The 181,401-nt window shown below is 44.2% G+C and carries 143 protein-coding genes, 1 rRNA gene, 6 pseudogenes, 1 riboswitch and 1 other annotated feature; of the genes and pseudogenes, 84 read left to right on the forward strand and 66 right to left on the reverse strand.

Annotated features, from left to right (window positions below; translation table 11 throughout):
• The coding region (locus tag BW947_RS11690; protein ID WP_143562240.1) for a transposase at positions 1–235 on the reverse strand (235 nt) is incomplete at its 3' end.
• Between the two features lie 63 nt (positions 236–298).
• Here BW947_RS11690 and BW947_RS11695 point away from each other — a divergent pair.
• The 8 genes and pseudogenes from BW947_RS11695 (at position 299) to BW947_RS11725 (ending at position 5,969) form a co-directional block, all read left to right on the forward strand.
• Positions 299–862, forward strand: coding sequence for a glycosyltransferase family 4 protein (locus BW947_RS11695; RefSeq protein ID WP_076499782.1), 564 nt, complete (start codon positions 299–301; stop codon positions 860–862).
• A complete protein-coding gene (locus BW947_RS11700) occupies positions 859–1,263 on the forward strand; it encodes a WbuC family cupin fold metalloprotein (protein ID WP_076499784.1) in 405 nt (134 codons plus the stop codon). The genes BW947_RS11695 and BW947_RS11700 overlap by 4 nt, the downstream gene beginning before the upstream one ends.
• 155 nt (positions 1,264–1,418) lie before the next feature.
• Positions 1,419–2,492, forward strand: a complete 1,074-nt coding sequence (gene wecA, locus BW947_RS11705; protein ID WP_076500038.1) for a UDP-N-acetylglucosamine--undecaprenyl-phosphate N-acetylglucosaminephosphotransferase — start codon at positions 1,419–1,421, stop codon at positions 2,490–2,492.
• Positions 2,493–2,636: 144 nt separating this feature from the next.
• Positions 2,637–3,677: a UDP-N-acetylglucosamine--undecaprenyl-phosphate N-acetylglucosaminephosphotransferase gene (gene wecA, locus BW947_RS11710; protein ID WP_076499786.1), complete on the forward strand. Its 1,041-nt coding sequence runs from the start codon at positions 2,637–2,639 to the stop codon at positions 3,675–3,677.
• An 82-nt stretch (positions 3,678–3,759) separates the two neighbouring features.
• Positions 3,760–4,203: pseudogene (gene glmM, locus BW947_RS11715) on the forward strand (phosphoglucosamine mutase); the annotation flags it as partial.
• Between the two features lie 4 nt (positions 4,204–4,207).
• Positions 4,208–4,312 (forward strand): annotated as a pseudogene (locus BW947_RS18895) (glucose-1-phosphate thymidylyltransferase RfbA); the annotation flags it as partial.
• On the forward strand, positions 4,302–4,841 hold the full coding sequence (gene rfbC, locus BW947_RS11720) for a dTDP-4-dehydrorhamnose 3,5-epimerase (protein ID WP_076499788.1): 540 nt from the start codon (positions 4,302–4,304) through the stop codon (positions 4,839–4,841). The pseudogene BW947_RS18895 and the gene rfbC, both read left to right, overlap by 11 nt.
• A 33-nt stretch (positions 4,842–4,874) precedes the next feature.
• Positions 4,875–5,969, forward strand: a complete 1,095-nt coding sequence (locus tag BW947_RS11725; RefSeq protein ID WP_076499790.1) for an NADH:flavin oxidoreductase/NADH oxidase — start codon at positions 4,875–4,877, stop codon at positions 5,967–5,969.
• Positions 5,970–6,075: 106 nt separating this feature from the next.
• Here the strand turns inward: BW947_RS11725 and BW947_RS11730 are convergent, their stop codons facing one another.
• The 12 genes from BW947_RS11730 to BW947_RS11785 form a co-directional block, all read right to left on the reverse strand.
• On the reverse strand, positions 6,076–8,454 hold the full coding sequence (locus BW947_RS11730; protein WP_076499792.1) for a YjbH domain-containing protein: 2,379 nt from the start codon (positions 8,452–8,454) through the stop codon (positions 6,076–6,078).
• On the reverse strand, positions 8,454–9,230 hold the full coding sequence (locus BW947_RS11735) for a capsule biosynthesis GfcC family protein (RefSeq protein WP_076499794.1): 777 nt from the start codon (positions 9,228–9,230) through the stop codon (positions 8,454–8,456). Before BW947_RS11735 ends, BW947_RS11730 begins: the two co-directional genes overlap by 1 nt.
• Positions 9,231–9,240: 10 nt before the next feature.
• Complete coding sequence (locus BW947_RS11740; protein WP_076499796.1) at positions 9,241–9,948, reverse strand: YjbF family lipoprotein; 708 nt, start codon at positions 9,946–9,948, stop codon at positions 9,241–9,243.
• Positions 9,949–10,093: 145 nt separating this feature from the next.
• A complete protein-coding gene (locus tag BW947_RS11745) occupies positions 10,094–10,336 on the reverse strand; it encodes a hypothetical protein (RefSeq protein WP_076499798.1) in 243 nt (80 codons plus the stop codon).
• Between the two features lie 154 nt (positions 10,337–10,490).
• Positions 10,491–11,624: a patatin-like phospholipase family protein gene (locus BW947_RS11750; RefSeq protein WP_076499800.1), complete on the reverse strand. Its 1,134-nt coding sequence runs from the start codon at positions 11,622–11,624 to the stop codon at positions 10,491–10,493.
• A gap of 239 nt (positions 11,625–11,863) precedes the next feature.
• Positions 11,864–13,579: a proline--tRNA ligase gene (locus BW947_RS11755; protein ID WP_076499802.1), complete on the reverse strand. Its 1,716-nt coding sequence runs from the start codon at positions 13,577–13,579 to the stop codon at positions 11,864–11,866.
• Between the two features lie 166 nt (positions 13,580–13,745).
• Entirely contained in the window at positions 13,746–14,378 is a 633-nt protein-coding gene (locus BW947_RS11760; protein ID WP_076499804.1) for an acyltransferase, read from the reverse strand.
• Positions 14,379–15,113: a tRNA (N6-threonylcarbamoyladenosine(37)-N6)-methyltransferase TrmO gene (gene tsaA / locus BW947_RS11765; protein WP_076499806.1), complete on the reverse strand. Its 735-nt coding sequence runs from the start codon at positions 15,111–15,113 to the stop codon at positions 14,379–14,381. It lies immediately after the preceding gene.
• A gap of 185 nt (positions 15,114–15,298) precedes the next feature.
• Positions 15,299–15,679, reverse strand: coding sequence for an Rcs stress response system protein RcsF (gene rcsF / locus BW947_RS11770; protein ID WP_076499808.1), 381 nt, complete (start codon positions 15,677–15,679; stop codon positions 15,299–15,301).
• Positions 15,680–15,757: 78 nt separating this feature from the next.
• Positions 15,758–17,107: an amidohydrolase family protein gene (locus tag BW947_RS11775; protein WP_076499810.1), complete on the reverse strand. Its 1,350-nt coding sequence runs from the start codon at positions 17,105–17,107 to the stop codon at positions 15,758–15,760.
• A complete protein-coding gene (locus BW947_RS11780; protein ID WP_076499812.1) occupies positions 17,107–20,196 on the reverse strand; it encodes an amidohydrolase family protein in 3,090 nt (1,029 codons plus the stop codon). Before BW947_RS11780 ends, BW947_RS11775 begins: the two co-directional genes overlap by 1 nt.
• Positions 20,197–20,393: 197 nt before the next feature.
• Complete coding sequence (locus BW947_RS11785; RefSeq protein WP_076499815.1) at positions 20,394–20,786, reverse strand: H-NS histone family protein; 393 nt, start codon at positions 20,784–20,786, stop codon at positions 20,394–20,396.
• 307 nt (positions 20,787–21,093) lie between these two features.
• Here BW947_RS11785 and BW947_RS11790 point away from each other — a divergent pair, with 307 nt between their 5' ends.
• The 3 genes from BW947_RS11790 to BW947_RS11800 all read left to right on the forward strand — a co-directional run bounded on the left by BW947_RS11790 (position 21,094) and on the right by BW947_RS11800 (position 24,710).
• Positions 21,094–21,843: an electron transfer flavoprotein subunit beta/FixA family protein gene (locus BW947_RS11790; RefSeq protein ID WP_076499817.1), complete on the forward strand. Its 750-nt coding sequence runs from the start codon at positions 21,094–21,096 to the stop codon at positions 21,841–21,843.
• Positions 21,844–22,770, forward strand: a complete 927-nt coding sequence (locus BW947_RS11795) for an electron transfer flavoprotein subunit alpha/FixB family protein (RefSeq protein WP_076499820.1) — start codon at positions 21,844–21,846, stop codon at positions 22,768–22,770.
• 95 nt (positions 22,771–22,865) lie between these two features.
• Positions 22,866–23,062: riboswitch (Lysine riboswitch) on the forward strand.
• Between the two features lie 79 nt (positions 23,063–23,141).
• Positions 23,142–24,710: a Na+/H+ antiporter NhaC family protein gene (locus tag BW947_RS11800; protein WP_076499821.1), complete on the forward strand. Its 1,569-nt coding sequence runs from the start codon at positions 23,142–23,144 to the stop codon at positions 24,708–24,710.
• Between the two features lie 345 nt (positions 24,711–25,055).
• Here BW947_RS11800 and BW947_RS11805 read toward each other — a convergent pair whose 3' ends face one another.
• Positions 25,056–27,137: a multiheme c-type cytochrome gene (locus BW947_RS11805; protein ID WP_076499822.1), complete on the reverse strand. Its 2,082-nt coding sequence runs from the start codon at positions 27,135–27,137 to the stop codon at positions 25,056–25,058.
• Positions 27,138–27,675: 538 nt separating this feature from the next.
• Here BW947_RS11805 and BW947_RS11810 point away from each other — a divergent pair.
• Positions 27,676–28,254 carry a thymidine kinase gene (locus BW947_RS11810; RefSeq protein ID WP_076499823.1) on the forward strand — a complete coding sequence of 193 codons (579 nt, stop codon included), beginning with the start codon at positions 27,676–27,678 and terminating at the stop codon, positions 28,252–28,254.
• A gap of 218 nt (positions 28,255–28,472) precedes the next feature.
• Positions 28,473–31,550, forward strand: coding sequence for a transglycosylase domain-containing protein (locus tag BW947_RS11815; RefSeq protein ID WP_076499824.1), 3,078 nt, complete (start codon positions 28,473–28,475; stop codon positions 31,548–31,550).
• A gap of 156 nt (positions 31,551–31,706) precedes the next feature.
• On the opposite strand, the gene BW947_RS11820 is transcribed toward BW947_RS11815, so the two are convergent.
• The 10 genes from BW947_RS11820 to BW947_RS11865 all read right to left on the reverse strand — a co-directional run bounded on the left by BW947_RS11820 (position 31,707) and on the right by BW947_RS11865 (position 42,850).
• Complete coding sequence (locus BW947_RS11820; protein ID WP_076499825.1) at positions 31,707–32,864, reverse strand: PQQ-dependent sugar dehydrogenase; 1,158 nt, start codon at positions 32,862–32,864, stop codon at positions 31,707–31,709.
• Between the two features lie 135 nt (positions 32,865–32,999).
• On the reverse strand, positions 33,000–33,761 hold the full coding sequence (locus tag BW947_RS11825) for a sulfite exporter TauE/SafE family protein (RefSeq protein ID WP_076499826.1): 762 nt from the start codon (positions 33,759–33,761) through the stop codon (positions 33,000–33,002).
• A 217-nt stretch (positions 33,762–33,978) separates the two neighbouring features.
• Positions 33,979–34,635 carry a 3-oxoacid CoA-transferase subunit B gene (locus BW947_RS11830; RefSeq protein WP_076499827.1) on the reverse strand — a complete coding sequence of 219 codons (657 nt, stop codon included), beginning with the start codon at positions 34,633–34,635 and terminating at the stop codon, positions 33,979–33,981.
• Positions 34,636–34,680: 45 nt separating this feature from the next.
• Positions 34,681–35,385, reverse strand: a complete 705-nt coding sequence (locus BW947_RS11835) for a CoA transferase subunit A (protein WP_076499829.1) — start codon at positions 35,383–35,385, stop codon at positions 34,681–34,683.
• Between the two features lie 62 nt (positions 35,386–35,447).
• Positions 35,448–36,392 carry a hydroxymethylglutaryl-CoA lyase gene (locus BW947_RS11840; protein ID WP_076499831.1) on the reverse strand — a complete coding sequence of 315 codons (945 nt, stop codon included), beginning with the start codon at positions 36,390–36,392 and terminating at the stop codon, positions 35,448–35,450.
• 1 nt (position 36,393) lies between these two features.
• On the reverse strand, positions 36,394–38,451 hold the full coding sequence (locus BW947_RS11845) for an acetyl/propionyl/methylcrotonyl-CoA carboxylase subunit alpha (RefSeq protein WP_076499833.1): 2,058 nt from the start codon (positions 38,449–38,451) through the stop codon (positions 36,394–36,396).
• Entirely contained in the window at positions 38,452–39,312 is an 861-nt protein-coding gene (locus BW947_RS11850) for an enoyl-CoA hydratase-related protein (RefSeq protein WP_107883255.1), read from the reverse strand.
• A gap of 46 nt (positions 39,313–39,358) precedes the next feature.
• The gene (locus BW947_RS11855) at positions 39,359–40,981 is read right to left on the reverse strand and encodes a carboxyl transferase domain-containing protein (RefSeq protein ID WP_076499838.1); all 1,623 of its coding nucleotides are present in this window, start codon (positions 40,979–40,981) and stop codon (positions 39,359–39,361) included.
• Positions 40,982–41,094: 113 nt separating this feature from the next.
• Positions 41,095–42,264 carry an isovaleryl-CoA dehydrogenase gene (locus tag BW947_RS11860; RefSeq protein ID WP_076499841.1) on the reverse strand — a complete coding sequence of 390 codons (1,170 nt, stop codon included), beginning with the start codon at positions 42,262–42,264 and terminating at the stop codon, positions 41,095–41,097.
• 178 nt (positions 42,265–42,442) lie between these two features.
• Complete coding sequence (locus BW947_RS11865; protein WP_076499843.1) at positions 42,443–42,850, reverse strand: MerR family transcriptional regulator; 408 nt, start codon at positions 42,848–42,850, stop codon at positions 42,443–42,445.
• Between the two features lie 289 nt (positions 42,851–43,139).
• Between BW947_RS11865 and BW947_RS11870 the strand changes: the two genes are divergently transcribed.
• The 3 genes from BW947_RS11870 (at position 43,140) to gndA (ending at position 47,333) form a co-directional block, all read left to right on the forward strand.
• Positions 43,140–45,098, forward strand: a complete 1,959-nt coding sequence (locus BW947_RS11870) for a propionyl-CoA synthetase (protein WP_076499845.1) — start codon at positions 43,140–43,142, stop codon at positions 45,096–45,098.
• A 234-nt stretch (positions 45,099–45,332) separates the two neighbouring features.
• The gene (sugE, locus tag BW947_RS11875) at positions 45,333–45,647 is read left to right on the forward strand and encodes a quaternary ammonium compound efflux SMR transporter SugE (RefSeq protein ID WP_076499847.1); all 315 of its coding nucleotides are present in this window, start codon (positions 45,333–45,335) and stop codon (positions 45,645–45,647) included.
• A gap of 159 nt (positions 45,648–45,806) precedes the next feature.
• On the forward strand, positions 45,807–47,333 hold the full coding sequence (gene gndA / locus BW947_RS11880) for an NADP-dependent phosphogluconate dehydrogenase (protein WP_076499849.1): 1,527 nt from the start codon (positions 45,807–45,809) through the stop codon (positions 47,331–47,333).
• 113 nt (positions 47,334–47,446) lie between these two features.
• Here gndA and BW947_RS11885 read toward each other — a convergent pair whose 3' ends face one another.
• Positions 47,447–48,346 carry a LysR family transcriptional regulator gene (locus BW947_RS11885; RefSeq protein WP_076499851.1) on the reverse strand — a complete coding sequence of 300 codons (900 nt, stop codon included), beginning with the start codon at positions 48,344–48,346 and terminating at the stop codon, positions 47,447–47,449.
• 162 nt (positions 48,347–48,508) lie between these two features.
• On the opposite strand from BW947_RS11885, the gene BW947_RS11890 reads away from it, so the two are divergent.
• The gene (locus BW947_RS11890) at positions 48,509–48,991 is read left to right on the forward strand and encodes a DoxX family protein (protein ID WP_076499853.1); all 483 of its coding nucleotides are present in this window, start codon (positions 48,509–48,511) and stop codon (positions 48,989–48,991) included.
• Positions 48,992–49,055: 64 nt separating this feature from the next.
• Positions 49,056–49,868, forward strand: coding sequence for a DODA-type extradiol aromatic ring-opening family dioxygenase (locus tag BW947_RS11895; protein WP_076499855.1), 813 nt, complete (start codon positions 49,056–49,058; stop codon positions 49,866–49,868).
• Between the two features lie 163 nt (positions 49,869–50,031).
• On the opposite strand, the gene BW947_RS11900 is transcribed toward BW947_RS11895, so the two are convergent.
• Positions 50,032–50,907 (reverse strand): 1,4-dihydroxy-2-naphthoate polyprenyltransferase, encoded by an 876-nt coding sequence (locus BW947_RS11900; RefSeq protein ID WP_076499857.1) that lies wholly within the window; start codon positions 50,905–50,907, stop codon positions 50,032–50,034.
• Between the two features lie 369 nt (positions 50,908–51,276).
• Here BW947_RS11900 and tesB point away from each other — a divergent pair, with 369 nt between their 5' ends.
• Positions 51,277–52,143, forward strand: coding sequence for an acyl-CoA thioesterase II (gene tesB, locus BW947_RS11905; protein WP_076499859.1), 867 nt, complete (start codon positions 51,277–51,279; stop codon positions 52,141–52,143).
• A gap of 1 nt (position 52,144) precedes the next feature.
• Entirely contained in the window at positions 52,145–52,546 is a 402-nt protein-coding gene (locus tag BW947_RS11910; RefSeq protein WP_076499862.1) for a YbaY family lipoprotein, read from the forward strand.
• Between the two features lie 154 nt (positions 52,547–52,700).
• Here BW947_RS11910 and BW947_RS11915 read toward each other — a convergent pair whose 3' ends face one another.
• Positions 52,701–53,438, reverse strand: coding sequence for a YciK family oxidoreductase (locus BW947_RS11915; RefSeq protein ID WP_076499864.1), 738 nt, complete (start codon positions 53,436–53,438; stop codon positions 52,701–52,703).
• A gap of 262 nt (positions 53,439–53,700) precedes the next feature.
• Here BW947_RS11915 and BW947_RS11920 point away from each other — a divergent pair, with 262 nt between their 5' ends.
• From BW947_RS11920 to BW947_RS11930, 3 genes are all read left to right on the forward strand, one after another.
• Positions 53,701–56,184: a VolA/Pla-1 family phospholipase gene (locus tag BW947_RS11920; protein WP_076499866.1), complete on the forward strand. Its 2,484-nt coding sequence runs from the start codon at positions 53,701–53,703 to the stop codon at positions 56,182–56,184.
• 108 nt (positions 56,185–56,292) lie between these two features.
• Positions 56,293–57,309 (forward strand): protease SohB, encoded by a 1,017-nt coding sequence (gene sohB, locus BW947_RS11925; RefSeq protein ID WP_076499868.1) that lies wholly within the window; start codon positions 56,293–56,295, stop codon positions 57,307–57,309.
• An 18-nt stretch (positions 57,310–57,327) separates the two neighbouring features.
• The gene (locus BW947_RS11930; RefSeq protein WP_083948189.1) at positions 57,328–57,891 is read left to right on the forward strand and encodes an AcvB/VirJ family lysyl-phosphatidylglycerol hydrolase; all 564 of its coding nucleotides are present in this window, start codon (positions 57,328–57,330) and stop codon (positions 57,889–57,891) included.
• 106 nt (positions 57,892–57,997) lie between these two features.
• Here the strand turns inward: BW947_RS11930 and BW947_RS11935 are convergent, their stop codons facing one another.
• Together BW947_RS11935 and BW947_RS11940 are read right to left on the reverse strand one after the other, a co-directional pair.
• Positions 57,998–58,546 carry a DUF1415 domain-containing protein gene (locus tag BW947_RS11935; RefSeq protein WP_076499870.1) on the reverse strand — a complete coding sequence of 183 codons (549 nt, stop codon included), beginning with the start codon at positions 58,544–58,546 and terminating at the stop codon, positions 57,998–58,000.
• 26 nt (positions 58,547–58,572) lie between these two features.
• Entirely contained in the window at positions 58,573–59,166 is a 594-nt protein-coding gene (locus tag BW947_RS11940; RefSeq protein WP_076499872.1) for a LysE family translocator, read from the reverse strand.
• A gap of 446 nt (positions 59,167–59,612) precedes the next feature.
• Between BW947_RS11940 and BW947_RS11945 the strand changes: the two genes are divergently transcribed.
• On the forward strand, positions 59,613–60,812 hold the full coding sequence (locus BW947_RS11945; RefSeq protein ID WP_076499874.1) for an IS256 family transposase: 1,200 nt from the start codon (positions 59,613–59,615) through the stop codon (positions 60,810–60,812).
• A gap of 31 nt (positions 60,813–60,843) precedes the next feature.
• Here the strand turns inward: BW947_RS11945 and tnpA are convergent, their stop codons facing one another.
• A complete protein-coding gene (tnpA, locus tag BW947_RS19080; protein ID WP_076499876.1) occupies positions 60,844–61,242 on the reverse strand; it encodes an IS200/IS605 family transposase in 399 nt (132 codons plus the stop codon).
• A gap of 39 nt (positions 61,243–61,281) precedes the next feature.
• On the opposite strand from tnpA, the gene BW947_RS11955 reads away from it, so the two are divergent.
• Positions 61,282–62,361 carry an RNA-guided endonuclease InsQ/TnpB family protein gene (locus BW947_RS11955; RefSeq protein ID WP_076499878.1) on the forward strand — a complete coding sequence of 360 codons (1,080 nt, stop codon included), beginning with the start codon at positions 61,282–61,284 and terminating at the stop codon, positions 62,359–62,361.
• A gap of 397 nt (positions 62,362–62,758) precedes the next feature.
• Here BW947_RS11955 and BW947_RS11960 read toward each other — a convergent pair whose 3' ends face one another.
• On the reverse strand, positions 62,759–63,580 hold the full coding sequence (locus tag BW947_RS11960) for a DUF2797 domain-containing protein (RefSeq protein ID WP_076499880.1): 822 nt from the start codon (positions 63,578–63,580) through the stop codon (positions 62,759–62,761).
• 295 nt (positions 63,581–63,875) lie between these two features.
• Positions 63,876–64,376, reverse strand: coding sequence for a glycine cleavage system transcriptional repressor (locus BW947_RS11965; RefSeq protein WP_076499882.1), 501 nt, complete (start codon positions 64,374–64,376; stop codon positions 63,876–63,878).
• Between the two features lie 199 nt (positions 64,377–64,575).
• On the opposite strand from BW947_RS11965, the gene BW947_RS11970 reads away from it, so the two are divergent.
• From BW947_RS11970 to phoU, 4 genes are all read left to right on the forward strand, one after another.
• Positions 64,576–66,834, forward strand: coding sequence for an ABC transporter permease subunit (locus BW947_RS11970; RefSeq protein WP_076499884.1), 2,259 nt, complete (start codon positions 64,576–64,578; stop codon positions 66,832–66,834).
• 59 nt (positions 66,835–66,893) lie between these two features.
• Positions 66,894–68,552: a phosphate ABC transporter permease PstA gene (pstA, locus tag BW947_RS11975; protein WP_076499886.1), complete on the forward strand. Its 1,659-nt coding sequence runs from the start codon at positions 66,894–66,896 to the stop codon at positions 68,550–68,552.
• A 33-nt stretch (positions 68,553–68,585) separates the two neighbouring features.
• The gene (pstB, locus tag BW947_RS11980) at positions 68,586–69,404 is read left to right on the forward strand and encodes a phosphate ABC transporter ATP-binding protein PstB (RefSeq protein WP_076499888.1); all 819 of its coding nucleotides are present in this window, start codon (positions 68,586–68,588) and stop codon (positions 69,402–69,404) included.
• Between the two features lie 86 nt (positions 69,405–69,490).
• Complete coding sequence (phoU, locus tag BW947_RS11985) at positions 69,491–70,201, forward strand: phosphate signaling complex protein PhoU (protein WP_076499890.1); 711 nt, start codon at positions 69,491–69,493, stop codon at positions 70,199–70,201.
• Positions 70,202–70,348: 147 nt separating this feature from the next.
• Here phoU and BW947_RS11990 read toward each other — a convergent pair whose 3' ends face one another.
• Both BW947_RS11990 and BW947_RS11995 read right to left on the reverse strand, forming a co-directional pair.
• Entirely contained in the window at positions 70,349–71,203 is an 855-nt protein-coding gene (locus tag BW947_RS11990; protein WP_076499892.1) for a universal stress protein, read from the reverse strand.
• 31 nt (positions 71,204–71,234) lie between these two features.
• Positions 71,235–72,719, reverse strand: a complete 1,485-nt coding sequence (locus BW947_RS11995; RefSeq protein WP_076499894.1) for a SulP family inorganic anion transporter — start codon at positions 72,717–72,719, stop codon at positions 71,235–71,237.
• Between the two features lie 499 nt (positions 72,720–73,218).
• Between BW947_RS11995 and BW947_RS12000 the strand changes: the two genes are divergently transcribed.
• The 3 genes from BW947_RS12000 (at position 73,219) to BW947_RS12010 (ending at position 76,671) form a co-directional block, all read left to right on the forward strand.
• On the forward strand, positions 73,219–73,803 hold the full coding sequence (locus BW947_RS12000) for a DUF502 domain-containing protein (protein ID WP_076499896.1): 585 nt from the start codon (positions 73,219–73,221) through the stop codon (positions 73,801–73,803).
• 404 nt (positions 73,804–74,207) lie between these two features.
• Complete coding sequence (locus BW947_RS12005) at positions 74,208–76,184, forward strand: BCCT family transporter (RefSeq protein ID WP_076499898.1); 1,977 nt, start codon at positions 74,208–74,210, stop codon at positions 76,182–76,184.
• A 127-nt stretch (positions 76,185–76,311) separates the two neighbouring features.
• On the forward strand, positions 76,312–76,671 hold the full coding sequence (locus BW947_RS12010) for a YajD family HNH nuclease (RefSeq protein WP_076499900.1): 360 nt from the start codon (positions 76,312–76,314) through the stop codon (positions 76,669–76,671).
• A 90-nt stretch (positions 76,672–76,761) separates the two neighbouring features.
• On the opposite strand, the gene BW947_RS12015 is transcribed toward BW947_RS12010, so the two are convergent.
• Entirely contained in the window at positions 76,762–76,995 is a 234-nt protein-coding gene (locus tag BW947_RS12015) for a DUF1289 domain-containing protein (protein ID WP_076499902.1), read from the reverse strand.
• Between the two features lie 163 nt (positions 76,996–77,158).
• Between BW947_RS12015 and BW947_RS12020 the strand changes: the two genes are divergently transcribed.
• From BW947_RS12020 to BW947_RS12045, 6 genes are all read left to right on the forward strand, one after another.
• Entirely contained in the window at positions 77,159–78,439 is a 1,281-nt protein-coding gene (locus tag BW947_RS12020) for a methyltransferase (RefSeq protein WP_076499903.1), read from the forward strand.
• Positions 78,440–78,691: 252 nt separating this feature from the next.
• On the forward strand, positions 78,692–79,741 hold the full coding sequence (locus tag BW947_RS12025; protein WP_076499904.1) for a 3-oxoacyl-ACP synthase III: 1,050 nt from the start codon (positions 78,692–78,694) through the stop codon (positions 79,739–79,741).
• A 94-nt stretch (positions 79,742–79,835) separates the two neighbouring features.
• Positions 79,836–80,783, forward strand: a complete 948-nt coding sequence (locus BW947_RS12030; protein WP_076499905.1) for an alpha/beta fold hydrolase — start codon at positions 79,836–79,838, stop codon at positions 80,781–80,783.
• Positions 80,783–82,588, forward strand: coding sequence for an olefin beta-lactone synthetase (gene oleC / locus BW947_RS12035; protein ID WP_076499906.1), 1,806 nt, complete (start codon positions 80,783–80,785; stop codon positions 82,586–82,588). Before BW947_RS12030 ends, oleC begins: the two co-directional genes overlap by 1 nt.
• Positions 82,589–82,740: 152 nt before the next feature.
• Positions 82,741–83,856, forward strand: coding sequence for a 2-alkyl-3-oxoalkanoate reductase (gene oleD, locus BW947_RS12040; protein ID WP_076499907.1), 1,116 nt, complete (start codon positions 82,741–82,743; stop codon positions 83,854–83,856).
• Between the two features lie 44 nt (positions 83,857–83,900).
• Positions 83,901–84,140, forward strand: coding sequence for a DUF3624 domain-containing protein (locus BW947_RS12045; RefSeq protein ID WP_076499908.1), 240 nt, complete (start codon positions 83,901–83,903; stop codon positions 84,138–84,140).
• Positions 84,141–84,166: 26 nt separating this feature from the next.
• On the opposite strand, the gene BW947_RS12050 is transcribed toward BW947_RS12045, so the two are convergent.
• A complete protein-coding gene (locus BW947_RS12050; RefSeq protein WP_076499909.1) occupies positions 84,167–85,792 on the reverse strand; it encodes a peptide MFS transporter in 1,626 nt (541 codons plus the stop codon).
• A gap of 607 nt (positions 85,793–86,399) precedes the next feature.
• Between BW947_RS12050 and BW947_RS12055 the strand changes: the two genes are divergently transcribed.
• From BW947_RS12055 to BW947_RS12075, 5 genes are all read left to right on the forward strand, one after another.
• Positions 86,400–87,389, forward strand: a complete 990-nt coding sequence (locus tag BW947_RS12055; protein WP_076499910.1) for a TerC family protein — start codon at positions 86,400–86,402, stop codon at positions 87,387–87,389.
• A gap of 202 nt (positions 87,390–87,591) precedes the next feature.
• Positions 87,592–89,142 carry a hypothetical protein gene (locus BW947_RS12060; RefSeq protein WP_076499911.1) on the forward strand — a complete coding sequence of 517 codons (1,551 nt, stop codon included), beginning with the start codon at positions 87,592–87,594 and terminating at the stop codon, positions 89,140–89,142.
• 249 nt (positions 89,143–89,391) lie between these two features.
• Complete coding sequence (locus tag BW947_RS12065; protein WP_076499912.1) at positions 89,392–90,270, forward strand: ABC transporter ATP-binding protein; 879 nt, start codon at positions 89,392–89,394, stop codon at positions 90,268–90,270.
• Between the two features lie 12 nt (positions 90,271–90,282).
• The gene (locus tag BW947_RS12070; RefSeq protein ID WP_076499913.1) at positions 90,283–93,840 is read left to right on the forward strand and encodes an ABC transporter permease/M1 family aminopeptidase; all 3,558 of its coding nucleotides are present in this window, start codon (positions 90,283–90,285) and stop codon (positions 93,838–93,840) included.
• A gap of 178 nt (positions 93,841–94,018) precedes the next feature.
• Complete coding sequence (locus BW947_RS12075) at positions 94,019–95,740, forward strand: phospho-sugar mutase (RefSeq protein WP_076499922.1); 1,722 nt, start codon at positions 94,019–94,021, stop codon at positions 95,738–95,740.
• Positions 95,741–96,205: 465 nt separating this feature from the next.
• Here BW947_RS12075 and BW947_RS12085 read toward each other — a convergent pair whose 3' ends face one another.
• Positions 96,206–97,495 (reverse strand): alpha/beta fold hydrolase, encoded by a 1,290-nt coding sequence (locus BW947_RS12085; protein WP_076499923.1) that lies wholly within the window; start codon positions 97,493–97,495, stop codon positions 96,206–96,208.
• Between the two features lie 184 nt (positions 97,496–97,679).
• Here BW947_RS12085 and BW947_RS12090 point away from each other — a divergent pair, with 184 nt between their 5' ends.
• From BW947_RS12090 to BW947_RS12120, 7 genes and pseudogenes are all read left to right on the forward strand, one after another.
• Positions 97,680–98,324: an MBL fold metallo-hydrolase gene (locus tag BW947_RS12090; RefSeq protein ID WP_076499925.1), complete on the forward strand. Its 645-nt coding sequence runs from the start codon at positions 97,680–97,682 to the stop codon at positions 98,322–98,324.
• A gap of 150 nt (positions 98,325–98,474) precedes the next feature.
• The gene (locus tag BW947_RS12095; RefSeq protein WP_076499927.1) at positions 98,475–100,214 is read left to right on the forward strand and encodes a methyl-accepting chemotaxis protein; all 1,740 of its coding nucleotides are present in this window, start codon (positions 98,475–98,477) and stop codon (positions 100,212–100,214) included.
• Positions 100,215–100,506: 292 nt separating this feature from the next.
• Complete coding sequence (locus tag BW947_RS12100; protein WP_076499929.1) at positions 100,507–101,523, forward strand: XdhC family protein; 1,017 nt, start codon at positions 100,507–100,509, stop codon at positions 101,521–101,523.
• Positions 101,520–102,227 (forward strand): nucleotidyltransferase family protein, encoded by a 708-nt coding sequence (locus BW947_RS12105; protein WP_076499931.1) that lies wholly within the window; start codon positions 101,520–101,522, stop codon positions 102,225–102,227. The genes BW947_RS12100 and BW947_RS12105 overlap by 4 nt, the downstream gene beginning before the upstream one ends.
• Positions 102,224–102,653: pseudogene (locus tag BW947_RS18900) on the forward strand (molybdopterin cofactor-binding domain-containing protein); the annotation flags it as partial. The gene BW947_RS12105 and the pseudogene BW947_RS18900, both read left to right, overlap by 4 nt.
• A 244-nt stretch (positions 102,654–102,897) precedes the next feature.
• Positions 102,898–103,389: a DUF1097 domain-containing protein gene (locus tag BW947_RS12115; protein WP_076499933.1), complete on the forward strand. Its 492-nt coding sequence runs from the start codon at positions 102,898–102,900 to the stop codon at positions 103,387–103,389.
• Positions 103,390–103,493: 104 nt separating this feature from the next.
• Positions 103,494–104,948 (forward strand): methyl-accepting chemotaxis protein, encoded by a 1,455-nt coding sequence (locus BW947_RS12120; protein WP_076499935.1) that lies wholly within the window; start codon positions 103,494–103,496, stop codon positions 104,946–104,948.
• Between the two features lie 468 nt (positions 104,949–105,416).
• Here BW947_RS12120 and BW947_RS18905 read toward each other — a convergent pair whose 3' ends face one another.
• A complete protein-coding gene (locus tag BW947_RS18905) occupies positions 105,417–105,560 on the reverse strand; it encodes a hypothetical protein (protein WP_159436987.1) in 144 nt (47 codons plus the stop codon).
• A 367-nt stretch (positions 105,561–105,927) separates the two neighbouring features.
• Between BW947_RS18905 and BW947_RS12130 the strand changes: the two genes are divergently transcribed.
• Positions 105,928–107,517, forward strand: coding sequence for a hypothetical protein (locus tag BW947_RS12130; RefSeq protein ID WP_076499939.1), 1,590 nt, complete (start codon positions 105,928–105,930; stop codon positions 107,515–107,517).
• Between the two features lie 102 nt (positions 107,518–107,619).
• Positions 107,620–107,718: pseudogene (locus BW947_RS12135) on the forward strand (transposase); the annotation flags it as partial.
• A 609-nt stretch (positions 107,719–108,327) separates the two neighbouring features.
• On the opposite strand, the gene xthA reads toward BW947_RS12135, so the two are convergent.
• The 10 genes and pseudogenes from xthA to BW947_RS12185 all read right to left on the reverse strand — a co-directional run bounded on the left by xthA (position 108,328) and on the right by BW947_RS12185 (position 117,986).
• Positions 108,328–109,140, reverse strand: a complete 813-nt coding sequence (gene xthA / locus BW947_RS12140) for an exodeoxyribonuclease III (protein ID WP_076499941.1) — start codon at positions 109,138–109,140, stop codon at positions 108,328–108,330.
• Positions 109,140–109,439, reverse strand: a complete 300-nt coding sequence (locus BW947_RS12145) for a YciI family protein (RefSeq protein WP_076499942.1) — start codon at positions 109,437–109,439, stop codon at positions 109,140–109,142. Before BW947_RS12145 ends, xthA begins: the two co-directional genes overlap by 1 nt.
• Entirely contained in the window at positions 109,439–109,984 is a 546-nt protein-coding gene (locus BW947_RS12150) for a septation protein A (protein ID WP_076499944.1), read from the reverse strand. The genes BW947_RS12145 and BW947_RS12150 overlap by 1 nt, the downstream gene beginning before the upstream one ends.
• Before the next feature lie 367 nt (positions 109,985–110,351).
• Positions 110,352–110,636 carry a DUF2798 domain-containing protein gene (locus BW947_RS12155; RefSeq protein WP_076499945.1) on the reverse strand — a complete coding sequence of 95 codons (285 nt, stop codon included), beginning with the start codon at positions 110,634–110,636 and terminating at the stop codon, positions 110,352–110,354.
• Positions 110,637–111,020: 384 nt separating this feature from the next.
• On the reverse strand, positions 111,021–111,842 hold the full coding sequence (trpA, locus tag BW947_RS12160) for a tryptophan synthase subunit alpha (protein WP_076499947.1): 822 nt from the start codon (positions 111,840–111,842) through the stop codon (positions 111,021–111,023).
• Between the two features lie 5 nt (positions 111,843–111,847).
• Positions 111,848–113,038 carry a tryptophan synthase subunit beta gene (trpB, locus tag BW947_RS12165; protein ID WP_076499948.1) on the reverse strand — a complete coding sequence of 397 codons (1,191 nt, stop codon included), beginning with the start codon at positions 113,036–113,038 and terminating at the stop codon, positions 111,848–111,850.
• A 149-nt stretch (positions 113,039–113,187) separates the two neighbouring features.
• Positions 113,188–114,606, reverse strand: coding sequence for a bifunctional indole-3-glycerol-phosphate synthase TrpC/phosphoribosylanthranilate isomerase TrpF (trpCF, locus tag BW947_RS12170; protein WP_244153252.1), 1,419 nt, complete (start codon positions 114,604–114,606; stop codon positions 113,188–113,190).
• Positions 114,607–114,651: 45 nt separating this feature from the next.
• Positions 114,652–115,734: pseudogene (trpD, locus tag BW947_RS12175) on the reverse strand (anthranilate phosphoribosyltransferase); the annotation flags it as partial.
• Positions 115,731–116,333: an aminodeoxychorismate/anthranilate synthase component II gene (locus tag BW947_RS12180; RefSeq protein WP_076499949.1), complete on the reverse strand. Its 603-nt coding sequence runs from the start codon at positions 116,331–116,333 to the stop codon at positions 115,731–115,733. The gene BW947_RS12180 and the pseudogene trpD, both read right to left, overlap by 4 nt.
• Before the next feature lie 9 nt (positions 116,334–116,342).
• Positions 116,343–117,986 (reverse strand): anthranilate synthase component 1, encoded by a 1,644-nt coding sequence (locus tag BW947_RS12185; protein WP_076500042.1) that lies wholly within the window; start codon positions 117,984–117,986, stop codon positions 116,343–116,345.
• 98 nt (positions 117,987–118,084) lie between these two features.
• Positions 118,085–118,192 (reverse strand) — a sequence feature (Trp leader region).
• 210 nt (positions 118,193–118,402) lie between these two features.
• Here BW947_RS12185 and rnm point away from each other — a divergent pair.
• From rnm to rluB, 5 genes are all read left to right on the forward strand, one after another.
• Entirely contained in the window at positions 118,403–119,263 is an 861-nt protein-coding gene (rnm, locus tag BW947_RS12190) for an RNase RNM (RefSeq protein ID WP_076500044.1), read from the forward strand.
• Positions 119,260–119,880 (forward strand): L-threonylcarbamoyladenylate synthase, encoded by a 621-nt coding sequence (locus BW947_RS12195; RefSeq protein ID WP_076499950.1) that lies wholly within the window; start codon positions 119,260–119,262, stop codon positions 119,878–119,880. Before rnm ends, BW947_RS12195 begins: the two co-directional genes overlap by 4 nt.
• Positions 119,881–120,038: 158 nt before the next feature.
• Positions 120,039–120,827 (forward strand): segregation and condensation protein A, encoded by a 789-nt coding sequence (locus BW947_RS12200; protein WP_076499951.1) that lies wholly within the window; start codon positions 120,039–120,041, stop codon positions 120,825–120,827.
• Positions 120,828–120,830: 3 nt separating this feature from the next.
• Positions 120,831–121,427, forward strand: coding sequence for an SMC-Scp complex subunit ScpB (gene scpB, locus BW947_RS12205; RefSeq protein WP_076499953.1), 597 nt, complete (start codon positions 120,831–120,833; stop codon positions 121,425–121,427).
• Complete coding sequence (gene rluB, locus BW947_RS12210) at positions 121,420–122,295, forward strand: 23S rRNA pseudouridine(2605) synthase RluB (protein WP_076499955.1); 876 nt, start codon at positions 121,420–121,422, stop codon at positions 122,293–122,295. The genes scpB and rluB overlap by 8 nt, the downstream gene beginning before the upstream one ends.
• Before the next feature lie 178 nt (positions 122,296–122,473).
• Here the strand turns inward: rluB and BW947_RS12215 are convergent, their stop codons facing one another.
• Positions 122,474–123,355 carry a LysR family transcriptional regulator gene (locus tag BW947_RS12215; RefSeq protein ID WP_076499957.1) on the reverse strand — a complete coding sequence of 294 codons (882 nt, stop codon included), beginning with the start codon at positions 123,353–123,355 and terminating at the stop codon, positions 122,474–122,476.
• A 174-nt stretch (positions 123,356–123,529) separates the two neighbouring features.
• On the opposite strand from BW947_RS12215, the gene BW947_RS12220 reads away from it, so the two are divergent.
• The 5 genes from BW947_RS12220 to BW947_RS12240 all read left to right on the forward strand — a co-directional run bounded on the left by BW947_RS12220 (position 123,530) and on the right by BW947_RS12240 (position 128,668).
• Positions 123,530–124,786 carry an MFS transporter gene (locus BW947_RS12220; protein ID WP_076499959.1) on the forward strand — a complete coding sequence of 419 codons (1,257 nt, stop codon included), beginning with the start codon at positions 123,530–123,532 and terminating at the stop codon, positions 124,784–124,786.
• Between the two features lie 396 nt (positions 124,787–125,182).
• Complete coding sequence (locus tag BW947_RS12225; protein WP_083948193.1) at positions 125,183–125,530, forward strand: hypothetical protein; 348 nt, start codon at positions 125,183–125,185, stop codon at positions 125,528–125,530.
• A 129-nt stretch (positions 125,531–125,659) separates the two neighbouring features.
• Positions 125,660–126,604 carry an HlyD family secretion protein gene (locus BW947_RS12230; RefSeq protein ID WP_425272276.1) on the forward strand — a complete coding sequence of 315 codons (945 nt, stop codon included), beginning with the start codon at positions 125,660–125,662 and terminating at the stop codon, positions 126,602–126,604.
• Positions 126,601–127,557: an ABC transporter ATP-binding protein gene (locus tag BW947_RS12235; protein ID WP_076499966.1), complete on the forward strand. Its 957-nt coding sequence runs from the start codon at positions 126,601–126,603 to the stop codon at positions 127,555–127,557. The genes BW947_RS12230 and BW947_RS12235 overlap by 4 nt, the downstream gene beginning before the upstream one ends.
• A complete protein-coding gene (locus BW947_RS12240) occupies positions 127,547–128,668 on the forward strand; it encodes an ABC transporter permease (RefSeq protein ID WP_076499968.1) in 1,122 nt (373 codons plus the stop codon). The genes BW947_RS12235 and BW947_RS12240 overlap by 11 nt, the downstream gene beginning before the upstream one ends.
• Here BW947_RS12240 and BW947_RS12245 read toward each other — a convergent pair.
• Positions 128,652–129,467 carry a LysR family transcriptional regulator gene (locus tag BW947_RS12245; protein WP_076499970.1) on the reverse strand — a complete coding sequence of 272 codons (816 nt, stop codon included), beginning with the start codon at positions 129,465–129,467 and terminating at the stop codon, positions 128,652–128,654. The genes BW947_RS12240 and BW947_RS12245 overlap by 17 nt on opposite strands.
• Before the next feature lie 53 nt (positions 129,468–129,520).
• On the opposite strand from BW947_RS12245, the gene BW947_RS12250 reads away from it, so the two are divergent.
• Positions 129,521–129,718, forward strand: coding sequence for a hypothetical protein (locus tag BW947_RS12250; RefSeq protein WP_208606972.1), 198 nt, complete (start codon positions 129,521–129,523; stop codon positions 129,716–129,718).
• A gap of 274 nt (positions 129,719–129,992) precedes the next feature.
• Positions 129,993–131,279 (forward strand): acetyl-CoA hydrolase/transferase family protein, encoded by a 1,287-nt coding sequence (locus BW947_RS12255; protein WP_076499972.1) that lies wholly within the window; start codon positions 129,993–129,995, stop codon positions 131,277–131,279.
• Between the two features lie 65 nt (positions 131,280–131,344).
• On the opposite strand, the gene BW947_RS12260 is transcribed toward BW947_RS12255, so the two are convergent.
• Together BW947_RS12260 and BW947_RS12265 are read right to left on the reverse strand one after the other, a co-directional pair.
• Positions 131,345–132,412, reverse strand: coding sequence for a DUF3083 family protein (locus tag BW947_RS12260; RefSeq protein WP_076499974.1), 1,068 nt, complete (start codon positions 132,410–132,412; stop codon positions 131,345–131,347).
• A 145-nt stretch (positions 132,413–132,557) separates the two neighbouring features.
• Complete coding sequence (locus BW947_RS12265; protein WP_076500046.1) at positions 132,558–133,127, reverse strand: arylesterase; 570 nt, start codon at positions 133,125–133,127, stop codon at positions 132,558–132,560.
• Positions 133,128–133,209: 82 nt separating this feature from the next.
• Here BW947_RS12265 and BW947_RS12270 point away from each other — a divergent pair, with 82 nt between their 5' ends.
• Together BW947_RS12270 and BW947_RS12275 are read left to right on the forward strand one after the other, a co-directional pair.
• A complete protein-coding gene (locus tag BW947_RS12270; RefSeq protein WP_076499976.1) occupies positions 133,210–133,950 on the forward strand; it encodes an ABC transporter ATP-binding protein in 741 nt (246 codons plus the stop codon).
• 2 nt (positions 133,951–133,952) lie between these two features.
• Positions 133,953–136,430, forward strand: a complete 2,478-nt coding sequence (locus tag BW947_RS12275; protein ID WP_076499978.1) for an ABC transporter permease — start codon at positions 133,953–133,955, stop codon at positions 136,428–136,430.
• Positions 136,431–136,541: 111 nt separating this feature from the next.
• On the opposite strand, the gene gltS is transcribed toward BW947_RS12275, so the two are convergent.
• The 3 genes from gltS to folX form a co-directional block, all read right to left on the reverse strand.
• Positions 136,542–137,765, reverse strand: a complete 1,224-nt coding sequence (gene gltS, locus BW947_RS12280; protein ID WP_076499980.1) for a sodium/glutamate symporter — start codon at positions 137,763–137,765, stop codon at positions 136,542–136,544.
• Positions 137,766–138,277: 512 nt separating this feature from the next.
• Positions 138,278–139,168 carry a TIGR01777 family oxidoreductase gene (locus BW947_RS12285; protein WP_076499982.1) on the reverse strand — a complete coding sequence of 297 codons (891 nt, stop codon included), beginning with the start codon at positions 139,166–139,168 and terminating at the stop codon, positions 138,278–138,280.
• 82 nt (positions 139,169–139,250) lie between these two features.
• Positions 139,251–139,613 (reverse strand): dihydroneopterin triphosphate 2'-epimerase, encoded by a 363-nt coding sequence (gene folX, locus BW947_RS12290; protein WP_076499983.1) that lies wholly within the window; start codon positions 139,611–139,613, stop codon positions 139,251–139,253.
• A 101-nt stretch (positions 139,614–139,714) separates the two neighbouring features.
• Here folX and BW947_RS12295 point away from each other — a divergent pair, with 101 nt between their 5' ends.
• Complete coding sequence (locus BW947_RS12295) at positions 139,715–140,824, forward strand: AI-2E family transporter (protein ID WP_076499985.1); 1,110 nt, start codon at positions 139,715–139,717, stop codon at positions 140,822–140,824.
• Between the two features lie 6 nt (positions 140,825–140,830).
• Positions 140,831–141,748 carry a class I SAM-dependent methyltransferase gene (locus BW947_RS12300; protein WP_076499986.1) on the forward strand — a complete coding sequence of 306 codons (918 nt, stop codon included), beginning with the start codon at positions 140,831–140,833 and terminating at the stop codon, positions 141,746–141,748.
• 667 nt (positions 141,749–142,415) lie between these two features.
• On the opposite strand, the gene BW947_RS12305 is transcribed toward BW947_RS12300, so the two are convergent.
• The 3 genes from BW947_RS12305 to ackA all read right to left on the reverse strand — a co-directional run bounded on the left by BW947_RS12305 (position 142,416) and on the right by ackA (position 146,797).
• Positions 142,416–142,850, reverse strand: a complete 435-nt coding sequence (locus tag BW947_RS12305) for a nuclear transport factor 2 family protein (protein WP_076499988.1) — start codon at positions 142,848–142,850, stop codon at positions 142,416–142,418.
• A gap of 481 nt (positions 142,851–143,331) precedes the next feature.
• Entirely contained in the window at positions 143,332–145,488 is a 2,157-nt protein-coding gene (gene pta / locus BW947_RS12310) for a phosphate acetyltransferase (RefSeq protein WP_076499990.1), read from the reverse strand.
• 109 nt (positions 145,489–145,597) lie between these two features.
• The gene (ackA, locus tag BW947_RS12315) at positions 145,598–146,797 is read right to left on the reverse strand and encodes an acetate kinase (RefSeq protein ID WP_076499992.1); all 1,200 of its coding nucleotides are present in this window, start codon (positions 146,795–146,797) and stop codon (positions 145,598–145,600) included.
• Positions 146,798–146,951: 154 nt separating this feature from the next.
• Here ackA and yfbV point away from each other — a divergent pair, with 154 nt between their 5' ends.
• Positions 146,952–147,395, forward strand: coding sequence for a terminus macrodomain insulation protein YfbV (gene yfbV, locus BW947_RS12320; protein WP_107883200.1), 444 nt, complete (start codon positions 146,952–146,954; stop codon positions 147,393–147,395).
• A 34-nt stretch (positions 147,396–147,429) separates the two neighbouring features.
• Here yfbV and pflA read toward each other — a convergent pair whose 3' ends face one another.
• Entirely contained in the window at positions 147,430–148,170 is a 741-nt protein-coding gene (pflA, locus tag BW947_RS12325; RefSeq protein WP_076499994.1) for a pyruvate formate lyase 1-activating protein, read from the reverse strand.
• Between the two features lie 64 nt (positions 148,171–148,234).
• Positions 148,235–150,517: a formate C-acetyltransferase gene (gene pflB, locus BW947_RS12330; RefSeq protein WP_076499996.1), complete on the reverse strand. Its 2,283-nt coding sequence runs from the start codon at positions 150,515–150,517 to the stop codon at positions 148,235–148,237.
• A 1,211-nt stretch (positions 150,518–151,728) separates the two neighbouring features.
• Here pflB and focA point away from each other — a divergent pair.
• Positions 151,729–152,724 carry a formate transporter FocA gene (focA, locus tag BW947_RS12335; RefSeq protein ID WP_076499998.1) on the forward strand — a complete coding sequence of 332 codons (996 nt, stop codon included), beginning with the start codon at positions 151,729–151,731 and terminating at the stop codon, positions 152,722–152,724.
• A gap of 282 nt (positions 152,725–153,006) precedes the next feature.
• On the opposite strand, the gene BW947_RS12340 is transcribed toward focA, so the two are convergent.
• The 3 genes from BW947_RS12340 to cysK form a co-directional block, all read right to left on the reverse strand.
• Positions 153,007–155,898, reverse strand: a complete 2,892-nt coding sequence (locus BW947_RS12340) for a TonB-dependent receptor domain-containing protein (RefSeq protein WP_076500000.1) — start codon at positions 155,896–155,898, stop codon at positions 153,007–153,009.
• A gap of 813 nt (positions 155,899–156,711) precedes the next feature.
• Entirely contained in the window at positions 156,712–157,710 is a 999-nt protein-coding gene (locus tag BW947_RS12345; protein ID WP_076500002.1) for a TDT family transporter, read from the reverse strand.
• Positions 157,711–158,053: 343 nt separating this feature from the next.
• On the reverse strand, positions 158,054–159,022 hold the full coding sequence (cysK, locus tag BW947_RS12350; RefSeq protein WP_076500004.1) for a cysteine synthase A: 969 nt from the start codon (positions 159,020–159,022) through the stop codon (positions 158,054–158,056).
• Positions 159,023–159,450: 428 nt separating this feature from the next.
• On the opposite strand from cysK, the gene BW947_RS12355 reads away from it, so the two are divergent.
• Positions 159,451–160,572 carry a beta-ketoacyl-ACP synthase III gene (locus tag BW947_RS12355; RefSeq protein WP_076500006.1) on the forward strand — a complete coding sequence of 374 codons (1,122 nt, stop codon included), beginning with the start codon at positions 159,451–159,453 and terminating at the stop codon, positions 160,570–160,572.
• A 110-nt stretch (positions 160,573–160,682) separates the two neighbouring features.
• On the opposite strand, the gene cysZ is transcribed toward BW947_RS12355, so the two are convergent.
• A complete protein-coding gene (gene cysZ, locus BW947_RS12360) occupies positions 160,683–161,462 on the reverse strand; it encodes a sulfate transporter CysZ (RefSeq protein WP_076500008.1) in 780 nt (259 codons plus the stop codon).
• A gap of 197 nt (positions 161,463–161,659) precedes the next feature.
• On the opposite strand from cysZ, the gene BW947_RS12365 reads away from it, so the two are divergent.
• The 11 genes and pseudogenes from BW947_RS12365 (at position 161,660) to BW947_RS12415 (ending at position 177,499) form a co-directional block, all read left to right on the forward strand.
• On the forward strand, positions 161,660–165,073 hold the full coding sequence (locus tag BW947_RS12365) for a chromosome segregation protein SMC (RefSeq protein ID WP_076500010.1): 3,414 nt from the start codon (positions 161,660–161,662) through the stop codon (positions 165,071–165,073).
• 23 nt (positions 165,074–165,096) lie between these two features.
• On the forward strand, positions 165,097–166,161 hold the full coding sequence (gene zipA / locus BW947_RS12370; protein ID WP_076500012.1) for a cell division protein ZipA: 1,065 nt from the start codon (positions 165,097–165,099) through the stop codon (positions 166,159–166,161).
• A gap of 85 nt (positions 166,162–166,246) precedes the next feature.
• Positions 166,247–168,304: an NAD-dependent DNA ligase LigA gene (gene ligA / locus BW947_RS12375; RefSeq protein WP_076500014.1), complete on the forward strand. Its 2,058-nt coding sequence runs from the start codon at positions 166,247–166,249 to the stop codon at positions 168,302–168,304.
• Positions 168,305–168,547: 243 nt separating this feature from the next.
• Positions 168,548–169,033 carry a DUF2919 domain-containing protein gene (locus tag BW947_RS12380; protein ID WP_076500016.1) on the forward strand — a complete coding sequence of 162 codons (486 nt, stop codon included), beginning with the start codon at positions 168,548–168,550 and terminating at the stop codon, positions 169,031–169,033.
• 212 nt (positions 169,034–169,245) lie between these two features.
• Positions 169,246–170,445: an HD-GYP domain-containing protein gene (locus tag BW947_RS12385; protein WP_076500018.1), complete on the forward strand. Its 1,200-nt coding sequence runs from the start codon at positions 169,246–169,248 to the stop codon at positions 170,443–170,445.
• A gap of 60 nt (positions 170,446–170,505) precedes the next feature.
• Positions 170,506–171,366: a Rossmann-fold NAD(P)-binding domain-containing protein gene (locus BW947_RS12390; protein ID WP_244153248.1), complete on the forward strand. Its 861-nt coding sequence runs from the start codon at positions 170,506–170,508 to the stop codon at positions 171,364–171,366.
• Between the two features lie 112 nt (positions 171,367–171,478).
• The gene (locus tag BW947_RS12395) at positions 171,479–172,108 is read left to right on the forward strand and encodes a thiol:disulfide interchange protein DsbA/DsbL (protein WP_076500022.1); all 630 of its coding nucleotides are present in this window, start codon (positions 171,479–171,481) and stop codon (positions 172,106–172,108) included.
• 554 nt (positions 172,109–172,662) lie between these two features.
• A complete protein-coding gene (locus BW947_RS12400) occupies positions 172,663–172,929 on the forward strand; it encodes a DUF4212 domain-containing protein (RefSeq protein ID WP_076500024.1) in 267 nt (88 codons plus the stop codon).
• A gap of 11 nt (positions 172,930–172,940) precedes the next feature.
• Positions 172,941–174,677, forward strand: a complete 1,737-nt coding sequence (locus BW947_RS12405; RefSeq protein WP_076500026.1) for a sodium:solute symporter family protein — start codon at positions 172,941–172,943, stop codon at positions 174,675–174,677.
• Between the two features lie 286 nt (positions 174,678–174,963).
• A pseudogene (locus tag BW947_RS12410) lies at positions 174,964–176,811 on the forward strand (DUF294 nucleotidyltransferase-like domain-containing protein).
• Position 176,812: 1 nt separating this feature from the next.
• Positions 176,813–177,499 carry an exonuclease domain-containing protein gene (locus tag BW947_RS12415; RefSeq protein WP_076500028.1) on the forward strand — a complete coding sequence of 229 codons (687 nt, stop codon included), beginning with the start codon at positions 176,813–176,815 and terminating at the stop codon, positions 177,497–177,499.
• Positions 177,500–177,624: 125 nt separating this feature from the next.
• Here BW947_RS12415 and BW947_RS12420 read toward each other — a convergent pair whose 3' ends face one another.
• Both BW947_RS12420 and BW947_RS12425 read right to left on the reverse strand, forming a co-directional pair.
• Positions 177,625–178,692, reverse strand: a complete 1,068-nt coding sequence (locus BW947_RS12420; RefSeq protein WP_076500030.1) for a ketoacyl-ACP synthase III — start codon at positions 178,690–178,692, stop codon at positions 177,625–177,627.
• A gap of 91 nt (positions 178,693–178,783) precedes the next feature.
• Positions 178,784–179,455, reverse strand: a complete 672-nt coding sequence (locus BW947_RS12425) for a GntR family transcriptional regulator (RefSeq protein WP_076500032.1) — start codon at positions 179,453–179,455, stop codon at positions 178,784–178,786.
• A 476-nt stretch (positions 179,456–179,931) separates the two neighbouring features.
• On the opposite strand from BW947_RS12425, the gene gmhB reads away from it, so the two are divergent.
• Positions 179,932–180,480, forward strand: coding sequence for a D-glycero-beta-D-manno-heptose 1,7-bisphosphate 7-phosphatase (gene gmhB, locus BW947_RS12430; RefSeq protein WP_076500034.1), 549 nt, complete (start codon positions 179,932–179,934; stop codon positions 180,478–180,480).
• A 590-nt stretch (positions 180,481–181,070) separates the two neighbouring features.
• A 16S ribosomal RNA gene (locus tag BW947_RS12435) occupies positions 181,071–181,401 on the forward strand; the annotation flags it as partial.

The following is a 181,401-nucleotide window of genomic DNA, read 5'->3' on the forward strand; positions in this document are numbered from 1 at the left end:
GCTCAATTTCTCGTTTAAGTGCCCTTATTTCAATCTGCTCAGGCGTCATGGGTGAGGCTTTAGGAGCAATCCCTTGGCGCTCGACCTGAAGCTGCGTTACCCACTTACTGACCGTTGATTTACCTACGTTCATGGCTTTGGCTGCCGCTTCTTGTGTATAGCCCTGGTCAATGACTAATTGGGCAGTTTCGAGCTTAATCGCTGCGCTATATCGTGCACGTTTACTTTTATTCATTTTGTCACCTAAATTCGCTATGAATGAGATCATAACATTTCTTATTAGGTGGCCAAATTCACTATGCCACTACACAAGGTTATTTACTTTTATGGCGGCAACATTGGTCATGCACAAGATATGGCTAACCTTATGCGCTTGGCTAATGGAATGCGTGAATATAAAAATGCGCATTTCCTTTTTGTAGGGCAGAGGGATGAAGTAGAACTGATCAATAAGATGGCAAACGACTGGAAGCTTGAAAACTTTACTTATCTACCTTCTGTTAATCAGAATGAGTTTAAAGCAATTTTGGCAGAGATTGACATTGGCCTTTTCTCGTTGTCATCTCAGCACACCGCGCATAATTTCCCTGGTAAGCTACTTGGCTATATGGTTCAGTCGTTGCCTATTTTAGGTAGTGTGAATGCAGGTAATGATTTACTAGAGTTGATTAATAAAAATGATGCAGGTTTTATTACTATTAATGGCGATGATGAGGGATTGCTTAATAACGCTATTGCGCTTTATGATGCTCATGAATTAAGAGGAAAGCTTGGCATGAAATCTTATTTGTTACTTGAACGTGAGTTTTCCGTAACAACGATAGCTCAATATATATTAGGTGCTTTACGGAGCGCACGGTGAGATTTTTTTCATCTATGCAATTAGAGAGTTTGTTCCAACAGGCGGAGTTATCGCCTAGAAAAAGAACGAATTTGAATCTACATACGAGTTTTAATGATAAAGTTCAGCGTTTATATATTGCAATGATTAAAGGAAGTTATGTTGAGCCTCATTACCATGTGTTAGCTCACCAATGGGAAATGTTTTTGGTTCTTCAAGGCGAGATTCATTTAAAGTTATATAATGCTGATGGCACTGTGAAAGAAAGTATTTTAGTCGGTGATGGGTGTGATATTCAGTCTATTGAACTTCATCCTTATGATATTCATAGTGTTGAATGTATGTCTGATAGAGCATTGTTGGTGGAGATTAAAGAGGGGCCTTTTAAACCAGAATTCGCAAAAGTATTTCCAAAATGGTAATTTGTTACTTATTCGACTATTAATGCAGATTTATATTGATAAATTTTATTTTTAGCTTAGATCTGTTTAATAGTCCCATTTACGATTGATTGATTGATTGATTGATTGATTGATTGATTGATTGATTGATTGATTGATTGATTTTAATGGTTTTTATGTCAGAAAATATCGCCGTGTTATTTGTTTTTTTTATCTCTTTTAGTTGTTTGTTTGTCTTTCGAAAGATCGCAAAAAAAATTGGTTTAGTTGATAAGCCTAATGAGCGCAAGCATCATACAGGCCAGATCCCTTTAGTTGGAGGGATCTCGGTTTTTTTTACCATCATGCTAGCATTGCTTTTAATTCCTGAGCTATTGCTTTCACCAAAATTGTTTATGGTTTGTGCCTTTATTCTTGTCGTCATCGGTGTGATTGACGATCGTTATGATATTAGTTTTAAGTTGCGACTTGTTATTCAGGCTGTCATTTCGCTGATGATGATTGTGCTTGGTGAGCGAAGTTTACATAACCTGGGCTATTTAATGGGTAGCGATGCGATACGTATCCCTGAAGTTGCCAGCTATGTGTTAACCGTGGTTGCTGTGATTGGTGCAATCAACGCTTTTAATATGGTCGATGGCATCGATGGCTTACTCGGTGGTTTAGCATCCGTCACCTTTGGTGGTTTGGGGCTTCTGTTTTATTTGTATGGGATGCACAGCTTTGCCGTCTTCTGCGCACTGCTAGTGACTGCAATGCTGCCTTACATCATGCTGAATTTAGGGTTTCCGTTTGGTAAACGTTTTAAAGTGTTTATGGGAGACGCTGGCAGCATTTTCATCGGCTTTACTGTAATTTGGCTATTGATTGTTGCCAGCCAAGGTGAGCGAGCTACGGCTATCCGCCCTGTTACCGCACTTTGGCTTATTGCACTGCCGCTGATGGATATGGTGTGCATTATGATCCGTCGGATTCGTAAAGGGCAATCTCCCTTTAAGCCAGACCGTGAGCATTTGCACCATATTTGTCAACGTTTGGGTATGTCGTCTCACTGTTCTTTGTTATTCATTTGCGCTGCAGCGAGCATTATGGCTGCAATTGGTATATGGTCAGAGCTCACTAAAGTGAATGAAAATATTATGTTTTTTGCTTTTTTAGCCACTTTTACTTTGTATTTTATCGTTATGAATAATGTATGGCGGATTACTGCATTTTTGCGTAGAGACTTTAAATTTACTAAGTCTATTTAATGGCTTAAATCGAACAGTACATTTTCTGTTCCTTCATGGCTTATCTGTTTCATCTGTTACTGCTATAATCCTGTGTCATTTTTTTGAAATAAAATGTTATTAAAGTCATTTTTATAATGATGTATTTGGCTTAAGGAAGAGATTATGGAATACCTCATACCGCTTTTTACTGTGTTTTGCTTAACTTGTGTTGCGATCAAAGTGTTTAACCCCATTGCTCAACGGGTTGGCTTAGTTGATTTACCGAATGAGCGTAAGTTACATGTTGGTGCTATCCCCTTGATTGGTGGCATTTCTATCTATTGTAGTGTGCTATTGGTTTCGAGCATTGTGATAGAGCAAAGCCAAATTTTTAACCTTTATTTGATATCCGCAGCTTTAATCCTTTTTCTTGGTGTACTCGATGATAAGTATGATCTTTCTGTTCGGGTGAGAATGGCTGCACAGGTGATCACTGCATCCATATTGATCTTTGGTGCAGGACTGTATTTAACATCATTTGGTCACATTCTACATTTTTTTGAATTTAAATTAGGCTATGTCGGTGTTGTTATTACTATTTTAGCTGTAATTGGTGCTATTAATGCTTTTAACATGGTTGATGGTATTGATGGTTTAGCGGGTATGCTGAGTTTAGTGACCTTTTCATCGTTGGCTTTTTTGTTTTATTGGGCTGGTAACAGCTGGTTTATGTTATCTCTGCTGTTTATTGGCGCGATTGTTGGGTACTTGCTTTTTAATTTGAAATGGCCGTTTCCTTCTTTCGACAAAATCTTCATGGGTGACGCCGGCAGTATGCTAATCGGTTTGACTGTCGTCTGGATGCTTGTAATTGGTACTCAACCCGACACGAGTGTGTTTAGCCCTGTCACCGCGTTATATTTAATTGCTATTCCGCTCATGGATATGACCGCAATTATGTATAGACGTGTAAAAAAAGGCATGTCGCCTTTTAAACCAGATAGAGATCATTTGCATCATATATTCGAACGTGCTGGCTACAATCGTAAGCAGACATTGATCCGTATTTCATTAGCTTCTTTATTGCTTGCTGTTATCGGTGTAGCAGCTGAGATTGCTCATGTTCCTGAATCGATTATGTTTGTTACATTTTTAGCTATTTTTGCGGCTTACAATTGGGCTTTATCGAACGTATGGCAACTTTTGACTTGGTTTCGTAGATAATAGCTTTTATAAGCAGTTTGTTTTAAATGCCAATTCATTTGAATTGGCATTTTGCTTTTTATCATTCGTTAAAGGATTTTTTATGTCTAGGAAGTATTTTGGTACTGACGGTGTTAGAGGTAAGGTCGGTGAGTTTTCTATTACGCCTGATTTTGCGATGAAGCTAGGTTGGGCTGCGGGTACTGCGCTGGCGTCTAGTGGAACGAAAGAGTACTTATTGGTAAAGATACCCGTAGCAGTGGTTATATGCTTGAGTCGGCAATCGAAGCGGGTTTTTCTGTTGCGGGTGTGAATGTTGCGCTTATTGGCCCTATGCCGACATCCGCGGTTGCATATTTGGCCTCTACATTCCGTGCTGACGCTGGGGTGGTGATCAGCACATCGCACAATCCATTTTACGATAATGGCATTAAGTTCTTTTCTAATTCCGGCACTAAGTTCAATGATGCACAAAAACTTGGAAATCGAGGCATTGTTAGGACAGGCGCTTAATCAGAATATGATATGGTCTGTAGCTTCTGATAAGTCGAATTAATACGCAGCAATTAGTGAAATTAGCTCAGCCTTTACTCAAAAGTGGTTATGGTGAGTATTTGCTCGGTTTACTCGATAAGCAGGTGTTTGATGAAATGTAGTGAAACTGAGTTGGCCGAAGTGCTGGTGTTTGAACCTAAAGTATTTGGGGACGAACGAGGGTTCTTTATGGAGACGTTCAGGCAATCCTATTTTGATGCTTGTTTTACGGCTAAAGGATTTAAGCCGCCTATATTCGTGCAGCAAAACCATAGTCGCTCGCAGCAGCATGTTTTACGTGGTTTACATTTCCAGCAACAAAAACCACAGGGTAAATTGGTGCGAGTCTGTGCTGGGAGCATTTTTGATGTTGCCGTGGATATACGTATCGGCTCAGCAACCTATGGTCAATGGGTGGGGCGCGTGTTGTCGGCAGAGAACCATTTGCAAATGTGGACTCCACCAGGCTTTGCTCACGGTTTTTATGTGCTCAGTGATTATGCCGATGTTATCTATCAATGTACTCAGTATTATGATCCTGAAGATGAACGTATTTTAGCTTGGAATAGCAGCGACTTTGCTATTGATTGGCCATTAAGTGCCATGCCAATTTTATCGGAGAGAGATAGCGCCGCCTGCACACCACTATAAAATCACTCACTATGTGTATAAAAAGGAATGATGATGAGCTTATTATTTTCGCCTTTAATGTTAGGTCAGCTTGAGTTAGCTAACCGTATTATTATTGCCCCTATGTGCCAGTATTCGGCTGTAAACGGACAGGCAACTGATTGGCATACAATTCATTTAGGTAGTATGGCGTTATCGGGTGCGGGAATGCTTATTTTAGAGGCCACTGCCGTTTTGCCTAATGGCCGAATTTCCTATGCTGATTTGGGATTATGGGATGATAAAACAGAAACTGCGCTAGCGAATGTCCTTAAGTCAGTTCGTCAATATTCATCTATACCGATGGCGATACAACTTGCCCATGCGGGACGTAAAGCATCAACTCGAAAGCCTTGGGAGGGCGGTGGCACTATCGCGCCTGATGAACCTAATGGTTGGCAAATAATAGCACCATCTGCGCAGTCTTTTAATGAAGGCACAGCGTTACCTAGTGCGATGACATCCGATGAAATCGATGAGCTTATTGCGGCATTTGTGAGTTCAGCGCAACGAGCAGAGCGCTTAGGGCTTGATGCGATTGAGTTACATGCTGCCCATGGTTATTTATTGCATCAATTTCTATCTCCCTTATCAAACCAACGCCTAGATGAATATGGTGGCAGTTTAGAGAATAGATTGCGTTTATTGTTGACGGTATTTGATGCGGTGAAAGCCGTGGTATCACCTAAAATGGCGCTGGGCGTACGCATTTCAGCAACCGATTGGGTTGATGGTGGCTGGGACTTAGTACAAAGTATCGTGTTGGCAAAAGAATTAGATGCCCGAGGGTGTGATTTTATTCATGTAAGCACTGGTGGTTTGAGCCCACTGCAACAAATTCCAGTAGCAGAACACTTCCAAGTGCCTTTTGCCAAAGCGATTAAAGCTGAGGTGAATATGCCGGTGATTGCCGTCGGATTGATAACCGATGTGAATAAAGCCGAAGCTATTTTGACTCAAGGGCAGGCCGATGCTATCGCATTAGCGCGTACCATGCTTTATAACCCACATTGGCCTTGGCATGCAGCAGCGACACTGGGTGCGACGGTTAAGGCGCCGCCACAATATTTACGCTCAGCTCCCCACGCCGTGAAATCACCCATAGTATAAAAATTTTGCTAAGTATTGATAAGTTTATTATTTCAACAAGTTATTTAGCAAAAAAAGGGCAAGAGAATCAAATCTCTTGCCCTTTTTTATTTTAATGATCTATAAATTACTTTGTAGAATCAGCAATCGGTTTGGTATACCAAGGTGCGCGAGCATCTGTTACATCAAACAAGTTGTACTTACGACCGAGCATTTGGCCACCATCTCGAGTTAATGGCATCCAAGAAAGGAAACCACGACTTTGCGTCGGTTTAATTGTCATTAAATCGAACGGAATCGAGATATAGAAGCCTTTAGTAAAGCTACCCTCGCCATATTCTTCCGCCGAGAGATTTGTTTTAGTCGCAAAGGCACCGACAATCACGCCACTATCAAATTGTTTAGAGAAATCGACAGTTACACCTTTATCATCGCTAAGGTATTGGCCCGCGCTGACTTTAAGCAACGTATTTGGGAACCACACTGGCTGATAATATGCCGTGGCATGTCCTGTCACCACTCCTGTTTGTACTCTGTAGGGGCGATTTGTCAGAGGATCAAATTGGTGCTCGTCCTCGAAGAAACCGAACATGCTGTCAGGGTCACGCTGCTTAGCATAATTAACATCAAGACCGAAGGCCCATTGACTATTGAGCGGTCGATAGAGGAATTCACTGCCTATACCGCCATACATCATTTCCAAATAGCCGCCATAGGCTTGGTAATAAATGTTATCGCTCAGGTTATCCATCCAAGTGAGCTGCAAGTTAGTCGCTCTAACCGGCGAATCTTGGACATATTGGCGAATCAGTGTTCTGACTCGTTTTAAATCGGTACCATCAGGTGGTACATCGTATAAAAACTTATCGTAATTATCGAAAAGGTTAAGATAAAGCGAGCCTGAAAGTTCTAAATTATCATTAAAGCGATAGGCCGAGCTCCCCGTCGCGCCTATGTTAAACATATAGAAACCTTCAGAACCGCCGAATGATTGCACCATAGTCGGTGATACATCAAAACTGAGCTTATCTAGCCAGTCCACATCGGTTTGAGTGACTAATGTGCCCTGTGGTGATCTTGGTATACTGACTTCGGAGCTATCCGCCATATCAGCATTGATATAACCGTAAGTGGCCACTTGCGCAAATTTGTCGGCGTCGATACGTGTCTCTGTTATCGGTTGGTTATAACGGGTTTCAATCAGACGATACTCGGTGATCATCTGCTTGTCTGTGTTATTTGCCAGTATCGTTGCCGCTCTATGATGGGCCTCTTTACGATCCATGTACTTAAGCTGATTGGCGACGATAGTGACGCTATGGGTATCAAGATAAATTTTAGGATTATCGTAGCCCGCTATTCTACTTAGATCTGCCGCAACTTTTTTCCAATCAGTTTGATTGAGCATTTGTGCGTTGATGGCATTAGTTGCGAGTACTGGTGTATCGGTCTGCGTTAAAGGCTGCGCTGGCGTTATTATCGCAAGCTCAACATTATCGACTGAGGTTATTACAGGCTCATCTTGTCTCTGTTTTGTGTCAGATGGCTTGTTAGGTATTTTATTGGACATAGGTACTGCAGCAAGTGGCTGATATTTATCTGCAGGAGTATCACGCTTAATTTGTCGCAAATCATTGAAATTTGTTTGTAAACTAACGCCTAATGTCCAAGTATTACCTCGCTCATAACTTAGGTGGAAATCGCTCCAACTTGTTGCGCGGTAAAGTAAGCCATAGTTAAACTTACTGTCCTGTGGCATATCTATGCCACCGCGTACTACGGGGAAGTCAGATTGATAATCGTTGCCATCGTATTCCACTTTAACGCGCAGTGGCTCCCACGGTGTTTGATATTCAATACCACCATATAAGGCTGCGCAGCCTTTAAACCAGCGTTGATAATCGACTTCTCCGCCTTTGCCACCATAAGAGGTGTCTCGGTCGCAATTGTTATTGAGATCTTTTTTATCCGAGGTCAAATTACCGCTATTACCGATATAGCCCCAACCGACGCCTAGTGTGAAATCTATCGGTCCGAAGCGTTTCGTTGCGGCAATAAATTCGCCATCAAATAACCCTGTGCCGCCAAAATCGCGAACGCCAAAAGACGTTTCAGGTAACCAATAACTTTCTTCTAATAAACGGATTTTAAAATCGATGCCTTTATCTGTGTATTTGGTATTACCACTGAAACTAGGATCATTACTGTAGAGTAGATCTTGTACTTGGGTATAACGGACTGTGGTTTCAAACCAAGGGAAGAGCTGTACAGAGGCTGAAAAATGCTGATACTCAGAGTTATAGGTAGTTGCAAAATTAAATTCACCCTCGGGTGCCATTCGCCCCGTTGGCATTTGCATTAAACCAACCCCGCCAAAGTCCGACTGTGATGCTAATAATGGGGGATAACTCAACTCATCGGCTTGGGCATGAAATAAAGGAAACAGGGCAAGAGCAATGGCTGAAAGCTTACACAAGGTAAGATTAGAGTGGGTAGGGTGATTCATTACAGAGCCCGATTCCTTAGTAATTCAATAATATTGTTGTTCAATGTGCTGTAGTCTTCTATTAAGTCTGAAAACCCAACATAAAGTACGGCACCAGGCGCAATATTTTGCGTTTGAGCATTCCAATACGCTATCGGTTGTTTTAGTGCTTTACCATCAGGCTGAATTATCCATACAAAACTATCGTCTGCGTTTTCTAATGGTTGGGCTTTCGCTAGATATTCTTGACTACTGGTATTGAACTGCCAATCCACACTGCCTGTTTTAGCGACGGCACCAACAATCGAGATCGTGGTTGGACGAGGAGGTAAAACCAGTTCGAAGCGACCTGTAATGAGCGGATTGTATGAGTCAGTTATGCGAATGAGATCGAAATCTAATCGCTGCATAACACGCTGGCCAAGTTTTATTTGTCTTAAAAACTGCGCTAATTGCGCAAGTTTGGCGATATAGAGGCTGTCATCTGCAGCTTCACCCATTTGTGCAAGCTGAGATAGGGCTTCTTTACGTTTTGCTTCTAAAACTGCAGTATGTTGAACATCGAGCAGCGCTGCACCTAACCAATAAATGGGGACGACGTTAGCGTCACTATTATACGTTGGAAGCTGTTGTAAGCTGTCTTGTATTATTTGCTCAAGTCGAACCGCAGCAGGATAATGGAGCCGAACGGGTGCATCTTGGTTTGATGACGTTGTCACTAAAACCTGTGTATCAGCCTGAGCGATGGTACTAAAAACACAGCCAAGTAGCACTGAGAGTAATAAATAAAATCTCATCATATCTCCACTAAGACGCAAACGATTTGAGTAAGGTCATTTCAATAAAAGGCTGATTTGGAGCAATCTTTTGACGGCTCTTAATCACATATCCTGTCTCTGGCGCGAGCCAAAATTCATTTTGATACTGAATATTCAGATTATCGACGACAACGGATTCAAGGTAATGCAGTGCTTGAGTCGGAGTCTCGTTGATAAGAATGGTTTCTGTAGCAATAAAATCAAAATGTGAACTGACCTTATAGCCAAAGTGATACCCAGGCTGCCAATCAATGGTGCGAGTCCACGTTTTTGGCGTCGTGTCTAAATGCAACCCTAATAGTAGTGGGTCGGGTTGCTGACTTTCTACAGCGACTAAATCACCTGTTAACAGATTGTGTGTATTCACCAAACGGCCATTGACTGTGACTAGCATGGCTTTATCGGCTGAGAGCCATTTAAGTTCTTTAACTGCCGGAGTGGGTTGCTGATTTAAGGTAAATGGAGATTCTGCGAGGGCAAGTACAATGAAAGCCTGAGGTACATCGTCAATTTTGGCATAAATACTGGCATAGGGAATATCATTAACTTGTTGTGTTGACAGAACAGCATCATTGTCACCGATAAATGCCAATATTAAGGTGTCGTTAAGGGCACTAAATCTTTGGCTACAAGCTGTTGTATTCATTAATACAATCGAGATTGTAAGGATTGATAGTAATTTTTTATGTATACGCATCCGAGTTGCTTATTCTCAATGGGATTAAATATCGAATTTAAAAGGAAACTGACAGTTTTAAGTGATGAGTTTAGCTGTGTAAATACTTTAAAAAAAACAACCGCCAATAAGGCGGCTGTTTAATAGTTTACTAACGAATACTGACTTAGTTGCCAGAGCCAGTAGTTGTACCAGTACCAGTACCAGTAGTGGTAATTGGGTTGCCATCAGAGCTATTAGAGGCAACAACTGCGCCAGCAATCGCTGCTGCAGCAGCAATGCTACCAGCAGCTATAGCGCCAGTGCTTGCGCCAGAATTTGTACCTGCTGTTTCACCTTCAGCTGCAGTTGCAGTCATTGAACCAAATGCAGTCATTGCAACGATAAGTGCTAGTGAAGTTTTTTTCATGGTGATTCCCTTTTTGAAAAAATTACGTAATGCTCAGATAATCTAGTAAAACATAATAAGTGATGTAAAAAAATTTATCAATATTAAATCGATTAGCTGGCTCATACTAAAGTTGGAATTATTAGCGTTAAAATTCAAACGGTATGCTTTATTTCTATCGGGTATTTTCTAAGTCAAAAAATGCTTTAATTGAATCCATTTGCGCCATGGCATCTTTATAGCCTAAGTCTATAAGCGCGCTGGTATAGTTTTTTTCAAATAATAAATAGGACACAATACTCGAATCCGATTGCCTATCTATACCAATAAATCTGAGTAAGGTTTTTACTGCCCATGGCATGTCATCGTAGAAACGGGCAGCGATTTTACTGAGGTCTTCACTGGGCTTTATCACTAATGTTTTAATCGGATGCAGGGCTAGTTTAGCACGGCCTGCTTCTGGGATCTGAGTTAAGGTGTTATTAATTCTTTCGAGTCGCTCAAGATCGCTGTTCAAGGTGTCAGAAAAAATAGTATCCAGCAGATGGCCTGCAATGGTAGCTGTTTTAGGATGATATTCAGCTTTCATCACAGCATATTTATGTGGATTGTCTAAGTTAATCACAAAAAGTTTGTTAGCCCCCAAGTGAATAGGGCTTGAAAGCGGCGCGAGTTGATGGACTGAACCATCGCCATAATAAGCTTGGTTGAGTTTAATGGAGGGGAAAACCATTGGTATTGCTGAGCTGGCGAGTAAATGCTCCGTGTTGAGCATCATGCGTTCGCCGCTGCGCCTTGCACGAGTCCAGTTTTCAAGATCGCGTGTGGCTTGGAAAAAGGTTACCGAGCGAGAATTATTATAACAAGAGGCATCGACGCTTAGAGCGTTAAGTGCACCACTGCGAATATTACGATCAATGCGTTTAAAATCGATTAACTTATTGAGTAATTTTCTGAGCGGTTCGTTATCGAGCAAGCTGCCAGCATCGGTATTAACCTTATCATCTTGCATGCCTTTGATTGCCATTTTTGCCAGATGACTCAACACGCCAATTACTGATGCGTGGTAGACTTTCTGGGTTTCAAAATGACGCCATACCCATTCGAGCTTTTTAACACCAAGATGAAAGCAAGAGGCATGGGTGGCAATGGACGTACCATTGATTGCGCCCGCCGATGTGCCACAAATAATTTTAAACGGAATGCCGTGATTGCGTGGGTAAAGCTGAACCAGTGCTTTTAGCACGCCGACTTGATAGGCGGCTCTGGCGCCGCCGCCACCTAATACTAATGCGGTTGATGTTGGCAATATTCAGACTCAATGTAGTATGTTAATCATCTGATTAAAGCAATGCTGCGCTATAAAAAGCAAGTCAGGAACTTAGATTAGTGTATTTTTTATTAAAATGATTTATTGATGTGTGATATCCAGATAACTTCAAGCACCTGTAAATCTCAATTGTCAGCAATTAATAAAAAACGCACTTAAGCTGAGCCCAAGTGCGTTTGTATGTCGATATTGCGCTAAATCAAACCTAGCGTTTAGGCTTAGCCTTTAACGGCATTTTTCAGGAAATCAAGCAGTTGATCAAAGGGGATATCTTGTTTTTCACCGGTGCGGCGGTTTTTGTATTCAAAAACGCCCGCATCGATGTTGCGATCGCCAATCACCACAGTATGTGGGATACCAATTAGTTCCATATCGGCGAACATCACGCCTGGGCGTTCTTTACGATCGTCCAGCAATACGTCGATACCTGCTTCGTTTAAGTCTTTGTATAACTGCTCGGCGATATCGGTTACGCGGTGCGACTTGTGCATGTTCATTGGTAGAATGCCCACGCTAAATGGCGCAATCGCTTCTGGCCAAATGATACCACGGTCATCGAAGTTTTGCTCGATGGCTGCCGCCACAATACGGCTCACGCCAACACCGTAACAACCCATCAATAACACCTGTGACTTGCCGTTTTCGTCAAGTACTGTTGCGTTCATTGATTTTGAGTAGCTAGTACCTAGTTGGAAAATATGTCCTACTTCAATACCGCGCGCCATAGCATAAGTACCTAAACCATCAGGTGTTGGCTCGCCTTCGACTACGTTACGGATATCGGCAACTTGTGCAGTCGGTAGGTCACGTTCCCAGTTGATACCCAAGTAATGTTTATCATCGATGTTGGCACCAGCGGCAAAATCGTTCATTACGCTAACGCTATGATCAATAACGATAGGGATGTTAAGACCGATAGGGCCAAGTGAGCCAGGACCTGCGCCAATGGCATCACGAATTAAGGCTTCTGATGCCATTTCTAATGGTGAGGCGACTAAGTCTAATTTGTCGGCTTTGACTTCGTTGAGTTCATGATCACCACGAACAATTAGTGCTACTAACGGCGTTGCTTCTGTCGCGCCCACTACAATCAAGGTTTTGACTGTTTTAGTGATATCTAAATTAAACTGCTCAACTAATTCAGCAATGGTCTTTGCATTTGGCATATCGATTAAACGCAACTCTTCAGTGGCAGCGCCGCGAGGCTCAGTTGGCATGGGTGACTGCGCTTTCTCAATGTTAGCCGCGTAATCGCTGCCCGTTGAGTAAGCAATTAAATCTTCACCGCTTTGCGCTAGAACGTGGAACTCGTGTGACATGCTGCCACCAATAGAGCCAGTGTCAGCTAATACAGGACGGAAGGCTAAACCCATGCGCGATAGAATATTGCTATAGGCTGTGTACATGGCCTCATAGGTTTCATTCATGGTATCGACGTCAAGGTGAAAAGAGTAGGCGTCTTTCATTAAAAATTCGCGTGAGCGCATCATGCCAAAACGTGGACGTACTTCGTCACGGAATTTAGTTTGGATTTGGTAAAGGTTCAGCGGTAATTGTTTGTATGAGCTGACTTCTTTACGAATAAGATCGGTAATCACTTCTTCGTGGGTTGGGCCCAGTACGAAGTCGCGATTGTGACGATCTTTAAAGCGTAGCAGTTCAGGGCCAAACTTTTCCCAGCGACCTGTTTCAACCCACAAGTCTGCTGGTTGCACCATAGGCATTAGAATTTCAATTGCACCGGCTTTGTTCATTTCTTCACGAACAATCGCTTCGACTTTACGCAGTACGCGTAAACCCGTGGGAAGGTAGCTATAAAGGCCCGAGGCATTACGACGGATCATGCCCGCACGTAACATTAATTGATGACTAATGACTTCTGCGTTGGCAGGAGTTTCTTTTTGTGTTGATAGCAGGTACTTGCTGACGCGCATTACCGATGTCCAAATTTGAGTTGAATGGTCGCCATTTTATCACCTGCTTTGATGATGTCACCTATGGATTTAGGTTAAATTCAACTAGCTGGGAGACAAATAGCATTTTTGAGAGGATTACTGAGCTAAAGGAGAGCAATTTAACTGGTGAGGTGCACTGGCCGCTTTAGCTTTTATCACGCCTATCGCCAATCACTTTGGCGGGGTTGCCTGCTACTATCGCCCAGTCGGGCACATCTTTAGTGACTATGCTACCCATACCAACCACAGCGTGATCGCCAATCGTCACACCATCGACGATACCGGCCTGAGCGCCAATCCACACATCTTTACCTATAACAATGCCTTTGGAGTTCGCAGGCTGTTGATAAATGGGCGTCTCTGGCGACATACCATGGTTAAAGGCGTAAAGGGTGACATTATTGGCGATGCGGGTTTGACTACCTATCTGGATACCGACTCTGCCGCCATCAAAGGAGCATCCATGATTAATCGCCACTTCATCGCCTAGCGTGATTGGCCCGTGTAAAAAACACTCGGCGGCGATCATGCAACGATTACCCATGCGGATATCACGATTGGGTTCAGCAAATAACTGTGCTTCGGGGGCGATAAAACAGTGCTCACCGATGCTGACCGTTTCGAGGGCGCAAAGTTTTGCTTGAATGTGATCTTGCCAAGGCTTTGCCCAGACTAAATGTTTTTCTTTTAAAGAAAAATACAGCCATGGCATCCAAGATAGGCGCTTCTTGTGTTGGCTTTGATAATCGTGCTCTATTGTTGATATGGGCGCTGACATTTAGCCACATTTCCCCGGTTTGAGTGCTAATACCAAGATGTATTCTTGACCATTATCATCGACAGCCATTTGCCAAAAAATGTCTAAATCATAGAGCGCGACTTGATATAATTTAGGGTCGTCTTTGGCTTTTTTGTAGGCGGGGCGCGGATCTTGCCCTAGCACACCGCGGATAAGCACGGCTAAATCGGTATAGCTTTCTTGCTGGGCGTAATGCTCTATCTGCGTCTTGGCATTGTCGGAATACACCACGCTAATCAGTTTAGGGGCGTCTTGAGCAATGCCGCCGATAGCATCAATAATTGAATCCGAAAATGGAATGTAAGGCTTTATATCGATAATCGGCGTGCCATCGAGCAGATCCATACCGGAAATCTCGAGGCATACTTTGCCTTTGCGCTGCACCACGCCGTGCAGTTTCACCACTGATTGACCTATACCATTGGGGCGAAAAGTGGAGCGAGTGGCGAATACGCCGAGTTTTTCATTACCACCTAATCGCGGTGGTCTGACTGTAGTTTTCCAACCTTGGGCAAGATTCTCATGGAAGCAAAATAGCAGCCAGAGATGGGAATACTGCTCTATGCCACGTACCGCATCGATATGATTCACATGGGGTTCAAGTTCAACATAGCCGCGAGCCTCAACGAGCCCGGGTTGTCTTGGTATGCCAAATTTTTGTTTGTAGGGCGTGCGGCATGTCGCTACTGCAACAATTTGGTTGGTAAATGTCATGCAAAAATTACCTAAAAGGGTATGTATAACAACCGCCTAAGTTCATCATTCTAAACTCATCATCATTAAGGCCCATCTTTGAGCGCTAATTATGCAGCGTCAATAAGAGGCGTTAGCCATTAAGCGGTTGGTAGGACAATCTCAGAGCATCGAAACGCGAGCAGTTCGCTTGCTCTGCGTAGGATTTACTCTGCAGTAGCTGTTTTGATTGCTTGGCCAACGCATAAGGCGCGGCTAATACAGCCCTGGGCAGCCTCTTCAAATATCACACATTGCTTGATAACAATACCATTAGCGCCTTTATCTGCGGCGTTACGGCGGGCTTCGGTTCTTGCATCGGCTAATGACGCGGGTGCACCGTTGAGATCGGCCTGACAGGATTCCCCTTGTACCAAACCTTTTAATTCGTAATGACCTTTTGGCAAGGTATCGCCTTCATAAAGGGTGACATCGGATGCCTTAAAATAGTCATTGATCGCCTCACCATCCAAATTACTGTTAAAACTGTAGTCGCTTGCACAGGCATTGAGCAGGAGCACTAATGCACTTGAGAGGATAATTTTCATGGTTTGACCTGAGGTTAAGGGGAAAACTGCGCAACCTTGGTAGGCTGCGCCGATGCGATATTATTATCTGAGTAAATTCTACCGCTTAAGGTACTTTTGATAAAGCTGCTGATGGCGATTATTCAGATCTATCTGTCGCCCTTCAATCCAGATAGCGTCGATTTTATTGGTCATAGGGTCGAGAATGTCACCTTCGGACAGCACAACACTGCCTTGATACCCTACGGCAATCGCCCCTAAATCCTCGATACCTAATAGTTTTGCGGCATCTAAGGTGATGGATTTCAGTGCCTGTTCAGGTGTTAAACCATAGGCAGCACTGTAGCCTGCGGCATAGGGCAAGTTACGGCTATTCCAATCCGATGAAAACCCAAGAGCGAAGGGTATGCCGGCATTAGCGAGTAAAGATGGGATTTTAAAGGGTAAATCCACCGGCTCGTCTTTACGCCTTGGCAGACTCAAGGTATGTGGATAAATAACCCCAGCATTAACATCTTTAAGGCTTGAGGCTAAACGCCACGCATCATATCCGCCAACAATCACCAGTTTGAATTGGTACTTTTTCGTCAAGGCGATCACTTGCTCAATTTGGCCAACGCTATCAGCATGGGCAAACAATGTCGCTTTGCCTTGGTATAGCGGTAACATAGCCTGACAGCGTAGGTTGTTGGTTGCAGACTGTGGCGTTTCATGTTTATTTTTGTCTTTGCTTTTGGCTTTATCACTTAAAAAATAGCGATAGCCATCTTCAAAAGCGATATTGAGATCATTAATCGCCTGCTGATTTTTCTCTAGCGCTTTAGCTTTTTTCTTTTCATCTTCTGGCATGTATTTAATGTGTGGCCAATAGACATGGAACTGACCCGCAGTGGGCGTTAACGCATCTTCAATTGTCCACGCATCAAGATTGACCAGCACCGATTGTCCCGCTAAACCATCGCCATTGGGGACGATTTGTGCATGGGTAATACCGTTGAAGCGTATGGTCGGGATCAGCTCAGAATCTGGGTTATAAGCTGTGGCGGTGCTGACTTGTGGATTCATATAACCCACTTCGGCGTTATCAACCGTTGGGCGGCTCATTTCAATTTCGACTAAACCTAAACTGGTATCAAGGGCAATTAAGCCTGGATATAAGTGTTTACCGCTGGCATCAATGATGTGTGTTTCACTGGTGTCAGTTACAGCTTTACTGCTGGTTTGGCTGGTGAGTTGAGATCCAACAGCTGTGATCTTGCCATTTTCAATCAAGACGTCGGTGTTGTTGAGTACGCCTTGGCTAACGGTGTGCACAGTGGCATTTTTAATCAGTATGCTGCGGCTTTGTTTAGGCGTAGGCACGATATCGTTGGCTATAGCAGGGGATAGCGTGGTGCAAATTGCGCCTAGTAACGCCGCAAAAAAAACGAGTTTAGATGAATGTTGCATTATTTGGCTCCCTGATGAGCTTGGCCCCATGCCTGATAGTGGGTATCACAGTGCCACTGAGGCTCGTTAAGTGGCGTGACTTTTTCACCCGCTTTGGCTTGCTCATCACTGTTTAGAATTTTTTGAATAAGGGCTGCGCGCTCATTGACTATAACTTGCTGGGCGAGCAGGTCTTGGTCGCGGTCAAAATAGCGTTTGCCTTCAACCCAGGCCTGCGTCACTTTGGCATAAATGGATAGCGGCTCGGCGTTCCACAGCACAATATCGGCCACTTTCCCTGTAGTAAGTGAACCCACAAACTCATCTACTCTTAATTGCTTAGCCGGATTGATGGTGACCATGTTCCAAGCATCTTCCTTCGACATATTGCAATACATCATCGACTTAGCCGCCTCTTGGTTGAGTCTGCGCTGCATTTCATAGTCGTCTGAGTTTATGCTGGTGGTCACGCCTTTGTTTTGCATAAGGCATGCGTTTTGCGGAATCGCATCATACACCTCAAATTTATAGGCCCACCAGTCAGCAAAGGTCGAGGCTCCTGCGCCATGGGATGCCAGTTCACTCGCTACTTTGTAACCTTCAAGTACATGGGTAAAGGTTTGTACCTTAAAGTGATAGGCCTCGGCTAGACGGATAAACATCAGGATTTCTGACTGCACATAGGAGTGGATATGTACATCACGTTGCTGATTTAAAACCTCGGCCACCGCTTGTAAACGATAACTTGGGCGTGGCGCGATAGTTTTCTTTTTATCGCTGGCGCGCAAATCATCATAGTTTTTTAATGCGTCCTCATAGGCAAGTGCGGCATCGAAGGTTTCCTCGAAAAATGCTTTAACGCCCATACGTGTTTGCGGGAAGCGCTGTACAAATTTCTCCCCCCAGTTGCTCTGCTTAACGTTTTCACCTAAGGCAAATTTAATACTGGCGGGTGCGTTAGCAAACTTAAGTTGCTCGGCTGACTCGCCCCATTTCATTTTGATTAACTGGGCTTGGCCACCAATCGGGTTGGCACTGCCGTGGAGCAATTGTGCGCTAGTGACGCCGCCCGCTAAGGCGCGATAGAGTGAAATATCATCGGGATTAATCACATCACCAATGCGCACCTCAGAGGTAACCGCATCAGTGCCTTCGTTGGTGCCGCCATTTATGGCGATATGTGAGTGTTCATCTATTATGCCCGCAGTAAGATGTTTACCCGTTGCATCGAGTACTTGGTAACCAGATGGTGTACTTAATTGCTGACCAATTTTTTCGATACGGCCATTAGCCATCAAGAGATCAGCATGTTCGACAATGCCTTGCTTATCTGATGTCCACAGGGTGGCATTTTTGATATGCAGTTTTTCAACCTTAGGCACTTCACTCAGGCCGTAAGCGACGTTAGGGAAGGTGAGATGGCTCACTAAGTTTACGCTGGCCTCATTCTTTAAAGTTTTTTTACTTTCATTATCAATACTGTTAAGCGCTACAGTGTGTGCTATCGCAATGCCTGTAACATTAGTGGTGTGACTCTTAGCATCAGTCATCCGCCCCTGTATGCCGTCTTTTGTCATCCATAACGTAAAACGACTCATGCCATTGATACCCGCAGCGCTTAAATCTACGGTAAAGCTCAATTTGCCATCGTCATCTAACTGAGGTTGATTAAGAGTAATACTGTTATCGCCACTGCTTAAGTTGCCTTCGATTTTTGGCTTATCATTTTTACTGACATCTTGTAGCGATAAATCTAGCGTAAGGTTATCAAGGTTTAATTGATAGTCGCCGAGTAATTTAGCCTGCGCGAGTGAACGAACTGTTTGCGCTTGCCCCTGTAACCAGACGCTATAAATCTGCCCATCTTTAAAGATATTGCCTTTAGTGATAACAAAGTCAGCCATATAACCAGGCTCGAGTTTGCCGGTAAAATTATCAGTACCTGCCATCTTCGCGGCTTGGGTCGTGAGTGCGGCTAAAGCTTGATCTTCACTTAGGCCTTGATTAATTGCTTGGCGCAGACGCGGCCAAAAATCTTCAGTCTTAATACCAAATTGTGTCAATGCAAACGGAATACCTGCTTTGGCAACTGTTGCTGGGTTAGTTGGTGCACGTTCCCATTGCCTTAGCTCTGCCAGTGACACTTCGCGCTCAGCGTCATCCGTACCAACATCGGGCGCCTGTGGATAGTTCAATGGCAAGATTAGCGGGTAGTTCAGCGCCTTTAACTCATTGATACGCGAGTATTCTTGACCATTACCTAAGAGATTGGCAGGTAATTTATGTGCTTTGAGTAAATGGGCTGCACGCAATTGGTCGTTGAGATTTTGGGTTTCAAAGATAATTTGTTTATCAGCTAAATTATCTAAGCGCTCAAAGGCAATATTAAATTCTATTTGATTGTTTATTGCGCTATTAGTGGGTTTGTTTTTATTTTCGTTATACCAATTGGCATCGGCAAAAGTTTGTCTAATAAGGGCAATACTGCCCATTAATGATTCTGGATAATCTTGCTCAGATGTGCCTTTATCAAATGCCATAAAAGGTTGGCTACGGGCGCGGTAAATAATTTCGTTGGCCGTTTTATCCGCGAGTGAAAGACTAACACCTGTACCGCGGAAGATACCGTCGAGCTTGCTACTTTGCACGCTAGTAAAACCATTATTAATCCACTCTTTAGCGCGTTCTTTATCGGGGTATACGTAATTAAACCATTCTTTTTCAGAATGAATAGCGCCGTTGTCAGCGTTACCTCCAATACGTTTAATATCATAGACTGGGCGCGTAAGCCCAAGTTTAGGATATTTGAATTCAATACCATAATCGGTAAATGGATCGATAAACCCCGGGTAAATAGTATAACCACTTAAGTCGATTTCAAATGCCCCTGCGGGAATGTTACCGTGTTCGATAATGGCTTTAATTCGATTGTTTTCAACTAATAAAGTTGCATTACTTAAGTGCTTGCCGGGGGCGATAATTAATTCGGCATGGGTAAGTGCAGTTAGTTTATTGGGTGTTGTTCCAGTATTGTTTTCAGCAAATACTGTCAGTGATATTAAGCTAGCTATTATGCTGCAGCTTATAATTATCTTATTGTTTATCTGCATTATTTTATTCAATTTAGTAAGAGTGAATAAAGATTAACTTAAAGCAGATGTAAATACTAAGATTGAATTGTAACGTAATTTAAGTATGGAATTGCGGGTTGTAGCTTTAGATTAAAATAAAGGGGATATAAAAAAGCCCGCAAGAATGCGAGCTTTATGCAAAATAGGGTGAGATGTTGGACTCATCTATTACCCGATTAGATTAAGAAATCTTCCATAGAACGACCTTTGTTGATCTCGTTCTTAAATACAGTTGGCATACGGCCTTGACCAGTCCACTGAACCATTTCACCATCAACTTCAATTTGGTATTTCGCTGGGCGAGGAGCGCGTTTCTTTGCTGTTGCTTTAACAGCGGTGCCACCTAAGTCATCAATAGATAAACCAACGGCTTCCATTTGCTGACGGATTTCTTCAATTTTAGCATTACGAGCTGCCATGGCTTGTTCTTCTTCCTCGGCCATAGACTCGCGTTCTACTAAAATCTTATTCAATTTTTCGGCTAAATCACGTAGTTCTTCAACGCTAAGTTCTTTTACTGCCGCTTTAAAACGACGACCATGCGTTAATATTTCTAAAAATTCGTTCATATCTATTTTAGTCCTACTCAATTTTTAATACAGGATAATGGTGAACAACCCCTGAATGATAGAAACTAATATACCTCGAATCAAATAAAATTACGCATTTAATCAAAATTAAATATTATTTATTTTTGAACTTTTAACATTGAGCTAATTAAGTGTGTTAAAAAAAGGTCGATCAAGCTTATTAAAAATGCAAACAAGCGTTTTACTTTGGTTGACGTTAACGTTAACAGGACGTAAAGTTGCGGTATCTTGCATTGGTATTAACCAATGTGTGTCCATGTACATGAAAGTGTAGAAAGGAAACCCTATGAAAGTATTGGTGCCCGTTAAACGCGTTGTTGATGCCAATGTAAAGGTCAGGGTTAAAGCTGACAATACCAGTGTTGATACCGCAAACCTAAAAATGGCGTTAAACCCTTTTTGTGAAATCGCAGTTGAAGAAGCGGTTCGTTTAAAAGAAGCGGGTAGCGCTACAGAAGTGGTGGTAGTGAGTATTGGCGGTAAAGCGGTGCAAGAACAGCTGCGTACCGCGCTAGCATTAGGTGCTGATCGTGCTATTCATATTGAGACTGACGAAAGTCTAGTGCCATTATCTATCGCTAAATTGCTTAAAGCAGTACAAGACAAAGAGCAGGCTGAACTGGTGATTTTTGGTAAGCAGTCAATTGACGGTGACAATAATCAAACCGGCCAAATGTTTGCTGCATTGATGGATATGCCGCAGGCGACTTTTGCTTCAGAAATCAAATTAGAAGCGAATGGATTACAAGTTACCCGTGAGATTGACGGTGGTATGCAAACGCTACAATTACCTTTACCGGCGGTCGTCACGGCTGATTTACGTTTGAACGAACCGCGCTACGCCTCACTGCCCAACATCATGAAAGCGAAGCGTAAGCCATTAGATGTATTCATAGTGGCGGATTTAGGGGTGACGTTAAAGAGTCACCAAACGATTGTTAAGGTCACTCCGCCAGCAGAACGTAAAGCAGGCATCATGGTAGCGTCGGTAACAGAGCTAGTTGAAAAGTTAAAAAATGAAGCGAAGGTGATCTAAATGGCCATTTTAGTATTAGCTGAACATGATAATAGCGCGCTGAAACTGGATACTGCGAAAATAGTTACCGCTGCTCGCGCTATCGGTGATGAAGTGCATGTTTTAGTTGCTGGTCACCAATGTGATGCAGTTGTCAAAGCGGCGCAAGCACTGCAAGGTGTTAGCCAAGTACTCGTGGCCGATGCCAGCGTGTATCAAGCGCACTTAGCTGAAAACTTTGCTAAGTTGCTGGTGGACTTAGCACCAAGTTATGGCCACATTTTGGCCTCGGCTTCGAGTCTAGGTAAAGATACACTGCCACGCGTGGCGGCATTGCTCGATGTAGCGCAAATCTCTGAAGTGATAGCGGTAGTAAGTGCTGACACCTTTGTGCGTCCAATCTATGCGGGTAACGCCTTAGAAACACTGCAAAGCCTTGATGCCATCAAAGTGATGACAGTGCGCGCCAGTGCCTTTGATGCAGCATCAGAAGGCAACAACGCAGCTGTGACGACACTCGATAAAGAGTTTGAAGCGAAAACACAGTTTGTATCGCAATCACTGACGGTTTCTGAACGACCAGAACTCGGTAATGCGGGCATTATTGTCTCTGGTGGTCGAGGTATGGGCAGTGGTGAAAACTTTGGCATGCTAGAGCAGCTAGCTGACAAACTTGGCGCAGCAGTGGGTGCATCGCGTGCTGCTGTTGATGCAGGCTTTGTGTCAAACGATTTACAAGTCGGTCAAACAGGTAAAATTGTCGCACCTAACTTGTATATTGCTGTTGGTATCTCAGGGGCAATTCAGCATTTAGCGGGCATGAAAGACGCCAAAGTTATCGTTGCTATCAACAAAGATCCCGAAGCGCCAATTTTCCAAGTGGCCGACTATGGGTTAGTTGCTGACCTATTTGAGGCTGTGCCTGAGCTTATCTCTAGCCTCGGTTGATTTTATTTGTGATCTAGATCACGCTAAGCGGCTTTGCACTAGCATCAGCTCAGCCGCTTATGTTTTTATGTGCCACGCGCTCGAGTACGAGCGTTCTTAGAAGTAGAGGTGCGCCAAATATCAGTAGTAATCAGTAGGGTGATTCCGTTGATCGATTATGAAAGGATTTGGTGCCGAAGCTGTTCGATTTATCACAATCAACGGCTGGGACTGCGCCTAATAGGTGCAGCACTGCCATAGTATTTTCCAATATGGATAATGGAAATAGTTACTATGGAGCGCTACTGATAGGACAGGTGACCTTGGGTATCTATTGCCTTCCCCCACCAGTTCAGTCGCCCTCCATTCGTATTTAACGAAGATAATAATCAATGACTGTTATGAATTATGCCGATTCGGCACTTTCCTTGTTGCCGCCTGCGGTGGCGATTGTGTTGGCAATTTTTACTCGCCGTGTACTACTTTCTTTGGGGCTAGGTATCTTGATTGGCGCTTTATTGCTCAATCAATTTTCACCCTTAGCCACAGGTGAATTTGTATTTAATGGCGTTAAAGGACTTTTTTGGACGAGTGAAGGCCTTAATTCGTGGAATTTATATATTCTTGGCTTCTTAATTGTACTGGGAATGATCACCGCGTTAATTACGGTAAGTGGCAGCGCTCGGGCTTTTGCCGATTGGGCTCGTTTACATATTCGTAATAAGCGTGACGCTAAACTATTAACCATGTTTCTAGGTTGCGTAGTGTTTATTGATGATTATTTCAATAGCTTAGTCGTTGGTTCTGTCGCAAGACCTGTGACTGACCGTTATTATATTTCCCGCGCTAAGTTAGCTTATTTACTCGATTCTACTGCGGCGCCTGTGTGCGTTATTTCTCCGGTTTCAAGTTGGGGCGCGTATATTATTGCCCTCATCGGCGGAATATTAACCGCCCATGGTTTTGCCGATACAGGCCATTTGAGTATTTTTATTCAAATGATCCCCATGAATTTTTATGCCATCTTCTCCTTATTATTATTACTTTTTGTGGTGTTTATGGGATTAGATGTTGGGCCAATGCGCGAGCATGAGCTTAATGCCCAACGGGGTAGTTTATACGATGAGTCAAAAGGGTTACCGCCAGGGGCGAACGCCGATTTACCCGAAGCGGAAACCGGTAAGATCTTAGGATTATTTCTGCCTATTATCGCGTTAGTGTTTGCCACCTTATATTTTATGGTTAGCAGCGGGGCTCAAGTACTAGCCACTGAAGGGATTGAGTTTAATATCATTTCCGCTTTTGAGAAAACCGATGTTAGTTCATCACTGTTCTTTGGTGCGTTAATTGGCTTAGCCATTTCGTTACTGTTGAATTTAATACAGGGCGTTGAAAAGTCGATGATAGTCAAAGGTGTTGTGCAGGGCGCTCGCTCTATGCTGCCAGCGATTTATATCCTGTTGTTTGCTTGGACGATTGCAGGTGTAATTGGTCAACTCGAAACCGGTAAGTTTATGGCGAGCTTAGCGACAGGTAATATTCCGTTCGCTTTTTTGCCTGCGTTAATGTTTGTGTTAGCGGGTATTACTGCGTTTTCTACCGGAACTAGCTGGGGCACGTTTGGTATCATGTTGCCGATTGCGGCTGATATGGCGATGGGAAGTCACACTAGCATGATGTTACCTATGCTTGCCTCTGTGCTGGCTGGCGCGGTATTTGGCGATCATTGCTCGCCCATTTCAGATACCACTATTTTGTCGTCAACAGGGGCCAGTTGCCACCATATCGACCATGTGGTCACTCAGCTACCCTATGCCCTTATCGCGGCATTTATTAGCTTGGCGGGTTATGTGGTGCTTGGTTTTACCGAGTCAGTGGTCGCAGGATTAGTGGCTTGTAGTGTGGTATTTGTGCTCAGTATTATTGTGCTTAAAATAAAATCTAAAGAGGCGATTATCTAAAACGATAATTGCAATCTCTTACTATCTATAAATCAGCCAGCATTATGCTGGCTGATTTAATACTGGGTTTTGCTATGAACGCGAGCAAAATTGGGCAATTAGTTGTCCACTAACATGCGTTTAAATTCAAAGATGGAGCCAATACTATGACTATAGATAGCGCATTCTTCTTCATTGACGTTAAGGTTAATCAATTAATTGAACTTTAAATGATTGCAGCGAGCGGTATTTGAATAAAAAAAGGAGCCTCATATTAGTGAGACTCCTTTGGCTATTTCCTTGCAGGGAAAATTGATATCACTTTTTACTAACTACTTGCTCGCATCTAAATCAGGTGATGATGAATTAACGAGTGAAGTTGTGGTATTTATCAATACCAGAGCTTTTACCTGTGTCATGGCATACAGCACAAGATTCAGAGGTGGGTTGTTTAAACCAATCAGCCACACTTGGTACGCTGATTTCACCACCATTGCTTGCCATATGTGCCTTAGCTGAATCGCTTGTGTGGCAGGCATAACAGTTAGCGGTGACTGGGCTGGTCATTTTATTGCCGGGTTCTAAAATGTATTGATTTGGAATGTTATCTAAATCAATTGCTTTAGCATGGCAAGCAACACAACTGGTCACCGGGTTGATGGCTCCTGCACCATTAGCAGTTTTTGCTTGGGTTCCATCCGCTTTCATTTCACCCACGTTAGCACCGTTGCCCCAGTGCCAGCTGTGGACCATAGGGCCAAAACCTGCACCTAAAGCTGCTGAAGTACGCGCCATGCCGTTATCATGGCAAGCAATACAGCTATTACCGCCGTCATCAAAGGCACCATTCTTGTGGAACGCAGTGGCATCGTTATGGCACGTTGTACAGCTGGTCGCGCTAACTATTTCACGGCGTTCAAAGCCTGACACTTTGAGTTCTGTTGTTGGGTTAACAACATCTGAGTAGGCAGTAAAGGATACGCCCATGGAGCCGTCATATCCGTTAGCTCTTAGGCTACCATTGCTTTGATAACGTTGATTGCCATCATATTCCATCCAACCTGCGGTACTAAATGTGACGCGGGCTGAATAAGCATAGTTAGCATTCACTGCGCTGATATCAGTCAACAAATGACAGATATTTTTAGTGCCGTCTGTGTTGTAACCATAGTAGTACTTAGCACGTTCGCCAGGACGACCGACTAAGCTACCATTGTCATAGGCGTGCAAATAGGCACCCGCATAAACAATGGGTTTAGCGGGATTAAATACTGTGGTGTAGTTGAAGTTGTCTTTGATGCTGAAAATATTACCATCAACATCTTTGACCGTCAGCGTAGTACACCAACCTGGTTCGGTTTTCGCTGCTGCAGTGCCATCGATAAAGTGGTCAGTTTTAACTGAAATATCAGCTACTTTTACCGGTGTAGATAATTCAAATTTGTACTTAGCGCGAATGGCTTTGCGTTCGGTTATACCGGCTTTGCTTTCGTGCATAATGCGTAGATCCGCACCATTACTTGGGATAATTGCCCCTGGTACGCCGCCACTATCATGGCAATCAATACAACCAGGTCCTGCTACGTTGATGTTTTTAGGCGCTTCAACGTGGCACGATGTACAGTTTTGTACTGAGAAGTCTTTAGTAAAATCTTGGTGATTGATATGACCAATTTTAGACAGGGTGTTGGTCGCATAACTACCAGTAGAGAAGCCTTCAGCGTTCACTGCAGCGCGGCTGACTGAGCCGTGACACACTAAACAACCCTCTACGAAGGTGACTTCACTGTCCATACCTGTTGCAACGTAGCTTGCATGACGACGCGGGCTGGTAGCGTAATCGACGTGACATGAGTAACAACTGTCTGTTGTCGTTGAATGGGTGCCTTCAGGTTTGTTAACGACTAATGGTTTAGATGTGGCAATACCATCGTTACCACCGACACGTAACCAAACGATACCTTCGGTGCTTGGATTTACGCCTTTCATGGGGACTTTAAATTGATAATGCCCATCGGCTAACGCTGTTAATTCAGCGCCAGTTGTTGCTTGAGTTCCTTCACCGCCAATGTAAACGTTATCAACAATACCGTTTTTATCTGCTTCGGTACGGTTAGTAATAAAGCCTTTATCTGTTAATGCTGCAACTTTAGCCTGAGCGTTCAGCAATCCTTTGATTGGATTGTTGTTTTCATCTGTAACTTCAAACTCGTAACTAATACTGCCTTCTTCAAAGCTGTAGTTAATCACTTTGACGTTAGTCATCGTTGAGTTAGTAACTGGTGGCGGTGTGCCTGGAACTCCGGGAGTGCCTGGAATTCCGGGGGTACCTGGTATTCCAGGAGCACCTGGGGCGCCATCGTCACCATCGCTACCGCAACCAACAAGGGCTCCGGTTAGCGCTAAGGCAACTAAATATGCCAGTTTTTTTGAAGTGAAAATTTTCATTATTATCTCCATATGATCCAATATGCGAATAAGGGACGGAGAGAGGCACTAAAGTCTGCAGGGGAGATCAGTACATTAACCGTTGATTTTCATTCGCTCGTTATCGAATACTTTCTTTTTTTTATTGAGCACGATTTGTCTCGAATAGGATAATAGTGTTAATGGCATGTTTTTTTTTGAGCGAAAGCCCATTTTCATCTATTACTTTGGGGGTAGGTCTCAGTTTTGTGATTTAGTTTTCATCACTTTTTATTTACAAAACAACAATTAAGTTTCAGTTAAGTTTGTTGTAACAATTACCTGGTAACTGAGTGTTTTTGGTTGCATTTGTTTAATTAGGAACCGATTTAGCTTGATAGGAGGTGCTGCTATAGATGGTTGTGGAATAAAATAATGGATAACTTGGCATATTAGTCAATTTCATCAGAAAAGCTTAACGTCAGCTAGTGTTCTGATGTGAAACGCAATGTTAGACTAGCAACCAATTTAGCTCTGGTGACAGAGACGTATAGGTAACGTTTTTAAAAGGGTATAAGTCTTGGCTCAATTGTATTTTTATTACTCAGCAATGAACGCGGGGAAATCCACTTCTTTATTGCAGTCATCCTACAACTACCGCGAACGTGGTATGAACACCTTGGTGATGACCGCTTCGATAGACGACCGATACGGTAAAGGTAAAGTCGCGTCGCGTATTGGTATTGAGACCGAGGCACAGGTTTTTAGCAGTCAAGATGATTTAACGCAGATGATTACCGAGGTACATCAAGCCACGCCTTTAAGCTGTGTGTTGGTTGACGAATGCCAATTTCTGAGCAAAGAACAAGTTAAGCAACTTACACATGTGGTCGATAATATTGACATTCCTGTGCTCTGTTATGGTTTAAGAACTGATTTCCAAGGCGAGCTTTTTACCGGCAGTCATTATTTATTAGCTTGGGCTGATAAATTAGTTGAATTAAAAACCATATGCCATTGTGGCCGTAAAGCTAACATGGTGGTACGTCTTGATGGTGAAGGTAAAGTGATGCGCGAAGGTGAGCAAGTCGCTATTGGTGGTAATGAAAGTTACGAATCAGTGTGTCGTAAGCATTTTCGAGAGTTCATTTGGGATTAGTATTATTCGTTACGACGGCCTCGTTAACGGTTGTGGGCCATGGATATGGCTGTTTATGGTGAATAAAGACGTGGCAAATAAATCATAGTGAATCAAAGTCGTAGATACAAAAATGGATAATTAAGGCTAAGTGAGTTTGCTATATTGCCTTATATGAGTGGCAACGGATTTGCTGAGTTGCATGAAAGATGTTTGTTTGAGTATTATTTGGAGCTGTTTTGCCTAATTCCACGTCTGAGATGAAGTTCGAAAATTATCGTCCTCGTCCGCCACAACCAGAGCCCAAGGTTAAAGAAAAACTACCGCGTAAAGCCAGATCAAAGGGGCGAGTGTGGTTTCTGTTTTTTATTCTTATTTGCTGCGCGGCGCTGCTGATTGGGCTTGAAGTTAAAACCTCCTATTATCAAGCCAAATACATCAATCAATATGCTAAAACGCTCACCTACGATTTAGATAATGCGCCGAGCCAAGCGGTTATTTACCCTAGTTATGGGCCTTTTGATGAACGCCATGGCTACAGTAAATTGCCGTTTTATATCGACAGATTATTGCAGCGTAATTTTCAGGTAACGCAACAGGTGGCGTTTTCGCCTGCGTTGCAACAATATGCCAAATTAGGTTTTTTCCCTCCATATCATGAAAAAGCCCAATCAGGGCTCACGTTACTCGATTGTCGTAATACCGATTTGTACGAGTTTACGTATCCCAAAAGGGTTTATCAGGATAGCGATAAAATCCCCAATGAAATCGTCAATACCTTATTATTTATTGAAAATCGTGAGTTGTGGACTACAGAAGCTAAACTTAACCCTGTGATTGATTGGCCACGTTTTGTTGTGGCGGGGATGAGTCAAATTGCTGAAATGGTCGGCATGAATGTTTCTACTGCAGGTGGCAGTACGCTGGCGACTCAAATTGAGAAATTCCGTCATTCTTCCCAAGGTTTAACCTTAAGTATTAAGGATAAATTGCTGCAAATTGGTTCTGCCAGTGTGCGCGTTTACCAACATAGTGAAAATACTGAGCCTGCACGTAAGCGCATTGTGCAAGATTATCTAAATACAGTCCCGCTCTCTTCGGCGCCCAACCATGGTGAAGTCCATGGCATTGGCGATGGCTTATGGGCTTGGTTTGGTACCGATTTTGATACCGCTAACCAATTGTTATCCTCACCACAAATCAAGGGCAATGTAGCTAAACGTGGGCAGGTATTTCGTCAAGTGGTTGCTTTGATGATTGCCCAGCGGCGCCCATCTTATTATTTATTGCAAGGCCATGAAGACCTTGAGAATTTAGTCGATAGCCATATTCGGCTACTTGGCCAGTATTATCTTATTGACCGTGGTTTGCGTGATGCCGCTCTCGCGCAGAAATTACATTTTAAAGTCGTTAAACCACAGCGCAACATTCAATCAGGAACCGACAAAGGTGTTAACACAGTACGCATTCGCACCGCAGGTATGCTAAATGTGGGCTTATACGATTTAGATAGGCTCGATTTAACGGTAAAAAGCAGCTTACACAGTGACTTGCAGCAACAAGTGAGCCATTACTTACGCAGCCTTGCGCAAGTATCTGCTGCGGAACAAGTTGGGCTACTGGGTGAGCGTCTGCTTGAGCCAAGCCAGTTACAAAATGTACTTTATAGTTTTACGCTTTATGAGCGAACTGATACCGCTAACCGCGTTCGGGTGCAAACCGACAGTACCGACCAACCCTTTGATATTAATGAAGGCAGTAAGCTAGAGTTGGGTTCAACCGCTAAATTGCGGGTAATGGCAACATACTTAGAAATTATCGCTGAGATCCACGATAAATATGCTAAGAAACACGGTATTGAATTGGAATCGATCATTATCGAACCGCGGGATCACTTAACCCGTTGGGCGATTGATTACTTGATTGTTAACCCTGGCAGGCGTTTAGACCGCATGCTAGATGCTGCCCTGCAGCGGGAATATTCAGCTTCAGCCAGTGAGCAATTCTTTACTGGTGGTGGTTTGCATGTATTTAATAACTTTAAAAAAACGGAAGATCTTAAAACTCCGACACTCTATCAAGCCCTGCAGGATTCGATTAACTTACCCTTTGTAAGGTTGATGCGAGACATAGTCAACTACAGTAGCAGTATGCAAAATGAGGGCAATATGGCCCAGCTACTGCGTAGTGATAAAGACCCGCGCCGTGACGAATATTTGCGAGTATTTGCCGATCGCGAAGGCAATACGTTTGTGACTAAGTTTTATCGTAAGTATAAAAAAATCGCCGCGAATGAGCGTTTTGCTATGTTTTTTGATGGCCAATCTCAGTCAGAACAACAATTAACCGCGGCGTACCGCTATTTATTGCCCGATGAGCCTATTTCGGCATTTAAAACGTTTATACAGCAAAGAATACCGCGAGTGAGCTATACCGATCGCCGTATTAAGGAACTGTACAACAAATACGGCCCTGATAAATTTAATCTGCCCGATCAAGGTTATATCGCGCGAGTACATCCGTTGGAATTATGGGTGCTGGATTATTTAAACCATAACCCCGAGGCCAACTTAAGTGATGTCAAACAGGCGAGTGAAGCGCAGCGCCAAGAAGTTTACCGTTGGCTGTTTAGAACGCGCCATAAAAACGCCCGTGACGTTCGGGTGCAAGTGATGCTTGAGGTCGAAGCCTTCCTCGACATACATCAGCGTTGGGCGCGTTTAGGTTATCCCTTTGATTCTATGGTGCCATCTTTAGGTTCGGCGCTTGGTAGCTCCGGCGATAGACCCGCAGCGTTAGCTGAGCTTATGGGCATTATTCAAAATGACGGTTATCGTTTGCCAACGGTGCGGATTAATCAGCTGCATTTTGCGAAAGATACACCTTATGAAGTCACATTGGATAATCAAAATACCCAAGGTGAGCGCGTGATGCGCCATGAAGTGGCACAAGCTTTAAAAGCCGCATTAGCCAACGTGGTGCAAAACGGTACAGCTAGGCGTTTAAAGGGTATTTTTACCGATGAGCAAGGCGGCATGTTGCCTATCGGCGGTAAAACCGGCACCGGCGATAACCGTATTGTGACTCAAATGCAGCAAGGTAAAAGAGTGGCAACCACAGCTATGAACCGTACTGCGACCTTCGTGTTTTATCTCGGTGATAGATATTTTGGCACTTTGACCGCCTTCGTGCCCGGCAGTAAATCAGATGACTTTAGTTTTACTTCGGCGCTGCCATTACAAGTGATGAAAGGCATGATGCCTATTCTGTCTCCCTATGTGAAAACGCAGCAGGGAATGTGCGTGGTAAATGAATAAAGGCAGTGATTTAGTGCCGCGCTAACAACCGTAAGCTAACCATAAAGAGCATTCTAAGAATGCTCTTTATGGTATTTGTCTGTCATTAGCCGCTTAAACTTTTGGTTGATTGAGCTTATTACTGTGGGTAAAGCGCTGTTATTAAAGTGCGAGTGCTTAAGATTGCTGCGGTGAGATCTGGTAAATTTTTGATTTAGCTTCATCGGTCACAAGATAAATTAGCCCATCAGGCCCTTGCACAACGGTGCGTAATCTTTGCCCCAGTTCGGTTTTTAGCAGGCGTTCTTCTTTAATAATCTTGTCGCCATCAAGTACCAAACGCACCAGTGTTTTTTCTTTTAAACTGGTGAGTAAAATATTATTTTGCCACTGTGGAAATTTATCTCCGGTGTAAAACATAAAGCCCGCGGTGGCAATGGAAGGTACCCATTTATAGACGGGTTGCTCCATTCGAGCCTTGTGGGTGCCTTCGCCAATTTTACCGCCGCCATAATTCTCACCATAGGTAATCACAGGCCAGCCATAGTTTTTGGCCGCTTGGTCAATATTCAGTTCATCGCCGCCCTGCGGTCCATGCTCACCCGTCCACAATACTTTGCTGGTGGGGTTAATGGCCGCGCCTTGCATATTACGGTGACCAATAGACCAGATCTCGGGCAAAGCGCCCGCCATATTGACGAAGGGGTTATTCTGAGGCACAGAGCCATCGGCATTAATCCGCACGACTTTGCCTAAATGATTGTCTAACGTTTGGGCTTTATCTTTTTCACTGTAGCGATCGCCAAGCGTGATAAATAAAGTACCGTCAGGCGCCCACACCAAACGAGATCCAAAATGGTGGCCGCTGTTTATTTTGGGTTGCTGGCTAAAAACGCGGGTGAGATTTTCAAGCTTGTTGCCATTGAGCACTGCAAAACTGACCGCAGTGCTATTAAGTTCGCTTGCCTCACCTTCAGCGGGTTCGGCATAACTGAAATAGATTTTTTGGCTGGTGGCAAAATCTGGCGCAAGTACCACATCAAGTAAACCACCTTGACCCTTGGCATACATCGGCGGTAAACCTGTTAGTGGTTCTCCCACTTGGCCTGTTGTGCTGACAATGCGCATTCTTCCGGCGCGTTCAGTCACTAGCATGTTGCCGTCGGGTAAAAATGCCATACCCCAGATATTTTCTAATCCTTCAGCGATGGTTTTTATCTGGATATTTCCCGCTTCTGTTTTGACGTTAAGGGGGGCAGCGCGAGTGACTTCAGCGTAAACCTCTGCTTGGAATGTAAAAAGGCACAGGGCAAGAGTTAAGGTGGTCCGTTTCATAGCTATCCTTTAGTAACAGTGCTTTCCTAAATGCTAGGGCAGGGTAATAAAAAAATCGGTAACATACGCGCAGTTTATCGGCATAGTGGATCACGTACAAAAGCAAACGTATAAAAAGCCTAATGTATGAACAACCTAGCGTATAAAAAAGCCTAATGCCATCGCTAAACCCACTATCACAATAAAACCTCGCAGTAATGGTTGTGAAATACGATAGGCCAGCACTGCGCCTACATAACCGCCGATTATTGCCATAACGGCCAGTAGTAACAGATATTGTCCATCGATGACATTACCCACGGCATAAATCACTACCGCAATGGCGGTTAGTAGAGCGGATATTAAATTTTTAAGTCCGTTCATCCCATGTAGATTGGTTTGACCCATCAGCCCAAAGCTGGCGAGTAAGATAATACCTAAGCCGCCATTAAAATAACCACCATAAATACACACCGCGGCCAGCATTAAAAGCGCTGTTATTGGGCGTAATGTCGGCGTAGAAGAGGTACTCATGCCTTGCAATGCCATTCTTCTCTTGATTAGCCAAGGGCCAATAATAAAGGCTGCAGTGGCCAGTAAAATTAGCCAAGGGATCAGTGTTGCGAACACTTGCTCGCTGGTGGTTAATAAAATGCCTGCACCAATACTGCCGCCGATGAGGGCAATCAAAATGAGATTTTTAAAGCTAAGGCTGGCCGGATATTCGATATCTTTTCTAAAGCGCCAAGCACTGGCGATATAACCGGGGAGTAGCGCTGCGGTCCCCGTGGCATTGGCCGCTATTGGCGGCACGCCAACGAACACTAATGCTAAAAGCGTAATAAAGCTGCCACCGCCTGCTACGGCATTGAGCATGCCGCCTAAAAAACCTGCAAGTGCAATAATAAGCCAGTCCATAGAAAAAATCCTTTGGGCAATTAGTAATTTTATCTGAGAGTTAACAAGGTGTTTGTCGTTATGATGTAATCAACACACACTACCCTAGCAGGATGATTTGGGTATTGAAAGTTAAGTATTAACCGGAGGTGATGTTTGATAGCGGAGCGCTTGATTAATATAAAAAGCCTAGAGACACTCTCTAGGCTTAGGTTAGCAAAGCAGGGACAACAAAATGTTAAAATGTCATTTCTGGCACATGCTCTGGCACGATTAACTTACCGGCTGTTTTGCTAATGATTTCGTCAACACTCACGCCAGGAGCGCGCTCTAAAAGATGAAACGCGCCATTTTTGATTTCGATAAAAGCTAAATCCGTCACTACGCGTTTAATGCAGCCGTAACCTGTCAGTGGCAATTCACACACGCTTAGCAGTTTAGAATTACCGTATTTGTCGGCGTGCATCATAGTCACGATAATGTTTTCAGCGCCGGCGACTAAATCCATCGCGCCGCCCATACCTTTAATCAATTTACCGGGGATCATCCACGAGGCGATAGAGCCATTCACATCGACCTCGAAGGCGCCCAAAACGGTTAAATCCACGTGGCCGCCACGGATCATGGCAAAACTTTCCGCCGATGAGAAAAACGAGGCGCCTTTGACTGCGGTAACCGTTTGTTTGCCGGCGTTGATTAAATCAGGGTCTATGGTGTCTTCGGTAGGGAATTCGCCCATGCCGAGTAGGCCGTTTTCCGATTGCAGCATGACTTCCATGCCGCTTGGAATATAGTTAGCCACCAGTGTAGGAATACCAATACCTAGGTTGACGTAGTAACCGTCTTTTAATTCTTTGGCGACGCGTTGAGCCAATTGTTCTCTTGATAATGCCATGATACTTATCCTTTGATATCCGTTCTTTAATCCGCAGTACGACGCTTATTTAGTCGCTTTTACCGTGCGCTGCTCGATACGTTTTTCGAATGTGCCTTGAATCACGCGGTCAACATAAATGCCCGGCGTATGGATATGATCGGGGTCTAACTCGCCCGGCTCGACAATAAACTCGGCTTCTACCACGGTAATTTTACCGGCGGTCGCCATCATAGGATTAAAGTTGGCGGCGGTTTTACGAAACACCAGATTACCCATGGTATCGGCTTTCCATGCGCGCACTAACGCAAAATCAGCAGTCAGCGATTCTTCTAACACGTAATGGCGGCCTTTGATTTCGCGGGTTTCTTTACCATCAGCCACTGGCGTGCCATAGCCCGTGGCGGTGAAAAATGCCGGAATACCTGCGCCACCTGCGCGGATTTTTTCCGCTAGCGTACCTTGGGGAGTCAAAATCACGTTCAATTCGCCAGAGAGCATTTGCTGTTCAAAGGTTGCGTTCTCGCCTACATAAGATGCAATCATCGTCGCGATTTGGTGATGTTTTAATAGTAAACCTAGGCCAAAATCATCAACGCCAGCATTGTTTGAAATCGCCGTTAAGCCTTTAACGCCCATTTTAACCATTTGATTGATTAAGCCTTCTGGAATGCCGCATAGGCCAAAGCCGCCGACCATTATGGCCATATCGTTAGATAAGCCTTTCAATGCTTCTTCATAGCTGCTGACGACTTTATTGAGTCCTGCCATTGTGATGTCCTCTTATATACGCGCTAAATATCAGTATTTTTTTGTTCTATTTGGTTATTGTTTTATTTGGCTAATAGGGCCGTGGCGACTTTTGAACCATTTTTGCGGTTCAATTGGGTGCTGATAGCTTGACCCGCTAACGCGAGTTTTTGCAACTCGATACCTGTCTCTAATCCCATACCGTGCAGCATATACACTAAGTCTTCGGTGGCTAAATTGCCCGATGCGCCTTTGGCATAAGGGCATCCACCAAGACCGGCTACGGAGGAGTCAAATACTCGCACGCCTAAATCTAAGCAGGCCAAAATGTTGGCGAGTGCTTGGCCATAGGTGTCGTGAAAGTGCAATGCCAGTTTATCAACCGGTACGCGCTCGCCCACGGTTTGCAACATTCTACGGGCTTTTTTCGGCGTACCGATACCGATAGTGTCACCGAGCGATATTTCGTAACAGCCCATTTTATAAAGGATTTCAGACACGCGAGCTACCTCACTGACCGCAATCTCACCTTCGTAGGGGCAACCGAGCACACAGGATACATAACCGCGCACCGGAATATTGTTAGCTTTTGCTAATTCCATCAAAGGAATAAAGCGTTCAATCGATTCTTCTATCGAGCAGTTGATATTGCGCTGACTAAAGCTTTGTGAGGCAGCGCCAAATATTGCCACCTCACTGGCTTTTGCATTCAGTGCCTGTTCAAAACCTTTAACGTTGGGCGTGAGTGCGCTATACACCACACCGCTTTGACGCTGTATTTGCGCGAATACATCGGCTGAATCAGCCATTTGTGGCACCCATTTAGGTGACACAAAGCTGCCGACTTCGATGCGCTTAAGCCCTGCATCTGCCAGAGATTCAATTAAAGCGACTTTAGCAGCGGTGGGTACGGCGACTTCATTTTGCAGTCCGTCGCGTGCGCCCATCTCAAAAATGCTCACGCTGTCACTTTGAGGTTTTTTACCCCAACTTGTTTGTTTGCTGCTATCACTCGTTTTCCAAGACATCTTAAGCTTCCTTGCTCGCTGTTTGCTCGTCGTCAGATGCTAATAATGGCTCTAGCGGTTCAACGTTAAGCAAGGTTGCGCCATCGGTTACCAGCTCGCCGGCCTTAAAGTAGAATTCAGTGACAGTGCCATCAAAGGGCGCTTCGATGGTGTATTCCATTTTCATGGCTTCCATCACCAATAAACCTTGGCCCGCTTTCACTTCGCTGCCCACATCAACTAAATGGGTCACGACTGTACCGTTCATCGGTGCTTTTAATTTGTCTGCACTGCTGGCTTGTTCTTCAACAACGACAGTTTGCACTGCTTTAAAGTGATAACTGCCAGAAGGTAAAAATAGCGTAAAGTCATCGCCCTGTGCGCTCACTGGCACTTTACTCTTATGGCCGTTGATTTCGGCGAGCAGTAAGTCTTGTTTCAGTTCACCATTTAAAATCCAGTCCTGGCCGTGCAGTGGTAGCTGATACATGCCGCCTAAATCGAGCATTACTAACTGCTGCAATTTATGGGCATCATCGAGCAGGGCAATATTGTGTTGGCTACAACTATTAAGTCTAAAGCCACTCACTTGACCCCAAGGCGAGTAAGGATCAGCGCTGTTAATGGCCAGTGCTTTAGCGGCTTCTTTACGGGCAAGCACTTGATACAGCGCGGCAAAGGCAAGCGCAGTATCGGCTTCGCTCGAGGCCGTACCAATTAAGGTATCGCCATAACGGCCAATAAAGTCAGTGCTAAAGTCGGCATTGGCAAATGCTGGGTGCTCGGCAATATTCGCTAAAAACTCAATGTTGTGCTTAAGACCGCTGATTTGATAAGACTCTAACGCATGCACTAAACGTTGCAGGGCGCGCGGGCGCGATTCATCCCAGACGATAAGTTTGGCAATCATAGGATCGTAAAAGTTACTGATCACATCATTTTCGCGAATGCCTGAGTCGATACGGACAAACTTACTTTGCTCGGGTTCGCGTAGAAAATTGAGTTTACCACTAGCGGGTAAAAACTCATTTTGCGGATCTTCGGCGTAAATACGCACTTCAAATGAATGACCGTGAATACGCACTTCATCTTGCTTAAGGGGCAGAGGCTGACCGCTGGCGACCAGCAATTGCCATTTGACTAAATCTTGGCCAGTGACCATTTCAGTGACGGGATGTTCCACCTGTAGACGGGTGTTCATCTCCATGAAATAGAAGCTATTGTCCGTATCTAGCAGAAATTCTATTGTGCCAGCGCCAACATAATCGATGGCTTTAGCTGCTGCCACTGCCGCTGCACCCATCTGGGCGCGCAGTGTATCGCTTAACCCTGGAGCTGGTGCTTCCTCAACCACTTTTTGGTGGCGACGTTGAATTGAACAATCGCGATCCGACAGGTAAATAGCATTGCCAAAGGTGTCGGCAAACACTTGCACTTCAACATGGCGCGGCTGGCGTAAATAACGTTCCATCAATAACTTATCGTTACCAAAAGAAGAGGCCGCCTCACGGCGCGCTGAGTTAACGGCTTCCATGATTTCGCCTTCGTTCTCGACGATACGCATGCCTTTACCGCCGCCGCCATAGGCCGCTTTAATCAGCATAGGGAAGCCGATTTTCAGTGCTTCAGCTTTTAGCACTGCATCACTCTGGTCATCACCATGATAACCGGGTACTAACGGCACGTTTGCCGCTGTCATAATCGATTTGGCGGCACTTTTGCTGCCCATGGCATCGATAGCATCACTGCCTGGGCCAACAAAGGCGATGCCTGCAGCCTCACATTTACGGGCAAAGTCGGCATTTTCAGATAAAAATCCGTAACCTGGATGAATAGCTTGTGCACCGGCTTTTTTGGCGATGTCGATAATCAAATCGCCCTTTAAATAGGAGTCTGCTGGCGCGCTGCCGCCTAAGTAGAAAGACTCGTCGGCCATGGCGACATGGCGCGCTTCTTTATCTGCATCGGAATATAAGGCAACAGTGCGAACGCCCATGGCATGGGCAGTTTTGATGATGCGGCAGGCAATTTCACCCCGGTTAGCAATTAATAGTTTGGTAAACATGTGCTTAGTAGACATCTAACGTGCTCCTTGGGTTTCACTTGGCGTTGGCTCTGACATTGCTGCGGCTTGCAGCCAGTTCGGCTGACGTTTTTCAAAAAAGGCGTTTAAGCCTTCTTGGCCCTCAGTCGATACCCGAATGCGCGCGATACGCTCGCTAGTGTAATCAATGGTGTCTTGATCTATCACGCCATCTTCAAGGCGCGACAGCAGTGTTTTTACCCACGCCATACCCTGTGGGCTATTGGCCAGCAGCGCGTCGATAATCGGCTTAGCTGCGGCGTCTAAGTCATCACAGATTTCACTGATAACATTAAGCTTAAGGGCGGTTTCTGCACTAAAGCGTTCGGCGGTCAGCATATAGCGGCGCGAGGCACGGTTGCCCATAGTGCGGGCAACATAAGGGCTTATTACCGCAGGAATTAACCCCAGTTTTACTTCGCTTAAACAAAAGCTGGCGCGGCTTGTAGCGATAGCGATATCACTAGCGCAAATCAGCCCCAACGCGCCGCCAAAGGCTGCGCCTTGCACGAGGGCAATGGTGGGCTTAGGAAAGGTATCTAAATCCTGCATCAGTTTAGCGAGGGCTTTGGCATCATTTAGATTTTGCTCAAAGTCCATTTTGGCTTGTTTACGCATCCAATTGAGGTCAGCGCCAGCGCTGAAATTTTTGCCATTGGCTTTGAGTACCAGCACTTGGCATTGCTTGTGCTCAGCAAAATAGCTAAGTACAGCAATCATCTCGCTAATCATCACTTCATCGAAGGCGTTGTGCACTTCTGCTCGGTTAAGGATTAACTCGGCAACGCCGTTATTGAGCGCGTAGCTCACGTGTTGTAAGTTGCTTAACGTGTGTGGTATTGGTTGTGAACTTGTCATGGTCGTTTCCCTATCTTGTTGATATGTCATTATCTACACGCATGAATTACATGCGGAACACACCAAAGCGAGTGTCTTCGATAGGAGCATTTAACGCTGCAGATAGGGCAAGGCCGACCACATCGCGGGTTTGCGCTGGGTCGATAATACCGTCATCCCATAAACGGGCGCTGGCATGGTACGGATGACCTTCTTTATCGTACTGGGCGACAATCGGTGCTTTAAAGGCTTTTTCATCCTCAAGTGACCACTCCTCACCTTTTCGGGCTAAACCGTCGCGGCGCAGAGTGGCGAGAACGCCAGCCGCTTGCTCGCCACCCATCACAGAAATACGGGCGTTAGGCCACATCCACATCATGGTTGGCTCGAATGCGCGGCCACACATGCCGTAGTTACCCGCACCGTAGCTGCCGCCAATTATCACTGTAAATTTAGGCACATTGGCGCAGGATACTGCGGTCACCATCTTGGCGCCATGTTTGGCAATACCTTCGTGTTCGTACTTTTTACCCACCATAAAGCCGGTAATGTTTTGCAGGAACAGCAGCGGAATTTTGCGCTGACAACACAACTCAATAAAGTGCGCGCCTTTTTGTGCAGATTCAGAAAATAGAATGCCGTTGTTAGCGACAATACCCACTGGGTAGCCGTGAATACGGGCAAAGCCGCACACTAAGGTTGCGCCATAGTTGGCTTTAAACTCATCAAAATCAGAGTCATCGACGATACGGGCAATGACTTCTTTGACGTCAAAGGGCTTTTTCAAGTCGGTGCCGACAATGCCATATAGTTCACTAATGTCGAATTTTGGCGGTTTGACTGGGCCATTATTTGATGGGCTCAGCAGCGATTTGATTTCTTTTTGATGATTAAGGCGTGATACGGCGCGGCGCGCTAACTCTAAAGCATGATCGTCGTTTTGGGCTAAATGATCGGCTACGCCAGATATTTTTGTGTGCACGTCGGCGCCGCCCAGTTCTTCTGCGCTGACTTCTTCACCGGTAGCTGCCTTCACTAATGGCGGGCCTGCTAAAAAGATAGTGCCTTGATCTTTGACGATAATAGATTCATCTGCCATCGCAGGCACATAAGCGCCACCTGCAGTACACAGACCCATCACTACAGCAATTTGTGGGATACCCTTGGCCGACATTTGCGCTTGATTGTAAAAAATACGGCCAAAATGATCGCGGTCTGGAAATACTTCGTCTTGGCGGGGTAGGTTAGCGCCGCCTGAGTCGACTAAATAGATACAAGGCAAGTGACAACGGCTGGCAATATCTTGGGCGCGAAGGTGTTTTTTAACCGTAATTGGGTAGTAAGTGCCGCCTTTTACCGTGGCATCGTTGGCGATGATCATGCATTCGACGCCACTCACGCGGCCAATACCAGCAATAATGCCTGCAGCAGGTACTTCTTCGTCATAGACTTCAAACGCCGCAAATTGCGACAGTTCTAAAAAGGGCGATCCCGCATCGAGCAGTTTTTCAACCCGTTGACGTGGCAGTAATTTACCGCGGGATAAATGACGCTCTAGCGCTACAGGGCCGCCACCAAGTTCGATTTTAGCCAGCTTAGTTTTAAGATCGGCCACTAGGGCGGCCATATCATCGGATTTTGCTTTAAATTCATCGCTACGGGCGTTGATACGACTGCTTATTTGCGTCACTTTTATTGTCCTTCTAAAGCGGAAATTCGGTATTACTTGGCTCGAATGGGTGGCGCAAACTGTAGTTACAGTGAGGGGCTACCCATTCACTTGTGAGATTATTTGAACTCGCGTTATTTCGACTCATTGAACAATTCGCGGCCAATCAACATACGGCGAATTTCAGAAGTACCCGCGCCAATTTCATACAGCTTAGCATCACGCAGTAAACGGCCTGCGGCGTATTCGTTCACATAACCGTTGCCGCCCAGTAATTGAATGGCATCCAGTGCCATTTTAGTTGCGAGTTCTGCGCTATACAGAATGGCGCCAGCAGCATCTTTACGGGTGGTTTCACCGCGATCGCATGACTTTGCCACAGCATAAACGTAGGATTTGGCGGCATTCATACCTGTGTACATGTCGGCTAATTTGCCTTGTACCAGTTGGAATTCACCGATAGATTTGCCAAATTGTTCACGTTCGTGCACGTAAGGCACAACGATATCCATACAGGCGTTCATGATCCCCAACGGGCCGCCAGACAGTACAACACGCTCATAATCTAAGCCGCTCATCAGTACTTTTACGCCGTTGTTGAGGCCGCCTAAAATGTTTTCTTCTGGTACTTCTACATCTTCAAACACCAATTCGCAGGTGTTAGAGCCGCGCATGCCGAGTTTGTCGAGTTTTTGCGCTTGGCTAAAACCTTTAGAATCTCGCTCAACGATAAAAGCGGTAATACCGTGTGCGCCTTTGGTTAGGTCGGTTTTAGCGTAAATCACATAGGTGTGGGCATCGGGGCCGTTGGTGATCCACATTTTGTTGCCGTTTAAGATAAAACGGTCGCCTTCTTTGCGGGCATGTAATTTCATCGACACCACGTCAGAACCTGCGTTTGGCTCACTCATAGCCAGTGCACCAATATGCTCACCGCTCACTAACTTAGGCAGATACTTAGCTTTTTGTGCGGCTGTGCCGTTACGGTTGATTTGATTTACGCACAGATTTGAGTGGGCGCCGTAGCTTAGGCCGATAGAGGCCGATGCGCGGGAGATTTCTTCCATTGCCACGACGTGGGCAAGATAGCCCATATTTGCGCCGCCGAACTCTTCTGGCACAGTGACGCCTAGCAGCCCCATTCCCCCTAGTACAGGCCAAAGCTCATTGGGAAAGGCGTTATCTTGGTCTACTTTTGCGGCAATTGGGGCAATTTCATGGGCGGCAAAATCTTGCACCGCATCGCGCAGCATATCGACGTCTTCGCCTAGGCCAAAATTCAGACTGGTGTAGAGTGAGTTCATTGCTTGTGTCCTTTCAAATGTTCTAATTTCAGATGTTTAAATTTCTGATATGTAAATTTATAGTTTTTATGATTTTTAGGTGCTTGAGTCTTTTAAATCTTGTACTTAAAGTGCTTACATCCTGCGTTTTTAGGCCTTATAGCCAATCATATTGACTTGATCTTGTTTCAACGGGGATTTAGGCTTTTGTCGTTTTATTATCTTCTAAGGCTAAACGGCACTGTTGTTCGGCGGAATTGAGTTCCATCAATACCACTTTAATGTCATCCATTTGCTGTTGTAGGGCATATTTCTTTTCTTCTACTAGCGCCAGCATGGTATTGAGTTGTGAGGTGCTGCTCTTGTCGGCATCGTATAACTCAAACAAGCGGCGAGTTTCGGCCAATGAAAAGCCTAAACGTTTACCGCGAAGAATCAGCTTGAGACGGACCCTGTCTTTAAGGCTATAAATACGGGTTTGACCGCGGCGCTTAGGCTTAAGCAATCCTTGGTCTTCGTAAAAACGAATACTACGCGTCGTGATATCAAACTCTTTTGAGAGATCACTAATCGAGTAAGTCGTTTGTGGTGTGTTCGTTGCGCTCATCATGCACCCTAAATAATCAATTTCAAGCAAGATATATGAAGTTTACGTAAAGGTAAAGATTTAGGCTTTATTCTAGGCGCAAAAAGGTGTCAATCCCAATTGCCACAAGCCTGTATCGCTTGATTGAAACGAGTGCTTTAAATTAGTGTTCTCACATAAAACCACAAATATCTTCTGGTTATAGGCTAACGTCTAATAGTGGGCTTGGTGCACCCCTGTTAATAATGGTTGTTGGAAGGGGTAGTTATTGCGGCTGACGATTTTAGCCGCAGTCCTGATTGGAGGACATATGTTGACCGAACAGCAAAATGCATCTGTAGCGCAAGCCACAAATCAAAAACAGAACCAACAAAAACATCAAGCGTTGCATCAAGCATCCTTGCTTAATAAAGCCGAATTCTGGGGAGAAGCGGCCAAGGCGCTCGATTGGATTAAACCCGCTAAAACGGTGCTCGATGAGTCGCAGGCGCCGTTTTACCATTGGTTTGCCGATGGTGAAATGAACACTTGTTATAATGCTGTAGACCGCCATGTGCTCGCTGGACGCGGCGATCAAATCGCTATCCAATATGTGAGCCCAGTAACGGATACAGAATACGGCATTAGCTATGCGGAGCTGCAAGCTCAAGTGAGCCGACTCGCAGGCTTTATGCAATCCATTGGTATTGGCAAGGGCGACCGCGTGGTGATTTATATGCCAATGGTGCCAGAAACGGCTTTTGCTATGCTGGCCTGTGCCCGTATCGGCGCGATTCATTCTGTGGTCTTTGGTGGTTTTGCCGCCAATGAACTCGCAACGCGGATTAACGATGCCAAACCTAAATTGGTACTGTCGGCATCCTGCGGTATCGAGCCTTCGGGTGTTATCCCTTATAAGCCTTTGTTAGATAAAGCCTTGGCACAAGCTGTCCATCAAGTGGATCATTGCCTGATTTTGAATCGTAGCCAGTGTCATGCCGATTTGCTTGAGGGCCGTGATTTAGATTGGCAAGCTGCGTTAGCCACGGCACCTTGGGCGGATTGCGCTGCGCTTAAGGCTACCGATCCTTTGTATGTGCTTTATACCTCTGGCACTACGGGTCAGCCTAAAGGAGTGGTGCGTGATAATGGCGGCCACGCTGTGGCTCTGACTTGGTCGATGCAGCATATTTACGATATACAAGCGGGCGATGTATTTTGGGCAGCGTCCGATGTGGGCTGGGTTGTGGGTCATTCTTACATTGTGTACGGGCCATTGCTGATGGGCGCTACGACTTTAATGTATGAGGGCAAACCTGTTGGTACGCCCGATCCAGGAGCCTTTTGGCGTACGATTGCCAAATACAAGGTCAAAAGTTTTTTTACTGCGCCGACTGCCATTCGCGCGATCAAGCGTGAAGATCCCGACGGTGAATATCTGCAGGGCGTTGATTTAACTTGTCTTAAAAATGTTTTTTTGGCAGGGGAGCGTTGCGATCCTGATACCTTGGTTTGGGCACATGCTCAGCTTGCAAAACCGATTATCGATCATTGGTGGCAAACAGAGACTGGTTGGCCAGTAGCGGCCAATTTAATGGGCACGGCTCCTGTCGCTATTAAACCGGGGTCGCCTGCTTTACCTGTACCGGGATATGCCGTTGAAGTCGTGGATGAACTGGGTGAGCAAGTTGCGCCCAATACCTCTGGGAATGTGGTGATCAAACTGCCTTTGCCGCCGGGCACCTTGACGACACTGTGGCAAAATAATCAACGCTATCAAGACAGTTACTTGTCTATGTATCCAGGTTATTACTTAACGGGAGATGCGGGTTACACCGATGAAGATGGTTATCTTTACATTATGAGCCGTATCGATGACATCATAAACGTGGCGGGGCACAGGTTATCGACCGGACGTTTTGAAGAGGTATTATGTCAACATCCCGATGTGGCCGAAGCGGCGGTGATTGGTGTTGATGATCAGCTTAAAGGTCAAGTGCCATTAGGATTGGTAGTGCTGAAAAAGGGCGTAACGATCAGTGATGAAGAATTGCATAAGCAGTTAATCACCTTGGTGCGCCAAGAGATTGGTCCCGTCGCCTCCTTTAGGTTAGTCAGTGCGATTCAAAAATTACCCAAAACGCGCTCTGGTAAAATTTTACGCGGAACAATGCGTAAAATTGCTGATAATCAGCAATATACTGCGCCAGCGACCATAGAAGATCCGCAAACGTTAGAGCTAGTGCGTACAGCACTTACTCGCATGGGTTATGCCGATGCTTTAGTGTAAAATCCTATAACAAAGCTGAAATATCAAGGCGATAGTAAACTAACCAAGTTTGCTATCGCCTTTTTTGTTTATTGTATTAATGATTAGGTAAAATCAAAGATTGAAGTTTTTACCTTAAATTTGTTAGTCTTAAATTCTCATCACGACATCATTACATGATAATCACATGGCTTAGGGACGACCCTAAATACGCCAAATCTATTATGGGGACGACCCCTTTTATGGGAGTTCACTATGAGCTGGTTTTTATTGATCCTTGCGGGGTTATTCGAAATTGGTTGGGCCGTAGGGCTTAAATATACCGAAGGTTTTACGCGTTTATGGCCAAGTATCTTTACAGTTGCGTCGATGGCCGTGAGTGTGTTGCTACTCGGACTCGCGGTTAAACAACTGCCTATTGGTACGGCTTATGGCGTATGGGTCGGTATTGGTGCTATGGGTACAGCTATCGCGGGAATTGTTCTTTTAGGAGAAGGAGTTAGCTTACTTAAAATTGCCAGTTTGGTACTGATATTATTGGGCGTTTTAGGGCTTAAACTCGCCCATTAACTAACGGTGTACTGAATGCTATGAGGCATAAACGATGGCGACTTTTGGTGCAATCGAAATTGCCAATCGTATGTTTCTGGTAATTAAGTTACAAAGCTCGCTATAATTATATTTCAAAATTGGTTAGCTCTAACCTTTGCGACACGTGGGAATTATATAATGCAAAACCACAAAAATCTTAATGATATCGGCGTAATAGGTCTTGGCGTAATGGGTAAAAACCTTGCGTTAAACATCGCGGATAATCAATATAACGTCAGCGCATTTGACCTCGATGCTGATAAAGTTAATGCTGTTGTACTGCAAGAAAAACACGAACGTGTTGGACTTGAACCTCGTATTCTTGGCTGTGCTAATCTTGCCGAAATGTTAGCCAGCCTTACAAAACCCCGTATTTTAGTGCTTTCTGTTCCTGCTGGTGCCCCGGTTGATGGTGTCTGTAGTGCCTTGATTTCTGCCGGAATTGAATCTGACGATATTGTTATTGATACGGGTAATAGCTTGTGGACTGACACTATCGAGAGAGAAGCTCGCTATAAAGAACAATTTGTCTTTTTTAGTTCTGCGGTTTCAGGCGGTGAAGTGGGCGCGCGTTTTGGCCCGTCTTTAATGCCAAGTGGCAATATTGATGCTTGGCATCATGTCGCACCTATTTGGAAGGCAATTGCGGCTAAGGTTGATGCAAAAACAGGCTTACCCATTGAGCGTTTTGAGCCCGGTAACCCAGTGATTGAAGGCGAGCCATGTACCACCTATATAGGTCCTGCGGGGGCTGGTCATTATGTGAAAATGGTGCATAACGGTATCGAATATGCTGATATGCAGCTGATTTGCGAAGCCTATCAAATGTTGCATGATGGCTTAGGTATGAGCGCATCTGAAGTCGGTGACGTGTTTGAGCGCTGGAACAAAGGTAGCTTAAATAGCTATTTGATGGAGATTAGCGCCGAAGTATTAAAGCAGGCCGATCCTTTAACGGGTAAACCGTTAGTTGACATGATCTTAGATAAAGCAGGCCAAAAAGGTACAGGTTTGTGGACTGCCGTGAGCAGTTTACAAATGGGGTGCCCAACGCCGACGATTGCTGAAGCTGTGTACGCCCGCGCTTTAAGTACCCAAAAATCTTTACGTCTGCAATTAAATAAAACATTGGCTGGGCCAAAAAGAGTTGCGATTGATGCTACGCAAAAAGTAGCATTAATTGATGCCCTTGAAAGCGCGTTATATTGCGCCAAAGTGTGTTGTTACGCACAAGGCTTTCAGTTAATGGCAATGACGGCCAGTGAGCAAAAATGGCAGTTAGACTTTGCTGGAATTGCAAAAATTTGGCGCGCGGGTTGTATTATTCGCGCCACTTTCTTGCAATCAATCACTCAAGCCTATGAAGAAAAAGCCGATCTTAGCAATCTGTTGATGGCCGACAGTTTTGCATCTGTTTTATCTGAAAAACAAGAACTATGGCGTACAGCCGTTGCGACTGCTGTCATGCAGGGGATTCCTGCACCGTGTATTAGTTCGGCTCTGGCATATTACGACAGTTATCGCTGCGAAACATTACCGGCGAACTTGCTCCAAGGTCAGCGTGACTTTTTTGGCTCCCACACCTTTGAGCGTACTGACAAACCAGCAGGCGAGAAATATCACTTAGATTGGAGCGCTAAAGAGCGTACTTTAGCTAAGGTTTAAACCTCAGATTTAGCCTATTATCAAAATAAAAAACGCCCCTTGTCAGGGGCGTTTTTTATGTCAGATTACGCCATAATGGCTTATAAATTGGTGGATTAGGCTTATTTAAAACACTAAGCATTCAGCTCAGATGAAAAGGCTATCAGTTTTTGCCACAGTGCTTGGGCAACAGGGCCTAAGGGTGAATGGGGTTTTCGCATTACATAATAGTCGAGTTGAATGTTGTTTTGTCTTTCACGCAAATCCAGTGCCTGCAATGTGCCTTGTTTGAGTGAATCTTCAATCATATAGTGCGGCAGTTTACCCCAACCCATACCACTTTGGATGAGCATTTTCTTGGTATAAAAATCATTAACATACCAACGTCGTTGCCCCGCTTGTACTCCAAACTCAATATTCGCAGTGCCTGAGCCCGTATCTTGGATTACGATTTGATATTCGTTAACGAGTTCTCTGGCGTAGGTCAGTGTTGGATGACGTTCAAGCATGCGCGGCGCGGCGACATCGAGCAGGCTACCGGAAAATAGATAGGCTAATTCTAAATGACTCGAGCGTATGGGCTCAATGCCGCCTGCGGAGATGATAATTTCGGCTTTATCTTGATTCATCGCTTCGAGTGCACCGGTTAAAAACTCTTGTTTAAGAATGATTTGGGTGTAGGGGAATTCATTTTGAGTCATCTCTAAAATAGGCAAAATCCGAGCGAGATTAAAGGAGGCTTCAAAAGCTAAGGTGATACTGGCTTCGTTGCCTTTAGCCAAATGTTTTGCCACCAGCCTCATTTCCTGCGCTTCATTCAGTACCCGTTGGGTATGTTGCAGTAGTTTTCGGCCTTGTTCAGTAATGGCGAGTCGATAACCTTCACGATTAAATAAGATAAGATCAAGTTGTGATTCTAGCTGCTTAATACTTTGGCTTATTGCGGGTTGGGTTTTGTGTAGCTGGTCACTGGCGGCTTTAAGTGAGCCCGCCTCAGCCACGGTTTTAAACATCAGCAGTTGGTCTAAGGTCACAGGTGTTGCTCGCAAGTCATAAATTATTAGTTTATGAGATATTAGATTTTATTCCATATTTATTTATATTTTATCGGCTCATAATCCACGCCATTCTCGCTTGTTGACTGTGCATTAGTGCTCAAGATTGACGGCAATATTAAGTTTAATGGGGTATGAATTATGCGATTTTCAAGCTTATGCGGTGCTAAGGGACAAAGTATCAATGGCTTAGTTGCCGAGGTTGATACGCAGAAGCTATTCCTTTGTACCAATACACTTAATCGCGCCGCTGCAAGCGTCACATTGGCGCTGAGTATCGTGTTTTTCATCTCGGGATTTGCCAAGTTATTTGGTGTGCCTATGTTCCATGTTCCGTTCACTTTAATGAATTTACCGACAGGTTTTGGTTACGTGATCGGTTTGATGGAGGTGATAGGTGCCCTTGGTTTGTGTCTACGTGACTACCGAGTGTTATCGGCGAGCGGTTTGCTGGCGATTATGATGGGAGCGATTTATTTCCACTTTAACTATGAAACGCCGATGAATGCACTGCCAGCATTGAGTTTATCGGCAGGACTGTTCTTGATCATTAAACTAGATGAAACTATTGAGCGTTTAGTTCGATTTCAGCGGCAGTTGGCGCTAAGTCGTTCCGCGTTTTAAGCGATAAAAATTGAGCCTAAAGTCAGTTATACAGTTATCAGATCATCAACAAGAGAAAACCACGATGCAAGTTAACACGAGTCGTATGCCTGTGCTGTTTGTGCCCCACGGTGGTGGCCCAATGCCTTTACTCAATGATGTCAATCATCAGGAGTTATGTACATTTTTAACCTCAGTGACGGCGTCCATTCCAACACCTACGGCGATTGTGCTGATCACCGCCCATTGGGAAGAGTCTGTGGTGACGTTATCGAGTAGCCCAAACCCCGCGATTTTGTATGATTATTATGGTTTTCCACCACAAGCTTACCAGCTGACGTATCCGGCTGCTGGTGAACCAGAATTAGCCGCACAAATTGCGAATATGCTAAATGAAAAGGGGATTGCTGCCCGCTTAGATAGCAATCGTGCATTTGATCACGGCACCTTTGTGCCACTTAAGTTGATGTATCCCGAGGCGGATATTCCTGTGGTGCAGATGTCTTTAATTAACAGCCTCGATCCTAACGCGCACATTGCCATTGGGGAAGCTTTAGTCCCACTGCGCGACCAGGGGGTGTTGATTGTGGGCTCTGGCATGTCGTTTCACAATATGCGGGCGTTTTTTTCAAGCGATCCTACAGTACAAAGCCGCAGCGCAGAGTTTGACTACTGGCTCACGCAAACATTAACGGCAAGTGCGAGCACTGCCGAGGCTAAAGCTGCATTAATCCACTGGGAAATGGCCCCTGAAGCGCGTTTTAGTCATCCGCGGGAAGAACATTTATTACCGCTACATGTGTGTTTTGGTGCAGGGAGCAGTGATTCATCTCAAGCGCTACGTAACTTTAACGGTATTTTGTTAAACACACTGATCTCAGGCTATATCTGGCAATAATCAGATGTTGAGTGTGTGTCGTTGAATATGGCTGCAGACTAGATTTGGCTTCGCTAGCCAATAAAAAAGGTTCATATCTGTTGAGGATACGAATCTTTTTGTATTCACGATTAAGCTGCGGCGTTTTGTCGCGGCTTATAGCATTAGCATAGCGGCTTTACTCTTATGCGGTAAACACTAGACCTACGCTAAACAAAGTACTGAAAATCATGGTTAACTTAGCTGTGCGGCCAAGTAATGGATTTAACGCTTCACCGGATACAGCATAAAAATCACTACTAAGTTTACGCGCGATAAGCAGTGATAAGCCCGCGAGTAATACAGGGAGTCCCGGTAAAATACCGAGCAGAAAGCCTGCAATGACTAGACCAAAGGGCAGGTAAATCAGTGCTTGATATAGCACTTTTGATTGCGCTTCGCCGATACGTACAGCCAGAGTGTGTTTGCCTGCTTGGGTGTCGGTACGAATATCGCGGGTGTTGTTGACCAGCATGATAGCCGCATTGAATAGCCCAATAGCACAACCTAGTAACCACGCATTGATTGTGGTATCACCCGCCTGCAGATAATAACTACCGACAACGGCCACTAATCCAAAAAAGATAAAGGCTGCGACTTCGCCCAGCCCGTGGGAGGCGAGTGGATAGGGGCCACCACTGTAACCGAGTGCACCTAAAATAGCGGCTGCGGCGAGAATGGCGATAGGCCAGCCGCCATGCCAAATTAAATAAGAGCCAACAGCAAGTGCCATTAACAGACATAGGATCATGGCATTACGGACGCTAGAGGGCGAAAGCAAACCACTTTGAGTCACGCGAACCGGTCCTAAGCGTTCGGCGGTATCAATACCATTTTTAAAATCAAAATAGTCGTTAGCGAGGTTGACTGCAATCTGTAATAAAATAGCGCAAAGCATAGAGGTTACAGCGATTAACCAGCTGTAGCTTTCAAGATGCAGGGCAAGAATATTGCCGATGAGTAAAGGACCTATGGCTGCGGGGAGCGTACGAGGTCTTATGGCTAAAATCCAAGGATTCATAGTGTCCAGTCGTTATGGGTAAATGGGAATAGGTTTAAGCTAGGGCTTTATTAATGGATAGCATAACAAGATTTAACTCGAAAGTGAGCACTATCTAATAAACGCATGTAGCAGAGTTTGAATTAGCGCACATATGTTGATAGATATTGGTGGATATTTGTCGCCAAGTCCAAAAAAACATAAAAATCTGTATTTTTATCCTTGGTGCTGATGAGAGCCCGTCTCTATGCGTATGAACTACCCTAAGTGCCGTAGAATATCATATTTAACTAATTGTTCACATTGCGAATAATTGACAGAAAACTGGTCAGCTAAAGGTCAACTGAGTTACCCTTTAGCATTAATGGCTAATTATGTAATAGGATCCCCATGAGTCAGGTATTAGACGATCTTTTATCATTACTTTCCCTTGAACAAATTGAAATCGGTCTGTTTCGTGGTCAAAGCCAAGATCTGGGATTTGGACATGTATTTGGTGGCCAAGTGATGGGGCAAGCATTGAGTGCGGCGAAACAAACTGTCCCCACTGAGCGCAAAGTTCACTCATTACACTCTTATTTTTTACGGGCAGGTGACGAGAAGTTACCCATAGTGTATGAAGTGGAAAATATGCGTGATGGCGGCAGTTTTAGTGCACGCCGTGTGAGTGCTATCCAAAAAGGCCGGCCGATATTCCATATGACCTGTTCGTTCCAAGAGCCAGAGGAAGGGTTTAGTCATCAAGCAACTATGCCACAAGTGGTTGGCCCCGAAGGTTTATTGAATCAACAAGAATTAGCGATGACGTTGCGGGACAAAGTACCGACTAAGATGCTCGAAAAGTTTATGGCCGATGCGCCAATAGAAATGCGACTTGTCAATCCATTACATCCATTTGCTCCCAATGAAACCCAACCCTATCGTTATGTTTGGTTAAGAGCTAATGGTCCCATGCCAAGTGATGCGCATATTCATGAATATTTACTTGCGTATGCATCCGATTTTAACTTTTTGGTGACAGCTGCTCAGCCCCATGGCGTGTCATTTTTGACGCCTGGCGTAAGAATGGCAACGATAGATCATGCTATGTGGTTTCATCGACCCATCAATATGGGCGAATGGCTGCTGTACAGTATTGATAGCCCTAATGCCAGCGGTGGACGAGGTTATGTCAGAGGACAATTTTTTAATCAACAGGGTGAATTAGTTGCTTCTGCTACGCAAGAAGGGCTGATTCGTATGGTAAAAGGAAATTAAGATGTATCTTAAAATTAAGGCGTTAATCGTATTCTCTCTAATGGCATTGTTGCTTAATGGCTGCGTGACAGTACAGCCTGAACAGCCAGTTATCATTAATGGTGCTGCGGGTTATTTAGAAAAAATTCCCTTACCACAAGGTTGTCAAATTACGATTGCTATTATCGACTTTAATACTCCAGGGGTTATTGTTGCACAAAAAACCTTTGATATTGCCAGAGCACCAGTGCCGTTTAAGTTTACGCTGCCCGCCAAATCAATTGATAAAAAGATTCAATATGGCGTTGTGGCGATGATCAAATATCAAAACCAAGTGATTTTCCAAACCTATGACAGGTTCCCGGTGATCAATAATGATAAATTCACCACTGAAGTATTAATGAAAGCAGTTATGGCAAAGTAGTTGTAGTCAAAATAGCTATAGCTGAAATAACGATGGGCGCAGTCACTATGACTATTGCCTAGTGTTAATCTAAGTCAGAATCTGATTTTGATTTTGATTAAAAAAAAGCCCTTTCAATGTTCGGTTGAAAGGGCTTTTTTGTGTGTAACAAAATCTATTGAGCGTTAAATTGCTGACCGTTTACTGTGTTTGAGTCTGAACCCATTAAATATAAATAGGTCGGCATGATCTCCTCTGCAGTTTTAAGATCCAATGGATTCTCAGCAGGATAGGCTTTAGCGCGCATTTCAGTGCGAGTCGCTCCAGGATTGATACTATTGACACGGATTGACGTGCCATCACATTCATGGGCGAGGACTTGCATCATGCCTTCGGTGGCAAATTTAGAGAAGGCATAAGGCCCCCAATAGGCTCTACCTTGGCGACCGACGCTGCTTGAGGTAAAAATAATCGAGGCACTTGGCGCTTGGCGCATCACAGGTAATAAGGCTTTTGTTAGCATAACTTGCGCGATGACGTTTACTTTCAGTACATCTTCAAGTGATGGAATATCTATATGTTCAAACGGACCTAAAGCGCCAAGCAAACTCGCGTTATGTAATAAGCCGTCTAAAGAATCAAATTGCTCAGCGATGGTATCAGCCATATCACGATAATGTTGTTCGGTCGCGCCCTTAAGATCTAATGGCACTATGGCGGGTTTTGGGTAACCCGCATGTTCTATTTCATCGTAAACAGCCTCTAGTTTTTTTACTGTTTTACCCAGCAGAATCACCGTGGCGCCGTGCTTTGCAAACTCGATGGCAGCAGTACGACCAATACCAGCCCCAGCACCTGTCACTAAAATTGTTTTGCCTTTGAGTAAATCTTTTACTGCTTGATATTCCAACATGAGTCTCTTTTTCCTCTTGGCGAGAATGCCCGCCATTTCTACAGTCGCCGAAGTGACAAACGCATGTTTCAAACAAATGAATGAAACTTTGTTATTAATAGCGAAAATGTTTGTGACAAACTTGTAGCTAACTAAATATATTTACGTTAACTTGAAATGAGTTAGGGGCTAACATAAGCCCTATTAGTCACAGTGCTGACGGCTATTGTGACTAATTTATTGGGGAAAACAAAACTATTACAACGAGATTTGGGGAAATAAGATGAAAAGACTCATTTTGGGTGTTGCGATTGCATCTGCGCTGGGACTCACTGGATGTGGTGAGGACAGCTATAACGAACTCAAGGATAAGACAGAAGCACTCGTCCCTGAATCGCACATGGTGTTCGACCCTGCTAATGCTAAAGTGCCATTGCCGAACGATTTGCTCTTCAGTGGTACCACTGACGGTACCTTATCCATTCCCGGTGAAAACTCGGGCAATTATGTAGACCCACAAATAGCGCTTGGGGCGTTAGATGGTTGGTCGACAACATCACCCATTTCTATTGATATCGAGTTAGCGAAAAAGAATGATGGTACACCACTGACACTCGTGGCAGCATCAGTTGCACAACCAGGCGCGGTTAGAGTGTTTGAGGCTACGGTTGGCGGTCCATTGTCTTCTGATCCTGAATGTACGACTAAGCCTTCTGTATCAGCGTGTAAGGTGGGAGCCGAGTTACAGTTTGGCGTTGACTTTGTATCCACTGCATCAGGCAACAAAGTGGTAGTAGTGCCACTTAAACCTCTTAAGGCTGGACAATCGTATATTTATGCGACGACTAATCTTATTCAAGACTCTGAAGGTCGCGGTATTGCGCCATCAACCACCTACGGTTTGTTGAAGATGGATATCAATACGTTACCGTTAGAAACGCCAGACCAGCTCATGCTACAAACCTTAGTGAATAGCTATGAAAAAGGGATTGCAGCGGCTCACAATGTTGATCCATTAACCATCAGTTACTCTGGTTTATTTACAACCCAATCCGTCGCTAACGTATATGAAACCACAAAACTGCTGATGGCGAGGGGCGCTCCCTATGCACCAAGTTTTGTCGAAACACCAACACCAGCTGGCTATACCGTTGCACAAGCTGCAGGTTTAACGCCTGATGCTGGAGCGGCCTACGTAGTGTCAAGTTTAGCCGATGTGTATACCGCTAAAATTAAACTGCCTATTTACGGTGACTGTTCTTCAGTGAGCTGCTTATCTTCTGCAGGGCAGCCATTAATTAATGGTCATTGGAAAGCACAAGGCGATAGTCCTGTCTCGGTATTGCTCGCATTACAAGCAGGCACACTAAGTCAAACTAATTTTGGTATGCAAGCCGTCGCTAATGGTATTGCCAATCCTGCCGATGCGTTAGCGAATCCGTCTTTAATGGCGGGTAAAACTTGGTTGTTAGACGATGGTACTGCGGTAGATAAAACTAAGCATCTCACTAAGTTCAACCCCATTCCGGCCATCAAAAGCTATGAAACCGTATCTGTGCTGATTTCTATGCCAAATGCAGTTAAATTAGCGAATTTTTATCAGCAGCAAGGTATTCCTTTTACACCGCCGACTGCGGGCTGGCCAACAACTATTGCACTACACGGCTTAGGGGGTGGTAAAGAAATGTCATTGGCCTACGCTGGTTCATATGCGGCGATGGGTGTTGCAACGATTGCTATTGATATGCCGCTCCATGGGGCGCGTTCATTTGATGCTAACGGCGATGGTGTCTATGAAATATCGGCAACAGATCCTTCTTTTGGGGCTGTTGTTGGCACACCGGATGCCTTTAAAAATGGTAATCCATTAGTGTTCGTGAATATTTCAAGTACTCTGTCGGTGCGTGATAATTTCCGTCAAGCGACTATGGACCATTTAGGTGTGCGTCTTGCGTTGACCGGTTTAGCGCAGGGCTTAGCACAAGCTGGTCAGCCACAGGTATTTGATGTGTCTAAAATCAGTGCGCAAGGCCTTAGCTTAGGCGCTATCGTCGGTACTGATTTTGCGACCTATGCTAGTACTGGTATGAAAGATCCTGCAACGGGGAGTGCATTACCTAACCCTTATGCTATCAATGCGGTATCGCTAGTGGCACCAGCAGGTGGCTTAGCGGGCTCATTTGCCGGTTCTGCAACCTTTGGCCCTGTGTTGTTTAGCAATATCACCGCATCGCCAACTTTCCAAGCGTTGGTCAATGCAGCTAACACGGCAGGTTATGAGGTGGGTAGCCCTGAATATGCAGCATTAGTACAAGCCGTATATGCGCAGTTTATTCCGACGTTTGCATTTGCTGTACAAACGGCCGTGGACTCGGCGGATCCTGTAAACCATGCCGCTATGTTAAAAGCGACAGGTTTACCTGTTCATTTGATTGAAATTGCAGGCGATGGTAATGGTAACTTACCCGATCAAGTATTACCGAACCGCGTGGATAGTTTCCCGTTATCGGGTACTGAACCGCTGATTTCTGCCATTGGTTTACCTTGCGTTGATAGCACGGCAAAAGGTCACGGCGTAGTGCGTTTCTCTAAAGGTCACCATAGTTCGATTGTGAGCCCAGGTGAAACGGATGCAACAGATGGTATGGCAGGGGCTGCAACCGTGGAAATGCAGACTCAAGTGGCAACCTATGCTGCGACTGCAGGTAAAGGTGATGCGACTATTTTAGTGACAAACAGTGACGTCATTGCGACTTGTCCTAACTAATCTTGTTTTAATCTGAAGAACCCAGCCAATGCTGGGTTTTTTTATGCCCCTTTAGGCTGTTAGAATAGCCAGTAATTGATTGAATGAAGTACCTTAACGGAGAGCGCTTTGGAATTTTTATACGAGTATGGAATGTTTTTGGCGAAAGCTGCCACGATAGTTGTCGCAATTGTTGCTGTTATTATTGTGGTATTGGCTTCCACTGTTAAACATAAGTCAGATAAAGGCGAGTTAAGGATCACTAATCTGTCTGAAGAATTAGAAGAACTGAAGCACGGTTTAAAAGAAGAACTCCTTTCAAAGAAACAATTCAAAGCCTATGAAAAGCAATTAAAGGCTGAAGAAAAGGCAAAAGACAAAACTGCTGATGATGCCAGCATGGGCAAAGTGTTTGTGCTCGACTTTAAGGGCAGTATCGATGCCGCTGAAGTTGCGTCGCTGCGTGAAGAAATCAGTGCCATTTTGGCTATCGCCGACAAAGGTGATAAGGTGGTTGTTAATGTTGAAAGTGGCGGCGGTATGGTACATGGCTATGGTCTAGCCTCTAGCCAACTCGATCGTTTACGCCAAGCAAATATCCCGCTAACGGTGTGCGTTGATAAAGTGGCCGCCAGTGGGGGTTATATGATGGCCTGTGTTGCCAATAAAATTTACGCCGCTCCCTTTGCCATTGTTGGTTCAATTGGTGTTGTGGCTCAATTGCCTAACTTTAGTCGGTTGTTGAAAAAGCATGAAATTGACTATGAGCAGCATACCGCGGGTAACTTCAAACGTACCTTGACCGTATTTGGTGAAAATACCGATGAAGGAAGACAGAAGTTTCAAGAAGAATTAGAAGAAACCCATGTTTTATTCAAGGAGTTTGTCGGTAAATATCGGCCTGAACTGGATCTTGCAAAAGTGGCAACGGGTGAACATTGGTACGGCCAGCAAGCGATAGAGCTAGGTTTAGTCGATGCAATTTCTACCAGTGATGATGTGATTATGTCTCTTGCCGGTGAGCGCGCTGTGTACAAGATACGTTATCAAATTAGAAAAAAATTAGCTGATAAAATTGCCCATGGCGCTTCGTTATCTGTGAACGCGATTTTTAATCGTCTCATCGAGAAAAATCGCCCAATGTAACCTGAATTCTGTTCTGTGATGAAAGTAGAGCGCCTGTATTTACCGGCGCTTTTTTATATCTGTAGTGGCATATTGCAGCAACAAGGCTGGCCTGTAGTAGGTTGGAGTTCGTTAACATATTACTGGAAACAGAAAGAACCCAAAACCGTTGCGCAAGATACGGTGGCGATTATTGATAAGTATGAGGCTGAATTTGGCACTCAAAAAGTATTATTTGTGGGTTATTCTTTCGGTGCTGAAATCATTCCTTTTGTGTTAAATAATATGCCACTTAAGTATCAGCAGAAGGTGATTGGCGGGGTATTACTGTCGCCATCTTTAACTTCTGACTTTGAAATACACGTGAGTGAAATCATTACGTCAAATAATGAGTCGGCTAGTTACCTCACTTTACCTGAGGTTAATAAACAAAAAACAGTGCCTATGTTGTGTTTGTATGGCAAAGATGATGATGCTCCACAGCATTTGTGCCCTGCGGTAAAACAATCGAATGTCACTGTGATGGAATTAGCGGGCGGTCATAGCTTTGATGATGATTATAAAAAAGTGGTGACAATTATAAAGCGCTGGTTGAAACACTAATTTCGGTTATCTGTTAAAAAAAGACCACTACTCCACAATCTCTGTCTAGATGCTTATGTATCTCTGAGTTCGAGCATTTAGCTTTTATTACCAAGAGATACCTAGACTATTTCCCCATACATTCAGCTAACAGCTTGACGAAAAAGTCACTGCCTTTGCGTTGGCAAAAGGCGATATTGCGCTCTGGGATGGTTTCGGGATCAGTGTAGTTGGCTAATGCGAGTTCCATGCTGGCTTCGCGGATGATGTGTAGGGTTGGGTAGGGCGCGCGGTTGGTGAAATTGGCTGGAGCGTCCTGTGGTTCACCATCGAAACAATAATCTGGGTGAAAGGTGGCCAGTTGGTAGATACCTTCATAGTCATTGTCGATAAGCGCATCGGTTGCCGTATCGATAAGATCGAGATAGGCGTAAAAACCCTCAAAACCGCGGGGTAGAATAAATAGCGTGGTTTCGGCTTCTGGGTGCGCGTCGAGGAATTGGCATTCTTCAATTAATGCCTTAAGCACGAGTTTAACTTTTGTTTGTTCCACCACCAGATACCGAATACTGCCGCGCTCGACTTCTCGCCTAGCGAACGGGCAAATATTGTATTTCATGATCACATTTTTTACCCAGTTGTCGGTGTGTACAATGATCATGTCGATTTCGTTCATGGTGGTGGCTCGTGCTGGAGTTAAAACTAGGGGGCGATCATAGGGATGATAGACGCCACAAGCAAGACGGCCATACTGATATTGAAGATTTTTTGCTGCCGAGGATTTTTCAACAGGCGCTTTAGCACCACGCCAAAACCAAGCCAGACGAGCGCACAGGGGAAAGCAATACATAAAAATACTGTGGCGATAGTAATCACTTGTGCTGTTAAATCTTGCTGTACTGATGTAAAGGTCGCTATGGCACCTACAGCCATAATCCAACCTTTAGGATTAACCCATTGAAATGCTGCGGCTTGAATAAAGCTAAAGGGTTTGGCAATGGTTTTGCCTTCCATTTTGCTACTACTATTGGCAATCAACCACGATAGATATAAAAGGTACGTGATACCAATGACCTTAATGATTTGATGGATAACGGGATAGGTTTGAAATAAGGCGCTTAACCCTAAACCAATCGCGAGGATCATGGTGGGAAACCCAAGGCTTATCCCCATCAGGTGCGGAATACTGCGTTTAACGCCGAAGTTAACCCCAGAGGTCATCAACATAATATTGTTCGGTCCAGGAGTTATCCCAGATGAAAAGGCAAATAGCGCGATAGCGAGTATTAACTCCATAGATAGATCTTATACCTTGTAGCGTGTTGAGGTTATCGAATTGGTTATATAGTGGCAATTTGTTCACTTGTTGGTAATCAAGCTGTTATTTATATGGTTAATTTAGCGCAGGCGACGCATTTTAGCGGTTAAAGATTGCAATGCCTATAGGTTATAACGAGTTTATAAGATAAAAATAATAACGAAATATGTTTTCTTGAAACGGTTATTGGCATGAGCATGGTGGTTATTTTTTAGCTACTAAGAACATGGTACGTTAATATCGAAAAAAGATGATTTAACGGAACTAGCGGAATTCTCCGACCATAGCTAGCGAGCCTTAGCGAACTGGCTTGATGGGAGATGGATAGCGCACATAGCAAAGCTATTTTGGAGACTGTAACTAATTTTGTGTAACTGCTTATCAAAAAGTACTCTATAGAGAGTCAAGGATAGGCAGATTACTCATGAACAACAAAGATATTGAAGCTTTTGCTAAAGAAGCAGCTAAAAGCATTAAAACACCTGAAGACTTAAATCAATTCAGTCAAATGCTTAAAAAGATAACAGTTGAGGCCGCCCTTAATGCCGAAATGGACGAGCACCTCGGCTATGATAAGCATCAAAAATCTACCTCAACTAATAGCCGTAACGGTAAAACCAGTAAGCGTATTCAGACTGAAGATGGCCAGTTTGAGCTTGATACGCCACGAGACCGTGACGGCAGCTTTGAGCCTAAATTGGTCAAAAAGCACCAGTCCAGATTTACCTCGATGGACGATAAAATATTGTGGCTCTACGCTCAAGACATGAGTACCCGCGATATCGTTCAAGCCTTTGATGAATGGTACGGCGCAGAGATATCGCCAACGTTGGTTTCTCGTGTAACCAATGCCGTTCTCGAGCAAGTGGTAGAGTGGCAGAGCCGGCCTTTAGATGCCATTTACCCCATAGTTTACCTTGATTGCATTGTCGTAAAAATCCGTCAGGATAAGCGGGTTATCAACAAATCTATTTTCTTAGCGCTAGGTGTTAACCTTGAAGGCCACAAAGAGCTGATGGGGCTTTGGATAGCGGAAAATGTCTGGCTAGGTGTACTCACTGAGCTGCAACAACGAGGCGTTGAGGACATTCTCATCGCTTGCGTAGATGGCCTAAAAGGCTTCCCTGACGCCATAAATACCGTTTATCCAAACACTCATGTCCAACTCTGTATCGTGCATATGATTAGGAACTCGTTAAAGTTCGTATCGTGGAAAGACTATAAGGCGGTAACCGCTGGTCTTAAAAGCATCTACCAGTCCGCTACGGAGGAAGAAGCGTTACTCGAACTCGAGCATTTCAGCAATGCCTGGGATGACCAATACCCTCAAATCAGCAAGTCGTGGCATAACCATTGGCATAACTTAACTACGTTCTTCAACTACCCTCAGGACATTCGTAAGGCTATCTACACGACCAATGCCATTGAGTCATTAAATAGCGTGATTAGGAGGGCGTTGAAAAAACGTAAGGTGTTTCCTAATGATGACTCGGCCAAGAAAATGATTTACCTTGCCATAAAAGAAGCCAGTAAAAAATGGACCATGCCCATTCAAAACTGGCGTACTGCGATGAGCCGATTTATTATTGAGTTCGAAGACAGAATTGTGAAGCATATTAACTAAATTGCAGCTATACAAAATCTGTTACACCCTCCTATGTTGGCTTGTCTTGATTCTGTATATACGCTTTTAGTGTTTCTAATGGTGCGCCGCCAGCCGTCAATAAACAATAAGCCCTAGACCAGAGAACAGGCTTCCAATAGTAAGACTTCAAATGCTCTGCATATTGCTTTCTGATCAACCTACTGGTTACAGTCTTTAGGCTATTAATGAATTTGGACGGCTGCAATGTAGGATTGAATTCCAGCATTAAATGAACGTGATCTGCTTCACCTCCAAATTCCAGCAGGTCAATCTCCCACCTCACGCATTGTTTTTCACAAATTTCCTTTAGTGATTCAAGTATCTCTGCTGTAAAACACTTCCTCCTATATTTTGTAACTAACACCAAGTGGTATTTCATGTCGTAAACGCAGTGGAAATGCGATTTCATATATTTACACCAAATCTATTTAGGGCTATTGTTTCACCTATGAAAACAAAACTCCATACAAAAACACTGAAGATTCGAGTACGTGATAAGCATGTAACCACGCTTAATGCTATGGCTCGTTCTGTCAATTTTGTATGGAACTACTGTAATGATTTGAGCTATAGATCTATTCGAGAGCGCAATAAGTGGCTTTCTGGCTATGACTTACAGGATTACACCAAGGGCGCGAATAAAGAGCTGGGTTTGAATTCGGCAACCGTTCAGATGATCGGCCATGAGTACGCAACTAGGCGCAAGCAATTCAAGAAAGCGCGCCTTAATTGGCGCAAATCAGGTGGCGCAAGGCGTTCACTTGGCTGGATACCTGTTCGTAAAGACTGCATAAGTTTCAAAGATGGTCATGTATATCACAACCGAAATCACTTCCACATATGGGACAGCTACGGGCTAAGTCAGTACACCTTCAAGTCTGGCTCATTCAATGAAGATGGTCGAGGTCGTTGGTATTTCAATGTTGTGGTTGAAGTAGAGGCCGAACAAAGCACGGGTACAGGCTCGGTAGCTATCGATTTAGGCTGCAAAACGGCGGCGACTAATAGCAATGGCGATGAAGTTACAGGTCGCCATTACCGCAAATTAGAAGTCAAACTAGGCTTGGCTCAACGCGCTAAAAATAAGCATAGAGTGAAGAATATTCATGCCAAGATTAAGAATCGTAGATCTGATGAACTGCACAAATACAGCCGAAAACTCGTGAATGAGAATGCGGCCATTTTCGTTGGTAACGTCAATTCCCTAGGCTTGGTAAAAACTAAAATGGCTAAATCCGTTTTAGACGCTGGTTGGGGAATATTAAAAACAATGTTGGAATATAAATGCGATCACGCAGGCATTGTTTTTGAAGAGGTCAACGAATCATACACTACCCAAACTTGTTCGAGCTGTGGGGTTATACCCGCAAGCAGTCCGAAAGGTAGAGCAGGTTTAGGAATAAGAGAATGGTCTTGTAGTCATTGTGGGACTACGCATGATAGAGATATCAATGCAGCCAAGAACATTCTCGCGGTCGGGCATGGCCGTCTAGCTGTAGGAATCCCCCACTATAATCAGGCTACCTGATTTAGTGGTGGGAGGATGTCAAACCTATCGGAGTGCAAGGTGGTAATGATCTTGTTTGGCGAGTGCTTGCCCAAGGTTTTGGTAACGTCGAAAAAATAGATGAGTTGACGACAAACTTTGACAGCTTAATCGATTCAATGTTGACTAATCTGCCCTTAGTTAATGTGACGCCTTAATACAGGTACAAAAGTCTTTTATCACAGCGGTAACCATGTAAATACAAGTGGGGTTAAATTGCGAAGTGTTTGCTATTTTTAGTGATGATTTGAGCCGCAAAGGCATGTTTGAGCAATTGTTATCCTAATAAAAAAAGCGCAACAGTGAAAACTGCTGCGCTTTTTTATGCTTAATTCTTAAATGCTTGCTTTTATACTCTGGGTATTGTTCTACGGAATAATTAGCCGTGTTCAACGGTGACTTCGTAGGATGAAAACTTACGAATATTAATTACGCCCGTATCAAATAGTAAATACTGCCCCTTAATTCCCTGCAAAATGCCGCTTACCACCACTTCTTTATCGAAGTTGTGGGAGGTTATTTTCTTCGGAAACGTGTCTATCGGATAATGAATCGGCTGAATCGTTTCATGTAAACGTTCAATACTGTAATCGCCTTTTTGCATACCGATTTCGTGCAACTTAACCTCAATCTGTGGGATAAGTTCAGCTGCTTTTGCTGTTAAATCAATATCGTCAGCGTGGCCCTTTAACATGGCTTGCCAATGGGTTTTATCGTTGACCAGTTTTGCTAGTTCCACTTCGACTAAACCAGATAGTTGGCGGGTCGAGACCTTAAAAATCGGCAAGCCCTGTGTTGCGCCTTGGTCAATCCAGCGTGTTGGCAGCTGATTGTGGCGAGTAATGCCCACTTTGACACCCGAGGTATTGGACAGATAAACATAATGCGGTACAAAACAGTGGCTTTGCGCCCACTCTGGTTCGCGGCAAGTGCCTTGGTCGTAATGGCAAGTTTCCGGTTTCATGATGCACATATCGCAACTGGCGAGCTTTTGCATACAAACAAAACAATGGCCTTGCGAGTAACTCTTTTTGCTCTTTTTACCACAGTTACAACAAAAAATATTGCCAGTATGGGTTAAGGTTAATTGCTTACCAATCAATGGATTGAGTGGCAGTAACTCATCACCTACTACGAGTTGGTATTGTACTTGCTGCGCGTCATCTAATTGTGCGCGCATTTTTTTTAGCGTTCCTAACATGGTCATCCTAATGTATTGCGGTCATCGGTGTACTTTAGTCGCCCATCAAGCGTTTGAGTACAGAGACTATCTTTATCGTCATTGCGTGGTCGTCAGTATACAAGATTATCCAATGCCGTTTAGATAGAATTTATCGATTGAGAGTGGGAAAGAGAAAAGCTATTGGGAGAGTTAAATAAGAACGCCAGTAGAGTCAGTTTTACCGTTTCATCCGCATTGACGGCTTAATGCGAACCGCCAGCATAGGGCTGTTCGCAAATTGAACACAGTTTATCTGTTGCTATTTGTTTGCATGCTAACGGCTTAATCTATCGAGCACTAAATCATCGCCAAGATCATAAAGAGATTGCAGCAGTTTATCTTCTTGGGCGTGATCGGTGAGACTAAGACCGATAGTCGCTCTAAACAGGGCGATGCCAGTGTGGCCTGCGGTTTCATATTGGCTACTAAACTGCTCGATATTGATGCCAAGTGCGTTGATTTTATTTGAAATATCAAGCACGAGTCCGGGTCTGTCATAGGCGACCAAATTGTAACTTAAGCGCTTGATAGGCTTAATGGAAATAGCCGTTTTTGAGTAGGTGAGACTAATGCTATCGATGCATTCTAACGCTTCAATTAACTCATCCATACGCAGTGAGGGCATTTCGAGCAGTAATATTGCGGCAAAAACCCCGTCAATATGGCGTAATTCTGAGTCGAGCCAGTTACCCCCATGGCGGCTTACTGCATGGGCGATTTGTTCTACTAATCCTTTTCTATCAGGTGCTTGTAAGGTGATTAAATATCGTAGCATTATGGTTGACTCCTATTTTTTGCAAAAAGCACCGATTTTAAAATGGGGTGTAACACAACTGTCATCTTTGCGTCATATAATCCAACGCACTTAGAATAAAGGATGTTGTTATTGCTCAGTTTACGTCCAAACAGTGTAAGCATAGCACTTAGCAAATCCTAGCGGAAAACTCGCTAGTTATTAATCATCGAGGTTCTTCATGGAAAGTCAGGTCACTCAACCTGGTTCTTTATCGCACAGTATGCTTAAAGGCGGGCGCTCAAATCGCAGAGCATTTAAGGATAAAGCGGCACAAATCGGGGTCACTATTGGCGGCACTATGGTGTTTGTCGCCCTATTGTTGATCTTCTTTTATTTGTTATATGTGATTAAACCTATTTTTGATCGTGCCAGTGTCACCCCAGTTAAGAGCGTGAGCTACCAACATGGCGATGTACCAACCTTAATGGTGGGCGCCGATGAGCAAAATGAAGTGCTGTACCGCGTGGCCCTTGATGGGCAAGTGGATTTTTATACTGTTGCTGATGGTAGCCTACTCTCTAGCTTTACGCCGCCACTGCCAGCGGGCGTAAGTGTCACCAGTGCTGCGATTGCCGCGCCGAGTGAGCAACGTTTCGCGATGGGCTTAAGTAACGGTCAGGCTTTAGTTGTTGGCCTAGAGTTTGGTTTAAGTTACCCAAATAGCCAACGCTTAATTACGCCTAAGTTAGTCTATCCTGCAGGTGAAACTCCCATTACCGTAGATAGCGCGGGGAGTGCGATTCACAAACTAACTTTCACTTATAGTTCAGATAAAATGAGCTTTGCTTATCAAGATGATAATGGCGCTTGGCGCCTCGCGCGTCTGGAAGGGCAAGAGAACATGATGACAGAAACCGTGGAATGGGTTTCTACAACGTCACAAATTCAAGATGCACCGAAAAAAGTCTCCCATGAGTTGATGACGCCCGATCAACGTCAATTGATGTTGCAAACGGGTAATAAAATCTTTGTGTATAACATTGCTGAGGCAAACAGTATTGACCTGCTGCAGGTGATTGATGTTGAGCGCGCCAAAGCACAAGTCAATAACGTGGCTTTACTGGCGGGGGCGAGCTCACTATTGGTCAGTTACGACACGGGTATTGTGACTCAGTACTTCCAAGTTAACGGCCCCAAAGGGCGCTTATATCAAGAAATTCGTCAGTTTGATGACTTACCGCCAATTAATTCCATCGCTTCTGAGTTCTATCGTAAGAGTTTTGCGACAGTGAGCCCTGAGGGCGAGCTAACGTTGCTTTACACCACCAGTCATCGTGAATTGTTTGACGAAAAATTCGACCTTAAAAACCCAGGTAAAATGGGTTTTACGCCTCGCTCAAACGGCATTGTGGTTGAGGCTGATAAAAAGTTACATATCTTCAGCGTGGAAAATACTCACCCAGAAGTGTCATGGAGCGCGATGTGGGACAAGGTGTGGTATGAGGGTTATCCAGAGCCACAATACGTTTGGCAGTCCACTTCTGGTTCTGACGATTTTGAAGCTAAGCTGAGCTTAATGCCATTAGCTTACGGCACCATGAAAGCGGCATTTTATGCCATGTTATTTGCCGTACCGTTAGCCATTGCCGGTGCAATTTACACGGCGTACTTTATGTCGCCCAAGGTGCGCGGTTTAGTTAAACCGACTATCGAAATCATGGAAGCCTTGCCGACGGTTATCTTAGGTTTCTTGGCGGGGTTGTGGTTAGCGCCGCTGATTGAAGAGCATCTGCCCGGTATTTTGATTTTACTTATCTTGTTACCGACCTCGATTCTTGCTTCTGCCTATGGCTGGAGTCAGTTACCTGCTATTTGGAAACAACGTTTACCGGAAGTTTACCAAGAGCTGATGTTGATCCCCGTGGTCTGTTTTGTGGGTTGGTTCTCTTTTGCCATCAGTCCTGCTATTGAAGTGGCGCTATTTGATGGTAATACCCGTGAGTTTATTACTAACGAACTGGGCATCACTTTCGATCAACGTAACGCGCTGGTGGTGGGTATTGCCATGGGCTTTGCGGTTATTCCAACCATTTTTTCTATTGCAGAAGATGCCATTTTCTCCGTGCCACGCCATTTATCGAACGGCAGCTTAGCTTTAGGTGCTACGCCTTGGCAAACACTGACGCGGGTAGTGCTGTTAACCGCAAGTCCCGGTATTTTCTCGGCAATTATGATGGGCCTTGGCCGCGCTGTAGGTGAAACCATGATTGTGTTAATGGCAACCGGTAACACTGCCATTATGGAGTGGAGCGTGTTCGAAGGGATGCGAACCTTAGCGGCAAACATTGCTGTTGAAATGCCTGAGTCGGCTATTGGTAGCTCGCATTATCGCGTGCTGTTCCTCGCGGCGTTTGTGCTATTCATTTTCACCTTCTTCTTTAACACCATTGCAGAAGTCGTAAGACAGCGTCTACGTGAACGCTATAGCTCGCTGTAACGGAGGTAACATAATGATACTTAATACTATTTCGAGAGCGACCTTGAGAGGTTTGTGCAATGGGTAAGTGGGTAAAATCAGGCTCGCCATGGATATGGATGACGGGCGGCGCGGTGAGCATCAGTTTGATTGCCGTATTAGGCTTACTACTGTTAATCGCATGGCGCGGCTTAAGTTACTTTTGGCCAGCCACTGTGTACCAGTGGGAACTGGAAGATAATACTGGTGTACGGTCAACCTTAATTGGTGAGATTTATGACAGGGAAGAAGTGCCAACGGAGCGTTTGATTGCCGCGGGCCATGTGTTTAAGCAGCCTCAGGGTGAGTTTGTGAGTCGTTATCTTGTCAAAACCGGCAACCGTGAATTTGTAGGCCTAGATTTTCGCTGGATACTGGGTACAGATATTTTAAGCCGCACTACGCCAAGCGATGTCGCTATGATTGAGCGAACCAAAAACGGTAACTTTTACGGTTATCCCGTGGCTGTGATTGAAAATGGTAAACGTCTTGATTTAGTCAACGATGCGATAGAATCATCCTTAATGGATCATATCGAGCGCGCAGTTGCCCTCGCTGACAAAGCGGTCGATTTGCAAAAACAAGACATTGGCTCGATTAACTATGCCATTGAAAAGCTGCGTTTACAGGAGCGTCGTTACGAGCTAGATGGCGAGTTAACCGACAGTAATAAAGCCGAGCTCGCCGCTAAAAAAGCGCAACTGCAAAAAGAATATCTCGTACTTGAAAAAGCATTATTTGCTCTGCGTGATGATGCGGCGCGTGACTCGGTTATCGTGCGGGATATGCGCGGTAAAGATGTCGAGCTTAAGCTTGATACCGTGCTTGATGTAACCTACGTAAATCACTTAACTTTTATCGATAAAGTCGGTAAATGGTTTGTTGGGATCGGCCGTTTTGTGAGTGACGACCCGCGTGAAGCCAATACCGAGGGCGGCGTATTTCCGGCCATTTTCGGTACTGTGTTCATGGTGATGTTAATGGCGGTTATCGTGACGCCATTTGGCGTGGTCGCGGCGGTTTATCTGCATGAATACGCCAAGAAAGGCCCAATTACTAAGATGATCCGCATTGCGGTGATTAACTTAGCGGGCGTGCCCTCGATTGTGTATGGCGTATTTGGTTTGGGGTTCTTTGTCTACGTGATGGGCGGCTCAATCGACCAATTGTTTTACGCTGAAGCATTGCCATCACCCACCTTTGGCTCGCCCGGAGTGATTTGGTCAGCATTAACCTTAGCGATTTTGACGTTGCCAGTGGTGATTGTTTCGACCGAAGAAGGCTTAAGCCGTATTCCAAGCGCTGTGCGTCAAGGCAGTTTGGCATTGGGGGCAACTAAGGCCGAAACCCTGTGGCGAATCGTGCTGCCAATGGCAAGCCCTGCAATCATGACAGGTTTGATTTTAGCGGTGGCGCGCGCCGCCGGTGAAGTGGCACCACTGATGTTGGTGGGCGTAGTAAAATTAGCGCCAACATTACCATTAGATCTTAACTTTCCGTTTGTGCATTTAGAACGTAAGTTTATGCACTTAGGGTTCCATATTTATGATGTGGGTTTCCAGAGTCCTAACGTTGAAGCGGCGCGTCCTCTGGTGTATGCAACCTCCTTCTTGCTGGTGTCTGTGATTGTGGCACTGAACTTGACGGCCATTAGTGTACGTAACCATTTACGTGAAAAATACCGTTCGCTTGAGCACTAATCAGCGATTATCCTGAAAGTATTAGGACTGAATATGATTTCTATAGATTCGACCGCCATGAAAGTCAATAACCTTGATTTAGCTAACTTAGCGCCCAACGATACTGCGCTTGAGATCTGTAACTTAGATTTGCGCTATGGTGATAAACAAGCGCTGTTTAATGTCTCGATGAAGATCCCCAAGAAGCAAGTCACCGCTTTTATCGGCCCCAGTGGTTGCGGTAAATCAACTTTGCTGCGTTGCATTAACCGTATGAACGACTTAGTTGATAACTGCCATATTGACGGCGAGATTTTGTTACACGGCCAGAATATTTATGACAAAAAAATCGATGTGGCGGCCCTGCGCCGTAACGTGGGCATGGTATTCCAGCGCCCTAATCCGTTCCCTAAGTCGATTTACGAAAACGTGGTTTATGGTTTGCGTTTACAAGGGCTGAATAACCGCCGTGAACTTGACGAAGCGGCTGAGCGTTCACTGCGCGGCGCAGCAATTTGGGACGAAGTAAAAGACAGATTGCACGACAACGCCTTTGGTTTATCGGGTGGTCAGCAGCAACGTTTGGTCATTGCCCGCGCGATTGCCATCGAGCCTGAGGTGTTATTACTCGATGAGCCGACATCAGCACTGGATCCGATTTCAACCTTGACCATTGAAGAGCTAATCACTGAGCTTAAAACCAAATATACCGTGGTTATCGTCACGCACAACATGCAACAGGCGGCGCGAGTCTCAGATCAAACCGCTTTTATGTATATGGGCGAATTAGTTGAATACGCAGATACCAATACTATTTTTACTACGCCAAGAAAGCGTAAGACCGAAGATTATATTACTGGGCGCTACGGTTAATTGTCCTAGGCCGTTAGCTAGTCGCGCCGTAAGCACAGTCTTATTCGCGTGGGTTGACCAACCGTTAAGTAAAAGGTGAGTTTACAATGGAAAACATGAATTTAAGCAAGCATATATCGGGACAATTTACCGCCGAACTGGATGATATTCGTAACCGAGTTTTGGCTATGGGCGGCTTAGTTGAACGTCAATTAGAACAAGCAATTGATGCTTTAAGTGCTTTAGATGCTGAGCTTGCACAGCAGGTGATTGCTGGCGATCACAAGGTGAATGGCATGGAAGTGTCGATTGACGAAGAGTGCACCCGTATTATTGCTAAGCGCCAACCTGCAGCCAGCGATTTACGTTTAATTATTGCCATCTCAAAAACCATTGCCGATCTCGAGCGCATTGGTGATGCCTGTGTGCGAATTGCGAAAGCCGCATTAGATAAGCGTTTGAATAATCAACAACCTTTGTTGGTGAGTGTTGAAAATATGGGCCGTCATGCAACCCGTATACTACATGCCACCTTAGATGCCTTGGCTCGTATGGATGCTGATGCCGCCTTAGCTTTGCACAAAGAGGATGCTAAGTTAGATCGCGAGTACGAAGGCATTATTCGCCAGTTAATGACCTATATGATGGAAGATCCGCGCTCAATTCCCGATATATTAGATGTGCTATGGGCGGCGCGCGCGGTAGAACGTGTAGGCGATCGCTGTAAAAATATTTGCGAATACATTATCTATTACGTGAAGGGCAAAGATGTGCGCCACACTTCCTACGAAGAAATGGAAAAGGATATGCAAAGCTAAGATTTATGTTGGCTTACGCGCTTTTTACGAGTATTTAACGCCTATGCGGTTTAGCCGCATAGGCGTTAATGTTATCGGATACTAACGCAATAATAACTAATTCAATCGTAACTCACTCAGTAGCCATCACTAAGGCAGTAGTCACCATTAACGCAATAATAATAATGGGATATGGCTTTTGCTGATCATACGTGTGGTGTTACTACCAACAAAAAACTCACGGATACGTGAATGGCCGTAAGCGCCCATAACCATCAAATCAATATGGTTTTCTTGCTGGTAAACCTCAAGGGCGGTTTGTACTTCGCCCTGACAAACTGCCGTTACGACGTTGAAATCAGCTTCAGTAAGGGATGCTGCAACCGATGCCAGTCCCGCTTCTTCTTGTGATTGGCTACTCGATACGATCACTAAATGACATTCCAGCCCTTTAAGCAATGGACTACTTATCACTCGATTAATGACTTTTTTGGCGGTATCACTGCCATCGTAAGCAATCATAAAACGCTTTGGCGCCTCAAACTCAGCCATAACCACTAAAATAGGCTGCTTTAGGGTGCGAATAACACTTTCTAAATGGCTGCCAATGGCTTTTGTCTGTTCTTGATGTTGCTCACCTTGACGGCCAATCACCACCAGTCTGGCGTTTGGCTCTTGTTCTAGCAGCGTTTCAACTAAGTCACCATGGCGCTGCAGTGTTTCAACGGAAACTTTGGGGGATTGCTTAATAATATGCGCGCTTGCATCTTGTAGCATGTATTTACCTTGCTCAAGTGCCAGCTTGCTCCTGCGCTCATCAAGGTCAACCATTTCGGCCAGTAAATGTTCGCGGGTGCCTAAACCTATGCTGCCAGATAAATTAAATCCTGTAAGGTAGGATGATTTATCTAAAACATGTAATAGGGTTACTGGCGCATCTAATCTCAGCGCTGCCCATGCGCTGGCATCACAGACTGACAGCATTGCTTTTGAACCGTCGATACAGGCAATCACATTTGTCATATTATTCTCCTTTAACGGCGTTACTACAGACTTAATGGCCAGACATGATTTTTTCAACATCTTCTGGTTTATCGTGTACTCCAAATTTATCCACTATGGTTGCACTGGCTTCGTTAAGGCCAATGACCTCAACTTTGGTTCCTTCACGGCGGAATTTAATCACTACTTTATCCAGTGCCGATACCGCAGTAATATCCCAAAAGTGCGCTTGAGTTAAATCAATGGTTACCTTATCAATAACTTCTCTAAAATCAAATGAGTTACAGAATTTATCTGCTGAGGCAAAAAACACTTGGCCAATAATGTGATAACAACGACTAGCATCAGCTGTTGTACTCTTAACCACCATAAAACGCGCTACTTTATTGGCAAAAAACAGTGAAGCGAGTAACACGCCAACAAAAACACCTATGGCTAAATTATGTGTTGCGACCACTACAATTACCGTGGCTATCATCACAAGGTTGGTCGATATTGGGTGGTGCTTAAGATTACGAATAGAATCCCAAGAGAAAGTGCCGATGGATACCATAATCATCACGGCAACAAGGGCTGCCATCGGGATTAATTTTAACCATTCACCAAGAAATACAATTAATACTAACAAAAATACGCCCGCGGTTAGTGTTGATAATCGTCCGCGACCGCCAGATTTTATGTTGATAATAGATTGACCAATCATGGCACAACCGGCCATGCCGCCCATTAAACCCGCGCCAATATTAGCGATACCTTGGCCCTTACACTCGCGGTTTTTATCACTTTGAGTGTCGGTTAAATCATCGACTATAGTGGCTGTCATCATCGATTCCAGCAAACCGACCACAGCAAGCCCCGCAGAATAAGGGAAAATGATGAGCAGGGTTTCAAGCGTCAATGGCACATCAGGCCAGAGAAATATCGGTAATGTATCGGGTAACTGCCCCATATCGCCAACGGTGCGAATATCTAAACCCATATAGATAGCAAATATCGTTAAGGTAACAATGCAAACTAACGGTGAGGGTAGTGATTTCCCAATGACTGGAATTAATGGAAATAAATAGATGATACCTAAGCCTGCGGCCGTCATTGCATACACATGCCAAGTTACGTCGATAAGCTCAGGTAATTGAGCCATAAAGATTAAAATCGCTAACGCATTCACAAACCCAGTCACGACAGAGCGCGAAACAAAGCGCATCAAATTACCGAGCTTTAAGTAACCCGCAGCAATTTGTAGTACACCGGTCAATAGGGTGGCAGCCAGTAGATATTCAAGCCCATGTTCTTTAACTAAGGTCACCATTAGCAGCGCCATGGCACCCGTTGCTGCTGAAATCATTCCCGGTCTGCCGCCGGTAAAGGCTATGACCACCGCAATACAAAAAGAGGCGTACAGGCCAACTTTAGGGTCAACGCCTGCAATAATAGAAAAGGCAATCGCCTCTGGGACTAACGCCAATGCCACCACAATACCGGCTAATAAATCTGTGCGGATATTAGAGAACCATTCTTTTTTTAGGGTCTGTATCATGTTTTTTACTCTATTAAAAATATCGTCATAAGCTCCAATAGTCATGATTAACGCGAGACATACATGTCAGCGTACAGCCGCTCAGATACTTATTCAGCACTTATTTAGCACAATGCAATAAGGGCGACATGGCTATTGGAATAATAGGTTGTAGCAAACAGCTCGCTAGACAGTAGTCACTATGGGCTGAACGCAGTGGACTTAAAAAGAAGGGGTAAACTAATGTGGCTTAACGCTCATTGCAAAAAGAACCCTATTAAATACTCAATGAGTAAAATACTGACGTTAAATTGCACATGCCAACCTAAAGTGGCGGCAAAGAGTACAGTTGTGGGGCGGAAAAGTCAAAATAGCGAACATAAGCTGCGGTGATAAAAAGTGTGCAAGAAGCGTTGAATACATCATGTGCTGGTGCATTGCTGACTCTGTGGTAGCATCTGCCACGCATTTTTGCGTAAATATCTTATGCCTAGTGAACCTGTGATTAAATGAGAGTGTGATGAAGAATACCTTAGCCCGTGGCTTGATGAATTTGTTACCTATGGCCTTGAGTTTGTGGCTGTTTTGGTCGTTATTTGTATCCTTAGATGGCCTAGGGATTATTATTTTAGAGTTAGTGGGGATTAACCAACATATTATTGGTGCAGGTTTTATCCTTGTTGTGGCATTAGTGTTTGCGGTGGGGTTATTATTTTCAGTCAGCCCAATTGTATGGATTTATGGTTGGATTGAGCGGCAACTGATGCGCTTTCCATTGTTTAAATCGGTTTATGGCAGTATCCGTGATATTGCTTCGCTAATGAATCGTGATGGCAAGCCGACAAGCCAAAAAACCGTATTAGTGAAACAAGCCAATGGCAGTTTTGTGGTGGGGTTTATTATGACGGATACGCCGCCGCAACCACTGCTCGATGCCTTACCAGAAGGGGATTGGGTGCCGGTATTATTCCAGCTCAGCTATCAAATGGCTGGCGTGACAAGTTTAATCAAACGGGACGATTTAATTATGGTCGATTGGTCTTTTGAAGAAGCAATGCGCTTTAATTTAACCGCAGGAATTTCACAGACGCCGACTAATCCTTAGCTTTGATCTAAAGGCTATTTTACGTTATCGATTTGTGTACTTTAGCGTTTAACATCAAGTTTGATGATTTTTGTGGTATAATTTTTTGGCGACTAATCTAGTCGCCATTTTTTATGCTAAATATACTAATAAAAAATTGTTTTATGCTGAGTGCTATTTTACCTAGCGTTTACGGCTTAGGTTGTTCGATAGCCTTAACTTATAAAGTTATGCGATTAATCCCTTGTCAGTCTTTACCGCGTTTAGCCAGAGTGCATCGTTATAATAAACCGAGGGAATAACTCCGTACTACAATTAGATAAACTCACCTCATAAAACAAATTTTGAATATACATTTATGTTTATCTCGCCGTTGATGCGCTGAGATATTTCGAGAGTGAACTCGCTAGAAATTGGGAGAATCAATGTCGATCAAATCGAGTATTAATCCGCCGGTATTTTATTCATCGGTTTTCTTCATCATTTTAATCGTGATGATCTGTGCGGTATGGCCCACTGAGGCTAATACCGTCTTTAAATCAATACAGTCATGGATAGAAACACAAGCTGGATGGTTTTACATTTTAAGTGTGGCTTTCTTCCTGATTTTCATCCTCTTTATTATGGTTAGCCGTTTTGGCGATATTAAACTAGGGCCAGATCATTCTGTGCCTGATTACAGCTATAAAAGCTGGATAGCCATGTTGTTTTCGGCGGGCATGGGCATTGGTTTGATGTTCTTTGGCGTCGCCGAACCTGTGATGCATTACCTTGCACCGCCCGATGCCACGCCTGAGAGTCTCGCTGCTGCGAAAGAAGCGATGAAAATCACTTTTTTCCACTGGGGTCTACATGCATGGGCGATTTATGCCGTAGTGGCATTGAGTTTGGCGTATTTTTCTTATCGCCATAAGTTACCGTTATTGCCAAGAAGTGCGCTTTATCCCTTAATCGGTGAGCGAATTTATGGCCCAATTGGCCATACCGTTGATACCTTTGCCGTGCTCGGCACTATGTTTGGCGTGGCAACGTCACTCGGTTTTGGGGTGTTACAGGTTAACTCAGGGCTGAGTTATTTATTTGAAAGTTTGCCTAATAATGCTGTTGTGCAAGTGTGTTTGATTATAGGTATAACCTTGCTTGCGACACTGTCAGTGTTCTCCGGCCTTGATAAGGGCGTAAAACGTTTAAGTGAACTTAACCTTGGCTTAGCCATTATTTTATTAATCATAGTATTAGTTCTTGGCCCTACAGTGATGTTACTGCAGGCATTTGTACAAAATACGGGTGGTTACTTAAGTGATTTAGTTAATAAAACCTTTAACTTGTATGCCTATCAACATAAAGAAGATTGGCTGGGAGGTTGGACCTTACTCTATTGGGGCTGGTGGATTTCATGGTCACCTTTTGTTGGTACTTTTATTGCGCGCGTGAGCCGTGGCCGAACCATTCGTGAGTTTTTGATTGGGGTATTATTTGTGCCATCGACGCTGACTTTCCTGTGGATGACAGTGTTTGGTAACTCGGCGATTGATTCGATCATGAATCACGGCGCTCAGTATCTTGCCGATGCGGTTAATACCGATGTGTCAGTGGCGTTGTTTGTATTTTTTGAGCACATGCCGTTCCCGACATTACTCTCGGGGATTGCGATTTGTTTAGTGGTCACTTTCTTTGTCACTTCGTCGGATTCGGGGTCGTTAGTGATCGATAACCTAACTTCCGGTGGTGATAATAATGCCCCTGTGTGGCAGCGCGTTTTTTGGGCGTTATTACAAGGGGTTGTAGCCTCAGTGCTATTGTTAGCAGGTGGTTTACAGGCGCTACAAACAGCGGCTATCGCCAGTGCTATGCCGTTTTTAATCGTGATGCTGTTTATGTGTCTGGGCTTATTTAAAGCCTTGAAGAATGACTGGCTGAAAATTAATAGCGTGCAGTTACACAATACCAGTGTGCAATATGCCAAGACAAATATGAGCTGGGAGGAACGGATTGGCGTGCTAGTTTCGCATCCAACCCATGAAGAGGCGCAGTATTTCTTAAATAATGTCGCAACGCCTGCGCTGTCAAAGGTGTGCCAACACTTTATGGCTAAGGGAATTGCCGCAGATCTTGAATATTTAGATGGACGGGTACGACTGGTGATCAGTAATGAGCTGAATTTGCCCTTTGTTTACGGTGTACGAACACGTTGCTTTGAAATCATTAATCCAGTGGGTACTGAAATCGAGCAGGGTGATACCTTGTATTACCGCGCTGAAGTCTACTTAGAACAAGGCGGCCAGCATTATGATGTGATGGGTTATACAGAAGATCAAATCCTCGCGGACGTGGTGACTCAGTATGAAAAATACTTACACTATTTACATCTATCGAATGCCGACCAAGGTCATGTGACTTAATTTTATTTAGGCTACTAAGGCTAAATCTCAAGCCGTATTACCCTGTAAAGTGCGGCATATATTGCCCCAAGTGATAACACCGATTATCCTTGGGGCAATTTTTAGGGTTTGTTTTAGGAATGTCACTATGTCAGTACCAGGCCAGAGTAAATTAGACAAAGTATTAGCCGATGCGAGAGAGTACAAAGCCAAACGTGAAGGTGGCTATCGCGAACAGGCTTTAAAACTTTATCCTTGGGTGTGTGGTCGTTGTACTCGTGAGTTTACGCCTAAAAATTTAAGTGAACTAACCGTCCATCACAAAGACCATAATCACGATAACAATCCGTCAGATGGTTCAAACTGGGAATTATTGTGCCTGTATTGCCACGACAACGAGCATTCCCGCTTTGAAGAGCTGATCCGCTACGGTGGTACCACTGAAACTAAGCAAGCTGCTGCGACCTACAATCCCTTTGCAGACTTGAAGTCAATGCTGAAAAAGTAGTTTGCGTTATGGTGTGAGTGATAGATTGTCAGCGTTAAATTGTCAGCGTTAGATTGTTAGTGTTAGTGCAAAAATATGAATGGACGGTATTTAATCTTTGCTGGTTAAACGCGCTTCGGCGGCGAGCCATTTTGCGCGACACAAAATATGCTGATTCTCTTGGCCTTCTAATGCCGCTTTACGGGCTGGTAATTGCGCGCAAATAGCGGCTTGCTGTGTGTCGCTGGTGGTACGCCAACTGACAATTTCATCGATATGCCGAAAGCAACCCATGCAATAGTCATCATCATTTAAACCGCAGCGTGCAACGCAAGGTGAAAGCATAGGTGTCCTCTGGGTGCCTTATCGTTATAACGTTAAGGTTTCAGCTAACGATATGGTTGAGTGTCTAACGTGGCGCGATACTAACATTTTTTCGTATAAAGTCATCTTTAAGGCGCATTCACTTGGCCTAAAATAAGGTAAGTTTTTTGATACTGGGCATGACGTGAATCAAGATAAATCGTACAACACATCCAATTATTCAAAGCGATTTGAGCAACTTAATCAGTTGCTTGAACAGAGCGTTGCCCTATGGCAAGTGCGCGCTTTTGAGGCGACGAATTTGCCTTGGTCGGCGCAGTTTGGGCAATTGGCCGCCGCAGTCTGGGCGCTGGACGATAGCGAGCTTGATGAACTTGATGCCGAGCAATCTTTGCTGGTTGAGGCGCTAACACCGGCATTAAGTGAAGATCTTAAGGCGTTAGACCAAGATTGGGATTTATCCTTACTCACTGAATCGATTGCCGCTACAGATAAAATACTTGCTGTTGATGAGGCGCAGGTTAACGGTTTATCCATTAATGATGAAGCGCATTTTAGTGCGCACATTAAAGGTCGTAAATGGCAGCAAATTACTGCATTTGTGCAGTATTTGCCGGATCTTGATTTACCTGTATTGGAATGGTGTGCGGGTAAAGGCCATTTAGGCCGCTTGATTGCCAAGGCCCGCGGCGCCGAAGTGGTGAGTCTAGAATGGCAAGCGTCACTGTGTGAGGCAGGCCAAGCTTTTGCCGATAAGTGGCACTTATCGCAAACCTTTGTTTGCGCCGATGCCTTTGCTATTAACGTCAATACCAATCCGTTCACTAGGCAACAGCAAGTGGTAGCGCTGCATGCTTGCGGTGATTTACATGTGAGATTGTTAACGTTAGCCGCAGCGGCGGGCACACAGGCGCTGGCAATTTCCCCCTGTTGTTATCATTTAATTCAAGGCAGTTATTATCAAGCATTGTCAGATATGGCTAAAAAAAGCGCGATAAAACTGAGTCGCCACGACTTACAGCTACCACTGCAACAAAGCGTGATTGCCAGCCCTAAACAGCAGGCGCTGCGTCATCAAGAAATTGCCTGGCGTTTAGGGTTTGATGCGCTGCAACGTCAATGTCGGCAAATTGATGAATACTTACCCTTACCATCGCTGAAGCAGAGCCAACTTAGCGGCAGTTTTAAGCATTTTTGCTTGTGGGCGGCCGAGACTAAGACACTTAAGTTAACGCAAAACTGTGATTTTGATGCTTGGCTTGAAGTCGGGCATAAAAGGCAGCAATTAACACGGCGCATCGACCTTGTCGCGCATCTATTTCGCGCGGTGCTCGAACAGTGGTTAATCTTAGATCGTGTTTGTTTTTTACAGGAACAGGGATACGGCGTTCGCGTGGGTGAATTTTGTGCAAACAGCGTCACGCCAAGAAATGCATTAATTTTAGCGCAAAAAATGGCGACATAATTTAAACTGTCTTAAAGTATACTGTACTGTTATGTTTTTTATGAAGTATTTGCTTACTAATCTATTTTAAATGAATCAAAGCAAATTCAACTCTGTGGTGTTTAGAACCTGCACTGTGAGACAAGTCTTACACTAAAGGTGGTTTTTTATTGAATCATCGGGCTTTTCTTGTTCAAATGTCGCATTAATGACGAATAACAACTGAAAGCTGACCTTAGGTCAGTCATTCTAGTGAGCGAATAAAACAGTTTCATGAAATATTCCCGCGTATTTATTAATAGCCTGGCCTACGAACTGGCACCTGTTGTGGTTTCCAGTAGTGAGCTAGAGTCTCGTCTCGCTCCTTTGTATCAAAAGTTCCGTATTCCTATGGGACAGCTTGCCGCATTGACTGGGATCACTGAACGCCGCTGGTGGCCAAAAGGGCATCAATTGTCTGACGGTGCCATTAAAGCGGCCCGTAAAGCCATGGTTGAAACCGGGATTAACGTTGCTGATTTAGGTGCTGTTGTCTACACCGGTGTGTGCCGTGACCAACATGAACCCGCCACGGCTTGCCGTATCGCAGCCTCTTTGGGGGTGTCAAAAGATACCGCTATTTACGATATCAGCAACGCTTGCCTTGGAGTGTTATCGGGTATTTTAGATATCGCTAATCGCATTGAGTTGGGCCAAATTAAAGCGGGTATGGTGGTGTCATGTGAATCGGCAAGGGACATTGTTGATGTCACTATCGACAACATGCTCGCCGATCCGACCATGCAAAATTTTGCTCTGTCGCTGGCCACCTTAACCGGTGGTTCTGGCGCGGTAGCGGTTATCTTAACCGACGGCAGTTTACCGCTGACTAATGTGCGTCAACATCAATTGCTCGGTGCATCGCATTTATCGGCACCTGAACATCACCAGTTATGTCAATGGGGATTACAGGAAGCAGGCCACAATCTGTATCGCGAGTTTATGCGAACCGATGCGGTCACCTTGTTAAAAGAAGGGGTTGAGCTGGCCAAACATACTTGGGAGCATTTTCTTGAGCAGCGCAATTGGCTGGTTGAACAAGTTGATAAAGTGATTTGCCATCAAGTCGGTGCATCGAACCGCAGACAAGTGCTTAGTGCACTCAATATTCCACCCGAGAAAGAATTTCCAACCTACCAGTTACTTGGCAATATGGGCACCGTATCTTTACCTGTGACTGCGGCGATGGCGCACGACCAAGGTTTTTTACAGGCGGGCGACCAAGTAAGCTTTTTAGGCATAGGTAGTGGGTTAAATTGCATGATGTTAGGCATTAAGTGGTAAAGGCGTCATAGGCCCTTAAATCTTGACACCCTAATATATTCATTCGCTTTAAATAGCGCTCGCGTTCAATAGTATTAAAAAGATAGGAAGCGTTATGTTAGACACTCTGTTGCCTTTTCAACGTCATTTTTTGAGCCGTAATGGCAACAAGCTGCATTATATAAACGAAGGCCAAGGCGAACCTGTCGTGATGGTTCACGGTAATCCTAGCTGGTCGTTTTACTATCGCAATTTAGTCAGCGCCTTAAAAGAGACTCACCAATGCATAGTGCCAGATCATATCGGCTGCGGCCTATCGGATAAACCCGACGATAGCGGTTACGATTATACGTTAAAGAGTCGAATTGATGATCTTGAGGCCCTGTTAGATAGCCTTAATGTTAAAGATAATATCACCTTAGTCGTCCACGATTGGGGCGGTATGATAGGTATGGGCTATGCGGCGCGTTATCCTGAGCGCATTAAACGCTTAGTGATTTTAAATACCGGCGCTTTTCACCTGCCTAAGTCTAAGCCTTTCCCTTGGCCGCTGTGGATCTGCCGTAATACCTTGTTAGGTACAGTGCTAGTTCGTGGTTTTAATGCTTTTTCATCTATTGCCTCCTATGTCGGCGTGAAGCGCCAACCTATGTCGAAATACATTCGCGATGCCTATGTAGCGCCGTTTAACTCTTGGGCTAATCGGATTTCGACCTTGCGTTTTGTGCAGGATATTCCGTTGCGTGAAGGGGACAGAAACTATCAATTAGTCTCTGATATTGCAGCGAGTTTGCCGCAATTTGCCAAAGTCCCGACGTTGATTTGTTGGGGCCTAAAAGACTTTGTATTTGATAAGCATTTTTTAGCCCAATGGCGCCAGCACATGCCGCAGGCAATTGTGCATGAATTTGCCGATTGCGGTCACTATATTTTGGAAGATGCCAGTGATGAAGTTATTCATCACATCAAAGGCTTTATGTCTGAAGATAGGGCTGTGATAGAAACGGCAGATGTAGACAGTTCAAATTCTAAAACGGCAGCGACTGAACAGGTCAACGGTTAATGTCGACGTTGTTTGTAACTGATGCTGCGGTTTTGGCTCAATCCATATCCTTACCGAGCGCGGCATCACCCGTTTTAGTCGAGAGTCATGCCAATATTTGCCGCCACCTTAAACAAGCGGCCCATGCGATGCCCCATCATCTTGCGGTGGCTGTTCAGCAGGCGCATGGCGCATCGGTGGCGAATCTACGTTATAGCGAGTTAGATTTCCTCAATCTAGATAAGCAGAGCGATACCATCGCTTTTGCGCTTAACGCCCATGGCATTAAGCGCGGCATGAAGGCTGTGCTGATGGTGACGCCAAGCCTTGATTTTTTTGCTTTAACCTTTGCGCTGTTTAAAGCCGGCATCATCCCCATTCTGGTGGACCCAGGTATGGGTATGAATAATCTTAAACAATGCTTTGAAAAAGCATCGCCCGATGCTTTTATTGGTATTCCTAAGGCCCATGTTGCCAGACGATTATTTGGTTGGGGTAAGGGCAGTATTCGATCATTACTCAATGTGGATGGCGGTAAAGTTGACTTCGCGGCTAAGCTGATGCAATTACTGACTGGCTCGATAAGTTTATCGACCTTGCTGCAACACACCTCAACAAAAAATACCTCAACGCAGCATATTGAATATCCAATGGTGATGCTAAAGCCTAATGAAATGGCGGCGATTTTATTCACCAGCGGCAGCACAGGTACGCCCAAGGGCGTTGTGTACAGTCATGGGATGTTTGAAGCGCAAATTCAAGCGCTTAAACATGATTATGGTATTACCCATGGTGAGCGCGACTTAGCTACGTTTCCGTTATTTTCGCTGTTTGGCCCGGCGCTCGGAATGGCATCTATCGTGCCGCATATGGATGCCAGTAAACCGATTACCGCTAATCCCGAATTCCTGTTTGCTGCGATTGAAAAATATCAATGCAGTAATATTTTTGTAAATCCTGCTTTATTAGAGCGTTTAGGCCGTGCAGGCCAACAAAAACAACATAAGCTACCCAGCGTACAGCGGGTTATTTCAGCCGGTGCACCTGCGACTATCGCCTCTATTGCCCGCTTTAAGCAAATGCTTAACCCAGATGTGCCGATTCTCAACTCTTACGGTGCAACTGAATCGCTGCCCATTAGCATGATTGCCAGTAATGATTTATTTACCACCACAGACATCACAGATAACGGTGGCGGCATTTGTGTTGGCCGCGCGATTGACGGCGTGACGATTGGTATTATTGGCATAAGTGAAGATGTCATCCCTCTATGGAATGAGGCATTGCTGCTTAATTGCGGCGAAATCGGCGAGATTGTTGTGCAAGGGCCTATGGTAAGCCATGCCTACTATCAACTCGATAGCGCGACAGCGACGGCGAAAATTTGGGACACCGAAAATAACAGCGTAAGGCATCGCATGGGCGACTTGGGTTATCTGGATGATCAAGGTCGATTATGGATGTGTGGTCGTAAGGCCCACAGAGTCGATGCCACTCGTAAAGGACAGTTTGCTAAACGCTATTATTCTATTCCTTGCGAGCGTATTTTTAATACGCATCCTAATGTAAAACGTTCGGCATTAGTGGCGGTAACGGTAGCGAACGAGATAGAACCATTAATCTGTATCGAACTTGATAGGTCACTGGTATGCAATAAAAGCCAGCAACTGTATCAAGATCTCGTCACTATTGCTGAGCAATTTGCTCAAACTCAGGGTATAAGACGCTTTCTTATTCATCCTGATTTTCCTGTCGATATACGGCATAACGCTAAGATTTTTAGAGAAAAATTAGCCATTTGGGCGCAATCACAAACAAAGGGTTAATGTTAACCTCAGCGATCTTCTGCCTGCCTTTTTACGCTATAGTCTGTGCCCACGTTAACTAAGCTTGCTTAACTTCTTAGCCTTTATGCTTATTTTGTAAATGCTTACATAGACTTTTAAGCTCATATTGATGAGCAGAAATGGATATCTCAATGACGATAGACCCAATTAATAGTACGGCACTAGCGCAGTATCATGCACTTGAGCAAACCGCACTTAAGCAGCTCGCCTTTAAGGTGTCGCACGCCTTTGTGACAGGCGCGGGGGGATTTTTAGGTAAAGCTATTTGTGTACGCTTATTAGCTGCGGGTATTAAGGTTACTGGCTTTGCGCGCGGACATTACCCCGAACTTGAATCGCTCGGCGTGATTATGCATCAAGGAGATTTAGTCAATAAAGAGGCACTGCAACAGGCGATGCAAGGCTGCGATATGGTGTTTCATGTTGCTTCTAAAGCAGGCGTTTGGGGCGATAGAGACAGCTATTTTTGCCCTAACGTCAAGGGCGCTGCTAATGTGCTTGCTGTTTGTAAGGCATTAAAAATAAATAAGTTAGTTTACACCAGTACGCCGAGCGTGACTTTTGCGGGGCAAGATGAATCGGGTATTGATGAATCTACGCCCTATGCAACATCATTCCTTAATTATTATGCCCATTCCAAAGCGATCGCCGAAAAGATGATACTGGATGCTAATCAAGTGAGTGATGCTGTGACTGAGACTACTGATATAGCTCAAATGCCTTATGCGCTTAAAACTGTCGCTTTACGGCCACATTTGATCTGGGGCGCTGGCGATCCTCATTTGGTGCCTCGAGTACTAGCGCGTGGCCGTTTAGGTAAGCTAAAACTGGTAGGGCATGAAGATAAGCTGGTCGATACTATCTACATTGATAACGCTGCTTACGCCCATGTACTGGCGGCGCTTGAGTTATGCGAACCCCAGCCTAAGTGTCAAGGTAAAGCCTATTTTTTGAGTAACGATGAGCCGATCACTATGGCAAAAATGCTCAACCTGATTCTGGCCTGTGATGGTTTGCCTCCTGTGACAAAACGGGTTTCTAAATCAGTCGCTTATGTGGTAGGTGCAGTATTAGAAAGTGTATATTTGCTGCTAAAGAAGCAAGACGAACCCATGATGACGCGCTTTGTTGCACGGCAGTTATCCTGCAGCCATTATTTTGATATCAGCGCAGCCAAGCGAGATCTCGGCTATGGTGCACTGGTTTCTATCAATGAAGGGATGGCAAGGCTTAAAGTATCACTTTAGTTTAAATATACCTTCTCTTGTTGCCATTATTTAATTGGGGATTTATGAGTTGTGATGATTGTAAAACGTCAATATTCAGACAAAAGATAGGGCGTTGTACACGCTGTATGTGGCAGCTTACGGCTTTGTCGGTAATCAGTTGGCCGCTGTGGTGGTTTCTTTATCGTGACACGCCGCGGGAAGTGAATTCGATAGCCTTATTGTTTTTCTGCAGCGCTTTTTCGGGGTTACTTGCCTTACATCTTATTGTCTTGGCTTACCGTCGCCTCAGGGGGCGAGAGTAAGCCAAGTTTTCTTTCCTTTTTAATTGTTATACTTCGCTTACCGCTGTTTTCTCATGCATCATTCTCTTCATTAGTGGCGCTAAGGCGAAGAAAACTAACGCCATCACCACACCAATTTGTGCTGAAAATATAAACAGTTGCTCATATAGTGCCATAGCACTCGGTACGTCACTTATCGTCCCACCTTGAGTATCAATCGCGGCGAGTTTGTTTAATTCGGCGGCTAATATTTCAGAATAAGAAGTCCCAAGAAACCAAGCGCCCATCATCACGCTGACCACGCGTTTGACTGAAAGCTGAGTTACGGCAGATAAACCGATAGGAGATAGCAATAACTCACCGATTTCTAGTACAAAATACGCTGCAACTAAAAACCAAATACTCACAAAACCACTGCTTAGCGGCATTTGGATCCCAAGCACTAACACCATAAAAGATAACCCCGCGAATAAAATGCCGAGTGCCGTTTTAACTGGTTTGCTTGGATCGCAGTTTTTACGGGCAAGCGCGGGCCATAGCCAAGCAAAGATGGGAGATAAGCTGATCACAAAGAAAGCGCCAAGGAAGGTAAGCTGTCCCGCACTCCATTCTAGCCCCAGCATATTACGGTCCATTACACGGTCCGAAAATGCCACCCAAGAGCCATAGGTTTGCTCATATAATGCGAAGAAAACCAAGCCTGCGAGGATAAACAGCAGTAAAGCCGACATCTGTTGACGTTCAATCGGGTTACAGTGTTTGACCATAAACCAGCCAATACCCAGAACAAGGAGTAGTGATACTGAATGCAGGAACCAAATTACGGGACTAACGGCAGGCAATAAGCTACTGAGAGAAAGCACAAGTGAATGGGTTTGAATTAAGCCCCAAACTAACACAACACTGCCGATGGCACTTAAGTAAATCCATTGTTCTGTAGTGATACCGGCGGTTTTCTTTAAAATCCGCGCGGGATCTCTTGGTTCTGCGTAACCCTGTAGGTGTTTTTTGCCACGAATAAATACGATGAGTCCGACTAACATGCCTAAACCCGCTAGACCAAAACCATACTTCCAACCATAGGTTTCACCTAAATAAGCGCAAATTAATGGGGCTAAGGTTGCGCCTAAGTTGATACCTGCATAGAAAATGGTAAAGCCAGAATCACGCTTGGGGGACGTCGCTGGATAAAGCTGGCCGACGATGGTAGAAATGTTGGGTTTTAAAAAACCAACGCCAACAATGATTAAGGCCAACGATAGATAAAAAACCTGTAGTGCTTGTTCATCTCGTTGAACTTCACCAGCAATGATCACGGCTTGGTGGCCCTCATAGGCCATACCCAAGTGGCCGAGCACTAATAACACACCGCCGAAGATGACCGCTTTACGCATACCAATATAACGGTCGGCTAATAAACCACCGACCACGGGCATGGCATACACTAAGGCACCGTAGGCACCAATGACGTTATAGCCAAACTCATCGGTAAATAAATGATACTTAATGAGGTAAAGAAATAGTAACGCCTTCATTCCATAGAAGGAGAAGCGTTCCCACATTTCGGTAAAAAAACAGACATACAAACCTTTAGGGTGCCCAAGCAGCATTTCTGGTTGGTGCGAATGGTGTATGTTTGGTATTGGGTGCAAAGGATTTTGTTCTAGTGACACTTAAAACTCCCATTGCTGGCGCTTTATGCGCCGAGCCGTTATTGATTCATTTTATCGTAATGAATTTTATTAATTATTTTTCATTATTTATGGTTATTGCAGTGCTGTTGATTGCTGAAAGACGGCGCTGTAGCTGCAGTTAATCACACTCGGCTGGCATGGAACAGTCAAGGGGCTTGAAAGTGAGAAAAATTTTACCTATATATCGATTATGACCATTATTTAATGCATTTTTTTTGTGGCGACAAATCATACTAAATGCTTAAATTCATTCATTTTCAGTTAATAAATCAGTGTTAAATAGTGGGTAGAATACCGCAGCCAAATATGAGTGCGATTAAGTTTGTAGCCTCTTAATGACGGAGTTCAGTCCTAAATATGCTCAGTTAGCGTGATGATCCTTTTATGCTTATCTGGATTTATTTCCTGAGAATAAACAGAATAAAGAATGCCGAAGTGCGATATTGCTAGAGGAGTAACAATAAGTGACCGCAGCTTAAATCGTGTGCCGGTTCTAATAGAAGGAGTAGCCGGACTCAATGTAATGTTTTACGACATCAATATTCAAAATCTACATGCCGAACGTTATGTGTAATTAAGGATAATTATGGAATTTTTTACTAGCCTATTTGTGGGTTACCCGCTGTGGGTTTGGTTAATGTTTTTTGGTTTTGTGCTAGCGCTTTTGGCCTTCGATCTTGGGGTGTTACACAAAGAGCAGCATGAGATTACCGTGGCCGAGAGTTTGAAACTTTCAGCTTTCTATATTTGTATGGGTTTATTGTTTGGGGCTTGGCTCTGGTGGTACAAGGGGTCAACGGCGGGGATGGAATATCTGACGGGCTACTTGATTGAAAAATCACTGTCTATGGATAACGTATTTGTTATCGCTTTAATTTTTAGTAGCTTAGGTATCCCACGTATTTATCAACATCGGGTGCTGTTCTGGGGCATCATGGGCGTTATTGTACTGCGCGCCATTATGATAGGCCTTGGTGCTATGCTGGTGGCACAGTATCAGGGTGTACTTGTATTGTTTGGGGTGTTCTTGATTTTTACTGGCGTAAAAATGCTGTTCTCAAATGATGAACACAGTGATATTCAAGATAATAAGTCTTACAAATGGCTACGTACTAAAATGCGTTTTACGCCAACACTGCATAACCAAAAGTTCTGGGTACGTGGTGAAAAACATCAATTAACAAAAGGATGGTGGGCAACGCCGTTATTCTTGGCGTTGATTTTAGTGGAAACCGCAGATTTGATATTTGCGGTTGATAGTATTCCCGCTATTTTCGCGATTACTCAAGATCCGTTTATCGTCTACACCTCGAATATTTTTGCCATTCTGGGGTTACGTGCTTTGTACTTTGCCTTAGCTGCGATGGTGCATCGTTTTGAATATCTCAAATATGCGTTATCAGTGGTATTAGTGTTTATTGGGGTAAAAGTGGGCTTAGTGTATTTCAATCACGAGGGCATGGTGGACTTTACTATCCCAACCCCAGTATCCCTTGGGGTAACTTTTAGCCTGTTAGTCGCAGGGGTGTTGTATTCATTATGGAAAACGCGTGGGCAAAAAATTGAAAATGAATAATTTAGGCAGGTATGGCTAGCCTAATCGTCTATCTGATCCGGCCGTTTATTGTTCACTAAACGGCCTTTTTTATATCCCGAGTTTATGAACTGTTAAGCTTTAAAGAGGATTTTTAAAATTAGTCTATACTTTATTAGAGTCACTTTTAGTTTGGGGCCTATAAAGGGAATTTTTAGAACTAATGCTCTTCAAGGACGATATTATGAAACTTAACATTACCGCCATACTCATGCTCTCGGTTTGTTCATTGACCGCTGTTAATGCACAAGCTGCAGACAAACAATCGACAAACACAATATCTGAGACAACATCTAACGTAACCTCCACTTGCACTGGAGCTTACCCAAGTTATTTCCAAGACCCTGCGTTTACTAAAACAGGTATGTGGGACAATCAGGTCATTATCAACCAAGCTTATCAGGGATGGGATGGACCTGTTTTTAGCCTCAGCGACGCCTATTCAAATGCCAAACAAGACAGTGCTGCACCCTGGCTTGAATTCAATCCCTTCGATAAAAGTCTGAGTGAGACAGAGAAAAACACCCAAGCGTGGAAATACCTTTGGGCTGTGATGAAGTACATCCAAGAGGGAAACATCGACAAAGGCGATATCAGTAAGGACTGGGATCTGTGTAATAACAAGGTACGCTCTTGGTACCATATTCCCTATCAGACCTATGATCCTATGAGTGGGCGGGAATTTATCCACGGCTTGACCCGCGAAGCCCCCGTCACAATGGAGATAAAAGGCCAAGGCGATTTGAAAACTACGATGTGGGCGGTGGGTTTTTATAATCCTCAGGCGGCAAATAGCATTGGCAAGGTATGGACGGGGGCGCCGTCACCAGTGATGCCACAACAAAACTTTGTGTTTAATGAAGGCAGCGTTATTGGCAAGTTACTGTTCACTACTGCAACGCCTAATAATTACCCCTTCCTTGAAAATGTACCAGTGTGGCGAGCGAATATCAGCTCTAGTGATTTTTGTGAATGTAAAAATACCGATGGTAGCGCTTGTAGCTTTCAACAAGAAACAGAGCAGTGCCCACGCTCTGTCGCTGATGTTTATTTATTGCAGTTTGATATCGCGGTGCGGGACAGTCGTTCACCCGTTGGTTGGGTCTATGGTACTTTTGTTGCCGACGGTCAGTTTAAAGCTAAAGAGAAAAATCCTTGGGATCGTATCTCTCCTCTGGGATTAATGTGGGGCAATGATACGCCACCTGTAAGCATCGGCGCGGCAGCATTCCCTCAAAACTCATTAACAGGGCTCAAGGATAGCGCGATATTCCAAGAGGTGGTTGACCGCTTGAATGAGCATACAAATGCGGGGCATTTAGGGTGTAATGGACGCTTAAATGGACCGGCGGATAACGGATTAAGCAGTTGTTTATCTTGTCATCAAACGGCTTCAGTTCCCGATAGCACAAATAATACACCAGCAATTATGTATCAATTCGCCTCTTACCAAGAATCGGGTAGCGGTCAATGTTTAACATCGCCTAGCACACTCGATCTCTCGATTGATCAAGTGTATTTCAAAACGTTTAAGTGCTCAGACGCCTTCGTCGGGCCAAGTAACATAGTTCCTAAGCCTAAATATACCCAAGGGCAAAAACAATGGATATCGACTGACTTTTCATTACAGCTCAGTATCAGTCTGACCCAATGGCAAGAGTGGCAACAAGATCAAGATAATCTGAAAAAGAACATCAAAGTGCGGGTATTCGAGGGCACTTTACCATCTCGTTAATAAATAGGTTTGTGTCATTAGTTGTATTGATGGCACTACATCAACACTGGTGATTAATTTATTTTTTACATTACTTTTTACGAACAAGGGACTCAAATAGAGTCCCTTTTATTATTTGTATAACTAAAAATAACGTTATTTTTACTGGCGGTCATTCCGTAACCGCATGAATATATTGATAACTACTGTAAAGGTTAATTTTATGTGATAGTTTATCGGCGTTTTTAACTCACAGAAGCAAGAGGGAACATGCTGACTATTTCTAATCTCACTAAAACCTACGATAACGGTGTTAAAGCACTTGATGGTGTTGATTTAATCATTACTAAAGGAATGTTTGGTTTACTCGGACCCAATGGCGCGGGTAAATCATCGTTGATGCGTACCATTGCTGCCCTGCAAAGCGCCGATAGCGGTAGCATAGTATTTAACGGTATTGATGTATTAGCCGACCCCCAAGCCTTGCGTAAAACCTTAGGCTATTTACCACAAGATTTTAATGTTTATCCTCGTATTAGCGCCTATGACCTTTTAGATCATTTAGCTATTCTGAAGGGCATTAATCAGAGCAAACTGCGTAAAGAAGCGGTCGAAGGATTACTGGCTCACACTAATCTTTATCAGCATAAAAATAAAGCGGTGAGTGGCTTTTCTGGCGGTATGCGTCAGCGTTTTGGTATTGCTCAGGCTTTGCTTGGCGATCCTAAATTATTGATAGTGGATGAACCTACTGCGGGTCTTGACCCTGAGGAACGTAACCGTTTCCATAACTTGCTGGTGAGTTTAGGCGAGGAAAAAGTAGTGATCCTCTCAACTCATATTGTTGAGGATGTATCTGAACTCTGCGCCAATATGGCTGTATTAGCATCGGGCAAAATCTTGCTTCAAGGCAATCCCCATCAATTAGTGAGTGAGTTAACGGAAAAGATTTGGACCAAGACGGTAAATCAAGCCCAGGCATTGGAGCTTGAGACGCAGTTGCCGGTGATTTCTAAGCGTTTATTAGCGGGACGCACAGTACTTAATGTGATGGCTGAAACCTGTCCCGAAGGTTTTATTCCTGCTACTGCTGGGCTTGAAGATCTGTATTTTTCTACCTTACACAGTCATCGCCGTCAGGCTGCATAAGGAGAGGTAGATATGTTGTTATCAATGCTTAGGTTTGAATGGCGTTACTATTTACGTCAGCCCTCTTTTTATGTTGTGTCTTTTTTATTGTTGTTAATAAGTTTTTTATCTGTCGCATCTAACAATATCCAAATAGGTAGCGGCGGCGAGGTAATGAAAAACAGTCCATTTGGTATTACCCAAACTATGTTGATCATGGGATTAATTTCTATGTTTGCCGTGGTGAATTTTGTGGGCAGCACGGCTATCCGTAATCATCAGCATTTAATGGAAGAGCTGATTTATAGCAAACCTCTATCGCCATTTGCATATCAATTTGGCCGCTTTTTAGGCAGCTTTGTTGTGGTGATGATGGTATTTGCGTTTATTCCCATCGGCTTAATGCTCGGTTCCTTTATGCCATGGGTCGATGCGAGCCGCTTTGGACCTTTTGCGTTATCGAATTATCTTGTGCCGTATTTTTTGCTCGCCATGCCGAGTTTGCTGCTGATCTCCACTCTGTTCTATGCGATGGCAAGTCGATTTAGATCTTTGATGGCGCTCTATCTAACTGCGGTTGCTATGTTGGTGCTCTACACCCTAACAGGTGAAATGGCGAGTCAACCACAGTATCGAACCATGGCAGCTTTGCTTGATCCCTTTGCGCTGCGTACCTTTGCCGAAGTAACCCGTTATTGGACTATTAGCGAGAAGAATAACCAGTTAATTGAATTCTCTGGGCTAGTGCTGCAAAACCGCGCGTTATGGTTTGGGATTGCCTGTGTATTATTGGCAATATCAGGGATTTTTCGCCAGCCGAGCTTGACCAAGAAGCGTGAGAAAAAATCAGATAAAGCGGGGGTCATTCCCAGCTTAGTGCCTTTGGCACAATTGGCTATGGCAACTGAACCCAATGGTCGACAGCAGTTTTGGATGCGCGTTAAATTTGAAATACGCCAAGTGCTGTTTACCGCGCCTTTTGTGGTGTTAGGTGCATTGACGATTTTTAACTTAATCGGCCCCATGTTTGATGACTTTGGCTCGTATGGCACATCTAATTGGCCACTGACCCAAGATATGGTGAATAACATTGCTGGCGCCACGGGGTTATTGATGGTGATAGTGTTGATTTATTACAGCGCAGAAATCGTCTGGCGTGAGCGAAGCTCAGGTATGGGAGATATTGTCGACAGCGTTCCTGTATCGAACTTAAGCTTTTGGGGGTCAAAGCTAGTATCAATAGTCATAGTAATGACCTTGCTGTACGTGCTCGCCATGTGTACCACCATCGCCTTCCAACTGATAAAAGGTCAAGCCAATCTAGAGATCGCGCAGTATCTTATTCGACTGGGATTTTACTATTTCTTGCCGTTGTTGATGACTGCGGTTTTAGCATTTTTCCTACAAGTGCTCAGCCCGAATAAGTATGCTGGTATGGGACTATTTGTTGCTTATTACCTAACAACGTTTGTCATGGCAAGTTGGGGATTTGGCCATAGCCTGTATAACTTTGGTCAATCACCGACTTTGATTTATTCAGATATGAACGGCTACGGCTGGGGCTTATTAAGCCATGCACTGTATATGATTTATTGGGGGGCCTTTAGCCTTATCCTGTTTGTCTTAGGCTATGGTTTATATCATCGCGGGCCGCAGCAAAGCCTTAAAAGTCGTATAGGGTTACTCGGCTATCAGCTTGGTTTTAGCGGTAAAGCTATCGTCAGCATTGCCTTAATGGTGTTTTTGAGTATGGGTAGTTATTTGTTCTACCAGACTAAAGTGCTGAATCATTATTTAACCCAAGATGAAACCACTGATCTGCAAGCCGATTATGAAAAGGTCTTTAAGCAATATCAAGGTATGCCGATTTTAGTGACAACTAAGGTTAATGCGAATGTCGATATTTTCCCTGAGCAACGCAAAATTGTCGCTAAGGTGATGTTTGAATGGCAAAACAAATCAGATAAACCGATTGAAAAAATACTAGTGCAGTTGCCTATTCATACGCAAGCTGAAACGGTAAAAATCAATATTCCTAATACTCGCTTGGGCGTATTTGATAACCGCTATCGCAATACTTGGTTGACCTTTACTACGCCTGTGCAGCCAGGGGAAATGGTAAAAGGTGATATTCAATTAGTGCGCGAGTCGGTGGGTATTGCTGAAGCGGATTTTGATTTGTCAGTGGTCGAAAATGGCACCTTTATCGATAATACCAATCTATTGCCGTTGTTTGGTTATCAAGATGGTTATGAGTTGATGGATCGCCACGAGCGCCAAAAACGCGGCTTAGCCGAGAAAGCACGTGCCCATAAATTAGAAGATAGCCATTATTACAGGCAAAACTTTTTTGGCGTCGATGGTGATTTCATTCAATTTGAAGCGACTATTTCGACCAGTGCCGATCAAATAGCCTTAGCGCCAGGGTATTTACAACAGCAGTGGCAGCAAGATGGACGTCAGTATTTCCATTACTTGATGGACAGCCCCATGGTGAATTACTACGCCATTATTTCGGGCCGCTATCAAGTGGAAAAAACGCAGCATAAGGGTGTTGCTGTTGAGGTTTATTATCATGCCGATCATCCTTGGAACGTGGCCCGTATGATCGAATCTGTTAATGATTCTATCGACTATTACACCCAAGCATTTGGTCCATATCAGCATAAACAAATGCGGATTATGGAGTTTCCGGGTTATCGCAGTTTTGCTCAAAGTTTCGCTAATACAGTACCTTACTCAGAACGCATTGGTTTTATTACCGATCTGCGTAATGAGGACAACATCGATTCTGTGTATTACGTGACTGCACATGAGGTGGCACATCAATGGTGGGGGCACCAAGTGGGCGCTGCGGATGTACAGGGCAGTGCGGTGATATCCGAAAGCTTATCGCAGTATTCGGCTTTGATGGTGTTGGAGAAAAAGTACGGCGATAAAATGCTCCGCAAATTCCTAAAGTATGAACTTGATGGGTATCTACGCGGTCGTTCATCGGAATCGATAAAAGAAATGCCTTTGCTGCGCAGTGAAAATCAGCAGTACATTCATTATCAAAAAGGTTCAGTCGTGATGATGGCGATTAAAGATACATTAGGTGAGGCGACACTCAACGCCAATCTTAAGGCATTTTTAGCGCGCTACCAGTACCGTAACGATCCATTCCCGACCACATTGGATTTGGTGAGTTACCTTAAGCAAGGTACAGATACAGCACAGGCTCGCTTTATCGATGAGTCTTTTAATGACATCACATTGTATGATCTCAGGTTGACGAATGCGGTCATGACCACGCTATCTGATGGCAAGACGAAAGTTGAGCTGACCGTCTATGCCAGCCGTAAAGTGGCCAGCGGTAAAGGCGAAGAAACCGAACAACCTTTAGATGTACTGGTGGATATTGGCGCCTTTAGTGCCGATCCCGATAAGCTGAAAAACGATAAACAAGTGTTATTACTTGAAAAACACAGACTTGTCAGTGGCGAAAATAAACTGACAATCACGTTGGATGATAAACCCAGTTATCTAGGCGTTGATCCCTTTGTGAAACTTATCGATAGAGATGCGAAGGACAATATCTTTAAGCTGTAATAGGCTCTTAAACAATTTTATTAAACCCTACGCACTATTTGGCTAGCTTGCCAGATAGTGCGTTTTTTCTTTGTTATACGCATATAACCTGACTCATTTTGAAATTAATGCAAATTTACTTGTTCTTCGGCGCAGTTTTTTCTAAGGTAATTGCAAATGATTTTCAATGAGGCGCTTTATGAATACCCATCTGCAGTTACAGGTTAAGCATTGGCTTGAAAATGATCCCGACTCACGCACTAAAGCCCAGTTACAAACGTTAATCGATAGCGGTAACGAAGCTGAACTGGCTGCGCGTTTTGCTGGCCGCTTAGAGTTTGGTACCGCAGGCTTACGTGGTGTGGTTGGCGCCGGTCCTATGGGGATGAATCGTCTGGTTATTCGTCAAACTTCGGCAGGTCTTGGTGCTTATTTACTTAGCCAGATTAAAGATGCGGCCGAGCGTGGCGTAGTGATTGGCTACGATGGTCGCCACGATTCATTTAACTTCGCCCACGATGCGGCTAGCGTGCTCACCGCGATGGGTATTAACGTGCGCTTAACCGCTAAAGTGGCGCCCACGCCGCTAGTAGCCTTTGGGGTGAAGCATTTTAACGCGGCAGCGGGCATTGTGGTGACCGCGAGCCATAATCCACCGCAATATAATGGCTATAAAGTCTATTGGGAAAATGGCGCACAGATTATTCCGCCCCATGACTCTGGTATTGCCGCGCAGATTGAGCGCGCTGCCAATCAAGCCATTCCGTTTTTAGAACATGATGACGCGGTAAAACAAGGTAAGTTGACTATCCTGCAGGACGATTTTTACCAAACTTATCGTAATGGTATAAAGCAAACGGAGGTGCTACAAAACCATACCGCACCCGAAAAAGTTAGCTTAGCCTATACCGCAATGCACGGTGTTGGCGCGGATATGGCTGAAACGGTATTGAAAGATGCCGGTTTTACTCAGGTGTATTCAGTTGCAGCTCAACGTGAACCTGATGGCGATTTCCCAACGGTAAATTTCCCTAATCCAGAAGAAAAAGGCGCGATGGATTTAGTCATCGCCGAGGCGAAAAAACACAGCGCTATGCTTGCCTGCGCTAACGATCCCGATGCTGACCGCTTTGCCGTTGCCGTGCGTAAAGACGATGGCGAATACCAGATGCTGACAGGCGATCAAGTCGGCGTACTCTTTGGTCATTATTTATTGTCCCATGCCAAAGATAATCAGCGTCTTACGGGCACCACAATTGTGTCATCGAGTCTGTTATCTAAGATTGCTCAAGGTTTTGGCACGCAAAGCTTTACCACGCTCACTGGTTTTAAGTGGTTGATGAATGTGGGGATTGCTAAAACTCAGCCCGAGAATCAATTTCTGTTCGCCTATGAAGAGGCGCTTGGCTACACAGTCGGCAGTATGGTATGGGACAAAGATGGTCTGTCGGCGCTGGTGGCATTTGCCCAATTAACTGCTGAACTAGTGGCGAAGGGGCAAACCATTTGGGACCGACTCGAGCAAATTTACCGCGAGCATGGTTTTCATCTTAATGCGCAGGTGAGTATTGCCTTAAAACCAGATACGCCCAATATTGGCGCTTATTTGCGCGAACATCCGCCCGTGAAAATTGGTGAGTTAGACGTACTGTCAACCGATGATTTAAAGGCCCTTGAGCGCCGTTTTGCCGATGGTATAGTCGAGAAAATCGATTTACCACCGAGCGATGTATTGACCTACTGCTTAACGGGTGGCGCTCGGGTGATTGTGCGTCCATCGGGTACTGAGCCTAAGATTAAGTGCTACTACGAAGTGGTAGAAACGATGCTTGAGGCTGATACTTTAGCCAGCGCCCAAGCGAAGGCTGATAAAAGGATGGCTGACTTTATTAAGGCTCACCAAGCTAGCTTGCCAAAATAACCGCAGCGATGTTCTTTGCCGTAGTCTGATAAGGTAAAGCTAAACATTCACTTTTAAACAAGGCAACTGACAGCACTCTGTCAGTTGCTTTTTTATGTTCCCCACTAACCATTTGTGGTGTAAAGCCATGTTATTATAGATAAATATATAACATTGTTTATCGTCACTATATGCATTTTTGGGGGGAGTTATGGCTGTTCTTGTTTATTCGTTTTACCAAATTTTTTTTCATACAGTATCTGTGTCGATATAAAAATAACAACGAACACACCAGTATCAATAATAAATTTTAGTGGTTCAAAAGAGTCACTAAAAATATCGTAGTGAAAATCGAAGTATTTGAATAATAATTTAGAGCCAATAAAAGCAAAGATAAAAGAAATAAAGAACTTCATGGTTTCCCTTAAAATATGTTGATAAATCAACCAGACACAGAATCATGAACCGTCACTGGTTATTGGGATGCTACCTTAAACTTTGCCCCCGATTTAAACTAATCAGTTTGTCGAGTATTCGCTCACCATCCATACGAATACCATTGTGTTCATACTCGGAAGTGAGCCAGTATTTTAGTCTACCGACTTGCTGGGCTGTTTCTAGACTGTATTGCATCTCGACGAACATATCTTCACTGTATATCGCTGCAGCGACAGGCACACGATTTTGTGCCAGTTGTTCGAGATTATAAAGTGCTGGCCAATCTGTTTTATGGGCTAAGATTTCCGCCGCAGCTTTTAACGGCATTAAGTGGCTAAATTGGTCAAACATCCAGGGATAAATCATCTCACCAGTAAATAACAACGCTTTGCCGACTTGATAGTTAAAAGCAGGAAAGTGTTGTCTCATCCTGTGAGCTGCCCATTGTGAACCTGAGTGTTGGCAATAGATGGCTTCGTGCAGTAGGGCAAAAATGGGGTTAGTGTTGTAATCGAGTAGCTGGCTGAAGTGGTTTAAAAACAAGGGATTGACTTCAACCCCTGATGCTGTGTCAATCAATGCTTGTTCGAGTAGGTAATAAACCGACTCGGGTCCTTGTTCCATGCCAATATTGATGCCAAGTAGCTGCAACATTTCAACCGTAAGGCGTTCTCCGGTGGCTAAATACACTTCATGTTCACACAAATGCTTTGCTAAGCGTGTGGCCAAGTGCTGTGCATCGTGGAAACGCTGAAAAAACTGCTTATTCTTGGTCAGTACTCGTTGATAGGTCGCGAGATAAACGTCATCGGCGCTGCGGCTAAGCGATGGTATACCGCCGGTAATATAGGCTTCACTAATGCCTTGAGGCGCCGAGCTTAAATAATGTAAAACGCAAAAGCCTCCAAAACTTTGGCCTAGAATTGCCCATTTATCGGCGGGGCAGAGTTGAGCTCGAATGGCTTCCGCATCGCGCACAATATTATCCGCACGAAAATGGCTAAGGTAATCTGCCTGCGCGATAGGATCTAAATGTTTTAAACTTAAGTGGTTGATTGGGGTTGATAAGCCAGTACCTCGTTGGTCGAGTAGTAAAACACGATACTCTTTTAAGGCACGGCGCAACCAGCCACTGTTACTGGCTGGACGCATAGCAGCAAACCCAGGGCCACCTTGAAAAAAGACCAGATAAGGTAGTTTTTTATCTTTATTCTCTAGGCTACAAAGTTCTCGGGCAAATATGTGGATTTGTTCTGCTATGGGATGTTGATAGTTTAGGGGCAAGGTAAAAGTGTGCTTTTTAGCCAAAACATCAGCAAGAATAATATCGGGTTTCATCAAGTCACCTTAATAGCGGAGGATGCTGTATTGTGTTTAGCAGATTGTATACAAAACGGTTTATGCTGCAAACTAGGATTATTTGCTTGGCTTCGGGTTAAGATCAACTTTTTCAATCCTAATTTGAGCCATGATGAGTTGCTTAGCGTAATCTATCGCTTATGGATAACACGAGATTGAAGCTATGAAATATCAGATTATTCCAGTGACACCCTTTCAGCAAAATTGCAGCCTTATCTGGTGTGAAAAAACCAAACGAGCAGCAGTTGTGGATCCAGGAGGTAATATAGATAGGATCCAAAATGAAGCCACAAAGCTCGGCTTAGTCCTTGAAAAAATTCTGCTTACCCATGGTCATATCGATCACGTTGGCGGCGCTAAAGCGTTAGCCAAAGCTGCAAATATTCCAATTATTGGCCCGCATATTGATGATAAATTTTGGATTGAAAACTTACCTAAACAAAGCCAAAATTTCGGTTTCCCCCATTGCGATGCCTTCGAGCCCGATCAATATTTGCAGGATGGTGATAGAGTCAGCGTGGGTGAGCAAAGTTTATCAGTACTGCATTGCCCAGGGCATACGCCGGGACACATCGCTTTTTTCTCTGCTCAATCTAAGCTAGCGTGGGTCGGCGATGTTTTGTTTAGAAGCTCGATTGGTCGCACCGATTTCCCCCAATCGAATCATCAAGATTTAATTCGATCAATCACTGAAAAACTTTGGCCTTTGGGCACTGAAGTGGAGTTCATTCCAGGCCACGGGCCTATGTCTACTTTTGGTGAAGAACGCGAGCATAACCCCTTTGTCGCCGACCAACTTTTGCGCTAACAAAGCACAGTGTAGTGAAAATAAGTCTCACCGTTGATAATTGTCTGTAAGTACGTATATAGATTGCAATAAACACATATTTAGTTCCTCTATTTTATATTTTACTTCTAGACTTAAACGACTGGTAGTCGTCTGTCTGTTAGGGCATTTATGAAAACAAAAACAATGATGAGTGTGGTATTTTCGACAATAGTCGCCAGTGCCGTGATTACTGCGGTGCTGAGTTTTAATCTTAAATCAAAAGTTGACTTATTTAACGACGCGGCGAGTATTCGATATCAGTCCTATCAAGTTGCTGATGAACTAAGACAAAGTTCCGATGACTTAACTCGCTTTGCTCGTACCTATGCCGTTACGGGTGATGAAAAGTACGAAAAAATGTATATGGATATTTTAGCTATTCGTAATGGTGAGAAGCCAAGGCCAGAAAAATATAACCAAATTTATTGGGATCTGGTGCTTAATTATGGTGATAAACCTAAACCTGATGGCGCAAAAGTTGTATTGAAAACTAAAATGCAAGCTCTTGGGTTTTCAGATGAAGAATTTCGATATCTTGATGAGGCTCAGCAAAATTCAAATGCTTTAGTGGCTATCGAGCTGAAAGCGATGAATGCAGTTAAAGGCATTTTTCTCGACCCAAATACTCAAACATATACTGTAAAAGGCGATCCTAATCTCGTGATGGCGAGGGAGTTATTGCATAGTGAGCAATACCATAAAGAAAAAGTGAAGATTATGACCCCAATCGATAACTTTTTTAGTGCCTTAGATAAACGTACTGAAGGAGAGGTTGTCCATCGACTCGGTAATCTTCACGCTGCGTTGAACTGGGTCCAACTCGTGCTATTACTTGTGATTTTTGCTGCCGTTATTGGTTTTGTCATCGTGAAGAGCCGTATCGTTACTCCTTTAGTTCAAACCTGTCGTGAGCTACTAGATATCCAGCAATCTAAAAACCTTGCACGGCGAATTACTGTAGCAACCCAAGGTGAAATAGGTGAAATCGTTAATCAAATTAACTTATTTATCGCTTCACTTGCGAGTTCATTATCAACAACTGACAGTATTGCAAAAGAGGTCGCTGATTTAGCTAAACAGACCAAAGCCTCGATTCAAATTTCTCGTGAAAGTTCAGATCGGGTGGCAAGGGAGCTAGATGCTAGTGCCAGTGCTATGGAGGAAATGACCACAACATTAGTGCATGTAAGCGAAAGCACTTCGAATGCAGAAAACCGAGCGGCTGAAAACGAAACCCATGTCACTGTGGGTCAGCAGACAGTGTCAGAAGCACTCAAAGCGATGTCAGTATTAGAAGGTGCATTCACCAACACCCAAGACTCTATGTTGCATTTGGTGAATGAAAGTACCCAAGTTAGTAATGTGCTGAGTGTGATTAAAGCCATTGCTGAACAAACTAATTTGCTGGCACTGAATGCGGCGATTGAAGCGGCACGTGCGGGTGAGCAGGGGCGAGGTTTTGCGGTGGTAGCCGATGAAGTACGATCATTAGCCCAGCGCACTCAGGATTCAACCAAGGAAATCGATGATATAGTTGCAAGTCTTCAAAATCGGACTCATCAAGTGGGCACATCGGTTACTCAAGCTGCGACATTAATGCAAAAGGCTGGGGGTGAACTACAACGTATCGTCGTCGTTTTTGAGGATATTCGTTCTAGCACTGAAGCCATTCATGGGCTCAATACTCAAGTGGCCGCCTCGACCGAGGAGCAATCATTGGTGTCTAAAGAAATCGCCTCGAGCATGATAGTGATCCGGGATAATTCCCGTGAGGTGTCCCAAATTATTGAGCAAATTGAGTCGACCTCAATTAATCTCGATAATCAATCACAAATGTTGCGTACTAAAGCAGGGGAATATCAGTTTTAGTTTAGCTGCGCCCCAGCTGCGATAAACAAGAGTTATTGTTCTAAATTACCTTAAGACATGGATGTCTATCTGCTCCACTTGATATACTTTTACACTGATTCTTGACATCAATACTTTTGCTCTCTATTACTCCTTTCAATACGTACGCGCCTTTGCTAACTTGGTTATTCAGCGGCTTAATACCGATCTATAACAATTTTTCACAAGGCTCCCACCTTATGAGAAGTACCGAGCGTGAGCACTTATTGTATTGAGTTTTTTACCTCCCCTTAACCCAACGGAGCCTGTGCGAATGGATCACCAAATCGAAGGTTTATTAGAACATTGGTTACCGCTTGCCGATGATGCTTGGGTACTGGCGGTCATCACTCACATTCAAGGCTCTGCCTACCGTAAACCTGGCGCCATGATGTTGTTTCATGAGTTTGGCCAAGGCGCTGGAATGTTAAGCGGAGGATGTTTAGAGGCTGATTTACGTCGTCACGCACAAAAAGCCATGCAAACCAGGCAAGTGATGCGGGTGACTTATGATGCCAGCGATGAGTCCGATGCAAGTTACCGCCTCGGTTGCGGCGGTATTGTCGATATTATGTTGGTACCATTACTGAAAGAAAATCATGATTTAGGTTTAGTAGAACTGGTAAAGGCATTTCGTCACGGTCAATCGGGCTTTTATCAACTGCCTTTAGTGAGCGCGGGCTTTGATGCTCGGCTCTATCAAGCTGCCTTTTACCCAGCAGAGTTAACGCCTTTTTCAGCCAGTGATTACGTGCGAACGGGTATCTTTAACCAAGAAACGGGTGAGTCGTTAATTATCCCCCTACGGCCGAGGTTTCACCTTGGGATCATGGGCGGTGGGATTGATGCCAAACCCCTTGCGGCGATTGCTCATTCTTTAGGGTGGCAAGTGACGGTTATCGATAGTCGTACTGCTTATGCTAGAGCGGCAGATTTTCCCCATGCACACATTATTAAACAAGCAGTTGAAGATCTTGCGGCTAATGTTATAGCATCACTCGATTGCGTTGTAGTGATGAATCACAACCTTGGGTTAGATGCCGCGGTATTAAAGGTCATTCAACCTTATGCGTTGGCTTATATTGGATTGCTTGGGCCAGCTCATAGACGCGATAAAGTGTTGGATATGGTAGGGCTTAACACTGAATCTTTTTCAGGAGTATTTGCAGCCCCGGCGGGACTTGCCCTTGGCGGCGAGTTACCCAGTAGTATTGCGTTAAGTATTTTGGCTCAATGTCATGGTGTACTTCACGGCGCAACGTTAAAGCAATTAGTTGAGGTTATGCGTTGATAACACCTAAAATATCTCAGGAATCTTCGGCTAAGCGATTACTTATCGTGGTACTTGCTGCGGGCCAGAGCCAGCGTTTTGAAGGGGTAAAGTTAGCGCAACTGATTCCTTCATGCCATGCTTTTGGCACAGAAGAATTGCCTATCATCAACAGTCACATTACCTGTTTACAGCAACTCGATGGCCTCACTTTAGATAGGGCACGCCCAGATGATCATTCGCCTCAAGTCACGCCTTTACTCATTATACTTGGCACTCATCATCATATATTACAGCCATTGTTAGCTGAGCTTAATTCCCGCCAGCCATTTGATGTAATGATTAATCAGCAGTCGCATACGGGCTTAGCATCTTCTGTTCGTTTGGCGGCAAGTTACGCGCTGGAACAGGGCTTTGATGGCATGCTGTTAACACTCGCCGACCAAGTTGCGCTGGGCGTTGATGATTACCAGCAATTGATTTCAACATGGCATCAAACAGGTAAAAACGTTGCTGCTTACTATTTAGATGATGTCGGCGTGCCAGCTATTTTTAATGCTTCGACATTGCCTTTGTTTACTCATTTAAGTGGTGAACGCGGGGCAAAACCTATCTTAAAACAACAAGAGAAACAGGGCGCGTTAGTGACAATACCTCTCCCTCGCGCCGCAATTGATATTGATACCCAAGCCGATCTTGCGTCGTGGTTGGCACTTAATCAGTGAGTTATGTTGCTGTGGCTATGCTGGTGGAAGTGAGCGAGGATAAACAGCTTAAAGTCGTTAATGCCATTGCAGCAATATGCAGCAATAGGTGTGGGCACAGTTCATTAACCTTGCAATAGTTAACCCCAATAGGGTAAAGCCCAGACTGAAGGCGCGATAGTGTTTGGCCTGAGCTTAGCCTTGATGGGCGAAATCACTTATTATAAAGAGGGTAAAGTGTAGCAATCGAATTTTCACGATTATCCTTTACTGCGCATACCTCAAGCACCCGGTATTGAGATCATTATTATTGAATCTGATGCGCCGCCAGCAGGTGTTGATGAGCTAGGTGCGCCGCCCGTTGCCCCGAGCTTAACCAATGCGATTTTTGCTGCCACGGGACAAAGGATCCGCGATCTTCCCGTTAATAAGCTGCTTCGAGTTTAAGTTACGTAAGTGATACAACCGAACAAAAAAGCGTCTAAAAAGCGCTTTTTTTGTTTTTTTACTACAAAATATTTGCTTGTTAGCTGTTTTGCAGGCTTTAATGCCGAAAATTTGTAATAGATCAGGTTTTTGTTACCAAGACTGAGGTAATTTAACCAATATATTTACCCGCGCGAGCTTAAGACATGAGTTTCAGAGCAGCCAAGGGTATCAACTTCCGTGATTGAATAAAAAGGGGTCATCCATGGAACATCGTTGGCAAGTCGCTATTTCTGCCGGCCTATTAGCGACTATTTGGTGTGGCGTCGCAGATGCTTTTCATCTAGTTACCTGGATTGGCTTTTTAGGTTGCAGCACTTTTTTCGCGCAACCTAAAGCGGGCTTTCAGGGCATGATGATGGCATGGTGCACAAATCTGTCGGGTGTATTTTGGGCTTGGCTTATTATTGCGGGTAGCAGTTTTTTTATCTCGCCGGTATTTGGCTATATTTTTACCGGTATAGCTACTTCGGCTATGTGTTTACAGGCAAGTTATCAAAAGCTTAGCTTTATTCCTGGTGCCTTTATTGGTTGTTGTATTACGTTTGCTATGGCGGGGGATGTGGCTAATATTATACCGTCGTTAGTCATTGGTGGCTTGTTAGGTTTTAGTATGAGTCTGTTAACTGAGCAGTTGGTTACTCTGACACAAAAGTGGTCAGCAGCAACACGTAACCCTATGTCGAGTACGGATTAACATTATCTTTATTCAGAGTACATTACGGGCATTTTTATAGTAATATTCTGAGTTATAATGCTGATTTAGCGCTAGATAGTATTTTTTCCTTAGGAATTATTAAGATGAAACAAATCCAGTTTCGCACCATTGATGCCATATTAATCAAATTCAGTCTCAACGGAAAATTTTGGGTCGTGTGTTCTATGGTGGCGCTGATTACGGCCGGAGTGGCAGGCGTAAACTATCAACATGCACAACGTAATGTTGAGCAAGCTTCTATTGCCCGAGTTCAAGCAAGTGTTGATGCCTTAGCGCAAGTCGCTTCAATACAAAAATTAGATGCAGGCGCTTTAACACAATTTGCCAGTCAATACGGCTTAACCGTGACTTCAAGGCAAGGTGAGGCGCAGCGCCAAGGGGATAACGTGACGGCCACTGCCAGCGTGTCAGGCACACAAGCCTTACAACTGACGCAAAATACCCACGAGTGGGAAGCCGATGCGCGTAGCGATGCTAACTTTATGCTTTGGTTGGCTTTATTGGGTTTATTGCCTTTATTCCAACTGAGTTATTGGATCTCCACTTCTTTGGGTGGCGGATTATGGGACATGTACTTAGCCATCAAACGCTTAGCCGATGGTGACTTGAGCTTTAGATTAAACTTCTTTGGTACAGATGACTTTAGTTTGATTGCCCGTGAAATTGATCGCTGTGCTGATAACATGAGTGAAATGGTATCGGCGATTGGCAAGAATGCTAAGACCCTATCATTAGCGGCGGATGAATTTAATCAACAGGCGGCCACCAGTGAAAAACTGATCAGCAGCCAACATCAATTCCTCGATTCGGTTGCTGTGGCAATGGCACAAATGACGTCGGCCATTGAAGAAGTCTCTATTAATGCTAGTAACACGTCACTGCAAACCAAAGAAAACTCAATGCAAATATCAACGAGTCAAGAGCGTGTTGCCAACACGGTTAACAGCATTGGCTTGCTTTCAACTAAAATTGGCGCGGCATTTTCGTCAGTTGAACAGTTATCGAAAGATGCCGCGAGTATCGATGCGGTTGTGACCACGATTAATAGTATTTCGCAACAAACTAACCTTTTAGCTCTAAATGCGGCGATTGAAGCGGCACGTGCTGGCGAACAAGGGCGTGGTTTTGCGGTTGTCGCCGATGAAGTGCGTACCTTAGCGGGCCGAACTCAGCAAGCGACGGTAGAAATTCAGTCGATGATTGAAGGTTTGCAATCCGGCACGACTCGTTTATCAAGTATTACGATGGAAATCGTCGATCAAGCAGACGAAGGTCGCAGCGCGATTATTGAAGTCGGTGATGATGTTCAAGGCATGGCACAATCTATCAATGCCGTATTTGACATGAGTAGCCAAATTGCCGCCTCGGCAGAAGAGCAAAGTATGACTTCACGCGATATTGCAGGGCAGTTAAATGAAATTCGTCATCAATCGGAAATCATCAAGCAGACTTCTCAGCGTAGTGTCACTTTAGCTAACGATTTACACCATGCATCGGTCGATTTAGAAGGCATTTTACAGCAGTATCACACGAGCTAATTTTCACCTTTAATATGCACAGTCCTGATTGTTAAGTGGCAATTAAGACTCATATTAACAATGATATCAAGCGCTCAAGCCTCATATCCAATGGCGGTTAAATCTTAGATTGCCGCCATTTTATTCTCAAATATCCCAATGCAGTCACTGAGTTACGTGGCATTAATGGCCAGCTGTACGACATTAATTGTTATTGTCCCCAAAGCTTGCAACTGCTCGAAAGTCATCCCTTTACTGTCTGATAATTTGAGATACATAAAGTAACGGGTACCCAAAAGTAAGACCTGACCATGAGAGATTGCAAACATCGTTACAGTGAATCTGACTTGCCTAGACTGGTTCACACACAAAAACCGCCATTTTTGCGCTAGCTTTGGGCTAACATGTTTTGGCCCCAAAGCAAGACGACTGAATCGTATATTGCGTTATATGCATTGCCACTGTTTCTCCCAGTGACACGCCACCCCTTTATTTAACAAGAAGTATCCCTATAGGCTCGACGGCGGCATCCATGCCGCCAACGGTCACTGTTGCAACAGTGGCAATCTTAACGACCATTGGACTGTTCATCTGGCTAAAAGCTTTTGCCCGAAAATCAGTTTTGAAGTCCAAAAAGCAAACTGCGCGAATAAAACTTTGGCGATAGAAAAGCTAATGTGGTGGACTACTTTCAATCTAGAAGTTATGCCTGTCCGATCTTTCCAGCTTGAGTCTTGACTGGAATACAGTGAACTACGAGAGTTAGTCAGTTAAACGTGAGCCTAAAAAATGATAAAGCTAAAACGATATCAAGTGATTACCCTCCAAACTGTATAAAAAATAGCTACCGCAAAAAAGCAAATTCCTATAGCATCATTCATACCAATTTAGACGGATGTGGCAGCGGCCAAGTCCAACAAGCGATTTATGCCCTGCAAACAGCGCAGCGCATAAATACTAAGACGTTAGTTTTATCGTAAACTCACCTGGATTGTTTTTTATGACATATTGTGTTGCTTGGAAGACTAATGAATCTGCATATCTAATTGCTGATAGCGCTGTTACAAAAGGAAATGAGCTTAGTGAAGAAAAATTAGTAACTTCCTTTGGAGAAAAACAAGGGAAGCAAAGTCGTAATAATAAATATGTTTATGAAAAAGCTTATAAGTTATATTCTACTGAGAATGTTTCCATAGGTTTAATAGGTGATGCTGATTTTGGTAATAGTTTCATTGAGTTACTTTTACTTCAAATTGAGTGTAGTAATGACGTTAAAAGTGCGATAAATAGAACACTATTAAATTACCAATACTTTAATGAATATCCAGATATACAGATTGTTATCGGACTTTATGAGAGTGGACCTAAACTTTATACTATAGATAACAAAGCAAGCCCCTATGTGGAATACGATAATGATTATGTTGTTTTTGGGTCTCAATCAGAAGATCTTGAAACATACACAAAGTCGTTTTATAACAGTTTTATTGAGAGTTGGAAAAATGAGCTTAGAGTCGGAGAGATGGCGCATGAATTTTTATTAATAAAAATGCTTGCGTTATTACAAGTATATGGGATGCACAATTATACTTTAGATGATGGCATTGGTGGCGCATATACAGGAACCCAAATTAATAATTCAGGTGTTCATACTCAACCGGATATTTGTTATATAATATCCGGTGAAAGCACTGCCTTTGATACTAAAATGTTAACTTCGGTACATGTGGAGAATGATCATTTTTGTATAATAAATACTGCTACTTCTAGTGTACTTATACCGAATATGGGAGTAAATGATGAAACAGGAGCTGAGAGGTTGAAATCTTCATTAATTACTGCCATTGACACTTTTGATTCAGGTAAGTTTAAATATTATATATTTTTAAATTTCGCACGGCACTCTGCTGTGATTGTAAATATGGAGTGCCAACTTCATCACAAATTATTAAGTCTTGATATTAGAGATGAGGTTAAAGGCACAATTGGCCTAATTGTTAGTGAAGAACTTCAAAGTAGACTGAATGTAAATTATGAGCCGATTGTTACGATTAAAGATGCACAGATTATGTTTATTCCCTATATCCCCGCACAAGAAGAAAAAATATCCTTAATCGAAGAAAGAATAAAAAAGATGAGGGTGTCAAAATTCTATACCGAAGAAGTTGATGAGTATAAATATTTAATACTTGATAATCATGGGCGGACGATTATCAAATGGTTTTATGGAACCTTGAAAACTATTTTTCCATTTATTAAGCATTATAGAAAAGAAAAACATATTCGAATTGTAAAAATGTCAACTGATTTAGTTGTGCTTGAGTATATCAATGGAGAGATAGATTATCCTGATATGGGAGACGACTTATCAATGATATTGGAAAAATTTGTAGATAAAAAATGTAATCGAGACCTATATTTATTTGAATTTATGGTAGAAGAGGATGATTACCATACTCTAAATATTCTTGCTAATGATTACGACACCGCGCATAAAGAAGCGATTATAGAAATTGAGAGTACATTTGCTAATTATTGGAACTTCATGTTCGTTGGTATAAAATTCTACCATCCAGCATACCTTCTGTGATGCGTAATATATTAATAATAAGGACTGCTACATCTTTTTGTGTTTTTTAGCTTCTTTGACTAGGTTTCAAATTATCCTGATTTTATCTTAGTGGAGCTTGTCATGACCTCAGCCAGAAGACAGTTAATTGATACCAATGCAACGCCTTTCTATCATGTGATAAATCGCTGTGTCAGAAGGGCTTTTTTGTGTGCTGAGGATTATGTTTGTTTATCCGCAATGAAGACAATTCTGCGAAAAGCGAAGCACTCTTTTATCCAAAAGTATGTTACGCAATCTTTTCAATCCACAGGTTTCGCCGATGCTAAAAAGGTGAGCTATGGTGATTTGCGAGACGACCGTCCGCCTCATGGCCGCTCTTTGGCATCCATGCCATCGCGGCATTTGTGAATCCATTCACATCAGACGGTGCGGCCCTGTATTCAAGGATGGACTTGAACAACGTCCCTGTTTAACTGCCAGTTCGCCATCTGATAGGCAGGACGCCTGAATGTCGTGCAATGCAGGGATGCATGAGAACGACCATGGCTCTCGTTCATAAGCTCAGAAACCCTAGGTTTCTATTCACCGAGTCGGTGAGTAAATGTTATGGCAAGCCTGTATGAGTGGATATCAGCAAACGATAAATCCCTCACAACTAAAATTACTGGTCGCCAACGCATATCTGTCCAGAAGTAAGCTACGTTCAGCATCAAACCTGACTCATTGACTATTTCCGCGAGCGACAAAGATAAAATATATTTAGCCCATAAAAAAATATCGGCCTAAGCCGATGTTTTATATCTACTAAGATGGTCGAACTTTAGCTGATTAAGCCTCTTTGAACGTGCTCCAGATGGGCGCGTGGTCTGAGGGTTTTTCTATGCCGCGCAGATCGTAATCGACATCGGATTCAACTAAACGCGCCGCCAGTGCAGGCGTGGCTAAAATCACATCAATACGTAGACCGCGGTTATCATCAAAACCTTTGCTGCGGTAATCAAACCATGAATAACGCTCAGTGCGCTCTGGGTGTAATTGACGGAATGTATCGACTAGCCCCCAGTCCTGCAAAGTTTTTAACCATTCACGTTCTTCTGGTTGGAAGCTACATTTGCCGGTTTTTAACCAACGTTTACGGTTGACTTCGCCAATCCCGATATCTAAATCGGTCGGTGAAATATTGATATCACCGATAATAGCAATGTCTTCATCGTTGCTGTGGTTGGTCTGCAAATATTGCATTAAATCCTGATAAAACTTACGTTTAGCCGGATATTTTGTTGGGTGATCTATGCTTTCGCCTTGGGGAAAGTAGCCGTTAAATACCGTCAACGGGCGGCCATTTTCTTGGGCAAAGGTGCCAATGATCATGCGGCGCTGCGCTTCTTCATCATCGTTTGGAAAGCCTTTTTGGATTTTAATTGGCACAGCCTTCGATAGCATAGCCACGCCATAATGGGCTTTGCCGCCGTGGTAATGCACCTGATATCCCATGGCTTCGACGTCGGCTAATGGAAACGCTTCATCGTGCACTTTGGTTTCTTGTAGGCCGATAATGTCGGGCTGGTGGCTATCAATCAAGGCTTGTAATTGATGCAAACGGGCACGCAGACCATTGATGTTAAAAGACACTATTTTCATTAAGGTAGAACTCGCTTAAAGGGTTTAACCACCACACTTTGGTAAACACCCGCGGCAAAATAAGGGTCAGCATCTGCCCAGAGTTTGGCGCTGTCTAACGAATCAAAGTCTGCAACGACCAGTGAGCCGCTAAAACCGGCATCACCTGGGTTCTCGCTGTCAATCGCAGGATGTGGGCCAGCAATCAGTAAACGGCCTTCATCGGCGAGGGCTTGCAGGCGCTCTAAATGAGCGGGGCGCGCGGCTAAACGCTTTTCTAAACTGTTATCAACATCCTGAGCTGAAATCATATACCACATTATTTGAGTTCCTTTCTTTGGTCTTCTGGAAGGTGTTTATACAGATAAAATACGGTTAACACAGTATTAGCTAAGGTTAAGGCGGTTAAACCAAACACTTTAAAATTAACCCAAGTTTCTAATGGCAAACTAAAGGCAACATAGATATTCACTAGGCCACAAATTGCAAAAAATACCACCCAATACCAAGTGACGCGGGCCCAAATGTTATCGTCGACTTGCATTTCTTTGCCCAACATCGATTTTAGTATCGATTTATTCAGTAACTGACTGACGCCTAAGGCAATCGCAAACAAGCTATAGATGATGGTGACTTTCCATTTGATAAAGGAATCATCGTGGAATACTAATGTTAGCGTGCCAAACACGGTCACCATTATAAAGGTGATGATGTGCATTTTTTCGAGCTTTTTGTATAGCGCGTAGGTCACGATTAATTGAAGCGCGGTGGCTGCGATTAATGCGCCGCTGGCGATATAAATATCGAAAAATTTATAGACAGCAAAAAAGATGACGAGGGGCAGGAAATCAAGCAGTTGTTTCATAAGTAATCGTGTTAAAGAGACATTGGCTTGAGTGTAGCATGCACAACATGAGGGAAAAAGCACTCAGGGTCTAGGATTGCGATATTGCCGATTAAACGGGTCTTGTTGTTAGTATTTTTAATCGCACTATCACAAGCACTATCTTAACGGATGATAGTAAAGCGTATGAGTAAAGCGCGCTATTTTAAAGGGGATCTTGATTGCTTAAATTTATCGATGCAAAACCATTTACATGATGTCACATCGATGAATTAACCCACCTGAGTTTGGGATAGTCGCTGTGGTAACAGATTAATTTTATTACCTTACCTAAAAATAACCGGTAGAGACGCAGAGCTTATCCTTAAGTTCTGCTTAAATAGGCTGTTTAGCGTAAATCGACAAATGCGCCCGTCAGTTTACGTACGAAAGGAAGCACAAGTAATAAGGTTGGAAAAGCCACCACCCATGAAATAAACCAAGCACCGAGCCATAGTTCGGTAAATTGGGACACCGCACCAACGCCATTGAATGTGCTGATCCCTGAAACAATGCAGCTCATAAGAATCGAAAGAAAAAATGGCATCACGATAGTTGCATATTTTGCAGGTAATTTAGGTGTGCCTATAAATGTCCGTGGTGCAACATTAGCTAAAGGTTTAGACATGGTGATTAAAGCCTTAATGGGAGATGTATCAAATAAATGAATAATGGTTGGTAGCAGTTGTTAGCGATTCGTTTTCGAGCAATAAAGCGTAAAGAATGAGCCTATTAAGGACAGTGTAAAGCTACAATCTGCGCGGGCGTATTTTAGAGAGGTACTATAGAAACAGCAATCAGAAAGGGCAATTTTTAACACCAGTAAGGGCCAAAAGTATTCTTGGCCCTTATAGCAATCACATTTATATCTAATCAGTTCAAAGCCTCACAGGTATTTTAATCCGAGATGCATTGATACAGAAATGGTTATTCCCTTTTAAGTCAATGCAACACGGATGCCTGCCAGGTTCCCAAAGGGCAACTAGGTAGGCTTAGTATAGATAACCATATCGTTAACTTAGGTTGCCGCCTTCATCGCACGGGTAAATGTTGCGAGTGTTGCAAGCAACGTGGCTTCATCGTGTTGATTAGCCTCAATTATTTTTACCACGGCAGAGCCTGAAATCGCCCCTGCGGCACCAGCTTTGATGGCGTCGCTCACTTGTGCTGGCTCGGCAATACCAAAACCGAGTAGCGGTGGCGGCGCATTAAATTGCCGTAATTTAGCGAGAACCTCTTCTATTGGAGCACCTGCTTTGGTATCTGTGCCTGTCACGCCTGCACGGGATAGCAAGTAAGTGTAACCTTCTCCGTTGGCGCTAACCTGCTGCAATGTATCGGTATCAGCATTGGGCGGTGCAATAAAAATGGGCGCGATGCCGTGTGTTTTGGCGGCGTCAATAAAGGGCGCTGATTCTTCCACTGGCACATCGGCAATAAGTACTGAATCAACACCCGCTTTTTTCGCTTTGGCATAAAAGTTATCGATACCATTAGCAAAGACTAAGTTGGCATAAAGTAGCAAACCTATTGGTATTTCAGGATATTTAGCACGAATTTGTGCCAGTAATTCAAAACACGCCGTTGGAGTGGTGCCCGCAGCCAAAGAACGTAGATTGGCGCCTTGGATCACTGGACCATCGGCCAAAGGGTCTGAAAACGGAAAACCCAGTTCTAAGGCATCGGCGCCATTTTGTACTAAGGTGTCGATGATTTTCAGCGATAATTCAGGGCTAGGATCGCCAAGGGTGACAAATGGCACAAAAGCACCACGGCCTTGCGCTTTAAGTTTGGCAAAGGTGGCTTGGTAACGGCCAGTGTTAGTTAATGTATCACTCATGTTCGTTATACCTCTTTACCATTCAAAATATCAGAAACAGTGAAAATATCTTTATCGCCACGGCCAGAAAGGTTAACCACTAAAATGGTTTCTTTAGTGCACTCACGTGCCATTTTTACGGCATAGGCGATAGCGTGCGCCGATTCTAGCGCGGGGATAATACCTTCACAGCGCGCCAAAAGTTGGAAAGCGTCTAAGGCTTCATCATCCGTCGCTGACTCGTACCGTGCGCGGCCAGTCGCATGAAGATGCGCGTGCTGCGGGCCAACGGAGGGGAAGTCTAACCCGGCTGAAATCGAGTAAGATTCTTCAATTTGACCTTCACTATCTTGCATTAAAGGCGCTTTCATACCGAAGAAAATACCAGTTTTACCGTGCTTGAGCGGTGCGCCATGCATTGGTGTGTCTATACCTTTACCTGCGGGTTCAACGCCAATCAGTTCAACACTGGGCTCGTCGATAAAATCGGCAAACATACCAATGGCATTGGAGCCACCGCCGATACAAGCAATAACCGCATCGGGTAAGCGTCCTTCACGTTCAAAGAGTTGTCTTTTGGTTTCTTCGCCAATAATGCGTTGAAATTCACGCACAATAGTGGGGAAAGGGTGTGGTCCTGCGGCCGTGCCGAGTAAATAATGAGCTTTTTCGTAGCTGCCAGACCAATCGCGCATCGCCTCGTTACAGGCATCTTTTAACGTGGAGGAACCTGACGTAACGGGGATTACTTCTGCACCCATTAAACGCATTCTAAATACGTTAGGTGATTGACGCTCTATATCTTTAGCGCCCATATACACCTTGCATTTAAGGCCCAATAAAGCACAGGCGAGAGCGGTGGCAACGCCGTGTTGTCCGGCGCCCGTTTCAGCAATAATCTCTTTTTTACCCATGCGTTTAGCTAGTAGGGCTTGCGCAAGCACTTGGTTGGTTTTATGGGCGCCGCCGTGGAGTAAATCTTCCCGTTTAAGATAGATTTTAACCAGTGGGTTAGGGCTTAAATTGCGCGTTAAGGTTAGCGCCGTTGGACGGCCGGCATAGTTTTTGAGTAAATCATGTAATTCGGCTTTAAAGGCTTCATCCTCTTGTGCTTCCACAAAGGCGGTTTCTAATTGCTTCAGGGCGGGCACTAAAATTTGTGGCACATACATGCCGCCGTATTCACCGAAATAAGGGTTAAGCTTTAATTTTGACATACCTGTTTCCTTATTTTATCAATCTGTTTGCCAGTGGCTTGGATTGAGCTGTTATTTAATTGAGCTATTTTCAATGGGCCATTGGCATTAATAGGTTCATATTTCTATATCTAGTATCAAATTCATTTAGGCTTTTTTAAAATGCTAGGTTAGAGACGTAAATGGGTAAAAGCCGTTTGGATCAGTTGCGCCGATTTAATGCCTGCGGCGGTTTCTAGGCCAGAATTAAAATCTAAACCGTAAAACCCTTGCGTATTAGCACTCGTTGCATTGTCGGCATTGAGTCCGCCCGCCAGCATGGCATGGGACTTTTGCGGAATGTTACTTTGCCAATTAAAGGCTTGGCCTGAGCCACCAAAATGGCCGGCAGTTTTACTATCAAAAAGATAACGCTGTGCGCCCTTGGGCATTAATCCTATCTCGCCAGTTTTAGCATCAACACTGACCGCTTTCCAAATTTGGGTGGTTAGCCCTGCGTGGTGTAAACGTTCGGTGAGCTCGGCTATTTCAAGTTCGGTTTCTGCGCCGTGCAGTTGCACTGCAGATAGCTGCAAACGAGTGGCAATATCACAGATGGTGCTGGGCGTAGCATTTACAAACACGCCAACAAATTCAATTGCTGGCGCATCAGATGCGCGGTACACGCTGAGCAGTTGCTCTGCATGATTAAGCGTTAATGCGCGCGGCGATTGCTCAGCAAAAATCAGTCCAGCATAAACCGCGCCTGATATTGCCGCAGCGTGGATATCTTCCACACGGGTGAGGCCGCAGACTTTATTGTGACCGAAGATCAATTTACGGCAGGCTAAGTCGATATCAGCCTCGGCCATAATCGAACTGCCAACCAGAAAACCATCAACCAGCGGGCTCAAGCGGCGCACTTGTTCATTGTTGTAAATGCCTGATTCGCTGATCACCACGCGGTCGCTGCCAATGTGTGGCGCCAGCGCTTCTGTGGTGGCAAGATCGGTACTCAAATCCCTTAAATTACGATTGTTGATGCCGATAATACGTGCGTTTAAGGCGATAGCACGGGTTAGTTCAGCTTGATTACTGACTTCAGTCAGCACATCGAGTTGATACTTTGCCGCTTCTTTTGCCAAGCGTTGATATTGCTCATCATCGAGCACAGACAACATCAGCAGAATAGCATCTGCGCCTTGGTGGGCGGCGAGTTTTATTTGGTATTCATCTATAAAAAAATCTTTACATAGAATGGGTTGACTCACACGAGCACGCACTTTGGGGATGTAGTCCATATCCCCTTGAAAGAATTGCTCGTCGGTTAACACCGAAATACCCGCTGCATATTTGCCGTAAATATCAGCAATAGCTTCAACATCAAACACATCACGGATAAGCCCTTTAGAGGGACTGGCTTTTTTACATTCTAAAATGTAGCCCGCTTTGGGCATTTTGAGCGCGTCAAATAGACTGCGATCAGACACCTTAGGCGACAGGCTCGCCTCGGGGAATCGGAGTTTTAGGGCGGCAATGTGGGCCGCTTTGGTATCAACAATACGAGTTAACACGTTGCCTTTTTGCATTGTGTCTAGTGATGACGGCATTCTAACATCTTGAATATCAGCTTTAAATTCTGGAGCCATTACTACGTTTTCCTTTGTTTCACTGCTGACTTTTGCGAGCTGACTTAACAATTCAAAGGCTTTGCCACTTTGGATAATCGCGATCGCCAGTAAAGTGCCCGCTTTAACTGAATCGGCAATCCCGCATACATATAAAGCACAACCCGCGTTGATAGCGACCGCATTGGTGTGGGCATCTGTGCCACGACCTTTTAAGATTGCCTCGGTAATCAAAGCGTTTTGCGCAGGCTCGCCACCTTCTAAGTCAGTTATGTGTGCTAAAGGCACACCTAAATCGGCTGGCGTGAGTTGATACTCAATAATTTCGCCGTCTTTTAACTCCGCAACGTGGGTGTTGCCGTGCAGCGCGACTTCATCTAAACCGCTGCCGTGCACTACCATAGCGCGTTTTGTGCCAAGCGCCTTTAATACTTTCGCTATCGGTAAAACCAACTCAGGGCTATATACGCCAAGTAACATAAACTCAGGTCGTGCGGGATTAATTAGCGGCCCTAACACGTTGAATAAAGTGCGAGTTTTAAGTGCCTGCCTAACAGGCACGGCATGTTTTACACCGCCATGGTAGTGCGGCGCAAATAGAAAACACAGATTCAAGGCTTCAAGGCAGCGACTGGCGGTATCTGGCGACATGGTTAAGTCAATGCCAAACTGCGCGAGTAAATCTGACGATCCCGATTTACTCGATACACTACGATTACCGTGTTTAGCGACCTTAGCACCTGCCGCTGCGGCCACAAAGGCGGCGGTGGTGGAAATATTTATGGTATTAAAACCATCGCCACCGGTGCCAACAATATCAATAATGCCGTTACTCAGCGCGCGGTTAGCCTGTGTTTGGTTGTTAGCTTGGGCGGTATTAAACTCAGGGCAAGGGAAATATTTGGCCGCGGCGCGCATGGCATCGGCAGCGCCGCTGATTTCATCAATGGTTTCACCGCGCATTTTGAGCGCGACTAACATGCCTGCCATCGCGGTTTCGCTCATTTCGCCACGAATTAACGCGCCAAATAACTCGGCGGTTTGCTCACGACTTAGGCTGTTACCTTGATACAAAATATCAAGCAAAGTTTGAATGTTTTTTGTACTCATACATTTGCTCCTACGGTGACGTCTTGGGTTAGAAATGCCAAGGTTTGAATGAGCAGTGTGCTACCTAATGTGGTGAGAATCGATTCTGGATGAAACTGAAACCCTACGGCTCTGTGCTCTGGGTGTAAAATAGCCATCGGCATATCTTCTGTAGTTGCTATTACTTGTAAGCAATCGGGCACTTTGGTGGCGACTAAGCTGTGGTAGCGCGCAACGGGTAAAGGAGAAGGTAAACCGGTAAATACGCCAGTGCCATTATGGAAGGTAGGGCTTGCTTTGCCGTGCACCACAAAAGGTGCGCGCGCTACAGTACCACCGTAATACTCCACCATGGCTTGATGACCAAGGCAGATGCCCAACATCGGCACTTTTCCCGCGACTTTGGCAATCAGCGCCATCATAGAGCCCGCTTCATGGGGCGCGCCAGGGCCAGGTGATAACACTAAGGCCGCAGGCTTGGGCTCATTAAGCAGTTTTTCGGCAATATAGTCGGCGGCAACATCGTTGCGGTAAATCACCACTTCACAATTTAGACTGCGGAATTGATCCACTAAGTTGTAGGTGAAGGAGTCAAAGTTATCGAGTAGATAGAGTTTCATGTTCGGCTCCTATTTATATTGCACTGAAGTGGGTGGTGTAGACTCATCATTGACTGGCAGTCCCGCGCCCATTTTTATGGCTGAGATTACCGCTTGGGCTTTTTGACGGGTTTCGTCAGCTTCACTTTGGGGATCTGAATCAAACACCACGCCCGCGCCCGCTTGAATAAAAGCAGTGCCGTTTTTAACAAAGGCGGAACGAATCACAATACAAGTGTCCATATCCCCAAGGGCATTAAGGTAACCCACTGCGCCGCCGTAACTTCCGCGACGGGCTTTTTCTACTTGGCGCACTAGCTGTGATGCTCGTACCTTTGGTGCGCCGACTAAAGTGCCCATATTCATACAAGCTTGATAAGCGTGTAGCGCATCTAAGTCTTGGCGCAGTTGACCTGTCACGCGGCTGACAAGGTGCATTACGTGGGAATAGCGGTCCACTTTTAGTAGTTCGGCGACTTTACGGCTGCCGCTTTGGCTGATGCGGGCGATATCGTTACGGGCTAAATCGACCAGCATTAAGTGCTCTGACAGCTCTTTTTTATCTAAACGCAGCTCAAGTTCAATGCGGCTATCTAAGTCGAAATCAATTTCACCTGTGGCGGTTTTACCGCGTTTGCGGGTGCCTGCAATTGGATAAACTTCGACCTGATTACTACTGGCATCGTATTTGAGGGCGCTTTCTGGTGAGGCGCCAAACAGTGTGAAATCTGGGCCTCTAAAATAAAACATGTAAGGGCTTGGGTTTGTCAGGCGCAGGGCGCGGTAAGCCCCTAAGGTATTTGGGCAAGGCAAACTAAAGCTGCGCGATGGCACTACTTGAAAAATATCGCCAGCAATAATGTGCTCTTTTAAATCGACAACTGTTTGCTTAAACACTTCATCGGAGATATTGACTTGCTCAGTTGCATTGATGGCGACGAGCGTTGGCACATCGCTTGGTAAATTAGCCAAGGTTTTACATTGGATACTTAAGCTTTGTACTCGCTCATTTAGTGCGGTGGTGGTAGCAGCATATTGAGCTGAGTCGAGGCTAAAATTATGGGTAATAATATCGGCTTGTTTTAGCTTATGGTCGATAAGAATTAAGGTTTCGGCGAGATAGAATAAGTAGTCTGGGCAATCATTATCGCTGTTTGGTACCACTGGCAGTGGTTCAACGGTATCAATTAAGTCATAGGCCAGTACGCCACCTAAAAATAGATCCTCAAAGGCAGGCTTGGTTTGGCCATCGGTATGAGCGCCGCAATCAATCTGTTGGATAAACATCCGCAGACCATCAAGCGGTGAGGTCGATGTTAAGCGCGCATCTTCATCTTGTAATTGTGTATCTTTTTGCAGCGTTACGATTAAGGCTAAATTATCACGCACCACATGAGCACTCGCACTGAAAAACAGCGCGATAGGATCGAGTAAACTCGCGCCATTATTAGTCAATGCAGTGAAAGTCAGCTGATAACCATCGCAGCGGATCATCACGGCTGCATGGGTCATCAACATACTTTTTAGGTGATCTTTGCTATCAATTTCGGCCGACTCCAACAGCATAGTGTGTGCACCATCTTGGGTAATGCTTTGGTATAAACGCAATGGATCGCTGTGATAGGTTAATGGCGCTTTCAGTGTGCTTGAGCGTGCGAATGTCTGTTTTTGCATAATCATACTCTAGCTACCTTATAAAATGTCTTTAACGTCATGGTGTTGTCTCGCTTACTAATGTTATTACCCGAGTTCGCCGACATTTTTCGCACCTAACAAAAAAGCCCGCATTTCTGCGGGCTTCTTGTTGGTTCTGTTCACTTTCAAATGAGCACAGAGCTTCACACTACCCGCTAAATTGGGAAGTGCCACCACCAAATGATGTTAAATGAAGCGTTAATGTGTGTCATTCAAAGGAGTCTCACTAATTCGTAAATTGATGTATAGAAAGCCTTAGCTAGGAGCGAATGTCAATTGAATATTTTTCATTTTCGTAGATTCGTTGACTTTAATGCTGCAAAAAAATTAATCAGCACAACCATAAAATGCGAGATAACAGCGCATTGATTAACAAATTCACGTACAATAGCCCTATGAATACTCAAAGCATATTGGCTGATCTGCACAGCCACACGACCGCATCTGATGGTCTATTAACACCGTCTGAATTGGTGGCTAGAGCCCTTGAAAAGGGCGTGCAGTTGTTTGCGATTACGGATCACGACACCGTCGCAGGTTTACCCGCAGCGCGTGCTTTTAATCAGTTGCAAGCAGAACCGTTAAAGTTGATCTCGGGTGTCGAAATCTCAACTCGCTGGAACAGCTACGATATCCATATTGTGGCGCTTAACTTCGATGCAGAGAACCCTGAGTTATTAGCATTTTTAGAAAATCAGCGCGATTTACGTGAACAACGTGCCCAAGAAATTGGCCTCAGACTCGCAAAAGCGGGTATTGAAGGCGCTTACGAAGGCGCTAAAGCCATTGCGGGTGATGCGGCGTTAAGTCGTGGGCATTACGCGCGCTGGATGGCTGAAAATGGTCATGCCGTGGATATGCCTAGCGTGTTTAAACGCTACCTTGCCCGCGGTAAAACCGGTTATGTGCCCAATAATTGGGGCGATATGGCAAGCGCTATCGACATTATTCATCGCGCGGGTGGTTTAGCCGTGTTAGCCCATCCCAGTGGTTATAAGTTATCGGGTAAGTGGCTTAAACGCTTAGTGCGTGAATATAAAGAAGCGGGTGGGGATGCCATGGAAGTGGTACTCGGCCAGCAAACATTAGACGACAGAGCCAATCTTGTGGCCCTGAGTATACAAAATCAATTGCTTGCATCGATAGGGAGTGATTTTCACTTTCCAAGTAATTGGATTGAATTAGGTAAAAATCTGTATCAGCCCCAAGGTATTGATTGGGTCTGGCAATCGGAATTTTGGGTGGAACGACCATGAGTCAATTTTTTTATGTACATGAAGTAAATCCGCAAACGCGCCTTATCAGTCAAGCCGTTGCTGCTTTAAAAGCAGGCGGGGTGATTGTTTATCCAACCGATTCAGGCTATGCATTAGGCTGCATGATTGGTGAAAAAGACGCGATGACGCGCATGGCACGAATTCGTCAAATTGAGAACGATCATAACTTTTCTTTGATGTGTCGTGACTTATCAGAATTAGCTACCTACGCCAAAGTGGACAATCAGGCGTATCGCATCTTAAAAAGTTGCACGCCAGGGCCTTATACGTTCATTTTTAAAGCGACTAAAGAAGTGCCTCGTCGTCTGCAAAATGACAAGAAAAAGACTATCGGTATTCGCGTGCCTGACAATGTGATCGCTCTGGCGTTGCTTGAAGCCTTAGATGCGCCGCTGATGTCGACCAGTTTAGTGATGCCCAACGCGGAATTTGCCGAGTCGGATCCTGAACAAATTCGCGATTTGCTCGAACACCAAGTGGATGTGATTATCCACGGTGGCTATTTAGGTGAAAAGCCGACGACTGTGATTGATATGTCTGAAGATGGCGCTGAAATTTTGCGTGAAGGCGCTGGCGATATCACGCCTTTTCTCTAAATCTATTGCAATGGATTTATCGCTAATTGGTGCAAATGAGTGATGCGGCGAGTGGCGTAAATATTTGACAGTTTTATCGCCGCAGGTTTACAGGTATAATCGCGCGTTTGGCGTGAGTCTAGGTTGGATGACGCACTGTTAACGGAGCAAAATAGCGGATGCAGGGCACGCAACAGAGTTTACCCTTAGCCGTTATTCGTGGTCAGGCAATGACCGAAATGCCGCTGGATTTGTTTATTCCACCGGAGGCGTTAGAAGTCTTTCTTGAGTCCTTTGAAGGGCCGTTAGATTTACTTTTGTATTTGATCCGTAAGCAAAAGTTAGATGTTGTCGATTTACCTATTCAGCAGATTACCGCGCAGTATTTAGAATATATTACGTTGCTGACTCAGGCTAGGATTGAACTTGCCGCCGATTACTTAGTGATGGCAGCAACGCTTGCTGAGATTAAATCCCGCCTACTGCTGCCGCGTATGGTGGCTGAAGATGAGGTTGAGGAAGATCCTCGGGCGCAGCTTATTCGGCAGCTTAAAGCCTATGAAGTGATTAAAGAAGCGTCGCAAAAACTTGATGATTTACCACGGCTCGAGCGGGATGTGTTTCAAGCTAAAGCGGTGGCAGCAGCTGATATTAAGCCATTATTGATCCCGCCTGAAGTGTCGTTATTTGACATTGCCCGCGCCTTTGCTGACGTACTTAAGCGTATCGATGCCAATGAAGATCATCATGTTAAGCGTGAACAGTTATCGACCCGTGAACGCATGAGCCAGATTTTAGCCATGTTAAACGCTGAAGACTTTACCGCATTTGACCGTTTGTTTACCGTAGCAGAAGGCCGTGCAGGCGTGGTCGTGACCTTCTTAGCGCTAATGGAATTAGTCAAAGAATTATTGGTTGAATTGTACCAAACAGAACCGTTTTCAACTATTTACGTTAAGGCCTATTAATTGATGCAGATAAATCCTATTCAATTAAAACAGCTTATTGAAGCGAGTTTGTTTGTATTGGGGAAACCCTTGTCGGCGAAAATGTTGAAAGACACCGTATTAGTGGATTTCTCTGTTTCCAGAGACAAAATAAAAGCTGCATTGGATGAGCTGCAACAGGATTATCAAGACCGAGGTGTGCAACTTGTGAAAGTCGCTGGCGGTTATCGCTTCCAGACCTTAGAGGTGTTGAGTCCTTTTTTGCAGCCCCTGTGGCAAGAAAAGGCGCCAAAATATTCGCGTGCGACATTAGAAACCTTGGCGGTAATTGCTTATCGTCAACCTGTGACTCGCGGCGATATTGAACAGGTGCGCGGTGTGGCCATTAGCAGCCATATCATAAAAAGTTTGTCAGATAGACATTGGATTAAAGTAGTTGGACATAAAGAAGTGCCGGGGCGACCCGCGTTATATGCCACTACCTTAGAGTTTTTAGCATATTTTGGCTTAGATACCTTAGCGGATTTACCGCCGCTATCGGACACAGAGTCATTACAGGCGGTTTTTTCAAGCTTGAAATTAGCGCCAGAACAGTCAGAAGAGCAAAATACTAATGAGTGAAAAGTTGCAGAAAGTCTTGGCCCGTGCAGGCCATGGCTCCCGTCGTGAGATGGAGGCATGGATTGCTGCAGGCCGAGTTAGTATTGATGGTGAAATCGCGGGCCTTGGGGATCGTATTGAAGCCGATGCCAAAATACGTATTGATGGCCGCGCGATTTCGTTAAAGTCTGCCGAAGACGTGATTTGTCGTGTATTGGCATATCACAAACCTGAAGGCGAAATTTGTAGTCGTAAAGATCCAGAAGGCCGTCCAACGGTATTCGATCGTTTACCTAAAGTGCGTGATTCACGATGGGTAGCGGTAGGTCGTTTAGACATCAACACCTCAGGTTTATTATTGTTTACCTCAGATGGTGAATTAGCGAACCGCTTAATGCATCCATCGAACGAAGTGGATCGCGAATACGCAGTGCGTACCTTTGGTGAAATCCCTGAAGCGACAGTACAACGTTTACGTACTGGCGTGATGTTAGAAGACGGCCCAGCACAGTTTGATAGCATCAAGCCTGCGGGCGGCGAAGGCATGAACCAGTGGTGGCATGTGTGTTTACGCGAAGGTCGTAACCGTGAAGTGCGCCGTTTGTGGGAATCCCAAGAAGTGCAGGTGAGCCGTTTGATCCGTATCCGTTATGGTATGGTTGAATTGCCAAAATCACTGCCACGCGGTGGCTGGGTTGAATTGCCAATGGAGCAAGTGAATTACTTGCGTAAATTGGCAGGTTTAGAGCCAGAAACCCGTACTATGCTTGCCGCTGATAAACACAGTGTGGCCCGTGCACAAGTAAAAAGTGCCAAAATCCGCCGCGCTGTACGTAAGCATAAAGTGACCGGAACAGGACAACCTAAGCCAACGCGTCAGCGCAGCTAAGTGGTTTAACCTAAGCTGTACTGCTCATGCCATGTTTTGATATAGGTTAACGCTTATTTCAGTTAGAACGCTCGATGAATCTCATCGGGCGTTTTTTATTTTAGGGTGTTTTATTTACCAAAGGTGTGGGGAGAGTCGCTGCATTAAGAGGGCAATTTGATACTGAGTTCATGTTAACTTAGCGATGATTCATCAAAAAATCGACAAAAGCACGGTCTGCCTGACTGACGGGACGCTGTTTTTTCCATGCGATATGTAAGTTTAAAAATACTGGCGGATCGAATGGTTTAGCTAATATGTCATCTTTGGCACTTATCGCCATTTCAAGTACGCTAGTAATGCCAAACCCTTGAGAAACAATCTGCTTAATAAGATTAATAAGGTTAGTTTCAAAAGCGATATTGGGCTTTTTTTTCAGCTCTTTTGCTTGAGATAAAATCCACTCGCGGTGGAAATAGCCGGTTTTGAACATTACTAACTCATGGTCGAAAAAGTCATTCAAACTCACGGCACTATGTTCTGCTAAAGGATGTTCAGCCCCCATAGCAATCACCATTTGCTCACGGATCAGCAGTTGGCTATCTAGCTCAGGTTGCAGGTCTTGGGCGGTAATAATGGCAATATCGACTTCTTCTTGTTGTAGCATGCGTAGTGTATCGCGAGTGCCGCCTTCAAACAGTGACAGTTTTAACTCTGGGTGTTTATGCCTAAAGGCCATTAAACGCGAGGGAAGATAGAAAGACCCCAACATGCCTGGCACCGCAATGCGGACTTCACCTGAAGTCAGGTTGGCCATCGCCTTAATTTGGGCTTCGGCCTGTTTCAATTGCTTAATGATGAGTATGGCGTGTTGATGCAGCACTAAACCTTCGGCAGTGAGTGCGAGTAATTTATCATGCTTATTACTGGTGCGATTGACTAATGTCACACCGAGTGCGACTTCTAAACGCTTGATACTTTGGCTTAAAGCCGGTTGAGCCATATTCAGTTTTTTAGCCGCTGCAGTAAAACTACCGGTATTAGCAATGGCATCTAAATGTTTAAGTTGGCGGATATCCATCAATGGGGCCCATACTGGTTAGTCAGTGGTAAGGTTCGTTATTTTAGTCGGCTTATTTATTATCAAGGTGCATAACAAAAAACAATGACTATGATAGATATTATTTATTATTGTTATATTAAGCGCAGTGATAACCTTTGTCTACCTTATGAGTGATACTTTGTCGAGGCTCCTGTGCAAGCCGAGTTAGATACTATGATTGACAATAAACAACGTGATAGTCGATTGATGTGGGCGCTGTGCGTAGCCTCTGTGGTGGTGTATATCAACTTATACCTGATGCAAGGCATGCTGCCGCTGATTGCTGAACATTTTGCAGTATCGGGCTCTAAAGCAACATTGATTTTGTCAGTGACCAGTTTCTCCTTAGCGTTTTCATTACTTCTGTATGCGGTGCTGTCTGATCGAATTGGTCGACATACGCCAATTATTGTCAGCTTGTGGTTGTTGGCGCTGTCTAATTTATTGTTAATTTGGGCGCCGGATTTTAACGGATTAGTGTTGGTGCGATTATTACAAGGTGGGTTATTGGCTGCGGTCCCAGCCATTGCTATGGCGTACTTTAAGGAGCAATTGTCAGCCAGTACTATTCTTAAAGCTGCTGGTATTTATATTATGGCAAACAGCATAGGCGGCATTATTGGGCGTTTACTTGGCGGTGTAATGTCGCAGTATCTTTCTTGGCAAGAATCCATGTGGTTGTTGTTTTTAGTAACACTTGCGGGCGTTGCTTTAGTGAATTATCTATTACCGTCAGTGGCTAATGCACAGGCGATATCACAAAGTAAAACCGCACCATCTTTATCAAAACGTGCCCGCTTGATACAAGATTTTTACGGGTTTAGCCATCATCTTACAGATACTCAAATGCGCTTAGTGTACGCGATTGGCGGCTTGACCTTTATGATGATGGTAAATCAATTTAGTTTTATTCAGCTACATTTGATGGCCGCGCCCTATGAATGGAGCCGTTTCCAAGCGACATTGATTTTTTTGTGCTATTCCAGTGGTACCATCGCCTCATATTTTACGGCTAAATGGCTGGCTAAATTTGGCCAACACAAGCTGTATCAGTGGTCTTGGTGTTTAATGCTAGCTGGTAGTTTACTGACTCTGTTTGATACCTCTTTTACCATTTGTTTAGGTTTTTTAATGACCGCTTGTGGGTTTTTCTTGACGCATAGTTGTTGTAACTCCTTTGTGGCAATGCGTGCTAATCGCGATCGTGCTAAAGCGACCTCACTCTATTTATGCTTCTACTACCTCGGCGCCGCCATTGGTGGCCCGTATTTGATGATGTTTTGGCATGGGGCGCAGTGGCGCGGTGTAGTAATGGGGTCATTAACCTTATTAGCCTTGATTGCTTTAGCTATCACCCGTTTGCACTATCATCAAACCCATGTAAAACAAGCATTGGTAGACATTGATTAGTTGATTCATGCCCAGTCAATGTTGTTAAACCAAGGCCAACATTAATATGTTGGCCTTGGTTTTTTTGTATTTTAGTAACGCGTTACAGAGGTTTTATCTTTATTTACCTTTTGGTAGATAAAGGTTTTGTGATGCATCCTGTAAACTCGTGCTCTAACAGGATGATATTGCTATCTCTTTAGTGCATTTAATGGCTAAAGCGATTAGGCTGAGCTTAGATAGCGTGGATAAACGTGATGCAAACCAATACCGTTCGCTAAAATCAGCATCACTGCTTTAAGATGCAGTTTTATATACGGTTTCAGGTATGATTTTAGGTCGTTAGATGCTGCGCTATGTGAGCGGCGCGATATGGATAAATAAGGGGTAATAAGTTTGGCAATTGAACATAATGAAATGGCGAGCTGCTTAAGCGCACTGCAATGTCGTACCAACTTCACCATCAAAAACATTACTGAATATATGCTCCCCGAGACCAAAGAGGCTTTTTATTTATACCTCGACGGTAAATCTCCTAATTTGATTATTCGCCCTGCCTTTGAAGTGTTTTCTGGTGAATTTGCCACGATTGCAGGCGTACATGCTAAATATGATTATTTTCATAATGCGCAAATGACACGTTTTCCTAAGCGTTTACATAAGAGCCTGACAGAAACTCACTATGGTTTAGCGTTTAGCTTTGACACGGTTGAAGCTGTGCAGCTGTTTATCGCAAGGCTCAGCGCGATAGTGAAAGGCACTTAATCTTTAAGCTGTTTAGCATTTTATGTTTCATTTAAAGATTAGGTTTAATTTAATAATTTAGTTCAGCACAGTAATACCGGTAGTAAAAATGTTCAGTTAGGCCTAAGGAGGCCTGTCATGAGTATGAATATGCGTGTCATCATCACGGTGAGCTTGGGGTGTTTGATGTTGTTAGTCGGCTGCACTGAACCAGCGCCTAGAGTGTTTGGCACCGTCGAGCGGGACAGGCTGACACTCATCGCTCCAGTGGGAGAACTCATAACTCAAGTGAATGTAGTTGAAGGACAGCAGGTTAAAGCGGGTGAAGTGTTACTGCTGCTCGATACAACCTCGGCAAATGCGCGCCTTGCCCTGCGCCAAGCTGAACTTGAACAAGCTAACGCTAAGCTTGCTGAGGCGATAACAGGTGCGCGTTTAGAAGACATTAAAAAAGCCAAAGCTGTGCTCGATGGTGCCAATGCCAGTGTTAAAGAAGCACTGCGCGCTTTTGAGCGAACTCAGCGTTTGTTTGCGACTCATGTACTCAGTCAAGCTGATTTAGATACTGCCCGCGCGGCGCGCGATACCAGTTTAGCCAAGCAAACAGAGGCAGAGCAAAGTCTGCGTCTGTTAGAACATGGCACCCGCAGTGAACAACTTGATCAAGCAAAAGCTGCCGTTGCTGCCGCTAATGCAAGTATAGATTTGGAGCAAAAAGCCTTAGCTGATTTAACCTTAGTGGCAGCGCGCGATGCGGTTGTTGACACTTTGCCTTGGCGAGTGGGCGATAGAATTGCACCGGGCACTCAGCTGATAGGTTTGCTCGCGAGCGCTAACCCCTATGTTCGGGTGTACCTGCCCGCGACTCAGCTCGATAAGGTGAAGGCGGGCACAAACGTTAATATTCTTGTCGATGGCCGTGAAACGCCGATTATTGGCACGGTACGTAATATCCGTAGTCAACCCGCTTATACCCCATTTTATGCACTCAATGAACGTGACCGCGCGCGCTTGATGTATTTGACTGATATTACTATTTCGGCAGAAGGTCAGGACTTACCTACGGGCATGGCATTAGAAGTTGAACTGCCATGAGTCACAGTGACTTTGCGATTGAGGCCCACGGCATGACCCGTGCGTTTGCTGGCGTCAATGCAGTGGAAAACCTCGATTTAGCCATTCCCAAGGGAACGATTTATGGTTTTCTTGGCCCTAATGGTTGTGGTAAATCTACCTCCATTCGTATGTTGACTGGACTGTTAAGCCCTACGTCGGGGGATATTCGGGTTTTGGGTGAAACCTTACCCGGCGCTGAGGAAAAATTACGCCGTCGTATCGGCTATATGACGCAAAAATTCTCTCTTTATGACAATCTCTCGGTGCGAGAAAACCTTGAGTTTGTGGCGCAAATTTATGGGCTGAATCGTAAAAATGCCAAGTTGCGCATCGCTGAGTTACTCACGCTTTATGATTTAGGCGGACGCCATAAACAAATGGCAGGCTCAATGAGTGGCGGTCAAAGACAGCGTTTAGCCTTAGCCGCTGCAACCTTACATCACCCTGAGTTACTGTTTCTTGATGAGCCGACGTCAGCAGTCGATCCTGAAAATCGCCGCGAGTTTTGGGAGCGTTTATTCGATCTCTGTGCCCAAGGTACGACCATACTGGTCTCGACTCATTATATGGATGAGGCCGAGCGTTGCCACGGTTTAGCCATTTTAGAGCGAGGAATAAAGCGTGCTGATGGCTCGCCGCAACAATTAATGACGGCGATGGGCGCTAGAGTGATTGAAGTCTCTGGTGATGGTTTGCGTACATTAAAACAATCACTTACAACCGAATCGGCCATATTGTCGGCGGCGCAAATCGGCAGTCGTCTACGGGTGTTAGTGCGCAGTGATATTGCCGATCCATTAGCGTGGCTCAAGCCAAGGGTTGCAAGCCGTACAATGGAAGAAGTACGTGCCAGTTTAGAGGATGTGTTTGTAACGTGCACAGGTGAGCGCGTGGGTGCTAACTTGACCATTGAGGCTGACCATGTGGCGTAGAATTTTTGCAATTGTTGTCAAAGAGCTGCGGCAATTATCTCGGGATCGCATGACCTTTGGCATGATAGTGATGATCCCGTTAGTGCAACTCATGCTGTTTGGGTATGCCATCAATACCGATGCGCGTCATCTGCCAGCTGGTCTAGTTAATTTAAGTGATTCCGCGTATAGCCGCGCACTGGTTCAGGCGGTGGATGCAACGCAGGTGGTGGATTTTCAGCAGCGTTATGTCAGCGTAGTTGAGGCTGAGGCGGCAATTACTCGCGGCGAAGTGAAAGCCGTATTGTATTTACCAGCCGATTTTGATGAGCGTTTAGTGCGCCACCCCGCTTTTTCTGGGCAGGCCTATTTAGCACAACCTATCGGCCAATGGCTGGTGGATGGCTCAGATACTGTCGTTGCCGCAACCATCCGTAGCCTAAGACAAATGCCGCTGGATGAAGTCGCGGGTAGAGTGTCAAAAAGTAGTACGCCGAGTTTTGAAGTGGTGCAATATTTCAACCCTGAGCAACGTTCAGTGGTCAACATCGTGCCCGGCCTTTTGGGGGTTATTTTAACCATGACCATGGTGATGTTCACTTCTGCTGCGATTGTGCGTGAACGTGAGCAGGGGAATATGGAGTTTTTGATCACCACGCCCGTGCGGCCGCTTGAATTAATGCTCGGTAAAATCGTGCCCTATGTATTGGTTGGTTTTGTACAAGTCATCATTATTTTGAGCGCTGGGCATGTGTTGTTCGATGTACCCATTCGTGGTGGGCTTGATTCTATTGCCCTTGCCGCTATGTTGTTTATTTGTGCCAGTTTGACCTTAGGTTTAGTCATCTCAACCATTGCCAAAAATCAGCTGCAGTCAATGCAGATGACGATATTTATCCTTTTGCCATCAATATTATTATCGGGATTTATGTTCCCCTACGAGGCCATGCCCATCGCGGCGCAGTGGATTGCTGAAGCCTTGCCCGCAACACATTTTATTCGGATGTCACGGGCTATTGTACTGCGCGATGCCCAAGTGATGGATTTACAATTTGATGCCCTGTGGTTAATCGGTTTTACCTGCATAGGTTTGCTGATCGCAAGTTTACGATTCGTTAAGCGTTTAGATTGAGCTTACAAAGATCCGCCAGCTGTTTCTGTTGCGCCGTGGGAGCGTGACCTAGTGGCATAGCTAAGCCTACTGTGCGTTTAAGCTCTATATCGTGTAAGGGGCGAAATACGATATCAGTTTGCTCAAGTAAAACGGGTATCGCTGGGATCAGCGCGATACCTAACCCTGCCGCGACTAAACCAACGGCATATTCTACCGTTTGGATCCTCGCTCTTATCTGCATTTTAATCCCTTCTATATTTAATAATTGCTGCAAGCTGCCCAAGGCTTCACAGGGAGCGCGGTGAATAAAAGGTTGCTGATGTAAATCCGTTAAGCGAATTGTATCTTGCAGACTCAGGCTTAAAGATGGCGGAATAGCCAGCAGATACGTGTCATGCCACATAGGTAAAAAGCTTTCATGGCTGGTTAAATCACTGGTGGTAATGATCCGCGCATCGGCGTCTTCGGTGGGTTCGACTAAGGTGAGATCCATGTCAGGACAAGCATTGGTAAAATCCTTTAACAACATGCTCATACGCTGAACTCCGAGGGAGCGTATTAGACCTAATTTAAAGGGCACTTGGATTTCGGGTTTGCTGAACAGGGATGCGATAGCCTTGGACTCATTGAGTAAATGTTTTGCTAACGGATACAATCGGTTACCTGCATCAGTAGGACTTACGCCTTTGCCATGCCGTTGAAATAATTGGGTATTGAGCTGCGCTTCTAGAGCTGAAATAGCCGCTGAAATCGAAGGCTGGGCGATATAACACTGTTTTGCCGCAGCACGATACTGCCAAACTAAGCGAGTACACATTAGGCGAACAAGTCGTTAAGCCCTATTATTTTTCTAAGGCGATTGCGGTAGCGATGAAGGAGTTTGCCCCCGATAGAGTGATTGTACTTGGGCCCGGAAATACTTTAGGTGGCCCCGTGGCGCAGTCATTAATTGCCATTAATGGCTTTGGCTGGCAGACAAAGGCTAATTTTAGTGCCGCCCATGACAATAATCCGCGATTAATCGCTATGGGTAATGAGCTGCAGAGGCCAATGGCGCTGGCAAAGTAAGGCAAACCTGAACGCGAGGTAGTGGCTGTGGTAATTGATTAATCTTATTTCGAGCTCAGGTTAACCCATAATTCGGGACTAAGTTAATTGGCGAAGTGGTCAGCAGAATTGATACATGCCTCTATTCTTGCTGCCTGCTAAAAAAACGACTTAGTCACCGGCATTGATGTAACGCAAAGTTAAAAATAAACCGTTCGGTTAAGATGTTGAAAATCATGATACTTAACTAGTATTTACCTTCAGCATTAAGGTTTGTCATTGCAGGAAATTTATTATGCCCCCAATTATTTGCCATAGTGCACTCGATGCCGTTGCTTTAATTCAAAGCGGCGAGACGCTATGGACGCACTCGATGGGCGCGACGCCCCGAATTTTATTAGATGCTTTAGCCAAGCACGCTCTCAGTAAAGATAATCTCACTCTATTACAGCTACATACAGAAGGCGCCGAATCATTAAGTCACCCAGATTTAAAAGGGCATTTACGCCACCGCTGCTTTTTTGGTGGGCTGCCAACACGGGCATTATTGCAAAGTGGTGATGCGGATTATGTGCCGATTTTTCTTTCAGAAGTGCCAAAGTTATTTCGCAGTGGCGAGCAAAAAATTGATACTGCGATGATTCAAGTGTCACCGCCCGATAAACACGGCATGTGTTCTCTAGGGATTTCGGTTGAGGCCACGCTCGCGGCTTGCCAAGTGGCGGGTAAGATCATCGCCCATATTAATCCACAAATGCCACGTACCCACGGCGATGGTTTTATTCATATCAACCGCTTTGCCGCTGTGTATGAACAAAGTGCAGCTTTGCCAATACATTCCTTTGCAACGGGTGATGCGGTGAGTTTAGCCATTGGTAAACATGTTGCGCAACTGGTGCGTGATGGGGATTGTTTACAGATGGGTATTGGCGCAATACCCGATGCTGTGCTGTCTTGCTTAACAAGGCATCGCGATCTCGGTATTCATACAGAGTTGTTTTCGGACGGCATACTGCAATTGGTTGAAAATGGCGTGGTGAACAATAGTAAAAAACGTTTTTATCCTGGAAAATTAGTCACAGGTTTTGCCCTGGGTAGTCAAAAGTTATACGACTATGTTGATGATAATCCAGCAGTGATTTTTATGGATATTGAACAAGTGAATGACACGGCTATTATTCGTAGAAACCCCAATGTGATGGCAATTAACTCAGCGCTGCAGGTCGACCTTTCTGGCCAAGTGTGCGCTGACTCTATCGGGACTAAAATTTATTCTGGCGTTGGTGGCCAAATGGATTTTATACGCGGAGCAGGATTATCTGAAGGAGGCCGTTCAGTGATTGCGCTACCCAGCACTGCTGTGGGTGGCAGTATTTCCCGTATTGCCACCGTGTTATCTCCTGGCGCGGGCGTGGTTACAACTCGGGCTCATGTGCATTATATTGTGACTGAATATGGCGTCGCTAATTTGCGTGGTCGTTCATTGCGTGAACGAGCACAAGCACTCATTGCCATTGCTCATCCCGATTTTAGGGAGCAACTGAGCAAAGATGCGTTTGAAGTTTGGGGGTTAAGAGTTTAGTTTTATATAAAAATGAATTAAAAAAGGCGCTTATGCGCCTTTTTGCTTGTTGTAAATCAAGGATTTTAGATTTGATAACTAATATGTTGATGAAAACGGATGATTAAATCTTCACGTTCAGGATCAACACCGATATCGGCGGCAAAGGTTTTTAGTGCGGCCTCTACATTATTCATAAAGCGACCAAAACCAACATCATCGGTATCTTTAGTACCTGCGACGATAATAAAGTGTGCCTCTTCAACTAGGTTATCAGCATCCCAATTGCAGATAACTTGTTGCTCAAGCGCATTAGGATCGAAGCCTATCATCTGTACTTCAGTTTTGCTGTCAAGCTTTTCAAATTTACTGTTGCGTACCAGTGGTGTTAAGCCATTAGCAATCATTGCCAGCCGGGTCAGTTGCTTACCGGCTGCGGCCTTGAGGAAACTATCTTCAAGATGTTGATATAAAGGCGTAAAGTCAGTTGCTGAGTCAGGTAATAACCCTTGTTTTAATCTACGGCTCAGTGGCAAGCTGACTGTTACATAGGTCAGTGAACTGACGTTTTCGGGTAACTCGCATTTTCTTGCTTTATATCTTGGCTCAATTGCGCGCAGCTTATAACCATAGGTTTCTTTATAGCCTTTAGATTTCGCGAAAAGGTCGTAAGATAAGTGCTGATGGTCGCGGATCTTCACTTTGAGATCGCTGATTGGCAGCTTTGGCATTAGTTGATTAAGAAATTCACGTACCCGAGTGTGAAAACTAGCGGAGTTACTGCGGATACTTTCGCCAGTAGCTAGAAATACAATACGCAATTTACGTGCGCGGTAGTTTTCTTGTGTGAATAGGTTTTGAGCTTCGTGGTAGGCCGGGTTATAAAAAAATAGAATTTGTTCAGTAGTTTGGAAACAATACGCTTCAGTATGAAAGCGCACAACAGGCAGTTTATCGTTAGTGATTACGTGTACATTACGTAGATCGTGTTGTTCTGCCAAATTAAATACCAAACGACTTAAACTTTGGTAACAAGTTTGATAGTCGGGATATTGACTCAGTAATGCATCCGTCACCTTAATTTCGGCGGTGATGAATTGTTTGGTACGCGCTTCCTTGGGTAGGTACACTTTTTGCTGATGGCTAAGGGACATATTGACTCCTTGTTTGAGTTAACCATTTGCTAACACGAATTTTACTGTTTATCTATAGTGTCAGCCTTGCGTTAGAACACATTTTTATTAGATGAATATGAGTTTAGCTAAGTAAGCTGTTTATTAGCTTAAAAATATCGCTATTTTATTGAATTAGCGCACTTTCTATCCACGGTTGCATCCAAGTCGCAATTTTTTCTTGGGCCTTTTCGTTAGGGTGAATACCATCCCGCTGCATTAACTCTGGATGGGGCGCTATATCTTGCATAAAGAAAGGAATTAACACGATATTCTGTGCTTTGGATATGTCTTGATACACTTGGGTGAACTTTTTGGTGTAGCGAGGGCCATAGTTAGGCGGTACCATTACCTCGGTAAGTAGCACTTTTGCTCCGCTATTTTTGGCTAGTGTAATGATTTTGGTTAGATTATTTTCAAGTTGGGTTGGGGGAAATCCGCGCAAACCATCATTACCACCCAGTTCAACCACCACAAGGTCTGGGGTAACCGAATCGAGTAAGGCGGGTAATCGGCGTAGGCCACCCGCGGTGGTTTCGCCGCTCACAGAACCATTGATAAACTGATGTTCGGGTAAGTTTTTTTGCAGTAATGCCACCCAGCCTAACTGTTGTGCCATGCCATAGCTAGCGCCTAAGCTATCGCCAAAAATTAATACTTTTGCTGCATGAGCTGGCGCAGTGATTAAAACACTCATGAGCATGCATGCCCCAAGGGCTTTTGCTCCTGATTTAAATCTTAGCGTTTGATACCAGAACGATTTATATAAAAAGGATCCTATGTCTAACGTCATCTTAAAAAACAGTGCCATCAATGTTGTTAACCTCGAAAAATCAGTGACTACCCAAGAAGGGACGCTCACTATCCTCAAGGGCATTAACTTAGATGTCAAGCAAGGTGAGAGTGTGGCGATTCTTGGACCGTCGGGATCGGGTAAATCTACCTTGCTAGGGCTGCTTGCGGCGCTGGATACGCCTACCTCTGGCGAAATCTGGCTCGATGGTGTGGCGTTATCAAAACTCAATGAAGAACAAAAAGCGGCACTACGTAAACAAAAGGTCAGCTTTATTTTTCAATCCTTTATGTTGGTTGATACCTTAAACGCACTCGAGAACGTCATGCTACCTGCCGAGCTTGCTGGCGTTCGCAATGCTAAAGATAAAGCGCAAGCTATGTTAGAGCGCGTTGGCTTATCCCATCGTTTGACCCATTTACCTAAGCAGCTTTCGGGTGGGGAGCAACAAAGAGTCGCGATAGCCCGTGCTTTTATTTGTGAACCTAAAGTGCTGTTTGCCGATGAGCCAACAGGCAATTTAGACAGCGTAAACGGGCATAAAATTGCTGATATGTTGTTTGAGCTTAATCAAGAAAGCCATACCACTCTGATTCTTGTTACCCATGATCTGCTGCTAGCCAAACGCTGTCAGCGGCAGTTAGTGATGGATAACGGTCATTTACAAGAAGATAACGCTAATTCTTTACGTGATGCGGCAATACTTGCTGATACTAAGGAGGCTTAATAATGGAGTTAAGTCTGGCATGGCGCCTGTTTAAGCGTGAGTTACAGCAAGGTCAGTTGTTATTGATTATTCTGGCGATTACCCTTGCGGTATTGTCTGTAAGTGGATTAGCGCGGGTAAGCGAGCGCCTACAAGTGGCGATTACGGGCCAAGCTACAGAGTTTATTGCTGCCGACCGTATTATTGATTCGCCAGTTAAAATCGACGCGGCGATTCTCGCCAAGGCGGATGAGCTTGGGCTTAAGCATGTTACTAACATGCAGTTTAATTCGATGGTTTATTCGGGAGATAAGTTTCAATTAGTGACAGTGCGCGCTGTAGAGGCGGGTTATCCACTTAAGGGCGAAATTGAACTGATAAACGGTAAAACTAAAGCGTTACCCCAAGCTAATGAAATCTGGTTTGAGAGCCGCTTAGGTGGACTGTTGGGTTATCCAAAGTCCATAGAGTTAGGTAACAGTGAGTTTGTGCTCAGTGATGAAATTAGCCGCTTACCTGATGCAGGTTTTAATCCTTTTGCTTCTTCGCCCGTAATATTAATGCGCATGGAAGATGTGGCGAAAACGGGGGTGATCCAACCGGGGAGTCGCGTCACTTATTTGTATCAATTTGCGGGAGATGAAGCAGCGCTTACCGCCTTTGAACAAAGCGTTAAACCACTGTTAAATAGCACCCAACGTTGGGTTGATGTGCAATCTGGCGACTCGCCAATTGCCGAAGCTGTAAAACGCGCAGAGCGCTTTTTACTACTGGCTAGTTTAATGGGTATTGCACTGGCCTGCGCTGCGATAGGTATTGCCGCCCAGCGCTATTGTCAGCGTCATTATGATGTTGTTGCTATGCTGAAAACCTTTGGCGCTTCGGCAAAGCAAATTCGCTTACTGTTTGGTATGCATTTATTGCTGGTGACTTTGCTGGGTATTGTGCTTGGTTTAATCGGTGGTGTGTTGCTGGATTTGGGGATTAGTCATTTACTACCCGCTGAAATAGCGGCTTATTCACCGCCACTGACGCGGCCTTTGTTGCTCGGTATTGGTACTGGATTGATCAGTGCCTTCATGTTTTCGGCCTATCCATTGATGCGTTTATTGGCCATTCCACCACTGCGAGTACTACAGCGTCAGTTAGAAGGCTTGCAGCTCGGTATGTGGTTACACTTATTGCTGAGTCTAAGTGCGATGGCACTACTAGGATATTTGTACTCGCAAAGCTGGGCCTTGACGCTGACTGTGGTCGCCGCTGCATTGTTACTTGGAGTATTACTCGGGTTACTAGGGTGGGTGATGATCCGCTTAGGCCATAGTGTTGGGATGAAAACCACTAATCCACTCCAGTTAGCTTTAGCGGGATTAAGGCGTCGTGCACGGCAGAACGTACTGCAATTAGTCGGTTTTAGTGCCGCCTTAGTATTGCTATTGACGATTTTGGCCTTAAGGCAAGATTTGCTTAATGAATGGCAAAAACAGTTGCCAGAGAACGCACCTAACTATTTTCTGGTCAATATCGCCCCCGATGATGCCAAACCCTTAAATGATTTCATGACGGCTAAGGGGATAGCGGCAACGGATATTTACCCAGTGATCCGCGGCCGTTTAACCCAAATCAACGGTGAGGCGTTGATTTCGAATGAGCAGTCTGAAGCGGGTGAAAAAGGCAGAGTTGGTATTTCCCGTGAGCTCAACCTAACATGGCGTAATAGCTTGCCAGCCAATAATGAACTGCTGGAAGGAGATTTTAATCAAGCTGCCGATGAGGTATCAGTAGAATCAGGTGTCGCGGATCGTTTAGGCATTAGCATTGGTGATAACCTCACTTATATTATTGATAATAAAGAACTCATAGTAAAGGTCGCCAGTATCCGTGCTGTGCACTGGGAAACACTGCAACCGAACTTTTTTATGATTTTCACCCAAGAAGCTCTTGCGCCTTTTGCTTATACCTCAATGGCGAGTTTTTATTTAAATGAAGCGATGAATGTTGATGGTACGTCTAAAGATGCGGTGATCCTCGCGCTCATACAGCAATTTCCGACTATCTCTATTATCGATGTCGGCGCTATGGTGGCGCAGTTGCGACAGATTATTGAGCAAGTGTCATTATCACTGACCTTAGTGTTAGCACTGGTGCTATTGGCCAGTGTCTTAGTATTGATTGCACAGACTGAGGCTGGCATGGCAACTCGACAGCGTGAATTGGCAGTGCTGCGTACCTTTGGGGCGTCGGGCTGGTTATTACGCAGTGCAACTGGCTTAGAGTTTGCTTTGCTAGGTGGCATTGCGGGCGTGTTAGCGGTGATTGTGGCTGAATTTGCTTTGTATCTACTTAAAACTCAAGTGTTTGAACTTAATGTATATATGCACTGGCCATGGTGGGCGATTGCGCCACTTTCCGGTGCTTTGCTGGTCGCATTGCTGGGCATATGGCGCTGCCGTCAATTACTTAATCAATCCTGCGCGGAGTTATTAAAGTCAGGCAGCTAGCCGTGATTGGATTGTGAAACAATAATGAAACAGAAAGCCCCTAATCTATAATAGCTTAGGGGCTTTTTACTATTGGGCTAAACCAAACTCACGCGCTACGATTTATACCAATCACATCATAAAGTTTAAATAGCCCTGTAATATAATTAAGTTAGCGATATCAATAAAGAAGGCGCCGACAATCGGGACAACCATAAAAGCTTGAGGTGACGGCCCTGTACGTGATACTAACGCGCCCATGTTCATTACTGCTGTTGGTGTTGCCCCTATCCCAAAGCCACAATGCCCACCTGTGATGACCGCTGCATCATAATTACTGCCCATGATTTTAAATGTCACAAAATAGGCAAACAATGCCATTACTGCTGTTTGTACTAATAGAATAATGAGCAGGGGAATGGCTAAATCAAAAATTTCCCATAATTTTAAACTCATCAATGCCATAGACAAAAATAGCGATAACGAAACCGTGCCAATCACATCAATACTTTCAGTATGAAGTTTATAACCACGGGTGAGCTCGGTAATGTTGGCGATGATAACCCCGAAGAAAAGAGCATATACGAAGTCGGGCATTTTTAACCAAGCGACACCAGATTGAGCAATCCAACTGGCAAACCATTGAGCTCCCGCAACACATAATAAAAGGACAAATAAAGTTTCAAGAATGGTTTTTGCCGTTACATGATCTTCTTCTAGCTGATCATAAGTGACTAAATGCGGATGTTCAGTATGATTTTTACGACCAATGCCATAAGAAGAAACAAGGTTATGTTTACTGATTAATCGCTGGGCAACAGGTCCACCAATAATCCCACCCATGACTAAACCAAAGGTTGCGGCTGCCATGGCAAATTCTAAGGTATTGATACCGTAGTTATCAGCGAATGTTTGTGACCATGCCACGCCAGTACCGTGACCACCTGAAAGTGTGATAGAGCCTGCGATAAGCCCCATGATGGGTTCGAGGCCTAATAGACTGGCTAAACTAACACCGACTGCATTTTGAATAATGATATAAACCGACGCTACCCCCAAAAAAATGAAGACTTTTTTCCCACCACTGAGTAACAGTTTGTAGTTTGCAGAGAGGCCGATAGTGCTAAAGAACATTAGCATTAGGGTATTTTGCATTGAAAGGGAGAAGGCGAGGGTTATATTTTGAACATGCAATATGGCAATGACGGCGGCGATAACTAACCCACCAACGATAGGTTCAGGGATATTATATTTTTTAAAAACACGCACATGGCGATTGATAGAGTGACCAATAAAAAGGACAAAAATGGCAATTAAGAACGACTCTAATTCACCAATCGTATAAATTGTGTGCATAAAATTCCTTACAAATTTTTTGTGGGTATGACTCTGCGCATAAACGCTATGAGACTGGCCCATCTAGTTATTAAGTACCTATTAATACTTTGTGTTAAACGCTGGCCTTGAAGACAGATATTGTCGATCTCCTAATGATGGAGAAGGATGAATAAGCGCGAATGTAAACCGTATCGGGTTTACGGATCAATACCGTCATATTAATGGAACGATACTGAGGATAAGTTATTGGCATTAGGGGCCAATAACGGTATTACTGGGGGTCATTATGATTGCTTAAAGAAAGGTGGTATGTGTCCATTTCTATGAACAATCGCTGAGGATTCTAGCAGGATTTTTTTTATTTGTCGCCAAATCATCTTATAAATCATGATGTTGATAAAATGTTTTGTGACTGTTATGTAAAAATGTGCTTATTAAGCATTCTATTATAATCGCTTTTTATAGTAATAACGCCTTGTTAATTCTCTATTTATGTTAAGAACGGCATAAAGGATAAAACAGGAATATCATCAACTAACAACATCCATTAATGCTGGCTCAAGTTCATTAAATTGGAACTTAAAACCCACTTCAAGTGCGTGTTTGGGTATTACAAACTGCCCTTCAGTGAGTAACTCTGACATTTCGCCCATCGCTAATCGTAAAGCTAAAGGGGGCGTTGTAATGAGCGCGGGCCGGTTTAACGCTTTGCCTAATGCCTTGGCAAATACGGCATTACTGACAGGGTGCGGAGCTGTGGCATTAAAGACTCCTTGGCAGTGTTCTTGAGTGAGTAAAAATTGTATTAGAGAGACTAAATCACTTACATGGATCCAACTCATACCTTGGCGGCCATGGCCTATTGGGCCACCCAGGCCAAGCTTAAAAGGTGGTAACATTTTATCTAAAGCGCCGCCTTTGCCCAGTACAATCCCAATACGGATAATACATACACGAGTTTGTTCTGAGCTTGCTTCTTGCGCGGCTTGTTCCCATTTCTGGCAGATATCATGACTGAACTCGGCATGGACTGCGCTCGTTTCATCGAGCGGCTGATCATCATGTCTGCCGTAATAACCCACCGCTGAACCACTCACCATGACTTTAGGAGGGTTAGTGCTCTGCTTTATAAGCTGCGCTAATTTTGCCGTAATATCCCAACGACTATCGCAAATTCGTTGTTTTTGAGCCTTGCTCCAGCGCTTAGCCACAATGGGTTCTCCAGCGAGATTCACTATGGCATCAAGGTGATTTAAGTTACTCAGCTCATCCAGACTTGAAAGGTAATGATGTTGGTTGCCGAGTATCTTTTGGGTTTGTGCTACGGAGCGCGTTACTAATGTCAGCTGATGATGTGGTGCCAATTGTTCAACGAGTTGACGCCCAATAAAACCGCTTGCGCCAGTGATCAGTATATTCATGTAAGGTCTCTTATCTGTCAGCTTTGAAGATATATACCGAGTAGCGGCCTGCTGCGATCACTTAAACGACTTTTTTGCGCGATTATTTTTGATAACATAATTCCATTGAAACCGAATCGGCAAAACGCAGGGCGTGAGGTTTGTCTATTTCAACACTGGCAAACTCAACCCAGTCATGTTCGCTAGCGATAGCTAACGTTTGGCTGGTAAGGTTTTCCAGTAATGAAAAGCGATTATTCTCAATCAGCTCGATGATTTTTTTCGTAATAGTGCGGTAATTGAGTGCATCTTCCACGTTATCACTATTACGGGCTTGCGCGGCACAATAATGGATCACGATATTAATGATCACATCTTGGCGATTTTGGATCTCATCGTCTTTAATGCCAATAAAAGTACGTAGTCTTAAGTTTTTAATGCGTATAATCGCTGTTTCTGGTTTCATAATGACAAATGGCTATCTTAAGTAAACTAAAGTGACTGGGTTATGTGCTATCTCAGTTTAGCCTAACAATTTTATCTCAGAACAAGAAGGATTTTTAATACATGACGCGACCTAATGCGCCCTCTGCGGCTTACCGTGGCTTTGCGATTATGGCTTTTGTGGTGATTATTTTGGCCGGAATTAAGGCGGCGAGCCCCATTGTCGTACCATTTGTGCTGTCAAGCTTTTTGGCTGTGGTCTGCAATCCTGCAATCGGTTTAATGACCCGATTTCGTCTGCCTAAATGGCTGGCTGTTATCCTACTGATGGGCTTTATTGTGCTAATGGGCTTATGGTTAGCCTCGGTTGTTGGCAGTTCTATTAACGAATTTTCAAAGCAATTACCCCAATATCGAGTGCAGTTAATTGAGCAGTTTGAATGGATATTGCAAAAGCTAGATAACTTCAATATCCGCATTTCTAAGGATCAAGTATTAGCTTATTTTGATCCTGGCATGGCCTTATCAATGACGACGAATATGTTGTCGGGTGTTGGCAATGTGATGGCGAACTTATTTCTGATCATTCTAACGATTGTGTTTATGTTGTTTGAGGCGCAATCGCTGCCTAAAAAATTACATTTGGCGCTGGACGATCCCGATATGCGCTTACAACAGATTGAGCGTTTTTTACAATCAGTGAATCAATATATGGTGATCAAAACTCTAGTGAGTTTAGCCACAGGTATCATTGTAGGGATTGGATTGTCTATCATAGGCGTTGATTATGCGCTGCTGTGGGCGGTCGTCGCTTTCCTGTTTAATTACATTCCTAATATTGGTTCAATCATTGCTGCTATCCCTGCGGTGTTGTTGGCGTTTATTCAGCTGGGCCCTGCGGCAGCGGGGGCGACCACATTGCTGTATGTGGGTGTTAACATGATTATGGGCAATATTATTGAGCCTAAATTTATGGGCCGCGGCTTAGGTTTATCGACCTTAGTGGTGTTTTTATCATTAATTTTTTGGGGCTGGTTGCTTGGCTCTGTAGGTATGTTGCTGTCTGTACCGCTGACAATGGTGGTAAAAATTGCCCTCGAATCGAGTAAGAGCGGTAACTGGTTAGCCATTTTATTATCGGACGATGTCGACGATGACTATATCGTCAATAATAGGGCTAATGAGACTTCAGCTGGCGATGAAATCGATACCAGTACAACTGAGAGTAAGTAAGAGAAAATGCAAAGTTTTATACAAGCGTTAGCGACAATTGAGTTGGGTGATGATGCGGTGCGGTTATTTCACGGCCGCGGTGGGCATTATGCGGGGTGTGAGCACCTCTGTTTAGATTGGTTTTCGCCCGTGTTATTACTGACTAGCTTTATTCCCTTAGAAGACGTTGACCTAGCCACTTGCCAGCAGGCCATTGCGCTGCGGTGGCAGATTTTATGCCCTAATAGCCCATTGAATCTTGTCTATCAATATCGCAGCGGCGGAGAAACGTTCACTCAGTTACTGCAGGGTGAAGTACCCGAACCGCATATTGTTAGTGAAAATGGAGCGCAATTTCAGGTGCATCTGATGCGTGGACAAAACCACGGTCTATTTCTCGATATGGCTAATGGCCGTGAATGGATACGAGCGAATGTTCGCTATAAAAAAGTACTTAATTTGTTTGCCTATACATGTGGTTTCTCGGTTGCGGCATTGCAAGGCGGCGCCGATGAAGTGGTTAATATCGACATGAGTAAAGGAGCACTAAGTATTGGGAAACAGAATCATTTACTAAACGGTTTTAGCGCAGGAGCACGTTTTTTACCCCATGATATTTTTAAATCGTGGGGTAAACTAAAAAAGCTTGGCCCCTACGACATCATAGTGGCTGATCCGCCAAGTAATCAGAAGGGTAGCTTTGTGGCGACCAAAGATTATGTCCGCTTAATTCGACGGTTACCTGAGTTACTGGCCAACAATGGCGAAGTATTGCTCTGTTTAAATGCGCCAGAACTCGATACTGCTTTTTTACGCCAACAAGTCACCGATGCGGCGCCAACATTAGAATACATAACGCGACTAGATAATCCGCCGGCGTTTATGGATGTGTCAGAAGATAAGTCACTTAAGGTACTGCGCTATTGCAGGTCTGCTGCCGTTTAATAATATGTTTAACTTTAACGGCCAGTATTTACTGGCCTTTTTTATGGGGCGAGCATACTCAGCAGAATATTAAGTCAAGGTTGTAGGGGAGGTTAAGTCGTCATGATAATCATCAGTCGGCCCTTCATTAAGTCACGTTTGGTAGCATGCTTAGTATACAAAGATGAGTATTTTCAAGATTGAATGTAGGTAACCGATGAAAGTATTTCATTTTCGCATACGGCTTTAGGCGACCTTTGCGATAAATTACACTTAAAACCTATTTTATACAAAACCAAACTGAAAGTTTTCTGTAATTATTGATTGTGCTTTGGTATACTCCTGTGCACGGAATATAGCTCTTTCCTCATAGGCAAAATGTCGACACAGAAGGACATGCCTCTGCGACCTTACCCAACCACGCTGGAGTTGTTATGGAAATTCATGAATACGAAAATGCTTATTATCAAGTGAAAGGCGATGTACTTGAGTCTTTACCTGTACAAAGCGAAGAAGAAGTCGTTAAAGCATAATAACTTACGATTACACTGACGGTACTGATGAGTCGAAAGTAACAAAACAAGCACATTAAAATAGCAACCTTGAGGTTGCTATTTTTTTGCCCAAAAATAGAACGAGTAACCGCTTTGAACACTATATGAATTTTAACTATTTAATTTTTAATCGTTTAGCCGTTGACTTTACGTTTTTCTGGCATGAGTTCGACAATAAGCCATTTTCCGCCGATTTTGTGTAAGCGTATGGTTCTGTCATCAATCCAAGGTTGGCCACCTTTAAGGCCTTTCATCTTAACGACTACCATGACGTCTTGAGTAAATCTGCGGAAGAAGTCGATATCAATATCAGAAACTTCCATTTCCACATTGGTCATCGATAGGCTCAGCATATTGCGCTGCACCGCGCTAGCAATATGGTAATGAGTCATGACTTGTTTGATCGGATCGTCAACGTATTGCTTTGCTTGCTCTATATCACGCTCGACATAAACAGCTTTAAAAAAGCCTAAACTCACTTCTTCTGGTGTGAGTTGATGGTCCTCTTTAACTGCAGGATCACCACAACCAAAAAGAAACAGTAAAGTAATAAAGAATAGTGTTCGCATAAGTTTTAGTTATTTAAATTTGTATCGAGTATCGCGATTTTAGCTTGAATGTACAAGTGTTGTCCTAATTGCCTATGGTGTAAAAATGAGTTGACTCTAGCGTTGTGGTTATGGCATATAGTTAGTCACTGCTTAAAAAGGTTATCCACAAAAACTGTGGAAAACTATGTTGAAGACTTCGGTGATACTTTGTAAGTACCTGATATCTTCTTGCTTTATTTGCTGGTTAAAAAGTGACGCATTTACTCTTAGTGTACAAACCGTCAATCATCAGTGGATATTTTTATTTGTTCGCTTAGCATTATTAATGCTACACCTTCCCGTTGTTGTCACATTTTTATCTCCGATATTTGCCGATTAACTTTATCTGTAAAGACGTTTCTAGGTTTAGCGGTGTTGCTAACACAAAACGTAAACATAAAAAAAGCATTGGAATTAACCAATGCTTTTAGTCAGTTTTTGCTATTAATATTAAACGATTTTATTCGCTTTTAGCGGCATCATTTTGGGCTGCTTGTATCGCGGTTAAGGCGATCGTGTAGACAATATCATCAACTAGCGCGCCGCGAGATAAATCGTTTACGGGTTTACGCATGCCTTGCAGCATAGGGCCAATGCTAATTAAGTCAGCGCTTCGCTGTACGGCTTTATAAGTTGTGTTACCAGTGTTGAGGTCTGGAAATACGAAAACAGTGGCTTGACCAGCAACAGGGCTATTGGGCGCCTTAGATTGGGCAACATTTGGCATAACTGCCGCATCATATTGCAATGGACCATCAATAATGAGATCTGGGCGCTTTTCTTTAGCAATACGCGTTGCTTCTCGTACTTTATCGACATCAGAACCTGTGCCCGAGTTACCGGTTGAGTAGCTGATCATTGCAACCCTTGGCTCGATACCAAAGGCTTTGGCTGATTCCGCCGATTGGATAGCAATATCTGCAAGTTGTTCAGCAGTGGGATCGGGGTTAATCGCACAATCACCGTAAATGAGCACTTGGTCCGGCATCAGCATAAAGAAGATGGATGAAACTAAGCTTGAACCCGGCGCCGTTTTAATCAGTTGTAGCGGTGGGCGAATAGTATTGGCCGTGGTGTTAACCGCGCCAGAAACAATACCGTCGACTTCGTCTTGGGCTAGCATCATAGTGCCGAGCACCATATTGTCTTCTAATTGCTCTTTAGCAACGACTTCAGTCAAACCTTTGCTACGACGTAGTTCCAACATAGGTTCTACGTAACGATCGCGTACTTCTTCTGGATCGATAATAATAACGCCTTCACCTAACACCACATCTTGCTGTGCGGCGATACGTAAGATTTCATCTTTTTTACCTAAAAGCACACAGCGAGCAATACCACGTTCGGCGCAAATTGCCGCCGCTTTAATAGTACGCGGCTCATCACCTTCTGGTAGTACCACGGTCTTGTGGGCTGCACGGGCAAGTTCGGTAAGTTTATAGCGAAAAGCTGGTGGCGATAAACGATGCTCACGGGGCAAGTTTTTGGTGACGCTTTCAATCCATGTTTGGTCAATATGGCTTGCCACATAATCCTGCACGAGATCGACACGTACCGCATCATCAACAGGCACTTCATGATCAAAACGCTGAATATTAAGCGATGTTTGCCAAGTGTTACTGTCGATTAAAAAGACTGGTAAACCCGTTTCAAAGGCTTGCTCACACAGTTTGAGAATTTCAGGCTCAGGTACATAACTGCCTGTTAGTAGTAGAGCACCAATCTTGACACCATTCATGGCTGCAAGGCAGGCCGATACGATGACATCGGAGCGATCGCCTGAAGTGACAAGTAATGAGTCAGTTTTAATATGGGTGACCATATTAGGGATACTACGTGCACAGAAAGTCACTTTACGTAGACGGCGGGTGTGCATTTCGCCAGCATTAAGAATACGTGCACTTAAATGTTTAGCCAGATCTGAGGCGCGCGGCGCAACTAGATCAAGATTGTATGGCACGGTACCTAAGATACGCAGCGGACTCTTAATTGGTAGCTGAAACATACCGCTGGCATTAGTGTATTGCATACCTTGGCTATCAAAGACTTCTGATAAGTCAGGGCGAGTACGACCTTCCTCATCGACTGGCGCACCAATCTTGTTGATTATTGCGCCAATTAAGCGTTTATTTTTTGTCCCACCCCAAGAGTTATACGCAATTTCGAGACGGTTCATTAATTCTGTTGAGTTATCGCTACCAGGAGTTGCAATAAAAATGACGTCAGCATCCATAGCTTTGGCAATGGCATAGTTCACATCGTCAGCAAAGGGATGATTACGAGTTGGTACTAAACCCTCAACAATTAACGTCTCAGTATTACTGGCACAATCGGCCGCACGGGCAATGATTTGCTCCATTAATACATCGGTTTGGTCAGCACGAATTAAGGCCTCTGCATGGGCCATATCGAAGGGCTCTAGCGGGTTAACCGTCGGCGATTTGCTGAGAATGGTGGTTGAACGTTCAGGGCCGATATCATTTGGTCTAAGCTGGGAAATAGGCTTGAAAAACTGTACTTTAACCCCGTGGCGCTCTAATGCGCGAACCATCCCAAGACTTAAAGAGGTGAGGCCAACGCCTATACCTATGGGGATTAACATAATATTACGAGACATAAAAACCTCTAGTTTAGATGTTTTTGGGCAGAATGTTTTCTGCAAATTTACTTATGAATACGGTAAGTTAAATAGTAAAGCCGTTTAAAGTAAACGGCTTAGCTCTATTTTATTTGTTGATCAGTTTAATCGAATCTTCAGCGATAACCCATTCTTCATTTGTTGGGATTACCATGGCAATTGTGCCTTTATCTTGGGTGATAATGCCTTGCTTACCAAAACGAGCCGCCTTGTTGCGTTCGCTATCGACATGGAAATTAAAGATTGCCAACATGTTTAATACTTTTTCACGAATTAAGTCTGAGTTTTCACCAATACCGCCAGTGAACACAACGGCATCTAAACGCCCAAGTGGCACAGTATAAGAGGCAATGTATTTAGCCAAACGGTAGCAGAAAATCTCTAAGGCTAAAGTCGCACCTTTATGGCCGTCAGCGTAACCTTCTTCGATGCCGCGGCAATCGTTGGTCAACTCGGAAATACCTAGTAGACCACTTTGCTTATTCATCAGGTTGTTGACTTCTTCTAAGGTGTAACCCAGTTGATGTACTAAATGATAGATAATTGAAGGGTCTATATCGCCACAGCGTGTGCCCATCACCAAACCTTCTAATGGGGTTAAGCCCATTGAAGTGTCAACACTTTTGCCACCTTTAATCGCCGTAACAGATGCGCCATTACCCAAATGCGCACAGATAACGTTAGTTTCTTCAATGGGTTTGTTGAGCATTTTTGCCGCTTCACGGCTAACAAATAAATGACTGGTGCCATGCATGCCGTAACGACGGATACCGTGCTCGCGATACAATTTGTAGGGTAGGGCGTAAATATAGGCGTGGTCTGGCATGCTTTGGTGAAAAGCAGTATCAAACACTGCAACTTGTGGCAATTTAGGAAAAGAGGCGATTGCCGCGCGGATGCCGATGAGATGAGCTGGATTGTGCAGTGGTGCTAATGAGGCACAATCTTCAATACCTTTAATCACGCTTTCATCAATGATCATAGAGCGAGTAAACTTTTCGCCGCCGTGAACAATACGATGGCCAACTGCTTGAATTTCAGCGGCTAATTCTGGTTGCCCAGCAAGAATTTTATTAACGATGTATTCAACCGCTTCACGGTGGGCAGTAAATGCACCTAAGGCTGCTTCATGTTTTTCGCCGTCGGTTTTCCATTTAATACGTGAATTTTCTAAGCCAAAGCATTCTGCTAAGCCGGATATTTTATCGTCACCTGTTTGTGCGTCAATAATGGCAAATTTGAGAGAAGAGCTACCGCAATTGAGAACTAAAACCAGTTTATTAGACATGTGAAAACCCTTTACTATTGTATTTAAAATAACGATTCAAAAAGTCAGGAACTACAGGTTTTTTTACCATCACTGTCTTGGGACGATTCGCCAGATTGTGCTATGGTAAAGCAGTATTCCATTGTTGTAGGTGGCTAACATTGAGTATTAAACATTGAACATAAAAATTATTAAAACCTTAGGCGATGGTCATCGTTATATGAAGACTTGGCCGATGGTTAGACAACTGGGTTTTTATTTCCCTGAGTATCGCGTTGTCCGAGCGACTCAGTTAGCCATACTTGTTATGCCAGTACTGGCTATTTTGGTGAGCATCAGCCAGATATATATCCATGGTTGGGCATTTCTGCCTCAAGCGGCAACGCTCGGTTTATTTTTTGTTAGCCTGCCATTACAGGGCTTATTATGGCTAGGTTGGCGTGCGCGCCATCCTCTACCGTTATCATTATTCGACTGGAGCAATCAGCTCAGTGCTAAGTTGTCTTCCATGGGGATCAATTGCCAAAACTTAGGCGCTAAGGCCTGTTATCTTGATATGGCACTGATTTTAAAAATAGCCTTTGAACGTTTAGATAGCAGTTATTGGGAAGAGCTTTAAGCCTTATCCATATGAGCTATTTTGCCATCGCCAATTAATAAATCGCGTTAATTCCTTGCTGTACAAATACTGCTTTGATTTTTTCCATGGTTTCTCGGCTTGGAGGTGATACTCCATCAAGCTGATAGTGTTCGCCCATGGCTTCCCACTTGTGTTTACCTAATTCGTGATAGGGCAGTAACTCTACCTTTTCAATGTTCTTCATCGGTTTGATAAACTCTGCCAGTTGTAATGCCGATGCTTCATCATTGGTAAAGCCATCTAATACCACATAACGTATCCAAGTGGGTTGATTACGTTTTGCCAAGTATTGCGCAAATTCCAGCGTTCTATGGTTACTGACTTTGGTTAACTCAATATGCTTGTCATCATTCATATGTTTGATGTCCAGTAATACTAAGTCTGTGTTGTCGAGTAACTCATCAATCACTGGCGTGTACTTACGCACAAAACCATTGGTATCTAAACAGGTATGGATCCCTTCTTTTTTGCAGGCTGCGAATAATTCAGCAACGAATTCGGCCTGTAAAATGGCTTCACCCCCACTGGCAGTCACGCCGCCATTGCTGGCATCAAGAAAAGGTCGATAGCTGGTGATTTGGCTCATGAGCTCATCAACCAGCACTTCTTTACCGCCATCAAGATCCCAAGTGTCACGGTTATGGCAATACTGGCAGCGCATTAAACAGCCTTGCATAAAGGTGATAAACCGTATGCCTGGACCATCTACTGTGCCAAAGGATTCCACCGAATGGACTCGACCAATAACTGCCATTGTGACTCCTGTTTTAATTAAGTAGGCTATAGCATTAGTCTACTATAGCCCCACCTAATTTAGCTTATAGACCTTTAGTAAATGTACGCGTGATCACATCTTGCTGCTGTTCTGGTGTCAGTGAGTTGAAGCGCACCGCATAGCCAGAGACTCGTATGGTCAGTTGTGGATACTTTTCTGGATGTTTGATGGCATCTTCAAGCATCTCACGGTTCATCACGTTGACGTTTAAGTGCTGACCACCTTCTTTTTTGTCATTGTGGTCGAAATATCCGTCCATCAATGCTGATAAGTTAGTCCGGCGAGCACCCTCATCTTTACCTAGCGCGTTTGGCACGATTGAGAAGGTGTAAGAGATACCATCTTGAGCGTGGGCAAACGGCAGTTTAGCGACTGAGGTTAATGAGGCGATAGCGCCTTTTTCATCACGGCCATGCATGGGGTTTGCGCCCGGTGCAAACGGTGCTCCTGAACGACGACCGTCTGGCGTGTTACCGGTTTTCTTACCGTAAACTACGTTTGAGGTAATCGTCAGAATCGACTGCGTTGGGATAGCATTACGGTACATTTTACGGTCACGAATTTTCGCCATAAAACGTTCAACTAAGTCACAGGCGATATCATCAACACGTGGGTCGTTGTTACCAAATTTTGGATAGTCACCACTGATGTCGAAATCGACTGCTATCCCATTTTCATCACGAATTGGTTTTACGGTCGCAAATTTGATGGCTGACAGTGAGTCGGCTGCGATAGATAAACCCGCAATACCACAAGCCATAGTGCGACGAACGTCTCTGTCGTGTAGCGCCATTAGGGCCGCTTCGTAGGAGTACTTGTCGTGCATGTAATGGATTGAGTTCAGTGCTGTGACATATTGCGTTGCTAACCAATCCATTAAGCCATCTAAACGAGTCATCACATCATCAAAGTCTAATACGGCGTCGGTGATAGGGGCAGCTTTAGGGGCAATTTGGATTTTCAGTTTTTCGTCAACGCCGCCGTTAATCGCATATAGCATGGTTTTAGCTAAGTTAGCGCGTGCACCGAAGAACTGCATGTGTTTACCCACAACCATTGGGCTTACACAACAGGCGATAGCATAATCGTCAGATTGGAAGTCTGGACGCATTAAATCATCGTTTTCGTATTGGATTGAGCTGGTGTCAATAGACACTTTGGCACAATACTCTTTGAAACCCACTGGGAGTTGTTTTGACCACAATACGGTGATGTTTGGCTCTGGGCTTGGACCCATAGTGTAAAGGGTGTTCAAGAAACGGAAGCTTGATTTAGTCACTAACGTCCGGCCGTCTATACCCATACCGCCGATAGATTCTGTCGCCCAAATAGGGTCGCCAGAGAATAGTTCATCGTATTCTGGGGTACGTAGGAAGCGCACCATACGTAATTTCATCACGAAATGGTCAATCATTTCCTGAGCTTGTTGCTCAGTTAATGTGCCTTTTTTAAGATCGCGTTCAATATAAATATCGAGGAATGAAGAGGTACGGCCTAATGACATCGCTGCACCGTTTTGGCTTTTCACTGCAGCTAAATAGCCGAAGTAAGTCCATTGAATTGCTTCTTGTGCAGTGGTTGCCGGGAGTGAAATGTCACAGCCATATTTTGCGGCCATTTTTTTCATTTGGCCCAGAGCACGGTGTTGCTCGGCGATTTCTTCACGTAATTGAATCACACTCGATAATTCTTCACCCGCTTCAAACTGCGCTTGCAGTGAACCAAATTGGGCAAACTTATCTTTCATTAAATAATCGATACCGTAAAGCGCCACGCGGCGATAGTCACCAATAATGCGGCCACGGCCATAAGCGTCAGGCAAACCGGTTAAAATACCGGACTTACGACAAGCCATAATTTCTGGGGTGTACACATCGAACACGCCTTGGTTATGGGTTTTACGCAGTTCTGAATAGATGTATTTAACATCAGCATCTAACTCGCGATTGTAGGCGGCACATGAACTTTCCACCATACGAATACCACCGTTAGGCAACATAGCGCGTTTAAGCGGCGCATCTGTTTGTAAGCCAACGATAGTTTCTAATTCTTTATTGATGTAGCCAGCGTCGTGAGAGGTGATGGTAGAAACCATCTTAGTATCGAAATCAACCGGTGCGTGGGTACGGTTTTCCTGTTTGATACCATCCATGACTTTGTCCCACAGTTTTGTGGTTGCGTCAGTGGCACCTGCAAGGAATGACTCATTACCTTCAAACGGTGTGTAGTTTTGTTGAATAAAGTCGCGGACATTGACTTCAGATTTCCAATCGCCTGGGGTAAAACCTTCCCATGCGTTGGCAAATAGTTCAGTTTTTTCGGTCATCGTACTAATACCTTCTGGTTTAGATAAAGGTTATTGGCGATCAGCGTGAAGCGATGCTGAGTATAAGCCAATAGCTAATTCCTGAAATAAAGCTCCCTTCATGATGACGCCCTATGATGGGAACTGGATTTTGAAGTGCGTGTTACTTTATTAACGCAGTCACTCCAAAAGTCTGTCTATTGATAGCCGATAAGATGACAACAATTGCTACTGCTATTATCGGTTACCGATGATTCCTTTAATTGGTAAGACCAATTGTCCATGTACATGTTAGCATAGGTCACTGACTATCACATCTTAAAGGGAATAGTTTGTGGTTGGTTAATCCTAAATTTGTTAGCTAGGTAACATTTATTGGTCACTATAAGGATTACAGCATGCTTTTTAACCTAGTGTGACATTAGAGTTTTACAGAGTGTAAATTCAATCTGTACAGCTTAGTTAAGATCTACTGTCTCTTTTTATCGAGGATAAATCTATCCTCGTATAGGTTGATTTTTGATTGGGTAATAAAGTTAATCAGTTACCGCAGTTGTGATCCCTATTTTAGGCTATGTACTGAGTTGGTTGTCTGAAATAAACCGGTTATTAAGCGTGTTATTAGAGCATGCCGATTTAGCAATGTTACGTTGTTAGCCACGCCTTCGTTAATCTGCACATTGAAATGCCATTACTCTTTCTTTAGGTAAAAATCATTGAAATTTATATGGTTAAATGGTTTGGCGTTTGCCTTCCTAGGTTAACCCCCAATATTATCTAATAAAACCATCTTATGCCCCAAAGGTACTTTAGCTAAGTCGCAGCGGGTTTGATAACCCTGTGTAAGGGGTAACTCAATAGTGCTGAAGGTTCACTTAAACGGTCATTATAAAAGTGGCATAACTTGGTGCGCGCACATGCTTGGTAGTGCGACAGGTGAGTTTGGAAATAGCGTAACATTGGTAAGACCAATTAACCTTTATTGACCTGCAGTTCAAAGTTTTGATATTTTTGGTGTGAATGACATCACGCTTTAACAATATCGGCTTCGCAGTCTAAAGGCGTTGTATGGTACAAAGCGAGGCTTTAGTGAATCATGATTTAAGCACATAGTTTAAGCGATTATTACGGCCAATTATTAGGATAGCGATCCCTAAAATCCACTCAATAGTGTCGCAGGAGATACACATGCGATGCATTCAAGTTTGTTTATCTAACGTTGGAGTCATGCTATGAAAAGCCCACATCCATCAGCAGGAGTGTCAACGGTGGCAAACAGCGCAGATGATACGCCGCAGGTTTCTGCTCCTATAAGTTGTTACAGCCAAGCAGAAATTTACGCTAAGAGCAAAGTGACGAAAGCACCGATACAGTCCTTTGCTTTAGCGGTATTTGCAGGTGTCTTTATTGCCTTAGCCTTTGTGTTTTACCTCACCGTGACCACTGGGGCTGGTGATGCGCCTTGGGGTTTAGTGCGTCTTGTGGGGGGAATTGCTTTTAGTTTAGGTTTAATCTTAGTGGTTGTTTGCGGTGGAGAACTGTTCACCAGTTCTGTACTTAGCACTGTTGCTTGGGCACAAAAATACGTCTCGGGGACTGAATTACTTAAATGTTGGTGCCGTGTCTATGCCGGTAATTTTATTGGCGCCATGTTAATGGTGGGCTTAATCACCGCCGCGGGTATGTACGAACTCGATGGCGGTAACTGGGGGTTAAATGCGCTTAAAGTGGCACAACATAAATTGCATCACTCATGGCTCCAAGCATTTAGCCTGGGTATCTTATGTAATATGTTGGTTTGTTTTGGCGTGTGGATGACATTCTCGAGCCGTGACATGTTGGCTAAATCGCTATTGTTAATTTTACCCGTTGCTATGTTCGTTAGTAGTGGTTTTGAACACAGTATCGCTAACATGTTTATGGTGCCTATGGGAATGACTATCCAAGCTATCGCTAGCCCTGAATTTTTTGCATCCTTAGGTGTCACTCAAGAACAGTTTGCCGATTTAACCGTGGCTAACTTTGTATTCAATAATTTGATCCCTGTTACGCTTGGGAATATTGTTGGTGGCGGTGTGGTTGTAGGTTTAGGTTATTGGTGGATAGAGCAATGTAAAACAACCTTAACTGAGCCGCATAAAGCTCACTATGACAAGGTATCAACATCTTATACGCAGGATGAAACAACTCAGCATTCAACCGAGCGTAAAATAACTAAGCATTCGTAGTTTTTTAAGCTACTCGGTAGAGTAATAATAAATGCCCAGCATAAAGTTGGGCATTTTTATTTTTTTAGCAAATTGATGTTTTATACCAGTGCAGTGTAAAAAGTGATAATGGTTAATGTTGTCGATAAATGGATATTGTATAAGCATAAAGCGATCGAGTTGAGTGGTGTTTTAGAATGATGCTAAATCTATTTTTCATAGGAAATGTTGAATACTTTTTAATAAAAAAAAACGGCATCTTAGGATGCCGTTTTTCGTGTTCGTTTAACTTAAAAACGTAGATTAAAATTTAAAGCTTGCTGTGGTGTGGAAGAATCTGCCTACATTGTCGTATACCGCAGCTCCTGCGCTTGTACCGGTTGTTCCGTAGGGTAAGTCACGGTCAAACAGGTTATCAACACCAAATTTGAGCGTCACACCTGAGTCAAAAGCATAGGCAACAGAGATATCGCTGATAAAATAATCGCCATATTCTAAATTGCTGCTTGGGTTAGCATTAAGAGCCAGTTCTTTATCAGTGTAGAGACTTACACCTTCAATAAAGCGGGTTCTCCAGTTAGCGCTCCATTGCTCAATGGCATAGTTCAATGACCAGTTAGCTTGCCACTTCGCGTAACCTAATGTTCCCGCTAATTCTTCAAAGTCATCAGGATCATCTTGAAAAGAATAGTTTTTACGCTTGAGTAAACGGGTGGCAATTAAATTAGTCCGAAAATCACCTTTTAGTGCCTCAAAGTGATAACCGATATCAAAGTCAATGCCTGCGGCTTCTAAAGCGGCGATATTGAGCGATGACAGTTTGATAGAGGATATTTCATGAGTCGATGGATTGCGTGTGAGTAATGCGCAGTACTCGTTATTAATACCTGCGGTTGAATCAACACAACGGTCGATAATATTTTGTGCACTGACCGAGGAGATAGCGTTATTAATAGCGATATCCCAGTAGTCAGTTGTGATAGATAAACCATCAATTAAACTAGGCTGATAAGCGAATCCGACGGTATAGCTGGTTGATTCCTCTGGGGCTAAATCGCGATTACCGCTGCTCACACCTTCTATTCTTAGTGAGTCGTAATCAGAGTTAAAATCTGCTGGAATACCTAACGCAGCGCAGTTAGCTTTACGTATATCAGGGGTGCTTAAATCGTTTAAGTATTGGGTTCTGCATGAGTCATTAACTTTGATAAAATTTTGACTTGCGGCGCCATATAACTCACTGATATTTGGTGCCCTGATGGCTTCAGAGTAAGTTGAACGGACACGCAGTTCATCATTGACTTGCCAGCTTAGGCCCGCTTTCCAAGTGGTTGCATTGCCGATAGTGCTGTAATCTGCAAAGCGGACTGCAAACTCCATATCAAGTTGACGGACCATCGGTAAATCAGTCAGTAAGGGCACGCTCACTTCTGCGAAGACTTCTTTGACATCAAAGGCCCCTTTATCTTCACCTAGAACATTAAAGAAGGTGCCTTGTGCGTTTGTAGGTTCAAAAATTTCACTTTGTTCCTTACGATATTCCACTCCCGTTGAAAACCCCACAGCTCCTGCTGGCAGTTCAAACAAAGCTGAGTTTGTGACTGAGCCACCAAGAACCGTTTGTTTAATAGCCGAGGTTCCCGTTGAAGTGGTGTTGACGTAATCAACCGCCGCTTGGCTTGGTTTGCCAAAACCAAAAATATCTAAGGCAACACAACCTGCTGCTCTGGCATTTTCATCACGACATACCGCATTACCATCGACAGTGATTGAGTCTAATGCATGTTGGTAGTTGGCGAGTACGAGGTTATTTTTATTGACCCGCTCAAGATCTGTTTGGCCATAAATGCCATAGACATCGTAATTCCAGTCTTTAAAAACTAATCCTTCAAGACCCATTACATAGCGCTGGGTTTCACGGGTATCGTCTTCTATCCGTTGACCGAGATCTGTCATAAAACGATTGATATTAAGGCTGTCGAGTGGCGCAGGATCGCCATTGGCATCTTTATTGGCTTTCATTAATGCGATGAGCTCTGGGCTAATAAAAGCATTATCGATTTTGATATCGTTATTTTTGAGAGGATCGCTCACTTTGCCAAAGAAAAGTGCAGGCTGCCTTTCATTGGTCGATTGACTATTGACATATTTCGCTTCGAAATAGCCGTTTAGCGAGTCGTTGAATTGGTAATCTGATTTGAAGTTAATGTTATAACGTTTAAATTCTGGTTGTAGCTCAACAAATTGATTGATATTCAGATAATCACAGTCGACACAGTTAATACCGTCTACGTTAGGACCAGAATACACATCACGTAATGCACCATCGGCATTAAAGGTTTTCCAACCATCTAAAAAGAATGTTCCCGCATTACTAATGACAAAAGGGCCACTATTAGGTGTGTAATATTTATCAGGATCCGATGGGTGATTAGAATCGATTGGCTTGCCATCGGGTCCTATTGGACGATGGGTATTTTTAAAGTTTGTAAATGACGTTGAGGTTTGCTCGCGATCAAATGCTTCTAATTGATTTTGAGCACTGTATTCTACTGCAAAAGCCGCATTACCGCGTTCTTGGTCGAAATTAGTTCCGTAAGACAATGACAAACGGTCTTTAGCATGTGGATTATCGTCAGCCCAGCCTTTAGTGGCAGATACATCGAGTCCTTCAATATCCTTTTTTAGAATAAAATTGACGACACCAGTTACGGCATCTGCACCATAAATGGCCGATGCGCCACCAGTAATGACTTCAACTTTATCAACCCAAACACTGGGTATGGTATTGATATCAACAGAAGCGGTCCCAGCAGAACTGGCAACATGACGTTTACCATTTACCAGTACCAGCGTTCTGTCGGTGCCCATACTTCTTAGGTCTAAAAGGTTTAATCCTGAAATACCAATAAAACGTCCAGAATTGGCTAAAGAAAACGTGCTACCCAGTGCAGGCAATTGATTTAACGCTTCACCAATATTGGTGACACCCGTTGATAGCAATTCATCGCCAGTGATAACCGTAACGGGTGTTGGCGCCATGGCTCCCTCTCTAATAATACGAGAACCCGTTACTTCGATACGTTCAAAAACCGCCTCTTTTTCAGCAGCAAATACCGAAAAAGTTGATAAAGCGGCAGTTGCTGCGTTAGCCATTAATGCAAAGTGAACTGCTTTTGCTAATGTAGGATTCATGTATATTTTATTACCTTTATATTATACCAATCACATTAACTATCGAATCAGTTCAGAGCCTCACAGGTATTTCAATCCGAGGCGCATTGACGCAGAAATGGTTATTCCTTTTTAAGTCAATGCAACACGGGAGTGGGATGCCTGTGAGTCTCCAGAAGGGCGGCTGATTTAACTGCATGGCAACCGCTTTATACTGCGTTTAAGGCTTTCGACAGAGCACCACAATGTGCCTTGTCTAAAGCGCGTTGAACTCCCGCTGAATGAACAGATATTTAATACGATTGGGTATTACATCGTTTGATTTTTAATGGCGTAAATACATATCCAAATTTGTGATTTTAATTAATTTGGAGCATATTTAAATTTTGGGTGGATATAACCATAACGGCATCATAAATGCAATGTTGTAAATGCAGGTCAATATGTTTTTTAATGTAAAGCAAAATGAATTTTTGGTTCTTGAAATTGACCTTAAAAATTAGTTAATGCTTATTTAGTGGCGGTAATAGCGCTAAGTTAATACTCTGTTTTTTGTTTTTCTTTTGTTGCTGCTTCTTATTTTTCTGTAACATTTTAGATTGTTAAATGTCTGATTTTACATTGTCATTGCGTTTTTAAATGATGTCGAGGTGAGTTTTTATTTTATCGCCAGAGGCATTTAATAATGAAGGCTGTAGAGTGATTATTTTATTATTATGAACATATGTGTAATAACATGCTGTAATGAATATAAATCACTCATTTTCATTGCTGCATCAAGCGTGTTTATCAAGTGATAAAGTATTAAATAGAATTAGTCTTACTTAAAGTTAGTTATTTGCTGCTTAATATTGCTGTTTTTTCCATCGTTTTAAATTGCAGCGGGAAGTAGTGTGCTAAATAGCGTAGTGCGACATAGACAACCACTAAGGTCGCGATCACCAGTTCGAATTCCGCTAAGTATTTTAACCATGCGCTTAACTCACCCATATTACTAAATTGCGCTAACCAGGTTGTGGTTTTAAAAAGTGCCGTCGCTCCGATAACCATTGGGAAGGTAAATGCGGCGTAGCCAGGGCTAAAAGGTAATTTCAATAGATGAAAGAAAGCCAAGTAGATAACGCTAGTCATCAAAATAGCGACACTGAGCAGTAAGGCCACTAAAGGAATCGAGGGGTGTTCGCACACCGTCAGATAACCCGCCAGTGACAAACTCGCTGGGGCTGCCAGAATCGCAATAGTGGGTTTAGCCGCGTCTGGTATCGCTTGACAGAAAATAAGCCGATAAAGCATTAAAGGCAGCATGACTAAGTAAGACAACATACCGAAAATCAAAATAGCATTCACTAGCCATTGGTAATCCGATACGGGAAAAGATACCGCCGCGACGATAATACCAATAGGGGGCACAAACCAACTGGGCACCATGTGTTCGAGTTTAAAATCAATGGCACGATAGTAGATAAATGCGCCTAAGAAGATCAGATGAATAGCGATGGCTGTAAGCCATAATGCTAAGCCTGTATTAGGAAAATAGTCGCCCAACGATTTAGATACCACCATCAGCCCCATGGCGAAAGTAGGGATCACGCTACCAATCACTGGGTGGCTGAGCTCTTCTTTTAAAATATTTGGATGCAGTACAAATTTACCCATGAGCAATAATAGTAAAATGGAAGCAATGATTGCCCCAGTGACTTGACCTGCGCCATTAAGTGAAGGCGTCATGTTCTCCCAAGTCCAACCTAAGCTGGCAATAGCGAGTGCGAGTCCTGCAATAGGACTGGGAAGTTTAGCTGCCTGTGATGTCCAGTGTTTACGTCTTGAAGTCATTTTAAAACCCTCTCAATACCAATGGCTTAACATAGCTTCGATAGGAGCGCTGTTTTGATATAGGGATTATACTAAGGGTATCAATGGTAAGAAAATTTGATTAATGTTATTCATAAATTAAATTTTTCTTACTATGAAGGAGTGGCAACTGATTTTTCTAACGTATGGAGGATGAGCAATTTGTATAGCAGGTGTGTGCTTCAAGCTAAGGCTATTGATGTGAGCACTATTTTGTTTGATGTCGTGTAATTAGCACATTCTTTAGGTGTGAGTTTGCGTAATGAAATAATAGACATACCCCGCCCAAGCCGTAGCTGAGCGGGGTAAGGACGATAGGTATCGATTACTGCACGTTTTCTTCGTCGCCAAATTGGCCTTGGAACAACACGGTAGATAAATAACGTTCTGCTGCTGATGGCAGAATAACCACAATTGTTTTGCCCGCAAACTCAGGTAATGCAGCAATCTTATTGGCAGCCACTACCGCAGCGCCAGATGAGATACCCGCTAAAATACCTTCTTCAACCATTAAACGACGTGTCATCTCAATGGCTTCATCGTTGGTGACGGCTTCGACACGGTCAATCAACTCTAAATCTAAGTTGCCAGGAATAAAGCCTGCACCAATACCTTGGATTTTATGTGGTCCAGGTTGAATAGGCTGGCCTGCCAATGTTTGCGCAATAACAGGTGAATCCGTTGGTTCAACGGCAACGGTAGTGATGGTTTTGCCCGCTACTCTTTTCAAGTAACGGCTTACACCCGTGATAGTGCCGCCAGTACCCACACCTGCAACAAATACATCTACTTCACCATCGGTATCATTCCAGATTTCTGGACCTGTGGTTTTTTCATGTATTTCTGGGTTTGCAGGGTTATTAAATTGTTGTAATACAATGTATTTTTCAGGAGCTGATTGACGAATTTCTTCAGCTTTATCAATTGCTCCTTTCATGCCTTTTGCGCCTTCTGTCAGCACAACATTCGCACCAAGTGCTTTGAGCAGCTTGCGACGCTCTAAACTCATGGTATTTGGCATTGTTAGGGTTAATTTGTAACCACGAGCAGCTGCAACATAGGCCAGCGCAATACCCGTGTTACCAGATGTAGGTTCGATCAGTTCATGATCTTTAGTGAGCAGGCCTTTTTTTTCGGCATCCCAAATCATATTGGCACCGATACGGCATTTCACACTGAAACTTGGGTTGCGTGCTTCGACTTTGGCCAGTACGTTACCTTGGCTAACACGGTTTAAACGTACTAACGGAGTATTACCAATAGTATATGAATTATCTTCGAAAATTTTGCTCATGGATTGCTTGCTCCTATGTTTTCACTATTGAATCATAATCGGCTGTAGTATTTTTAGAAGTGATTGTTTGTTCTTCGTTATGCTATTTAGTTATTAAAGCATGTGCTGTTATTCGCTAAGCCTGATTGGTAGCCTGTTTATACTGTGCCATTATTTTACCGATAACAAAGTATTGTTGCATTTTAAAGAGTAACAGACAGATGTACGCGTTAGTTTACTGAACACGGCTATTGGGGGAGATTAGTCGACAACAGTTCCAAGATAAGAATCTTCAATAATCGTGATAGACTTAGCACAAATAGCTAAAAAGTAACGATTATAGCAGCAAGCATAGGTTGCACATTATGGCAGCATATTAAGATCATGCCAGTGCCTACGAGTGATGCTATTGCTGCTCAACTTATAACAAGCACCCGTTTGGAGCATCTATGAAACAAGTCGTGATTTCGGGAAGTGGCTTATTTACGCCGCCCCACAGTATTTCAAATGCCGCCTTGGTTGAGAGTTTCAACGCCTATGTGGATATTTTTAATCTTGAAAATGCTGGCTCAATTGAGCAAGGCCATGTGGCAGCTTTATCTTACTCATCAAGTGAATTTATTGAGAAAGCCTCAGGCATTAAGCACCGCTATGTGATGGTGAAAGAAGGTATTCTCGATCCTGAGGTGATGATGCCCTTGATCCCAGAGCGCAGCAGCGACGAGTTATCCATGCAGGCTGAAATTGGGGTTGAAGCGGCATTGATGGCGCTTAATAATGCCAATCTTAAGGCGGAGCAGATTGATTTAGTGATTGTTGCCTGCGCTTATACGCAGCGCGCCTATCCCGCAATGGCGATTGAAATTCAACGTGCGTTAGGCACTCGTGGTTACGGTTACGATATGCAGGTGGCTTGTTCATCGGCGACGTTTGCCATTGTTGCGGCGACGAATGCCATTGCCACGGGTTCAGCCTCAAGAGTGTTAGTGATAAACCCTGAAATTTGTTCAGCGCAGGTGAATTATCGTGACCGTGACAGCCATTTCATTTTTGGAGATGTAGCAACAGCGTTAGTGTTAGAAGAGCAAAGTTTAGCGCAGTCGGACAATGTATTTAAAATCCTCTCAAGCCGCTGTTTTACGGATTATTCAAACAATATCCGCAGTAATTTTGGTTTTTTGAATCGCTGCGATCCCAGTGCTGCCCATCAAGCCGACAAACTGTTCCATCAACAAGGTCGCAAAGTGTTTAAAGAATTGCTGCCGATGATTTATCAGCATCTGGATGAGCATCTGGCAGAACAAGCATTAACGCCGCAGTCCTTTAAGCGTTTATGGTTGCATCAAGCTAATATCAATATGAATCAGTTTGTGGTGAAAAAACTGTTAGGGGACGATGTGTCACCAGAACAAGCGCCAGTGGTATTAGATGAATACGCCAATACTGCATCTGCGGGTTCTGTGATTGCGTTTCATAAATACTCTAGCGACTTTAAAGCGGGTGATTTAGGTCTGTTGAGCTCGTTTGGTGCGGGATATTCTATCGGCAGCATCATTTTACAAAAGAGCTAATGCACAGAACCGAGCGTAAACAGTTTTCACTTTATGTGTAGAAAGTATAAATAAAATGTGTAGAAATAAAAAAGCCTCAATTGAGGCTTTTTTGTTATTTTATCCGTCACTTACTCTGCCGCAATGGCGGCGTTTCGATAGGTTTCGCGGTACTTATCTACCCACATGGCAGTCGCGCCACAAATGGCAACGGGCATCACAATAAAGTTCACAATAGGGATCATCGAAAATAATGTCACTGTGGCGCCAAAACTAAAGCTGGTACCACGGGTTTGATTCAACGCAAAGCGCATATCCTTAAAACTGACTTTATGGTTATCAAAGGGATAATCGCAGTACTGAATCGCCATCATCCAAGCGCTAAACAGGAACCATAAAATCGGTGCTAGCGTTTGTCCCACCATCGGTACTAAAAACAGCAACAAAAATACCAGTGCCCGGGGGATATAATATTTAAGCTTTATCCATTCTCGGCCCAAAATACGTGGCAAATCTTTGATTAAATCGATACCTGAGCCGGTGTTCAGTGGCTTACCGGTTAATAACTGCTCGACTTTCTCCGCTAATAAGCCGTTAAACGGCGCGGCGAGCCAGTTCATCACTGAGCTAAACACAAAGGCGAGCATTACCAGCATGGTGGTCACGGCGAGCGGCCAGAGTAAAAAATTTAACCAACTCAAATAGTCAGGGATTTGTGCATTCATCCAAGTGAATAGCGTATCTAGCTGGCCTATTGCTACATAAATGACGCCGGCAAATAGCAGTAGATTAATCATTAACGGGATAAATACGAAAGTCCGTAAGCCCTTGCGTTTGATTAAACTAAAACCATCAAAAAAGTAGTTAACACCACTTTTAACGGGGAAGGGAGCGGTGGTTTTCTGTGTCATATTGTCTTTCCAAAAAGTTGAGATACAGATAACTGCGATTGTGAGCAACTCATCGTCAGATAACAAGCTAAAAACCGCATGAATTCAATAAAAAGCGTTACAAAATGCCGCTCGCTTTGTTAAAGTTAGCCACAGAATGCATTTGCACCACTTAGGCCATTTTTAGGCCAAACTTCAGAGACGTAATCACTGGCACCATGAGATTAAAACAGATAAAACTTGCCGGCTTTAAGTCATTTGTTGATAGCACAAAAATTCCTTTTTTGCAGGCATTAACCGCTATTATTGGCCCAAATGGCTGTGGTAAATCGAACGTAATTGATGCCGTGCGCTGGGTATTGGGCGAAAGTTCGGCTAAAAATCTACGTGGCGATTCGATGAGCGATGTGATTTTTAACGGTTCAAGCGCACGCAAACCTGTCTCTATGGCGGGTGTTGAACTCATTTTTGAAAACAAAGACGGTCGCCTCGCGGGTCAATATGCCAGTTATGAAGAAATTGCCGTTAAACGCCAAGTCAGCCGCGATGGCGAGTCTTGGTATTTTCTCAATGGTCAAAAGTGTCGCCGTAAGGACATTACCGATTTATTTATGGGCACAGGCCTTGGCCCCCGTAGTTATGCGATTATTGAACAAGGCACGATTTCACGACTGATCGAATCAAAACCGCAAGATTTACGTACTTTTATTGAGGAAGCCGCAGGGATTTCTCGGTACAAGGAGCGTCGCCGCGAAACTGAAAATCGTATCCGCCATACCCGTGAAAACCTCGAACGCTTGGGAGATATTCGCAGTGAGCTAGGTAAGCAGCTTGATAAGTTGGCGCAACAAGCGACGGCTGCTAAGCAATACCGCGAGCTGAAGCAGGCCGAACGTAAGACCCATGCTGAACTTCTGGTGATGCGTTATCAAGAGCTGCAAGCGCAAATGACGAGCTTATCTGAGCAGATAAGTAGCATCGAAGTACAGCAAGCTGCAGCGCAGTCATTAGCGCAAACCGATGAGCTGCAAACAACTGAGCTACAAGTACAGCTTGCGCAATTAGCTGAGCAAGAACAACGTGCGGTCGAAGCCTATTATCTGACCGGCACCGACATCGCCAAGTTAGAACAACAATTACAAAATCAACAGCAGCGCGATGCCCAGCTTGAAACCCAATTAAGCCAAGTGAAAAACCAAATCCTACAAAATACTGACAAGCTCAACGGCTATAAAGCGAGCCTTAGTGGGTTAGAGTTTGAGCTTGCTTCGCTTGGGCCGCAGCATGATGAGCAGCAAGAAATCATCGACGAGCTGCAATCCCAGTGGGAAATGAGCCTAGAGCGTAGCCAGCAGCAAACTGAAGTTGCGCGTCAGCAGGCGGTTGAGGTTGCACAAAATAAGTTGCAGCTTGAGCTGCGCCGCAGTCAGTTAGCGCATCAGCAGCAATTATTACAGCAAAAACAGCAGCAAAGCAGTGAACAACGAATACAACTCACGGCCTTGCTGGATAGTGATTTGCCATCGAACATTGCACCACTTGAGCAGGAGATTGACGGTCTTCACAATGCGCTTGCACTGCAAATTGAGGCTAACCAGCAACAAGAAGCTTTGGTAAGTGCAAATACGCAAGCCTTAGATGAAGCCCGCCACAGCACCGAACAAATTCAGCAGCAATTAACCGCGACTAAAGCACGCCATGAATTGGTTGAACAGTGGTTAGCAAAGCAGGAGCAACAAAGCGATAAGCCGCAGTTATGGCAAAGTTTAACCGTTGAAAATGGTTGGGAAACTGCCGCCGAACTGGCCTTGAATGGGTTATTGACCTTGCCTGTAGGCGTTGTTGAAACCGAAATAGGTTTTCAGGCGTTGGGGCAATCAACCAAAAGTGAGTTTTTGCAGGCTAAGGTCAATCTCGCGCCTTGGTTAACTGGCCTTAAGTGGGTAACAGATATCCATGCGGCTAAGCAATTGCTACCTAAACTAAAAGTCGATGAGCGGATAGTCACTGCCGATGGTTATCTACTGGGGCAAGGCTTTTTAATCAGCAAGATAGAGGGCGGCCAGTCACTGGTACAGCTCAGTAAAGAGCAAGCTCAGTTAGCGCAAAATATTTTCGATTTACAACAAGATTTGCATAAGCAGCAAGCTGCGATGACTGAACTTGCGGCAATGTTACAGCAGCAAAGACAACAATTGACCGACGGCGCGCAAAAACATCATCAATTACAGTTAGACAAAGCCACTAAGTCAATGCAGCTCAGTGGCTTAACTGAGCAATTAGCCGCGCGAGCAGAGCAGTTGAATCAACTCGAAGCTATGTTAAGCCGCAGCGTGGTTGAAGTTGAGAGTTTGTCTGTACATTTAGAACTATTAACTGAACAAGAGGTCGAACTCGATGAGGCGCTGCAGGCAAGTGTCGACATTCAGCAACAGCTGAGTCAAGACTCTCAAGCCGATAGCGCGCGTCATCAAACATTAAAAACACGCATTACTGAGGTTGAGCGTCAGCTATCGACACTAACCGTAAATCTGCAAGCAGTAACCATGCGCATTGCGGTGAGTACGGAACAAATTGAATTACAGCAAGTTCGCGTTAATGAATTGATTCATTCTCGTGAAGCACTATTAGCTGAACTGGCTCAAATTGCGCAATTGAATGGTGTGCAAAATAGTGTGCAGTTGACGGAGCAATTAGCATTATTACTCAAGCAACAGCATCAGCAGCAACAAGGATTAAAAGACGTCAGGCAACAACAAAGTTCTCTTACTGAGGCATTAAATCGTATAGGAATAAAGCAAAAACAAGAACTTGGTAAGCTTGAGGGCTTGACTCAAAAGCTGAGCACGTTAAAGTTACGTCGTGAAGGTATAAAAGGTCAGGCCAATAGTCAGCTAGCAGCCTTACAAGAACAGCAAATTGTATTATCTGACATTCTTGAAAACCTACTGGTTGAGGCTCATCCAGACCGCTGGCAACGTGATTTAGATCAAATACGGGAAGATATTATTCGCTTAGGTGCCATTAACCTTGCAGCGATCGAAGAATTTGAACAGCAAAGTGAGCGAAAATCTTATCTTGATCATCAAGATGACGATTTAAATAAAGGGCTTGCTACGCTAGAGGAAGCGATTCGTAAGATAGACAAAGAAACCCGAAGCCGTTTTAAGACGACATTCGATTCAGTCAACGAAGATCTCGGACGCTTGTTCCCTAAAGTATTTGGTGGTGGTCGGGCATATTTAGCCTTAACCGATGATGATTTACTGGAAACCGGCGTCACCATTATGGCGCAGCCACCGGGTAAGAAGAACAGTACAATCCATCTTCTTTCAGGTGGAGAAAAAGCATTAACCGCTTTATCATTGGTATTTGCTATTTTTAGGCTGAATCCAGCTCCCTTCTGTATGTTAGATGAAGTGGATGCGCCTTTAGACGATGCCAACGTGGAACGTTTCTGTCGCTTACTGAAAGAAATGTCACAAAGCGTACAATTTATATATATCAGCCATAACAAAATAACCATGGAGATGGCTGATCAACTCATAGGCGTAACTATGCACGAGCCCGGTGTATCTCGTATAGTTGCGGTAGACATAGAGCAAGCGGTGGCAATGGCCGACGCTGGATAACTAGAAGAAAAACAGGGTAACCAATGGAAGATTTGCAACTGGTATTATTCGTTTTAGGCGCCATCGCCATAGTTGCTGTGCTGGTGCACGGATTTTGGTCTATCAGGAAACAACAACCTAAATCATTAAAAGATAGCCCTATGGGCAATTTTTATAAAAAACAATCGGAATCAGGCGAACCACAGCCTAAACGAGTCGATTCTGAAGGATTTGATGCCGATGGCATAGGCTCAGTGCGTGTTCGCAAGGCGGGTGAGTTATCGCCTAATAATGATGCTCCAGCAGTCAATCCTTATTTAAAACCGGATGTGAAGCTAGAGCCTAAATCGGCAGCGTTTCAACCAGAGTTTAAAGCAGAGTTAACTACTGAAGCTAAGCACGAGTCTATGCAAACTCAGCGCGATTTTAGCTTACAGTCTCCTGTAGCGCACCGTGGCCCGAAAGTGTCGCGTCAAGAACCGGTTGTTAATACGCAAGCGCCGTTAATGGGTCAATCCCATGCTGCCATTGTGGCGCAAAAGGCGGCAGAACAAGAATATGCCAAGCGCACAACTCCGCAGCAAACGGCTCTATTTGATGAGTCCGATGATAAAGATACGATTCAAGAACCTGCTGTTCAAGAAACTGTTGTTCAAAAACCTGCCGCTGTTGAGTCGGTTGCTGAAGAAAGTTTAGGCGAACCACGTGACGTATTAGTTTTACACGTTGTTGCAAAAGATGGCCTACAACTAAACGGCGCTGAACTACTTCCATGTTTCTTAACCTTAAATTTTAAATATGGCGATATGAATATTTTCCATCGTCATGTGGATAACGCAGGTAACGGTGAAGTCTTATTCTCGATCGCGAATATGTTAAAGCCGGGCGTGTTCGATCCCGATAACATGGAGCAGTTTACGACTCAAGGTGTGGTGTTTTTTATGACCTTACCTTGTTATGGTGACGCTTTAATGAATTTTTCTATTATGCTTAATTCTGCGCGTCAACTGGCAGATGATATCGATGCCGTTGTACTTGATGGTCAGCGTTTACCTTGGGGCGAGTTTACTAAGCAAGATTATTTACACCGCATTCGCGCCAACTGTTAAAACGATATTAATTTATTAATGAGGCCGCAATTGCGGCCTCATTTATTGCTGTCTACTTTTGTGATTTAAAAATCTGGATAAACCTATGCAAGACATTCAACTCGATAAACTCCTTTCTGACACGGTAACCGCTGAAAATGCACAGCAGGTGATGCAGGCGCTCGGCCAATCACTGAACGAGCACAATATTCGTTACTATGTGGATGATGCCCCAAGCATCACAGATTCTGAGTACGATAGGTTGATACAGCGTTTATTGGAGTTAGAAGCGCTATATCCGCATTGGGTTTCCGCTGATTCACCGACTCAAAGAGTGGGCGGGTTGGCGCTGGCAAAGTTTGCTCAGATAACCCATCTCAAACCGATGTTGAGCTTAGATAACGCTTTCGACGAAGCCGATTTCAGTGCATTCCATAAACGTGTTACTGATAAAGTCGGTGATGTGAGTTTTTGCTGTGAGCCAAAATTGGATGGTCTTGCCGTGAGTATCTTGTACCGCAATGGGGTGCTTGAGCGAGCGGCGACCCGCGGCGATGGTAGCGTAGGTGAAGATATTACCGAAAACGTCAAAACGATCAAATCGATACCGCTTAAATTACGTGGCCAGGATTATCCTGAACTGGTTGAAGTGCGCGGCGAGGCTTTTATGCCTAAAGCAGCCTTTGAGGCACTCAATGATAGAGCGCGTGCTAGAAATGAAAAACTGTTTGTTAATCCGCGTAATGCAGCGGCAGGGAGCTTACGTCAACTTGACAGTAAAATTACCGCGGCGCGTTCTTTGGCATTTTATGCTTATGCCTTAGGCGTCGTTGAGCCTATCTCTCATCCACTAGGTCAAACTCATTTTGAGCAATTACAGCAGCTTAAATCTTGGGGTTTACCAGTAAGTAGTGAAATCAAGGTTTGTACTGAGTTAAGCCAAGTCTATGACTACTACAAAGACATACTAACTCGTCGTAGTGATTTGGCTTTTGAAATCGACGGCGTGGTGATGAAGGTTAATGATATTGCCCAGCAGCAAGCTTTAGGTTTTGTTGCAAAATCACCGCGTTGGGCAATTGCTTATAAGTTTCCTGCGCAAGAAGAGATGACCGTACTTGAGGGGGTTGATTTTCAAGTGGGACGTACGGGCGCAGTTACGCCTGTCGCACGTTTAAAACCGGTGTTTGTAGGCGGAGTAACAGTATCGAATGCTACATTGCACAATGCTGATGAAATTGCCCGTTTAGGCGTCATGATCAAAGACACTGTGATTATTCGCCGCGCTGGTGATGTGATCCCGCAAATTGTTGCCATAGTACCAGAACGTCGTCCTGACGATGCGCTTGCGATTGAGTTTCCCGAAAATTGCCCTGTATGCAACAGCTTAGTTGAACGTCTTGAAGGTGAGGCTGTTGCTCGTTGTAGCGGTGGTTTATTCTGCGAGGCGCAGCGTAAAGAAGCGATTAAACATTTTGCCTCGCGTAAGGCACTCGATATTGATGGCATGGGCGATAAAGTTGTCGAGCAATTGATTGATAAAGAGTTAGTTCAAAGCCCTGCAGATCTGTTTAAACTCACGGCCTCGATGATGACGATGCTTGACCGCATGGGCATGAAATCGGCAACCAATTTAGCCGCTGCAATTGAAGCGGCCAAAACGACCACACTTGCACGGTTTTTATATGCTTTAGGTATTCGTGAAGTTGGCGAAGCAACGGCGGCAAGCCTTGCCGCGCATTTTGCCAGTTTAGAGGCTTTGCGTGCTGCTACCGTTGAACAATTAACTGCAGTAGAAGATGTCGGCACTGTTGTTGCTCAGCATGTGGTTCACTTTTTTGCCCAGCCCCATAATCTCGAAGTAATTGATGCCTTAATTGCTGCGGGTGTGCATTGGCCAGCGATTGAAGCGCCAAGTGCCGATTCACAGCCGCTTAAGGGCCAAACATGGGTATTAACGGGTACCTTAAATCAGCTCAATCGTAATGACGCTAAAGCACAACTGCAGGCTCTGGGAGCAAAAGTCGCGGGTAGTGTTTCAAAAAATACCGATTGCTTAGTGGCGGGTGAGGCTGCCGGTTCAAAGCTTGCTAAAGCACAAGAACTCGGGGTAAAAGTAATTGATGAAGATGGCCTTTTAGCACTCTTAGCTGCTAATACTTGATGGGTGAGTCAGAGAACGTCTGGCTGAGTATTTTTATAGGCTAAATATTATTCGCTGTTGGGTATTAGAATAGTGCTTTATTTTAAGGCACTATTTTGAAAAATTCTTTTTAAAGAGTTCTTTTTAGCCGTTTGAAATATATAAAAACACGGCCAATTTTATGGCGAGTACGATTGAATTTGCTGCGGTTGCTACCATCATGATTAACATGTATATGCTGTTTTTTGTTCATTGGAAATTAATTTGAATTTTAGTCACATCACTTGGCTCGATGACAAAGGGCATATTAAACCGCCGATATTTCTTTATATTCTATTAGCTTACCTTGCGCGCGGTTGGTGCATTTTTATTGCATCGCTGACTCAAATGAATGACCGCTCTGGGTTGGTAAGGATTTTTTATCCCGAAAAATCAGATTTTTTATTGGCACTGGCAGCTGGTCTGGGCGCCGTATTGATTTATCTGGTGGTGATTGCTGAACGTCGCCGTTCGCTCCAATGGTTAATCCCAGTTTTTGTGCATTTGAAGTGGGGATTGTGGCTATTATTAATGCTTGATGCAGTCTTGCTCGGACAGAGGCTGCTCCATAGTCAGTTTTTGTTCCATTGGAGCTTGGCATTAGATGCTTTGATGTTGTTCTGGTCCAGCATATACCTACTCAAATCGAAACGACTGAGTTATTACCTTGATGATTGGATTCAAGAAGATAAAACTAAATCTCAGCAATAATTATCTAAGTTATTGTTATAGCTGAATTTAATAGTATTTTATCTCAAGCATTATATCTTTTCCCTCTATTCAATCTGCATTATGCCTTTATTTGGCGGCTCTAATTTTTAAATAATCTATAGTTATATGTACTTAGCATAAATGTGCAGGATCAATTAACTGATATGTCATCAGTTACTCGATAACATCACATTTGGAAGGAGTCATATTGCGTGGCAAAAGTACCTCAAAAAAAATTATTGCTATCAGAACTTCAGCTTGGCATGACAGTCAAGTTGCCTTTGTCGTGGACTAATCATCCATTTTTATTTAACCGTGTAGAGATTAGTAGTGACGCTCAAATCGAGATGATCCGTGGTCTAGGGGTTACTTATGTTTTTTTATTATCTGCATCGAATATCAAACAGCAGACTATTGAAACTGATACCGAAGATGAGATAGAAATCGAACCTGAGCGGGATCTCAAGGCTGATACCCGTAAGGCAATACGCTTGAGCCAGAAGCGTTTTTTAATGAATGTGAATAATTGCCGAGATATTTACGGTAAAGTCGTCAGCGATCCCGAAGGGGCTTATCGATTATCGGCCGCACTGACAGAGGATCTATTAAGTCATTTACAGGAAGTCGACACACCTTTTCTTACCTTAGTGGGAATGGATGAAAAAGAGACTAGCGTGACCCAGCACGGGGTATCTGTGGCGGTATTGGCGATGATGATAGGTCATGCCCTTGATTTAGCCCCCAAAGAATTACGTGATATTGCCCTTGGCAGCTTATTTCACGATATTGGTAAACTCAAAGTGCCGGAGGCTATCCGCTGCAAGCATGGTGCTTTAACACCGCAGGAGACCAGTTTTATACAAATGCATCCTAATTTTGGTTTTGATATGCTTAATCGTTGCGGTCTATTTCCTAAAGAAGCGCTTAATATCGTATTACATCACCATGAGTTTGTTGATGGTTCGGGTTATCCCGATGGTTTAACGGGCCATAAGCTCCCTATTACGACTCAAATTGTTAGCTTAGCGAATGATTATGAACAGCAGCTTAGTGGTCAACAAATCACTTCTCCCCAAATTGCTTTAGGCCATCTATTTAAAAATCATGCCAGTAAACATGCGGAATCATTAATTTCAGTGTTGGTTAAAATACTGGGCATTTATCCGCCGGGCACCATAGTTAAATTGTCCGATGGCAGTATTGCCAAAGTGATTATGACGACTAAGGAGGTTAGTCAACCGCAAGTGTGGGCTTGCAAAGAAGATGGCAGCGATGCGTCGCTGCGCTTTTTGATCCTCGAAGGTGTAACAATTGAGCAAGCGATTAAAGTAGAAGAGTTAACCGAAGGGGCGATTCGAAGCTTACAAGTGGATAAAGGCATTAGTTTTTATTTTAGTTCGCTACAAACTTGAATCTTACGCCCTAAATTCCGTATTCTATCCGTTAGTATTGGCTTTCATAGGATGAATAGGGTGAATGTAATAGCAGAAAATGATGCATTAGCACAAAGTGTAGCCTTAGTCGGTTGTGGTTGGTTTGGCTTTGCCTTAGCCAAACAGTTAGTCCATGAGGGTTACAGAGTGACAGGCAGTAAGCGCAGCGTGAATGAACTCTCGGAATTAACCGCTGCAGGAATTGAAGCTTATCCACTGCAATTAGGCAGCGATGCACAAAGTGTACCTGATGCTAAAGCGTTAGCAGGATTATTTCAGACCGATTATTTAATTGTGAACATTCCGCCTCGATTAAAACGCGGTAATGCAGCTTATATTGAAGAAGTACAACAACTCATCACATTAACCCAAGGCTGGCAATATCAACGGATGATATTCATTAGTACAACGGGCGTGTATCCAGCCCAAGATAAGCTAATGAGCGAAGCCGATGCTGTAGCAGAATCGAGTGATAGCCAAATACTGCTCGATGCAGAAGCCTTATTCCAAGCTCAACCCAATGCCTGTATTGTCCGTTTTGCTGGTCTTGTTGGCCCTAAACGTCATCCTGGACGTTTTCTGGCGGGCAAAACCGACGTGAGTGGTGCTAATATCGCAGTGAATTTAGTACACCTTGATGATTGTGTTCGCGCAGTGAGTACGATTATCGCCGCCACGCGTTCGGGGTTATCCATCGCGCCGATTTATAATCTGTGTGCGCCTTTACACCCCACAAAATCTGAGTTTTACCAAGCCGCCGCACAGTCTTTAGGCTTAGTTGCGCCCGAATTTAATCAACAATCTATGCCGAGTAAAGTCATTCAAGCTGACGCAATTGTTACAGATTTGGGCTTTCGTTATCAGTATGCTTCTCCACTGGATATGCTTGCGGCCTGTTAAGAGAAATTAACCTTTTTTAAAGGTGAAAGTCGCGTTTTTTAGCTTTAATTTTTGCTTAAGCGAATATGTAATCCTTAATTTAAACAAATTACTCATAAAAAGAGACCATTAAATGAATGTGTTTAATCGAGTTCTACCCATGGCGATGTTTGCATGCGGATTAATGCTGAGTGCGAGTTTTTCTCTGCAGGCAGCGAGCTTTGAAGAGGGCAAAGACTACATTACTGTGACGGGTATTACTGAAACACAACAACCTGTGCTACGAGAGTTTTTTTCTTATAATTGCCCCCACTGTTATAAACAAGACCCTTTGATGGCATCAACAGTGAAATTATTAGGCAAAGATATCGCGTTTGAACGTACCCCCGTTGGCGTGGGGCGTCCTGCGTGGCAATTGAGCCAGTTTGCTTATTACATAGCGCAAAAATTAAATATGACGAATCAGGTACATCTGACTATTTTTAAGCAAATTCATGAGAAAGGTGAACCCTTTACCACTCCTGAGCAAGTGAAAGCTTTTTTCATCGCGCAAGGGGCTAAGGTGAATGATGTCGATGCTGCAATGACTTCCGTTGACGCTAAATTTACCCTAATGAATTATGACTCTCAAACTGAGCTTTCTGGTATTAAGGGCGTGCCTTCGTTATTAGTCAATGGTCGTTATATGCTGACCTCAACTGACCATAGCCCTGAAGAATTGGCCGAATTGGTTAAATTCTTAGTCGCTAAATCATTAAATTAAAAATCGTTAACGTGATTCAACTAACACTTTAAGTGAAAACGAGGTTGAGTCAGTTGTAGCTTTGAATAAATAACCCAACCTAAGTTGGGTTATTTTTATGCTGAGTATTACCTTAAACTTCTAGCGCCAATGTTATGAATGATAACTACCTATGTCACGTTTGTTGAGCTATGGGATAGCATCTAAAAATAACATTCAAACTTTCACCTACAACCCAATTCATAACACGTCATAGTGCAATATTCCTCTATTGGTTCAATCATTTTTACGAGTTCAGACAATATGTTATTGCACTTTTTTAATGATTTCTGAACCGAACTTAGCCTAAATTTTCCTGCATTAGCCCCGTTCTTGTTCGACATTGGTCTAACCTGTTGAAATATTTGAAACTGAGTTCAAATGTAAAATCATTGTTAACTTGTTGATTTTAAGTTTTTATTCATATTTTTTGTTGTGATCTAAATCGCAAATTAGACTAAGGTCTTGATTGTAGTCACCCCAGCTGTTGTTAGATTAAACATGACTTAAAATTAAAACAGCACAGGGGAGTCACTATGGGTTTTGAAAACAATGACAAGGCTAAACGCTACTGGAGCGAGAATATTCGTCTCGTACTGAGTTTATTAGCCATTTGGGCGGTAGTTTCTTTTGGATGCGGCATTTTATTGGTTGATGTACTCAATGAAGTCCATTTCATGGGATTCAAATTAGGCTTCTGGTTTGCACAACAGGGATCTATGTATGTATTCGTTGCGCTTATTTTTGTCTATGCGGCAAAAGCCAACGCCTTAGATAAAAAATATAACGTACAAGAAGACTAAGGAGCTTTGAGATGGATGTTCAAACACTCACATATGTAATTGTAGGGCTTTCATTTGCGCTTTACATTGGTATCGCGATATGGTCCCGAGCGGGTTCAACTAAAGAGTTTTATGTTGCTGGCGGTGGTGTTCACCCTGTTGTGAACGGTATGGCAACGGCAGCAGATTGGATGTCGGCGGCATCATTTATTTCGTTAGCGGGTATCGTGTCGTTTACGGGTTATGACGGCAGCGTATATTTAATGGGATGGACCGGTGGTTATGTATTATTAGCGCTGTGTATGGCGCCGTATCTACGTAAGTTCGGTAAATTTACAGTGCCTGATTTTGTCGGTGAGCGTTATTACTCACAGGCGGCGCGTACGGTTGCGGTTATCTGCGCTATTTTCATTTGCTTTACTTATATTGCGGGGCAAATGCGCGGTGTGGGTGTGGTGTTCTCGCGCTTCCTTGAAGTCGACGTCGACACTGGTGTTTATATCGGTATGGCGGTGGTGTTCTTCTACGCAGTGCTTGGCGGTATGAAGGGTATTACTTACACTCAGGTTGCCCAATATTGCGTACTGATTTTCGCCTTTATGGTACCTGCGATTTTCCTTTCTGTAATGATGACCGGTCACGTTGTGCCGCAAATCGGTTTTGGTGCAGAGCTGCTAGATGCTGCGGGTAATAATAGTGGCGTGTACCTTTTAGAGAAACTCAACAATGTTTCTGCTGAATTAGGCTTTGCGCCTTATACCGACGGTTCTAAGAGCACGATTGATGTGTTCTGTATTACTGGAGCATTGATGGTCGGTACTGCGGGTTTACCGCATGTTATCGTGCGTTTCTTCACTGTGCCTAAAGTAAAAGATGCGCGTATTTCAGCCGGTTGGGCCTTAGTATTTATTTCTATTATGTACACGACTGTACCCGCTTTAGCGGCTTTCTCCCGTGTGAACATGATTGAAACCATTAATGGCCCAGATGCGAAAGGTGTGGCTTATGAGTCTGCGCCAAATTGGATTAAAAGCTGGGAAAAAACCGGTTTAATCAAGTGGGACGATAAAAATGGCGACGGTAAGATTTACTACTCGTCAGGCAAGATTGAAGATCCTGCTAGCAAAAACGAGATGAAGATTGATAACGATATTATCGTATTAGCTACGCCTGAAATCGCTAACTTACCAGCGTGGGTTATCGCACTGGTTGCAGCAGGTGGTTTAGCTGCTGCGCTATCAACATCGGCAGGTTTGTTATTGGTGATTTCAACATCGGTTTCACACGATTTGTTGAAGAAAAATCTTATGCCAAATATCTCTGATAAGAGAGAGCTGATGTATGCTCGTGTGGCAGCGGGGGTTGGTATTGTGATTGCGGGATACTTTGGTGTGAATCCGCCAGGATTTGTGGCAGCAGTGGTGGCGTTCGCCTTCGGTTTGGCGGCATCGTCACTGTTCCCTGCCATTATTATGGGGATTTTCTCTAAAACAATGAATAAAGAAGGTGCTATTGCCGGTATGTTGACGGGTCTACTGTTCACTGCAGGTTATATCATTTACTTCAAGTTTGTTGACCCAACGGGCAACGTGGCAGCTAACTGGTTCCTCGGTATTTCACCTGAAGGTATTGGTATGGTTGGTATGGTCATAAACTTTGCTGTTGCAGCCTTGGTGAGCCGAGTGACAGCGGCAACGCCATTACATGTTCAAGAAATGGTTGAATCGATTCGCTTCCCTAAAGGTTCAGGTGAAGCCAGCGAACATTAATATTCTGATGTAGTGATGAGTTTCATCATAAGAGCGCTCCGGCGCTCTTTTTTATGACTTTTTGTTCGGGCTGTTGTAATACCAATCGTATTGGCTATGCAGACATAGTTAACGTGAACATAGCCAATATGATTGGTATAAGTGTTTAGACTTGGTACCGCGGCGTTTTTAATGCATTAATTAAATTAACCTTATGCTGACTTTAGTCGCATGTAGCATAGCGATAATGCAGGTTATAGTGGTTGTATAAGGGTAAGAATTCTGCTTAAAAAAATAAGGTGTGGTCATGAATGCCAGTGAGTTACAACCCGTCGTTCAATTTCTACAAAAGTTAGTGCCCTTTGACACTCTGGCCGAAGATGCGCTGCTGCGCTGTGCTAAGGCGGTCACTGTTGGCTATTACAGTAAGGCTTCTGGTTATGTCACCTTTAATATCAATACACCTAAATTATATATGGTGCGCAGTGGTGCTTTTGAGGTACGGGATCCGCAGGGCGTACTGGTGGATAGAGTTGGCGAAGGGGAGTTTTTTGGTTTTTCCACTTTGTTGTCGGGTGAGAAAGTGGTTAATAAGGTTGCTATTCTCGAAGACAGCTTGGTCTATCATCTACCACAAACCTTGTTTGATAAGCTAAGAAGCGAAAGCCGCGATTTTGATCAGTTTTTTACTCGCGCATTTGCTAAACGCTTGCGCCATGAAGGACGCTTTAAAGCAAAGGATTTGACCACTACCAGCCGAGTTAGCACCTTAATGTCATCAATACCTATTGTCATTGATGCCCATGCTAGCGTGACTTAGGCAGCGCTGTTAATGCGTAATAGCCGAGTATCGTCTTTGTTGGTAACAGATAATCACAAATTAGTCGGCATCTTAACCGATAAGGATTTACGTAATCGAGTGCTAGCGGCAGAACTTGATGGCCGTATTGCTGTGCACCATGCGATGACCGTTTCACCGATTTTCATTTCATCGAATGCATTAGTTTTTGAAGCTATGTTGCTGATGAGTCAACATAATATTCATCATTTACCGATTATCGATCAAGGTAAAGCTGTTGGCATGGTGACCAGTACCGATATTTTACGCGGGCAGGGTTCACAGCCGCTATTGTTAATTGGTGAAATTGAACGCCAGCAAGATCTGGCTAGTTTGATTAGTGTAAGTAAGCAAATTCCATTATTGCTACAAAACTTGATCAGTGCCGATGCCAGAGCTGAAGAAATTGGCCGAGTATTAACCTCTGTTACCGACGCATTAACACGACGCTTAATCGTGCTTAATCAGCAATTGCTCGGCGAACCGCCGATGGCATTTTGCTGGTTAGCATTTGGATCGCAGGGAAGGCAAGATCAGGCTGCGTGTTCGGATCAAGATAACGGTTTGTTAGTCGCAGAAAACATGGATGATTTTGCCAAAGGATATTTTGATGCTTTAACCCATGCTGTGTGCGCGGGGCTTGACCAGTGCGGTTATGAGTTTTGTCCTGGCAACATTATGGCGCAAAACCCTCAGTGGCGAATGTCGCTTAAACAGTGGCAGCAGGTATTTGAAAAATGGGTAATTACACCTGAGCCTAAAGCTTTATTAAATGCTAGTATTTTTTTTGATATGCGCTCGGTTTACGGACCACAAACATTGTTTGATGCGCTGCAGGATAAAGTCTTGGCGCAAACCCGCGATAACGATATTTTCCTCGCGGGCATGACAGGTAATTCGCTAATGGAATCACCGCCGCTAGGATTTTTTCGCAAATTTGTGCTCGAACGCGATGGTAGCGAAGTTAAAGGTATAGATTTAAAACATAAAGGCAATGCCTTGATCAACGATATCGCCCGTATTTATGCCTTATCAGCAGGGATTAAAGAGGTGAATACCGCCAAACGTATTCGTGCGTTGATGGAGGCGAATATCCTTAATCGTAAAGATGCGCTTAATCTGGCCGATGCGCACGAGTTTATTGCTCATATGCGGTTATCAAATCAAGGTTATCAGCATAACCAAGGCCTTGAGGTGAGTAATTATTTGTTGCCCGCACATTTATCATCGCTGGTTCGTCATCAGCTACGTGACGCCTTTAAAGTAGTACATGAGGCGCAGGCAGGGATGAAAATGAAATTTATGCGAAGTTTTTAATATGAACACACTGCTGCTGAAAACTCAGCTCAATTGGCGGGCATTACGATGCCAACATCAGTTGTTTAAGGGATATTACCAATCGCTAATACCACTGCTAGCGATGCCGTTATCCGAAGCGCCGCTGATGGCGATGGATTTGGAGATGACAGGGCTTAATCCTCAGCAAGATCAAATACTCAGTATTGGGCTTGTCCCAATTGAGCGCGGTGAGATCCCTTTGGCACGTGCGGAACAAAAGTTAGTGCAAATTCGCGGCAGTGTCGGCCAAAGTGCAACCATACACGGTATTCTTGATAATCATCTTGTACAAGCGGTGACGATTGAAGATGCAATGACGTGGTTTATCAATCAAACCTACGGCCGCGTGTTGGTCGCGCATCATGCGCCTTTGGATTGCCGCTTTCTGCAGCAAGATTTATTAACCATTTACCATCAAGCGATGGTGTTGCCGGCAATTGATACCTTGATGCTTGAAAAACATCGTTTACTACGCAAGCATCCTACCATTCAAGAGGGCAGTTTACGCCTTGGTGCTTGCCGTGAACGTTATGGTTTACCCATTTATAGCGCTCATAGTGCGCTAACTGATGCTTTAGCTTGTGGTGAGTTATTGCTGGCACAAATGGCGGCAATGGGCGGCAGTGCGCAACTTACCGTAGCAGATGTATTGCATCAATCTGCATGACCGTTTCTCGTTTAACATTGCAGTTCATGGCCGAATTAATTACATGTCTAAATGATTATGTTATAGAAGGTTGTAAATGAAAAAAGCCATCTCAGAAGATGGCTTTTTGGTTAGTTAAACATGACTTATGGCTTACAAAAGTAATCTACGGCGCGTTTAACTAACTCTATACCTGTTTTATCGCAAGGCGGTAGCTCGGCATCACTGATATTAATCGGCGTCACGCGCTCGCCCCATTGTAGTAAGAGTGCGGCAGAGGTTAAGCCTGCACCAAAGGCGCAAGAAAGTATGGTTTGATGTGGCTTGATCACGCCTTGCTCTAATGCATCACAAATCGCAATTGGAATGGTTGCTGCCGAGGTATTGCCATAATTGGCAATGTTAACGAAGGCTTTTTCTTTCGGAATTTTCATCCGGCTGACTAAGGTATCGATAATGCGCTCGTTGGCTTGATGCGGGATAACAAGATCCACTTCATCTTTATCAATACCACATTTTTCAAGCACTTTAGTGCTCAATTTGTTCATGCCGTTAATCGCGCGCTTGAAGATTTCTTGGCCATCAAATTCAATGAAAAAGTCTAATGACTCTGCTGAGAATCTGTCCATCGCGGTGCCAAAACCAGCTTTTAGAATGTCACGACCTTCAGGATCGTTATTCAGCTCATAACCGAGCACGCCACCGGCAACATCTGTTGCTTCAACGACAACGGCACCTGCGCCATCACCAAATAACACTGCAGTATCTCGGCGTGACCAATCTAAATAGAAAGAAAGACGTTCGGCACCAATGACTAATACTTTCTTGCTCTGGCCACTCTTTATCTGTGAACTGGCTAAACCTAAGCCATATAAGAAGCCGCTACAAGCCGCATTGATATCAAACGCGGCGCAGCTGGCGCCAATATTCGCTTGTACAGTCGAGGCAATATTGGGGATTAACGTATCTGGGCTGGCACTGGCCAGAATGATCATGTCGATTTCACTGCCATCGATACCTGCAGCTGCGAGCGCGCGTTGTGCGGCAACAGAAGCCAGTTCAGAGGTGTTAACATGGCTAATATGGCGCTGGCTAATGCCGGTGCGAGATTTGATCCATTCATCGGAGGTTTCGATAAAGGTCGCAAGATCATCATTTGTTAGCGTGGCTGGTGGAACACATTTGCCCCAACCTGTGATAGTGGCGTACTGCATGGTGGTTTCTCTCAAATAAAAAAGGCAGAACCTGAGCGCTGCCTTGAATCAATAACAAAGCTTATCGGCAGTTCTAATAGCCGTCCGTGATCTAGACCACCTGTTTGGCGACGAGATCTCGAATAGTCATTGCGGCATGTAAAATATGATGACGCAGCAGCGCCGTCGCTTTTTCTGTTTCTCTTAGTCTGCAATGGTTAAGCAATGCCCTGTGCTCATGCTCTGCAGCTGGAATTCCCCCAGCGAGCAATAACTGCAAACGGATGTATCTATCACAATTAGTGTTGAGGCCGTGAACCACCTCAAGGGTGTGCGGGCGATTAGCTGCTTGATATAAGCAAGTGTGAAATTGCGTATTCAACTCGCTCCAACTGGCGACGGCATCTTCATGTTTGAAGGCTGACTCCAACTGTTCGAGTACACGTTCTGCTTTTTCTAAATCGGCGTCTTGAAGTCGAGGGATAGCTTTTGCGAGCAGATCGGTTTCGATCATGGCGCGTAATTCAAACAGTTCGGTGACTTGCTCAACAGATAAAACTGTCGCAGTTGCTCCCTTATGAGGTTCAAATTTAACTAGGCCTTCAGCTTCGAGCTGCAATAATGCTTCCCTTACCGGAATACGGCTGACATTTAATGCTTCAGCTAAGGCACTTTGTCTGAGTGGTTCTCCTGCGGCTATGTCCCCTGAAAGAATTCTCTCTCTAAGCACTTCAACAACTAACTGGGTGCGGGTTTTGTGAACGATAGGCGTAGTTCGACTCATTATTTCCGTCTATTTCGGGTATTTTCCATTATTTGCCCAAGATTACCGTTAAAAACACCACAAATAAAGGAAAATGCTCGATTGAGTCGTGTGTCCAACAGATTAACAATATCCAAACAATGCAGGTTCTGGCGGCTTTATTCCTGATTTTCTTCGTATATAAAGAGCTTCTTTACTATGAATAACCTCTACAGTAATAGTGGCAATCATTTTAAGCGTATTGATCATGGGACTAAACTCAGATTGTAGTCAGCATTTTAATTAATAGATGTAAGACACGTAGAGCAAGCTGGTTAAGGTTTCGCAGGATAACTACGCGGTGCGATAGATACAATAATGACTTTAGTTTACCCGCATGTCGTCACTCAGTATTGTGAAGGCGTAATTTAACAGGAAAACAGAACTTCGCGGTGCAATTTTGTTTAATGAATGAAATAATAGTGCGATAACGCCTTCGGTGATTTTGGAGCAATACAGTGAGTCGAGCAGTATTTTTAGACCGTGATGGTGTGATTAATAAAGACCATGGTTATGTCCATCAAGTGGACGACTTCGAATACATCGAAGGTGTGTTTGAATCTTGCCTCTCTTTGAAGGAAATGGGCTACCAGTTAGTGGTCGTCACCAATCAATCGGGTATTGCCCGCGGTATGTACACAGAAGATCAATTTCACAGTTTAACCGAGTGGATGGATTGGAACTTTGCCGACAAAGGAGTCGAGCTTGATGGGATCTATTATTGTCCGCACCATGCTGAAAAAGGTATCGGGGAATATAAAATAGATTGTGATTGCCGTAAACCTAAGCCGGGCATGCTCAATGATGCTGCGCAATTCCTGAAAATAGACTTAGCTCTCTCAGTCATGGTTGGCGACAAAGCCGAAGATATGCAGGCAGCGAAAGCGGCTGGCGTTACCACACGCATATTAGTGCGCAGTGGTAAGGTTATTGCTGATGACAGTGATGCAACAGTGGTACTCGATAGCATTGCCGATGTCCCCGCTTATTTAAAAAGCCTAAGTTAATAGCAACTCTACGACTTACTAATTATAGAATGATTTATTTATAAGTCGTTTTAACGGGACTCCAATTAGGGCTAACAGCTGAGTTAAACCTAACCAGCATGGCTAAAGAGCTGCTACTTAGGTTAACTCTTGTCATTTCTAGAACAGGATTAATCCCATCTCTACCCTAAATTCACAGTAGACTGCTAATATTGCCGTTTAAACACACTTTTAGTTTAAAAAGTGTGCGTTCGATTCGTTTTTTGCCATTATTTTAAAAAAAGGGGTTGCGGTAAAGTCTGACATCCCTATAATGCGCATCCACTGACCCAGCGGGGTCAACGGTTAAACGCTAAATAAGCGGTTAACCATGCTCTTTAACAATTTATCAAGCAAATCTGTGTGGACACTCACAGGTGTTGAGTTAATCGAAACTGCTTAGCCTTCGGGTTGGCAGTCAAAAATTTAAATCAATGTAACAATGAGTGTTCATAGCAATATGTACAGTTTGTTTCTGCTTCCTTTATAGGAGTGTGGAAACAAAAAAATCAGAATTCATTGAGCCGCTGATTGGCTTCTTATTTATAAGAGGTTGAGAAGCAAAAAAACTTTAATTGAAGAGTTTGATCATGGCTCAGATTGAACGCTGGCGGCAGGCCTAACACATGCAAGTCGAGCGGCAGCGCAAGGGAGTTTACTCCTGAGGCGGCGAGCGGCGGACGGGTGAGTAATACCTAGGGATCTGCCCAGTCGAGGGGGATAACAGTTGGAAACGACTGCTAATACCGCATACGCCCTACGGGGGAAAGAAGGGGACCTTCGGGCCTTTCGCGATTGGATGAACCTAGGTGGGATTAGCTAGTTGGTGAGGTAATGGCTCACCAAGGCGACGATCCCTAGCTGTTCTGAGAGGATGATCAGCCACACTGGGACTGAGACACG

This window comes from Shewanella morhuae, assembly GCF_900156405.1.
Lineage (GTDB): Bacteria > Pseudomonadota > Gammaproteobacteria > Enterobacterales > Shewanellaceae > Shewanella > Shewanella morhuae.

Bases quoted from the DNA above. Each gene is read 5' to 3' on its own strand.
- BW947_RS11695 (WP_076499782.1), top strand. From the start codon at position 299: ATGCCACTACACAAGGTTATTTACTTTTATGGCGGCAACATTGGTCAT.
- wecA (WP_076500038.1), top strand. From the start codon at position 1,419: ATGTCAGAAAATATCGCCGTGTTATTTGTTTTTTTTATCTCTTTTAGT.
- wecA (WP_076499786.1), top strand. From the start codon at position 2,637: ATGGAATACCTCATACCGCTTTTTACTGTGTTTTGCTTAACTTGTGTT.
- rfbC (WP_076499788.1), top strand. From the start codon at position 4,302: ATGAAATGTAGTGAAACTGAGTTGGCCGAAGTGCTGGTGTTTGAACCT.
- BW947_RS11725 (WP_076499790.1), top strand. From the start codon at position 4,875: ATGAGCTTATTATTTTCGCCTTTAATGTTAGGTCAGCTTGAGTTAGCT.
- BW947_RS11730 (WP_076499792.1), bottom strand. From the start codon at position 8,454: ATGAATCACCCTACCCACTCTAATCTTACCTTGTGTAAGCTTTCAGCC.
- BW947_RS11735 (WP_076499794.1), bottom strand. From the start codon at position 9,230: ATGAGATTTTATTTATTACTCTCAGTGCTACTTGGCTGTGTTTTTAGT.
- BW947_RS11740 (WP_076499796.1), bottom strand. From the start codon at position 9,948: ATGCGTATACATAAAAAATTACTATCAATCCTTACAATCTCGATTGTA.
- BW947_RS11745 (WP_076499798.1), bottom strand. From the start codon at position 10,336: ATGAAAAAAACTTCACTAGCACTTATCGTTGCAATGACTGCATTTGGT.
- BW947_RS11755 (WP_076499802.1), bottom strand. From the start codon at position 13,579: ATGCGCGTCAGCAAGTACCTGCTATCAACACAAAAAGAAACTCCTGCC.
- BW947_RS11760 (WP_076499804.1), bottom strand. From the start codon at position 14,378: ATGTCAGCGCCCATATCAACAATAGAGCACGATTATCAAAGCCAACAC.
- tsaA (WP_076499806.1), bottom strand. From the start codon at position 15,113: ATGACATTTACCAACCAAATTGTTGCAGTAGCGACATGCCGCACGCCC.
- rcsF (WP_076499808.1), bottom strand. From the start codon at position 15,679: ATGAAAATTATCCTCTCAAGTGCATTAGTGCTCCTGCTCAATGCCTGT.
- BW947_RS11775 (WP_076499810.1), bottom strand. From the start codon at position 17,107: ATGCAACATTCATCTAAACTCGTTTTTTTTGCGGCGTTACTAGGCGCA.
- BW947_RS11780 (WP_076499812.1), bottom strand. From the start codon at position 20,196: ATGCAGATAAACAATAAGATAATTATAAGCTGCAGCATAATAGCTAGC.
- BW947_RS11785 (WP_076499815.1), bottom strand. From the start codon at position 20,786: ATGAACGAATTTTTAGAAATATTAACGCATGGTCGTCGTTTTAAAGCG.
- BW947_RS11790 (WP_076499817.1), top strand. From the start codon at position 21,094: ATGAAAGTATTGGTGCCCGTTAAACGCGTTGTTGATGCCAATGTAAAG.
- BW947_RS11795 (WP_076499820.1), top strand. From the start codon at position 21,844: ATGGCCATTTTAGTATTAGCTGAACATGATAATAGCGCGCTGAAACTG.
- BW947_RS11800 (WP_076499821.1), top strand. From the start codon at position 23,142: ATGACTGTTATGAATTATGCCGATTCGGCACTTTCCTTGTTGCCGCCT.
- BW947_RS11805 (WP_076499822.1), bottom strand. From the start codon at position 27,137: ATGAAAATTTTCACTTCAAAAAAACTGGCATATTTAGTTGCCTTAGCG.
- BW947_RS11820 (WP_076499825.1), bottom strand. From the start codon at position 32,864: ATGAAACGGACCACCTTAACTCTTGCCCTGTGCCTTTTTACATTCCAA.
- BW947_RS11825 (WP_076499826.1), bottom strand. From the start codon at position 33,761: ATGGACTGGCTTATTATTGCACTTGCAGGTTTTTTAGGCGGCATGCTC.
- BW947_RS11830 (WP_076499827.1), bottom strand. From the start codon at position 34,635: ATGGCATTATCAAGAGAACAATTGGCTCAACGCGTCGCCAAAGAATTA.
- BW947_RS11835 (WP_076499829.1), bottom strand. From the start codon at position 35,385: ATGGCAGGACTCAATAAAGTCGTCAGCAGCTATGAAGAAGCATTGAAA.
- BW947_RS11840 (WP_076499831.1), bottom strand. From the start codon at position 36,392: ATGTCTTGGAAAACGAGTGATAGCAGCAAACAAACAAGTTGGGGTAAA.
- BW947_RS11845 (WP_076499833.1), bottom strand. From the start codon at position 38,451: ATGTCTACTAAGCACATGTTTACCAAACTATTAATTGCTAACCGGGGT.
- BW947_RS11850 (WP_107883255.1), bottom strand. From the start codon at position 39,312: ATGACAAGTTCACAACCAATACCACACACGTTAAGCAACTTACAACAC.
- BW947_RS11860 (WP_076499841.1), bottom strand. From the start codon at position 42,264: ATGAACTCACTCTACACCAGTCTGAATTTTGGCCTAGGCGAAGACGTC.
- BW947_RS11865 (WP_076499843.1), bottom strand. From the start codon at position 42,850: ATGAGCGCAACGAACACACCACAAACGACTTACTCGATTAGTGATCTC.
- BW947_RS11870 (WP_076499845.1), top strand. From the start codon at position 43,140: ATGTTGACCGAACAGCAAAATGCATCTGTAGCGCAAGCCACAAATCAA.
- sugE (WP_076499847.1), top strand. From the start codon at position 45,333: ATGAGCTGGTTTTTATTGATCCTTGCGGGGTTATTCGAAATTGGTTGG.
- gndA (WP_076499849.1), top strand. From the start codon at position 45,807: ATGCAAAACCACAAAAATCTTAATGATATCGGCGTAATAGGTCTTGGC.
- BW947_RS11890 (WP_076499853.1), top strand. From the start codon at position 48,509: ATGCGATTTTCAAGCTTATGCGGTGCTAAGGGACAAAGTATCAATGGC.
- BW947_RS11895 (WP_076499855.1), top strand. From the start codon at position 49,056: ATGCAAGTTAACACGAGTCGTATGCCTGTGCTGTTTGTGCCCCACGGT.
- BW947_RS11900 (WP_076499857.1), bottom strand. From the start codon at position 50,907: ATGAATCCTTGGATTTTAGCCATAAGACCTCGTACGCTCCCCGCAGCC.
- tesB (WP_076499859.1), top strand. From the start codon at position 51,277: ATGAGTCAGGTATTAGACGATCTTTTATCATTACTTTCCCTTGAACAA.
- BW947_RS11910 (WP_076499862.1), top strand. From the start codon at position 52,145: ATGTATCTTAAAATTAAGGCGTTAATCGTATTCTCTCTAATGGCATTG.
- BW947_RS11915 (WP_076499864.1), bottom strand. From the start codon at position 53,438: ATGTTGGAATATCAAGCAGTAAAAGATTTACTCAAAGGCAAAACAATT.
- BW947_RS11920 (WP_076499866.1), top strand. From the start codon at position 53,701: ATGAAAAGACTCATTTTGGGTGTTGCGATTGCATCTGCGCTGGGACTC.
- BW947_RS11930 (WP_083948189.1), top strand. From the start codon at position 57,328: ATGAAAGTAGAGCGCCTGTATTTACCGGCGCTTTTTTATATCTGTAGT.
- BW947_RS11935 (WP_076499870.1), bottom strand. From the start codon at position 58,546: ATGAACGAAATCGACATGATCATTGTACACACCGACAACTGGGTAAAA.
- BW947_RS11940 (WP_076499872.1), bottom strand. From the start codon at position 59,166: ATGGAGTTAATACTCGCTATCGCGCTATTTGCCTTTTCATCTGGGATA.
- BW947_RS11945 (WP_076499874.1), top strand. From the start codon at position 59,613: ATGAACAACAAAGATATTGAAGCTTTTGCTAAAGAAGCAGCTAAAAGC.
- tnpA (WP_076499876.1), bottom strand. From the start codon at position 61,242: ATGAAATCGCATTTCCACTGCGTTTACGACATGAAATACCACTTGGTG.
- BW947_RS11955 (WP_076499878.1), top strand. From the start codon at position 61,282: ATGAAAACAAAACTCCATACAAAAACACTGAAGATTCGAGTACGTGAT.
- BW947_RS11960 (WP_076499880.1), bottom strand. From the start codon at position 63,580: ATGTTAGGAACGCTAAAAAAAATGCGCGCACAATTAGATGACGCGCAG.
- BW947_RS11965 (WP_076499882.1), bottom strand. From the start codon at position 64,376: ATGCTACGATATTTAATCACCTTACAAGCACCTGATAGAAAAGGATTA.
- BW947_RS11970 (WP_076499884.1), top strand. From the start codon at position 64,576: ATGGAAAGTCAGGTCACTCAACCTGGTTCTTTATCGCACAGTATGCTT.
- pstA (WP_076499886.1), top strand. From the start codon at position 66,894: ATGGGTAAGTGGGTAAAATCAGGCTCGCCATGGATATGGATGACGGGC.
- pstB (WP_076499888.1), top strand. From the start codon at position 68,586: ATGATTTCTATAGATTCGACCGCCATGAAAGTCAATAACCTTGATTTA.
- phoU (WP_076499890.1), top strand. From the start codon at position 69,491: ATGGAAAACATGAATTTAAGCAAGCATATATCGGGACAATTTACCGCC.
- BW947_RS11990 (WP_076499892.1), bottom strand. From the start codon at position 71,203: ATGACAAATGTGATTGCCTGTATCGACGGTTCAAAAGCAATGCTGTCA.
- BW947_RS11995 (WP_076499894.1), bottom strand. From the start codon at position 72,719: ATGATACAGACCCTAAAAAAAGAATGGTTCTCTAATATCCGCACAGAT.
- BW947_RS12000 (WP_076499896.1), top strand. From the start codon at position 73,219: ATGAAGAATACCTTAGCCCGTGGCTTGATGAATTTGTTACCTATGGCC.
- BW947_RS12005 (WP_076499898.1), top strand. From the start codon at position 74,208: ATGTCGATCAAATCGAGTATTAATCCGCCGGTATTTTATTCATCGGTT.
- BW947_RS12010 (WP_076499900.1), top strand. From the start codon at position 76,312: ATGTCAGTACCAGGCCAGAGTAAATTAGACAAAGTATTAGCCGATGCG.
- BW947_RS12015 (WP_076499902.1), bottom strand. From the start codon at position 76,995: ATGCTTTCACCTTGCGTTGCACGCTGCGGTTTAAATGATGATGACTAT.
- BW947_RS12025 (WP_076499904.1), top strand. From the start codon at position 78,692: ATGAAATATTCCCGCGTATTTATTAATAGCCTGGCCTACGAACTGGCA.
- BW947_RS12030 (WP_076499905.1), top strand. From the start codon at position 79,836: ATGTTAGACACTCTGTTGCCTTTTCAACGTCATTTTTTGAGCCGTAAT.
- oleC (WP_076499906.1), top strand. From the start codon at position 80,783: ATGTCGACGTTGTTTGTAACTGATGCTGCGGTTTTGGCTCAATCCATA.
- oleD (WP_076499907.1), top strand. From the start codon at position 82,741: ATGACGATAGACCCAATTAATAGTACGGCACTAGCGCAGTATCATGCA.
- BW947_RS12045 (WP_076499908.1), top strand. From the start codon at position 83,901: ATGAGTTGTGATGATTGTAAAACGTCAATATTCAGACAAAAGATAGGG.
- BW947_RS12055 (WP_076499910.1), top strand. From the start codon at position 86,400: ATGGAATTTTTTACTAGCCTATTTGTGGGTTACCCGCTGTGGGTTTGG.
- BW947_RS12060 (WP_076499911.1), top strand. From the start codon at position 87,592: ATGAAACTTAACATTACCGCCATACTCATGCTCTCGGTTTGTTCATTG.
- BW947_RS12065 (WP_076499912.1), top strand. From the start codon at position 89,392: ATGCTGACTATTTCTAATCTCACTAAAACCTACGATAACGGTGTTAAA.
- BW947_RS12070 (WP_076499913.1), top strand. From the start codon at position 90,283: ATGTTGTTATCAATGCTTAGGTTTGAATGGCGTTACTATTTACGTCAG.
- BW947_RS12075 (WP_076499922.1), top strand. From the start codon at position 94,019: ATGAATACCCATCTGCAGTTACAGGTTAAGCATTGGCTTGAAAATGAT.
- BW947_RS12085 (WP_076499923.1), bottom strand. From the start codon at position 97,495: ATGAAACCCGATATTATTCTTGCTGATGTTTTGGCTAAAAAGCACACT.
- BW947_RS12090 (WP_076499925.1), top strand. From the start codon at position 97,680: ATGAAATATCAGATTATTCCAGTGACACCCTTTCAGCAAAATTGCAGC.
- BW947_RS12095 (WP_076499927.1), top strand. From the start codon at position 98,475: ATGAAAACAAAAACAATGATGAGTGTGGTATTTTCGACAATAGTCGCC.
- BW947_RS12100 (WP_076499929.1), top strand. From the start codon at position 100,507: ATGGATCACCAAATCGAAGGTTTATTAGAACATTGGTTACCGCTTGCC.
- BW947_RS12115 (WP_076499933.1), top strand. From the start codon at position 102,898: ATGGAACATCGTTGGCAAGTCGCTATTTCTGCCGGCCTATTAGCGACT.
- BW947_RS12120 (WP_076499935.1), top strand. From the start codon at position 103,494: ATGAAACAAATCCAGTTTCGCACCATTGATGCCATATTAATCAAATTC.
- BW947_RS12130 (WP_076499939.1), top strand. From the start codon at position 105,928: ATGACATATTGTGTTGCTTGGAAGACTAATGAATCTGCATATCTAATT.
- xthA (WP_076499941.1), bottom strand. From the start codon at position 109,140: ATGAAAATAGTGTCTTTTAACATCAATGGTCTGCGTGCCCGTTTGCAT.
- BW947_RS12145 (WP_076499942.1), bottom strand. From the start codon at position 109,439: ATGTGGTATATGATTTCAGCTCAGGATGTTGATAACAGTTTAGAAAAG.
- BW947_RS12150 (WP_076499944.1), bottom strand. From the start codon at position 109,984: ATGAAACAACTGCTTGATTTCCTGCCCCTCGTCATCTTTTTTGCTGTC.
- trpA (WP_076499947.1), bottom strand. From the start codon at position 111,842: ATGAGTGATACATTAACTAACACTGGCCGTTACCAAGCCACCTTTGCC.
- trpB (WP_076499948.1), bottom strand. From the start codon at position 113,038: ATGTCAAAATTAAAGCTTAACCCTTATTTCGGTGAATACGGCGGCATG.
- trpCF (WP_244153252.1), bottom strand. From the start codon at position 114,606: ATGCCGTCATCACTAGACACAATGCAAAAAGGCAACGTGTTAACTCGT.
- BW947_RS12180 (WP_076499949.1), bottom strand. From the start codon at position 116,333: ATGAAACTCTATCTACTCGATAACTTTGACTCCTTCACCTACAACTTA.
- BW947_RS12185 (WP_076500042.1), bottom strand. From the start codon at position 117,986: ATGCAAAAACAGACATTCGCACGCTCAAGCACACTGAAAGCGCCATTA.
- rnm (WP_076500044.1), top strand. From the start codon at position 118,403: ATGAATACTCAAAGCATATTGGCTGATCTGCACAGCCACACGACCGCA.
- BW947_RS12195 (WP_076499950.1), top strand. From the start codon at position 119,260: ATGAGTCAATTTTTTTATGTACATGAAGTAAATCCGCAAACGCGCCTT.
- BW947_RS12200 (WP_076499951.1), top strand. From the start codon at position 120,039: ATGCAGGGCACGCAACAGAGTTTACCCTTAGCCGTTATTCGTGGTCAG.
- scpB (WP_076499953.1), top strand. From the start codon at position 120,831: ATGCAGATAAATCCTATTCAATTAAAACAGCTTATTGAAGCGAGTTTG.
- rluB (WP_076499955.1), top strand. From the start codon at position 121,420: ATGAGTGAAAAGTTGCAGAAAGTCTTGGCCCGTGCAGGCCATGGCTCC.
- BW947_RS12215 (WP_076499957.1), bottom strand. From the start codon at position 123,355: ATGGATATCCGCCAACTTAAACATTTAGATGCCATTGCTAATACCGGT.
- BW947_RS12225 (WP_083948193.1), top strand. From the start codon at position 125,183: ATGGCGAGCTGCTTAAGCGCACTGCAATGTCGTACCAACTTCACCATC.
- BW947_RS12230 (WP_425272276.1), top strand. From the start codon at position 125,660: ATGCGTGTCATCATCACGGTGAGCTTGGGGTGTTTGATGTTGTTAGTC.
- BW947_RS12235 (WP_076499966.1), top strand. From the start codon at position 126,601: ATGAGTCACAGTGACTTTGCGATTGAGGCCCACGGCATGACCCGTGCG.
- BW947_RS12240 (WP_076499968.1), top strand. From the start codon at position 127,547: ATGTGGCGTAGAATTTTTGCAATTGTTGTCAAAGAGCTGCGGCAATTA.
- BW947_RS12245 (WP_076499970.1), bottom strand. From the start codon at position 129,467: ATGTGTACTCGCTTAGTTTGGCAGTATCGTGCTGCGGCAAAACAGTGT.
- BW947_RS12250 (WP_208606972.1), top strand. From the start codon at position 129,521: ATGAAGGAGTTTGCCCCCGATAGAGTGATTGTACTTGGGCCCGGAAAT.
- BW947_RS12255 (WP_076499972.1), top strand. From the start codon at position 129,993: ATGCCCCCAATTATTTGCCATAGTGCACTCGATGCCGTTGCTTTAATT.
- BW947_RS12260 (WP_076499974.1), bottom strand. From the start codon at position 132,412: ATGTCCCTTAGCCATCAGCAAAAAGTGTACCTACCCAAGGAAGCGCGT.
- BW947_RS12265 (WP_076500046.1), bottom strand. From the start codon at position 133,127: ATGAGTGTTTTAATCACTGCGCCAGCTCATGCAGCAAAAGTATTAATT.
- BW947_RS12270 (WP_076499976.1), top strand. From the start codon at position 133,210: ATGTCTAACGTCATCTTAAAAAACAGTGCCATCAATGTTGTTAACCTC.
- BW947_RS12275 (WP_076499978.1), top strand. From the start codon at position 133,953: ATGGAGTTAAGTCTGGCATGGCGCCTGTTTAAGCGTGAGTTACAGCAA.
- gltS (WP_076499980.1), bottom strand. From the start codon at position 137,765: ATGCACACAATTTATACGATTGGTGAATTAGAGTCGTTCTTAATTGCC.
- BW947_RS12285 (WP_076499982.1), bottom strand. From the start codon at position 139,168: ATGAATATACTGATCACTGGCGCAAGCGGTTTTATTGGGCGTCAACTC.
- folX (WP_076499983.1), bottom strand. From the start codon at position 139,613: ATGAAACCAGAAACAGCGATTATACGCATTAAAAACTTAAGACTACGT.
- BW947_RS12295 (WP_076499985.1), top strand. From the start codon at position 139,715: ATGACGCGACCTAATGCGCCCTCTGCGGCTTACCGTGGCTTTGCGATT.
- BW947_RS12300 (WP_076499986.1), top strand. From the start codon at position 140,831: ATGCAAAGTTTTATACAAGCGTTAGCGACAATTGAGTTGGGTGATGAT.
- BW947_RS12305 (WP_076499988.1), bottom strand. From the start codon at position 142,850: ATGCGAACACTATTCTTTATTACTTTACTGTTTCTTTTTGGTTGTGGT.
- pta (WP_076499990.1), bottom strand. From the start codon at position 145,488: ATGTCTCGTAATATTATGTTAATCCCCATAGGTATAGGCGTTGGCCTC.
- ackA (WP_076499992.1), bottom strand. From the start codon at position 146,797: ATGTCTAATAAACTGGTTTTAGTTCTCAATTGCGGTAGCTCTTCTCTC.
- pflA (WP_076499994.1), bottom strand. From the start codon at position 148,170: ATGGCAGTTATTGGTCGAGTCCATTCGGTGGAATCCTTTGGCACAGTA.
- pflB (WP_076499996.1), bottom strand. From the start codon at position 150,517: ATGACCGAAAAAACTGAACTATTTGCCAACGCATGGGAAGGTTTTACC.
- focA (WP_076499998.1), top strand. From the start codon at position 151,729: ATGAAAAGCCCACATCCATCAGCAGGAGTGTCAACGGTGGCAAACAGC.
- BW947_RS12340 (WP_076500000.1), bottom strand. From the start codon at position 155,898: ATGAATCCTACATTAGCAAAAGCAGTTCACTTTGCATTAATGGCTAAC.
- BW947_RS12345 (WP_076500002.1), bottom strand. From the start codon at position 157,710: ATGACTTCAAGACGTAAACACTGGACATCACAGGCAGCTAAACTTCCC.
- cysK (WP_076500004.1), bottom strand. From the start codon at position 159,022: ATGAGCAAAATTTTCGAAGATAATTCATATACTATTGGTAATACTCCG.
- BW947_RS12355 (WP_076500006.1), top strand. From the start codon at position 159,451: ATGAAACAAGTCGTGATTTCGGGAAGTGGCTTATTTACGCCGCCCCAC.
- cysZ (WP_076500008.1), bottom strand. From the start codon at position 161,462: ATGACACAGAAAACCACCGCTCCCTTCCCCGTTAAAAGTGGTGTTAAC.
- BW947_RS12365 (WP_076500010.1), top strand. From the start codon at position 161,660: ATGAGATTAAAACAGATAAAACTTGCCGGCTTTAAGTCATTTGTTGAT.
- zipA (WP_076500012.1), top strand. From the start codon at position 165,097: ATGGAAGATTTGCAACTGGTATTATTCGTTTTAGGCGCCATCGCCATA.
- ligA (WP_076500014.1), top strand. From the start codon at position 166,247: ATGCAAGACATTCAACTCGATAAACTCCTTTCTGACACGGTAACCGCT.
- BW947_RS12395 (WP_076500022.1), top strand. From the start codon at position 171,479: ATGAATGTGTTTAATCGAGTTCTACCCATGGCGATGTTTGCATGCGGA.
- BW947_RS12400 (WP_076500024.1), top strand. From the start codon at position 172,663: ATGGGTTTTGAAAACAATGACAAGGCTAAACGCTACTGGAGCGAGAAT.
- BW947_RS12405 (WP_076500026.1), top strand. From the start codon at position 172,941: ATGGATGTTCAAACACTCACATATGTAATTGTAGGGCTTTCATTTGCG.
- BW947_RS12415 (WP_076500028.1), top strand. From the start codon at position 176,813: ATGAACACACTGCTGCTGAAAACTCAGCTCAATTGGCGGGCATTACGA.
- BW947_RS12420 (WP_076500030.1), bottom strand. From the start codon at position 178,692: ATGCAGTACGCCACTATCACAGGTTGGGGCAAATGTGTTCCACCAGCC.
- BW947_RS12425 (WP_076500032.1), bottom strand. From the start codon at position 179,455: ATGAGTCGAACTACGCCTATCGTTCACAAAACCCGCACCCAGTTAGTT.